General features: G+C 45.9%; 171 protein-coding genes, 1 tRNA gene, 2 pseudogenes and 1 CRISPR repeat array (1 of these 175 only partly in view). Of the genes and pseudogenes, 93 read left to right on the top strand and 81 right to left on the bottom strand.

The window, feature by feature from the left end; genetic code table 11:
* Positions 1 to 411, top strand: a pseudogene (locus H6F73_RS08475) (photosystem II q(b) protein); the annotation flags it as partial.
* Between the two features lie 462 nt (positions 412 to 873).
* Here the strand turns inward: H6F73_RS08475 and H6F73_RS08470 are convergent.
* The 4 genes from H6F73_RS08470 to H6F73_RS26935 form a co-directional block, all read right to left on the bottom strand.
* Positions 874 to 1,209: a ribulose bisphosphate carboxylase small subunit gene (locus H6F73_RS08470; protein WP_190758383.1), complete on the bottom strand. Its 336-nt coding sequence runs from the start codon at positions 1,207 to 1,209 to the stop codon at positions 874 to 876.
* Between the two features lie 65 nt (positions 1,210 to 1,274).
* Positions 1,275 to 1,685, bottom strand: a complete 411-nt coding sequence (locus H6F73_RS08465) for a chaperonin family protein RbcX (protein WP_190758304.1) — start codon at positions 1,683 to 1,685, stop codon at positions 1,275 to 1,277.
* Between the two features lie 271 nt (positions 1,686 to 1,956).
* Positions 1,957 to 3,387, bottom strand: a complete 1,431-nt coding sequence (locus tag H6F73_RS08460; RefSeq protein WP_190758303.1) for a form I ribulose bisphosphate carboxylase large subunit — start codon at positions 3,385 to 3,387, stop codon at positions 1,957 to 1,959.
* 354 nt (positions 3,388 to 3,741) lie between these two features.
* Positions 3,742 to 3,876: a hypothetical protein gene (locus H6F73_RS26935; protein ID WP_277882589.1), complete on the bottom strand. Its 135-nt coding sequence runs from the start codon at positions 3,874 to 3,876 to the stop codon at positions 3,742 to 3,744.
* Here H6F73_RS26935 and H6F73_RS08455 point away from each other — a divergent pair.
* From H6F73_RS08455 to H6F73_RS08420, 8 genes are all read left to right on the top strand, one after another.
* Positions 3,854 to 5,620, top strand: a complete 1,767-nt coding sequence (locus tag H6F73_RS08455; protein WP_190758302.1) for a serine/threonine-protein kinase — start codon at positions 3,854 to 3,856, stop codon at positions 5,618 to 5,620. The genes H6F73_RS26935 and H6F73_RS08455 overlap by 23 nt on opposite strands.
* Before the next feature lie 225 nt (positions 5,621 to 5,845).
* Positions 5,846 to 6,895 carry a histidinol-phosphate transaminase gene (hisC, locus tag H6F73_RS08450; protein ID WP_190758301.1) on the top strand — a complete coding sequence of 350 codons (1,050 nt, stop codon included), beginning with the start codon at positions 5,846 to 5,848 and terminating at the stop codon, positions 6,893 to 6,895.
* 91 nt (positions 6,896 to 6,986) lie between these two features.
* Positions 6,987 to 7,637: a Uma2 family endonuclease gene (locus H6F73_RS08445; protein WP_190758300.1), complete on the top strand. Its 651-nt coding sequence runs from the start codon at positions 6,987 to 6,989 to the stop codon at positions 7,635 to 7,637.
* A gap of 44 nt (positions 7,638 to 7,681) precedes the next feature.
* A complete protein-coding gene (locus tag H6F73_RS08440; RefSeq protein ID WP_190758299.1) occupies positions 7,682 to 8,353 on the top strand; it encodes a hypothetical protein in 672 nt (223 codons plus the stop codon).
* Between the two features lie 41 nt (positions 8,354 to 8,394).
* Positions 8,395 to 9,054 carry a DNA-3-methyladenine glycosylase gene (locus H6F73_RS08435; RefSeq protein ID WP_347239497.1) on the top strand — a complete coding sequence of 220 codons (660 nt, stop codon included), beginning with the start codon at positions 8,395 to 8,397 and terminating at the stop codon, positions 9,052 to 9,054.
* Positions 9,055 to 9,153: 99 nt separating this feature from the next.
* Entirely contained in the window at positions 9,154 to 10,272 is a 1,119-nt protein-coding gene (locus H6F73_RS08430; RefSeq protein WP_190758381.1) for a protein phosphatase 2C domain-containing protein, read from the top strand.
* A gap of 5 nt (positions 10,273 to 10,277) precedes the next feature.
* The gene (locus H6F73_RS08425) at positions 10,278 to 11,354 is read left to right on the top strand and encodes a serine/threonine-protein kinase (protein WP_190758298.1); all 1,077 of its coding nucleotides are present in this window, start codon (positions 10,278 to 10,280) and stop codon (positions 11,352 to 11,354) included.
* Positions 11,351 to 12,448 (top strand): serine/threonine-protein kinase, encoded by a 1,098-nt coding sequence (locus H6F73_RS08420; protein ID WP_190758297.1) that lies wholly within the window; start codon positions 11,351 to 11,353, stop codon positions 12,446 to 12,448. Before H6F73_RS08425 ends, H6F73_RS08420 begins: the two co-directional genes overlap by 4 nt.
* Positions 12,449 to 12,561: 113 nt before the next feature.
* Here the strand turns inward: H6F73_RS08420 and H6F73_RS08415 are convergent, their stop codons facing one another.
* Positions 12,562 to 12,723, bottom strand: a complete 162-nt coding sequence (locus tag H6F73_RS08415) for an element excision factor XisI family protein (protein WP_190758296.1) — start codon at positions 12,721 to 12,723, stop codon at positions 12,562 to 12,564.
* Positions 12,720 to 13,451 (bottom strand): class I SAM-dependent methyltransferase, encoded by a 732-nt coding sequence (locus H6F73_RS08410; RefSeq protein WP_190758295.1) that lies wholly within the window; start codon positions 13,449 to 13,451, stop codon positions 12,720 to 12,722. The genes H6F73_RS08415 and H6F73_RS08410 overlap by 4 nt, the downstream gene beginning before the upstream one ends.
* Positions 13,452 to 13,516: 65 nt before the next feature.
* Here H6F73_RS08410 and panB point away from each other — a divergent pair, with 65 nt between their 5' ends.
* From panB to H6F73_RS08395, 3 genes are all read left to right on the top strand, one after another.
* The gene (gene panB, locus H6F73_RS08405) at positions 13,517 to 14,302 is read left to right on the top strand and encodes a 3-methyl-2-oxobutanoate hydroxymethyltransferase (RefSeq protein WP_190758294.1); all 786 of its coding nucleotides are present in this window, start codon (positions 13,517 to 13,519) and stop codon (positions 14,300 to 14,302) included.
* A gap of 396 nt (positions 14,303 to 14,698) precedes the next feature.
* Positions 14,699 to 16,225 carry a hypothetical protein gene (locus H6F73_RS08400; RefSeq protein WP_190758293.1) on the top strand — a complete coding sequence of 509 codons (1,527 nt, stop codon included), beginning with the start codon at positions 14,699 to 14,701 and terminating at the stop codon, positions 16,223 to 16,225.
* A gap of 54 nt (positions 16,226 to 16,279) precedes the next feature.
* Positions 16,280 to 17,170 (top strand): alpha/beta hydrolase, encoded by an 891-nt coding sequence (locus H6F73_RS08395; protein WP_190758292.1) that lies wholly within the window; start codon positions 16,280 to 16,282, stop codon positions 17,168 to 17,170.
* 65 nt (positions 17,171 to 17,235) lie between these two features.
* Here the strand turns inward: H6F73_RS08395 and H6F73_RS08390 are convergent, their stop codons facing one another.
* The 3 genes from H6F73_RS08390 to H6F73_RS08380 all read right to left on the bottom strand — a co-directional run bounded on the left by H6F73_RS08390 (position 17,236) and on the right by H6F73_RS08380 (position 20,450).
* On the bottom strand, positions 17,236 to 17,667 hold the full coding sequence (locus H6F73_RS08390; RefSeq protein ID WP_190758291.1) for a hypothetical protein: 432 nt from the start codon (positions 17,665 to 17,667) through the stop codon (positions 17,236 to 17,238).
* Between the two features lie 25 nt (positions 17,668 to 17,692).
* Positions 17,693 to 19,486 carry an ABC transporter ATP-binding protein gene (locus tag H6F73_RS08385; protein ID WP_190758290.1) on the bottom strand — a complete coding sequence of 598 codons (1,794 nt, stop codon included), beginning with the start codon at positions 19,484 to 19,486 and terminating at the stop codon, positions 17,693 to 17,695.
* A 241-nt stretch (positions 19,487 to 19,727) separates the two neighbouring features.
* A complete protein-coding gene (locus H6F73_RS08380; protein ID WP_190758289.1) occupies positions 19,728 to 20,450 on the bottom strand; it encodes a Uma2 family endonuclease in 723 nt (240 codons plus the stop codon).
* A gap of 146 nt (positions 20,451 to 20,596) precedes the next feature.
* On the opposite strand from H6F73_RS08380, the gene H6F73_RS08375 reads away from it, so the two are divergent.
* Positions 20,597 to 21,253: a DUF6629 family protein gene (locus H6F73_RS08375; RefSeq protein ID WP_190758288.1), complete on the top strand. Its 657-nt coding sequence runs from the start codon at positions 20,597 to 20,599 to the stop codon at positions 21,251 to 21,253.
* Between the two features lie 19 nt (positions 21,254 to 21,272).
* Here H6F73_RS08375 and H6F73_RS08370 read toward each other — a convergent pair whose 3' ends face one another.
* The 3 genes from H6F73_RS08370 to H6F73_RS08360 all read right to left on the bottom strand — a co-directional run bounded on the left by H6F73_RS08370 (position 21,273) and on the right by H6F73_RS08360 (position 23,228).
* Positions 21,273 to 22,151, bottom strand: coding sequence for an ion channel (locus H6F73_RS08370; protein ID WP_190758287.1), 879 nt, complete (start codon positions 22,149 to 22,151; stop codon positions 21,273 to 21,275).
* A gap of 37 nt (positions 22,152 to 22,188) precedes the next feature.
* Complete coding sequence (locus H6F73_RS08365) at positions 22,189 to 22,665, bottom strand: pentapeptide repeat-containing protein (RefSeq protein WP_190758286.1); 477 nt, start codon at positions 22,663 to 22,665, stop codon at positions 22,189 to 22,191.
* A 143-nt stretch (positions 22,666 to 22,808) separates the two neighbouring features.
* Positions 22,809 to 23,228, bottom strand: a complete 420-nt coding sequence (locus H6F73_RS08360) for a peptidylprolyl isomerase (protein ID WP_190758285.1) — start codon at positions 23,226 to 23,228, stop codon at positions 22,809 to 22,811.
* A gap of 245 nt (positions 23,229 to 23,473) precedes the next feature.
* Between H6F73_RS08360 and H6F73_RS08355 the strand changes: the two genes are divergently transcribed.
* A complete protein-coding gene (locus tag H6F73_RS08355) occupies positions 23,474 to 24,598 on the top strand; it encodes a THUMP domain-containing protein (protein WP_190758284.1) in 1,125 nt (374 codons plus the stop codon).
* A gap of 89 nt (positions 24,599 to 24,687) precedes the next feature.
* Here the strand turns inward: H6F73_RS08355 and H6F73_RS08350 are convergent, their stop codons facing one another.
* Complete coding sequence (locus tag H6F73_RS08350; RefSeq protein WP_190758283.1) at positions 24,688 to 25,272, bottom strand: Uma2 family endonuclease; 585 nt, start codon at positions 25,270 to 25,272, stop codon at positions 24,688 to 24,690.
* 29 nt (positions 25,273 to 25,301) lie between these two features.
* On the bottom strand, positions 25,302 to 27,233 hold the full coding sequence (locus tag H6F73_RS08345; protein WP_190758282.1) for an ABC-F family ATP-binding cassette domain-containing protein: 1,932 nt from the start codon (positions 27,231 to 27,233) through the stop codon (positions 25,302 to 25,304).
* Between the two features lie 341 nt (positions 27,234 to 27,574).
* On the opposite strand from H6F73_RS08345, the gene H6F73_RS08340 reads away from it, so the two are divergent.
* Positions 27,575 to 27,745 (top strand): PCP reductase family protein, encoded by a 171-nt coding sequence (locus H6F73_RS08340; protein ID WP_190758281.1) that lies wholly within the window; start codon positions 27,575 to 27,577, stop codon positions 27,743 to 27,745.
* A 32-nt stretch (positions 27,746 to 27,777) separates the two neighbouring features.
* Here H6F73_RS08340 and H6F73_RS08335 read toward each other — a convergent pair whose 3' ends face one another.
* The 16 genes from H6F73_RS08335 to H6F73_RS08260 form a co-directional block, all read right to left on the bottom strand.
* Positions 27,778 to 28,497 (bottom strand): 2OG-Fe(II) oxygenase, encoded by a 720-nt coding sequence (locus H6F73_RS08335; RefSeq protein ID WP_199330451.1) that lies wholly within the window; start codon positions 28,495 to 28,497, stop codon positions 27,778 to 27,780.
* Positions 28,498 to 28,555: 58 nt separating this feature from the next.
* A complete protein-coding gene (locus H6F73_RS08330) occupies positions 28,556 to 29,398 on the bottom strand; it encodes a prohibitin family protein (protein ID WP_190758280.1) in 843 nt (280 codons plus the stop codon).
* A 68-nt stretch (positions 29,399 to 29,466) separates the two neighbouring features.
* A complete protein-coding gene (locus H6F73_RS08325) occupies positions 29,467 to 30,528 on the bottom strand; it encodes a saccharopine dehydrogenase NADP-binding domain-containing protein (RefSeq protein WP_190758279.1) in 1,062 nt (353 codons plus the stop codon).
* Between the two features lie 112 nt (positions 30,529 to 30,640).
* Entirely contained in the window at positions 30,641 to 31,021 is a 381-nt protein-coding gene (locus H6F73_RS08320; protein ID WP_190758278.1) for a hypothetical protein, read from the bottom strand.
* 83 nt (positions 31,022 to 31,104) lie between these two features.
* Positions 31,105 to 31,524, bottom strand: a complete 420-nt coding sequence (locus H6F73_RS08315) for a hypothetical protein (RefSeq protein WP_190758277.1) — start codon at positions 31,522 to 31,524, stop codon at positions 31,105 to 31,107.
* A 101-nt stretch (positions 31,525 to 31,625) separates the two neighbouring features.
* The gene (fghA, locus tag H6F73_RS08310) at positions 31,626 to 32,474 is read right to left on the bottom strand and encodes an S-formylglutathione hydrolase (protein WP_190758276.1); all 849 of its coding nucleotides are present in this window, start codon (positions 32,472 to 32,474) and stop codon (positions 31,626 to 31,628) included.
* Between the two features lie 65 nt (positions 32,475 to 32,539).
* The gene (locus tag H6F73_RS08305; RefSeq protein ID WP_190758275.1) at positions 32,540 to 32,998 is read right to left on the bottom strand and encodes an ester cyclase; all 459 of its coding nucleotides are present in this window, start codon (positions 32,996 to 32,998) and stop codon (positions 32,540 to 32,542) included.
* 18 nt (positions 32,999 to 33,016) lie between these two features.
* Positions 33,017 to 34,129 (bottom strand): S-(hydroxymethyl)glutathione dehydrogenase/class III alcohol dehydrogenase, encoded by a 1,113-nt coding sequence (locus H6F73_RS08300; protein ID WP_190758274.1) that lies wholly within the window; start codon positions 34,127 to 34,129, stop codon positions 33,017 to 33,019.
* A 90-nt stretch (positions 34,130 to 34,219) separates the two neighbouring features.
* Complete coding sequence (locus H6F73_RS08295) at positions 34,220 to 34,948, bottom strand: DUF3891 family protein (protein WP_190758273.1); 729 nt, start codon at positions 34,946 to 34,948, stop codon at positions 34,220 to 34,222.
* A 213-nt stretch (positions 34,949 to 35,161) separates the two neighbouring features.
* On the bottom strand, positions 35,162 to 35,749 hold the full coding sequence (locus H6F73_RS08290) for a hypothetical protein (protein WP_190758272.1): 588 nt from the start codon (positions 35,747 to 35,749) through the stop codon (positions 35,162 to 35,164).
* Between the two features lie 234 nt (positions 35,750 to 35,983).
* Complete coding sequence (locus H6F73_RS08285; protein WP_190758271.1) at positions 35,984 to 36,526, bottom strand: DUF2231 domain-containing protein; 543 nt, start codon at positions 36,524 to 36,526, stop codon at positions 35,984 to 35,986.
* A gap of 196 nt (positions 36,527 to 36,722) precedes the next feature.
* The gene (locus H6F73_RS08280) at positions 36,723 to 36,989 is read right to left on the bottom strand and encodes a hypothetical protein (RefSeq protein WP_190758270.1); all 267 of its coding nucleotides are present in this window, start codon (positions 36,987 to 36,989) and stop codon (positions 36,723 to 36,725) included.
* A gap of 94 nt (positions 36,990 to 37,083) precedes the next feature.
* Positions 37,084 to 37,593, bottom strand: a complete 510-nt coding sequence (locus H6F73_RS08275) for a DUF2267 domain-containing protein (RefSeq protein ID WP_199330450.1) — start codon at positions 37,591 to 37,593, stop codon at positions 37,084 to 37,086.
* Positions 37,594 to 37,918: 325 nt separating this feature from the next.
* Positions 37,919 to 38,053: a YqaE/Pmp3 family membrane protein gene (locus tag H6F73_RS26930; protein WP_347239504.1), complete on the bottom strand. Its 135-nt coding sequence runs from the start codon at positions 38,051 to 38,053 to the stop codon at positions 37,919 to 37,921.
* Between the two features lie 63 nt (positions 38,054 to 38,116).
* A complete protein-coding gene (locus tag H6F73_RS08265; protein WP_190758378.1) occupies positions 38,117 to 38,611 on the bottom strand; it encodes a Dps family protein in 495 nt (164 codons plus the stop codon).
* A gap of 272 nt (positions 38,612 to 38,883) precedes the next feature.
* Entirely contained in the window at positions 38,884 to 39,126 is a 243-nt protein-coding gene (locus H6F73_RS08260) for a GlsB/YeaQ/YmgE family stress response membrane protein (protein WP_190758268.1), read from the bottom strand.
* A gap of 856 nt (positions 39,127 to 39,982) precedes the next feature.
* Between H6F73_RS08260 and H6F73_RS08255 the strand changes: the two genes are divergently transcribed.
* On the top strand, positions 39,983 to 40,408 hold the full coding sequence (locus H6F73_RS08255) for a response regulator (RefSeq protein ID WP_190758267.1): 426 nt from the start codon (positions 39,983 to 39,985) through the stop codon (positions 40,406 to 40,408).
* On the opposite strand, the gene H6F73_RS08250 is transcribed toward H6F73_RS08255, so the two are convergent.
* From H6F73_RS08250 to H6F73_RS08240, 3 genes are all read right to left on the bottom strand, one after another.
* Positions 40,405 to 40,803 carry a DUF2294 domain-containing protein gene (locus H6F73_RS08250; protein WP_190758266.1) on the bottom strand — a complete coding sequence of 133 codons (399 nt, stop codon included), beginning with the start codon at positions 40,801 to 40,803 and terminating at the stop codon, positions 40,405 to 40,407. The genes H6F73_RS08255 and H6F73_RS08250 overlap by 4 nt on opposite strands.
* A gap of 262 nt (positions 40,804 to 41,065) precedes the next feature.
* Complete coding sequence (locus H6F73_RS08245) at positions 41,066 to 44,188, bottom strand: MFS transporter (RefSeq protein WP_190758265.1); 3,123 nt, start codon at positions 44,186 to 44,188, stop codon at positions 41,066 to 41,068.
* Between the two features lie 826 nt (positions 44,189 to 45,014).
* A complete protein-coding gene (locus tag H6F73_RS08240; protein WP_190758264.1) occupies positions 45,015 to 45,338 on the bottom strand; it encodes a hypothetical protein in 324 nt (107 codons plus the stop codon).
* A 40-nt stretch (positions 45,339 to 45,378) separates the two neighbouring features.
* Here H6F73_RS08240 and cax point away from each other — a divergent pair, with 40 nt between their 5' ends.
* Positions 45,379 to 46,476 (top strand): calcium/proton exchanger, encoded by a 1,098-nt coding sequence (cax, locus tag H6F73_RS08235; RefSeq protein WP_190758263.1) that lies wholly within the window; start codon positions 45,379 to 45,381, stop codon positions 46,474 to 46,476.
* A 151-nt stretch (positions 46,477 to 46,627) separates the two neighbouring features.
* On the opposite strand, the gene H6F73_RS08230 is transcribed toward cax, so the two are convergent.
* Entirely contained in the window at positions 46,628 to 48,217 is a 1,590-nt protein-coding gene (locus H6F73_RS08230; RefSeq protein ID WP_190758262.1) for a hypothetical protein, read from the bottom strand.
* 655 nt (positions 48,218 to 48,872) lie between these two features.
* On the opposite strand from H6F73_RS08230, the gene H6F73_RS08225 reads away from it, so the two are divergent.
* On the top strand, positions 48,873 to 52,991 hold the full coding sequence (locus tag H6F73_RS08225; RefSeq protein ID WP_190758261.1) for a non-ribosomal peptide synthetase: 4,119 nt from the start codon (positions 48,873 to 48,875) through the stop codon (positions 52,989 to 52,991).
* Between the two features lie 34 nt (positions 52,992 to 53,025).
* On the opposite strand, the gene H6F73_RS08220 is transcribed toward H6F73_RS08225, so the two are convergent.
* Positions 53,026 to 54,156 (bottom strand): YhjD/YihY/BrkB family envelope integrity protein, encoded by a 1,131-nt coding sequence (locus tag H6F73_RS08220; RefSeq protein ID WP_190758260.1) that lies wholly within the window; start codon positions 54,154 to 54,156, stop codon positions 53,026 to 53,028.
* Positions 54,157 to 54,235: 79 nt separating this feature from the next.
* On the opposite strand from H6F73_RS08220, the gene H6F73_RS08215 reads away from it, so the two are divergent.
* Together H6F73_RS08215 and H6F73_RS08210 are read left to right on the top strand one after the other, a co-directional pair.
* Positions 54,236 to 55,018 carry an SDR family NAD(P)-dependent oxidoreductase gene (locus tag H6F73_RS08215; RefSeq protein ID WP_190758259.1) on the top strand — a complete coding sequence of 261 codons (783 nt, stop codon included), beginning with the start codon at positions 54,236 to 54,238 and terminating at the stop codon, positions 55,016 to 55,018.
* An 860-nt stretch (positions 55,019 to 55,878) separates the two neighbouring features.
* Complete coding sequence (locus tag H6F73_RS08210; RefSeq protein WP_190758258.1) at positions 55,879 to 56,130, top strand: hypothetical protein; 252 nt, start codon at positions 55,879 to 55,881, stop codon at positions 56,128 to 56,130.
* A gap of 265 nt (positions 56,131 to 56,395) precedes the next feature.
* Here H6F73_RS08210 and H6F73_RS08205 read toward each other — a convergent pair whose 3' ends face one another.
* From H6F73_RS08205 to H6F73_RS08195, 3 genes are all read right to left on the bottom strand, one after another.
* On the bottom strand, positions 56,396 to 57,223 hold the full coding sequence (locus tag H6F73_RS08205; RefSeq protein WP_190758257.1) for a cyanophycinase: 828 nt from the start codon (positions 57,221 to 57,223) through the stop codon (positions 56,396 to 56,398).
* A 1,279-nt stretch (positions 57,224 to 58,502) separates the two neighbouring features.
* Positions 58,503 to 58,721, bottom strand: a complete 219-nt coding sequence (locus H6F73_RS08200; RefSeq protein WP_190758256.1) for a hypothetical protein — start codon at positions 58,719 to 58,721, stop codon at positions 58,503 to 58,505.
* Between the two features lie 518 nt (positions 58,722 to 59,239).
* The gene (locus H6F73_RS08195) at positions 59,240 to 59,440 is read right to left on the bottom strand and encodes a hypothetical protein (RefSeq protein WP_190758255.1); all 201 of its coding nucleotides are present in this window, start codon (positions 59,438 to 59,440) and stop codon (positions 59,240 to 59,242) included.
* 564 nt (positions 59,441 to 60,004) lie between these two features.
* Here H6F73_RS08195 and H6F73_RS08190 point away from each other — a divergent pair.
* A complete protein-coding gene (locus H6F73_RS08190; protein ID WP_190758254.1) occupies positions 60,005 to 61,915 on the top strand; it encodes an acetate--CoA ligase family protein in 1,911 nt (636 codons plus the stop codon).
* 114 nt (positions 61,916 to 62,029) lie between these two features.
* Here H6F73_RS08190 and H6F73_RS08185 read toward each other — a convergent pair whose 3' ends face one another.
* Both H6F73_RS08185 and H6F73_RS08180 read right to left on the bottom strand, forming a co-directional pair.
* Positions 62,030 to 63,682, bottom strand: a complete 1,653-nt coding sequence (locus H6F73_RS08185) for an alpha-amylase family glycosyl hydrolase (protein WP_190758253.1) — start codon at positions 63,680 to 63,682, stop codon at positions 62,030 to 62,032.
* 451 nt (positions 63,683 to 64,133) lie between these two features.
* Entirely contained in the window at positions 64,134 to 64,856 is a 723-nt protein-coding gene (locus tag H6F73_RS08180) for a response regulator transcription factor (RefSeq protein ID WP_190758252.1), read from the bottom strand.
* A gap of 232 nt (positions 64,857 to 65,088) precedes the next feature.
* On the opposite strand from H6F73_RS08180, the gene H6F73_RS08175 reads away from it, so the two are divergent.
* Entirely contained in the window at positions 65,089 to 68,079 is a 2,991-nt protein-coding gene (locus H6F73_RS08175) for a PAS domain-containing protein (RefSeq protein ID WP_190758251.1), read from the top strand.
* Between the two features lie 97 nt (positions 68,080 to 68,176).
* Here H6F73_RS08175 and H6F73_RS08170 read toward each other — a convergent pair whose 3' ends face one another.
* Both H6F73_RS08170 and acsF read right to left on the bottom strand, forming a co-directional pair.
* Entirely contained in the window at positions 68,177 to 68,935 is a 759-nt protein-coding gene (locus H6F73_RS08170; protein ID WP_347239496.1) for a hypothetical protein, read from the bottom strand.
* 267 nt (positions 68,936 to 69,202) lie between these two features.
* A complete protein-coding gene (acsF, locus tag H6F73_RS08165; RefSeq protein ID WP_190758250.1) occupies positions 69,203 to 70,279 on the bottom strand; it encodes a magnesium-protoporphyrin IX monomethyl ester (oxidative) cyclase in 1,077 nt (358 codons plus the stop codon).
* A 385-nt stretch (positions 70,280 to 70,664) separates the two neighbouring features.
* On the opposite strand from acsF, the gene H6F73_RS27245 reads away from it, so the two are divergent.
* Entirely contained in the window at positions 70,665 to 72,137 is a 1,473-nt protein-coding gene (locus H6F73_RS27245) for a protein kinase (RefSeq protein ID WP_190758249.1), read from the top strand.
* Positions 72,138 to 72,365: 228 nt separating this feature from the next.
* Here H6F73_RS27245 and H6F73_RS08155 read toward each other — a convergent pair whose 3' ends face one another.
* From H6F73_RS08155 to H6F73_RS08140, 4 genes are all read right to left on the bottom strand, one after another.
* On the bottom strand, positions 72,366 to 73,079 hold the full coding sequence (locus tag H6F73_RS08155; RefSeq protein ID WP_190758248.1) for a DUF2996 domain-containing protein: 714 nt from the start codon (positions 73,077 to 73,079) through the stop codon (positions 72,366 to 72,368).
* A 47-nt stretch (positions 73,080 to 73,126) separates the two neighbouring features.
* Complete coding sequence (locus H6F73_RS08150) at positions 73,127 to 73,402, bottom strand: MoaD/ThiS family protein (protein ID WP_190758247.1); 276 nt, start codon at positions 73,400 to 73,402, stop codon at positions 73,127 to 73,129.
* 94 nt (positions 73,403 to 73,496) lie between these two features.
* On the bottom strand, positions 73,497 to 74,801 hold the full coding sequence (gene thrC, locus H6F73_RS08145) for a threonine synthase (RefSeq protein WP_190758246.1): 1,305 nt from the start codon (positions 74,799 to 74,801) through the stop codon (positions 73,497 to 73,499).
* A gap of 186 nt (positions 74,802 to 74,987) precedes the next feature.
* Positions 74,988 to 75,248: a MoaD/ThiS family protein gene (locus H6F73_RS08140; protein WP_190758245.1), complete on the bottom strand. Its 261-nt coding sequence runs from the start codon at positions 75,246 to 75,248 to the stop codon at positions 74,988 to 74,990.
* A 591-nt stretch (positions 75,249 to 75,839) separates the two neighbouring features.
* Here H6F73_RS08140 and H6F73_RS08135 point away from each other — a divergent pair.
* The 3 genes from H6F73_RS08135 (at position 75,840) to H6F73_RS08125 (ending at position 77,617) form a co-directional block, all read left to right on the top strand.
* Positions 75,840 to 76,364, top strand: coding sequence for a YdcF family protein (locus H6F73_RS08135; RefSeq protein WP_242072367.1), 525 nt, complete (start codon positions 75,840 to 75,842; stop codon positions 76,362 to 76,364).
* Positions 76,365 to 76,405: 41 nt separating this feature from the next.
* Positions 76,406 to 77,458: a M20/M25/M40 family metallo-hydrolase gene (locus H6F73_RS08130; protein WP_190758243.1), complete on the top strand. Its 1,053-nt coding sequence runs from the start codon at positions 76,406 to 76,408 to the stop codon at positions 77,456 to 77,458.
* 86 nt (positions 77,459 to 77,544) lie between these two features.
* Positions 77,545 to 77,617 (top strand) — tRNA-Glu (locus H6F73_RS08125).
* A gap of 156 nt (positions 77,618 to 77,773) precedes the next feature.
* Here the strand turns inward: H6F73_RS08125 and H6F73_RS08120 are convergent.
* Entirely contained in the window at positions 77,774 to 78,175 is a 402-nt protein-coding gene (locus H6F73_RS08120; RefSeq protein WP_190758242.1) for a hypothetical protein, read from the bottom strand.
* A 212-nt stretch (positions 78,176 to 78,387) separates the two neighbouring features.
* Positions 78,388 to 79,044 carry an iron-sulfur cluster biosynthesis transcriptional regulator SufR gene (gene sufR, locus H6F73_RS08115; protein ID WP_190758241.1) on the bottom strand — a complete coding sequence of 219 codons (657 nt, stop codon included), beginning with the start codon at positions 79,042 to 79,044 and terminating at the stop codon, positions 78,388 to 78,390.
* A gap of 163 nt (positions 79,045 to 79,207) precedes the next feature.
* On the opposite strand from sufR, the gene H6F73_RS08110 reads away from it, so the two are divergent.
* The 9 genes from H6F73_RS08110 to H6F73_RS08070 all read left to right on the top strand — a co-directional run bounded on the left by H6F73_RS08110 (position 79,208) and on the right by H6F73_RS08070 (position 89,755).
* The gene (locus tag H6F73_RS08110; protein ID WP_190758240.1) at positions 79,208 to 79,570 is read left to right on the top strand and encodes a ferredoxin thioredoxin reductase catalytic beta subunit; all 363 of its coding nucleotides are present in this window, start codon (positions 79,208 to 79,210) and stop codon (positions 79,568 to 79,570) included.
* A 122-nt stretch (positions 79,571 to 79,692) separates the two neighbouring features.
* Positions 79,693 to 81,132, top strand: a complete 1,440-nt coding sequence (sufB, locus tag H6F73_RS08105) for a Fe-S cluster assembly protein SufB (RefSeq protein WP_190758239.1) — start codon at positions 79,693 to 79,695, stop codon at positions 81,130 to 81,132.
* Positions 81,133 to 81,307: 175 nt separating this feature from the next.
* Positions 81,308 to 82,099 (top strand): Fe-S cluster assembly ATPase SufC, encoded by a 792-nt coding sequence (gene sufC / locus H6F73_RS08100; protein WP_190758238.1) that lies wholly within the window; start codon positions 81,308 to 81,310, stop codon positions 82,097 to 82,099.
* The gene (gene sufD, locus H6F73_RS08095; protein ID WP_190758237.1) at positions 82,096 to 83,469 is read left to right on the top strand and encodes a Fe-S cluster assembly protein SufD; all 1,374 of its coding nucleotides are present in this window, start codon (positions 82,096 to 82,098) and stop codon (positions 83,467 to 83,469) included. The genes sufC and sufD overlap by 4 nt, the downstream gene beginning before the upstream one ends.
* A 295-nt stretch (positions 83,470 to 83,764) precedes the next feature.
* On the top strand, positions 83,765 to 85,027 hold the full coding sequence (locus tag H6F73_RS08090; protein ID WP_190758236.1) for a SufS family cysteine desulfurase: 1,263 nt from the start codon (positions 83,765 to 83,767) through the stop codon (positions 85,025 to 85,027).
* A gap of 101 nt (positions 85,028 to 85,128) precedes the next feature.
* Positions 85,129 to 85,488 (top strand): hypothetical protein, encoded by a 360-nt coding sequence (locus H6F73_RS08085; protein WP_190758235.1) that lies wholly within the window; start codon positions 85,129 to 85,131, stop codon positions 85,486 to 85,488.
* 87 nt (positions 85,489 to 85,575) lie between these two features.
* A complete protein-coding gene (locus H6F73_RS08080; protein ID WP_190758234.1) occupies positions 85,576 to 86,205 on the top strand; it encodes a Uma2 family endonuclease in 630 nt (209 codons plus the stop codon).
* A 524-nt stretch (positions 86,206 to 86,729) separates the two neighbouring features.
* Positions 86,730 to 87,845, top strand: coding sequence for a cache domain-containing protein (locus tag H6F73_RS08075; RefSeq protein WP_347239495.1), 1,116 nt, complete (start codon positions 86,730 to 86,732; stop codon positions 87,843 to 87,845).
* Positions 87,846 to 87,850: 5 nt separating this feature from the next.
* Positions 87,851 to 89,755 carry an EAL domain-containing response regulator gene (locus H6F73_RS08070; RefSeq protein ID WP_190758232.1) on the top strand — a complete coding sequence of 635 codons (1,905 nt, stop codon included), beginning with the start codon at positions 87,851 to 87,853 and terminating at the stop codon, positions 89,753 to 89,755.
* A gap of 226 nt (positions 89,756 to 89,981) precedes the next feature.
* Here H6F73_RS08070 and H6F73_RS08065 read toward each other — a convergent pair whose 3' ends face one another.
* From H6F73_RS08065 to H6F73_RS08055, 3 genes are all read right to left on the bottom strand, one after another.
* Positions 89,982 to 91,634, bottom strand: coding sequence for an adenylate/guanylate cyclase domain-containing protein (locus tag H6F73_RS08065; protein WP_190758231.1), 1,653 nt, complete (start codon positions 91,632 to 91,634; stop codon positions 89,982 to 89,984).
* A gap of 530 nt (positions 91,635 to 92,164) precedes the next feature.
* A complete protein-coding gene (gene ylqF, locus H6F73_RS08060) occupies positions 92,165 to 93,025 on the bottom strand; it encodes a ribosome biogenesis GTPase YlqF (RefSeq protein WP_190758230.1) in 861 nt (286 codons plus the stop codon).
* An 87-nt stretch (positions 93,026 to 93,112) separates the two neighbouring features.
* On the bottom strand, positions 93,113 to 93,532 hold the full coding sequence (locus H6F73_RS08055) for a universal stress protein (RefSeq protein ID WP_190758229.1): 420 nt from the start codon (positions 93,530 to 93,532) through the stop codon (positions 93,113 to 93,115).
* A gap of 176 nt (positions 93,533 to 93,708) precedes the next feature.
* Here H6F73_RS08055 and H6F73_RS08050 point away from each other — a divergent pair, with 176 nt between their 5' ends.
* The gene (locus H6F73_RS08050) at positions 93,709 to 94,911 is read left to right on the top strand and encodes a phosphoglycerate kinase (RefSeq protein ID WP_190758228.1); all 1,203 of its coding nucleotides are present in this window, start codon (positions 93,709 to 93,711) and stop codon (positions 94,909 to 94,911) included.
* A gap of 191 nt (positions 94,912 to 95,102) precedes the next feature.
* On the opposite strand, the gene H6F73_RS08045 is transcribed toward H6F73_RS08050, so the two are convergent.
* The 4 genes from H6F73_RS08045 to H6F73_RS08030 all read right to left on the bottom strand — a co-directional run bounded on the left by H6F73_RS08045 (position 95,103) and on the right by H6F73_RS08030 (position 107,507).
* On the bottom strand, positions 95,103 to 100,580 hold the full coding sequence (locus tag H6F73_RS08045; RefSeq protein WP_242072366.1) for an ATP-binding sensor histidine kinase: 5,478 nt from the start codon (positions 100,578 to 100,580) through the stop codon (positions 95,103 to 95,105).
* A gap of 413 nt (positions 100,581 to 100,993) precedes the next feature.
* Positions 100,994 to 104,137 (bottom strand): PAS domain S-box protein, encoded by a 3,144-nt coding sequence (locus H6F73_RS08040; protein ID WP_190758227.1) that lies wholly within the window; start codon positions 104,135 to 104,137, stop codon positions 100,994 to 100,996.
* Between the two features lie 410 nt (positions 104,138 to 104,547).
* Positions 104,548 to 105,135: a hypothetical protein gene (locus tag H6F73_RS08035; protein WP_199330448.1), complete on the bottom strand. Its 588-nt coding sequence runs from the start codon at positions 105,133 to 105,135 to the stop codon at positions 104,548 to 104,550.
* Between the two features lie 380 nt (positions 105,136 to 105,515).
* On the bottom strand, positions 105,516 to 107,507 hold the full coding sequence (locus H6F73_RS08030; RefSeq protein WP_190758225.1) for a serine/threonine-protein kinase: 1,992 nt from the start codon (positions 107,505 to 107,507) through the stop codon (positions 105,516 to 105,518).
* Positions 107,508 to 107,752: 245 nt separating this feature from the next.
* Here H6F73_RS08030 and H6F73_RS08025 point away from each other — a divergent pair, with 245 nt between their 5' ends.
* Both H6F73_RS08025 and H6F73_RS08020 read left to right on the top strand, forming a co-directional pair.
* Positions 107,753 to 110,509, top strand: coding sequence for an S-layer family protein (locus tag H6F73_RS08025; RefSeq protein WP_190758224.1), 2,757 nt, complete (start codon positions 107,753 to 107,755; stop codon positions 110,507 to 110,509).
* 148 nt (positions 110,510 to 110,657) lie between these two features.
* Positions 110,658 to 113,498: a CHAT domain-containing protein gene (locus H6F73_RS08020; protein ID WP_190758223.1), complete on the top strand. Its 2,841-nt coding sequence runs from the start codon at positions 110,658 to 110,660 to the stop codon at positions 113,496 to 113,498.
* 97 nt (positions 113,499 to 113,595) lie between these two features.
* Here the strand turns inward: H6F73_RS08020 and H6F73_RS08015 are convergent, their stop codons facing one another.
* The gene (locus H6F73_RS08015; RefSeq protein ID WP_190758222.1) at positions 113,596 to 114,621 is read right to left on the bottom strand and encodes a tetratricopeptide repeat protein; all 1,026 of its coding nucleotides are present in this window, start codon (positions 114,619 to 114,621) and stop codon (positions 113,596 to 113,598) included.
* Between the two features lie 586 nt (positions 114,622 to 115,207).
* Between H6F73_RS08015 and H6F73_RS08010 the strand changes: the two genes are divergently transcribed.
* Together H6F73_RS08010 and H6F73_RS27240 are read left to right on the top strand one after the other, a co-directional pair.
* On the top strand, positions 115,208 to 115,450 hold the full coding sequence (locus H6F73_RS08010) for a helix-turn-helix transcriptional regulator (RefSeq protein ID WP_347239494.1): 243 nt from the start codon (positions 115,208 to 115,210) through the stop codon (positions 115,448 to 115,450).
* The gene (locus H6F73_RS27240) at positions 115,447 to 119,451 is read left to right on the top strand and encodes a PAS domain-containing protein (RefSeq protein WP_190758221.1); all 4,005 of its coding nucleotides are present in this window, start codon (positions 115,447 to 115,449) and stop codon (positions 119,449 to 119,451) included. The genes H6F73_RS08010 and H6F73_RS27240 overlap by 4 nt, the downstream gene beginning before the upstream one ends.
* A 145-nt stretch (positions 119,452 to 119,596) precedes the next feature.
* On the opposite strand, the gene H6F73_RS08000 is transcribed toward H6F73_RS27240, so the two are convergent.
* The gene (locus H6F73_RS08000) at positions 119,597 to 119,992 is read right to left on the bottom strand and encodes a hypothetical protein (protein ID WP_190758220.1); all 396 of its coding nucleotides are present in this window, start codon (positions 119,990 to 119,992) and stop codon (positions 119,597 to 119,599) included.
* Between the two features lie 309 nt (positions 119,993 to 120,301).
* A complete protein-coding gene (locus H6F73_RS07995) occupies positions 120,302 to 121,477 on the bottom strand; it encodes a WYL domain-containing protein (RefSeq protein ID WP_347239493.1) in 1,176 nt (391 codons plus the stop codon).
* A 193-nt stretch (positions 121,478 to 121,670) separates the two neighbouring features.
* Between H6F73_RS07995 and cas10 the strand changes: the two genes are divergently transcribed.
* The 7 genes from cas10 to H6F73_RS07960 all read left to right on the top strand — a co-directional run bounded on the left by cas10 (position 121,671) and on the right by H6F73_RS07960 (position 135,406).
* Positions 121,671 to 124,772 carry a type III-B CRISPR-associated protein Cas10/Cmr2 gene (cas10, locus tag H6F73_RS07990; protein WP_190758219.1) on the top strand — a complete coding sequence of 1,034 codons (3,102 nt, stop codon included), beginning with the start codon at positions 121,671 to 121,673 and terminating at the stop codon, positions 124,770 to 124,772.
* A complete protein-coding gene (locus H6F73_RS07985; RefSeq protein ID WP_190758218.1) occupies positions 124,772 to 125,947 on the top strand; it encodes a type III-B CRISPR module-associated Cmr3 family protein in 1,176 nt (391 codons plus the stop codon). Before cas10 ends, H6F73_RS07985 begins: the two co-directional genes overlap by 1 nt.
* On the top strand, positions 125,944 to 126,822 hold the full coding sequence (gene cmr4 / locus H6F73_RS07980; protein ID WP_190758217.1) for a type III-B CRISPR module RAMP protein Cmr4: 879 nt from the start codon (positions 125,944 to 125,946) through the stop codon (positions 126,820 to 126,822). The genes H6F73_RS07985 and cmr4 overlap by 4 nt, the downstream gene beginning before the upstream one ends.
* On the top strand, positions 126,823 to 127,212 hold the full coding sequence (locus tag H6F73_RS07975) for a hypothetical protein (protein WP_190758216.1): 390 nt from the start codon (positions 126,823 to 126,825) through the stop codon (positions 127,210 to 127,212). It abuts the gene before it with no gap.
* Positions 127,209 to 129,149: an RAMP superfamily CRISPR-associated protein gene (locus H6F73_RS07970; protein ID WP_190758215.1), complete on the top strand. Its 1,941-nt coding sequence runs from the start codon at positions 127,209 to 127,211 to the stop codon at positions 129,147 to 129,149. The genes H6F73_RS07975 and H6F73_RS07970 overlap by 4 nt, the downstream gene beginning before the upstream one ends.
* A gap of 65 nt (positions 129,150 to 129,214) precedes the next feature.
* Positions 129,215 to 130,504, top strand: a complete 1,290-nt coding sequence (locus H6F73_RS07965; protein ID WP_190758214.1) for a hypothetical protein — start codon at positions 129,215 to 129,217, stop codon at positions 130,502 to 130,504.
* 115 nt (positions 130,505 to 130,619) lie between these two features.
* Positions 130,620 to 132,524: direct repeats of the CRISPR family, unit length 37 nt; unit sequence GTTTCCCACTCGCTGGGAAGATTATTTGAATGGAAAC.
* Between the two features lie 86 nt (positions 132,525 to 132,610).
* Positions 132,611 to 135,406 (top strand): glycoside hydrolase family 15 protein, encoded by a 2,796-nt coding sequence (locus H6F73_RS07960; RefSeq protein WP_190758213.1) that lies wholly within the window; start codon positions 132,611 to 132,613, stop codon positions 135,404 to 135,406.
* Between the two features lie 260 nt (positions 135,407 to 135,666).
* On the opposite strand, the gene H6F73_RS07955 is transcribed toward H6F73_RS07960, so the two are convergent.
* Entirely contained in the window at positions 135,667 to 137,085 is a 1,419-nt protein-coding gene (locus H6F73_RS07955; RefSeq protein WP_190758212.1) for an MATE family efflux transporter, read from the bottom strand.
* Between the two features lie 305 nt (positions 137,086 to 137,390).
* On the opposite strand from H6F73_RS07955, the gene glpK reads away from it, so the two are divergent.
* The 5 genes from glpK to H6F73_RS07930 all read left to right on the top strand — a co-directional run bounded on the left by glpK (position 137,391) and on the right by H6F73_RS07930 (position 142,766).
* Positions 137,391 to 138,908, top strand: a complete 1,518-nt coding sequence (gene glpK, locus H6F73_RS07950) for a glycerol kinase GlpK (protein WP_190758211.1) — start codon at positions 137,391 to 137,393, stop codon at positions 138,906 to 138,908.
* A gap of 77 nt (positions 138,909 to 138,985) precedes the next feature.
* The gene (locus tag H6F73_RS07945) at positions 138,986 to 139,702 is read left to right on the top strand and encodes a pentapeptide repeat-containing protein (RefSeq protein ID WP_190758210.1); all 717 of its coding nucleotides are present in this window, start codon (positions 138,986 to 138,988) and stop codon (positions 139,700 to 139,702) included.
* Between the two features lie 640 nt (positions 139,703 to 140,342).
* Positions 140,343 to 140,651: a KGK domain-containing protein gene (locus tag H6F73_RS07940; protein ID WP_190758209.1), complete on the top strand. Its 309-nt coding sequence runs from the start codon at positions 140,343 to 140,345 to the stop codon at positions 140,649 to 140,651.
* Between the two features lie 102 nt (positions 140,652 to 140,753).
* Complete coding sequence (locus H6F73_RS07935; protein ID WP_190758208.1) at positions 140,754 to 141,056, top strand: KGK domain-containing protein; 303 nt, start codon at positions 140,754 to 140,756, stop codon at positions 141,054 to 141,056.
* 201 nt (positions 141,057 to 141,257) lie between these two features.
* The gene (locus H6F73_RS07930; RefSeq protein ID WP_199330447.1) at positions 141,258 to 142,766 is read left to right on the top strand and encodes an alpha/beta hydrolase; all 1,509 of its coding nucleotides are present in this window, start codon (positions 141,258 to 141,260) and stop codon (positions 142,764 to 142,766) included.
* 90 nt (positions 142,767 to 142,856) lie between these two features.
* Here the strand turns inward: H6F73_RS07930 and H6F73_RS07925 are convergent, their stop codons facing one another.
* The gene (locus H6F73_RS07925) at positions 142,857 to 143,564 is read right to left on the bottom strand and encodes a Nif3-like dinuclear metal center hexameric protein (RefSeq protein ID WP_190758207.1); all 708 of its coding nucleotides are present in this window, start codon (positions 143,562 to 143,564) and stop codon (positions 142,857 to 142,859) included.
* A gap of 93 nt (positions 143,565 to 143,657) precedes the next feature.
* Here H6F73_RS07925 and map point away from each other — a divergent pair, with 93 nt between their 5' ends.
* Positions 143,658 to 144,428, top strand: a complete 771-nt coding sequence (gene map, locus H6F73_RS07920; RefSeq protein WP_190758206.1) for a type I methionyl aminopeptidase — start codon at positions 143,658 to 143,660, stop codon at positions 144,426 to 144,428.
* A gap of 117 nt (positions 144,429 to 144,545) precedes the next feature.
* Here the strand turns inward: map and H6F73_RS07915 are convergent, their stop codons facing one another.
* Complete coding sequence (locus H6F73_RS07915) at positions 144,546 to 145,427, bottom strand: M48 family metalloprotease (protein ID WP_190758205.1); 882 nt, start codon at positions 145,425 to 145,427, stop codon at positions 144,546 to 144,548.
* A 187-nt stretch (positions 145,428 to 145,614) separates the two neighbouring features.
* Here H6F73_RS07915 and H6F73_RS07910 point away from each other — a divergent pair, with 187 nt between their 5' ends.
* On the top strand, positions 145,615 to 146,406 hold the full coding sequence (locus H6F73_RS07910; protein WP_190758204.1) for an SAM-dependent chlorinase/fluorinase: 792 nt from the start codon (positions 145,615 to 145,617) through the stop codon (positions 146,404 to 146,406).
* A gap of 337 nt (positions 146,407 to 146,743) precedes the next feature.
* Positions 146,744 to 149,221, top strand: a complete 2,478-nt coding sequence (locus H6F73_RS07905; RefSeq protein WP_190758203.1) for an ATP-dependent Clp protease ATP-binding subunit — start codon at positions 146,744 to 146,746, stop codon at positions 149,219 to 149,221.
* Between the two features lie 192 nt (positions 149,222 to 149,413).
* Here the strand turns inward: H6F73_RS07905 and H6F73_RS07900 are convergent, their stop codons facing one another.
* The 8 genes from H6F73_RS07900 to H6F73_RS07865 form a co-directional block, all read right to left on the bottom strand.
* A complete protein-coding gene (locus tag H6F73_RS07900) occupies positions 149,414 to 153,478 on the bottom strand; it encodes an Ig-like domain-containing protein (RefSeq protein WP_190758202.1) in 4,065 nt (1,354 codons plus the stop codon).
* 745 nt (positions 153,479 to 154,223) lie between these two features.
* On the bottom strand, positions 154,224 to 155,858 hold the full coding sequence (locus H6F73_RS07895) for an alpha-amylase family protein (RefSeq protein ID WP_190758201.1): 1,635 nt from the start codon (positions 155,856 to 155,858) through the stop codon (positions 154,224 to 154,226).
* A gap of 137 nt (positions 155,859 to 155,995) precedes the next feature.
* On the bottom strand, positions 155,996 to 156,589 hold the full coding sequence (locus H6F73_RS07890; RefSeq protein ID WP_190758200.1) for a DedA family protein: 594 nt from the start codon (positions 156,587 to 156,589) through the stop codon (positions 155,996 to 155,998).
* Between the two features lie 73 nt (positions 156,590 to 156,662).
* Positions 156,663 to 157,040, bottom strand: a complete 378-nt coding sequence (locus H6F73_RS07885; protein WP_190758199.1) for a sensory rhodopsin transducer — start codon at positions 157,038 to 157,040, stop codon at positions 156,663 to 156,665.
* A 111-nt stretch (positions 157,041 to 157,151) separates the two neighbouring features.
* Positions 157,152 to 157,511 carry a hypothetical protein gene (locus H6F73_RS07880; protein WP_190758198.1) on the bottom strand — a complete coding sequence of 120 codons (360 nt, stop codon included), beginning with the start codon at positions 157,509 to 157,511 and terminating at the stop codon, positions 157,152 to 157,154.
* A gap of 680 nt (positions 157,512 to 158,191) precedes the next feature.
* A complete protein-coding gene (locus H6F73_RS07875; protein ID WP_190758197.1) occupies positions 158,192 to 159,619 on the bottom strand; it encodes a DUF3370 domain-containing protein in 1,428 nt (475 codons plus the stop codon).
* 227 nt (positions 159,620 to 159,846) lie between these two features.
* Complete coding sequence (gene cimA, locus H6F73_RS07870) at positions 159,847 to 161,523, bottom strand: citramalate synthase (RefSeq protein WP_190758372.1); 1,677 nt, start codon at positions 161,521 to 161,523, stop codon at positions 159,847 to 159,849.
* Between the two features lie 138 nt (positions 161,524 to 161,661).
* Positions 161,662 to 161,817 carry a hypothetical protein gene (locus H6F73_RS07865; protein WP_190758196.1) on the bottom strand — a complete coding sequence of 52 codons (156 nt, stop codon included), beginning with the start codon at positions 161,815 to 161,817 and terminating at the stop codon, positions 161,662 to 161,664.
* Positions 161,818 to 161,928: 111 nt separating this feature from the next.
* Between H6F73_RS07865 and thiO the strand changes: the two are divergent.
* From thiO to H6F73_RS07845, 5 genes and pseudogenes are all read left to right on the top strand, one after another.
* A pseudogene (gene thiO, locus H6F73_RS27235) lies at positions 161,929 to 162,975 on the top strand (glycine oxidase ThiO); the annotation flags it as partial.
* 111 nt (positions 162,976 to 163,086) lie between these two features.
* Complete coding sequence (locus tag H6F73_RS27230) at positions 163,087 to 163,929, top strand: thiazole synthase (RefSeq protein ID WP_347239503.1); 843 nt, start codon at positions 163,087 to 163,089, stop codon at positions 163,927 to 163,929.
* 256 nt (positions 163,930 to 164,185) lie between these two features.
* Positions 164,186 to 164,365 carry a ssl1498 family light-harvesting-like protein gene (locus H6F73_RS07855; protein WP_190758194.1) on the top strand — a complete coding sequence of 60 codons (180 nt, stop codon included), beginning with the start codon at positions 164,186 to 164,188 and terminating at the stop codon, positions 164,363 to 164,365.
* 1,052 nt (positions 164,366 to 165,417) lie between these two features.
* Positions 165,418 to 165,990: an HD domain-containing protein gene (locus tag H6F73_RS07850; protein ID WP_199330446.1), complete on the top strand. Its 573-nt coding sequence runs from the start codon at positions 165,418 to 165,420 to the stop codon at positions 165,988 to 165,990.
* Between the two features lie 129 nt (positions 165,991 to 166,119).
* Positions 166,120 to 167,244, top strand: a complete 1,125-nt coding sequence (locus H6F73_RS07845) for an ABC transporter ATP-binding protein (protein WP_190758193.1) — start codon at positions 166,120 to 166,122, stop codon at positions 167,242 to 167,244.
* A 408-nt stretch (positions 167,245 to 167,652) separates the two neighbouring features.
* Here the strand turns inward: H6F73_RS07845 and mtnA are convergent, their stop codons facing one another.
* The 3 genes from mtnA to metH all read right to left on the bottom strand — a co-directional run bounded on the left by mtnA (position 167,653) and on the right by metH (position 173,637).
* A complete protein-coding gene (gene mtnA / locus H6F73_RS07840; RefSeq protein ID WP_190758192.1) occupies positions 167,653 to 168,711 on the bottom strand; it encodes an S-methyl-5-thioribose-1-phosphate isomerase in 1,059 nt (352 codons plus the stop codon).
* Between the two features lie 49 nt (positions 168,712 to 168,760).
* Positions 168,761 to 169,999, bottom strand: coding sequence for an NAD(P)/FAD-dependent oxidoreductase (locus H6F73_RS07835; protein ID WP_190758191.1), 1,239 nt, complete (start codon positions 169,997 to 169,999; stop codon positions 168,761 to 168,763).
* Positions 170,000 to 170,064: 65 nt separating this feature from the next.
* On the bottom strand, positions 170,065 to 173,637 hold the full coding sequence (gene metH / locus H6F73_RS07830) for a methionine synthase (RefSeq protein ID WP_190758190.1): 3,573 nt from the start codon (positions 173,635 to 173,637) through the stop codon (positions 170,065 to 170,067).
* 106 nt (positions 173,638 to 173,743) lie between these two features.
* On the opposite strand from metH, the gene H6F73_RS07825 reads away from it, so the two are divergent.
* The gene (locus H6F73_RS07825) at positions 173,744 to 174,412 is read left to right on the top strand and encodes a Uma2 family endonuclease (RefSeq protein ID WP_347239492.1); all 669 of its coding nucleotides are present in this window, start codon (positions 173,744 to 173,746) and stop codon (positions 174,410 to 174,412) included.
* Positions 174,413 to 174,513: 101 nt separating this feature from the next.
* Here the strand turns inward: H6F73_RS07825 and H6F73_RS07820 are convergent, their stop codons facing one another.
* Positions 174,514 to 176,646, bottom strand: a complete 2,133-nt coding sequence (locus H6F73_RS07820; RefSeq protein ID WP_190758189.1) for a serine/threonine-protein kinase — start codon at positions 176,644 to 176,646, stop codon at positions 174,514 to 174,516.
* A 644-nt stretch (positions 176,647 to 177,290) separates the two neighbouring features.
* Between H6F73_RS07820 and H6F73_RS07815 the strand changes: the two genes are divergently transcribed.
* On the top strand, positions 177,291 to 177,443 hold the full coding sequence (locus tag H6F73_RS07815) for a carbohydrate porin (protein WP_190758188.1): 153 nt from the start codon (positions 177,291 to 177,293) through the stop codon (positions 177,441 to 177,443).
* A gap of 239 nt (positions 177,444 to 177,682) precedes the next feature.
* Here the strand turns inward: H6F73_RS07815 and H6F73_RS07810 are convergent, their stop codons facing one another.
* Complete coding sequence (locus H6F73_RS07810) at positions 177,683 to 178,279, bottom strand: (2Fe-2S) ferredoxin domain-containing protein (protein WP_190758187.1); 597 nt, start codon at positions 178,277 to 178,279, stop codon at positions 177,683 to 177,685.
* Positions 178,280 to 178,400: 121 nt separating this feature from the next.
* Positions 178,401 to 178,661 carry an Asr1405/Asl0597 family protein gene (locus H6F73_RS07805; RefSeq protein ID WP_347239491.1) on the bottom strand — a complete coding sequence of 87 codons (261 nt, stop codon included), beginning with the start codon at positions 178,659 to 178,661 and terminating at the stop codon, positions 178,401 to 178,403.
* A 273-nt stretch (positions 178,662 to 178,934) separates the two neighbouring features.
* On the opposite strand from H6F73_RS07805, the gene H6F73_RS07800 reads away from it, so the two are divergent.
* The gene (locus H6F73_RS07800; RefSeq protein ID WP_190758186.1) at positions 178,935 to 179,471 is read left to right on the top strand and encodes a Dps family protein; all 537 of its coding nucleotides are present in this window, start codon (positions 178,935 to 178,937) and stop codon (positions 179,469 to 179,471) included.
* Between the two features lie 57 nt (positions 179,472 to 179,528).
* Positions 179,529 to 179,705, top strand: coding sequence for a hypothetical protein (locus H6F73_RS07795; RefSeq protein WP_190758185.1), 177 nt, complete (start codon positions 179,529 to 179,531; stop codon positions 179,703 to 179,705).
* A gap of 238 nt (positions 179,706 to 179,943) precedes the next feature.
* Here H6F73_RS07795 and H6F73_RS07790 read toward each other — a convergent pair whose 3' ends face one another.
* Positions 179,944 to 180,336 carry an AbrB family transcriptional regulator gene (locus H6F73_RS07790; protein ID WP_190758184.1) on the bottom strand — a complete coding sequence of 131 codons (393 nt, stop codon included), beginning with the start codon at positions 180,334 to 180,336 and terminating at the stop codon, positions 179,944 to 179,946.
* 279 nt (positions 180,337 to 180,615) lie between these two features.
* On the opposite strand from H6F73_RS07790, the gene H6F73_RS07785 reads away from it, so the two are divergent.
* The 5 genes from H6F73_RS07785 (at position 180,616) to H6F73_RS07760 (ending at position 187,817) form a co-directional block, all read left to right on the top strand.
* Entirely contained in the window at positions 180,616 to 180,774 is a 159-nt protein-coding gene (locus H6F73_RS07785; protein ID WP_190758183.1) for a hypothetical protein, read from the top strand.
* Between the two features lie 334 nt (positions 180,775 to 181,108).
* Entirely contained in the window at positions 181,109 to 181,552 is a 444-nt protein-coding gene (locus tag H6F73_RS07780) for an Rrf2 family transcriptional regulator (protein ID WP_190668331.1), read from the top strand.
* A gap of 248 nt (positions 181,553 to 181,800) precedes the next feature.
* Positions 181,801 to 182,025, top strand: a complete 225-nt coding sequence (locus H6F73_RS07775; protein WP_190758182.1) for a hypothetical protein — start codon at positions 181,801 to 181,803, stop codon at positions 182,023 to 182,025.
* A 716-nt stretch (positions 182,026 to 182,741) separates the two neighbouring features.
* Positions 182,742 to 185,114 carry a hypothetical protein gene (locus H6F73_RS07765; protein WP_190758385.1) on the top strand — a complete coding sequence of 791 codons (2,373 nt, stop codon included), beginning with the start codon at positions 182,742 to 182,744 and terminating at the stop codon, positions 185,112 to 185,114.
* Positions 185,115 to 185,843: 729 nt separating this feature from the next.
* Complete coding sequence (locus tag H6F73_RS07760) at positions 185,844 to 187,817, top strand: serine/threonine-protein kinase (protein ID WP_190758181.1); 1,974 nt, start codon at positions 185,844 to 185,846, stop codon at positions 187,815 to 187,817.
* A 100-nt stretch (positions 187,818 to 187,917) separates the two neighbouring features.
* Here the strand turns inward: H6F73_RS07760 and H6F73_RS07755 are convergent, their stop codons facing one another.
* Positions 187,918 to 188,676, bottom strand: coding sequence for a class II aldolase/adducin family protein (locus H6F73_RS07755; protein ID WP_190758180.1), 759 nt, complete (start codon positions 188,674 to 188,676; stop codon positions 187,918 to 187,920).
* Positions 188,677 to 189,476: 800 nt separating this feature from the next.
* Between H6F73_RS07755 and H6F73_RS07750 the strand changes: the two genes are divergently transcribed.
* The 14 genes from H6F73_RS07750 (at position 189,477) to H6F73_RS07685 (ending at position 203,777) form a co-directional block, all read left to right on the top strand.
* A complete protein-coding gene (locus H6F73_RS07750; RefSeq protein WP_190758179.1) occupies positions 189,477 to 191,003 on the top strand; it encodes a site-2 protease family protein in 1,527 nt (508 codons plus the stop codon).
* A gap of 215 nt (positions 191,004 to 191,218) precedes the next feature.
* Complete coding sequence (locus tag H6F73_RS07745; protein WP_190758178.1) at positions 191,219 to 192,250, top strand: PIN domain-containing protein; 1,032 nt, start codon at positions 191,219 to 191,221, stop codon at positions 192,248 to 192,250.
* Between the two features lie 405 nt (positions 192,251 to 192,655).
* Positions 192,656 to 192,856, top strand: a complete 201-nt coding sequence (locus H6F73_RS07740; protein WP_190758177.1) for a hypothetical protein — start codon at positions 192,656 to 192,658, stop codon at positions 192,854 to 192,856.
* Between the two features lie 428 nt (positions 192,857 to 193,284).
* The gene (locus tag H6F73_RS07735; protein ID WP_190758176.1) at positions 193,285 to 193,509 is read left to right on the top strand and encodes a hypothetical protein; all 225 of its coding nucleotides are present in this window, start codon (positions 193,285 to 193,287) and stop codon (positions 193,507 to 193,509) included.
* A gap of 118 nt (positions 193,510 to 193,627) precedes the next feature.
* A complete protein-coding gene (locus H6F73_RS07730) occupies positions 193,628 to 193,819 on the top strand; it encodes a hypothetical protein (protein ID WP_190758175.1) in 192 nt (63 codons plus the stop codon).
* A gap of 256 nt (positions 193,820 to 194,075) precedes the next feature.
* On the top strand, positions 194,076 to 194,306 hold the full coding sequence (locus H6F73_RS07725; RefSeq protein ID WP_242072364.1) for a hypothetical protein: 231 nt from the start codon (positions 194,076 to 194,078) through the stop codon (positions 194,304 to 194,306).
* A gap of 450 nt (positions 194,307 to 194,756) precedes the next feature.
* The gene (locus H6F73_RS07720) at positions 194,757 to 195,236 is read left to right on the top strand and encodes a hypothetical protein (protein WP_190758173.1); all 480 of its coding nucleotides are present in this window, start codon (positions 194,757 to 194,759) and stop codon (positions 195,234 to 195,236) included.
* 620 nt (positions 195,237 to 195,856) lie between these two features.
* Complete coding sequence (locus tag H6F73_RS07715) at positions 195,857 to 197,017, top strand: hypothetical protein (RefSeq protein ID WP_190758172.1); 1,161 nt, start codon at positions 195,857 to 195,859, stop codon at positions 197,015 to 197,017.
* A 249-nt stretch (positions 197,018 to 197,266) separates the two neighbouring features.
* On the top strand, positions 197,267 to 197,911 hold the full coding sequence (locus H6F73_RS07710; protein WP_190758171.1) for a DUF4178 domain-containing protein: 645 nt from the start codon (positions 197,267 to 197,269) through the stop codon (positions 197,909 to 197,911).
* A gap of 7 nt (positions 197,912 to 197,918) precedes the next feature.
* The gene (locus H6F73_RS07705; RefSeq protein ID WP_190758170.1) at positions 197,919 to 199,388 is read left to right on the top strand and encodes a spermine synthase; all 1,470 of its coding nucleotides are present in this window, start codon (positions 197,919 to 197,921) and stop codon (positions 199,386 to 199,388) included.
* A complete protein-coding gene (locus H6F73_RS07700) occupies positions 199,378 to 200,442 on the top strand; it encodes a peptidoglycan bridge formation glycyltransferase FemA/FemB family protein (RefSeq protein ID WP_190758169.1) in 1,065 nt (354 codons plus the stop codon). Before H6F73_RS07705 ends, H6F73_RS07700 begins: the two co-directional genes overlap by 11 nt.
* A complete protein-coding gene (locus tag H6F73_RS07695) occupies positions 200,439 to 201,305 on the top strand; it encodes a DUF350 domain-containing protein (RefSeq protein ID WP_190758168.1) in 867 nt (288 codons plus the stop codon). Before H6F73_RS07700 ends, H6F73_RS07695 begins: the two co-directional genes overlap by 4 nt.
* A gap of 96 nt (positions 201,306 to 201,401) precedes the next feature.
* Positions 201,402 to 202,784: a serine/threonine-protein kinase gene (locus tag H6F73_RS07690; protein WP_190758167.1), complete on the top strand. Its 1,383-nt coding sequence runs from the start codon at positions 201,402 to 201,404 to the stop codon at positions 202,782 to 202,784.
* Between the two features lie 501 nt (positions 202,785 to 203,285).
* A complete protein-coding gene (locus tag H6F73_RS07685; RefSeq protein WP_347239490.1) occupies positions 203,286 to 203,777 on the top strand; it encodes a DUF2127 domain-containing protein in 492 nt (163 codons plus the stop codon).
* 209 nt (positions 203,778 to 203,986) lie between these two features.
* Here the strand turns inward: H6F73_RS07685 and H6F73_RS07680 are convergent, their stop codons facing one another.
* The gene (locus tag H6F73_RS07680) at positions 203,987 to 204,241 is read right to left on the bottom strand and encodes a hypothetical protein (protein WP_190758165.1); all 255 of its coding nucleotides are present in this window, start codon (positions 204,239 to 204,241) and stop codon (positions 203,987 to 203,989) included.
* Between the two features lie 169 nt (positions 204,242 to 204,410).
* Between H6F73_RS07680 and H6F73_RS07675 the strand changes: the two genes are divergently transcribed.
* From H6F73_RS07675 to H6F73_RS07665, 3 genes are all read left to right on the top strand, one after another.
* Positions 204,411 to 205,934, top strand: a complete 1,524-nt coding sequence (locus H6F73_RS07675; protein ID WP_190758164.1) for a pentapeptide repeat-containing protein — start codon at positions 204,411 to 204,413, stop codon at positions 205,932 to 205,934.
* 62 nt (positions 205,935 to 205,996) lie between these two features.
* The gene (locus H6F73_RS07670) at positions 205,997 to 207,565 is read left to right on the top strand and encodes a pentapeptide repeat-containing protein (protein ID WP_190758368.1); all 1,569 of its coding nucleotides are present in this window, start codon (positions 205,997 to 205,999) and stop codon (positions 207,563 to 207,565) included.
* A gap of 192 nt (positions 207,566 to 207,757) precedes the next feature.
* A complete protein-coding gene (locus H6F73_RS07665; RefSeq protein ID WP_190758163.1) occupies positions 207,758 to 208,363 on the top strand; it encodes a DUF1517 domain-containing protein in 606 nt (201 codons plus the stop codon).
* A 118-nt stretch (positions 208,364 to 208,481) separates the two neighbouring features.
* Here H6F73_RS07665 and H6F73_RS07660 read toward each other — a convergent pair whose 3' ends face one another.
* A complete protein-coding gene (locus H6F73_RS07660; RefSeq protein ID WP_190758162.1) occupies positions 208,482 to 210,977 on the bottom strand; it encodes a response regulator in 2,496 nt (831 codons plus the stop codon).
* Between the two features lie 362 nt (positions 210,978 to 211,339).
* Between H6F73_RS07660 and H6F73_RS07655 the strand changes: the two genes are divergently transcribed.
* Positions 211,340 to 212,203, top strand: coding sequence for a hypothetical protein (locus H6F73_RS07655; protein ID WP_190758161.1), 864 nt, complete (start codon positions 211,340 to 211,342; stop codon positions 212,201 to 212,203).
* Positions 212,204 to 212,222: 19 nt separating this feature from the next.
* On the opposite strand, the gene H6F73_RS07650 is transcribed toward H6F73_RS07655, so the two are convergent.
* Positions 212,223 to 212,414, bottom strand: a complete 192-nt coding sequence (locus H6F73_RS07650; protein ID WP_190758160.1) for a hypothetical protein — start codon at positions 212,412 to 212,414, stop codon at positions 212,223 to 212,225.
* Between H6F73_RS07650 and H6F73_RS07645 the strand changes: the two genes are divergently transcribed.
* The 6 genes from H6F73_RS07645 (at position 212,394) to H6F73_RS07625 (ending at position 217,304) form a co-directional block, all read left to right on the top strand.
* A complete protein-coding gene (locus H6F73_RS07645; protein WP_190758159.1) occupies positions 212,394 to 213,977 on the top strand; it encodes an ATP-dependent DNA helicase in 1,584 nt (527 codons plus the stop codon). The genes H6F73_RS07650 and H6F73_RS07645 overlap by 21 nt on opposite strands.
* A 192-nt stretch (positions 213,978 to 214,169) precedes the next feature.
* Positions 214,170 to 214,382 carry a DUF2839 domain-containing protein gene (locus tag H6F73_RS07640; protein WP_190758158.1) on the top strand — a complete coding sequence of 71 codons (213 nt, stop codon included), beginning with the start codon at positions 214,170 to 214,172 and terminating at the stop codon, positions 214,380 to 214,382.
* Between the two features lie 578 nt (positions 214,383 to 214,960).
* Positions 214,961 to 215,092 carry a hypothetical protein gene (locus H6F73_RS26920; protein WP_277882588.1) on the top strand — a complete coding sequence of 44 codons (132 nt, stop codon included), beginning with the start codon at positions 214,961 to 214,963 and terminating at the stop codon, positions 215,090 to 215,092.
* 86 nt (positions 215,093 to 215,178) lie between these two features.
* Positions 215,179 to 215,523, top strand: coding sequence for a DUF1815 family protein (locus H6F73_RS07635; RefSeq protein WP_190758157.1), 345 nt, complete (start codon positions 215,179 to 215,181; stop codon positions 215,521 to 215,523).
* Positions 215,524 to 215,816: 293 nt separating this feature from the next.
* A complete protein-coding gene (locus H6F73_RS07630) occupies positions 215,817 to 216,698 on the top strand; it encodes an alpha/beta hydrolase (RefSeq protein WP_190758156.1) in 882 nt (293 codons plus the stop codon).
* Between the two features lie 162 nt (positions 216,699 to 216,860).
* The gene (locus tag H6F73_RS07625) at positions 216,861 to 217,304 is read left to right on the top strand and encodes a GNAT family N-acetyltransferase (RefSeq protein WP_190758155.1); all 444 of its coding nucleotides are present in this window, start codon (positions 216,861 to 216,863) and stop codon (positions 217,302 to 217,304) included.
* Positions 217,305 to 217,377: 73 nt separating this feature from the next.
* Here H6F73_RS07625 and H6F73_RS07620 read toward each other — a convergent pair whose 3' ends face one another.
* Positions 217,378 to 217,947 carry the 3' portion of a Crp/Fnr family transcriptional regulator gene (locus H6F73_RS07620; RefSeq protein WP_190758154.1) on the bottom strand. The gene runs 75 nt beyond the window's last position, so the window shows 570 of its 645 coding nt (coding positions 76-645); the start codon falls outside the window, past its right edge; the stop codon is at positions 217,378 to 217,380.

Raw genomic sequence — 217,947 nt, 5'->3', positions numbered from 1 at the left:
CGTGAAACCACCGAAGTTGAGTCTCAGAACTACGGTTACAAGTTTGGACAAGAAGAAGAAACCTACAACATCGTTGCAGCCCACGGCTACTTCGGTCGGTTAATCTTCCAATATGCTTCCTTCAACAACAGCCGTTCCTTGCACTTCTTCTTGGGTGCATGGCCGGTGATCGGGATTTGGTTCACCGCCTTGGGTATTAGCACAATGGCGTTCAACCTCAACGGTTTCAACTTCAACCAGTCGGTAATCGATTCACAAGGTCGCGTTATCAATACCTGGGCTGATGTGATCAACCGGGCAAACTTGGGGATGGAAGTGATGCACGAACGGAATGCTCACAACTTCCCGCTTGATTTGGCTGCCGGTGAGCAAACTCCTGTTGCTTTAACCGCACCTTCTATCAATGGCTAAGTTTTAGCTCTTGATTAAAAAAGCGCTCTCAGAAATGGGGGCGCTTTTTGCTTTTCGGGGTGTTGGGATGTGAAGTAGGGGCGATAGCGAAGCGGCACGTCAGTGCTAGCATTCGGGTGAAAATTTTTGACGATGAAATATAACTTAGCTGTCCGAATTCTAACGCTGACGTGCCGTTGTGCTATCGCCCTAACTAGGCTTCTCATGATTAATGCAGGGCAAAGCATTCGGGTACAAATTTTTTCGTAAGAACATAAAGAATTATCGCCCGAATGCTTTACCCCTACGGGTTGAATGTGGCAAAAGATAAAAATTGAAATGGCGTTTTAAATTTAACGCAATGTTATAAAGGCTTTTGCATTATAGGGGTAATTCATCTAATTTACAGAGCAAAAAAAGTAGGGGCAATTTACGAATTGCCCCTACTTTTTACTCTAATGAGTCAAATTTGAGAACAGAGTTCTAGTAGCCTCTGGTGTTCGGCTTGTGTACGATGAAGCTGAGCACTTGGCACTGCTTGATGTTGTCAAAACCGACAACGCGCACGAAGCAGTTGGAGTATTCAGACCGGCAGCCTTGAACTTCACTCAGAACTTCTTGGACGCTTCTGGCGTTGAACAAAGGCAACTTCCACAGGGTCCAGAAGAATGTGGTCGGTTCAGACACTTCATTGAACTCGATGGCAGGAATATAACCTTGATCGAGGATGTACTGAATTTGTTTGGCGATCTGCGCGTCGCTGAGTGGCGGCAGATAGGAAAGGGTCTCGTAACGCCGCTCTTTGGGTAGGGTTTTCATGTCTTCCTTAGTGTCTTTCTGGTGTAGCTGCAATTCTTGGCTAATTGCGATGAAGCGATTAGCCATTAACTGGATAAATTATCCAAATTAGGCTCTGAAGAGGTTTCCATTTCTGGCTGGGGGGCGGTGTCAGGTACGCTTAGTTGCGTCATGCGCTCCAAATGCCGTCGGCGGTGTTCCATATTTGCTTGACTGATGCCAGTGCAAACCATCTCAGGTAAAAACTCTGACACTTCCTGGGCCAGATGTTCTCGCACTGTCATCAGTCGAAACGCTAATTCTGGCTTTTCCTGAAGTAATTCTCGCAGGTAGGCTTCGCCATCTTGGATTTTGCCCGTGGAGGAAAAGCTTTGCAACCAGAGCGCTAAGGGAGGATTCGTTTCACTGAGCTGAGCAAAAACAGTTCGCATCGCTTGATAAGTCAGGTAGCTAGTCAGCACCTTCGCAGTATCTTTGGCGATTTGTTTTATATCCATACTGATGTGAATTTTGAGAGGGTCAGTTATCTTTTACTAAAATCTTTAGTAAAAGCTGATTGCTGCAACCTTTACTGGGTACAACACCATACCCGCTCTCCCTTGCCAAAACAGCATTGGAAAATACCTAAGACTCACATCCACAGGATTTCGCCTTCAACTTGCCATCTTGTGGATAGCCACCGCTTTTTTAAGACCCGACTCCAGCCCAGTCAGTCCTGAATCCTAAGTTCTGAGTGGAGATTATTCACCCCGCACTCAGGACTTTTCATCAGACCGTATCCATTGCCTCGAACTCGAACTTGATTTCTTTCCAGAGTTCGCAAGCTGCGGCCAATTCAGGAGACCACTTACAGGCTTCGCGGATCACGTCGTTGCCTTCGCGGGCAAGTGACCGGCCTTCGTTACGTGCTTGGACGCAAGCTTCGAGGGCAACGCGGTTGGCTGTTGCGCCTGGAGCATTACCCCAGGGGTGGCCCAAGGTGCCGCCGCCGAATTGCAGGACGGAGTCATCGCCGAAGATTTCCACGAGTGCCGGCATGTGCCATACGTGAATACCACCGGAAGCAACTGCCATCACACCCGGCATAGATGCCCAGTCTTGGGTGAAGTAAATACCGCGAGACAAGTCTTGCTCGACATAGTTTTCACGCAGCAAATCAACGAAGCCCATCGTGATTCCGCGTTCGCCTTCCAACTTGCCGACGACGGTGCCGGTGTGGATGTGGTCGCCACCAGACATCCGCAGACACTTGGCCAAGACACGGAAGTGAATCCCGTGGTTCTTTTGCCGGTCAATCACAGCGTGCATAGCGCGGTGAATGTGTAGCAAGATACCGTTGGCGCGGCACCAGTGAGCTAAGGTGGTGTTAGCTGTGAACCCTGCAGTCAGGTAGTCGTGCATGATGATGGGCATTTTGAGTTCTTTGGCGAACTCGGCGCGCTCCAACATTTGTTCACAGGTAGGGGCGGTGACGTTCAGGTAGTGACCCTTGATTTCACCTGTTTCAGCCTGGGATTTGTGGATGGCTTCTGCTACGAACAGAAAGCGATCACGCCAGCGCTGGAATGGGGCGGAGTTGATGTTTTCGTCGTCTTTGGTGAAGTCTAGACCGCCGCGTAGGCACTCATAGACTGCCCGACCGTAGTTTTTAGCCGACAGACCCAATTTGGGTTTGATGGTGCAACCGAGTAGGGGACGACCGTACTTATTGATTTTGTCGCGCTCTACTTGGATACCGTGGGGAGGCCCTTGGAAAGTCTTCAGGTAGGCAACGGGAATCCGCAGGTCTTCCAGACGCAGCGCCCGCAAGGCTTTGAAACCAAATACGTTCCCCACAATGGAGGTCAACATATTGGTGACAGAACCTTCTTCAAACAGATCCAGTGGATAAGCAACGTAGCAAATAAACTGGTTATCTTCACCGGGGACTGGGGTGATGTCGTAGCAACGACCTTTATAGCGATCCAAGTCCGTCAGCAAGTCGGTCCACACGGTTGTCCAAGTGCCGGTGGAAGACTCTGCAGCCACAGCAGCACCCGCTTCTTCAGGGGGAACTCCAGGCTGAGGGGTAACGCGGAAAGCCGCGAGGATATCAGTGTCTTTCGGTGTGTAATCGGGGGTGTAATAAGTCAGTCTGTAGTCTTTTACACCGGCTTTGTAGCCTGTTTTTGTTTGTGTTTGGCTTGAAGCGTAAGTCATAATCCCCCTTCCTAGGAATCATGGAATGAGCAGGCAGCTTTAGTAAGCTCTTAAACAATATACCAGGGATCAAATAAGTTAAACTTCAAATCTTATTTAGTAAGCTATAATCTCGGTTTATATTTTATGACAAAATATTAATTTTTTGTTACAAACATTGTGCCAAGTTCTAAAGTACGCTAGCAAGCCAGAGCAGGCGATGCTTTGCGAGTCCCAGAACGCAAGAAGTTAGGGAAAGGAAGCCGTGAAAATCCCGTCTAGTCTCACCGGCAAATGTAAAATAAGCGAGCAGTAGTGAATAAAAACTAGAGGGAAGACGGAGAGAGGGGGAGAGAGGGAGAGAAGGAGAACCGCCTAATCCCACCGCTTTAGACCCAGCAAGCTATGTCTATGGTGAATGACCAAAGACTCGCGATCCCCAATCATGTCCCATCCCCGTACCTTTAGGTTGGCGAAGCCATGCCCCATGCCCCATGCCCCATGCCCCATTCCCCAAATTACGGTTGTGCCTCAGTCTTTATATACCCACTGCATCAATCCAGACTGCACCGGCCCTTACCCTCAGGCTTGGGGCAATAAGTTTTGTCAAAGTTGCGGGGCACCTTTAGAGTTCAAAGGGCGCTATATCCCCCTACAGCAGCTTGGCACCGGCGGCTTTGCCGTTATTTACACGGTCTGGGATCTCAAGTCCCAGAAAGAACGAGTTCTGAAAGTGTTGGTAGTAACCTCTCCCAAGGGACTCGAACTTTTTAAGCAAGAAGCCGCCGTTTTAGCGCGTCTGCGGCATCCCGGAGTCCCCAGAGTCGAGTCAGATAGCTATTTCGAGGTGCGTCTGGCCCACCCCAAACCCCGCCATCTGCCCTGTCTGGTGATGGAAAAAATTAATGGCCCAACCCTAGAGGATATTCTCGACCAATATCCCCAGGGATATCCAGAAGCCCTGGTTTTAGACTGGCTTTCTCAGGCAATCGATATTTTCCAGGTATTACACCGGCGTAACATTGTTCATCGCGACATCAAACCCAGCAACCTGATGTTGCGCCAGGAAACTTACCAACTTGTGGCGATAGATTTTGGTGGGGCAAAGCAAATTCGTGCCGGCAGCGCCCATCAGGTGAGTTCCACGCGCTTAGTGTCTCCGGGTTACAGTCCGCCCGAACAGATAGCCGGCGGAGTGGTGGGACCGGCAGCCGATTTTTACGCCTTGGGACGAACCTTTATTCACTTACTCACAGGCCGGTATCCTGCTGATATCGAAGATCCCGTAACAGGCCAGTGCCGGTGGCGTCAGTATGCCAAAGTTAGCCCCGCTTTAGCTGATCTACTGGATGAAATGGTGCGCCCAGTCGTGACTCAACGACCGGCAAACGCGGCAGAAATTCAGTCACGGTTGGCCCGCCTTTCCCGACGCAGAAGAAGGGCGGCGAGGGCACTGTTCAGTTTTGATCGCCTCAGAGCGATCGTGGAAGGTATTTTTCATTGGGTGGCATCCCCGATAGCAGCCGTCGTTATTTTCCTCTACCGGCTCGTTATGGGTGGGGTGAAAACCTGCGCGGCGCTTGTCAGATGGCTCTTACGTGCTTGTTCAGACACCTTTTTAGGTATGGTGCTGGGCGGCATTGGGGGAAGTATTGGTGCGGGGATCGGGTTTTGGTTGGCTTATTGGTCGCCGGTGGGTGATCAGATGGCCCAGATGCTTTCGGAACAGCTGAGCCGGTTGAGTCCCGATACCCAGCTAGCTGTTGAGCCAATAATTTTACTGTTTGCCTGGGCGGGGTTGGGTACTGCGCTGGGGTTGACAGAAGCCGGCAGTTTTGGGCAATTGCGGCGATTTTGGCCGGCTGCCGTGATGGGAATCTTTGGCTATCTCTTGGGTTGGTGGGGTTTACATACAATTGTTTCAACGCCGGCGAAAGTGGTTGATGGGTTAATGGGATTTAGTGCCATTGCCATTGCTTGCGTCACCCTCGGTTTAGGTTTACCCAGACATCACCTGCTTCACGCTTCCTTTGCTGCAATGGGAACTGCCGCAATTATTGCAAATCTGATTTACCTGTCTCCTTATTCTTTTAACCTCGTTTTCTTTTCTAGCAAGCTCTCCACCGGCATCGGTTGGCCAGAATTTTGGCTGAGTATCGGCTTTTTTGGGCTTTTAGGCAGTGCCGGTGCGCTTTGTTTGGGCGCTATTTACTATATCCTCATTCCCTGCTTGCGCTTCTTAGGTTTCCGCTAAGGGAAAGGGGAACCTAGATTCAGCACTTCTCTTCCCCACTATCCCTGTTAAGGTAAGTGAATCAGCTTATTTTCCCAGAGGGCGTCAAATGCGTGATCCTAAAAACAATGAGATTAATATTGATGCGGCAACTGTTCTTTTAGTTGTCTGTGCATTAATCCTATTGCCGCTTCTGTTAACTGGTTTCTTTGCCCAATAAGTAATTGTTTGACACGCAACAACGTCATGACTACCTACTTCCGCCCAAGCGTTGAGATGATGACCGGCTATACTCCCGGCGAACAACCCAAGCCAGGGACAAATATAATCAAACTCAACACTAACGAAAATCCTTATCCGCCTTCACCGGCAGCGATCTCAGTTCTGCGGAATTTAGACATTGAATGGTTGCGGCGTTACCCAGATCCTTATGCCAACGAATTTCGCAAGGCGATTTCTGAGGTGTTGGAGGTGCCGGTTGACTGGATTATTGTCAGCAATGGCAGCGATGAATTGCTCAATGTTGTGGTGCGTGCTTGTGCGGAATTGGGGCGCAAAGTGGTTTATCCAATGCCGACGTATGTGTTATATCGCACGCTAACCGATATGCAGCCGGCGGATCGGGTGGAAATTCCATACAGCGAGGACTATCGCTTACCGATTGAAGAATTAGTGGCAGAGAATGGTGCAGTAACGTTTATTGCATCACCCAATAGTCCATCGGGACATACCGTTCCCATTGATGAGATTCGACAATTGGCAGCAAGGTTATCGGGTGTTTTAGTCATTGATGAAGCTTACGTTGATTTTGCGGAAGAAACGGCGTTGCCCTTAGTCAAAGAATTTGAGAATGTTATTATAATTCGCACCTTATCTAAAGGTTATTCTTTGGCAGGATTGCGGCTGGGGTTTGGCATTGCAAATCCGAAGCTTTTGAGTGGATTATTTAAGGTTAAAGATAGTTACAATATTGACGCGATATCCTGCTTGGTTGGGGCGGCGGCGATGCGCGATCAAACTCATAAAAATGAGTGTGCGGAAAAGGTGAAGGCATCGCGGGCAAAATTGGCAGTGGATCTCAAGCAATTGGGCTGTCGGTTGTGGGATTCCCAAGCTAATTTCTTTTTGACACAACCCCCCAAAGGTAATGCCGAGCAAATTTATTTAGCACTGAAGGAACGGGGAATTTTGGTGCGTTATTTCAAACAGGCCGGTTTAGAGGATAAGCTTCGTATTACGGTGGGAACTGATGAGCAAAATCAGATACTAATTGAAGCGTTAATTCATCTAGTCTAATCATTCAGTATCGGGTTTTAGTTAGATAATGGTAAAATGCCGGCTCTAAAAATTCTGTGTTGATGGCAACTTTTTGGCGGGAAATTAGGCGATGAGTGATTTACAAACCCAGCTAAAAATGGATACTTGGCTTCCTATGTCCTGGGATAAGTATATTCAGATCATTGAGCATCCAATTTATGAACAGGCAAAGAATTACTACTACAAAGGACACATGAGGATTGAGATGTCACCTGTTAGTTTTGAGCATGGACAAGACCATGTGGTGATTATCTTAGCAGTTAATTTGTTTGCTGCAATTAAAGGCATTCCTCTAAGAGGGTTAGACACAACGACATTTCGTAAAGCGGGTGTGCGGGAATGTCAACCGGATGTGTCTTATTACATTGGTGCTTGCGCTCAATCGATCCCATCTGGTACGGGAATTGTGAATCTTGATCAGTATCCAGCCCCGAATTTAGTGATTGAGATTGCCAAGACTTCGTTGCTGGATGATGTGGGGACAAAACGGGTACTTTATGAAGAGTTAGGCGTCGCTGAATATTGGGTGGTAGATGTGCAAAATACTCAAATTCTTGCCTATAGGGTGGCTGATCAGGGAAGTAACCGGATTCAGGTATCTCAGGTATTACCGGCACTTTCTATGGCAATTTTAGAAGAAGCGCTTCGTCGCAGTCGAGAAACTGATCAATCTCAGGTAATAGCTTGGTTGTTGACACAGTTTCAACAAAGAGAAGGCTAAATTTTAATTATAATCAAAAAATAGAAGTAACTAGCAGTCTTTCTATGTTCAATCAGCAAGAATTTTATGCTTTAGAAGAAGGGAAACCCTTACGATTGGTCATTGATTGGGGATTCCTGAGTCGAGAGATTGTAATTTATTTGGATAGTGAAGAAATTGGCAGAATCCCTAGGGTTAAACTGAGCAAACCGCATGAATTTATCCTGAGTAATGGCAGCCGGCTAAAAATTCAGCAGGTTCCAAGTTTTAAAATTTTAGGAATGGGGTTTCAGCCATGCCTGCACATCAGCTTGGATGGACGGGATTTACCGGGAGTTATCGTTAGTCCCCAACAACTTGTCTCGTCGGCTAATGGCGCTATTTTTCTGATTGCGCTAGCAAAACTTGTTTTAGCGATATTGATGCCGGTTAAGACGATCACGCTTTTGCCGGCACTTCAATTTCGGGAGATTGTCGAGTGGCAACAGAGTTTTACCGGCTCTATTTTCACCGGCTTAATTCTGCTGGGGCTTTTGCTTCTGCCTCAGCGTTTCACCAGACAGAGGTTAACTGCTGCACTGGTTATTGTACTGGGAAACGTTCTTATGGAGTTTTCGTGCCTGTGGGTTTGCAAATCCGCTCATATTAGCTCTATGGCAGCATTTGAGGGGCTTGCTGCTTTATCGATTTATCAAGGGTTAAGAGCAGAAAGTCGTTCTCGTCGTAGAAGATCATAGGAGAATTTTGGTGCCGGTTGTTGTCCGAGTTTCAATCTTGAGTGATCGCATTATTCATCCTCCACATTCCTTTGATGAATTACTTAATTGCCATTGACTTTCTTAAGGTTTCCGACCCTATCCTGGGACAACTCATTGACCAAATTGGTGCGTGTCAACTGAATCAGCAGGAGTTGGAGGGAGACTTGTTCTTTTGCCTATGCCGGTCAATTCTTCACCAACAACTTTCTACTAAGGTGGCTAAAGTCATCCACGAAAGGTTTCTTCGGCTTTACCCGCACACTCAGTTTCCTTCGGCGCAAGATGTCCTCGACACGCCGGATGAAGTCCTCCGCAGTGTGGGGATTTCGCGCCCCAAAATCTCTTACCTCAAAGACTTGGCACGTCATGCGATCGAGGGATTGCCCACGCTTGAGGAGTTGGAAGTCTTGGACGATGAGGCGATTATCAAGATTCTGACGCGGGTGAAAGGTGTCGGACGCTGGACTGTGCAGATGCTGCTGATTTTCCGTCTCAAGCGGTGGGATGTCTTGCCGGTGGATGACTTGGGTATACGTGCCGGCATTCGGAAACTCTACAATCTTGAGGCACTTCCTGACCGCAAGACTACAGAATGTTTTGGGCAAAAGTGGAAGCCTTATTGCAGTATTGCCGCGTGGTACTTGTGGCGGAGTTTGGAGCCTTTACCGCAGCTAGTTTGAGGAATCCTGGAAAAAGGAGGATTACCATCAAAAATTATAGTCAGAGTCCTATAGATTAGAATAAATCAGGTGTCCAGCAATTCTGGATGGTACAACCATATGACAACAAGTAGATTTTACACCCAACTCCAGCAGCAAATCTCTAGATGGCTAAATTATGGCAAAAAGTCTGGGTTCACTGAATTGGAGTTAGAGAAGATTATATTAGGAAGTTCTCTAGGCAAGCGGTCTGAGAACCAGGATCGCGTACTCTTCTTCAGAGTCAGATTTGAAGAATCTCGCAAACCTGCTTTCGCTGGAATCGTGCTTTGTGATGGGATGGGAGGTATGGCTAGTGGTGGAGACTGTGCAACTTTAGCGATTAGCACATTTGCAACATCTCTAGCCCGTAGTAATGCGTCGTCCGCGCTAACTGATAAGTTAAGAGTCGCTGTAAAATATACAAATGAAGTTGTTTACAAGGCTTATCAGGGAAAAGGAGGAGCAACCCTGTCGGCGGTTGTTTGTGATGAGAAAGATAAATGGGCAGCGATCAACGTAGGAGATAGCCGAATTTATCAAGTCTTCGATACTGGAATAGTAGAGCAACTAACTATTGATGACACTTTAGAGAATCAACTAGTCAATCTCAATCTTCCTTCTCCCCCACCTGAGTTTAGACAACTTTTACAGTATATTGGTATGGGTGAAGGTGTAGAGCCGCGAGTTATAGATCTGCAACCTTCTTCTGAAGTTAATTGGATTGTGATAACATCAGATGGCGCACACAGTCTTCCAAAAGAGATTTTTCAGGCAGTAATAGTTCATGCAGAAACATCTAAAAATGCAGTCGATCGACTGATTGCTATTTCAGAATGGCTTGGGGGTAAAGATAACTCTACAGTAGCCGTCCTTCCTCTTGGGAAGAAATTGCTTATTCGTGAGCAAGACTCTAGTTCAGGTTATTTTGAGATTTGGGGAATTCCTGGTAAAGCTGAATTTTTGAGCATTATACAAGATGAGACTCGTGGAATTAGAAACCTAACAACCTTAGATAAGGAAACTACCAAAGATGAGGGGGTTGCTAAAAAAGAGCGCAATTTATCACCAAAGAGACAAGCCAAGCAAAAAAAACAAAAAGATTTTGAAGAAACAGCTCTGAATGATGCAAATGGTAACAAAGGCAATGGAGAAAAAATTGCTCCACAGCTAAACATAGAATTTTCTCAGGAGGACTAAGTTTAATGTCTAATGGTATTCCACCTCGCTATGTTCCAACAGGAAAAGAATTTTGTGGAGGAATGGGAGAGATTTTAATCTGCACAGACACAAATCTTGATCGAGATGTTGCTATTAAATTTATTCAGGATGTCACAGATCAACGTAGACTGTTTGATGAAATAGCTGCTTTGCAAAAAATAAGGTCAAAAAATGTCGTTCAAATTTTTGACGTTTTTGTAAATGAAGGTAGTACACGACGTATAGGTATAGTACAAGAATATATACCAGGAGAGGATTTAATGTCTCTTACTGGGAAAGAGACATTATCAAAAGATCAATATTTAAAAGTCCTTTATCAGATAGCATCGGGGATTAGTGATATCCACACGCAAGGATTAATTCATCGTGATATCAAGCCCAATAATATGAAATTTGATGGAGAAAACATCCTTAAAATATTTGATTTTGGATTAGCCAGATTTACAGGAAAAAATGACTCAACTCTAGGATTTTGTGGAACTCCGGGTTTCGCTGCACCGGAATTATATCAGTCCGGTTTTGTTTCCTTTACAAAGGCTGTAGATACTTATGCTTTTGGTGTGACTGCGTTGTACCTGTCGGGAACAGAAATTCCACAATCTTTATTAAAAATTCCTCCTGGTTTTACTCCTCCTCCTCCCAGTTTTGCCTCTCTCTCTATCGGGATTCCTAACAGACTGGCAAGTATGCTTGATCTAACACTATCAGAAGATCCAGTAAATAGACCTGCAATGGCAGAAGTCAGAGATCTGATGGGTAAATATCTTTTATTTGGCAAGCATCGAGCACTTGTTATGAAAGGAACACATGAATATATCCTTGAAAAGGTGAATCAAATCGTAAAATTAGATTCCCCAGGATATGGTTCACTTCGTATCAAATATGACGGTTTAGATTTCTTGATTGAGTCCGTTAATGGAGCAATTTTTGTAAACAATAAATCTGTGTTCCAAGGTCAACAACTCCCTAAAGATTGCGTAATTACTATTGGTTCTTCTAGCGATGGAGTTTCAAGGTTATTCATAACGTTCGATATATCGAATCCAGAGGTGGTTTTATGAACGACGATCAAATTCATAACATTGGCGAGCAAATAGATAATCGTTATAAAATTCTTTGCTTTGTTGGCGAAGGTGGAATGCAGCAGGTTTATCGTGCATTGGATTTGGTACTTAATAGAGAAGTTGCTCTAAAAGTTCCTAAAAACAAATCTGCGAAAAAACGGTTTAAGAGCAGTGCGGTAGTGAGCGCTAAAGTCAATCATCCAAATGTAGCGAAGACTCTAGACTATCTAGAAATTGGCTCAACTTCTTATTTAATCGAAGAATTTATATCAGGTAAGGATCTAAAGGAAGGGATAGTTCAACAACTACAATTCGTCGATCCATATCTGACTGCAAAAATTCTGCACTATTTGGCTAAAGGTGTTGCTGCTTCTCATCACGCAGGTGTAATCCATCGCGATCTCAAGCCAAGTAATGTGATGGTGTCAGGAGATTTCAATCTCTCAGAGATCAAGATTACAGATTTCGGTATTGCTAAAATGGCTAAAGAAGAAATTATAGATGCTGTTGAGAGAGGTGATGCTTCCACTGCTGCTTCCTCAACAGTAGTAGGGGCACTACCATATATGGCACCTGAAATGATCCAAGACTCTCGGAATGCAGGTAAGCCATCAGATGTGTGGGCGATGGGAGCAATGATGTATGAACTAATAAGTGGTCAAAAGCCTTTTGGATTCGGGTTAAATGCTGTTCCCAATATCCTTGCAGCTACACCTCCTCCGAAACCCAGCTACATCGAAAATAATTCTCAATTTAAGTCTCTAGGGAGTGAATTGTATAAAGTAATTCTCTCATGTTTAAATAAAAATCCCGAAGAACGTCCCAATGCGGATCAGTTAGTACAAAAATGTGAAAACTTATGCTATCCGGTTGTTGAGAGAAAGACTGGTAAATTTATATATAAGCACCCCGAATGGAATTGGGGTACAATTCAGAGCGATGACGGACAAACTATTTTTGTCCATTTCGATAGTGTTTATGGCAGTAAACCAACGATTGGTAGTAGAGTTTGCTTTTCTGCATTTCCAGGTTCACCTAATCCCCGCGCACATCCCGTTGTTCTGATGCGGGGAGTTAATACAAATGTATGATTAAGTCGAGCGCAAGGGTGAATGAAAAGAGCGATTATGCAAATTGGTTTAGCCTACAGGTAGGCATCCATGTGATTGCAAGCACTAACACCCACAGCGCAGCAAGTTTAAATTCAAGCAGTTGCAGCAGTTTGCTCTTCAGGGAAAAATGCAAGAATAATTCGCTCTAGCGGAATGCCGCCGGCAATTAAGTCTTTAGTGATTTCCTGATCCATCCCGTCATATTCCACCCAAATCTTATCCTCATTAAATCCTATCAAACGCACTGTCTTCATCCTGGTTTACCGGCAACGAATGCTACACGACCTTGGGGCAAAGTATATTGCCCATAACTCCGCATTGTTTGAACCTGAAAACCCACTTGAGAAAGTTCTGTTACAATATCTTCCTCTTTGTATAATCGCTGCCGGTGGACTTCGTCATCCCGTCTGTAATATTCTCCAATTTTGCGAAAGGTAATAATCTTGCGTGTTAAAATTGCCAGGTCGTGATCTTCCTCTTTTTCCACTAGCACGATCCAATCTTTTCCTTCCTTAAATCCCTTTGTCATTTCCACCGGCACGTCTCCTAATTCAATAATATCGAAGACCAAAACACCCCCAGGAATTAAGGCGTGATAAATGCGGTGGAAGAGTTGATTTAAGGTTTCGCGCTGATTATCTGGATCGAATAGATAGTTAAGACATTCACTGATAGCGGTGACAGCATTGCAGGGTGGGATGCCGGTTTTGAATAACGACTCAACCCGAAATTCGGCATTGGGGACTCTTGTTCGGGCAATGGCGATGGCAGCTTCCGAGATATCAACTCCCAAAACTTGATAGTCAGCTTTTGCAAGTTCTTGCGTCCATAAGCCGGTTCCGCACCCCAAATCGACGACTAAACCTGACCGGATATGGCGCTGATGCAGAATTTCTAAGATGCCGGCAGCAGATTTAAGCGCGTAGTCACTGAAACCAACGTCATGAATAAATGCGAGGTCTTCTTTGTACCACTCTGTCATATTCCAACCTTTGCGCTAAGGGATTTTGCTATCCTTGCAAGAGTGCAATTTTACCCTCAATTTATATGAGCGTCACCATCCAGCAATTAATTCAATGGAAACAACAAGGGCGTCCAATCGTAGCGCTGACGGCATGGGATTATCCTGTGGCGCAACTGCTGGATGAGGCCGGTGTTGATTTAATTTTGGTTGGGGATTCTCTGGCGATGGTTGCGTTGGGCTACGAAACGACGCTGCCGGTGACGCTGGAGGAGATGATGCACCACGCCAAAGCTGTGCGGCGGGGCGTAAAAAAAGCCTTAGTCGTGGTGGATTTGCCGTTTTTGACGTACCAAGAAAGCCCCCAGCAAGCGATGCACTCTGCCGGCAGGATACTCAAGGAAACAGGGGCGAATGCGGTGAAGTTGGAGGGGGGATATGATGCGATCGCACAAACAGTTTATCGCTTAGTGCAAGCCGGCATCCCGGTGATGGGTCATGTCGGGTTAACGCCGCAGTCTGTGCATCAACTAGGCTACCGGCAGCAGGGTAAGACTCCAGAAGCCGGTGAGCGGATTTTATTAGAAGCGATCGCACTGGAACAAGCCGGTGCCTTTGCGATTGTATTAGAGCATATCCCAGCCGAGTTAGCGGCCCAAATCTCCAAACGCCTGGTTATTCCCACGATTGGCATTGGTGCAGGGCCAGATTGTGATGGCCAAGTCCTTGTGACAGCAGATTTATTAGGACTTTCCAGCCGGCAACCCCCCTTTGCCAAGTCTTACGCGAATCTTCGGCAGGTGATCGGTAAGGCTGTGCGGGATTTTTCCGTTGAAGTCCGAGAACACCAATTTCCAGAGTCGGGACACTAAAGACAGAGAATTCAGGACAAACCCTCTTCCCCTCTTCCCATGCCTACGGTGTACACACATCTGGTGATCAACCTCAAAACGCTGGAATTAGCCCCCCTAACCCCCCAATTCTGGGGGGAACCGGAATTTAAAGTCCCCCAATGTTGGGGGATTTAGGGGGCTAATCAACCTCAAACGTAAGTAGATAAGACTTGTGTGTACACTGTAGTCTTCCCATGCCCCTACCTTTAGGTTGGCGCAGCCTTGCCTCATGCCCTATGCCCCATGCCCCATGCCCTAATTCAGATTCTTCCCTTAGACTTATGCCGAATTCTGGTAAAAGCAGGCAAGATCGATAAAGTGAGTGCGTAAAACCAGCGACTCATCAATCAAAGATGTGTTGCAAAAATCTGAAAGATGCAGACTCAACTATTAACAGCAGATCCTAACTCTACAGCCTCGGAAACTTCTCGCCCGATTCACTGGTGGGCAAAACTGAGCGCTTTAATCGCACTTTTTAACCTTGCTTTGGTGATATTTAATATTACCTATGTTCCATTACGAGATTTCTATTTGCGGCAGCTACCAGGTGTGGTAACTTTATACGATCCAGTTAAAGGAATTGAACCACATCCAGTCACAGTAAAATATCTTAATACAGTTGATCAATTATCCGCTCAATTGCCTCAAGCTGGAGTGCCAGCGGCTCAGACTCAGCAATTACTAGAAGATTTACGCAATCAAAGCACTACGATTATTGATGAAAATCCTTTTTTAGTGCCGGCTAAAGTTGGCACGTTTGCCCAAATTAAACGGGAGATGGCGCAACATCTCGGTACGAATTCTGCTAAAGGGGCATTTCAGAGATTTTGGAGTTCTGAGTATTTAAATCAGGCCGGCAGCCAAGCACAACTTGGTTTTTTCAATAATGAAATTCGGCCTTTAATGGAAGCGAATTATTTTCGCCAGGTAGACAGATACGGTCGATTTATTGATAATTTCTGGCGAATTGACCTTGTTTTTATTGCTTTTTTTGGCACTGAGTACCTAATTCGTACTTTTTTGCTGAGTCGTCGGTTTCCCCGTCTGAGCTGGGGGGATTGTATGGTGAGGCGCTGGTATGATGTTTTTCTCTTTCTGCCATTGTTTCGACCTTTGCGGGCGATGCCGGTATTGGTGCGGCTGCATCAATCAGGCGTGATAAATTTTGATCGGGCGATCGTACAGATTACTTATGAACCGATGGCAAATTTAGCCAATCAGGTAACGAATTTTGTGATCGTTCGGATTATCACACAAACGCAAAATGCGATTAAAAATGGAGATGCTGCCGGTTTTTTATTGAAGACGCAACCTTACATTACAGTTAACAACATTGATGAAGTTGAAGCAATTAGTGATCGCCTGCTCCACTTGACAATTAATCGGGTTTTGCCGAAAGTTCAGCCTGGGTTAGAAAATTTAATGCATCACAGCCTAGAAAGTTCTTTTAAGCAATCTGATTTTTATCAAGGCTTGAAGAGAATTCCCGGCCTCGGTTTGCTACCGACAGATGTGATCGAGCAGTTAGCCAATTATCTAGCCGGTACGGCTGTCGATGTTGTGTCTAATTCATATTCCGATACGAAAGGCCGGCAAATTTTAGATCAACTGACTCATGATTTCAAGGAAGCGTTACGCCAAGAACTACAAGATAAAGAAACGCTTTCGGAATTACAATCTCTGCTGAATGATTGGTTAGAAGAATTGAAATTAAATTACGTCGTCCATTCAACAAAAAATGAAGCGGAGGAAACGCTGGCAGAAATGGAAATTCTCAGCCAAGTTGCAGATCGTTCTGGAGAATCTGCGGAAGCTGTGGGGGCAAACCCGGCTGTGGCGGCTGTAGATCGTATGCTTGGAGATACAGAACGCGAAGTGACAGGACAAAGGCAGGAGAAGTAATTGAACACAAAAATGCTGTTCTAAAATTAGTGGGGAGAAGGTAAAATAAATTTCATGTCTACCTTCTTACCTCCTGAATTTAAAAACTTAACTGAACCCTCCTCGATTGCTCTGGCGCAGAGCATTGAGCGTCAGGAAATCGCCACTCCCTTGAGTGAGCAACCGATCCCCACAAGTTTTATCCGTCAGGGTGCCGGCGGTACGCCTATTTTGTTGTTACATGGCTTTGATAGCTCTGTATTTGAGTTTCGCCGGCTGCTACCTTTACTGGCTGAAAAACACGAAACATGGGCGGTTGATTTGTTGGGTTTTGGCTTTACAGATCGATTAGCAGGAATTTCAGTTTCCCCAACAGCCATTAAAACTCACCTCTATTATTTTTGGAAAACTTTAATCCAGAAACCCGTTATTTTGGTGGGGGTTTCGATGGGAGGAGCTGCTGCCATTGATTTTACGCTCTCTCATCCGGATGCGGTTAAGAAGTTAATTTTAATTGATAGTGCCGGGTTTGCAAATGGCCCAAAAGGGGGAAAATATTTGATTCCGCCTCTAGGTTATTTAGCCACAGAATTTTTGCGAAATCCTAAAGTGCGGCAGCGCATTAGTCGCACGGCTTACTTTGATGAAACATTGGCTTCTGTTGATGCGGCGCTTTGTGCAGCTTTGCACCTGAAAATGCCTCGATGGAATCAAGGACTGATTGCTTTTACAAAAAGTGGAGGCTACAGTTCTTTTCGGGATAAACTCGAACATATTATGCAGCAAACGCTGATTTTGTGGGGAGAAAATGACCGAATTTTAGGCACGACTGATGCAGAAAAATTTAAGCAATCGATTCCACACAGTGAGTTAATTTGGATTAAAAATTGCGGTCATGTTCCTCACCTCGAACAGCCACAAATCACCACTCAGCACATTTTAGAATACGTCGAAAAGTCTGAGTGATCAAGAGATAAGCTTCAGATGGGAATTTAACTAAGCTAAAATTAATAATAGCTTTTAATACCCTTTTAGCACTTGATTTGCTCGCTCATGCGCTGCTCTAACCGCTTGATTAAGGTATCAACATCAGTAGCAACTTGCTCAAAACATTCGGGAGGTGCAGGTTCTACTTCAAACTGAATAAGCTTGATTTGATCGTTGCCAATTCCAATCAGCAAAACTTCTTTTTCAGGATTGTGATTATCAACAATTCCCAAAACTTCTCGAAGGTTGTTCTCGACGTTGCGATTTAAGGTTTCTATCGCCTCTCTGGGGCAGTAGACAAAATGCGGTTCTGGCTTGAGATCGATCCCCAGCGTATCATCACTTTCTCCCTTTTCCAGAAATAGTCCCCACGCCAAAGCCGCTAATTCATGCTGATTGGCTTTTACAAATTCAGCGAGTTGCCGTCGCCAGCTATTTTTTTCCTCTTGAGGCGGGTTATTACCGAGTTGAATCATGCTCTGCTTTCCAATATTGTTAATATCATCTTAAACCCATTTGCACACGCCAGAGACTTGCATAAATTCCCTGTTGATCGAGCAGTTGTTCATGCCGGCCCCACTCTATTAATTTGCCATGCTCCATGACATAAATGCAATCGGCATTGCGAACGGTGGAAAGGCGATGGGCGATCGCAATTGTTGTGCGATTTTGGGTAATGCGTTCGAGTGATCGTTGAATTGCCGCTTCTGTCTCATTATCCACTGCCGAGGTCGCTTCATCCAAAATGAGAATCGGTGGGTTTTTGAGAATGGCGCGGGCGATGGCAAGTCGCTGTCGTTGGCCGCCGGATAATTTCTGCCCTCGTTCCCCTACAATTGTTTCATAACCTTGAGGAAGTTGCGTAATAAATTCATGGGCTTCTGCAACTTTTGCGGCTTCTATAATTTCTGCCGGCGTTGCTTCAAAGGTGCCATAAGCAATATTTTCTGCAACTGTCCCGTGAAATAAAAATACATCCTGGCTGACTAACCCGATAGCTTGCCGCAAATCTTTTAAGTTCAGTTCGCTTAATTCAATACCATCAAGGGTAATCGTTCCCGATTCAATTTCATACAGCCGCAACAGCAGTTTTACTAAAGTGCTTTTCCCTGAGCCGGTGGAACCAACAATTGCAATTGTTTTGCCGGCAGGAATATGCAAAGAAAGATTTTTAATAACCGGAGAACGATCCCGGTAAGCAAATGTCACATTTCGCAACTCCACTTCACCCCGAACTAAAGCAACCGGCAACGGTTTGTCACCGGGATGAATTGCAATCGGAGTGTCGAGTAAATTCAGCACACGCGTGGTTGAAGCCATTGCTCTTTGATATTGATCAAACGTCTCTCCCAAGCGTGTTAACGGCCACAATAATCGCTGGATAAGAAAGACTAACACACTATAAGAACCGACAGACATTTTGCCGGCAACCGCTTCCATCCCGCCATAAAGCAGCAAAGCCGTAAATCCCACCAAAATGATCATCCGAATTAACGGAACAAATGCCGCAGAAAGTTTGATAGCACGGCGGTTACTTTGGCGGTAAGCTTCGCTTTCTCGTTCAATACGTTTAGCTTCATATTGTTCGGCAGTAAAGCTTTTAATGGTCGTGATGCCGGATAAATTATTTGACAGTTGTCCGTTAAGCAAGCTCACTTTTTCCCGCACTTCGGCATAGCGAGGCGCGAGAAGGCGTTGAAACGCAACGGAACCCCAAAGGATAAACGGCATCGGCAGCATCGCCATCCAAGCCACACTCGGCGCGACGAAAAAGAACACACTGCCAATGATGACAACCGTTGTGGTGACTTGGATGATTTCATTGGCTCCAAAATCGAGAAAACGCTCTAGCTGGTTGATATCATCACTTAAAATAGACATCAAGCCGCCGGTGCTGCGATCTTCAAAATAAGCGATATCTAATTCCTGGATGTGGCTGTAGGCATCAAGGCGCAATTCGTGCTGAATTGTCTGACCTAAATTCCGCCAAAGTCGAGCGTAAGCGTATTCAAAGACTGATTCGAGTATCCAAATGATGACCGTCAGAATAGAAAGAATTAAAAATTGTCCAAAGATATCTTTCATTCCCCACTGAGCTAGCAGAGAATCCTCTTGTTTGACGACGACATCGACGGCTACACCGATTAAAACGGGGGGTGCTAAGTCAAAAGTTTTGTTAAGAATTGAGCAAATTGTTGCTAGCCGGATTTGCTGCCGGTGTGGGTGTCCGTAGTGTAGAAGACGCTTAAGGGGATGCACCGTTTTTGGAAGTTTCCGTCTTGAGTTGGATGCCATTTTCTATTCTAAATATTATTTTTTATTAAATTACTGAGACGAATTTTAAAGCACTCTGGTTTAAAGCAGTATTGTTTATGAGAATAGTCTTTGTATTTCCTCAATAATATTATATAGAATAAAAACTCCGCTTTTTTAGAAAAACCAGAGTTCTTAATATTGACAAATTATTTAGGGTGACTACAAGCTTCTATTTATTCCCTAAAAATGTAGCCGATGGTTATTTAAACCCTGTTTCCCTTTAAGCTTCAGGTTCCACTCCCAGTGCGCGTAATTGCGCTGCCAGTTGTTCAACACGTTGCTGTGCCTGTTCAGCACGTTGTTGTACCTGTTCAGCACGTAGGCGTTCAGTTTCAACTTGTTGCTGTGCTTGAATTGCCGCCTCTTCTGGTGTGGGTACTAATTCTCCTTCAGGAGTGAAGTAGCGCAGTTTTCCATCTAAAATGCCTAAATAAAGATTGAGACTTTCGCTCCAACGCAATCCTGCTTCATTAGAGGTAATTTCTAGGTATCTCTGACCTAATAATCGGAAGCCGGCGAACTCTAAACTTTCTGGAGAAAACCAAAAGTATTCGGGGGTGCGAAATTCGTTTTGATAAAGGTTTTTCTTGAATTCCCTGTCAACGGTTGCGGTGGAATCAGAAAGCAATTCTATGATCAAATCCGGATATTTACCATTTTCCTCCCAAACAACCCAAGATTTACGGGGACGCTTCTCTGTTTGGGCGACTAGGAAAAAATCTGGCCCACGAAAATCTCGATTTTTTAATTGTTGCCGGCTAAAATATATGGTGAGATTTGCGCCGATAAAGTAATCATTTCTGTCACGCCATAGCCATTCTAGACAGGAAACCAACAGCGCTAGCTGAACATAGTGCAATGTACTTTCCATTTCTGGTTCATCACTCTCTAGTTGAGTAGCATCGGGCATCAAGAATTCTAATTGCTGAGGTGTTAGAGACATAAAAATTTTACTTATATTTGGCTAATTTCAATTTTAGCATTCATTTCCAGCTCATCCAGTCCGATATTAACAAAGTTTTTTATAATCGGCTTAAAATTTTTTCAGTATCTTTTTAGTATTTAAAAACGACTTTGAGGAACGCGATTATGTGCTTTTCGGCAACCGCAAGTTTTACAGCAGGGGTGACCCTTTCTGCATTAGGCATTGCAAATTATCAAAAAATTAAATCAAGCGACTATCGATTATTGGGCATCTTTCCTTTCTTATTTGCAACTCAGCAATTCCTTGAAGGGATTGTTTGGTTAACCATTGGAAATTCCTCGCTTTCCTCCCTCAATCTTGTTGTTAGGGATGGTTTTTTATTGTTTGCCACCGGCATCTGGCCTATCTTATGCCCTCTCGCCGTTTATTTAGGTGAGAAAAACAGCTTAAAAAGAAAAGTTATATTCGGACTGGTTATCGTAGGAGTAGGTTTGGGAATCTATCTATTTGGATTTGTCATAACTCACGGCGTGCAGCTTGAAAAATTTTCAGGGAACTTACTTTATGATTTGACTGTTATCCCTTTATTCGCACCCTTAAAATACTTATACTTAATCGTAACAAGCCTTCCCTTTGTCCTTTCAGAGCGACATCCCATGAAGCTTTTTGGCCTTGCAGCAATTGCTTCCTTTGGCTTAGCTAATCTATTTTATAACCTGACATTTGTTTCAGTTTGGTGCTTTTTTGCCGCTGTTCTCAGTGGCGCACTTTATTTTATTTTGGATAATTCTCAATCCCAAATACATAATATTTATGAATAATTAAGTTAAAAACCTACAGTCAAAGCACATCATGAAAATGCGAATAGTCGATAATACGCTGACCGTTTGATGTCCTCGATAAAATATCGACAAAACGCATATTCCACAGAATCTCTGAAGAAACAAACGAGTGACGGGTGTGAATAGTCTGCGAAACCGATTCATCAATGCCGGTGAGAGTAATTACGAGTTCAGTTTCCGCCTCGGCTAACGATTCCGCTGTGGTTTTGTAGAGGGGACTCGCCTCATTAATGGGATGCATTACTGTCCAAGTCAGTGCAAAAATCGGTGTCTCGCTGCGAACGAGTTGCAAATCGTAAAACCGGCGCATGAAATGCCCTTCTTTCGTAACTTCATTGCGAACCAACGTTACCCGCACCTGTGCTTCTAAAATAAAGTTATTACGCTGGTTTGCTGTGCGAAACATTAGCGTTGGCACCCCATCATAAGGTGCGATCACCGCCACACGACTGAAAAGCACTCGCGCCGTGGGCAGAGAGAACCGCGCAAACATCATGCCGGTGGCCATTGCGAACCCCAACAGACCGACAAGTGCTTCGAGCGCAACCAAGCCATGTGCGTAGTTGGTGCGTGGGTACATCGACCCGTAACCGATGGTTGCCATCGTCTGAATGCTAAAGAAAAAGGTATCTCGAAAAGAGCCTGGTTGGGCATTCTCAATGCAATCACCCCCCGCCACATAAGCCAGCGCAAACAAAGTGTTGGCAACCACATAAGACACAGTAATCAGCGCAAAAAATCTCGGCCAAGAAAGGGTAACTAAAAAATGATAAAGGTCGCTTCCGGAGAAATGCGAGACACCCCGACGGATGACATTGAACTGTCCAAACCGGCTTACAAAGCTCATCCGTTTGGGGATTCGGTGCTTTTTGGGCATAGATTCTGGCTCCTCGTGAGGTTTATCCTAAGGCTGGCTATAATCTAGCACCGCGAATTTTTAAGTATGTGCGCTGCTCATTTGTCAATCCAGTGCCGGCTTCAAACTCGCATCCATCGACTAAAGCATCTAACCAAATTGTTTCATTGAGCGTCGCTCCAGTTAAATCAGCATTTCTCAAATCTGCTTGAGTAAAATTTGCAAATAAAAGATCCGCATTGATTAAACGGCTTCCTCTCAAGTTGGCTCCCGTTAAATCTCCTCGAATGAAATTTACCCCATCGAGAACTAATCCTGATAAATCGGCTCCTTGGAGATTCGGAAATTTAACCCGCTGCCGATTGCCCAGAAACCGCATCACACAAGTTATATTAGCCTCAGTTAGCGGCATCCTTGTCAAAAAATCGTAACGTGCTAGCCCCATTTCCTTAAGCGCCCGTAAACGCTGCATTGGGTCTTTTTCTAAAAACTCGGTACAGTTGCGGTAAAGGTCTTGGGTTTGGGAATATAGCATTACTTTAAAGTGAATTGATTGCTTTGAAATTAAATGTTTATGTAAAAGTTAATTCAGCGGATAACGGTAACTTTTTTAGCAATTAGTTTCAGAGACGCGCTCGCATCAAGGCGAACGCACTCTGAAATCAGACAAAGATTAAACTATTTCTCAATTTTGACAGAAATAATTTTGTCACCCTTGCGAATGGCATTAACAACATCCATGTCCTCAGTTTTTCCAAAGGTGGTGTGCATTCCATCTAAATGAGGTTGGGGAGAATGGCAAATAAAGAATTGGCTTCCCCCCGTATCACGACCGGCATGAGCCATTGAGAGGGTGCCGGCGAGATGTTTATTCTTGTTAATTTCACACTTGATTTGATAGCCAGGGCCACCTGTTCCTTTGCCTTCAGGACAGCCACCTTGGATCATAAAATTATTGATGACTCGATGGAAAATGAGGCCGTCGTAAAAACCTTTTTCAGAGAGTTCTACAAAATTTTTGACCGTATTTGGGGCATCTTGATCAAACAATTCCAAGTTGATCGTGCCTTTTTCGGTTTCCATTATCGCGCGGGTCATAAATTTTCCTTACTCGTTTGATGATTTACAGTTTTTGTGGTAATAGAGAACGTGTAAGTCCTCACCCACTGCTAAACTATATTAAAGCAAAAACACGCTTGAGCGACTTTAGGCAAAAGGCTCTCAAAATTACTGAGCGCAATGGCGTTTTTGACTTGTACAGATGTGTCTTCTCGCCAGAAAGCCCGATTTATTCTGCACTCAACGCCACATTCATCGCCGATTTCGGAGATAATAACTAGACCATGAATCACTACTTTGCCACTGTTGCTCGCGGTCTAGAACCCATTGCCGCCCAAGAACTAGAACGCTTGGGTGCCTTAGAAGTTCGTCCAGACTTCACAGGGGTGCATTTTGCTGGAGATAAAGCTTTGCTTTACAAAGTGAATCTTTGGGCGAGGACAATTTTTCGAGTGTTAGTACCCATTCGAGAATTTCGTTGTCTTCACGGCGATATGCTCTATCGTGAAGTGCAAAAAATTTCCTGGGATGACTATCTACATCCTGATAATACTCTAGCGGTAAACTGCACCGGCGGCAATCAATTACTTAACCACACCCACTTCACAGCACTACAGGTTAAAAATGCAATTGTAGACCAACAGCGCAGCAAATTTGGTAAAAGGTCTAATGTCGATCCACACAATCCCGATTTAGAGATTGATGCCCACATTCATGAAGATCGTTGCATCCTTAGTTTAAACAGTTCCGGTTCAAGTTTACACCGGCGCGGATACAGGCCGGCAATGGGAAAAGCCCCTCTGAAAGAAACTTTAGCCGCCGCGATTCTCGACATGGCAGAATACTCACCCAATCTGCCTTTTTTAGACCCCCTTTGTGGCTCTGGAACTTTGCCGTTAGAAGCGGGTTTAAAAGCTTTAAATATTGCCCCAGGATTGTTTAGAGAAAACTTTGGTTTTATGCGCTGGCGTGATTTTGATGATTCCCTGTGGCAGCAATTGCTAGAAGAAGCAAAAACCAGCCAGCTAGCCGAACTCAATGCTCCGATTTATGGAAGTGATCGCGACGGTGATATTCTTAAGCAAGCGCGGAGTAATGCCGCAGAATGTGGGCTAGCAAAATATATAAAATTCGCCCAAACAGAATTATATTTTTTGGAAGCGCCGGCAGATAGTGGAATTTTAATTTGCAATCCTCCTTACGGAGAACGGTTAGGAGATGCTCAGGAATTAGGGGACTTTTACAAATTGCTGGGTGATGTGTTTAAACAGCGCTTCAAAGGGTGGACGGCTTATATTTTAACCGGCAATAAAGAGTTAGCAAAAAGAGTGGGCTTGAAAACTTCTCGTCGGCTGCCGGTTTATAATGGTTCCTTAGCTTGTACTTTACTAAAGTATGAGCTTTATTAAAGCCATTAAACTTCAACAGAATTCAAACGTTGCTTACGTTTAGAATTACCTCCTGCTTTACCTAGCCTAAAAATAACTAGAGTAATTCTTTAAACATTAGTAAAAATCGGTTTCAAATTCAGTTCAAAGTTTTGTAATATATCCTCACCCGATAGCGTACTAGGATTCTGTAAGATTTCCACTTCCCGTCCCGAACGATAAATTTCTACCTGTTGCGTCTGAGGATCAATTAGCCAACCTAGTTGAGTGCCATTATCCAGATATTCTTGCATTTTCGCTTGCAATTTTGTTAGTGAATCACTTTCAGATCGTAACTCCACTACAAAATCAGGAGACAACGGGAGAAATTTTCGTTTTTGCTCTGCACTCAAGGCTTCCCAACGATCACGGCGCACCCAACTTGCATCGGGAGAACGTTCCGCACCGTTGGGTAATTTGAAGCCGGTGGAAGAATCGAACGCAATTCCTAAATTATTTTGCCGGCTCCAAGCTTGGATCTGAAAGGCAATCTCGATATTACGATGACCCGTTTCCCCCCCTGTTGGCGGCATAATGATTAATTCTCCTTCATTTGTGCGCTCTAATCTTAAATCAGCATTTGCCTGACATAGCTGATAAAATTGCTCATCCGTTAATGCCAAAATTGAGGGGAAATTCAGGGTAATCGCAGTCATGTCTTTCTTTCACTCCAGCGAAATTATCATCAAGAATCTATCTCAGCTAACTCCATCCACCGCTCAGTTGCCGCTTCAATTGCCTCAGCTAAACTTCCCACCTTTTCATGCAATTCTTGCACCTTAGATACCGAACCCGGAGGCGCATTATAAAGTGCTTTCTCAGCTTCAGCTTTCTCAGCTTCTAATTGAGCGATTTTGCCTTCCAACATCTCATACTCGCGCCGTTCTTTGGATGAAAGCTTGCGCTGCCCTTTGCTATCATAAGACTGCCGGTCTGTCTTCCAAGATTTTGTTTTTTCTTCCTTCTTCTCCTTAGAATTTGTATTCTGACGTGCCGCTTCTTCCTCTTCTGCCTGCTTGAATTCTAAGTAAACTGAATAATTGCCAGGATACTGACGAAGAGTACCTCCTTCTTCAAAGGCAAAAATTGTTTCTACTGTGCGATCTAGGAAATAGCGATCGTGGGAAACTGCTATGACACAGCCGTTGAAATCTTCGAGATAGTCTTCCAGCACCGCCAATGTTTGCACATCCAAGTCATTCGTCGGTTCATCTAAAATCAGGACATTGGGCGCACTCATTAAAACCCGTAGCAAAAATAGACGGCGTTTTTCACCCCCAGAAAGTTTATGAATTGGCGCATATTGCTGATTACCAGGAAATAAGAAACGCTCTAGCATTTGAGAGGCACTGATCTGCGTTCCGTCAGCTATTTTGACAAACTCTCCCTCCTCCTTGATGTAGTCAATTACGCGCTGCTCTTCATTCAACGCGGCGAGTAATTCTTCAGAATGCTGGTCAAAATAGCCGATGTGAATGGTCGTGCCAATATCAACTTTTCCTGAATCAGGCTGCACACGTCCAGTAATCATATCCATCAATGTTGATTTACCGGCACCGTTACCGCCGATAATCCCGATACGATCTTCAGGACTGAATTTGTAAGTGAAATTGTTGATTAAAGTCCGCTCATCGTAACTTTTACAAACATTTTCTAGCTCAATCACTTTTTTACCAATCCGACGTCCGGGGGTGGCAATATCAACCTTACCTTGAACCTGTTTAAACTCAGTTGCCTGCATATCCCGAATCCGATCAATCCGGGCTTTTTGTTTCGTACTCCGAGCTTTTGGCCCTCTTTTCAGCCATTCCAACTCGCGACGCAATACCCCTTGATGTTTGCGTTGAGAACTGGCTGCCGAATCTTCGGAAAGGGCTTTTTTCTCCAGATAATAGGAATAGTTGCCGGCATAACTGTAGAGATCGCCCCGGTCAATTTCAACGATCCGATTGGTGACGCGATCCAGAAAATAGCGGTCGTGAGTAATTAGCAAAATTGCCCCGCGAAAGCGGTTTAAATAACTTTGTAACCACTCAACAGAAAGTGCATCCAGATGGTTTGTTGGCTCATCCATCAACAACACATCAGGTTCCGAAAGCAAGGCGGCAGCTAGGGCAATTCGTTTGCGATAACCGCCCGACAAACTCCCGATCCGAGCCTCAAAATCTTCGATTCCTAACTTCGTGAGGATGATTTTTGCATTGGTTTCTAATTCCCAAGCACCGGCTGTCTCCATCTTCTGCATCACAGCAGACAAACGAGACATTAACTGACTATCTTCTGGCGCGTGTGCGAGTTTTTTTGATACTTCCTCATACTCGCGCACCAATGCCATTTGTTCGCCGCTATCGGCAAAGACTTGCTCTAATACGGTGTGATTTTCATCTAAGTCTGGCTGCTGGGGCAAATAGACAATCCTGACGCCAGAATTGACCAAAATTTGACCCTCATCAATGGGTTCTAAACCGGCAATCATTTTTAATAGGGTTGACTTGCCAGAACCATTCGTGCCAATTAAGCCCACTTTATCCGTGGCATCCAGACTAAAGCTAGCATCCTTGAGGATTTCTTTAATCCCAAAATCTTTTTTAACCGATTGTAGTGTAAAGATACTCATTCCGTTTTTCTGCGCCACAGACTCTAAGTGTATTATCGCGCAGTGCCGGCAAGTAAGGATTAAAGTCCTATGACGCTAGGCTTGGCTTTTTTTTAAACCGCAGATGCACGCAGATAAACGCAGATGATGCCGCAGATGGTAGCATGGGGTGCCGCAGGCATACGCAGATGATGGCGTAGTGTGCCGTCGATATACGCAGATGATGCCGCAGATAGTAGCGTAGCGTGTCGCCGGCATACGCAGATTCTATTTCCGCTTGGCTCGGCAAAATGAACGTGTCAGACTATCCTAGTTAAATGCCCCATGCCCCATGCCCCATGCCCAATCCCCTTCCTTAAACTATGACTACCCCAGAATGGACTCCTGAAGCTGAAAGCCGGCTCAAAGAAATTCCTTTTTTCGTTCGTCCCGCTGCCCGCAAAAAAATTGAGAAGTTTGCTCAAGATGCGGGAATCGGTCAAATTACTGTAGAAATTTACGAGCAAGCGAAGCAGAAGTTTAACTCTAAGTGACTTATATTTCCTTAGAATTCGTGTTCTATTACTTAATAGCGGGAGGCAGTGCGCCCTCCCCGTTTTGCCGTTTTTTTCTCTGACTTAATTGCCCTAGATTCGAGTGTAAACTCTGGAATTTCTCGAAGTTCAGTTTCACTCAAGCTGTACTGTTCACAGACGAGGCTGAGACGAGTTCCGGGAGTTTTAACTTCATTCACTGAATGGGTTAGATTGCCTTGAAAATAAACCAAAGTGTTGAATTGAGGGCGAATTTGCCCGACTTGGCGCTTGTGGTTACGCAGAACGAGTTCTCCGCCTTCGAGTGCCGGTGGTACTTGCACATAAAGGACGCTGACAAGGGCTGGCGGCTCAACTGTTTTGCAATAGGAACGCAGGCTGCGATCAATATGAGGATCGACGCGGGAGCCATTTTTTAGTAGTAAAGGATTGAGATAAAAGGCATTACAATTTGGCTGCAATGCCTTTTTTAAATAAGGTTTAAAGAAAGGAAATTTTTGTTCAACTTCAGTTAATCCAGAGCCATGAAAAACGAGTGAAAATCCTTTAGTTCCGATAAAGTCGCGGTTGAGATTGTTGACGGCAAAGTAGGGACTGGCTAAAATTTCTCCCTGCAATTTGCTGAGATAGTCAAGCTCAAAGACATTAGACAGTTGTTGATAGTAGCTCACGTTGAAGAGGGCATGGGGGATGGGGGATGGGGCATGGTGAAGAGATAGGATGCCGGCGATAACTTTTACACCGGCATCCATATTAAGGGCAGATTGAGTGACAACAAAACCTGCCCCTAAAGTCAGACTAATTAATCGGCTACTCCTGTTGATTATTCAGGTTAAACAAGAATGGGACAGTGCTATTTGATTTTCCATCCATCACTAAAACTCTTGGCATCTGAGAACCGCCGTTTCGCCAAGCTTCAATCGCTTCTTTTTGAAGCACTAACTGACCCCCTTGTGCTTTCAGCGTTTCTGCCAAAAGTCTTTGAGCTTCAGCTCTACCTTGAGCGCGGTTAATATCGGCTTGTGCTTCTTGTTGGGCTTCTTGCGCTACATAAACCGCTCTTTGCGCTCGCTGCTCAGCAATTTGTTTTTCTTCAACTGCCCTCGAAAACTCTGGGGAGAAAGCCAGATCGACAACGCTGGTATCGAGGATGATAATTCCGTATTTATCTAATCGTTCACCCAAAGCATTATCAAAGTCTGTCTTCAATTCAGTTCTTTTAGTAATTGCTTCTTCAACTGTTCTCCTAGCAGCTGCAATTTTAAAAGATTCCTGGGTTTGGGGGGCAATAATTTTTGAGACGATATTTTCTAATGAGCCTTGTTTCCTTCTCACCTCAACTACTTGACTAGGATCGAGGCGAAAGTTTATGGCAAATCTCGCTGAGAGATCCTGAAGATCCTTGGTAGAACTTTGCGCCGGCACTTCAAATTTTTGCACCGTCACATCATAAACATCTACTTTTGAAACAAAGGGGGGTTTGAGATGAATTCCCTCTAATAATGCGCCATCACGGGCTTTTCCTAAAATGCTGAGCACTCCTGCTTCACCGGGGTTGATGATAACAAAAGAACTCAAGCCAACAAGCAAGATGACTGCTGTTAGAATTCCGGCGATTATTGATGGCCAACTATTGATAGATTGACTTTTCAAATCCTATCTCCTCTACTTGCAGTCGTTTCTAGTCTTTTGACACAATAACAAGGAAATCAACCCTGCTGTCAATTTATATCTTCGCGCACAACTCCTTCAATTTCCATGATCAAATCTGCGCCATAGGCTAAAGAGGGCGTCTGGAAGCCGGCTTTCACTTGTCCCGCCAACACTTTTTCAACAACTGCCAAGGCGGTTAATGCAGTCAGGGTATAGCCTTCAGGACATTGCAACCGGCTGACACATTTGGTGCCCGAACTGTTTTCCACCTCTCCCCACAGCAAACTGATTCCTTGTTTTCGTTCTTCATCGGTGGGACCGGCAGGCATTTTCTGAATCAGGCTTTTTTGGAAATCTTGAACTACCGGCAAGCCTAGAAGCCATCCCAGATAACGGGTTGCAACTGCTGCCCATCGCATCGATTCCCCTAAAGCCGCATACACTTCGATGTTGGGGATGCCGGTGCTGTAATAGGCGGTGGACACGTCTCCCCAAGGAATCGTGGTTGCTTCCGCCGCACCGCGTCCGAAGTCGATGGTGCGCGTTTTCCAGCCGGCGGGAACTGGGGAAATCGCCCCAGCACGTCTAATGAATCCCCCTTTTGCCTGTCCTTCGACCATTGTGGTTGCGGTTCCCCGTGAAGGCCGGCTCAGCAGTTGTATCGCTAACGCCAAATGGGTTGCATCCGGCAGGCGTTGCTTCAGGTGCGCCGCGAGGCAGTCGGAGGGGACGACATCGAACCCAACACCGGGAAGCAGCATCACGCCTGCCGCCTTCGCCCCTGTATCTTGTGCTGCCGCCGCCTCGAAAACTGCTATTTCGCCGGTGATATCCAAATAATGTGTGTTTGTCCGGAGACAACCTGCGCTCATCGGCTGGTAGGTTTTTGAGAACGGGCCGGCACAGTTCAGCACGACTGCCATATCCGTTAAAGCAGTATCGATAGCGGCTTCATCTTCCAGGGAAAAGGCGCGATGCTCTAATCCGAGTTCTGTTGCGAGTTGCTTGACTTTCTCGCCACTACGTGAAGCTAAAATTGGGCGCAGTCCGCGCTCAACTGCTAATCGAGCGATGAGGGTGCCGGTGTAGCCGGTTGCACCGTAGATGATAAAGTTTGATGAATCTGTCATTAATGCCTAGGGATAAGGGGCCGGTTAAAAAGGTTTTGGAGGTTTTTTTAACCACAGATGGACACAGATAAACACAGATAATTTTGATGGATAAATAATGAAAAATTTGATGTTATTGGTTGTTTTCTACATCCGTAAGTCGAGCGTCAATTCCATCAATGCGTTCTTTGAGTTCAATGACTAAGGTTGCAAGCCGGCTAAACATTGGATCTGGGACGGCACGGGGCGGAATATATTCAGGTTCGGGTTCAATTTCTCGTGTGGTTGAGGTCGATGCGGAGGAACCGGCGCGGTTATTTAGGCGATAAACTTGGGATTCCAGCCGGCTAATTTGCGCTCTTAGGTTATACACTTCTGACTCTAGGCGAGAAACGCGGGCATCGGCACCCGATTGAGCTTGAGCCGGCTTAAATGTTTGCAGGATAACCAATCCCAACAATAGCGCCAATCCCATCGCTACAAATTTTTTGAGCCTCGCAGGAATTTTTAGCATGGCGAGTGCAACTTTTCTCTACACTGACATGATAGCGATTTTGATCGGGGTGCCGGTGTCAAAATAAGACGTTTAAATCTTTTCTACCGGCTACCCCGCCCGCCAGAGATTTGTTTGTAGAATGGTTCCGTAGAATCCAGACATTCTTGAAGATCCTCACCTAAGCTTCTAGGAAACTCGTAATCCGCAGGATACTTGAGCAAGCGATTGATAGGGCCAATGAGTAAAGTATCAATATCTTGCTGTGTTAAAACCGTATTATCCAGTCCGTTAATAATATAAAAGTCAAGACGATCTGGATGAGGTTCAACAGAAGCAATGGTTCCCCCCCTCATTGAAAATCCATTAAAGCAAATTCGCTCATTTTGTTGGGCGATCTGAATATATCGAGATCCAACTCTGTAAACACCTTCCTGTAACGGGAAAGCACTCGCAGCTTTTCCCCCTACGAAGCTTGCTAAACCCGCGAAAATCAATCCCAAACTTGCCAAGGTCTTTTTCATTGTTTCCTTCACGGCTTGAAGTTGAGGTTCATTCTAGCACTGGCAATTGGAATCCTGGATGGCTATTACAAATCTTTTCAAATACCCCGAAGTTGGTAAACTTATCCGCATAAAGCGGCGGCGTGATGGCGAATGTGATCTTCAATAAAACTGGCAACAAAGTAATAACCGTGATTGTAACCTTCTTGCATCCGCAACGTCACAGGTTGACCGGCTTCTTTGCAAGCTTGCTCAAATACTTGGGGTAGCAATTGCCCCGCTAGATACGGATCGGCGGTGCCTTGATCGATAAGAATGGGGCTATGAAAACCGGCTTTTTTTACCAATTGAGTGGCATCATAGGCAAGCCAGCTTTCCCTGTCGTTGCCTAAATAATGGGTGAAAACTTTTTGCCCCCACTCAGAGTTTATGGGTGCGGCAATCGGCGCAAAGGCTGAAACTGATTTGTAGAGATCGGGGTTTCTCAAAGCACAAACTAACGCCCCATGCCCGCCCATTGAATGACCAAAAATGCCTTGTTTATCTGGTTTTATTGGGAAATTTTCCGCAATGAGTGCCGGCAATTCACGAACGACATAGCTATACATTTGGTAGCGATCTCGCCACGGTTCGGCTGTGGCATCGAGATAAAAGCCAGCGCCGCTGCCTAAATCATATTGATCATCTTCTCCGGGGATGCCGGTGTTGCGTGGGCTGGTATCCGGGACAACCAGCATTAAACCATGTTCGGCTGCATATTTCTGTGCGCCGGCTTTTGCCATAAAGTTCTCTTCCGTACAGGTTAAACCTGATAGGAAATAAAGCACCGGCACCGGCTTTGATTTGGCTTGAGGCGGCAAGTAAATTGAAAATCGCATTTCACCCTTACAGCTTTCTGATTCGTGGCTGTAAAAGTTAACGCTTCCGCCGAAACAAAGGTTTTCGCTGATCAGATTAAGAGAGGCAGGCATTCGCTTTTGAAGGTTAAGTTATTTGATTTGTGAGGAAAAAATTGCGATTTGACTTCAGGCAATTTTCATTCTCGCGCTTGCGAAAGAATTGTGGCATTATCTGGCAATGCTTCCAATTGCTGCAAGAATCCCAGGCTATCCACAATTGTCTGATTTAAGGCAATCTTTCCATCCTTAACATGATAAATTGTCATTCCCAATAAGTTAACAGGTTTTCCGGTTGCGGGAATTCCCATAAACGGACTTAAATTGGTGCCGGCAGCACTCCAGTGAATCACAAAGTGCCCTTCATCAGCAATAACATGATGGGCGGTGAATTGCATATCCGGCACCGCAACTAACCAGTGCTTGATATGATTTTTCATACTTTCTGGCCCTTTCCCCTCCCAAGCAGCCGGTTCATTGCTAATCGAGTGGGTGACAAAATCTTCAGAAAAAAGCTCGTCGGCAACTTCATATTTTCGCTGATTCCAAAGTTCATCAATAAACCGGCGGGCGAGTTCAATATTAGCTTGGCTCGACATTATAGCCTTCCTGCTTAATTAGGAGAAAGTAACAACACTGCGAATTGATTCACCTTTGTGCATCAACTCAAAGCCTTCATTAATTTTATCAACCGGCATGACATGGGTAATCAAGTCATCAATATTAATTTTGCCTTCCATGTACCAGTCAACAATTTTAGGCACATCCGTGCGACCTCTGGCACCGCCAAAAGCCGAACCTTTCCAAACGCGCCCGGTTACTAACTGAAAAGGACGAGTGCTAATTTCTTGGCCGGCACCGGCAACGCCAATAATCACACTCACGCCCCAACCTTTATGGCAGCATTCCAAAGCTTGCCGCATGACTTTAACATTGCCGATACACTCAAACGTGTAATCCGCGCCGCCTTTAGTTAAATCAACCAAACAGGGAACTAAATCTCCCTCAACTTCTTTGGGATTGACAAAGTGAGTCATGCCGAATTTTTCAGCAATTGCACGTTTTTCAGGATTGAGATCAACGCCCACAATCATATCTGCACCCACCATTTTTGCGCCTTGAATGACATTTAAACCAATGCCACCCAATCCAAAAACAATGACTTTCGATCCCGGTTCTACTTTGGCTGTATAAATAACTGCACCAATGCCGGTTGTTACGCCGCAGCCAATGTAACAAACCTTCTCAAAAGGCGCGTCTTCTCGAATTTTTGCTACCGCGATTTCTGGCAAAACGGTATAGTTAGCAAAGGTCGATGTTCCCATGTAGTGATGCAACATCTGTCCGTCCAGAGAAAACCGGCTGCTGCCATCCGGCATTAACCCTTTGCCTTGGGTTAAACGAATCGCTTGACAAAGATTTGTTTTTCTACTTAAACAATATTCACATTGCCGGCACTCTGGGGTATAGAGGGGAATGACGTGATCCCCCGGTTTAAGACTGGTGACATTTTTCCCCACCTCCACCACAACTCCCGCCCCCTCATGTCCCAAAATCGCCGGAAACAGCCCCTCAGGATCGGCACCGGAGAGGGTGTATGCGTCGGTGTGGCAGATGCCGCTGGCTTTGATTTCAACGAGCACTTCCCCAGCTTTGGGAGGTTCTAGTTTAACGGTTTCCAGGCTTAAAGGCTTACCGGCTTCAAAGGCGACTGCTGCTTTTACATCCATAGTTAACTCCGAGGGCAATTAATCCGAGTGGGCTAGAAACCGGGATTATAGAATTATAGGATTAGGGAGAATGAAGTTAATTTTAAACGGTTATGACTTCACAAATGTCCATTCTAAAGTTTTAATTGGAGCTGTTTGCAAGGCTTCTTTGAGTTCGTCGTTACTGTCGAATTTTATTTGATTAAGGGAAGACGCTTCAACATTGACGGTAAATTTCTCTGCGTCAAAAGGCCAGGGTTTAACAGTAACGAGTCCATCACTTCTTTCCAAAATATCGTAGCGCTCTCCATCTGGCCCTTTACTAATTTCTAGAAATCGCTGGCCGGCTGGTAAGTTACCCATACAAAGAATTAGGGAGAGACGATCGCACCATTGAAAAAAGGCATAAGCTTCTTCAGCTTCTTTTTTGGTAATTTTTAACTCTTTCCGCCATTTCTTTTGGTTTTCTAGTTGCTCATCAAGAAATTGATCGAGTTCTTCTGACTCGCCGCGTTTGCCTTCATTTAAAAAGCTGGTGTGCATGGAAATTAGCATTGCCACCCACCGCCCCCGATATCGAGAATTTGTTGTGAGTTCTCTCAGTTTTGGAAGAGACGTTTTTTTATCGAGGGTAAAGTCTAAAGGTGCACCGGCTTCGGTAAGTTGGTTGCCTTCCCATTCGCGTTCAAGATCGTCATGATGGGAAATAGCGGCAATTGTTTCGTACAAGCGAGGGGGAGATTCGGATTTTTTCCACTGTCCCGCTAATTGAGCGGCTAACAAAGCGTGGGCGCGATGGTAAATGACTTCCCAACCATTTTCAACAAGGTTAACGATCACGACTAATTCTTCTCTCCTCTTTGGGATTTTGTTGGATTTTTATGCACTCATGCTAAACGGACAAAAAACAACACGAGGGTCGGAGTTTTTTGTCCGTTTATTATGATAAACCAAAATGGGTTCAATTTATCTGATGCCGGCACCCGCTTGAGCCAGTGTTGTCTAAGCAAGATGAAGAATGAAATTTCACCCTTCATCCTTCAACAGCGACTTTTAATTCACAAAAATCAAGCCACTTTCTTCTACCCTTAAGGCGCTTTTGTCAGCCCCTAAATCGGTGGTTGAATCTAAAGTGATTTCCAGCACACCCGGTTCAGAAGCAACTTCTGGCATCACTTGGATGAGCGCCCCATTTGGGCGTTGGAAGGTAAGGGTGACAGGTGCTTTTAAATCGCTTAGGGTAATTTCAGACTGGCTGGAGAGCACTCGCTGTTGGGTATCTCCAATCACCTGATAAGTCACGGGATCTCCTGTGACATTCATCAGTTTAATCTTGACTTGACCATTCACCGGCTCGATCCGAGCCATTGGGGATCTTTGCTGTTCTGGCAGTGGGACTGTCGTTTGCTGCGGCTGCACCGCCGGCTGCTCAGCGGGAGCCATCTGAGGGTTCATCGGACGGTTGCGCTGCCGGTTTCTAAATTGAGGTTCATTGAAAATACTTGGGTTGGGATTGAGCGGGGAGGTTCGCTGTGCCACACTTGCGCTAGGAATGGCTGCGACGCCCAGCATCAAGCCGGCACAAACTGCCCCCACTAAGCCAATATTTTTTTTGAACTGCTGTTTTTGGTAATTAATCATTACCTCCTGTAAAAATTGATCTTTATGCTTAATTACTTTTTATCTAATTTAATTATTAAATTGATGGGCACTCAGGGGCATCAGCCCACAGAATGAGAAAGAAGAAAAAATGAAGAATTATTCAGATTGGTTAAAATATCGCAGTGGAAGCCTCTTAATTCCTGAAATTATGGCAAGCGGGCAAGATGCCCGCCCAACAAGTTTAAAAAAATCGGATGCTCTCCCTCTTGTCAATTAGGAGTGATGTTCCCGACTCTTTCCAATCACGCCAATTTTGTGCCGGAAACTCAGTTCGCCGCCAAACCAGCCGCTAATGCCCAACAATGTTGCCACAACCACTGAGATCCCTAGACCCCAAGGGATAATTGGACCAACTGGGTCGCCCATACGCAGCACCAAGCTAACGAGCGATAACACCATAACCACAACGTTGCAGGCCATGTGAATCCAGCCGGCGCTGCGATCCCGAACTCTTTTAATTTTAAAGAAGTCTAGAAAGCCGGTGATTGCTGCTAAAATTCCGGCGGCAAAGCCTACACCAATTAGCCAAAAAGAAGCTCTTGCCCAGAAGGGGTCATTTGTTAACCAGTAACCCAGATCGCTTCCCAGCGCCCCAACGAGAAACGCGATCGGGAAGAGAACAATAGCGGGATGGAGCGGATGTCCAGCAATCGCAACCGTACTGGGAATGCCCGTGTCATTATATTCGCTATCATGCGTTTCAATGACGGGTGGGATATTGGGATAAGGGGCTGTATTGCGTTCAGAAGTTTCCATGATTTCTACCAATAAAAGCCAAACAAAAAGTGAACTAGCTAAACTCAGAAGCTTACGCAAACTGAATGAGCTAGGGTGGAGATTGTTGAAAACAATCTTAATAAATTTAGAGAAAAAGGTCTATCTGTATTCCATCCCTAATAGAGATAAGTCATTAAGCTATCTCTATTAGAAGGGAAGGGATCTGGGAGGTTAATCACCAGACTCGATTGCCATTTTCATCAACACGAGCTTGCCGAATTACATCAGAAATTTCTTCAGCATCTTTGACGTGATGGAGTGCTTTCTCTTGCCCGTCCGCCTCTTCTACGATGAAGTAAGTGGGAACTTCAATATGGTCGCCGGTGATATCGGGAGAATCTACTGCTAGTTGCTGTTTCTTTTCTTCAAGAGACTTCGATTCATCAATGCGATCGCCTGGATTTGCACTGCGGTGAGTATCTTGTTTGTTGTGTTCAGACATAACGCCCTCTTAAACTTGTTAATTTCAAAATTACGCAATCCTGGGCAATTAGCCATTAGGGGGTGAACTAACAGCTAATAGCTTCGGGAGTTATTTAAGCTTGATCCCACATTTGCCGGATCTCACCGGGTAAAATGTTGGCAATTTCTTGAATTCTTTCGGGTGATAATTCGTCTTTTGTTGCGGAAAAGACAGCCTTGATTGCGGTTTCGGGTGCTACGTCACCTTGCAAGCCACCTTCTTCACGAATGCGACGGATAAAAGTCTCTGGTTTGATTTCTAATGCAGGGCGAACTCGGCTGAGGAAGGCGACAATTGGGTTGGTATCTTTCCAGAGGTCAGCGACTTCGTTTTGCAGCGCTTTATCTTTAGTCTGCTCCGCCTCTTCGTGCAGTTCACTGGCGACTCGGTCTGAGGCTTCGGTTGTCATCATGTCGCGCATGGTTCGGAACACAATTTCCGTAATGTCTCTGGCATCAAAGATATCTTCAAGACCAGCCCCAGCCATTACTTTTTCTAGGAAGGATTGATGTTCTGCCGGCACATCGGCTTTTGTCTCGTGCCTGGTCGTTTTTTGCGGATCGGTCGTCAATTTGTCGCTCATGTTTTCTCCTTTTTCTGTGAATTTGCTTTTAAATGCCATCAAAGCCGGCAGCGGTTCAAGACTTGAGTAAAGCTCATCTGTTAACTCAGTCTCAATCTCATGTTTCGGTTAAGCTCAGTTAAATTAGCTGACTCGTTTCTTTCTAAGCGGCTTCGTCGCCAACTCCGCAGCGTGCTGGCGCATTTCCTGGCTTCACAGAGATTTCCTGAGTGGAGCTTTTCAATCCGCATATACGTCTGAAGTGCCGCGATCGCCGCCGTCTGTCCCATTTGTGGGGGTAGCTCGCTACAGCTAAGCGATGATTTCGTTTTAGCTGAGCCTGTACTTAATTTTTACCAACGATTCCCAAATGATGAATCCGTCCAGGGAAGTAACCGCAAACAGTCGAAAGGATATTTTTTAAACAAAAATTTCTACCTCCCCTCAATTCCAACAACACGCCAAGAGAGGGAAGAAAAATGGCAGCAATTGCGCCGATGCCGGTTATACAAGTCTTTTTTTCAGAAAATCAGCCCGATGCCGATCACTCTGTTAGCATACTTCGCAGCATCCAAGCATTTTTTTCATGGACTTGCATTCGTTTGGTTAGCAAGTCAAGGGTGGATTCATCATAGCCGCGTTCCACCATCGCTACAGCCGAGCGGGCTGTACGCACAACTGCTTCATTCCCTTCTAGCAATTCACGCATCATGTGTTCGGCAGAAGGGACGCCTTCGGTGGCGGGGATCATACTGAGGCGAGCAAATTCTCGATAGGTTCCGGGCACAGGAAAGCCTAAGGCGCGAATTCGCCCTGCAATTTCATCGACTGCTGTGGCGAGTTCGCTATATTGCGTCTCAAACATCTGAAGCAGGGGTGGCAACATCGGCCCGGTGACGTTCCAGTAAAAGTTATGGGTTTTTAGATAAAGGGTGTAGGTGTCGGCCAAAACACGCGATAAGCCGGCGGCAATTTCTTGGCGACTTTCAGGGTCAATTCCGATATTAATATCAAGATTTGGTTGGGGCGTATTCCTCAGCTTAGAAAACACGGGTTAACCTCCTTTGAGCTTTTATTGCTATGAAGATGAAACGGAAAAGATTACACGGTCTTGTTGTTAGTTATTATCTCTTAGCTATTAAGCAATTAAATAGCAGAGAAAAAAACCTTTCTTTTGGCTTATAACTCAAGATAGAAAATCAACAAGCGAATTGCAGTTATCCGTTCACAGAAGAGGAGAGCTGAGGTGGTTTACCGGCAACCGGCTTTACCCTTAATCGTTGCCCCTACAACCTTGAAAAACTCAAAATTTTAGGCGATTTCAATTAAAATTGCTAAGGATTGGCCGGCAACTGCGCCGGCTAAAGCGACCACCAAAGAACCGATGAGGCTGTAGGACGATAACCCCAGTAAATCGAACACCAGGTGCCCTACAATAGAACCCCACACGCCTAGCGCGATGTTGGCCGGTAAACCAAATTTGTGTGCTTTTGTAAAATAGCTGGGCAGCCAGCCGGCAACAATTCCAATAATCGGCAATAACAGTAACATCATACTTTTAATGACCTTTGGATGTGTTAAGAGATTAACGCTGTGAAGTTTGGCTCAACGCACTAGCCGGCACCTCACTGAAATTATTTGCAGTTTATCAGGTGAATCCATAATTTTTAAGATGAGGAAAACCCACCCGTGCATCTGCACCTTGCCCTACTGAGGCATTGAACTTGAATATTTTTGGCGTTTTGTAGCTCCAGTTTTAACGCTCAGCCGGCTAGGATTTCGGTTTCTCTGTTTTTTAGCGCCGGCTCGACTTCCCTTAAATTCTTTATAATTCATTTAAAAAACGTTTGACTGGCAGCGCAGAAACAAGATTTGTGCGAAAAAATTTTTACCCGCGCTTGCTAGATTTTGATGGCCCTCAAAAATTTAGCCCCAGACTTTTTTAGCCAATCACTTACCTACTATTACAGTGAAAAAATATCGTGATTGGAATCCCTCTTGAGGGGGAAGTGACGGACAGGGCCTCTCAAAAGTCTATCATCCTGTGGGGGGATCGCGTGCCGGAATGCCAGAACCTTACCCCTTCAGCTAAAATCAGTAGAACTTAAGTAATTTATTATTACAATGTAAGGCAATTTTTCAAAAAAAGGGGGCAACCCCCTCAGGGGAAAGCCGTACTTGACGCTTCTTTCAAGAATCTAAAGATAAGGTAAAATCTAAAAGTACCCTCTAACTAGCTTGAGTGGTTCTTTCCCAAGCTCCAACTTCAACGTTAGAAAGGACTATCAACCTAGTGAGGTAGAAAACGAGCCAATCTGTAACAAGTGCCGCTTAGCCGCTTGGGGAATGCCTCGTCCTGGAAATCTTGAAAGGATGGCCTGATTCGTCTATGATTTTCCCGCAAAAGACTATGGTACTAGAATCAGTCGGTACAAATACTCAGCAACTGCTTGGGACGCGTCCATTAGTTTTGACGGTGGATGACGACGAAGACAACTTGCTGCTAATGAGCCAAATTATTGAGCTGTTTAATTGCGCTTTTATGGGTGCAGAAAACGCTGGCACGGGTATGGCTTTAGCGGTAACTCACCTTCCCGATATGATTTTACTGGATATGCTGCTGCCAGATGCCGATGGCATCGAGTTTGTTTATCAACTTAAAGCCAATCAACACACAAAAAATATTCCAATTATTGCCGTCACCGCCTTAGCCAGAGAAGAAGATCGCCAGCGCTTTTTAGCAGCCGGCTGCACGGACTATATCAGCAAGCCTTTTATGCTGGATGCCTTAGAAGAAATTTTGTGCCGGCACATCTCGATAGCCGTTCTTTCTTAATCGGCTGATCGTGCAGAGGCGGGAGCGCGAAATTGGGGCGTAGAAGCTAGCAAAGCAATGGTTCCACTGCGCCCTGTTTTTAATTTTGCATTGCTCAGCAAGTCGAGTACAGAAATTTCTAGAACTTCTTCTATTAAAGCTTTAAGCAGCGGTAAAATTACCTCATCTAACTCCGCATGTACCTGCTCGGCTAATCCCTCCTGACCGTTTTCAGCCAATAACTTTTCCGCCTTCGTAAAAGAATCGTTTAAAACAATAATAATTTTGTCTTCATTAATTTGACAGTCAATTTTACTAGGCTTATGTTCCAAGTGAGTGCGGTACAGAGCTTGAATGCGCTGTGAAAGAAGGCGTTCTAACTGTCCTCGCGTAGGGGCTTGGGTGTCGTCAGACATAGGTGGCTCAGAAAAGCGGAAGCTGTGCTTCTTATAGTTTGAGGTCATGGCAATACTGATATACAGATTACAACAAGATGCCACTCAAGGTGGTATCACCAAGAGCAGCAAGATTTTTAGGGATAGGCTAAACGCTGTCGGGCGCAAAGGGAGAAGGATTTAGGAATCGAGGAGTGAAGGCCCAGGTGGACGCTTCAAGGTTTCGCTACTCATTCCAGCCCTTCACTCCTCAGTCGCAAAACTCCCTTTACGCTTGACATTTTTAACCGGCAACCGCTAAAGCACCGGCACCTGCCGAGGCAATAGCAGAAATCAGGGCCGTGAAAAACAGCCACCAAGACGCTGTTTCAGCAGCTTTGCGGGTTTCTTCCGCTTGCCGTTGCGCCTGACGCTTCACGTCCTCCAAGCGACGCTGAGTTTCCATTTGGATACCTTCAGCCCGTTGCAGCACGTTATTTCGCGCCCCTTCAATTTGATCGATGAGCCGGTTGGCGTCAGCTTCAGAAATATCCTCACGGGAACTGAGAATTGCCACTAAGGTATCCCGATTGAAGTGGCCGAGGCGATCACGCAAGGCATCAAACCCAGCTTCCGGGTCATAAAACAACTTGCGAACGTCCCGTCGGATGCCCTCATAGTTGAGTTCAGGCCGGTTTAGAGAATTCAGATAATCCCGAATTCGATTCAAGATGCTGTCAACAACACCTTGGATGCTATCTTGGATTTTCTGAATTTGCTGCATAAACTGCTCGCGCACCGAGAAGATTTGATCCACAATGCGGTTGGCTTCTGCCTCGGAAATATCGGGCCGCTGGGCCAGAAGTGCGACGATCGTAGAACGATCAAACTGGGAGAGGCGTTCGCCGAGACTGTAGGCACCGACTTTGGGGTCGTGTAGCAACAGATTGAGGTCGCGCTTGATGGCTTCCGGGTTGAGTTCTTCCTTGCCGGTGTTCCGCAGGTAATCTTCCAGAGTGCCCTGAAAATCCTGTGCTTGTCGCTGAACTCGCGTAGCCACGCGGCGGGGTGCGCGAAGAATGTTACGAACGGTATCTTGGACACTGTCAATCACCTGATTGACTTGCGCCTCGCTCAAGTCTTGCCGCTGAGACAGCAGCTTAACGAGGGTGTCGCGATCCATCTGGGCCAAGCGCTCGCGCAGGGCCATTGCACCGGCTTTGGGATCGTTGAGCAGTTTATTGATATCCCGCTGAATGCCTTCGGGGTTGAGTTCTGACTTGCCGGTGCTCCGCAGGTACTCTGCAATTGCATTGGTGGCTTGGTCGTACTGTTCCTTGGCTTTACCGGCAAGTGCCTTGGGTGCATAGACGACGCTATTCCAACTTGATTCCACCTGATCGATGACGCGGTTCACTTCATCCTCATTGAGGTCTTGGCGCTGGGAAAGCAACTGCACCAAAGTGTCGCGGTCAAAGTGAGATAAGCGTGCACGCAGCGCCCACATTCCTGCTTGGGGGTTCTCTAGCAGGGTTTGCAGATCCCGTTTGATGCCTTCCGGGTTGAGTTCGGCTTTGCCGGTGGAACGCAGGTAAGACTCAAGGTTTTGCCGCACTTCCACTAATTGGGCGTTGGCTTGTTCAGCTAATTCTTGAGCATTGGTGAGGGAACGATCACGGGTGGCTTCGAGTTGCAGCAGAATTTGCTCGGCTTCTTCCCGGTTAAGGTCTTGACGCTTGAGCAGCATTTGCACAAAGGCTTTGCGATCAAGGCGCTTGAAGCGTTCGCTTAACTGTTCAATAGAGGCATCGGAATCTTCCAGGACTGCTTTAAAGTCTCGATCAATTCCAGCAGCGGTTAAGTTTTCTTTGCCGGTGAAGCGCACATAATCTTCCACGCGCTGCACCAACTGTTCGGTTTTTTCTCGCTCTTCAGAGGCGGCGACTTCGCGGATAATGTCAACCCGAACGGCTTCGAGTTCGTTGGCCAGTTCTTGGATTTTAGCTTGGGTAAATACGCCCCTGTTGGAGAGAATTTCTACAAAATAAGGCCGGTTCAAGCTTTGTAATTCCCGGCGAACGGTTGCCGGATCGGCGTCTGGATCATACAGCACATCCCTGAAGTCGCGCTGTATGGTTTGCGAGTTCATTTGCCAGGAGTGGGTGTTGAGAAGGTAGTTTTCCGCATCGGCGCGGATGGTGCTGTAGGGCACGAGTGGGGTTTGCTCTTTCACCTGCGTGGCAACTTTCCCCGCTTGATCGCTGACTTTTTCTTGGGCGGATTTGAGTTTATTTAAGATGCTTTGGGCATCTAAATCAGAGAGGTCTGTCCGGCCTAAAATCACTCCCATCAGACTGTTGAAGCCCAAGGTTAGTGCCTGATTGGCCATGCTGGGGTTTTCCGCTTGCCGGCCCTTGCGAAGTTCGCCGAGGAGTCCATCGAGTCTTTGAGCGAGTTTATCGGAGATCAGATCCGCTGGGTTAGCAGATTTGAGGTAGTCAACCAGATCGGCGATGCCGTTTGTCGGCTGCTGAACTTGGCCGGCTACTTGCTTCCAAGCATTTTCTAGCTGATCGACGATGCGGTTAACATCGCGTTTTGATAAGTCGCTGCGAGCACTGACGATATCGACAAATTTCTGCCGGTCAATACTGGGAACTCCACCAGTGGTGCTGGCGAGTTCTCTTAGTTGCGGATCGTTGAGCAGTTTTTCAAATTCCTGCCGCATCGATGCAATGTCGAGATCCGGTGGCTTCAGTGCTCCGAGATAGTCTTCTACAGTTTCTCGAAGTGAGGTGGGATCAAACCCAGAACCCAACTCGCGACGCACGGCAGCAGCGGCGGCTTCGGCGGTGGAGACGATTTGATTGCTGGTGGCTTTTGCACCAAAGGCAGCAGCGGCGGTTCCCACAATGGATTGAAAGCCGGAGGTTGCGGTATTGACGATTGAGCCAATTAACGAACCGACGGTGGTAGAACTTACCCAAACCAGCAGGGAGAAGTAGGTGCCCCAGATGACTAAGCCAACGATCGCTCCTAAGCCGGCGCTACTGATCAGGCTGAGTTTAACTGCCAGCAAAGAGGCAAAGAATAGGGCAATGGTGACTGTGATTAGGGTAACAATCCCTAGGGTTTTGCCAATTTTGTTAATGGTGCCGCCCAGACTGCTAGATTCCCGGTTATTAGAATCGTCTGAGTCTGATTGATGGCCTAAGTAGGAGATGCCGGCGGCGACTGTTAAATTTGTGAACAGTAATTGGAAGGCAAAGGCGAGCACGACGCCAGAAATTAAGGCGACAAAAAATTGCGGCCCAGAAAACAAGACTGATGCTTCTTCTGGTGTGTCAACGGTTTGATCTACCGGCATTTGAGCTAGCCAAAATTGCCATTTGGCTAACCCCAGCATTATTTCTTTACTTTCAAACATGATCTTTTCCTCGTTCCAAGAACCTGTCTTCCTCGCTTCTCATAAACATACCCGTTAAAGTACGGGATTGAGCCAGAAAGCGACGCTTCCTTTTTCTGATGCTGCCGGCTTATGCGTCCCTGCATTCTTGAGTGTTTGCAGATGCCTTCCACACTGGCTGAACATCTAGAAATTTATGGATTGTTGCCTGATTTTGTCTGGCTGATTATAAATATAAAGCTCAGCACTTCTAACTTTACCAAAATTTTCTATATTTTTGATTCTAAATTTTTGAAGCCGGCCTGCTGTTAAAATTTGCCGGCAATTTACTTCTTTTTCATTTGCAAAATAATCATGGAGATTGCTCGACAAGCTAGCCCTTTTTTTTTAAATAAAAATTTTATATGTGGCAACTCATCTCCAATTTACTGACTGATTAAGCTCAGTCTCATTGTATTTTTAAGCGTTATCTTCTAAATTTTATAAATTTAACTATTCCATAATCTTTTCCTCAGCGATGCGATGCTTACAATTTCTTTTCTTTCTAAAGGAATCGCTGCGATGGTGGGACATGAAGCGGTTTGAATGGAAACCGGCTGTAGAGAAACTGAATGTTCAGTTAAGGATGTGTTGGGATTGCTTTGAGCTTTGCTCGCTGTGAGGTTTCTCTAAGCCAAATAATCTTTTTAACCCACCCATCGGTTTCTCCCGTACACTTTGCCTTAGGTTAATTAAAGGTTTTGTGCTGAGGTCGCACATCTGCCTGTGGGCAGAAATTAAGTGGAGTATTCAACCAGATGGCTCTCTAGAGGGTCTGAGGCGAGGTGATCAGGGTTTTTATCCGGCATTAGGGACGCTGAGCGTGTGACATCTGGAAGGGGACAGTAGACAGCCGGTAATGTGGATGAACCTTTAGCCGGCGGGAATTGGGTTCAGTTCGGCTGCCGACTGTGTCGAGGGTGGCAGACGTAGGGCAACTCTTGTGCGATCGCACTTCAGCCGTCCGAAGGTTTGGGAGTGTGCCGGTGTGGGGAAGCCGGTTTAGAGGTGTCGCTTGGTTCCGGGCGATCCCTTCAGCAATGTGGGATGTGGGAAAAAGAGAGTTTTCAGTTTTATATTTTAGATTGAATTGCTTTAAACCGATGGAACTGTGACCGCAAAATCGGATCAAGTCTTATATGATTGACTAGAGAACTTTTCCGATAGGCTTTATGTCCATTAAGAAAATTATTTCTTACGTCCTGTTAATCTTCGTGCCGGTTTCAATTGCGGCTGAATATTTACACTGGGGAACGCTCACAGTCTTCATTACCTCAGCGTTAGCGATTATCCCCCTGGCGATATGGCTAAGCACAGCCACTGAAGAAGTCGCCGTTGTTACCGGCCCTTCAATTGGTGGATTGTTAAATGCAGTTTTTGGGAACGCCACTGAGCTAATTATTGCCTTAGTTGCCCTTAAAGCCGGCTTGATTGACATTGTTAAAGCCAGTATTACGGGAACGATTATCAGTAATTTGCTTTTAGTCATGGGGCTTTCCATGCTATTGGGTGGGTTGCGCTTTAAGGAACAAGAATTTCAACCCATTGTAGCGCGAGTTAGTGGTTCTTCTATGACGCTAGCTGTCACGGCTATTGTGTTGCCCACAACGGTGATTTATACGTCGTCTGGTGTCGGAGAAGGGGCAATTCGCAATCTCTCAATTACCGTGGCGATCGTGTTAATTGCGGTTTACGCTTTAACGTTGCTATTTTCATTAAAAACTCACAGCTATCTTTACGATGTGGGAGTCGCTGAATTAGAGGGAGAAACGCCAAGCGATTCTGAAGGAGAGGCAGCTACTCACAAGCCTAATTTGTGGCTTTGGGTTGGGGTTTTAGTGATTTCTACAGTAGCCGTTGCTTTCGAGTCAGAGATTTTTGTCGGAGTGGTGGAAGAAGCAACAAAAGGACTGGGATTAACCCCTCTTTTCACCGGCGTGATTCTTTTGCCTCTGGTTGGCGGTGCGGCAGAATATGTTACAGCCGTGAGCGTTGCCATCAAAAATAACATGGATCTCTCGGTTTCTGTGGCGATGGGATCAAGCTTGCTCGTGGCTTTATTTGTGGCTCCGCTTTTAGTGTTAATTGGAATTGCCATTGGTCAACCAATGGATTTAAATTTCAATCCGTTTGAGGTTATAGCTGTTGCGATTGCCGTTGCCATTGCTAATTTAATTAGTCTGGATGGACGCTCTAATTGGTTGGAGGGGGCACTGTTACTGGCTACCTACATTGTTTTAGGTGCGGCGTTCTATTTTCATCCTGCTTAATAGAGAATCGCTAGTGGCCTTTGGGATCGGCTATGATCTGCCCCATTTTTGATGTTTTAAATAGACAAAAAAAAGGGTAGGTTAATCATTAACCTACCCTTTGTGACTTGCTAAGTGGGAGCTTGACGCCACCCAGTAACTTCAAACAAAGTTATTGGGGTCTTTTCGTTTTCTTGTTGTTAATGTTCTTGGGGGGAATCTCACGCGCTAAGCGTTCCCGACCGATCGGTTCGTCAGCTTCCAGAATGTTGTCGATTTCGACTTCTTTGCGAACATTTAGGGAATCACGATCGGCTGCCGGCTCAGGAATTTCAGGCGTACTGGCAGAGAGTTTGATGTCGCTAGGACGCATGGGGGGCACTGGAGGCGTTACATAGCGCGGATGATCCACTACCTGCTCTTGAACGGGTGGCATTGGAGCCGGCGGGATCTGGCTTTCAACCGGCATTCCCATTCCCATGTCACTCGTAATGCTGGGGGGAATCGCAGGCGCACGTCGCTCATCATGCAGCTTCACGGTGTCAGCCTCAGACTGCTTGATTTTATCAGCAGCTTGATGGGTTGATGACTCAACATCCTGCGCGGCACCTTTAATGGCGTTGCCTGTGCCTTTGACAGAAGACTTCACATCTTCAGCCGTACCTTTAACGGTATCGACAACCGAGGGTTTGACTTGTTCTGCCGTATCGCTGACGGAGTGCGCCACACCTTTGACGGAAGACTTCACTTCTTCTGCGCTACCTTTAACGGCATCAACAACCGAGGGTTTGACTTGTTCTGCCGTATCTGTGACGGAGTGCGCTACACCGCGAACAGAAGACTGAATTTCTTGGGCGCTACCTTTAACGGCATCGACGACAGAGGGTTTGACTTCTTCAGCCGCATTGCTGACAGAGTTTGCCACACCGCGAACCGAAGATTTGACGCTGCTGGCGCTATCCTTAACGGCATCGACAACAGAAGGTTTAACTTCATCGACCGCATTGCTCACAGAGTGCGCGGCATTGATCACAGACGGTTTAACCTCTGCAACCGCTTCTTTCATGGTGTTTGCTGCGTCTGAGACAGCCGGTCTGACATCGTTAACGGTATCCTTAACGGATTCGGCAATGCCTTTAACAGAGGGTCTGACATCCTCAACGGTATGCTGAACGGATTCGGCAATGCCTCTAACAGAGGGTCTGACATCCTCAACGGTATCGTGAACAGAGTTGGCAATGTCTTTTACTGCCGGTCTGACATCTTCAACGGTATGCTGAACGGATTCGGCAATGTTTTTAACAGAGGGCTTGACTTCCTCAATCACACCTTTTGCGGCACCCCCGATATCTTCAACCTGGTGAGTCACACCTTGAGCAACGTCTTTAACGACATCTACAACTTCTTCAACGGTGTGGCTCAAACCTTCGGCTGCTTCATTCCCTGCGAATCCACCGGCAACAGCGCCGGCAATTGCACCAAGCGCAGCACCAGCTCTACCACCGACTAAACGGCCAATGGTTGCACCGGCAACACCACCGGCAGTCGCGCCAATAGTTGCGCCGACTGCATTAATCCCACCCCCGGTCTGGGGTTGCTCGGTTTCGTTTTGTTGGTTAGAAATCTCTTTTTCGTTTTGCTGGTTAGAAATCTCTTTGCTTTCGCTCAAAACAATGATTTCGTCACTTCTTTGAGCTTCAGGTTGCAAGATCATGGGATCAGTAAGGTCGTTGATTTCAAAAGGATTCTTGTTCTCATTCATAACACTGGGTTCCTGTCTAAATTGGTTTGTGGCTCTTAGAAGCTTATATTTCAAATCCCTTTTAAAGAGATTGATTTTTCTGACTTCAGATCATTCGCTAGGAAAGATGAGAATTTGTAGTTTGCTTGATAAATTACTTCTTGCAATGACGGAAGTGGCAAAATTTCTCAATCCGCTGTCGTTAATTTTTTGTCACACCCTTCCTAACATCTGAAGCCGATTTACTGCGCTGTACAGCTATAATCTTCAGTGGGGCAGCACCAATCGGGTGTTGCTTTTTCACTACTCTCAATGTAACAATTGCCGGTGAAGACGCGCACCGCTCTAGAGAGAGAGATCCCTTTGCAACGACTTAGCCTGTAGTCGTAAATCTAAGGTTGAGTGAACGGATGGGCAAGGAGCCGGTTTATAATGTTTCTGCCGCGCTACCTTTTGAGAAAGCTTGCTAAAGAATTTGAATGTAAGCTGAGCTACATCTATTTCCCTATTGCAAATGTTAAAGATTGTGAAGCAGTTAATTTCCTTACTAGCCGCAAATTTGGCGAAAGAGATAAGCGGACTTAACAGGACGGGTGCAACACAAAACTTGTACATAGTCGAAACTAAATAGTGTTTGATACGCCTTACCATTTCTGAGAGTGAGAGATTCCCAAACATGACCCAGAACCTTGCCGGTAACCACTTCACGGCTGATGAGACAGAAGTCAATACCGATCAAGAAGAAGTCTTTGTTTTTCCAGCATCCTTCGCTCAACAGCGGCTGTGGTTTCTGCACCGGCTGGTTCCCGGCAACCCTTTTTATAATGTGGGATGTGCGCTGCGTCTCACCGGCACTCTTGATTTAGCGGCGCTACAGCAGACTTTTAACGAAATTGTGCGCCGGCATGAAACTTTACGCACAACGTTTATCACGATTGAGGGGCAACCCATGCAAGCGATCGCCCCTTGCTTGAACGTATCCATAGCGATCGCACCGTTACAGCATTTGCCGGCAACTGAACGCGAAACAGCAGCGCAGCGAAGGGTGAAAGCAGAGTTTGAGCGTCCGTTTAATTTAACAGCCGGCCCTTTAATCCGCGTGACGCTGCTACAAATGGATGCCGCAGAATCCTTGCTGATGCTGAATTTACATCACATTGTTGCCGATGGTTGGTCAATGGGGGTGCTGATTCGAGAAATCGGGACGCTTTATTCAGCTTTTGCGGCTAAAGACGCAGAATTGAGCCATTCCCCAGCTTTACCAGAACTCCCCATTCAGTATGCCGATTTTGCGGAGTGGCAGCGCGAATGGTTGCGCGAATCTGTGCAGGAAACCCAGCTAGCTTACTGGCGGCGGCAGCTAGACGGGATAGGGGTGCTGAATTTACCCACAGATCGACCAAGACCTGCCGTTCCCACTTACCGAGGGGCAAAACAATTGTGGGTGTTGCCGCCGGCATTGAGTGAGGCGCTAGAGGCATTGAGCAGCCGGCAAGGCGTGACTTTATTCATTACCTTGCTTGCCGCATTTCAGACATTGCTTTACCGCTACACCGGCACTGAAGATATTGCCGTTGGATCACCAATTGCCGGTCGCAACCGCAGCGAGATTGAATCACTTATTGGTTTTTTTGTCAATAGTTTAGTATTGCGAACTAATCTGTCAGGCAATCCAACGTTTCTAGAATTACTGAGTCGGGTTAAAGAGGTTGCACTCGGAGCCTACGCCCATCAAGATTTGCCCTTTGAAAAATTAGTTGAAGAACTGCATCCAGAGCGAGATTTAAGCCGAAATCCTTTATTTCAAATTGCTTTTTCCCTGCAAAATACTCCAGTAGAAGCGCTAGAATTGCCCGGATTAAACCTAAAATTATTTGAATTTGACCCAGGCACCGCAAAATTAGATTTAGAATTCCACCTCTGGCAAGATTTGGAAGGTTTGAAAGGGCAAGTGGTGTACAGCACGGATTTATTCGAGGCGACAACAATTAGCCGAATGCTGGGACATTTTCAAGTTGTTTTAGAAAATATTATTATCGATCCCGAACAGCGTATCGGTTATTTGCAAATTTTAACTGCGCCAGAAAAAAACCAAATTTTTGGATATTTTAATCAAAATATATTCAAAAATCAGGAATGCTTTCACCACTTATTTGAAGGGCAAGTAAAACAATCACCAGAGGCAGTCGCGGTTGTTTTTGAAAATCAAAGTTTAACCTATCACGAACTCAATGAGCGAGCCAATCAACTTGCCCATTACTTGCAAAAAATGGGGGTAAAGCCAGAGGTTTTAGTTGGCATTTGCCTAGAACGTTCTATCGAAATGATTGTGACGCTGCTGGGGATCTTCAAAGCCGGTGGCGCTTACCTGCCGTTAGATCCCAGTTATCCTCAAGATCGCCTAAATTTCATGTTAGAGGATGCTCAGGTATCTATCTTGATAACTGATTCAATTTCAACCCCGGTTTCTTTGGGAAATAGGGAAAATCAACAGCATGAATTGTCTATCATTTATTGGGATAAAGATAGAAATAATATCGCCCGACAAAGCAAAGAAAATCCATCAAGCAACGTCACAACCGGCAACCTCGCTTATGTGATCTACACCTCTGGATCGACAGGAAAGCCAAAAGGTGTTTTAGTCGAACATCGAGGACTGTGCAACATGGCAGAATCTCAAATTGATGCATTTAATTTAAAGCCAAGTCACCGCGTTTTGCAATTTGCCTCTTTGAGTTTTGATGCTTCAATTTTTGAGATTGTCATGGCGCTGCAAGCCGGGGCAACTTTATATCTAGCCAAAAAAGAATCTCTTTTACCTGGACAACCTTTAATTCAGCTATTACAAAAACAAGCAATAACTCACATTACCCTGCCACCGGCAGCGCTAGCCGTGTTGCCGGCAGAAAAACTTCCGGCATTACAAACAATTATTTGTGCCGGCGAATCTTGCCCTCAAAATATTGTAAAGCGCTGGGCTGCCGGTCGTCGATTTTTTAATGCTTACGGGCCAACTGAAACCACGGTTTGGGCAACCCTTGCAGAAATTAGTGATGAGCGCAAAAAACCGTCGATTGGTCGTCCAATTCTGAACACTCAAGTTTATATATTAGACCGAAATTTACAGCCGGCACCGATTGGCATTACCGGCGAATTGTACATTGCCGGTGATGGGTTGGCGCGAGGCTACCTTTGCCGGCCTGAATTAACGGCAGAAAGGTTTATTCCTAACCCCTTTATGGAAGCGGGGAAAAAAGGGAAAATTTCATCGATTAAACCTTCTAGGCTGTATAAAACAGGTGATTTAGCGCGTTATTTACCCGAGGGCAAAATTGAATTTTTAGGCCGCATCGATCAACAAGTTAAAATACGTGGTTTTCGCATAGAATTAGGAGAAATTGAAGCCGTTATTAATCAATATTCAGCGATTCAAAAAGCAGTTGTCATCGCTTTAGAAGATATTTCTGTTAATAAGCGGATTGTGGCTTATCTCGTGCCGGCTCACCCAATTTCTGAACCCTCATCCCTGATCAATACTCTGCGGCAATTTCTCAAAGATAAATTGCCAAAACATATGGTGCCTTCAGAGTATGTAATTCTAGATTCTCTGCCGGCCACTCCCAACGGCAAAGTAGATCGTCGTGCTTTGCCGGCACCCAATGCTTTAACTCGCCTTCAACACCAAAAAACCTTTATTTCTCCTCGCACCCCAACCGAGTCAAAATTAGCAAAAATCTGGGCTGAAGTTCTTAATCTTGAGCAGGTGAGTGTTGGCGATAGCTTCTTCGATTTGGGAGGAGATTCACTGCTAGCGATTCGTCTCCTAGAACAAATTCAAACACAGTTTAATCGAGAATTACCCCTATCCTCCCTTTTCTTATCGCCTACCATAGAAAGTTTAGCCAATACTTTATCTACACAAACAAACTCTCTCAAATGGTCGCCCTTAGTTCCGATTCAACCCAAAGGTTCTAATCCGCCTTTTTTCTGCGTTCATCCTATTTTTGGGGTGGTGTTTCCTTATTATGAATTAGCTTATTGTTTAGGGGAAAATCAACCATTTTACGGACTGCAACCACTCGGAATTGATGGGGAACAATCTCCTTTAACTCGCATCGAAGAAATGGCGGCTTACTACATCAAAGCATTACGTGAGGTGCAGCCAAATGGCCCTTATTTCCTAGGAGGTTGGTCTTTTGGCGGATTGGTTGCGTTTGAGATGGCGCAACAACTGCAAAAAGCAGGAGAGGAAGTCGGTTTACTCGCTTTGCTAGATACGGCTGCACCTGTTGCCGGTAACAAATTTTCTTTCTGGAATGGTTGCAAATTTCTCTTTAATACGGTTAGGCGCTCTATTTGGCCATTTATTCTGGACTACTTGTACTTGACGAGCGTTTCTGAGAAGCAAAAAACTCATTTAAGTAAGATTTTTCAACGCAAAAATCGTGGCTCATGGAAGCTAATTTTAAAAAGGGCTGTCATGGTCAATTTAATGCCGCAAGAGGCTAAATTGAGAAGGGTAAATGAACTCACCATTCGCTCAATGTTCCGTGTATTTCAGGCGAACAGTCAAGCCACTCTCAGCTATACTCCTAAAACTTACCCCAACCGAATTACTCTGTTCAAAAGTTGCGAACAGGCAAACGCAGACAGTCAAGATCCAACGATGGGATGGAGTGAGCTAACGGAGTCGGGAACAGACATTCATTTAGTTGCCGGCAACCATCTAGAAATGATGAAAACCCCCAATGTTCAGATGTTAGCCGAACAAATTGGGGGTTACTTTAATAAATAACTAAAAACTTTCCTTTACCTTTGTCAGATTTCTCTTACCGGCGATTTTTGTTGATTCCCAACAGCTTCGTCCCGCTGCGATAAGCACCAATCATCACACTCAGGGCAATGGCTGCCGGATGTGGGGGCTTTTTCTTCACCGGCTGATACTCAGGCGTATCATCAGTTTCTTCTCTGGAAACTCGGTTCTCGCCGGCACCTCGGTTTTTATGGGCAGCTTGCTTCTCATCGTCTTGGGCGCTAGCTATCTCCATATAACTTGTGCGGGGAATTCCTTCGCCGGCTCTAGCCTTTTCCGTGAGGGGCAAAGCATTTTTACTTGGCACAATTCTGGAGCCGTATTTATTTGCATAAACCTGCGTAAATTCAGCACCAAAAAATAGAATTTGCGCGGAATAATTAACCCACAGTAGCAGCACAACAAACGAGCCGGCTGCCCCATAAGTTGAACCGACGCTGCTATTTCCTAAATACAACCCAATTAAAGATTTACCTATTGTAAATAGCAGAGAAGTGATCGCTGCCCCAATCCAAACATCACCCCAGGCAATTTTAGCGTCTGGCAAGACTCTGTAAATCATCGCAAACAGCAGTGTGATAACACCGAAGGAAAACAGAAAGTTAACCACTCGCCACACAACACTGAGGTTGGGTACAAGATGACCTAAATAATTACTGAGTGCCGTAAGTCCAGCGCTGACAACCAGTGAAACCAGCAGTAAAAACCCAATTCCCAGTACCATTGCGAAGGATGGAAAACGGTCTTTTATAATGCCTTTAACGCCTCGCCCTGGCTTCGGTGCAACTTCCCAAATGGTGTTGAGAGATTCCTGCAGTTGGTTGAAGACGTTGGTGGCACCAAATAATAGAATAGCCACACTGATAATCGTGGCAATTGTGCCTTCAGTCGGCTTACGGGAATTGTTAATCATGGTTTGGATTGCTTCTGCACCCTCCTTGCCAACCAAACCTTTAATTTGTCCGACAATTTCACCTTCCGCTGCATCTTGGCCAAAGACCAAAGCGACAATCGCAATGACGATAATCAATAGCGGCGCAAGGGAAAAAGCGGTGTAATAAGACAGCGCTGCCGCCAGCCGCGACGCTTTATCTTCTTGCCACTCCACAAAGGTTTGTTTGAGCAGCCCGATTATGTCAATTTTCACGGCATTTTGCTCCTTTAGATGGATGAAGTTTATCGTTTTTACGGGTTAGGTTTCTTCTAACTAAAGGAAGAAAAAGTGTATGCAACTCGCAGATAAAGTAGCGCTCATTACCGGCGCAGGCTCTGGGATTGGTGAAGCCGCTGCAAAATTGCTCGCCAAAGAAGGCGCAAAGGTGGCAGCGCTGGGGCGCACAGAGGATGAATTGAAAGAAGTGGTTGAGCAGATTCAGCAAAGCGGCGGCGAAGCAATGCCGGTGATTGCTGATATTTCGGAAGCCGATAAGATGCAACAAGCTTATCAACAAGTTGCCGAGAAGTGGGGCCGGCTCGATATTGTTTTTGCAAATGCCGGCATTAATGGTGTTTGGGCACCCATCGAAGAATTAAAACCTGAAGAATGGGAAAAAACGATTAAAATTAACCTCACCGGCACATTTTTTACGGTTAAATATGCGGTGCCTTATCTTAAAAAACAAGGCGGTTCTGTTATCATCACTTCTTCAATTAATGGCACTCGCGTCTTCAGCAACACTGGCGCAACCGCTTATTCCTCCACCAAAGCCGGTCAAGTCGCTTTTGCAAAAATGGTTGCACTCGAACTGGCTGAACACCAAGTTCGCGTCAATGTGATTTGTCCGGGTGCCATTAGCACCAGTATTGATCAAAATACACAGCAGCGTAATATCGACTCTGTAAAAGAGCCGGTGGAGTTTCCCGAAGGTCAAATTCCCCTAACAGATGGCAAACCAGGAACCTCAGAACAAGTCGCACAATTAGTGCTATTCTTCGCCTCCGAAGCTTCCAGCCACATCACCGGCACTGAAATGTGGATCGATGGTGGCCAATCTTTGCTACTAGGCTAAAAGATGGTTTTAAAAATATCTTTTTTTCTCATACCCACAGTGGGGAAAAGCAGCGTAATCGCTTTCCCCTCATAGAATCACGAAGCTTAATTGAACCTTTCAAATATCCGCTGCACTCATCTGTATATGCCTGACGGCACGCTGCGCTCTTATCTGTGGTTAAATAATCTTCCCTACCATTCACGCAGCCTGCTGCCAAATTAAGCCTGCTCATTCCCTCCCAGCTTTCCTTTGGACAAAGGCACTCTAGGGCTGAACCCGGAATTTGTCGTGATCAATGCTATTTTCCAGCTCAGCCTGAGTCCGAAAATAGCCATCCTCACCTTTTTCTATCAAGATTTCTTTCCAGTCGGAGAATGAGCCAATTAACTGCGCTGCATTGTTAGGAACACATAACTTAAATTCAATGGCGCGGCTCCTTAATCGTTCAACTTTGTTTCCGCCGATATGAATTCAGCTATTTTGAGGGATTCACTGAGGCCGATAATCATTCTGCGGAAATATAAAAATCTCTTCACAATTTGTAATATTGGCTACTGAAACGGGGCTTTTCCTGCTTGTGGATTATAAAAAAACCTAGTTTTGTAGCTTTAGAAACACTTTTTTACTGAAAATAGATAAAGCTTTAGACAGAGGTGATTGGAAACTTTAATGACGAGAATGGGGTCATAGGTAGAAAGCCAGCGGGTATAAAAAAACTATCTATATATTACCCGAATGGATAACCTTTCTCTAGTTTTTACCAGAGCTTTGGGTTGCTCATGATCATTTATAACTTGGTAGCAATTGCAGTCTGGGCCGATTGACTAGTGAACTTGTCTGACTCCAAAATTCACCTTATTTATATTGAGGAGTTTCCCATGCTTAGAGAAATGTGCTGGTTACCCACGATCGGAGCGAGTGGAGAGAAAATTTTGCATCTGCGAACCGCAGCCAGTGACCCGTGGCGACCCTATAAAGCCTTTCCACAATTTGCAGTACCAGATTACCAAGTTCCAGGAGGCTCAAAGGGCTGGGCAACGTATCAAAAACTCAGGAGTGCCGGCTGGAACTTAGTGGCTACCGCTCAAGCGCAGTCGTCTTCTGTTGGCGAGCAGCTAAAAAGTGCTTAAACTCAATTAAACGCGCTCGTTCTTAACGCTACCAAGCTTCAGATTAAACAATCCTAACGAGCGCACCTACAAACAACGTTTAAACTGCTGGTTTTTTCGGGAATGGGCGAGAGATTTCGGCAAATTTATGCCGGCTCTCGCCCATTTTTCAGTTTTATACCCTTTCTCTTTTGAGGCTTTACGGATTGCTTTTAATACAACCGTCAGTAAACGCCCCACAGAAGATTAGCAGTGTTTCTATCCATCCCCGAAAGTCGCAAACCGCTTAGGCAGCCGGCGCAGCAACTCTCTCAAGAATCGGCTTTCGGGTTTTTAAGTTAAAGCGATATCCATGTGGCAGAATGTGAAGCTTAGCACCGCAAACGGCTAAAGCCTCATCTTTCAAGAGTCCATCAATGTTGTCATGGGTTTTTTCGGTTTCATCGATGACTGTCACCGCGCCTTCGCCCACAACTTCAAACTCATCGCCGTTGACAATGATTGCTGTGTTCTCGTCGATTCCTAATCCCAAAACTGCCGGCTGCTGTGCTAGTGCAGAGATTAAGCGCCCCAAGCGTCCACGCTGTGCGAAATGCTGATCTACCACAATCCCTGGTAGGAAGCCCATGCCGGGACCCATTGCCACCACATCCACGCGAGGATTTGTCTCAGAGTCTCCCTCAATAATCATTTCGTCGGGCATCATTGCCGCGCCGGCACTGGTTCCCCCCACAACAATTCCTTCAGCGTAGCGTCTGTGAATGGCTGCATCGATTTCGGTGTCTTTTAACAAATCGGTAATGCGGGCTTGATCGCCGCCGGTGAAAAAGACGCCGCTGCAATTTTCAATGATTTCTAAGTACCTGGAGTCACTCGCATCTTCCCGACGTTCGGTGTTAACGACTTGAACATCTTCAGCTCCCAACCGCTCAAACACTCTGACATAGTTGTCTCCGACTTCTCTAGGCAGACTGGTTGCAGCCGTCATCACGGCAATTCTAGCTTTAACGCCGCCGGCGCGTCGCACGAATTCCCGAAGGATTTTGCATTCTCCTTCCTTCTCTTCCGCCCCACCAATAATGACTAATTGTCCACGGTTTTGATTTTCCAACATAGTGTCTCAAATGCTGAGTAAGTTAACTATTAATAAACCATGACAATGTACTTCCCTAACACATCCTCTAGGTATAGATTGAGACATAAAATTAAACAAAAATTAGGAACCCTTCTCACCCCTTTCGTGAATGCCGCCAACCGCACCAATGATTAACTTTTTTTTAAAGTTCGGTGAGCGGGTCGGAATGTGGCAAAATTGAGCATTTTAGCTCCCGGTGCCGGCCCTCTAAAAAGTGCTGGGCTTGAGGACAGACAAAGCTGGCCACATTTGCCAGCAATCCTTAAGCACTCATGTGCCGGTTTTGCGCTGCGAAGCTTTTCACCCGCGACAAACAGCCTTCTAGATAAGGACAGTCTTCACATTTAATGGCTGTCCCCGGATTAGAACAGCCACAGGGCAGATTTAAAAGGCATTCAGAAGGTTCTTTAGATGTTAAAGGTTGCCTAAGGACAAACCGGCAAGCTGTTTCGCGAAACAAAAAAATAATATCTTGAGAAATCATAGTTTTTATCCTCGATTGTCTAGGGTGGGTGATATCTACAGTAGGGGAACCGCTCCAGCTTCCAGTAACTCCTCTAAAATCATGAAAGCAACTCAGTATGATTTCAGTCAAAGGGTTTCGGATGTGCTACACAAACATCATCTTCTGACATCTTACTCAGTTAATTATGAGTTTTGCAAACAAAAAATTGGTTAACTTTAACAAACTATTGATGCAATTTGTTAAGAATAATGATTTAGTTTAAACCCCCTGTGCTGGGTCAAACTATCTCTTCCTAATTAAATAAAATCCTGAAGATAATTTAGAAAGCCTGGTTGCTGAATTTTAGTCTAACAACTACGACAGAAGAACAGCTTCATCCTCACAGAGGATTTTGATATAACTTAAGGAGTATTTTAAGGTTAAGTTTTTTAGTAATCAGGAATACTCGCTGAAGAAAACCTTTTGTGGCCCACCTTTTTAAACCGGCTTTCCTTTGGTTCTCACGCAGCGTATGGACAAACCCCTGCCGGCTCTAAACTTAATGTTCCCATGTTACAGCCGCCCTAAACAGGGAATTTTTAATGTCTAATCTTAACTTTTTTAATTTCACACGGATTAGGCGAGTCTTTCCAGCCGGCAATAGCCATTTGATGCGCGGCGCAGGGTAGCCCTCAACCCATTTCTCTTCAAGGGCATTTAAGCCGGCACCCCGCAAAAATTTCCCAGACAAAACCCAAAAACGCCACGTGCTTTTGCGGCTTATGCAATGGGCTAAAATTCCCTTATTCTTGGCTAGCTTCTACTTGAAACTTGCAGCCAATCTGCACCAATAACGGTGAATACTATCAAAACTCGCAGCGGCAAGGGAGCGAAGGTAAAACCCAACAGGCAGCAAACAATGACCGCCCCTAAAGCAACAAGGGTGAATAAGGCATTTGTTGTATTCAGGAGAGTCCAAACTGCTACCATAGCAGCCACTAAAGTAATTAAACAAACGGGAGATAGGATCATAGCTTCTTAATGCCTTCTAAATCTGCTTATGTATGGCTCACTACCTGGTGAGGGCTGAATTTCAACTTTTTAAGCTGAGGGAAAAATTTTATAATTTGTACAATTATAATTAATTACAGTCACAGCTTCATCAACCAAAGGTAGAGCTTTTGCCCAACTAAAGACAGATATGAGCGGCGGCTAATTTTATAAATCTTTGATTGACTTAGGCGAATAGCGAAAGACACTCGTAAGTGTGTTTATCTTAAATAATCATTAAAATTGACAATCTTAAATTGAAACAAACAAGCCTAACGATGTTTATATTTTCTACAACAAGATGAGTAATTTTTAAACACCACAGCGAATGTTTGACAGCTAAAAGTGACCCTTCAAAAAAAATAACCCCTGCTCAAGGGGCATTAGGGTGATTGCTAAACTCAAAGAAAATCGAAGTCAGAAAGAGCTGTTTGAGAAATTAGGTTACTCTTTTAAGCCGACAGCACCGGGCAAAACACATATTCTGGCGGTTTACTCACTTACACACGCAGCGGTTTTGTTAAGTTAAGTAATAAAGAGCGAGCGTGCTCAAGGGAGAAATGTCTGGGTTTGCCCTCGTATACAATTTGGTATTCGTTGCTGTTTGCTCCATCGCCATAACCAGAAATGAGTTTGCGATGAAAAGCTTCCTCAGCTAGTTTGTGAACTTCATCTCTGAGATCAGCCTGTGTAGCATTCATATTTTGCTGTCTCCTTAGTGTTTTCTTATACATTCTATTTATCAATATTGTGGAGGTCATTACACCTGTCAAAAGTTATATCTTCTGCTCAATCGAATCCGCCCCTGATTAACTGTAAGTACAATTACTCAGAAATAAGCTTTACTGCGGCCTTTTGTGTTCTATGACAATTTTTATTAAATTATGTTTAAATTGCATGAAAATAAATAAAAAAGCAGCGCCCAAGGATGTTTCAAGAATTTTGTTTGTGCAAATTAGTAATAAAACTGAGTATCCGGCTGTGGGTGCCAAAACCTTAAAGCTTACCTTAACCTTGAATGGAGTATGCCTTTGGGTAGCTGAAAAGACAACAGAAATAGCGTTACGCTCTAGCTGAACTAGAGGGCAAAATGCGTTTCGCCTAGCCCAGGCTTTCATTTGGTTGAGAAAGCCCGACACGCTTACTTAATTAATCGGTTGTGCCGGCATCGGCAATCAAAAGCCTACCTCAGATAACAAGAGGGCTGGGGTAAACGCGCTCAAGTGTCTAGATTTTAAGGGTGTTTAGCCAAACGGAGGTAATCAATGATTCAAGAAACTCTCATCGATAAATATCGCGTCAATGCCAGAAAGAGCGACGCCTTCGACATTTTCAACCTCAAATATTACATCGGCCCGAATCCTTACTTAGACAGGGCGGCGCTAGTTTTCGACTTTGCCCTCACCGGCCATCTGCATCCCTTAAGCATCGAGGATTATGTCTCGATCATTGGGGATCGCTACCCCCACATCCGCGATGAGAATTACGAATCCTTCGCTCATCTGTTTGCCCGAACCGTCTCAGAAGTTGGCAAACTAGACATGGGTTTGCACCTAGATCGCTGGAGTCTCAAACCTTTAGCAAATTGTGTGAGAATTGGGGTTCAAGCACTGCACGCACGCACCAATCGGGCAGTTGTTTACTGCGTTTGGGATTGGTTTGAAGCCATCACTCAAGGTGATCGCTTTGACTTAGACAGTCAAATCAAAACCTTTCAAAATCTTTTCCGGCATTCGGTTTACGGCGGGCCAACAGTCTATACTCTGTGGCGAACAGCCAGCGACAAAGGCATTCCCACATTTTATCTGTGGGATGAAGGACTTGTGCAATACGGCTATGGCAAAAAACTGATTCGAGGCATTGCCACCACGTTTGATTGTGACAGCCATATTGATTCAGATTTCACCACTCGCAAGGATGACTGTAAAGCATTTCTGCAAACTCTGGGGTTCCCGGTTCCTAAGGGTGATATCGTCCGATCCCGTGAGGATGCCATCGCAGCAGCCAGAGCAATTGGCTACCCAGTTGCCGTGAAGCCGGTGATCGGGCATAAAGGCATTGGCGTGACGGCTGATGTGCAAGACAAAGAAGAACTGATCTTTGCGTATAACAGGGCAGTCGATGCCATTCCAGAGGGCCAATCGGCAGATATCATTGTTGAAAAAAGCATTTCCGGGGCAGATTTTCGCTTGCTGTGCGTCAATGGCAGATTTGTTGCCGCGACTGAACGCCGGCCTGCATCTGTGATCGGGGACGGAAAATCAACCATTAGCGAATTAATTGACCGGCAAAACCGGACGGCAACCCGTTTAGACACACCCACCTCGCCTCTGAGCAAAATTCAGTGCGACGAGTCGATGAAAATGTACTTAGAAGAACAAGGCTTATCCATTGACAGCGTCATTGAGAAAGACCGCACGGTGTTTCTTCGCAAAGTCGCCAACCTCTCTGCCGGCGGGGTTAGCATCGATGCAACGCGCACTGTTCACCCTGACAACATTATCCTGGCGCAAGACATTGCTCAGCACTTCCGTCTGACTTGTTTGGGGATTGATGTCATTGCCAAAAATCTCTCGACCTCTTGGAAAGATGGCAACTTTGGCATTCTTGAAATCAATTCCGCACCGGGCATCTTCATGCACCTGAATCCGGCGATTGGTGAAAGCGTTGATGTGCCTTCATTTATTTTGGAAACGTTCTTTAAAGCCGGCGCAGAGGCGAGAATCCCGATCATCACCTTCAACCGGATTTCAGTTAAAGAACTCCAAGAAATCATTGACCATATTCTTTTGCAGCACCCCGACTGGATAATCGGCGCTGTCTGCCGTGAGGGCGTCTTTATCAATCGCTCAGAAAAGAACCTGCACAAAGATTACAACACCAACATTCAAAACCTCGTGCGTCATCCCAAGCTTGACTTGCTGATTGCGGAATACTGCGAAGCCATCCTGGAAAGTGATGGAATGTTTTACGAATACAGCAATATGGTGGTTTTGGATAATCCCACGGAAACCGAAATGATGCTTGCACACAACGTTCCGGAGGATTCTACCATCATTATCAATGAGTCAGATAACATTTCTATCCGACGCGAAGGCTTGATCGAACAGTACCGGCTGGGAGAAGGGGAACCCTTAGTGCGCGTGTATCTCAAGGAAGTTGGGACAGTTTTGTGAGCTAAAATTTGTTTGCCGGTGCCGGTGCAAAAGGTTTTTAACGACGCACAGGTAAACACAAAAGAACGCAGGGTGATGTCACTCTGCGTTCCCTTGTATTTAAAGGCAATTTAATTAGTGCCAGACAAAGACTTTGGCTTCGTATTCTGGCAAGTCAATCATGATGCTGTTATCGCCGGCTTCCACGTCATAATTGCCGGTCCATTCGTGCCAAGTTCCATTTTCCGGGAAATTAGGAACCGTGTACCCGCCCAGATAGTTATCTGAGAAGTTAGCCACAACCACCACACGAGAACCTTCACCATTCCAGCGCGTGTAGGCAAACACCTTTGAGTCTGCATCTTCATGGAAAAAGTCGATATTTTCTGTATACAGAGCATGAGTGCTTTTACGCAGAAAAATCAAGCCTTTCATAAATTCAAACAAACCGCGATTGTCGTCATGTCCTAATAACGTCCAATCGATTTTGGCTTGTTCTTGGGTTTTGTATTTGTATTCCCCAAATTCTTCACCCATCCACAGCAAGGGAACCCCTACTGAAGTCATTGTAATCACAGCCCCTAACTTTCTGCGCTTAAATGCCGCCTCTCCTATGATCCCGCGCTCACCTAATTCTGCTAAAACATGATTGTGGTCGTGATTGGTTGTGTAATTGATAACATTCGTGGCTCCCATAAAGCCTTGACGTTTACAATCGATCACCTCTTTGAGGCGCTCTAAATCAAAGGTATCGCCGCAGATATGTTCTAAAACACAGTGATAGAAACTGTCGTGCCAGCAGGCATCCATCGGCCCGTCAAAGTTCGTGATGCTCGCCGTTTCCGGAATGTGTTCGGCGATGTTATAAAATGGCTTCGGCCCAGCAGCTTGCTTCGCTTCTTGAGCAATCCAGTGCATGAAATCGTAGTTGGCAATTTGTCTGGCAGCATCGTAGCGAATGCCATCAATGTGATATTCTTGAACCCAAAAACGAACAGTGTCGCCAGTAAATTTCCAAGCCGGCTTGAGATCTAAGTTTTCGTCATAATGTTCGTAATTAAACTCTGGTCCCCAGTTATTATCGGGGTCGCGTGGTGAGTGATGATACCAGTAATCGTGGTCTATTTGAGTCAACGGACTTTCAGCTTCTGAGTGGTTATAAATCCCGTCCATAATCACTCGAATGCCCCGCCCGTGGCACTCATCAATTAAGCGTTTTAAATCTTCTGTGCTGCCATAACTGGACTCGGTTGCAAAGAAGTGTCGCGGGTTATACCCCCAGCTGTAATCGCCGGGATATTCTTTCACCGGCATCAGCTCAATCGCATTAATCCCCAACTCACAAAGGTGATCTAATTTTTCAATAACGTGCTTGTACTGTCCCCGTGCATAAGGGTCATCTTCACCGCCAGAAAAATCCCCAACGTGCATTTCATAAATGACTAATTCACTGTCTGCCGGCAATGGTTTGTCATCGTGTTGCCAAACGTAGGTATCAATAATGCGCTCACCCTCTTTAATCCGCACCACGCCATTTTGGGTGGGATTATCAATATCTGTTGCGTAAGGATCGACGACATCGACCCATTGATCCGGTTCAAAAAACCATGATTTAGATTGAACCCGGAATTTATATTGATAAACACCATCTTCTAGGTCAACTTGGGTGCGAAAATAACCATCTTCGCCTTTTTCCATCGGGATCTCTTCCCAATTAGAAAACGATCCAATTAAGGCTGCTCCTTTGTTATAAGGAGCAAATAAATTGAATTCAATGGGGCTGGCCATGTAAATTTTACCCGTAAAAAAAGTAGTTATCAGTAGTGTTTCAGATTTAACCGGACTCTGGCATCATTCTGGAGATATAACGTTTGCTCAAACTTGTCTCAAGAACCCTGGCATAAAACAAGCGGGTTTAGATCATTAGTGAATCTAAACCCGCTTGAAACAGTGTTTTGTTTTGTCCCGCTTGAGCTTGAGCTTGTTTTTACACTTTTATCGAGCTTGTGCGTTATCCGATTGAGCGTCTGCTTTTTTGTCAATCATTTTTTTGGACTGAGCCGGCCAAACTTAGAGCAATTACCGAGCTATTTTTGTAGCGGCTGTAACATTTCTTGAGTTGTGTTTTTGTTGGCAAGTGTTTACCAGTGATCGCAACACCTGATTTTTAAGCTCTATCCAAATATATGTTGACAAAAAAAGCGGTTTCTCCATCATCTGCCTTTCAGGATAGAGGAATTTATCCCACCAATCCAGAACGCAGCGCCAACACCGCAGCTTGGGTGCGATCATCCGCAGACAGCTTGTTCAAAATATTGCGGACGTGTGTCTTAACCGTTCCGACCGTGATGTAGAGCTTTTCGGCAATAGCGGCATTGCTGAAACCCTGTACAATCAGCTCTAAAACTTCCAACTCCCGTTCAGTCAGAGGATAAGCTTCGATCAGCTGGCTGTATTCAGGATCGGCAGCGTGGATAGAGACGGTGGTATTTGCATTGACCTCCTCACTGCCATTCGACGGCGTGGTTCGCGCTTGGCGCAACACAATGCCGGCAATTGCGGGATCGATCCAGGAGTTACCCTCATAGGTTGAGCGGATGGCTTCGAGCAGCTGCTCAAACCGGATATCCTTCATGCAGTAAGAGTCTGCACCGGCAGCAAAAGCGGCCAGAACTTCCTGTTCGCTATCCTGAAACGTCAGGATCAGCACCTTGGTTTGGGGATCTGACCCTGCTACCATCGACTCCTTAAACCGCTGTGTCAGCTCAATGCCGTCCATATCCGGTAAGCCGATATCGACAATTGCAATATCGGGTTTATGCGCTTTCAGCAGTTTTAGCCCTTCTATGGCATTGGCAGCATCTCCAACGACTTTAATGCCCTCACGCTGTTGTAAAGCTGTCCGGATACCGATCCGAGTCAGGTCGTGGTCTTCAATCAGAACAACGCGAATTTCGCTCATATTCACCTAGCCAAATGTACAAGGGTTTTACTGTAAAAAAAATTATTTATCAACCACTCAACTTTTTTGCAGGAAATACACCCATCGGTAGCTGTGAGTAGCTATGCGAAAGGGATAGATTTAGATTATAAAATCTTTCGCTCTCGCTTTAGCCGGCCATTTTTTACTCAACTGCCGGTCCGCCAGGAAGTAGTTTTAGCTGAGTGACGAGTGGATGAAATGAAAAAACGCTATGAATAATATTAATCTTCAACAGCCATCGGAAACGAGCTGCCATCCTAAAACCCTAGAACAACTTCAAGCCCAAGTCGAAAGCTTACAACAGCGTCTTATCAGTAGCGAATCCCGGCAACACCGGCTCTTAGACGCCATCCCCCAGATTGCTTGGCGGTCTAAACCAGATGGCTTAATTAGCTATTGGAATCGCCGGTGGCAGGAATACACAGGCGTAGAGCCTGGACGAGCCTTGGGCTTGGGATTTACCAGAGCCATTCATCCAGAAGATCATGAGCGCGTCCTTTCATTTCACCGGCAGGTTTTAGCGAAAGCGCATTTAAGTCCCAACTGCTCTAGCTGCTTTTATGAAACTGAACTGCGCCTTTTGCGGGCGGATGGCACCTATCACTGGTTTATCGCCAAAGCAGAGCCGGTGTTTGGGGAAAATAGCCAAATCTTAGAATGGGTGGGCACCTATACAGACATTGACAGTAGCAAGCTTTCACAAGAGGCTCTGGGTGAAAGTGAAAAGCGCTATCAGTTAATGGCGGAGAACTGTACTGACCTCATTTCTCGGCATACGCCAGCCGGTGTTTACCTCTACGCTTCCCCAGCCAGCCGCGCTTTGCTCGGTTATGAACCGGATGAGCTGCTTGGACGGGACGTTCATGAGTTTTTCCACCCGGAAGATAAGGCAGCGCTCAAAAGAACTCAAACAGACAGTCTGAACCAGCCTTCTACTTACACCTTATGCTACCGCATCCGTCGCAAGGATGGGAATTACATTTGGTTAGAGACAAGCAGCCGGTGTGTGCGCCACCCAGATCGGGGGACAATCGAAGAAATTATCTCCGTTTCGCGAGACATCACCGAGCGTAAACGTGCGGAGGCGGAAATTTACACCCTCAACCGAGAACTCGATCAATTGGTTCGCAAACAAAGCGTGCAACTCGATGCCGCCAAACAATTGAAAGAGGACCTCATCGGTCGCGAACAAGTGGCCCGATCTCAGGTGGTTGCCGTACAAGAGCGATGTGCCATCGAGCAAAAGCGGACTGAATCGGCCCTGTATTTCCTGATTGAAGCGAGTACCCTGCTGGCGGCGTCGCTTGATTATGAAACAACTTTAGAAAATTTGGCTGAACTGGTTGTGCCTTATCTGGGTGACTGGTGCGCGATTAATATCATTGACGCTGACGACTGTTGTCGCTGTGTGGCCGTTGCCCACAGAGATCCGTCTCAAGAACCGTTGGTGCGGGAGTTGCAGCGTCGTTACCCAGCAGATTGTGATGGGACTTACAGCTACCTCAAGCGGTTGCGCTGCGGTGAGACAGATCAGCCTTGGGAAATTTCTGTTGGATTTGATATCTGTGACGCCAAGATGGAGGCGATCGCCAACGATGCGGAACACTTGGAACTGTTGCAAGCGTTGAATTTTAGATCCTATATGTGCTTGCCGATCCGGATTGGCAAGCAAACTTTCGGCTCGATTTTGCTGGTTCTCTCCGACAGGGGGCGGCGCTACACGCAAGCAGATCTGACTTTAGCTGAAGATTTAGGCCGGCGCGCGGCTTTGGCTTTAGATAAGGCGCAGCTTTACCGGCAGGCCCAGGAAACGGGCAAGAACTTATCTCAGGTAATTTTAGTTCTCGATGAACAGCAGCAACAGCTGCGAACCCTGCAACGGCTAACGAATTTAGTCAACCAGCGTCTTGCCGATTTGCCTAGTTTGTTGCAAGTCATGGTTGATGCGGTTTGCGAGTCCATTCCTGGCGCACAGTTTTGCCTGATTGTGTTGAATAACCCCAGCACCGGCCAACTGGAACTGACTGCGACAGCTGGCATGGGAACGGAAAATCTGCCGATGGGAAAACCCTTAGCGACAGAGGATGGGTTGCTCAGTCAGGTTTTTTCCACCGGCAAATGTCAATTAATTCGGCAAAAGAATCACTCGCCAACAGGCCGGCGAGAACACCAACCTATTTGTTGGCAAAAACCCCAATCCCATCACGCACTTGGGAAACCGGCTGCTGTTTATGCAGTGGCGATTGAATCAGCGCAAGCAGGCCGGCTGGGTGTGCTGGCAACCGGCAGTTGGGATGATAGCGGCGCGTTTGATTTGGAAATGTGGCAGAACTTATTAGTTGCCGTGGGAGAACAGGCAGCCATTGCAATTAATAACGCCCAGCTAATTAATATTTTGGAGGAACGAGAAGAAGTGGTGGCGGTTCAAAATCACATTTTGGCCCGTCAAAATCACGAACTCGCAATTCAGCGCGAACAAATTCAATTGCAAAACTTGCAACTTCTCGAAGCAGCGCGGCTGAAATCGCAATTTTTAGCCACGATGTCTCATGAACTGCGGACTCCGCTTAATGTAATTATCGGTTTCGCTCAACTGCTATTGCGCCAGCGCCCGGACCGGCTGACTTCTAAGCAAGCAGACATGGCACAGCTCATCCTCAACAATGGCAAAAATTTGCTGATGCTGATTGATGATATTCTTGCCCTTTCGGACATCGAGGCCGGCCTTCGAGATCTCAAACGGGAAACGTTTGATCTTGTCCAGTTAGTCAGAACCACCGTCGGACAATTTAATAAGCTGGCGGCTGAAAAAAATTTGACGTTGGATGTTTATATCGATTTGCAGAACTCTAATTTGTTTAATGATCGAGCGTGTCTGCGGCAGGTTTTAATCAATCTTGTCTCTAATGCGATTAAATTTACAGAGTCTGGAAGCGTCCGGGTTGAGGTCTGCGAACAGCCACCTGATCGGGTAACGATTACAATTGAAGATACCGGCATCGGCATTGCGGAAACAGAGATGAAACACATTTTTGAAGCCTTCCGCCAAGTGGATCAGACGCTTGCCCGCAGGTATCCGGGTACGGGGTTGGGGTTGGCAATTACTAACTCACTGGTGCGTCTGATGAACGGCACGATCACTGTTCAAAGTCGCTTAGGAGAGGGTTCCACTTTCCGAGTTGAGTTGCCTCGCAAAATATAAGTTTAAACCCATCCTTTTAAATGGGTTGGTTGATATAAGAGATTCGTTTCTCTGCCCAGTTGAGTAACCAGATGAAGGTTATTCCAGAGGTTGAGTTTTAGGGCATCCACTCTAAAACCACGCCGACGCGGCTATCTTTACTTTCCCTGGCATTCTGCTTTTGAATATCGGTGGAGATGCGTAAATTTTGAGTGACGGCATATCCCACGGAAAAGGTTGTTAAACCAACATCTTCATCGGTTCCGGGTTTAACCCAAGTTTGCGTTAAAGAGATATCTGCCGCACCCCCCCGCGACAAGGCTAACATTAGCTTTGCACCGAGTTCGATGCCGCTGGTGGAGTAAGCATCCGTTTCCAGGTGCCGGTAGCCGACAACCGGCGCAATATTGACATAGCTGCCTAAAGGAAGCGCATAATAACGCACATTCACTCCTGCTGCGGTGCGATCACCGTTAAAAGACGCCTGATAATCTCCGCTAATGGTGAAGCCGGATCGCCCGATAAACACATCTTCCACGCCGGCATTCCATCCACCGGCACTCTCATGAGAGGGAAAATGGGAATAACCCAGCCGCACTCGTGTCTTGAAGCTGGGATCGTTCTGAATATCTTCTAAAACATCTGGCACTTCGCGCAACCAACGCTGCAACACGGGACTGTTTTCAATCAGTTGGGGATCTAAATCCACCGCATTGGGTGGAGATGTTGGAGTTTGTGATATCTCCGTGGGATTTAAGCTTTCTAAAGGCATGGCAAAGCAACTGAATGCCGGGGTGAGGAATACGCTAACTCCTGCTAGCAAGCAGGCTAAATTTCTGGGCTTTAGCCCTCGTAACTCATCCCATTTAAATCTCACAATTAGCCGGCTCCCAAACACACAATTTTATATTTCCGTGTCAAATGAGTTTTTACTCAGATAGCGCTAAAACTTTTATTTTCAGATGTAAAAAGCTTCAAACTTGTTCAGCCGGCTTGGCGCTAAATTTTGCACCATTGGGTTAAAAGACAAGGACATTTACAGATAATAGTAATTAATTTAATTGTCCTAACGCTCTCCAAAAAAAAACGGCTCTACTTGATGCAGAACCGCTATCCAAACTAACAGAGGAGCGAAACCGGAAACCTAACGAACTACCTCCATCATGGGAGCAGTCTCAATCGGCTTCATAAAGTAAAGCCGTACCAACTGCCAAGCATTGGAGAGGTAGTGAGGCAGTTTTTGGCAAAACTTGACAATCTTAGGCGCGTCCGATTTAGCAATTTCAGACAGTTTAGCATTATTCTGTATGCAAATATCAAGACGCTGGTAAAATTCTGGATTATCTACATCCAAAATCACTGGAAATACGCGTGCTGAGGTTTCGTTGGTCTTTTGGATGACATGGATATCATACTCACGAGCGTCTAAACCCAGTGCGGCGTAGAAGTCACCCCGCTGGATGTCGTTGAGATACATCGTTGCAAACACTGACAGCAGGAAGAACCGGCACCATAGCTTGGCTTTCCAATCATTCAAAATGTGGGGTTGAGAGCGCATGATGGCATCAAAGAAATCTCCGTGCCGGTTTTCATCTTGGCACCAGTTTTCAAAGAAGCGGAAAATCGGGTAAATCCGGTGTTCTGGATGTGCTTCTAAATGACGGAAAATGGTGATGTAGCGCCAGTAACCGATTTTCTCAGACAGATAGGTGGCGTAGAAGATGAACTTTGGTTTGAAGAAAGTATAGGCGTGATTTTTGGTGAGGAAACCTAAATCCAGCGACAGGTTAAAGTCTGACATCGCTTTGTTAAGGAAGCCGGCGTGACGCGCCTCATCTCGCGACATTAAATTAAAGCACTCTGCCAAAAGTGGGTTTTTGTCCTTTAACCGGCGTCCCAATTCCTTGTAGAGGAGGAACCCAGAAAACTCAGCCGTGCAAGAACGCTCTAAGAATTCGATAAATAATTGGCGAGTCTCACCATCAATGTGATCCCAAGACTGTTCAAACTCCGCATCCCGCACAAAATGATGGCGATTGTAATCGGTGCGAAATTCTTCGAGGATCGCGAGAAGTTCATCTTCATTGGGTGAGATGTCCATCTTGGCCATCTCTTCAAAGTCTGTGGTGTAGAACCGGGGCGTCAGGATTGTTTCCTTGGAGGGCACTTTCACCCCAGGCCGGAGTTCTTCAAAGGCTGGTTTTTTGAGGGAGTCTACCATAAGTCTGTTTACGCTCTTGTTAAGGATTTTTGCCTTAGGAGTGGTCTATTCGGCGGCGTCCAATAATTCTACGATAATCGTTGCATTTGCTACGCACTCCAGTCTAGCAGCCGCATGGCGGGGTCAAAAATGCAATCAGGTTAAGAGTTACAACAGCGTATCAACTTTTGTAAATTACGCTCTAGGCCGCTCGAAAAGTGGGTGCTAGAATAAAAGATTACAAAAAAACCTTCATCAGCAAGAAGGCTAAAAAAAGCTAGAAATTATTTTTTTTTCCTCTGGGAGTGCGATTTCCCAAACACGGGCCTCAAAACGCGACAACTGAGCAATTAGTCCTCTTCAGAGGGTTCAGCAAGAGCGACGGTCAAGGCTTTCGTGTGCAACTATGAAAGAGAGAGAATCCGAGTCGCGCCTTGCTTGTATGAGCTATTGCCTCAATCCCAACTGCCAGCAGCCGCAGAATCCTGCTCTGGCGACGTTTTGCCAAAGTTGTGGGTCAAAGTTACTTTTGGGAGATCGCTACCGGGCAATTAAACCGATTGACACCGGCGGCTTTGGCAGAACTTTCTTAGGGGTGGATGAGTACAAGCCTTCCAAACCCCGCTGTGTGATTAAGCAGTTTCGCCCCCAAGATCAAAGCACTCGCAATGCCGAGAAAGCTGCTGAACTATTTCGTCAAGAAGCAGTTCAGCTAGAGCAATTGGGCAAACACCCTCAAATTCCAGAACTGCTGGCCGATTTTCAGCAAGAGGGCCGGCAGTATTTAGTGCAGGAATATATTGACGGGCCGAACTTAGCCCAAGAACTGAACGAGGAAGGTGCATTTAACGAAACTCAGATCCGCCGGCTGCTGAACGATCTGCTGCCGGTGTTGCAATTTGTCCACGAACACCGGGTGATTCACCGCGATATCAAACCAGAGAATATTATTCGCCGGCAAACCTTCCAGCAGAAGGGGGATCTGGTACTCGTTGATTTTGGGGCGGCCAAATCTGCCACCAGCACTTCCCTAGGGCGCGCCGGCACAGTTATTGGATCAGCCGGCTACGCTGCCCCAGAACAAGCCCTAGGACGGGCGGTTTTTGCCAGTGACTTATACAGTTTGGGCGTTACCTGTATTCATTTGTTAACTCAAATTCCTCCCTTCGACTTGTTCGACAGCCGAGAGGGTAGTTGGGTGTGGCGGCATTACTTAGTGGATAATCCTGTCAGCCCTCAATTAGGGCGAGTGCTGGACAAGCTGCTAGAAAATGCCATTAGCCGGCGCTATCAGTCCGCAGCAGAGGTGCTGAAAGATTTGAATGCGAAATCAATGCCGGCAATCCCCTCAACCCCATCTATCGAAAATTGGGGGACACAAAAGCTGCAAACTCTCAAAGATGACCCGACTCAACGGCGGATGGGCATCAGCTACGCACTTTGGGCAGCCGGATTTTGTGGCTTGGGAGGACTCCACCGATTCTATAATGGCAAGATTGTTACGGGTTTGCTGTGGTTTAGCACCGGCAACCTATTTGGCCTGGGCCTAGTCCTGGATCTATTCTTAATTCCGGGAATGGTAGACGAGCAACAGACAAAACTGCGAGCAAAATTAGGTGTCTCTGCTGCCGGTGTGCCGCTGACTCAACCCGCCGCCGTTGAGCGGATGATGTTCTCCAGCAAACGCGGCCAGACGCTTGTTAAACTGCTACAAGCTGCCCAAGCAAGGGGCGGTAAACTTTCCGTTACTCAAGCCGTAATGGACACCGGCATAGACTTCGCCGAGGTGGAAGCCGTTTTAAAGGAGATGGCAAAAGCCGGCTACGTTAGCGTTGCCAATGACAAAGGTGTTGTCACTTATTCTTTTAATGAATTGTAGAAAGGGCATGGGGCATGGGGCAAGGCTTCGCCAACCTAAAGGTATGGGCAAGGCTTCGCCAACCTAAAGGTACGGTCAAGGCTTCGCCAACCTAAAGCTAGGGTCAAGGCTTCGCCAACCTAAAGGTACGGGCATCGGGAATAGAGAATGATTAATAAATAATCGGGAATAATCTCCCACTCTCTTCATGCCCAATGCCCAATGCCCAATGCCCAATACCCAATTCCCCTAATTCAGCGCCAGCCACTTTTGAGCGTTGAGGCGCTGGACAACCCCAAACACCAATAGATCCAGCGTGACCTTGCGCTCATCAATTAAGAATGGCTCGATAGTGCTTGGCTTTGTGCCACTGTCAGCGCAGGAAAACGCTCTTGGGCCTTGAATATCCGCTTTGGGGAAATAAACGTTAAACTGACGCTTGCCACCCTTCCACCGGCCAATCAATTGCCAGCACTCTTCCGTTGATCCCAAGCCAGAAACCGGCAATTTTTGCTTTTCTAAACTCAGCTCAACATCTGATATCCCCTGTTTATTCAGGGCGTTTTTCATCGCCGGCAAACAGTCTTGATGCATGAAATCAGCAAACGGCTTGTCTTCAACTGCCGGTGCTTTTTCCTTTTTAGCCGCTTTGGCTGGAGCTTCATCACCATCGGCTTTTTCACCGGCTTTTTTTCCGGCTGCCGGTTTGTCTGCTGCCTTAGCTTTGGGGGGTTTTGCTGAGGGTTCTCCTTTCGGAGTCGGCTCAGTTGTTCCGACTTCACCCTCAGCCGGTTTTTGCTCTGTCTGCACGGCTTTGGCATCCGGCATATTTGCACTCGGCAAATCCGTCGCCTGCTCTTCAGAAGTGCTGGGAGCGTGTTCTTCAGAAACGCTGGGAGCTTGCTGTTCTACAGTGCTAGGCGGCTGCTCACCGGCTTCTTTGTAATTCGTTTCTTCTGCCATTGTTCTGAGTGAGTTTTTTATCCTATCTTGCCGATCCTAACAAGGGATTAGCCGCCAGCGACAGCTGGCACAATGCTCACTTCATCCCCATCTTGCAGCGCCGTACTTGTGCCATCTAGGAAGCGGATGTCTTCGCTATTGACGTAAAAATTCAAAAACCGACGCGGTTCCCCGTTATCGTCACACAGACGCGCTTTGATCCCTGGACAGTTTTGCTCTAAAGATTCAAGCAGTTCAGCAACCGTGCTGCCGGTGCAGTCCAAGGTGGATTGCTCGTTGGTGAACTTTTGCAGCGGGGTGGGAATTAAAACTTTGACGGACATAGTTTGTGGTCTGTTCTCTGATTGTCTGTTATCTGCCGATTTTAGATTTTAGACTTATATCTCTCATCTAAAATCTAAAATCCAAAATCTAAAATTAAACCAACACTTGTTGCCATTCCAAGCGATCAAGGGTGTGAGAGCGCTCTAGCGCACGCTCAAAGCTGTCGAGTTTTGGCTCAATGGTGAAGGGTTCGCCGATGTAACCCTGCATGGCTTCTTGAGTTTTCAGTCCGTTGCCGGTGATGTAAACCACTGTGGTTTCATCGGGATCGATTTTACCGGCTTCTACCAATTTCTTCAGCACGGCAATCGTGGTGCCGCCGGCAGTTTCGGTGAAGATGCCTTCGGTTTCAGCCAGCAGTTTGATGCCTTCAATAATTTCGGGATCGCTGACGGATTCAATATTGCCGCCGGTTTTCTTGGCGACTTCGATTGCGTAAATTCCATCAGCTGGGTTGCCAATTGCAATTGACTTGGCAATGGTGTTGGGTTTCACCGGCTTCACAAAGTCGCGTCCTTCCCGGAAAGCTTGGGCAATTGGTGAGCAACCGTCTGCCTGTGCCCCACTGAAGCGGACTGTTTTGTCTTCTACCAGTCCAACTTTGATGAATTCTTGGAAGCCTTTATAAATTTTGGTGAACAGTGAGCCAGAGGCCAGAGGCGCAACAATGTGGTCAGGCAGTTTCCAACCTAGCTGTTCAGCCACTTCAAAGCCGAGGGTTTTTGAGCCTTCGGAATAATAAGGGCGCAAATTGATATTGACAAATCCCCAACCATGTGTATTAGCCACTTCACAGCAGAGCCGGTTGACTTGATCGTAGTTGCCCTGAACCGCCATCACGGTTGGACTGTAAATCAAAGTTCCTAAGACTTTACCGGCTTCGAGATCGGCGGGGATGAACACACAGCAATCTAAACCGGCATGAGCGGCAATTGCAGCAGTAGAGTTTGCTAAGTTGCCGGTGCTCGCGCAAGACACGGTAGAGAAGCCCAACTCTTTGGCGCGGGTGAGGGCGACTGAAACCACCCGATCCTTGAAGCTGAGGGTGGGCATATTCACCGCATCGTTTTTAATATAAAGATTTTTGATGCCCAGGCGACGAGCCAAACGATTTGCTTTGACCAGAGGAGTCATGCCGGTGCCCACATCAATGGGGTTATCCGTCATCACCGGCAGAAAGGGACGATAGCGCCAAATCGAATTCGGGCCGGCAGCAATACTTTCGCGAGTGACTTGCCGGCGCAGGGCGTCGTAGTCATAGCTCACTTCCAGTGGGCCAAAACACACTTCACAGACGTGTGTCGCTTTGGCTTCATATTCTGCGCCACATTCTTTACATTGAAGGTTCTTGAAAGTGGCAGAAGTCGATTGGGTGTGCTGTTCAGTCGCCTGGGTCATCGGTCAAACCTCTCTGTGTCTCGCTCGGCTGTGGGCTGGGTTAGTCTTTTTTTGATTAACCGCTCGATACTAGCACAGGCTAAAATACCCGTCAAATATACCCGACTATTTTTGTCGGGTTTAGAAAGTAGGAAGCCTGGTTTGCCAGATGAGGGTACTAAGTCTTTTTAATGACTTCCCTGTGATTTACCCGCCACTGACAGGCGGAATGAGGGCAACTTCGTCGCCACCTTGCAAAATGGTGTCTGGTTCGACGAATTGCAGATTCACGCCAAAGCGGGTAATGTTACGCCACTGTTGGAGTTGTGGATGCTCATTGATGAGGCGATCAAGGACGGCGCTGACAGGGCTGCCAGAGGGAAAATCCAGCACCAGTTCTGGCACTCCATAAGCTTCTTGATAGGCAGCAAACAGTTTGACGGTGACTGTAATTGAAGGTTCTGGCATAAGCACTCAAAAAAAGACTCAAGTTTTGCAGCAATTTCAGCCTATTTTAAGGTTCCTGTACTGCCAAAAACCGGGTAAAATTTAGGAGCGTTGAATGTTAATAAAATTTTATAAAAAATTGCTTTAAACCATGATAAATAAAACTGTCTCGGCAGCGATGCTCGATAGAACGGTTGTGGAAACTTTTAAACAGCACCGAAAGCCAGACCAACTTATTGCAAACAAACCCTATAGCAAGCCTATTTGAATTGTAAAAATTGGGAGTGCCGGCATCTTGCCCGATACCCAACGCGCACGCTACGCGAACGCACTCCCGGAAAATCTCACGAATTTTAGGATTGCTATAGCAATCTTCTGTGATGGGTTAATGATCATCACCCCCAAAAGCTTGGAGTGTCGGCAAGAAATCTGACAACCAATTTAGGATTGCTATATATTAAAAATTATAGACATAGATTTGATCCTGATTGCAGAACACTCTTTTTATGCTCTGTCACATCTTATCGAACAATGAGTATTGACAAAAAAAAGCCTAAAATCTATTTCAAAGATAGATTTAAAAAACTAATCTTGTTGCTAATAGTAGGTTTTTTGTTCGCACTCATCAGTTTTATTCCCGTCCGATTGGCGATTACTCTCAATCGAGTTCCAGAACCTCAAGCTATCTTGGCTTTGGGCGGTGCGTTTGAGCGAATACAGGCTGCAGCACGACTTTGGAAATCGCAACCCGATTTAGAAATTTGGATTTCAGATTTTCGCCCTAATTATGAGCCTTTCCAAAAAATATTCCAAAAGGTCGGAGTTCCTGAAAACCAATTCCATTATGCTTCAGCAACGGATACAGTGACAAATTTCACCGGCAGCGTTCAAGATTTTGTTGATCAGAAGGTTTGGCATTTATATTTAATCACCTCGGATTATCACATGGCGCGGTCGCGGGCCATTGCCACCCTAGTTTTGGGGAGTCGTGGGATTGTTGTCACACCCATTTCTGTTCCTTCAACAGATATACCCCCAGAATCAATCTGGCGAATTTTGCGGGACTGCTTTCGCTGTTTGCTTTGGATGGTCACTGGCCGCACCGGCGCGAGTTTACATCCAAACCTCCACTCATAAAATCTGGGAAAATTTCTATTAATACTTTTTTGGGTCTTTGTATGGATTTGCTAGATTACAACCGGCTGTTTGAAACAATTGAAGAATTCGTGCTGCATCATTCTCCCAGCGGTGTTGAGGCAGAAATTGACCGGCTTTTGCTGAGTCGATTTGCAGAAGCGGGAGTGGAAGTTTGGCAAGATGCCGCCGGCAATGTGATCGCTAAAATTGCCGGCAGCGATCCTAGCCGCGCCATTGCCATCACCGGCCATAAAGATGAAATTGGTGCGATTGTTAAAACAGTTGGATCTAACGGACGCGTGGAAATTCGCCGGTTAGGCGGTTCCTTTCCTTGGGTTTATGGCGAAGGCGTTGTCGATTTATTGGGTGATCGGGAAACAATTGCCGGCATTCTCAGTTTTGGTTCGCGCCACGTCTCCCACGAATCGCCCCAAAAAGCCCAGCAGGAAAAAGAGCCGTTAACCTGGGAAAATGCTTGGGTAGAAACGAAACGTACATCGGATGAGCTAGAAGCTGCCGGCATTCGTCCGGGAACGCGAGTCGTGGTGGGCAAGCACCGCAAAAAGCCAATTAGACTCAAAGATTATATTGGCAGCTACACCCTCGATAATAAGGCGTCAGTGGCGATTTTGCTGGCCCTGGCAGAGACGGTGAAGCAGCCGGCAGTGGATATCTATCTGGTGGCTTCGGCAAAGGAAGAAGTCGGGGCAATTGGGGCGCTTTACTTTAGCCAGCGTCAGAAATTAGAAGCGTTGATAGCCCTGGAAATTTGCCCCTTAGCGCCGGAATATCCGATTGAAGAGGGTGAAGTGCCGGTTTTGCTGTCTCAAGACAGCTATGGCATCTATGACGAGGGTTTAAACGCCGAAATCAGACAGGCTGCTGAGGCTGCCGGCGTGCCGGTGCAGTGGGCCGCAATTAGTGGGTTTGGCAGCGACGCCTCCATTGCCATGAAGTTTGGCCATGTGGCCCGCGCCGCTTGTTTGGGATTTCCCACCCAAAACACACACGGCTTTGAAATCGCCCATTTGGGGGCAATTGCCAACTGCATTCGCATCCTGCAAGCCTACTGCCAACAGGCCGGAAATGAGTGAAAAAAATTTTTTGAAAAAGGTGTTGACAGATCGGGGCACATTGGTTATCGTAATAAAGGTGCGAACGACAAAGGCGCAAACGACACGCCCCCATCGTCTAGAGGCCTAGGACACCTCCCTTTCACGGAGGCGACGGGGATTCGAATTCCCCTGGGGGTATCGCAAATGTAAGGCTCAATGAGCCATTTAGGCAAAAGAAGCAGCCGGTGAAGCGGTTAAAATTTGAAGCCTGATTACATTAAATAAACAATTAATAAAGACGTTGCATGAAGAGGAATCTTCCGCAACGTCTTTATTTGATAGGCACCTCAGAACTTAGGACTCAGGCGTGGCTAACCGTATCTTTGCTTGCTTTTCAAACCAGGCAACGACTTGCCGAACGGTTAAATCTTCAACCGGCACCCCAGTTTCCTGAGAAATTTGCTTTAGTGGCTTCAAAGACGAAATCACTAAATTTGTAAAAAAGCTAGCGAAGCTGCTATCTATTTCGATTTGTTGGCGAATTGTCTCATCTTTTTCTATCCAATTTTTCACCTGTTGAGGCGTGACTTCTTCAACCTTTAAAGCCGTCTCCCCAGCGATTTGCTTAAGCACCCTCAACGCATAAATTGCCAACCGCGCCGAAAATTTCTCGCGGGTAGACAGCAGCGCCTTATCTACCTCAGCGCACTCTTCTAAGGTTAAAAATTGCAGATCAGATTGCTGTTGTTCAGCCATGTCAAACTCTCACCTTTAAGCTAACCGATGTACTGGGAAACATAGTATTTAATTAAAAATTACCCTTAACTGATTATTATCCGTTACTTGTTCAGTTAAAGCGCATTTAATTCCTTATTTTATGGGAGGCTGCTAAATTTCCCCTTCCTCTTTCCCGCAATAGATGCAAAAAAATTAAGTGGAGTGCCGGCTTACCCCTGCCTCGTCCCCAATCATCGGCTTTTGATTAAATAACCGCATTGATGCTGACCATCAATAATCCAGTGTGTCCGTTCCACAGTGCAATCTTCCAGCGCCGTTGCAAACATTTCTAACTCGTGATCGCACACATTAGGGAAAGACTCGGCAATGTGGGAAATTGCACAATGATGTTCACTAATAATAAATCCGCTCTCGGTTTGGGCTGTACCCTCTGCCGGCTCGAGAGAATGCCACTCCGCCATGTAACCCTCGGCGCGGCGCAGTTCCACCAATTTAGCAACCCGTTCTTGCAGGGAACCTTTGCCCAGATTGTTTCGGTATACAATTGCCTTGCGCTGCCACTGTTTGCGTAAAATCGAACTGACTTGATCCTGGCCAACTGTTTCTGTCAGCGTGTCCAGCAGCGAAATGGCAAATTTATCGTACTGATCGGGAAAGCGATGTCGCCCCTCACGGGTAAGCTCATATAAATGCTGTGGCCGGCCCATTCCTGCGTGAACCGACTGATATTGAATCAATCCTTCCGCCTCTAAATCCTTGAGATGGCGGCGAATTGCTTGGGCACTGATATCTAACGATTCTGCTAGTTCATGAGCGGTTGCTTGACCTTGCTTCAGTAAATATTGCAGGATGTCTTGTTTAGTGGTGGTTTCGTGAGTGGTGGCCATCGTCTTCCCAGAACTCTACGCCTAAAACCGCACTGAAAAAAAGCCTTTGTGGACTTTGACAACATGAGTGTTGCTAAAGTACCCTAAAATAGAATTAAGCAACAACTCCGTTGTTTAATTCATTATAGACGCAATTTAATTCGCTCCTATATATCGGTACGCAATGAATCCAGCAAACAACCCCAATCAGGCAACGGATAAAAACCTCGAAGCTATGCGGCACTTCTCGGAAACCTACGCGAAGCGCACCGGCACCTACTTCTGCTCGGATCTGAGCATAACAGCGGTTGTGATCGAAGGGCTAGCCAAGCACAAAGAAGAACTCGGTTCACCTTTGTGTCCCTGCCGGCACTATGACGATAAACAAGCCGAAGTCGCTGCAGCTTTCTGGAACTGCCCCTGCGTGCCGATGCGGGAGCGCAAAGAATGTCACTGTATGCTGTTCCTGACGCCAGACAATGACTTTGCCGGCGACAAACAGGACATCACATTTGAAGAAATTCGCTCGACAACAAATCAATACTAAAAAATTGCAGGACATTTGGCTGGGCAATGCCCACCCTGAGAGAGAGAAAGAATAGGTGGGCAACGCCTACCTGCCGGCGAACGAACTTCCGATTCTGAGAGATTAGAGAGAACACACTGACGATGAGTGCTACAGTCAAAACCTTAGTTAACCAACCCTACAAATACGGGTTTGTCACCGACATTGAATCCGACACCATCCCTCGTGGGTTGAGTGAAGATGTTGTCCGCTTGATTTCTGCCAAGAAAAACGAGCCGGAATTCATGCTGGAATTCCGCTTGAAAGCTTACCGGCAGTGGCTCAAAATGACCGAGCCAACGTGGCCTCATGTTACTTATCCGCAGATTAATTATCAAGACATTATTTATTACTCTGCGCCCAAACAACAGGCCAAAAAGCTTAACAGTTTGGAAGAAGTTGATCCGACTTTGCTAGAAACATTTGAAAAATTAGGAATTCCGCTTTCAGAACAAAAGCGACTTTCTAATGTTGCCGTTGATGCGGTCTTTGATAGTGTTTCTATTGCCACAACATTTAGAGAAAAACTTGCCAAAGAAGGCGTGATTTTCTGCTCGATTTCTGAGGCAGTCAAAGACTATCCAGAATTGATCAAAAAATACCTGGGTAGCGTGGTGCCGGTGGGCGATAATTTCTTCGCAGCACTCAACTCAGCGGTGTTTAGCGATGGCTCCTTTGTATATATTCCCAAAGGCGTCAAATGCCCGATGGATCTGTCTACCTACTTCCGGATTAACAACGGCGATTCGGGTCAGTTTGAGCGAACCTTAATTGTTGCGGAAGAAGGCAGTTCTGTCACTTATTTGGAAGGCTGCACCGCCCCCATGTTTGACACCAACCAATTACACGCTGCCGTCGTGGAATTGGTGACGATGGATAACGCGGAAATTAAATATTCCACGGTGCAAAACTGGTATGCCGGCGATGAAAATGGCAAAGGCGGAATTTACAACTTTGTCACCAAACGGGGTTTGTGCCAAGGCGTCAATTCCAAGATTTCTTGGACACAAGTGGAAACCGGCTCTGCAATTACTTGGAAATATCCCAGTTGTGTATTAGTTGGTGATAATTCTGTTGGGGAATTTTACTCAGTTGCCCTAACCAATCACAAACAGCAAGCCGACACCGGCACCAAAATGGTGCATATCGGCAAAAACACCCGCAGCACGATTATTTCCAAAGGAATTTCTGCCGGCAACTCCAAAAATAGCTATCGTGGCTTAGTGAAAATGGGGCCAAAAGCAACCGGCGCACGGAATTATTCCCAGTGCGACTCTATGCTAATTGGCGATAATGCCCAAGCCAATACCTTCCCCTACATTCAAGTCCAAAACAACACCGCCAAAGTAGAACACGAAGCATCTACCTCCAAAATTGGAGAAGATCAGCTGTTCTTCTTCGCACAACGAGGCATTTCTTCCGAAGATGCCATTTCCATGATGATCAGCGGTTTCTGCAAACAAGTCTTTAATGAACTGCCAATGGAATTTGCGGTAGAAGCGGATAGACTGTTGAGCTTAAAACTTGAAGGAACCGTTGGTTAAAAAACTACAGATAAACACAGATGGACACAGATATTATCTCCTATCATCTGTGTTTATCTGTGGACGCAGGTGGAACTCCTATGACGAGTGCAGCACATTCAAGTTTCACCTGCGGAATCTGCGGTTAAAATAAATTCCCCGATTGCCGGCGTAGAGGACGCAAAAAAACAGACAGATGATTATCGAGAATAGTGAAGTTGTGCTATCAGTTCGGGATTTAAAAGCTGAAGTAGATGGCATCGAAATATTAAAAGGTTTGAACTTAGAAATGAAGGCAGGAGAAATCCATGCCATCATGGGGCCAAACGGCTCAGGAAAAAGTACCTTTTCTAAAGTATTAGCCGGCCATCCTGACTACACCGTAACAGGCGGCGAAGTCATCTTTCTCGGACAAAATTTGCTAGAATTAGAACCCGAAGATCGGGCGAGAGCCGGTGTTTTCTTAGCGTTCCAATACCCTCTGGAAATTCCTGGTGTCAGCAATCTTGACTTTTTGCGTGTGGCTTATAACTCTCACCAAAAACAGAAGGGTTTAGAAGAATTAGACGTATTTGATTTTGATGACTTAATCAAAGAAAAACTGGAAGTTGTCAAAATGAATCCAGCTTTCTTAAGTCGCAGCGTCAATGAAGGTTTTTCTGGCGGCGAAAAGAAGCGAAATGAAATTTTGCAAATGGCACTGCTAGAACCGAAATTAGCCATTTTGGATGAGACAGATTCAGGGCTAGATATTGATGCGCTGAAGATCGTATCCAATGGCGTAAACACCATTGCTAATGCTCAAAATACAATGCTGGTGATTACGCACTATCAGCGGTTGCTGACTTACATTGTGCCCGATTTTGTCCATGTAATGGAAGCTGGAAAAATTGTTACCACCGGCACCAAAGAATTAGCTTTGGAATTAGAAAGTCGCGGCTATGACTGGGTGACAGAAGACGAGGAAGCTGAGGTGGGGGCGCGATGAGCAATCAAGTTGCGGTTAAGCCAGAAGTGACCTATTTAGATCAGTTGCTGCATGAGGCGCGTGGGGGCGTTTCGCGGATTGTTCCCCCGGAGTTCGCACTAGACGCTCAAACGGCAGCTTGGTTGCAGCAGGTGCGGGATCATGCAGCGACGTGGGTGCGCGAATTGGCAATTCCTACAAAACGGGATGAGGAATGGCGGTTTACGGATCTTTCCAAACTGTTAGAAGTGAATTTTGCCGGCGCGTTGCCTGAACCCCCGGAACCGGCAGATGTGCCGATTGAGTTGCTGATGTTGCCGGAAGCCTCTGACAGTCGGCTCGTTTTTGTCAACGGTGTTTTTGCACCCAAGCTGTCTTCTCTTACCGGCTTGCCAGAAGGCGTGTTTGTGGGAAATTTAGGCCAATTGCCGGCAAATGAACGCCAACGCCTCGGTGAGTATCTGGCGAAGCAACCGGGTGCACAGGAAGTGTTCACTGCGCTGAATACTGCCGGTTTGACGGATGCGGCAGTGGTGTGGGTAGCAAAAAATCAAGCCGTCGAGGTGCCGGTTCACCTGCTGTTTGTCTCGGTTACGGGTGAGGTGCCGGTGTTTGTGCAGCCGCGCTGTCTGGTAGTTGCTGAGGCGGGAAGTGCGCTGACGCTGGTTGAGCATTACGCAACTGCGGCGCAGGGATGTCCCGATGTCTCAACTGCTCACCCTTATTTTACGAATGCGGTAACGGAAATTTGGGCACAGGAAAATGCCTCGGTTGTCCATCTTCGCATTCAACGAGACGGGGGTGATGCGTTTCACATTGGCAAAACAGCGGTTTCACAAGCCCGAAACAGTCGCTATGCCTGTCATGCGGTAAGTTTGGGTGGAAAGCTGTCACGGCACAATTTAGAGGTTTTCCAAACCGGCGAGGCGACGGATACCGCACTCTATGGTTTAACCATGCTTGCCGGTGAACAGTTGGGAGACACTCACAGTACAATCGCACTCAACCACCCCCACGGCACGACGAATCAACTGCATAAATGTATTGTGGATGATCGCGCTCATGCAGTGTTTAACGGGAAAGTGTTTGTTCCCAAGCCGGCGCAGTTGACAAATGCAGCACAGTTGAATCGTAATTTGCTGCTATCTCCGAAGGCGCGTGTGGATACAAAACCGCAGCTAGAAATTACGGCTGATAATGTCAAGTGTTCCCACGGTGCAACGGTTAGCCAGTTAGAGGCTGATGAAGTGTTTTATCTGCAAAGTCGCGGCTTGGATAGAGAAGCCAGTTGCAATTTGCTGATGGATGCGTTTGCCGGCGAAATTATTCAGCAGTTGCCGGTGGTTTCTTTGCGAAAAATGCTTTCTCAGTGTGTCGCTTGTAGATCCTAACTACAATCAAGCCGGGGATTTAAATCCTCGGCTCATCGCAAAAGTCCGTTAAAATGGACTGCTAAAAATGAGCTTATACATTCATATTGAAGACTGCTTCACTCACCCTTTCAGTGTCGAATTTATCTGAGTTGAGTATTAGCCAGAAATTTAAATATCTGGCGGGTGAGTGGGTTAAATACCAATCCTTCTTGGCTTAATCTTCTAGCCTTTAACAGGTCAAATTCAAAACCTCAGAAGTATTGGATTACAGACAAGATACGATTTCAAACTTCATTCTTTATCCAGCAATCCCATGACTCTCACTCAAGAAAAAACGCTCGCTAGTAGGGTTCGCCCGGACTTCACAATTTTGCTGCAAGAAGTCAACGGACATCGTTTAGTTTATTTGGATAATGCCGCAACGTCTCAAAAGCCTTTGCAGGTGATTGAAACCTTAAAAATGTACTACGATCAGTACAATTCTAACGTTCATAGAGGCGTTCATACCCTCAGCGCCAGGGCAACAGACGCCTATGAAGCGGCGCGGGAAAAAGTCGCTAAATTTGTGAATGCGGCATCGCATCAAGAGATTATTTACACTCGCAATGCCAGCGAGGCGATTAATTTGGTTGCCTACGCTTGGGGTTTGAGTACGTTGCAGCGAGGAGATGAAATTATTCTCTCGGTAATGGAACACCACAGCAATTTAGTTCCCTGGCAAATAGTCGCTCAGAAAACCGGCGCGGTGCTGAAGTTTGTTGAGCTAACTGAAACCCAAGAGTTTGACATGGAGCAGTTTAAAACACTGATTTCAGATAAAACGAAATTGGTGTCTGTGGTTCATGTTTCTAATACTTTAGGCTGCATCAATCCGGTGCGCGAAATTGCAGAAATTGCCCACAAGTACGGCGCAAAAGTGTTAGTTGACGCTTGCCAAAGTGCGCCTCACATGGCGATTGATGTTCAGGCGCTTGACTGTGATTGGTTAGTGGCTTCCGGGCATAAAATGTGCGCTCCCACCGGCATTGGTTTTCTGTATGGGAAATTAGAGGTTTTACGCTCAATGCCCCCGTTTTTGGGCGGTGGTGAAATGATTGCCGATGTATTTCTAGATCACTCGACTTATGCAGACGTGCCGGCAAAATTTGAAGCGGGAACGCCGGCAATTGCGGAGGCGATTGCATTAGGTGCGGCAGTCGATTACCTCATGAGTGTGGGAATGCACAATATTGAGGCTTATGAGCATGAATTGACAGGTTATTTGTTCGAGCAATTGCGACAAATTCCTGAACTCACCCTTTATGGTCCCCAGCCGAAAGCAGATGGCAGTGGCAGGGCGGCGCTGGCTGCTTTTACTGCCGGTGATGTTCACCCCCACGATCTCTCTACAATTTTAGATCAAGCGGGGGTTGCCATTCGTGCCGGTCATCATTGCACGCAACCTTTACACCGCTATTTAAAGGCTCAATCGACCGCACGGGCAAGTTTGTATTTCTACAATACCCGTGAGGAAATTGATATTTTCGTCGGTTCTTTAAAAGAAGCGATTGAATTTTTCGGCGGGATTTTTGCTTGAATGACTAGGGTGGGCCATTTCCACCCTATCAAGCAAATAAAAATGAGTATTTCAGAGAATTTAGGAATTTCCGCTCATTAGTTAAAAAGCGAGGAAACACAATGAATGGTTGGCTGATATTTTTTGGAATTTACTTGTTAATTTTTTCGGCTGCTGTAGTTAAAAATGCAGGAAACACGATGAATGGTTGGCTGATATCTCTTATATACCTTGGAAGTTACTTGTTGATTTCTTTAGCTGCAAAGAAGGCTGCAAATGTATTAGAGGAAAGTAAAAATACTAGAAGCAATTCTAGAGATACTTTTCGAGATAGTGATTTGAATAATAGTTATTGGAGTATAAGTGATAGTTTCGGTGGAGGGAGTTGGGGTGATAGCGATGGCGGTGGCGGGGGTGATAGTGGTGGAGATAGTGGGTGTGATAGCGGTAGTGATGGTGGGTGTGATAGCGGGGGTGATTGACAATTTCTCTGGCCGGCTGAGCAACGCTTAACTTATTTACTTTAAAATTTATCGACTCTTGTATCGTCGCATGGAGATAATTTTGAGATGATTACGACCTCAACTCCAGCAGAACAGCGAACCATCCTTAAAAATATTAGCTGGCCAACTTTTGAAGCCATACTGAGGGATACAGGTGAAGATCGGGGTTGGCGATTTGCCTATGATGGTGAGATTCTTGAAATTATGACTCCCCTTTACGAGCATGAAAATCCTAAAATTCAGTTAGATCGTCTTATTGTTATTTTGGCAGAAGAACTGGGGATTGAAATTAAAAGTGCCGGCTCGATGACGCTGAAGCGAGAGGATTTAAAAAAAGGCATAGAACCGGACAATTGTTATTATATTCAAAATGAGTCGGCAGTGAGAGGCCGGCAAACACTTGATTTAAAAACTGATCTGCCTCCTGATTTAGCCGTTGAAATTGATATTACTAGCAGTTCTGTTAATAAGTTCGGGATTTATTCAGCACTCGGCATTCCTGAACTTTGGAAATATAACGGGCGAGTTTTAAAGTTTTATCAGCTTCTAGAGGAAAATTATGTTGAGCGTGAGTTCAGCCTTGCATTTCCGCTAGTATCTGTAACAGAAATCGCTGGATTTGTAGAGCAAAGTAAAACTGCCGGCGAAATCGCTTTGTTACAATCATTCCGCGCTTGGGTTAAGACTAAAGTGTAAACGAATGCTAAGCGATGGCTGCTGTAATTTTGTTTACGAGCAGGATTCGAGCAACGTTAGTAATACCAAAGCGGAATTGCCCCTAAAATAAAGCCACTTCCGTAAATAGCAGCGCGGCAGGTTATGTAAGTAAAAATTGCATCGCTTGTTGATGCCGGCATCACCTGTTTGATGTTGCGCCGGTTCCTCCAACATCGCTCAACCCAAAAATATTCTCAATAAACGACATCTATTGATTTAAAGTTAAACTTTTCTCAGTTCCTTGGAGTGCTTCCTTAAGTTTGATGAATAAGATATCACTAAATACAATTGACGTTCAAAATATAGGGCATAGATCACTACCATAGAGCCGGCTTTGCATGGCCAAGAGTTCGCCACAGTTGTTATCGAAACCATTCCAACACTAAAACGACTCCAGCATGACGCTAATTACAACCGAGTCTCAAATTGCAGCAAAAAGCCCCGGAAAAATCCCCCTGCGCCTCGTTTTAGTCGTTCCCTTCGTCCTGCAAATTTTTGCCGCTGTGGGACTGACTGGGTGGTTTTCGCTACGAAATGGAACAATTGCTGTCAACAATGTCACCAGCCAATTGCGAATGGAGGTTCTTGGTCGCATCAAGCAGCAACTTCACACTTACTTAGAAACGCCTCATTTGGTTAATGCCATCAGTGTTGATGCCATTCGTCGCTTCGATCTATGGAATCCAAATAACATGATTCCGATGAGAAGTTACTTTTTCTGGCAACTGCAGCAATTTCCCACCGTAAACTACATTAGTTTCGGAGGAGAACGTAAAGAATATGCGGGTGCCGATTATAAGGATGATGGCACAGTTGTTATTGAAATAACAGATAAATCTACAAATTTTATTAATACAATAATCAAGGCAGATAAGCAGGGCAATCCAACAGAGTTTAAAGAAGTACACATAGGCTATGATCCCCGCATTCGCCCTTGGTATAAGACCGCAAAAGCTGCCGGCAAATCTCAATGGAATAAAATTTATCAATATTATATTCAACCCAGTCTGGGAATCTCCGCTAGCCAGCCATTTTACGACAAAAATGGCACGTTCCGGGGAGTCGTCAGTACCGATTTATTTTTGTCAGAAATTGGTGACTTCCTGCAAAGTTTAAAAATAGGAAAATCAGGAAAAACCTTTATCATAGAAAGGTCGGGGCTGCTAGTGGCTTCTTCCACCTCCGAGAACCCATTTCTCAAAAGCAAGGATGGCAAGGAAACACTGATATTAAAAGCGATTGAAAGCAGTGTCCCCTTAAAAGTCGAGAGTGTTCTTGGTGCCGGCAGCATTTTTTATTTCGACTTAGATTTGCCTGTAGCGTCTCAATATATTGAGTCAGATTCAATGAATTTTTCAGATAAAATAAGCGGCTTTAGAGGAGAAACATATAAAATTTTGCTCGTAGATGATCGGCGTGAGAATCGAAATGTCCTTAGAAATATGCTAGAGCCTCTTGGTTTTAAAATTATGGAAGCGTGTAATGGACAAGAGGGGCTAGATCAGGCTGCTTATTTTAAACCAGATTTAATAATTACAGACTTAGTGATGCCAGTAATGGGCTTAAAATTTTGCAGAAAAAGAAATAATAAAGTTTGTAAAAACATATTTTGTGGATGATTAATATGGACAGTAACAACGAATCCACCATTTTGATTGTTGACGATAACTCTACTAACCTTAAAGTTCTGTTCAGCTTTTTAAGAGAGTCAGGATTCAAAGTTCTAGTGGCTAAAGATGGGGAAAGCGCTCTTGAAAAGCTAAAAGAAGTTTCGCCAGATATCATATTGTTGGATGTGATGATGCCGGGGATAGATGGTTTTGAAACCTGCTACCGCTTAAAAGCATCGGTGGCAACAAAAGATATCCCTGTAATTTTTATGACAGCGTTAACTGAGCGGGTGGATAAGGTTAAAGGACTATCGCTGGGAGCGGTGGATTATATTACCAAACCCTTTCAGCAAGAGGAAGTCCTTGCTCGTGTGCAGTTACACCTGGGACTACGAAATTTGACGAAGATGTTAGAAAAACAAAATGTGCTTCTTAAGCAGGAAATTGAAGCGCGAAAAGAGGCGGAAGCGGCGTTGCAGACGCTCACTGCTGAGTTAGAAGAACGGGTGGCTTCTCAAACGGCTGAACTCACACAAGCTTTGCACGCTCTCCAGCAAACTCAAACTCAGTTATTGCAGAGAGAAGAACAATTAGGGCATGATGCTTTTCATGATGGGCTAACCGAGTTGCCTAACCGAGCTTGGTTTATGAACCGGCTGCAACAGGCGATCAATAAAGCATATACACATCAAGATTATTTATATGCAGTGCTATTTATTGACTTGGATCGCTTCAAAGTGGTTAATGATAGCCTCGGACACTTGGTAGGCGATGAATTACTAAAAAGTGTTGCCGCAAAACTGCAAGCTTCTCTACGCCAAACAGATGCAGTTGCGCGTTTTGGAGGCGATGAATTTGTTATTTTGCTGGAAAATATTAAAGATTTGGAAGAACCGATTAGGGTGGCTGAACGCATTCAAAAGCAATTAAGACTGCCGTTGAATTTGAACGATTATGAAGTGTTTACCGAGATCAGCATTGGTATCATCCACAGCACAATGGGTTACGATCGCCCAGAAGACGTACTCAGGGATGCGGATATCGCAATGTATTATGCTAAAGCTCAAGGCAGAGGGCGTTACGAAGTTTTTGATCCAGCCATGCAAACGATTGCGATGGCACGCTTGCAGATGGAAAATGACTTGAGAAGGGCAATTGCGCTCCAAGAATTTTGCCTTTATTACCAGCCAATTGTTGCCCTTTCTACGGGGAAACTGAGCGGCTTTGAAGCTTTGGTGCGCTGGCATCAAGCATCGGGCGTTACCTACCCGCCTTCCGAGTTTATTCCTGTGGCTGAAGAAACTGGATTAATTAACGATCTGGGGTGGTGGGTTTTGCAGGAAGCTTGTCGCCAAATCAATATTTGGCAGCAACAGTTTCCCCAAATTTTTCCCTTAACAATTAGTGTGAATCTTTCAGCCGTGCAGCTCAAGCAACCAAACTTGCTAAATCGAATCGAGGAAATTTTGCTGGAGACTGGTATTCCCAGAGACTCACTCAAGCTAGAGATTACCGAAAGTTGCATTCTAGAAACACTATCTTGGGAAGAAAGGATGTTGAAGCAGCTCAAAACTCTTGGCATTCAATTGTGTATTGATGACTTTGGCACCGGCTACTCTTCTTTAAGCCGCTTGCACGAGTTTCCAATTGATACTTTAAAGATTGATCGCTCTTTTGTCAGCCGTATCGGACCAGATAATAGTGGCGTAGAAATTGTTCAGACAATTGTGACGCTAGCTCGTAGTCGAGGGATGGATATTGTGGCAGAAGGTATCGAAACACCGGCACAGCTAGAGAAACTACGCGAGTTGGGGTGCGAGTTGGGGCAAGGATATTTATTTTCTAAGCCGGTAGATACGGAAAAGGCAACCGAACTTATTGGGTTAATGATCGGGACTCAGAACCCAGATTCAAACTAAAAACATTTTTTTGAGTTATAAAATTTACTGCGTTTCTATTTTTACAGAAAGGAAAAAAATGCCGGATTCTTATCTGGTTAATAAAAAATAGCGATTTTCATCAAAAAAATTTTCAGCCTTCAGTAAAATTAAAAACCGGCACTCAATTAAATAAAAAGATTAATTGAATCAAGATAACCCCGCAGGGGAGCCGATTCATAAACCGGCATCTCCTGAAAAGGCACCATTAATGCCGCTTTGTTTGGTAAACTTGCACAGGCCGGTCAATTCCTTTAAACCGAAATTCTCCCATTACTTCAAAACCTTGGGGTTCTTTTAGTAACTGATAGGTTGCTTCACTAATCACACATTCACCGGGGGGGCAAACTCCTTCCATCCGAGACGCTAAATTAATCGTTGCGCCTAATACTGTATAATCCACTCTTTGAGAACTGCCGACATCGCCAACAACGGCTTTTCCGCTATTAATCGCAATTCGCAATTGCAAGGGTTCGCGTAATGCTTGATTCGCATTCAAACGTTCGAGCCGAGCCAGCATTCCCTGGGCTGCTGTCACAGCTCTTTCAGCATGATCTGGCTGAACTTCTGGAGCGCCAAAAAATGCCATAATGCAATCTCCGATAAATTTATCCAAAGTGCCACCAACCGCAAAAACTTCCTGCAACATTTCCTCAAAAAACGCATTGAGAAGTTCTGCAATTTGTGCAGGACTTAACCGTTCTGAAAGCGCAGTAAAGCCAACAATATCGGCAAAAAGAATACTAATCTCACCCTCTGCCGGCATCAGACGACCGACTTCTAAGGCTCCTTCAACCATCATTTGTTGCACGACTGCCGGCGAGTGATAGCGCTCTAATCTGTGCCGAATTTTTTCTTCACTTCGCAATTTTCGTGCCAGCAGCCAGCGTTGCACACTGGAAGCGACCAGATTTGCTAACGTTGAAAAAAAGCTGAGGTCTTCTTCTCCTCCCTTCGTCCAATGACTGAACGAAAGATTAGCATCGGCATAAAGAACTCCAACAACTTTATTTTCATCCCATAAAGGCACCGCCATTGCGCTACGAATATCGTTAGCAATAATACTAAACTCATCCTCAAAGCGTTTATCCATCTGGGCATCAGCCGTTTGAATGGCAACTTTATCGGCAAACACCCTTTGACAGATACTGCGGCTAATCCAACTTCCATCGGGGGCTAGATTTTGCTGTTTAGAAGCATTTCTCGTGGCCGCATTTAGTAATTCAAGTTTTCCCAAACCGCTAACATCAATTAACAAGGCTAAGCGATCAATACTGCTAAGTTCGCGAAAAACAACTCGCTGTACTTGAGAAAAAATTGCTTCTATAGATTCAGCATAATTCAGACATTTAGCAATATCTACTAAATCTTTCAACCGAGCGATTGCTTTTTCTTTGTTAGTATTGTCGTCTCCTTGATTATCAACTTGTATCCATTGCTGTTGCAACTCTGTGACATTCCGCAAAATCGTCATTCCCTGTGTTATCGGAGCTATCGGACTTTTTTGTGCGCTCACCTGGGGGTGGATTTTTACTGTCACAACCGGCTGTGATGAAACCGGCTCATTAAAAAGTAGCGTCAGGCAAACATGGCCGATTTGCACAATGTCACCATGTTTAACCTTGACGGGAGCTATCACCAAATTGTCATTTAAGCGCGTTCCGTTTTTGCTCCCTAAATCTTCAATTTTCCACACGCCTTCCCCTGCTTTCGTAAACCGGGCGTGGCATCTAGAAATAGCGCTAGAAGGTAAATGTAAATTGCATTCTGGAGCGCGGCCCATTGTAAATTCATCTCGATCCACCGTAATGGTTTTTTCAAGATTTCCCTCAATTTGTACGCGCAGCTTAAACTCAGCCATGACTTCCAAACCTCATTGAACGCTGGCGAATAAGGCGTGCAAGAACTCCTGGGACGATCGAAGGGTAGAACCGCACCCCCCAAGGCTATGGCGTTCTGCCGGCAATTCCTGGGACTATATTAACGCTGACGAAAATCCTTTCGTAAAGGATCGGCTATGTTTAAATTTTCAGTAACGCTAAGGGTCGTGCACCCGATATACCCTTGTGTACATCATTTTATCGCTGCCACGCTGTTCGATGGAATCTATCTTTGAAGCTTACAGCCGATTGCCGGCATTTTTGCTCTTGTGACACTTCCCCCATTCAGCGATTTGTGATTTTTGATTTTAAACATAAATTTAAATTGCTAAAAGCTAATATAGGTCAAGCATTCAGGTGTGGCGACCGGGGTAAATTTCAAGCGACTTTAACGCAAAATACTCTTAAAAATTCTCTTTCTCAATTGCCAAAATCAGATTGGGGAAGCTTTTAGGCAGTTGAGTTTCCTTGTTGTTTTTTCTCTCCCCCTCTTCCTCTGTTCCCCTCTGCATTACACCGGCGGCGGCAACTCCAAGGGAATCTGTCCTAACAATCCTTTGCGAAAATCCGTCAGTAACTGACGCGCTGTTCGCTCTACATCGCCTTTATATCGCAACTTTGCCAGCGCTTGTAGATACTCATCCCCCTCTATCGAAATCGGGTCTAATTCATAACGCGACTGCAATAAATTTAATGAGACGATCCCTTCACTTGTCGCTTCAAGATACGTGAGTAAATCTACCAGCTTTGCTGCAACTAAATAATTGTCGTAAGATGCCTCCCCAATATCGTCACAAATTGCTAACTTAAAGGCATTGTCCTCATCCTCAATCCTGGCGGGGATCACCCCAGGCGCATCTAGCAACTCAATTTCCTCAGAAATTCGCACCCAGCGCAGCTGGCGGGTGACTCCCGCACGTGCTGCACTTTCCACCACGCGCCGGTTTAGTAGCCGATTAATCAGCGCTGATTTACCCACATTGGGAAACCCAATCACGACTGCACGGACAGGACGCGGTAACATCCCGCGTTCGCGTCTTCGTTCATTCATCTGTGCACCGGCATCCTGCGCTGCTTGAGAGATGGCCTTGACACCTTTGCCATGTTGTGCATCTGTGTAATAAGGCTTCTCCCCCTGCATTCGGAACCATTCTTCCCACCGTTGCCGCGCTGCCGGTGTAATCATATCCAGGCGATTGATCACCAAAACCCTCCCCTTAGCGCCCACCCATTGCGCCGTCTGGGGATGATGCGTTGCCAGAGGAATGCGGGCATCGCGCACCTCTAATACCACATCCACACGCTTTAACTGTTCCTTGAGTGCCCGTTCCGCCTTGGCAATGTGACCGGGATACCACTGAATGCTGCTCATTTGTCCTTAGTCCTCTGTCCCTTGTCACGGGTCAACTGCGATGGGTGAACTGTCATTTGCCAAGAACTCAGGACAAATGACAATTGACTAGGGAACAATCAGCACCGGGCAGGGAGATAAATTGATCACTCGGTTACTGACACTGTCAGCAGCCCCTTCCTCAGTCAGACCAATGCCACGGCAGCCCATAATAATCAGATCAGCGCCAATTTCATCAGCGACATCACAGATCATAAAAGCGGGCCGGCCTTCGCGCTCAACGGTTTGAGCTTCGATGCCTTGCTGAGAAAACATTGCTTGGGCAGTCTTGAGCAGTTCCGCAACCGTCTCTGGTGATGTCATTCGATCTGCAGGTGCAGGGGGCGATTCCTCCCCTTCCGCCGGCACTTCAAGCACCGACACGATCACCAAGCGACTGCCGTAGGTTTTCACAATATTAACAACCGTATCAGCCGCTTCGCGGGACTCTCTGGTTTGATCAATGGGAAATAAAACAGTCTTAAACATACACCCCTCTCCAGGACACACTCTCAGATAAAATGTTTACGGCGAACCACCCGGTAGATTTCGATGCATCCGTGCTAGTTATTTGGGCCTTGATTCAGGGCAGCAGAGTGAGCTATCGATCTTCGCACGGATGCGATGGAAATTCAACAAAAGTAACGCAATTGGAGGTTTTATCTGTGCCCAAGAAAACTGTAGCAAATTTATCGGAGTCAGACTTAGCGGGTAAGCGTGTATTAGTGCGGGCCGATTTTAACGTCCCCCTGGATGACGCCGGCAACATCACAGATGATACCCGTATCCGCGCTGCCTTACCGACCATCCAAGACTTAGCCGGCAAAGGTGCTAAGGTGATCCTCTGTTCCCACTTTGGTCGTCCCAAGGGCGTTGATGACAAGCTGCGCCTAACGCCGGTGGCCAATCGCCTCTCTGAATTGCTGGGCAAATCAGTTGTTAAGTGCAATGACTGCATTGGCGACGAAGTCACTCAGGCAATTTCTCAAATGCAAAATGGAGACGTGGCGCTGCTGGAAAACGTCCGCTTCTACCCAGAAGAAGAAAAAAACGACCCTGAATTTGCCAAAAAGCTGGCCTCAAATGCCGATTTGTACGTCAATGATGCATTTGGCACAGCTCACCGTGCCCACGCTTCCACGGAGGGGGTGACTCACTACCTGAGTCCTTCTGTTGCCGGCTATCTGATTGAAAAAGAGCTGCAATACCTGCAAGCGACCATTGAAAATCCCCAGCGTCCCTTAGCCGCGATCATCGGCGGTTCCAAGGTTTCCAGCAAAATCGGCGTCATTGAAACTTTGCTAGAAAAGTGCGACAAGCTGCTGATTGGCGGCGGCATGGTTTTCACCTTCTACAAAGCGCGTGGCTTGAGTGTTGGCAAATCTCTCGTTGAAGAAGACAAGCTAGAACTAGCGAAGTCTTTGGAAGCGAAAGCCAAAGAAAGAGGCGTTGAGTTTCTTTTGCCTACCGATGTCGTGGTGGCGGATAAATTCGATAAGGATGCAGATTCTCAAACCGTTAGCGTTGAAAGCATCCCCGATGGCTGGATGGGTTTGGATATTGGCCCGGACTCTATCAAAGTGTTCCAAGATGCGCTTGCAGATTGCAAGGCGGTGATTTGGAATGGGCCAATGGGCGTGTTTGAGTTCGACAAATTTGCGGTGGGTACTGAAGCGATCGCCCAGACTTTGGCGGGACTCACCCCGAAAGGCACCAGCACCATTATCGGTGGCGGCGACTCTGTAGCGGCTGTAGAAAAAGCCGGTTTGGCTGATCAAATGAGCCATATTTCCACCGGCGGCGGCGCTAGCTTAGAACTTCTCGAAGGCAAGGAATTGCCTGGGATCGCGGCGCTAGACGAAGCCTAGGGATCTGAGGATTTACGCAGTTCAACCTTAAATAGGATTGAGGGGGAGAACCCTCTCCCTCTCTAACTGCTTTTAGTGGTTGCGTAATATCCTGCCGGCAAATTGAACCTGAATCAAACCCGGTTTCTGAGTAGGGTGCGTGAATTACGCATCCTACTCAGTTGCGAGGTTGCAAGATAGGGAGACACGCTTTAATTTGGGTTCTCCTGTATCGGAATTTCTATGACAAACTTTGCACCTTGTTCGGGATCAGAAAAACACTGTAAATTCCCACCGTGTTTTTCTACGACAATTTGATGCGAAATCGATAAGCCTAAGCCTGTGCCTTTACCCACCGGCTTGGTTGTGAAGAAGGGTTCAAAAAGTTTAGATTGGATTGCTTCTGTCATCCCCGGCCCGTTATCTTGAATTTGGATGGCTATGCAGTTATTCTCGATTAGTTCTGTGCGAATCCGAATTTCTTTTTCGCTGGTGAGTCTTGCTTCTTGCATCGCATCAATCGCATTGGCAAGCAGATTCATAAACACTTGATTGAGTTGGCCGGCATAACATTCAACTAAAGGCAATTCGCCGTATTCTTTCACCACCACAATCGCTTTTTGTTCTCCTTTGGGTTTGAGCCGGTGTTGCAAAATCATTAGGGTGCTATCAATGCCGGCGTGAATATCTGCCGGCTTTTTCTCGGCACTATCGACCCGCGAAAAGTTGCGTAACGACTGCATAATCTCTTTGATGCGATCTGTGCCAACTTGCATGGAAGACAGCATTTTTGGCAAGTCTTCCATCAGAAATTCCAAATCAATTTCTTCGGCATCCTCTAGAATTTCATCGGGGGCTGCCGGTAAATATTTTTGATACAGTTGGAGATGGTTCAGCAAATCTTTGACATACTGAGTTGCGTGATGCAAGTTGCCATTGATAAAACTCACAGGGTTATTTACTTCATGAGCAACACCGGCAACGAGTTGTCCTAAGCTTGATATTTTTTCGGTTTGAACGAGTTGGGATTGAGTTTGTTGCAGTTTGTAGAGAAATTGTTCAAGTTGTTGGGATTTTTCTCGCTCTCTTTCATACAAACGAGCGTTTTCTATAGAAATAGAAATTTGAGCCGTTAAGAGGTTTAAAACTTTTAGCAGATCTGGAGTAAAAGCTCCCTTTGTCAAGTTATTTTCTAAGTAAAGAATGCCTGTGAGTTTACCTGAATGGATGAGGGGAGAACACAAGATAGATTTAGGTTGGTTGCCGGCAATATAAGGATCTGCTGCAAAAGTACCGACATTGGAGGCGTCGTCTAAAACGAGATTTTCCCTGGTTCTTTCCACATAGTTGAGTAGAGAAACTGGCAATTTTTCTTGAGCGTTGCTTGAAATAAATTGTGTAACGGTTACATGATCTTCACCGACGAATCCCTCGGCTTCTATCACCCATTGATTTTCTTGCTGACTGAGGAAGAAGCCTTTTTGAGCACCGGCATTTTCAATGACAACTTTCATCAATTTATTCAGCAGGTTACTCAGAACAATTTCACCTGACAGCACCAGAGATGATTTGAGAACTGTGTCTAAATCGAGAATTTGAGCGGTTTTGCCAATTGAGGAAGTTGTCTGAGTAATATCAAGGTCTAGGGTTGCTTGCTGAGGCGTCCGGAAAATCAAGTGGGGATACCTTTCATCTAAGTCTTTAACTTTGGCAGTTGCTCCCCAGCGAATGTAGCCGTAGTAAGCTTCTGTCATGTAAGTTTTGGCTACTTTTTCTCTGCCACAAGCGAGGTAAAATTCTGCTGCTAATTCATTACCGAGCGCTTCTTCTTGGATATATCCTTGTTCTTTTGCTCCTTGAATGGCGCAGTCGTAAAGCTTCATCGCTTTAACCTCTTGCCCCAAAACCCTCGCTTTTTCTGCTTCAACTAGGAGATATTTATGCTGATAATTTTCTGGAGCTTCAACAGCCCATAGCTTCAGTTTTGTTTGATTTAAATTGACTAGCTTCAACGCTTGCTTTTGAGAAAGCTGAATTTCATTCGTTTCCCGATCATCGCAGCTTGAGCAGAAACCGAGCAGTGCAAGAGAATAGTAAAAATTGTGTTCTGAAAGTATTAAGAACCCAGAAATGCCGGCTGCATATTGTTCCGCTAAAGATGCACTTTCTATTGCTCCCTTGTAGTCTTTAAATAGATAGGAAAGCATTAATTTGTAAAAATAGGTTATAAAAAGAGACGTGATAATATTTGCCTCTTTAAAAATTCGCAACATTTCATTTTCATCAAAGCTTTGCCCAATTAAACTGCATCGGTTTTCAGATAAATCGAGTAAATTTAAGACAGCTTGCTGGCTTATGCTAATCGAATGAATGACGTACTCTTGTTTCAGCTTTCGCATTAAATCAATGTACTGACGCTGGTGAGCGCTGACTTTTGGCAAATGCTCACCCTTTAGAAAAATGTAGTGACAGTAATTGATTGCGCTGTAGCCTGTATACTCTATATTTCCAGTTTCTAAACTAATTTGCAGTGCTTCAACAAAAGGCTGAATAGTCTCTCTGACATGATCTTTCCAGTGCCGGATAAAGGCATTAAAGATATTAATGCCTTTACATTTTAGCTCTCTAGCATCAAATTGATCCAACAGCCTGATGCCAAGCTGGCCAAATTGATATCCAGAATTGATATCCCCAAGTGCCCCACACAGCAGCCAGCCGTAAAGTGTATAGCCGTAAGCAGACAGTGGAGAATTTCCATAACGGACAGCAAGATTGACCATTTTAAAGGTCACAATTGGAAATAAACTTGGAGCCGTAAGAAAAGCAGGAACGAGGACAGCGATCAAGATCCGCATAGCCGCAAGCTTATAAGGATCGGTCATTTCTGGCAACTGAGCTAGATCCTCAATTTGCTTGACGTTTAGGGTAAGCTTTGTGCGAAGCACTCCGACTAAAATGTTTATCTTGTTGGGATTTTTAGGAATAAACACACCCAGCATTTTTAACACTTCTAAAGCTGTGTTAATAGCTTCTTGCATCAAATTTTGAGCAATATAAAATTGGATTTTTATTTCATAAACTTTGACTTTTTCGAGTAGGGATTCTGCTTGTCGTAGAACAATTTCAGAAAGCTGTTTTGCCTGCTCGTAATTAGTGTTTAAATATTCCACTTCCACGGCTTCAACATGGAGATCCCGCGTCAATTCATAGTAATTTTGCCACCCTGACGCTGGGAGAAGTTCCAAACCAACATTCGCATACCGCACAGCCGCTTCATAAGCGGTTGCTGCCTTGGCTTTCCGTACTGCCATTAAATTCAGTTTGGCAAGTTCCTCTTTTTCTGAGGGATTCTTGATAAATTCAAGTCCGATATTCAGTTGGTTGACAATATCAAAGATATTTTCTTCTAAAGCAGATTTAGCTGTTTTTTGCAACAGCAACTGACCAATTTTCAGGTGTACGGCTTTTTTCTGGTCTTCAGGAATTAGAGAATACGCTGCCTGCTGCACGCGATCATGTAAAAACTTGTAGCCAATCCTGACATTCTCTACCAGCAAATCTCCCTGATGTTCTTTATCAAAAAATAGGGGAATTTTGTAGGCATTGCTCAGTGGCAAAATCAAGCCGGCTTGTAGCGCCTCCCACAGCTCATTGGCGGTAATTAACATTGATGTCTCGTTAACAATTGCCAAAACATCTAAGTTAAAAGAGTTCCCGATGCAGGCGGCTAATTTTAAAACCTGCTGTGTCTCTAGGGGGAGTTTTTGAATATTTCTGGCAACGAGTTCAACAACATTAAAATCTGTAATGCCGATGGCTTGGATTTTTTCCATATCCCACAGCCAGCAACCTTCCATAAAGTCGAAATTCAGCAAGTTTTCTGAGTGTAGCGTCTGCAATAATTGGGTTAAGAAAAAAGGATTTCCTCCCGTTTTGTTGAAAAGTAACTCAGCGAGGGTTTTTGAGCGGGTTTCTGAATGAAGGGTATCGGCAACTAATTGATTGACGTTTTCAAAGTCTAAAGGTTTGAGTACAATATTATTAACCGCAGCACCGGCTTTTTGAATTTCTTCTAAAGTTAGCATTAACGGATGCGTTGGGCTGACTTCATTATCCCGATATGCCCCGATCACCAACAAATACCGGCTATCTGTGTCAGTTATCAACAATTGAATTAATTTTAAAGACGCACTATCCGCCCACTGCAAATCATCTAAAAAGAGAACCAGGGGGTGTTCTTTGGTGGTAAAGACATGGATGAATTGTTTAAACAGCCGGTTGAAGCGATTTTGAGATTCTGCCGGCCCTAAATTGGGAACTTCTGGTTGCACCCCAACAATTAGTTCAACTTCGGGAATTACATCCGTAATGACTCGCCCATTCTGAGCAAAAGCAACTTCTAATTTTTCTTTCCAAATCGAAATTTCTTCAGGATTTTCTGTTAAAAGTTGTCGAATCAATGCTTGAAATGCTTGAATGATGGCGGCATAGGGGATATTTCGCTTGAACTGGTCAAACTTGCCGGCAATAAAATATCCTCGTGCTTTGACGATGGGTTTGTGAATTTCGTTAACAACACTGGTTTTTCCAATACCGGAGTATCCGGAAACCAGCATCATTTCCGCTTTGCCTTTTAGGTGAAAGTTTGGCTCTAAAATTATTTGTTTTTCTGAAGAGTTATCATCTGAACTCACTCCTACGCGAAGGAAGGAATCTAGCAAAGTTGCTACATCCGCATCACGTCCGTAGAGTTTTTGCGGAATCAGGAATTGACCAGATTTATCTAATTTGCCCGGAACAAATTCCTCGATTTTACCTGTGGTTTGCAGTTGCCTCAAACATTCTTCTAAATCTGCTTTGAGTCCCCAAGCATTTTGATATCTGTCTTCAGCGGTTTTAGCAACTAATTTCATCACGACATCCGAAACCGCTTGCGGGACTTCTCTATTAAGATGGTGAGGAGGAACCGGCATTTTAGCGATATGACAGTGGATCAATTCCATTGGATCGGTGGAATCAAAAGGCAACTGACCTGTTAGCATTTCATAGAAAGTGATTCCCAGAGAATAAAAATCAGTGCGGTAGTCCAAAGAACGATTCATCCTGCCGGTTTGTTCGGGCGACATATAGGCGAGGGTGCCTTCTAGCAAGTTGGCATTGCTAAGGGTTGGGGTTTCTTTAGATAAGCGCGATGAAATGCTAAAGTCAATAAGTTTTATTTGCCCTGTTTGAGGATTAAGAAGGATATTATTGGGTTTAATATCTTTGTGAATAATGTGAGATAAATGCAGATGTCCTAGCGTATGAGCTAGGTTTATTGCCACCTGAAGAACATCAGATAAAGATAATCTTTGATTGTTGATTAATTCTTTAAGAGGCAAGCCGGCAAAATCTTCTAAAATTAGGGCGTAGCTGTGCTGGTAATTTTGGAGTCCATAAGTTTTGATAACCCCTTCTATAGATAAAGGTTGGATGATTTTATATTCATGTCTTAAGCGGGTAATTTCTTCAATTGTAGGATACTCGGCTTTCAGGGTTTTTATGATGGCTGAGGAGTTATCTGACTCTTTGCGTCCCCGGTAAATAACTGTATTGGCACCTTCATGAATAGTTTTAAGGATTTGGTAGCCGCTCAGAAAAATGGTCATTTTTTCGGTTGATTTAATTGTTTGAGTTTGGTATAGTTGCATTGAACCGATTCTTCGGAAAAAATCAGAACTTCAAAAAAGCTGAAAAATTTGCTAACAAATTTACTTCCCCTCAAAATTGCTAAATGCTTTGAGGGATAGTCAAGCCGGCCTCTCATCAAAGATGGAGGTTTTTTTGGGCATTCGTAAAATAATCGACCTTGCAGACGATGCCCATGTAGAAAAAATATTATGTATCTTTAACTACTTTAAAGCTTAAATTAAAAAATAATTAAACCTTAATAAATCTTAAGAATACATTATGTTCACTAGATTGATAGACTAAGTAGTTGACCCCAAAAAATAAAGGGGCTGGTAGAGTTTTACTCGAAATTCACCCTCAATGGTGCTGGTTTGCAGGAATTCATTAAAAGCTTCCCCTAGCTTGGAGGCTTGCCCTCTGAGCTGCTAGCCCCTCAAGTTATAGGTAATTCAAGAGTAAAATAAGTCTGACCTTTACCACTTTCAACCCAAAGTCTTCCCCCTAAATGTTCTGCCAGTTTCTTTGCTAGGGCCAATCCCAATCCAGTCCCGCTTTGCTTCCAGGGATCGGCATTGGGAATGCGATAAAATTTATCAAAAATATGGGAAAACTCACTCGCCGGAATCTCGATGCCGGTGTTACTAACTTTTAACTGTAGCATTCCCGATTCCATTTGGGCTGTAACAGTAATTTCTCCCTGCGGTGGCGTGTATTTATAGGCATTATTTAATAGTTCTTCCAAAATGCGCCCTAATGCCGACATATCGGAAACAAGGGGAGGCAAATCGGAAGCAATTTCAACGCGCAAGATTTGCTGCTGCTGCCGAAACCGCTGCTCAACAGGCTCAATGACATGAGAAATCCAATCTTGTAAATGAATCGACGTTAGCATTAAAGGTTGAGTGCCGGCATCAAGATACTGCAAATTTAGCAAATCATTAATTAAACTAATTTCTTTCTCCGATTCATCTCTTAATATCTCAAAATAGCGAAACACCTGGCTAGCCGCTGCCTGGGCTTCACCCGTTTCAGCACCTAGCTTCTTTTGTCGATTCATGGAAACTTCTAACATTTGCAAGGCCATTTTCATGTTAGACATGGGTGTTCGTAATTCATGAGAAACAGTATTTAAAAAGTCATCCTTCAGCCGATTAAGTTTCTCAAGTTCCTCCACTTGTGCTTGAGCAGCTTGGAAAAGTCGCGCTTGACGAATCGCGATTGCACATTGATTTGCCACTTGCTGCACCAGCCGAATTTCTAGCTCATTAAAACCATCATTCGGCTGCTTGAATAACCACATATCACCCAGCACTTCTTCATTATCAAAAATCGGACACGCCAGAATAGAAAGCGGTTCGCGGAGGCTAGCGATGAGTTCGCAAAACTGGAAATATTGACCTTGCAGCAGCTGGCGGTAGCCTTCTGGAAAGTCCGCCATTCGTATGATGTGCCCTTTAGCGGAGGATAGGCGGGGGGTGTACTCATAGCTGATGATCGCTGTGCCTTGGTTGAGGTCGTACAAAGCTGTATCGCAGCCATCAATGCCCAGCACTTGTGTTAAGTCTTCCACCGCTGTTTGCAAAATCTGGCTTTCGTCTAGACTGTCGCGCACATGATCCGTGACTCGTTTGAGCATGGATTCAAAATTCAGCGCTTGTTGCAGTTGGCGAGTACGTTCCCGCACTTGACTTTCGAGATCAACGTTGAGCAACTGCACTTGCTGGTAGAGTTGTGATTGCTGAATTGCGATCGCTACCTGGGTTGCCAGTTGCTTGATCAGATCGATTTCCAACGTCTGCCATTGCCGGGGTGCACGGCAGTGATTGACAATCAGTAGTCCCCACAACTGATCTCCTTGCAGAACGGGGACAACTAAAGTTGCTCTAATTTGAAGTTGTTCGAGTAAATCGATGTGGCATTGGGAGAAACCGGCTGCATAAATATCATCAGTTGCCTGAATCCGACCGTTCCTGTAGGGTTCAACATAAGTTGCTGCAAAATAGCCGTCGTTGATTTTCGTGCCTAAAATCGGCGTCCAGCCAGAACCGACAGATTCTACAACGATCACCCCGCTCCAATCTGGCTCAAATCGATAGATGAACACTCGGTCAGTTTCTAAAAATTCTCGCACCTCCCCTACGGTGGTATTGAGAATTTCATTTAAGTTCAAAGACTGGCGAATGCGCTGGGAAATTTGTCTGCTCAGTTTCTCCCGTTCAGTTTGCTGTCTCTGGGCGATTTCTGCTTGTTTGCGTTCGGTAATGTCGTGCTGAACTGTTGCAATACAAAGCCTTTCGCCGGTTTGCCGATGCTTGACGACAAAACAACTTCTGTAAACCTCGATCATTTTGCCCGTCTTAAAGTGACGAAGTTGGCCCTCTCCTTCCCAATGGCCGGTTGTCATGAGTGCCGGCAACGTCACTTCACAAAACTGTGCCCAGGCTTCCTCAGAAAAGTAATCAGACAATTTTTTAGCAAGCGCTGCTTCTAAATTGTCTAAACCTACCAATTTTTGCCCCGCTTCATTAACGAAAATAATTTTTCCTTCTAGGGAAGACATTGCAATAAAATCGGTACTGTTTTCAACCAGTGAAGCCAGCTTTTGCCATTCCTCCTCTGCCCGCCGGCGTTCGGCGGTTTCTTGTTTTAAGAGTCCATTGGGTAGCGTGAATTCGGCTGTGCGTTCCTCTACTCGCCTTTCTAACTCGTTGTGAGCTTTTTGCAGTGCTGCTTCTGCCTGTTTACGGTCGGTAATATCTTTCATAAAGCAGTGATGCCCGATGAATTGCTTCTGGCTATCAAAGGCGGCAACCATCACTAACTGTTTGTAAAAAATTGAACCATCTTTCCGCACACCCTTGGCTTCAACTTCTACCTTGCCATCTCTTCGCATTTGCTGGTAGGCAGCTATCATCTTTTCTTGATCTTCAGGATGTACAGTTACCTGCCATTCCATGCCTATCATTTCTTCCGGTGTGTAACCGAGTGTGCCGGCATCAGCTTTATTAACAGCAATGTAACGCCCTTGCTTGTCTAGCCGCGAAATGCCTTCCACCGCGTATTCCAGTACAACTCTGGTTAACCGAAGTTCGTTTTCAACTTGCTTGCGCGGGGTGATATCTTCGCAGATGAGGAGGAGCGAATTGCTATCAGCTTCTGGCACCGCACGGGCAATTGTTCTCATCCACAAAATGTTGCCGTCTTTGGAGATTTGACGCAATTCCCAATCGCAACTTTTTATGGAATTTTCAAAGATAGCTTTTAAGTTTGCTTGCAGTTGTTCTCGATCTTCAGGATGAGTAATATTAAAAATCGATTGTTCCGTTAGTTCCTCCACACCGTAGCCTAAATGAGTTGCCGCAAATGAATTAACTGTCTGAATAATTCCTTCTGAGTTTACGGTAAAGTGACCGACGGGAAGATTTTCGTCTAGGGTTCGGTATCGCTGTAATTCTGCTTTTAACCGGCACAGTTCTTCAGATTTAGACAATTCGACATTTAAATCTTGATTTGGAAGTTTGAAAGAAGGTTGATCCTGAGAATCTTTCATCCATTTTAAATTGTGAAGAAAAATCATTCCTAAAACTTGCTATTTTTGATAAAACTAGGGATTTATTATTTTGTATTTTGGTTTAGAAATTTTGCCACAAATGAATGCGGTGCTATTTTTCTTGCAAACCTAAAGATATCCTATCGCTGATGCTCTGGATTATAGCTTTCCAGTTTATAAAAAATTGGTTAAGGTTGCTTCCCCTAGAACAGGTTGAAGTCAAGTCTTTAAGTGAATCGAGAAAAATAATAAAATCTCTACACCGGCTTCTGCCATCTCCTGATATGCCGGCTGCCCATACTCGCGAAGAACTCTCCCGCTCAATTGTAGAGATGTAGCAAAGTAAACGGTATCGGCTATTCAGTTCTATGAGGTGAGAAACATAAACTAACCCAGCCGGCATAGGCGATCTGAAATCAAAAAAACCGGCTCTACAATTATTCTTCGTAATATTCATTAGGTTCAGCTCGCTTGCGTCGCTTCGGCGGCAAGTAAGTCGGTCGATCGTTCAGGGGGTGAATTAGTTGTACGGTACGAGAAGGACGCTGCTGTTGTGAGAGCAATGTTATCGCTGCTGCTAGCACAATTCCCCCCATCACCGTCACAATCGCGCCGCCTAACGCCCAGAGGATGCCAGAAAGCATGGGATTTGCCGGCTGCTGAACGGAAACCATCCCCTGATTTGGGTAATTTGGGGAACTTAAGGCATTGACTTTAGCCTGCGCCGATAGGGTTTGGATCAGCATTTGCTGATTCTGGATTTGAGCTTTGAGCTGTTCGATGTCAGTCTTTTGCTGATCCATCTGAGCTTTGAGCCGTTCCATGTCGTAGCGTTGCTGTTCTGTATTGGAGCTTGTCTGTGCCGGCAACAGCGGCGGCGGCGGTAGAGGCGTATTGCTCGAAGACAAGGCAGGCGGCGGCGGCGGAAGAGAATTGGGGGGGTAAATTTGGGCTGGCGTTCCTCCTCCTTTCAGCAAGAGCAAAGCCGCAATCCCAGCGAAGGCCGTCCCTGCCAGAAATGCCATACTATCACTCATCGCCCTTACCTTTGAATCACGACGAAACCACATCCAGTTGATGCACTCTAACTTCCATCAATTTAACCTTAAGCAGCCACCAAAAAATAAATTCTTGATTTTTTGACAGTCTGTGAGTCAAGAAGTCAATTTCAACACATTTTTACCACTTCCGATTGATAGCTTTTAACTATAGTTTAAGCAGGAAGTAAAATTTCAGAAAAAAACTTGATATTAAATAATGAGCGATTCAACGAATTCTACATCAAATAAAAGATGTGCTGCCGGATCTGCACTCTGACGTTTCAGACTGCATCCATTGCGTCAAGTACCCGGACAAGTTTAACGTTTTTTCAACAAAACAGCCGGCAAGCGCGATTAAAGACAGCCTACTTCACTCCGGCGGGTTTAGGAACTGGACGGGTGGAAGCAGCCCCAACTTCAGCGCTGGCAACTTCTTGGGTGATGAAATTGGCCATCTGAGCTGCCTTTGATTTATCCAGAAATGTAGCGATCTCAATATACGAGCCTTTGCCAGAGGATTTCTGTGTCACAGAGGCATTGGGACAGTAGGACAGAATTTGAATGTAGTGCTCCTTGGTATATTCCACTAAAACCGGATACCAAGTCTGAGTGCCACCGGGATCGGGATCACTACACGAACTTTTTGGACTACCGGCTGTCGGTTCCCCAACGGTTGCACTGCCAACTTCGCGGTTCATCAAATCCGCAAACGCTTGAGCTTTGGCTTGATCCCCAAAAGACCCCACCAGGACAGCAGGGTTGCCGGCTGATGCTTTGGGTGTGATAAAGGTATCACGGCAGTAATCAGATTGCACCCGTTGCAGTGCTTCGGGGCTGTATTCAATCAAAACTGGATACCAACGCTCAATGCCCTCGGCATCAGGATCCTGACATAATTTTCTGGGAAAATAGCCGGTTAAATTAATGTCTAGCTTGTACGGTTTCGGCTCACTGCCTTGTGCAGGGTTGAGCTGAAGGTAATAGTCTCCAGACGAAGAAAGCAAGCCTTCCCAGCGTTCCACCGGCTTCACAGGCTGATTCATCGGTTGTCGATCTTGGTTGAGGACGCTCATTAAAACACCTGTGCCGGTGAGGGAGGCGCTTAAGAGTTGCCATTGTTGAGCAGGAATCAGGTAAGTGAGGGTTTGATTAGGACTGAGGGTGCCTTCAACCGTGGTTATTTTATCTGGCACCACGTTGAGCGGTTGAGGCGTTGCATTCGGTTGTGGGGAGGAGGGGGCGCTGGTAGACGCTGCGGGTGTTTGGGTGAGGGTTGCCGGCACTAGGGGACGATCCATCAGGGATCGGATCGCCGCCCAAGAACCAATGCCGGCGGTTAAAACCAGGCCGGCGCTGAGCACATACGCCCAAGGATTGCCCCAAATCGAGGGTTGAGGAGTCGGGCGCTGGGGTTGAGTGGTGGTTGGCAGTCGGGTATTGGGAGCGGGGAAACTCAGCAATAAAAGAGCGCCTGCAACTTCACGCGCCGACTGGTAGCGATTTTCTGGGCTGTCACTCAACATCCGATTTAAGATGCGGGCGAACTGGGGACTTGCCGGCACGAAAGACTGCCAATCTTCAATAAGTTTCGTGTTATCAAATAATTCTTGCGGCTTTCGCCCGGTGAGCAGTACAACGGCTGTCACTGCTAAAGCATAAAGGTCATTACTGGTCGCGTTTTTGTCAGCTGGGGGAGTTTCTACCTCTGCCGGTTGTCCTCCTGCTGTTGCGAGCTGTTTCAACCGGCTCATCATTTCATTTACCACACCGAGATCGATCAGCACCGGCAGAGGCGTTGCTGGTGTCGATGTGTCGTTATCCTCTGGCAAAATGGCGCGGCTATCGGTTGCCGGCAAAATTATATTTTCTGGAGAAATTCGCCCGTGGCTGATTCCCATGCCGTGCAGATATTCTAAGGCCGGCAGCAGTTGCAGCAGCAGTTGCAAGACTTCCTCTTCGGAAAAGGCACCCCCAAAGGGCAGCGTCTCCTCATTCGTTGTGCCGGTAAGCGCAGAAGAGCGGGGTGCTTTGCGCTCGTTTAGCAGCGTCGCGTAGCTTTTCCCCTCTATGTAGTCTTGAACGAGAAACAGACGGTTGTCCTGCTCAAAAGTGGTACGGAACTGGGGAATTTGCGGGTGGCGAATGCGAAATAAGGCAAAGACTTGCTCTCGGAAGCGTTCGTAAAATTCGGATTGATCGGCAACCCCTTCGGGAATCAATTCTTTGAGCGCACACAACTCGCTGTCGCGTTCTAGGTCTTTGGCCAAATACGTGCGGCCAAATCCCCTAAGACCGAGAAGGTCGATTAAATAGTAGCGATTTTGCAAGACAGTCCCAAGGGGTATGGGTAAACGCATGACAACTCAGGTGGCTTAAGGGTAAATGCCGGTGACAACAATTCTACCGGATCGAGTCTAGAGTACATTTAAACCCCATAGCTCAGGTTGCAAAAATATCTGTGGGGATTGGGGCATGGGGCATGGGGCATGGGGGATTGGGCATGGGGGATTGGGCATGGGGCACTCAAAACACTCTTTCCCTGTCTTGTGCGGTTCCTGAAACGGATAACATAGATTAGCTGCTCATTATTTGCAGGTATTTTATGAAAAGAGGTGCTTATCTGTTCTCACTTGTGAGCAGTATAGCGCTGTGCTCTTATACAAATACTCACATAACTGCACAAATCGTTCCCGATGGGACGCTGCCGGTTAATTCTGTTGTCACGCCTGATGGCAATACCTCAGTGATCACCGGCGGTACGGCTGCAGGGGGTAATTTGTTTCACAGCTTCAGCTCATTTTCTTTGCCGGCGGGCAATCAAGCTTATTTCAATAACGCCCTAACTGTTGAAAATATCTTTGGCAGAGTTACCGGCAAGAATCTTTCTAACCTTAATGGCTTAATTCGCGCCAATGGCACCGCTAATCTATTTCTAATCAATCCCAATGGAATTATTTTTGGCCCCAACGCTTCATTAAATATTGGTGGCTCATTTTTTGCCAGTACAGCAGACCAGATTAATTTTAAAGACGGCAGCTTTTTTAGTGCGAAGGAACCCCAATCGTCGCCTTTATTAACCATTAATGTGCCGGTTGGCTTACAATTTGGCAATTCATCAAATGGGAGCATTGTCAATCAATCCGTTGCCAAAGTTGGTGAGCAAGTTGTGGGTTTGCAAGTGAATGCCGGTGAAACTTTAGCGCTTTTGGGCGGGAATGTAACTTTAGACGGCGGACATCTAACAGCACCTCAAGGGCAAATTGAATTAGGCAGTGTTGGTGAGCAATCTTTGATCAGACTCATCCCAACAGAAACAGGAATTGCTTTGGGATATGAAGATGTTCAGGCTTTTAAAGATATTCAATTGTTGAGACAATCTGTTGTTAATACCAGTGGCGCAGGTGGCGGTGCAATTCAGGTACGAGGAAGGCAGATAAATCTCACTGATGGATCGGCCATTATTTCCAATACGCTAGGACTGAATAACGGAGGCGGCATTGTTATTGAAGCCGAGCGATTTCTTGTGCAAAACGGTGCATTTGTGTCTAGTCTGACTGCGGGTGCCGGTTCTAGCGGAGATTTAACCGTGCGAGCTTCCGAATCCGTACACCTAACAGGAAGCGGAAATTTTATAGAAACTTTACTCTCGATCTTGAATAGAACATTTGACTCCAATAATATCCGTGATGGTATTTTTACTGCAAGCTTTGGTGCCGGCAACTCAGGAAACTTAACGATTAAAACGAGCCGGTTTACAGCCGAGAATGGAGCCTTAGTTTTATCCTCTACTTTCAATCAGGGGGAAGGTGGAGCGTTGAGTGTCAACGCAACTGAGTCAGTCAATATTGTAAATGCTGGATTGCTCACGGGTACAGGTGGACCCAAAGCTTCAGGAGATTTGACAATTACCACAACACGGTTAAACCTCCTTGAGGGGGGCGTGTTGGCAACTAGCAGCTTAGGCGAAGGGAGAGGAGGAAATATAACGGTAAATGCGGCTGAATCAGTAGAAGTGATTTCACCAGGGGAACCCATTTTTATACCAATAAATGGCTTTTTACGGCCAATCGCATTAGGTTTGAGTGCAATCTCATCTGAGTCCTTTAGTTCGGCAGACGCTGGAAATTTAATTATTAATACAAAGCGCTTGGGTGTTCGTAACAATGGGCTGATCAAGACTAATACTACTGGTGAAGGATTGGCTGGAAAATTAACAATTAATGCTTTAGATAAAGTCGAAGTAATGGGAAATTTTTCAGTTATTGCTACTAGCAATTTTGGAGCTGTTACAAATAGTTTTAATTCAGCCGGCGATCTGAGAATTGAGACTAAGCAATTAATTGTTAGGAATGGAGGGCAAATACAAACTGCAACTTTTGGTAGGGGCGGGGGTGGGAATTTGTACATAAAAGCTTCAGAATCAATAGAATTGAGTGGGACTTCTGTAGATAAGAGTAGAGTCAGTGGTTTATTAAGCAGTTCTCAAGAATTTGGAGTTGAAAACGTAGGTAATGCTGGCAACATTAAGATTGAGACGGGGCGTTTAGTTGTCCGAGATGGAGCCAGAATTAGTGTCAGCGGGGAAAGGACAGGAAATGCAGGAAACTTAGAAATCATAGCCAATTCTATTTATCTGGATAATGGCAGTATTAGGGCAAGAACTGGAGCTGGTGATTTTGGCAATATTCTAATTCAATCAAATGACATCCAGTTACGTCGAGGGAGCAATATTGCCACAGATGCCGGCAACAGTGATGGCGGTAATATTCGGATCACAACCGGCACCTTAGCCGCTTTGGAAAACAGTGATATCACAGCCGACGCACAACAAGGCAGAGGCGGTCAAGTTTTTATCGATGCTCAAGGAATTTTTGGCACTGCCTACCGGCTACGACAAAACCTAGCAACCAGTGATATTACTGCCACGAGTGAACTGGGCGTTCAATTTAATGGCATTGTAGAAATTGATCTTTTAGAAGTTAACTTAAATGCTGGATTAATTGATTTGCCAGCTAATTTTGTGAATGCTGAAAGGTTGATTGTGCTCGGTTGTGAAAGTGATGGAAATGCCAGCCGGTTTATTAACACCGGCACAGGGGGTTTACCTCCTGAACCCAGTGAGGCGCTGGCTAGCAACGCATTTTGGGATGATTTACGCCCTCTGAAGCCGCTTGAAACCGCCTTGGTTGCTGAAATCACCCCACCCCGCACGGCTGCGCCCGATACCCTTGTGGAGGCTCAAGGCTGGGTGAAGGATGGGAATGGCAATATTGTTCTCACTGCCGATGTGCCGGTTGCCACACCCCACACTCCTTGGCAAACATCTGCCGGTTGTGATGGAAAAGGGACTAGGAAGTAGAGGGGGAGAGAGACAAAATAGGTGTCTAACCCACCAGATGCTTAAGATCAGATTTTAAGAAACTTATTAACGGGAGAATCATCCACTGATTAACTTAAACAAATTTTGGGTAAAAAAATCTGTCTTGTTTGACGCTGATCAATCTTTTATGAGCCAGAAATTTAGATTTCTTATCATCGCAATATTAGGGCTAATTTTAACGCTGAGTGTACCCCTGCGAGTGCATGGAAGGATTGAGAAGCCGGCCTTAAATATTGAATCTAATTGTACAGACATTCAAAACCTCTGTTTAATAGCAATCAGCCCCCAACCTTCAGCAGAAATTCTGTTGCAACAAGGCATAGATGCTTATAAAGCTGAACGGTTTGCAGAGGCAGCAGATTTTTGGGAAAAAGCGCTACAAGAATTTTCCGAAAGTCCCCTGAATCAAGCTTTAGTCTTGAATTATCTTTCGCTAGTATATCAGCAATTAGATCAATGGCAGCCGGCGGAGGAAGCAATTTTCAAAAGTCTTAATCTTTTAGATTCCCATAAATCTCCAGACAAATTGCCTATTTTGGCGCGAACTCTCACTACTTTGGGGCGGTTCCAATTAGCCCAAGGAAAGCCGCAAGTTGCTGTGGAAACTTTACAATCAGCCACAAAAACTTATGAGAAAATTGGGGATGAAGAAGGCAAAATAGGCAGTCTAATCAATCAAGCTCAAGCTTTACAAGATTTAGGATATTATCGGCAGTCATTAAAAACGTTAGAATCTGTTAAATTAACCTTAGATAATCAACCTGATTCCGTTAAGCTCACTGGCTTACTAAGTTTAGGCAATTCTCTAAGAAAAGTAGGCGATTTAGACCATTCTTGGTGCGTTTTAAACGAGGGTTTAGCAGTCGCTAAACGGGTACAATCTCCACAGCTTATTGCGAATATTTCTCTTAGCTTAGGGGATACTGCCCGAATTTTAGGTAACAAAGATCGAGAGCAGTATAAAAATATAGTATTTGGTCAGCAGAGCACTCCTTTAAAGATTCCTGAAAACTGTAATGATTCTGCCAAAATCAACAATAATGCTTTAGGATTTTACCAGCAAGCTCAAGCCTTCTACCGGCAAGCCAATGAAACTGCCTCCACTTCATCTCTAGCAAGCATCCAAGCGTCTCTTCAGCTAGTAAGCCTTTCTCTGATTATAGCAGAGGTTAAAGAATGGAAAAATTACTGGATACCTGCACTCGAAGAAGCTCATGAGTTGTTGCCTCAGCTTCATGCACAGATTCGTGATTTAGCCTCAAGCCGACAAGGTATTTATTCTCAAGTAATTTTAGCAGAATATTTGACTAAATTTAAACAATTAGCTAAAGTCTCTGATTTCAAAACCAAGTCTTTCAATTTTCCCACCGATGAAGAAATTGAGCAGCTTTTACGAACAGCCATTCAACAAGCAAAAGATTTAAAAGATGATCGATCAGAAGCATACGCGCTTGGCTACTTGGGTAAGTTTTATGAACAAAATCAAATGTGGGTGAATGCTAGAAAATATACAGAAGCCGGTTTAAATAAATCTCAAAGTATTTTTGCCTCAAATATTACTTATCAGTGGCAATGGCAGTTAGGACGAATCTTAAAAGCGCAAGGAGATACATCCGGTGCAATTACTGCCTATACTGAAGCTGTCAACTCTCTTCAAGATATCCGCCAGAATTTAGTCGCCATCGATTTAAACTTAGCCGGCATCAAATCTGACTTTCAATTTGACTTTCAAGAAAAAGTAGAACCTGTCTATCGGCAGTTATTCGATTTGCTGTTGAGTTCGGGAGAAACTGAAAACTTGAAAACTGCTATCAGTGTTATGGAATTGTTTCAAGTGGCTGAATTAGAAACTTATTTGAAGTGCCGGCTGCTGCCATCTAATCGAGTACAAAAATTCAAAACAGTGGGAGAAACCCAACAAGCATTAGAAGAAAAACTCGCAGAAATTCATAACCTCGATCCAGCAGCCGCGCTCATTTATCCAATTATTTTAGATGACCGTATTGAAGTTATTATCTCCTTTCCCGACCAATCAATCAAGCATTATCCATGTTTTATATCTAAATCAGAGGTTGAAAAAAATCTTTACAATCTTCGTACAAACTTATCCGCAAAACCACACAAACCAGAAAAGCAGATTCAGCGGGACTCTCAAGAAGTTTATAAGTGGTTGCTGCAACAGCCTGAATCTATGCTAGCCGAGAAAAATGTTAAGACATTAGTATTTGTGTTAGATGGATCTCTGCGAAATATCCCAATGCCGGCTCTTTACAATCAGGCAAAAAAACAGTATTTAGTTAAAGACTATGTGACTGCTCTATCTCCTGGCTTACTACAACTGAATCTGAAGCATTTTTCTTGGCAAAATTTAAAAATATTACTAGCCGGCAGAACTAGCAATGCTCCTCGTTATGGATTTCCCAATCACTTGCCGGCTGTCAAAGCAGAATTAGTTGGAATTCAAAAAACATTTTCAAATCAAAAACTATTTCTCGATGAAAATTTTATTTGGAATAAGGTGACAAAAAGCCTGAAAAACTCTAATTTTTCCGTTCTGCATATCGCCACTCACGGTAAATTTAGTTCTAACCGGCAAGAAACCTTCATTCTCGATTTTGAAAATAAACCCCTGAACATGGATAATTTAGATAGCTTATTTCAAGACGAAGATCCCATAGAATTGCTCACCTTCAGCGCTTGTGAAACGGCGGAAGGGGATAATCGAGCTGTGTTAGGACTTGCAGGCTTAGCCGTGAAATCTCAAGCACTCAGTACCCTTGCAGGATTGTGGCAACTAGACGATAATTTTAGTGCAAAATTAATGATTCAATTTTACGAACAATTGAAAACAAGCGGAACCAAAGCTAAAGCACTCAATGCAGCTCAGCAAACACTTTTACAAGAATCATCAGAATTCAAGCACCCTTCCTTTTGGGCACCTTACATTATTGTCGGAAATTGGCTGTAGCGTGATAAGTTTAACATCAACCATTCATCAAAAAATCTTCACCTTAACTTCTAAACCCATCTGTGTTTATCTGTGTGCATCTGTGGTTAAAAAACTCCTAAAATCCTACTACTTTCTGTGCCTTATCAAGCTTTATTATCTGAATTTCCGCTTCTGCTTGCGCCGCTATATTTCCCGTAGATATTGCCAAATCAAGCGCTTGTTTGTAATGCTTCAAAGCTTGTTCATACTGCCCCACCTGCATATATAATTCGCCGAGGGTGAGATAAACATCTGCTGTTTCCATTACTCCCTTAAGCGAAGCTTCTAAAATCGCAATCGCATCAACATTAAGATTGTACTGCCGATAAAGCCCAACTAAAGCGAGAACTTGCGCTTCTTCAGCAAACCTTTTTTCCTCAATCTCTTGTTTTCTCTTTCTGACAACTTCAGCTTCATCTTCATCAAGCGTCGAAAATCTTACAGTTTCCTGCGCTAAATTTTCAGTAGATTTGTTATTTTCAGCGATAATTGTTAGTGAATAAGTATTTCCGTATTGCAGCTCAGACTCTTCAGACGGATAAGCCAGTTCAGTTCCCGTTACACCGGCTCTTGTCCAATTTACCCCAACTCCTTCCAGATGTAGTGTATAACTGCTGGCTCCATCAAACCCATCCCAGCGAAACACCGGCCTGAAATTGAGCAGTGCAGTATTATGGGAGGGAGTGATAATGTTTAACTGCCCCTGATTACCACGAGGATTCGGAATAGGACCATCTGGAGAGGAGATCGAGTTGCTTGGTTGGGGACAGTGAGCGCTGACTTCCCACGGTTTGCCAGGAGGCACACTGATAAAATCATTCTTCTCAAAACAATGGAAGGCGGCATTAGCACTGCCGGCTACCTGCAAACGATCACCGGCACAAAGCTTCGCACCCAAACTGGTAGGCGAAAATTCACCCACTCCAAAACGCTGAAGCCGCACAGTATCAGTCGCCTGGATTATATGTCCAATATGAACACATTCGCGCTCGGCAGCTTGTGCCATCACCGGCATTCCCCCTACCTCTGTGTTTTTGCCAGTCTTCCAAGTAGCGGCCAAGATTAGGGTAACAGGGATTCCTATTAATACTTTAAGTTTCATTAATTATATTGTTCGGCTACAAATCGTGGGTTGCTCATCGTAGTCTAATTAGCTGATTCAGGACTGCGACAAGGGCAAGCGGATCTTAAGTATTGTTCCCTAAAAGCGCCGACCCTAACACCAAAACTTTCTTTACTACCCTTGCTAGAGCGAAAAAAATATTCCAATAGTGAGGAATGTAACTAAAGATTGATGACTCAAAGGCTATGCCGTCAATCAATATTTTCGCTCCAGCTTTTGCAAACCGGCTGCCTTCTTAATCATACCATTGACAGAAATCGACCTCGCTTTTTTAACTCACAACTATCTTGAGAAAGAAGCTTTGCCACTCTCGAAAGCTCGTAAAAATTTTGAATGAAACCTCAGCGTGTATCGCTCACCCTGATAGTAAGCATCAAATGTTCCTATGCCTCTAAACCCAAGAAATCCGAGAGATTTATCCCAAAATCTAAACTATTAAGAAAAACCTAAATTTTAAAAAATCCCCTCTACCGGCATAGCGCAACTGTACCTCACGATATAAAGCTCTTTATAGGGCATGATTTATACTGCCTAATCAGTGGGTAATGCAAGGGGAAAAAAACTCGTGGTAGAACAACCATTGATTGGTAAGCTAGTTCGGGAACTACGGCAAGAAATGGGGCTGACGCAGGAGAAGTTTGCAGCCAAAATAGGCGTGACATTTCCAACAATTAACCGCTGGGAGAATGGGCGGGCCAAACCTTCACCCCTAGCAATGGAAAAAATTATGGCCATGCTGCACACCCTGGGTGATCGGGGTAAAGCATTGCTATCCAAATATTTTGCAGAAAAGGAGCTGGGTTTGTGACTATTAAGGTAAAAGCAACTCAGTCTGAAGATATCTTTAGCGATGGCAGAGAAATCGCATCTGTCATGCGGTCTTTAAACTGGTCAGAGACAGCCATTGGTTCAATCGAGCATTGGCCGCAGAGTTTACGCACAGCAGTGAGTATCTGCTTAGCTTCCCGCTTCCCCATGATGATCCTCTGGGGGGCAGAACTCGTGCAACTCTACAACGACAGCTATGCAACCCTTGTCGGTACACAGCAGCCAACCGCAATGGGCCAGCCGGCACGAGAATGCAGCACCCAAGACTGGCAGATCCATGCCCCAATTTATGAAGCCGTATTTTCCTCCGCACAAGTAACATACTTAGAAAACCAGCAGTTTCTCATCGAACGCACCGGCTATTTAGAAGAAAGTTACTTCACACTCTGCTATAGCCCAATCCGCGACGAAAGCGGCGGCGTTGGTGGCATTTTAATCACATTTTTAGAAACCACCGGCTCAGTCATCGATCAACGACGTTCGCAAACCCTGCGCGAGTTAGCATCCCACAGCGCCGAGGCGAGAAGTGCCGGCGAAGCCTGTAATCTGGCAGCACGCAGCCTTGCCGGCAACCCCGCAGATATTCCCTTTGCTCTGTTCTACCTGCTAGACACTCAGGGGACAAGTGCACATCTGGTTGCCACCGCAGGACTGGAAGCCGGCACACCCGCAAGTCCCCGATTTGTCAACTTCGCAGAACCATCCGAAACCTGGCCCTTAGCCGCCGTGGTGCGGACTGCTCACAGCCAACAAGTCGATAACTTAGAGGCGAAATTTGGCTCGCTGCCGGGAGGAATTTGGCCCGACTCGCCCCAGACAGCTGTGATTTTGCCCATTGCATCACCGGCATCCGAACATCCAGCCGGCCTGCTTGTTGCCGGAATTAGCCCCAGGCTTTCCCCAGACAGCAGCTACCGGCGCTTTTTAGAGTTAGTTGCCGGCGAAGTGGCAACCGCCGTCAGCAGTGGCATCAACTGGGAAGAAAATCGCAAATTGTCTGAGTTAACCGGACAGGCTCAAGCAGAGTCCACACCTAACCAGATCGTTAATATCCTCGAAAGCCTTACCGATGCCTTTATTGCCTTAGATAGCCAGTGGCGAATCACTTACCTCAATAAAGAGGCCGCAAAACTTACCAGCCAACAGCCAGAAGAATTAATTGGTAAAATTCTTTGGCAAGTGTGGCCCTGGTCAGCCGGCACCCTTTTAGAGCAAGAATACCGCCGCGCCCTTGCCGATCAAGTCGCTGTTCATTTTGAGGTTCTCTGCGGACCCCAAGATCAGTGGCTAGATATCCACGCTTACCCATCCGCTGATGGTCTCGGTATTTATTATCGGGATATCACAGAACGCAAGCGCGCAGAAGAGGTGCTGCGAACCACCGACGAGCGATTTCGCCTACTCGCCGAATCGATCCCGCAAATTGTCTGGATGGCTCACCCCAACGGCAAAGCAGAATACTTTAACCAAGGCTGGTTTGAATACACAGGACTGGAACCAAGTCAAGGATGGGCATCTGAGCAGGTGCTGCATCCTGAAGACTTGCCCCGGTGTCTTGAAGTTTGGAAAGCCGCCTGGAAAGCCGGTGAATCTTACACAATCGAGTACCGATTAAGACGTGCAAGTGATGGCACGTATCGCTGGCACTTGGGTCGAGCCTTACCCCAGCGAGACTCGGAAGGGCGAATTATCAAGTGGTATGGAACCATTACAGATATTGACGACCAAAAGCAGGCAGAGAAATCTTTCCGCTTTTTGACAGAACTTGATGAACGAATGCGTCGCCTCTCAGATCCAGAAGAAATAATTTCCACTGTGGTGAATGCAGTTGGGGAATTTCTTCAGGTCGCCCGCTGTACTTATGGCGAGTGGGATACCGAGAACAATATCGTGTGTGTCTATAGCGATTACTGTCAGGGCGTTTCCAGTCTTGCCGGCACCTATCCCCTCAAGGAATTTGGCGCTGACATCATTGACGATCTCAAAGCCGAGCGGATCATTGTCAATCGAGATGTGAAAACCGATCCCCGCACTGCCGGCACGATTTATCAAGCGATCTGCGAGTCGGTTGGCGTTCGCGCCTATGTGTTCGTTCCGTTAGTAAAAGACGAACAATGTGTCTGCCATTTAGCTGTTCAGACTTCCGGTGCACCGCGTATGTGGACATCCGAAGAAGTATCAGTTTTGCAGAAAGTGACTGAACGCATCTGGCTAATGGTTGAAAATGCCCGACTCAATCGCGCCACCACAGAAGCATTGAGGCAATCGCAGCAGCACGCCGGCCAGTTGCACGGGTTAACGGAGGCTGCACTCGCCATTAATTCTGCACTTTCGATTCAAGAAGTGCTGGAAACGATCACGCAACAGGCACGTTCAATTATTGGGGCGCACCAGTCCGTGACGAGCATGAGTGTTGACCAAAACTGGGCGCAAGCGATCAACAGTGTTTCGCTCTCAGACAAGTATGCAGCATGGCGAGATTATGAGGCTGTGACCGATGGTTCGGGCATTTACACCTGTGTTTGCCATCTGAACCGGCCCATGCGGCTGACTCAGGCAGAACTAGAAGTTCATCCCAAATGGCGGGGATTTGGTGAAGAAGCCCAAAATCACCCACCCCTGCGCGGTTGGTTAGCCGCACCGCTTGTCGGGTCAGATGGACACAATATCGGTTTGATTCAGTTATCAGATAAGTACGACGGTGAATTTACAGAAGAAGATGAAGCAATTATTGTGCAATTGGCGCAGATGGCTTCTGTTGCAGTAGAAAACACCCGACTTTATGAAGCCGAACAGCGTGCTCGCACTCAGGCGGAAGCGGCGAACCGAATTAAAGATGAATTTCTGGCGGTACTTTCTCATGAATTGCGCTCTCCACTAAACCCGATTTTGGGCTGGTCAAAGCTTCTTCGCAGCCGCAATTTACCGCCGGCAAAAGTTGCTTATGCGATTGAAACGATTGAGCGCAATGCACTTTTGCAGTCGCAACTGATTGAAGATTTGTTAGATGTTTCTCGCATTCTCCGGGGCAAGCTGAGTTTAAATATTTATCCCGTTGACTTGGCAAATGTGATTGAGGCAGCTTTGGAAACGGTGCGCTTGGCGGCTGAAGCGAAGTCTATTGAGATTGAAACAGTATTTGATGCGAATGTGGGAAAAGTTTCTGGCGATCCCAATCGCTTACAGCAAGTGATTTGGAATTTGCTATCAAATGCGGTTAAGTTTACACCGGCAGGCGGTCGGGTTACGTTGAAATTGCAAAGTGCCGGTATTCACGCTCAAATCCAAGTCAGTGATACGGGGCAAGGAATTAACCCGGAGTTTTTACCCTTCGTGTTTGATTATTTCCGCCAAGAGGATAGCACGACAACCCGAAGTTTTGGGGGGTTGGGGTTAGGATTGGCGATTGTGCGTCATTTAGTAGAACTGCACGGCGGGACGGTGCAAGCAACCAGTTTTGGAGAGAATCAAGGGGCAACTTTTACGATTCAACTACCTTTAATGAGGGTTGAGCCGGCCCTTCCTGAAGCCGATGTTTTGCCCCCAAACGCATTGAATTTGGCAGGGATTCGGGTATTGGTTGTGGAGGATGATGCGGATAGCCGGTCGTTGTTAGTGTTTTTGCTGGAAGAGTATGGCGCTTCTGTGCAGGCTGTGAGTTCTGCGTTTGAGGCACTAGAGGTGATTTCCCAAACGGGAGAGTTTGCTAACGTACAAGAGCAACCCGATATTTTGTTGAGCGATATTGGGATGGCGCAGATGGATGGTTATATGTTGATTCGTGAAATTCGAGCGATGCCGGCAGATAGAGGCGGGCAAATTCCGGCGATTGCGTTGACTGCTTATGCGGGAGAAATAGATCAGCAGCAGATTCTCAATGCGGGATTTCAAAAACATATTACTAAGCCGGTGGAACCTGCTTTTTTAGCCGGTGAGATTGCCCAGTTACTCGCTTCGCGTACACAGAATAATGAGCTATAGTGCCGGCGCAAATCCTAGCAGAGAAATTTAGAGGCGTCTTTCTCTCTCGCCGCCGCTTCCGTAAAGATTTTTTAAATGAGGAAAGCTATCCGTAATTCCACGGAGGGAAGTCTTGATGCAGTGCCTGAATTGGGGGATGAGGGGATTAAGATGCTGCCGCAAATTTGTTATTTTTGGCAACCAGCCGGCGAAGGGAGGGTTCTACACTGCTTGGTTTGGACTTCTCAGTTTTTTGCGAGGATTGAGGATCAGTAAAGGTGTTTTGATACTTAGAGGGTTCGCTGCTGGAAATTGCGGGTTGTTGTGCCGGCAGATTGATATCCTTCTTTTCTGGCCACAGTGTCAAATATCCATCGTTTTCTATGATCAAACACACTATATCGGCTCTGAGATACTTATTACAGCTCGTGATCGCAGCTTGACGCTCATCTGTCGGGAAGGATGGGCCTTTCGTAAATCGTGTGTTTTGATAAACGAGTTGGGAAGTTGCCTGGAAGGCAATCCCCAGAAGCCCTAATTCTTCAGCGTGAAGAAGCAGCACAATATATACCTCCAGATATCCGTACTTTACCAGTTATTTATGATACTACCGAAGTTCACAGAAAATTGTATCAGTAAAATCACATATTGTTGAAGCCGGTTTCATAAGAGAGCGTCAGGGGAAGCTATTGTCTACGGATGCCGCTTCACACAAATTCTGTCGGATATTTGCAAAAAATGGATAAAATACGGGCCTTAGTGCCGGTTGCTACAAGGTTTGAGATGCCGGCAAATCTTTGCTAAAGGTGCCAGTGCGGATCTTGATGCTTTAAATTCAACCCGGCGATGATGCCTGAGAATTTTGCAGAATCTAGCGGAATCGCTCAACTAACGTGATTGCTGCTTGGCGATGTTTTTCTACTAATTCAGGTGGAAATAGCAGTTGAGCACTTTCCATGTGCCGGTAAACCCAAAGCAGAAATTCTTGCAGCGATCTTGGCGGTAATTTCACCTGATAATCTACATAAAGCAAGTTTCCGAACTCGTCTTTTGGCCCCCGACGGATTTTTTGACGGGGATGCCGGCGATCTCCTTCTAAAATAAACCTAGTCACGGGCGGAAAAAATCGCACTTTGACTGTTTGAAACGTTAGCGTTCCCTGCAATTCTGCTTGTTGGTCTTCGGGTTCTCCCAAGTTTAATCCCCAGCCATTTTCTAGCAATTTATGAGCGTTTTTTAGACTCTGCTGTTGAGCTTCTAAGCCACGACCGGCAGGGTTGAGGATTTTGCAGTCGTTACTAAATCGATTGAGTCGCCCGACTGCTAGATGCCCATTCTCGCAATGTTCATAAATCAGATACCAGGCAATCTCGTAGTAAATAAGCTGTATCGGCCAGACTTGGATCGGCCCGACTCGACCTTTGCCATAAAAGTCGCTATGACGCGAAATTTCAATTGCTTGACCCCGCAAAATCGCGTTTTCTAACACATCCATTTGGTGGAATAAGTTATTTTTGTTTTGACCCTTTGCCATCATTTCTTGGGGGTCAGTGTAAACAATTGCGCGATTGATGTGTTGCTGTACGGGGTAGAAAAATTCTCCTTTTAGTTCTAAATCTAATCCTCGCAGTCGTTTTTCTAGAGTTTCATAAATCCGGCGAAGTTGAGGGTTTCCCTGATATTTGGCGGCAGACGCTAAGGCATGAAATGCCACTTGCAATTCTTCGGAATTCATCGCGCCGGTGCCGAGATAATAACCCCAGCGATACATTCGCCGGTGGAGAATTCCATACCGGCGTAAGGTTTCTAAATCTTTGCGGATCGTTGGAATTGCGGGGTAAGCTTCGGGAAACTCCACCCCATAAGCTATTGCGACTTCGCGTAATTTGGTTTGAACAATTTGCAAGGCGTCGTGATCTGCCTCTGTTCGTTCGTCAGAGTCAGGACAGCCAATTCCTGGATACTGCAAAAAGGTGGCAATCAGCAGCATTATGCGCTCAAAAGCAAGTTTGTCTGCGTAGGGGTGAAGAGTTGGATGCTTAGCCACGATTGGGGGTAGGTTAAGTAGGAGTGAAATGTCAAGTAAAAGAAAATATTCACATAAAAATTAATAGATTGTCTAGTTGAGGCTGACAAAGGGTTTAAGGCTTGTAACTTAATTTATTCAATATTGGGATTTTAGAGCAGTTGAGCTTGCACTGTTGTTAGACTCGGTACGTTACTGAGGAGAACTGAGAACAGTGTGTAAAGCATTCTGGCAAGCCAAAATCTGGGGTTTGCTGCACGAACCGGCACTCAAAGCGTTGTATCCAAACCTGGGTGGGGAAGGCGGATGGGAACGATTGCACTGTATGCAGGGTTGGGAGTCTCCCAAAGATCCAGCAAAACATCCAAATAGCAATTACAGTTCTACTTGGTTGGAATATGTGGGATTGTGCGACTTAATTGCATCAGCAAGTGATCGCACGACAGTTGGTCGGTTGCCGGCTGAACACAGTGCCATATTGTATGGCAGCGAAGGGTTACAGCTGCATCATTTGTTATCTGGGAAAAAACAAACGCTCATTCTTAATGAATGGCATCATCACATTACGGGTGCTGACAGTCGTGCTCGTACAGAATTTCTTGACGGTGTAGAAGAAGCCGCTCTTAATGAAATTCTTGAATGCGACGATCCGCAAGAAGTTTTTTGGTGGTTGTGGCGATGCTATACCCAAGCACTTTCGACTTCTTTGGGAGATGAACCTTGCATTCATCTACTGCCGGCGGAAACTCGTCTTCCTGATGCCTCTCTCTGGAGTCACGCCACGATGACTTCCGCTTTAGCTGGGGCATTAGCCGGCTATTATGACCAACTAGAAGATTACCCGAAAAAAAATGCTCGGTTCTTGCGATCTCGCCCCTACGTGGCGACGTTCAGCTTTACGCCGGTGCAAGAACTGATTAAAGCTAGCCGTAAAATGCGGGATTTCTGGGCCGGCTCTTGGCTATTGCACTATCTTTCTGCCAAAGTTTGTTGGGCGATTGCACAGAAATATGGCCCTGATACGTTGCTCTATCCTTGTTTGTATAGTCAGCCACTGATCGACCACTGGTTATTAAAGAAGTATGACTTTAACGAGTGGATAAAGCAACCGTCAGATCAACAATTACTGACTGCTGGATTTCCGAATGTGTTAGTGATGATTTTGCCGAATAACGGTAAAAATCCTGATGATATGAGTGGCAATCCCGTGCGTTCGGCGATGGCGTATGCCGAAGCAGTCCTTAAACAAGAATGGAATAATTTGGGTAAGGAAGTTTTAGCTTTTCTGCAATCGGGTAATAGAGAAGGAAGCCAAGAGTGGCGCGATATCAATCCTCAAACTTGGGAAGGCTGGCTGAAAACTCAGTGGCAAACTTATTGGGTTGCGCTACCCATTGGTGAGAGCACCGCTGAATTGCACCATTCCCCACGGCAGGATAAGGAATTTAAAGAATGGATCGGCAAACAAAACGACTTTGCCAATCCTTATCCTGCCTTATTTGTAAAGTCGGAATATCGATTTCTTGAAGCCGTTTTTAAACAAACCGCTCCGCAGGGGGAAGACAAGCCATCCGAAACCAGAGAGGAATTTAAAGCCAGACAACCTAATATAAATGTTGGTTCTTGGTGGGCTAGCATTTTTGACCAAGTTCGCTTCAATCTCAATAGTGTTAAGAATGCTCGAACCTGGCAGTTGCCAACAGCTTTTGGCCCCCGTTCAACAGTTTCTGGACTAGGTTCTGTTGTGCATCCTATCTACGATCCGGCAAAACCTGAGTGGGCAACTGAAGGGGAAACCGAGCAATTTTGGTCTAATGATATGGGGTTATTTGATGGCATTGAAGAACTGAATGCCACGGAAGTCCTCAAACGCGGTTTGCATCAAGTTTTGTTGCCGGTGCTGTTTCCAGATCGAGAGGACAATCAGCCGGGAAAAGTCCCTGTTCTCTATCCTGATTTAAGTTCTGGGGTGGCGGGATGGTTGCGGCAAATGGAAGAACAGGAAAATCAGGAGGCAATTTCGTATTTCCAGGGTGCTTGTCAAGAAATTATTAAAAACTTTCCTTGGGCAAAGGATGGAAAAGATGCACCGGCTCATTTACCGTGGGGTATTCCCTGGATTGCTAAAAATCACGACGATTGGCTGAATCCGCGCTTGCTGAATGCCGGCTGGTTGATAGATGATTTTCACGCCAAAAATCTAAATCCCGCTCAACCGTTGACGCTTAATGAGCAAAAGAAAGCTAAACAGGATGAGTTAAGGAGGCTACGAGAGCAGATTTCTCAAGGCTTTAAACCGGGCAATAATCCTACGGATTGGTATGTGCTAGCGGCTGGCGATGGCGATGGCATGAGTGAGTGGTTGAAAGGCGAGAAGCTTAAACCTTACAGCAATTATATGCCCGATGCTTTGCATGAAAAAATTAAGCAGATGCCAGAGCATTTACGAGAGCCATTTCAAGCGTTTTTAACGGTGACAAAGCGCATGGGGCCGGCAACTCACAGCGCGTTGAGTCGGGCTTTGTTAGATTTTTCAAATCAGCTAGTTCCTTATCTCACTGAAGAACGCTATGCCGGCAGGCTCATTTATGCCGGCGGTGATGATGTTCTCGCTTACACGAATCTCTGGGAGTGGGATAAGTGGTTGTGGGATATTCGCCAGTGTTTCCGAGGGGACGAAGATGAGAAAAATGAGTTTGATGATCAGGGAGATTATTGGCGCTGGAAAGGTGAAAAAAATATCCCTGAAATGATTTCTCCTCGTCCTCTGTTTACGATGGGGAATACTGCAACGATTAGTTTTGGAGTTGTGATTGCGAATCATTCGGTTCCTCTGGCAATTGCTCTTGAAAATCTTTGGGAAGCTGAGGATGAAGCAAAGGAACACTTCTATATCTCATCTGAGGGGAAGACGGAAAAGAAAGACGCAGTACAAGTTCGGGTTTTGTACGGCACCGGCAATGTATTGAAATCAACAGCGAAGTTTCATGTTTTTCAGTTGTGGAAGCAACTTTTGGAGGCTATACCCGATCTGGATGCGGCTCTTTTTGAGCAAGCGGCTACTGTGTGGAGTCAGCACCCTGCGCCGGTACTCGATGCAATTGCGCCTTGGACTCAGGCATTTTGCAATCGCCGCGATGTGTTTAAAGGGGATGACATCAGAAAAGCAAAGTTTCGGGAAGCTTTGGAAAATTTTCTGTGTGAACTCTGGAAAACGACTCCAGAAAAAGACGGTGAACGTGAAATTCAAAACTGGCTGAAACTAGCGGCGTTGATTATCCGTAAACGGGAGATAAAGTTAGGAGGTGAAAGTTAATGTATTGGTACACGCTCACCCCATTGGATGTGTTATTGTTTCGAGATGCTAAGCCTTTTACACCTGGGGAAAGGGCATGGGCCGGCAGCACTTTCCCCCCCAATCCTCATACGATTGCTGGGGCGTTAAGCGAGCTTGTTAACCGGGCAAAGGCAACCAAATTCACCCTAAAAGGCCCGTTTCTTTGCTACCAGGAAACGCTCTACTTCCCGCGACCTTTTAATTGGGTTGGCAAAAATCAATTGGTTCCTGCGTCCTGGCTTGCAGACAACCATCGATGCCGGCAAGCTATTTATGACCGCAATTATCCAGTCCCGTTGTTACTCGATAAAAGTCAGCATTCAACGGAAACTGAAGCGGAATCTGAAGCGGAATCTCGTTTGTATATCAGTCAAGATGTGGTGCTTAAACTTTTAGTCGGCCAACCAACGGAGGAGAAAGATTGGCTATGCAATGCCGGCGAAAATCCTAAGCCTTGGTCGGTGGAAACTCGTCCCCACAATGCGATTGAGCCGGGAACTCGCCAAGTTAAGGATGCTGATGGCTATTTTGTTGAAAATGCAGTGCGATTGCATTCGGGTTGGAGTTTAGCAATTGCGGTTGATGCGAAGACTCACGAAGCGATTCAGGAAATCGGGAAATTAGTAACTCTGCGATTGGGTGGGGAAGGACATCGCGCAATTTTTCAGCGTTGTCCGGTGCTTGATCAGCAGTGGAATAATCTCCAGAAAATTTCCCAAGCTAACTTTGAAAAAGGTAGCAACGAGAAGGCGAGATCCCTAGCCTATCTCGTTACCCCTGGTATATTTGAACGCCAACATGACAGCAACAAAGTCATGTGCCGTGCTTGGCCTTGGGAGTGGGATTTAGCATATCCGGGGAATCCGAAGGCAAGGCGGGGGCATTTGGTGAGTGTGGCGACGGATAAGCCGGTGCCCGTGAGCTGTCGGATTCGGGATCAGGAAGACAATAGCAGCATTCCCGCACCGCAAGTTTTTGCGGCACCGGCAGGCAGTGTTTATTACTTGAATCAACCGCAAATTTTGTTTGCTGAAGATTCCAAGGCTAAGCAGGGGAAAGCTTTAGATAAGGCTAAGCGGTTGCAACAGTTGGGCTATTCAGAATTACTTTGGATTTCTTTTCAATCTCAGTCAATCAACACACAAGCATCATGACGAATTATCTAACTTACACCTATCTTCTCACCCCTCTGCACACAGGAGCCAGTTCTCAAGCCGGCAATCTCATGGGAATTGCGCGGGAAGCTCAAACAGAATTGCCTTATCTGCCTTCTTCTTCACTTCGAGGCAAAATTCGCTCGGTTCTAGAATCTACTCATCCAGATGATGCTGGGGCTTTCTTTGGGGAACGCATTAAAGAGGGTCAGTTGGCAACGGAAGGAGAAGTTTGGTTTGCTGATGCCACGTTGCTGTTATTTCCTGTAGCTTCTTTCAGTCATCAATTTGTTTGGATTACTTGCCCTTTGTGGTTAATTCGCTGGAATCGCTGGTTGCAGAATCCAGAAATGACAACGCTGATTAAAGGGTGGCAAACAAGCCTTGCCGGCATTGATAAAAAAGCGATCTCTTCTATTGCTAGCAAGAAAATTTATTTGCAAGGGGCAGTGCTTCAAGAGGAGGAGATTGAACGTATTCAACCAGATGCTGCTTGCTGGAACTGCTTTGAAGAGATTCCTGATGGCGGGGGAATTCTTGATCTTCATCAGAAATTAGTCATTTTGTCAAATGAGGACTGTGCTTCTTTGGTGGAAACCGGCTTGCAGCGAGAAGTGAGAATAGCCCTTAAGACAGACCAGAAAACTGCTGCTGATGGTTCATTTCGTTCTGAAGAAGCGATGCCTTCAGAAACTATTCTGTTTTTCCCTTGGGGACTGAAGCCGGCTAAAAATCAGGAGAAGACAGAAAAGTGCCGCCAATCTTTAAAAGCAACTCTGAATGATCGGCTGCAATTTGGCGGGTTAGAAGGATTGGGGCGGGGATGGACGTTCAATAAAACTGTGGAAATTAATGTTGAAAAAGGAGAAGCATAAATGTTGAAGCTAGATACCCGTGATTTCAGTCATTCAGCCTATAAGGGCTTGCAAGAAGTGAAAGGAATTGTTGAGTCTAAAAATCATCAAAAGGCAAGTTCTGTGGTGCAAGGGTTGCCTTCTTATCTTTCGACTTGGGGATTGCACCGGCTAGCCGGCGATGGCAAGAAGTATCAATCTGGCGACACAAAATATAAAGGACAAGTTTATCAGCACTTTTTGAAAAAGTTGCAAGAGTTAAGTCAAGTGGCATTTGCTTTTGATGACTGTAGCACTTTGTTTGAAATGGAAATTCACGACTATACTGGCCTAAATCGTTTAGCGATTCAACTAGCCCAAGAGTGGTCATTCTGGGCGGAGCCAATTTTAGGAAAGGCAGAGGAAGTATGAGTTCAAAACCCAATAAATTGGCTAATTCTGCTGACATTTGGCGGGCGTTTATTACGGCTGAGCAAAAAATTAACTCCAAGTTGGGTAAAATATTTGCAGCCGCTACCTACGGAGGCTATGACAGGCCGGTTTTGACGCTTTATTTTGCTGATGAAGCAGCGGAAAAAGCAGCAAGAGGACAAATTCAACCGCTCAAAAATAAACTCAGCTCTCAATTGTTTTGTGAGCAGGTTGTATGCCGCACCGGCACTGCGCCGCCACCAGCAGCAAGCAATCAAGGGCGTTCAGAATCAATCAATCCGGTTAAAAATCAGGGGAATCCTTTACAGGCGCTAAACTTTGCTGAGTTTAAGGAGGTTAAAGGTAAAGAAATCGTTCAGCCGGTATTGGAATCTGCTGTGGGTGCAGAAAAAGATTGTGCCGGCATTTACACAAAGCTCTGCGAACGAACGCTGGCACTGGCTGGAGGAAAAGATAACACCCTCACTATTTCATTTAGCTGGCGGATGCGGGTTGGGGGAACCAGAGGATTTCGGGAATTGTTGCTGCCGGCATTCCATCCAGTTTTTGGCGTTCCCTACATTCCTGCTTCCAGTCTCAAAGGTGCGGCAAAACATTGGGCGAAAAGTCACCATCCCGACCAATCTGAGGTTACAGAATTACTGGGAATGCTGGTGGGTAAAACTGTCAAAGCTGCCAAAATTATATTTCTGGATGCTTTTCCCACAAAACCCTGTTTGAGTGTGGATGTGGCAACTCCCCAGTGGGTTTGGAACAATCAACATGAAGTCAAATACAAACCCGAACCTCATGCCTTGTTGAGTTTAGAACAGCCGCAATTTTTAATCGGTTTACAGGCAACATCCCCGCAATATGCCGATAAAATTGAACTGGTTAAAACTTGGCTGAAAAATGCCCTTGATACCGGCGGCCTTGGTTCCCGTATTAGCGGAGGTTACGGGCGCACGATCAGTCAGGAACCGCAGCTTCCTCACAGTAAAAATTTCAATTTTGAGCTATGGACGCAGGGAATCTATGGCGGGGATCAGCAGAAGCCAGAATTTCGACCAACTGCCTTACGGGGAATTTTGCGCTACTGGTTTCGGGCTGTGGCTTTAGGATTATATGACGCTGAAAATTGTTTAAAGTTGGAAGAAAAGCTGTTTGGCAACTTGGGGCAACCAGGTCAAATTTTGATCAGCACTCGTACGAACCCACCGGCACAGACAAACCCCTATTGTTACACCGGCACTATCTATCTCGAAGCAAGCGAGAAGCGCTATTTGAACCTGGTTGAGCAATTGTTGATTTTAGCCTCTCATTTAGGCGGTGTGGGGCGTGGTTCTCGCCGACCTTTGCATTTGCTGAATGGGAGGATGCGAGGATGTCACTGGACTTTGGACAGGGCGGATTTACCGTTTGAGTTTGATCTTGAACAATGGAAAGGCTTTTTTAAGCAATTGATAGAGGTGTTTAAAACTGTGGAAACACCCATTGGTTCTTACACGAGCAGTCCTGGTGAACCGGGTTCTCGCCGGCAGGATGTATTAGACAAAAATGCTCAAGTCTGGCTGTTGAAATCATCGGCTCAAGTTTCGCCAAAAAAGGTGAAAAATTGGCAAACAGAAGGCAACCAAGATAATGTGCGGGGTTCTGCTTTGAGTTTACTGTATGGAGACACTTGCTTCAAAGGTGAAAATCAAGAAAAACAGGGTAATTCCAATGTTGGGGGAAAACTCGGAACGCCTTCTTTTGTTTGGATTAAGTCGATTTTTCCTGCCGGCACCTCACCTTATCAAGTGGTTACTCTCTTTGGAGTCGATGATAAGGCTCGCCTAAAATTTGCTGAAGCTTTGCAAAACATAGGAGCAAACTTGATTTTTGGAGAAATGCCTTCTAGCGATTCTTCTCATCGTCCGAAACTCAAACGTAAGTAGCGCTGACGCTGATCATTTAGTCAACTGAAAATCATCATTTCAAATTACATCCTTTCAGGTAAAATATGGCAAGTATTGTTGTTTCGTTTGTTGGCAAACAAGATCCTGGTTCCGATAAAACAAAAGAAGACGGATCGATTCTTTCTCTAGTGCGTCATCTGCTGGCGCAAAACTTCACGATTACTCGCGTGATTCTTTTGTACACAAGTAGGGATGACATTACGCCTCTGGCAAACCTTACGAAGGAATGGCTGGGTGAGGAACTCCAGATTTCGGGAGAAATTGTTGACCTGATCCCGGTTGATAAGGCCCTTACTGACGATCCTGTTGATTTACTGGGGGCTGTGCAGGCGGCGCGTCAGGGAATGGAACGTGCAAAGTCTTATTTAACACCGGCAGATCAATTAGAGTTCAATGCTTCTTCAGGAACGCCGGTGATGAAATCGGCGTGGAGTATTTTACAGGCGGCGGGGTATGCGCCGGCAAGTCGTGTTTGGCAGGTACGAAATCCTAGGGAAATGGAGTTGGGACAAGATAGAGTTTTTGAAACGAATGTGGATACTTTGAAAAATGAATTTGACCTGAAGGTTGTTCAGCAACAAATTCTTGATTATAACTACAGTGGTGCTTTGGCAACTCTCAAGGAAACTAAGCTTTCTACTAATATCATTACCGCGCTTTTAGAGTCTGGTCATCACCGGCTCGCTTTTGATTTTAATCGAGCTGATGCGTCTATACAACCTATACGGAGTGAGCTGAATGATAACCGATGGATTGGGGAGATTGCGGCGCTGCGGCGAAAGGAGCAAGGGGCTATACTGGCAGAGCTGTACTTTAAGGCTGTAATTAAGCTGAAAAATCAAGAATATGCTGATTTTTTGGTTCAGGTTGTTGCTTTTCAGGAAAATGCACTGCGGATTTTGATTCAGCAGAAGTTTTTACCTGACGTGAAAAAAGGTTGGAAAGAATGCGAGGAAAAAATTAAGAAAGAAATTAACACCTTTGATGAGGGGAAGCTTTACCAGTATTTAAAAAACTACTGCGTCGAGGAAAATGGTTGGTCACTGCGGTTAGAGGAACAGTATATTCACCGGCTGACGATGATTGCGGTTCTGGAATATTTTCCGGAGTTGGCAAGTTTAGTTGAATCTATCAAATATTTGGGTGGTTATTGCAAGCAGCGGAATGATTCGGTGCATCAGCTTGAGGGGGTTTCTGAAATTGAGAATCAACCGGAGCTTTTAGCGAATTTACGCAAAATTGTGCGGGGAATTACAAAGCTGCCGGCAACGAATCCTTTTGATGATCTCAATCAAACAATCTGCGCTCAGCTTGAAGATTGTCTCCGCCCTTAATTTTTTGGGAGTGTGGTGAGGAAATAAGGGAAGATGGGGGAGAATTGGGTTTACAAGGGTGATTTTTTTTGATTAAACTTGAGAATCATCCTCATCATCTTCCTCCAACTCTGGAGTTTCCCACTCGCTGGGAAGATTATTTGAATGGAAACTGCTTGGCGATTTCTGTGCTTGTGAAGTTGGCGGAGAACGCTTGTTTCCCACTCGCTGGGAAGATTATTTGAATGGAAACTTAGATCCTATCAATTCCTCTCTGAGTAAGGCTTTTAGGGTTTCCCACTCGCTGGGAAGATTATTTGAATGGAAACTGCATTCGGCTTTTTGGGATTCTTCTCTGATGCTTCGGTTTCCCACTCGCTGGGAAGATTATTTGAATGGAAACAAATTTGCCTTTTCAAGATTGCAATTCTCGATTTGGTTTCCCACTCGCTGGGAAGATTATTTGAATGGAAACTTGTCAACCTCTAATTAATTTGATGAGCTTGTAAGTTTCCCACTCGCTGGGAAGATTATTTGAATGGAAACTTGTGAGAGCGGAAATAAACGCAATCCTTACAGGTGTTGGCTTGTTTCCCACTCGCTGGGAAGATTATTTGAATGGAAACTTGCTCACCATCGCGGTAGCCTTCGGCATAACCTTTTCCCACTCGCTGGGAAGATTATTTGAATGGAAAACCGCAGAGGTAGATAAAAGCGTAGATTGCTGTATTGTTTCCCACTCGCTGGGAAGATTATTTGAATGGAAACGTGTACCGCGCCACTTGCACAAAAAGCCAGTGTTTCGGGTTTTCAATGTTTCCCACTCGCTGGGAAGATTATTTGAATGGAAACTTGTCAACCTGTTCATAAACTTGAGCTATCCACCAGATGCGAATAGTTTTCCAATCGCTGGGAAGATTATTTGAATGGAAACGCATATCCTATGACGTTTTCGAGGGTGAAAAACTTAGGTTTCCCACTAGCTGGGAAGATTATTTGAATGGAAACAACTGTGTACCAACACCCACCACTGAACGATTCTCGTTTCCCACTCGGTGGGAAGATTATTTGAATGGAAACTGAATTTCTGCTTTTTGAGTTGTCATTTGTTTGTTGTTTCCCACTCGCTGGGAAGATTATTTGAATGAAAACAAGTCGCCACCAAATATCGAGAACACGAAAGCCAAGCCGGGATGTTTCTCACTCGCTGGGAAGATTATTTGAATGGAAACGGGGGAAAAGCTCCATAAACATAATTCCAAATAATTGGCTGTTTCCCACTCGCTGGGAAGATTATTTGAATGGAAACCATTCCATTTTTGATTGATAGAATCAGGCGATCACACCGTTTCCCACTCGCTGGGAAGATTATTTGAATGGAAACGACTCTTCCATGTTTTTGTCAACTTCTTCTTTACTGTTTCCCACTCGCTGGGAAGATTATTTGAATGGAAACTTTTGCCGGCACAAATGCGTTGAACCAAATATCCATGTTTCCCACTCGCTGGGAAGATTATTTGAATGGAAACTTCCAAATTTCTCGGCTTTCCCTGCGCCGGCGTTCGTGTTTCCCACTCGCTGGGAAGATTATTTGAATGGAAACACCCAATGCTACTCGCACATTCCATTCTCTCTGCAAAGTTTCCCACTCGCTGGGAAGATTATTTGAATGGAAACTGTAACCCTCAATCCCAACCCACCGCCACGACGCCGTTTCCCACTCGCTGGGAAGATTATTTGAATGGAAACCCTAAATGTGATGCGATTGCTAGTGCGCTGTAAGTTTGTTTCCCACTCGCTGGGAAGATTATTTGAATGGAAATTTGAGGTAGGGCGCTTGGCGATTTCAACCTTCAATGTTTCCCACTCGCTGGGAAGATTATTTGAATGGAAACAAGTTGGGGCAATCTTGGGTGATGTCGGCTTCAAAGTTTCCCACTCGCTGGGAAGATTATTTGAATGGAAACGTTAGAAATCGTTGCCTCATTATTGATCTTAATTGAGGTTTCCCACTCGCTGGGAAGATTATTTGAATGGAAACGAGAAATCACAAAACCTCCTCCCAAAAAGTTAGCAAAGAAGAAAATCAGGGCAATCTAGCCCATCGAAACCTCCCGAAACTCCCCAATGCCTTTCAAAAAAAATCATCCATTCACCGGCATCCAAATCACCCTCTTCCTCACCCTCTGCCTGATCACCGGCAGCCTCGCCTTCACCCACCCCTTCTCCCCCAAAGAAGCCTTTGGTTATCCCGGAACTTGCCCAAATTGGCCGGCTTCCACCCTCACCTTCCTGGGAACCGCCGCCAACCCCACCTCAAAAGTTTGGTTCACCGGCATCAATGGAATTCTGGGAGAAATCTTCTATCCCTCCGCCGACAAACCGGCAACCGTAGACTGGCAATTTTTAATCGGTGATGCCAATAAAACTTGGGTGGATGAAGAAAAGCAAGACACCACCCATCAAGTCAGATTAAATCACCCCCATTCCCTCGCTTGGAATCTCACCAACACCGCCAAAAATAACCACTATCAAATCCAAAAAACCATCTTCACCGATCCCACCCGCAACAGCTTAATTCAGCAAATCACCTTCACCGCCTTAACCGGCACCTTAAAAGATTACAACCTTTACACCTTATATCATCCCGCCATATCCAATAATGGCAAAGCCACCACAGGTTCCCACACAACCGACAACGGCAAAAACATATTAATTGCTCAAAACGCCAATAGCGGTGAAACCTCAGCCTTAGCCAGTTCCTTAAACTTCCAACCCCAGACAATTTCTGCCGGCTTCGTCGGCTATAGTGACGGCTGGCAAGATTTAAAAGGTGGCAAAATTGACAACACCCTGAACTGGAAATTTGACACCGCCACCAATGGAAATATCGCGCAAATCGCCCAATTCGATCTCAGCGATTATCCCCATCAAAAATCCATCACTTTTCACTTAGTTCTCGGCTTTGGTGACAGTGAAACCAGCGCCAAAGCCGCAGCCGCCGGCACCCTTGGCGATAACATTTCCACCCTCCTTTCCACCTACAACAGCCAATGGAATTACTACACCGATCATCTCAATTCCTTTGACAACACAGCCGATCAACAGTATTACCTTGCCGCAATGGTATTAAAAGCCTCCCAAGACAAATCCTCCGGCGCAATGGTTGCTGGTTTAGGGAATCCTTGGGGAGAATCAAATTACTCAATTTGCACACCCTTTGGCGTGGAAATGCAAGGCGGATATCATTTAATTTGGCCGCGAGATTTATATAAATTTGCCAGCGCTTTAATCGCTGCCGGTGACAGAGAAACAGCTAACTCCGCCTTAAATTGGTTATTCAATAAAAGTCAACAACCAGACGGACATTTCCTGCAAAATGCCTTCGCCGATGGCACCCCTTATTGGAATAGCATCCAAATGGATCAAACCGCCTTTCCCATCATTCTCGCTTGGAAATTAGGCCGAAACGATCCCCAAACTTATCTCAAACATATCAAACCCGCCGCTGATTTTATCGTCAAAAATGGCCCTTGGACACAACAAGAACGCTGGGAAGAAAATGCCGGCTACTCTCCCGCCACCATCGCCGCCGAAATAGCCGGTTTAGTGTGTGCCGCAGACATCGCTAAACTCAACGGAGATACCCCCACCCAGCAACACTATTTAGCCACCGCAGATTACTGGCAAAGCCTGGTAGAAACTTGGACATTTACCACCACAGGTTCTATCGGCAACGGCAACTATTATCAACGAATTGATGATAACGGCAACCCCAACGACGGACATCTTTTAAACATCAGTAACGGCGGCGGTTCCTACGACGAACGCAGCATCGTTGACACCAGCTTTTTAGAATTAGTTCGTCATGGCGTAAAAGCTTGGAATAATCCCTATATTTTATCATCCCTACCGGCAATCGATTCCACCATTAAACAAACCCTTCCCAACAAAGGCGAAGCCTGGTTTCGATACAATCACGACGGCTACGGCGAAACAGCAGCCGGCGCAGATTATACAGGTGCCGGCATCGGGCGTTTGTGGCCAATATTCACCGGCGAACGCGGTCATTATGCGATTGCCGGCGGCGAAAAAGCCGACACTTACTTAGCCACCCTAAGAGCATTTGCCAACGATTCTTATATGATTCCCGAACAAGTTTGGGATCTCAACGCTCCCTCCCAATTTACCCCAGGAACCCCCACAAAATCCATGACACCTCTTTCCTGGTCAATGGGAGAATACATCACCCTCCTAGCCTCAAATCACAGCGGAAAAGTAATCGATATGCCCGCAATTGTTCATCAGCGTTATGTTACCAACGCTTACAAACCCCAACAAAATTATCCAGTTGATTATAATAAAACCGCTGCCGCACAAGGCAAAGCCTTAACCATTTATTACAAAGGTTCCTTAGCCAACGCCTCCCAAGTTAAATTGCACTGGGGTTACAACAATTGGCAATTCATTACAGATAAACCCATGATCAAGCGAACCGATGGATTTTGGGAAACAACCCTTTCACTGCCAGTAACAGGAACCACCTTAAACTTTGCGTTTACCGACGGCAAAACATGGGATAATACCGGAAAAAATTGGAATCAAACAATTGCAACCGGCACCTTTCAACCAATCAACACCCCCATCGATATTTGGCCAAATCCCGTCATATCCGGACAACCGCTCAAAATTTATTACAAAGGTTCACTTGCCGGTGCTGCAACTGCAATCACCCTGCACTGGGGTCATAATGGATTTAAAAACCCAACAGACGTACCCATGAAAAAAGAAGCCGGTGATTACTGGACAACAACAATAAACCTACCAGAAACAAGCACATTAAACCTCACCTTCCTCAACCAATCCCAAGAATGGGATAACAATAATTTAAACAATTACAACTACACAACCTCACAACGCTAACCTTATCTACATCCTTCCACAACTACCCACAAACAAACTATCCTCTTCATCTGCGTTTATCTGCGTGCATCTGCGGTTAAAAATCTTAATCTGCCGGCACCCACAAACAAACTATCCTTTATGCCTAACGGCACGCTGCGCTATCATCTGCGTTCATCTGCGTATGGCTAACGCCACGCTGCGCTATCATCTGCGGTTAAAAATCTTAATCTGCCGGCACCCACAAACAAACTATCCTTTCCATCTGTATTCATCTGCGTTTATCTGCGTTCATCTGCGGTTAAAAAATCTTCCTTACTCATCCGCAGAACCAAATGACGAAAACGCCAACTTAAAATACCACTCGCAAAAGCCAACCCCAAAGCCAAACCACCCCACAAACCAACCCCACCCCAATCCAGATAAATACCCATCATATACCCACTAACAAAGCCCACAATCCAGTAAGCAAAAACCCCAATCAACATAGGAACCCTCGTATCCTTTAATCCCCGCAAAGCGCCGGCAGCAATCACTTGAATGCCATCAAATATTTGAAACATCGCGGCGACTCCTAAAAGAGAAATCGCAAGTTTAACAACCTCTAAATTTTCTGGAGCTTTAACATTCAGATAAATCCCAACAATTCTCTCAGGAAATATCCAAAAAATCACAGCCATCATTCCCATAAAAATCGCACCGATAGCAATGCCGACATATCCCGCTTGTTGAGCGCCCTTCGGATCATTTTTCCCAATGCTTTGCCCAACCCTAATCGTCGTGGCATAGGAAATTCCAACCGGCACCATAAACGTCATGGCAGCAGTCTGCAAAGCGATTTGATGTGCCGCTAAAGTAACCGTTCCTAAATATCCCATCAAAAAAGTCGTCGCTGCAAACAATCCCGCCTCAAATGTAAATAGCAGCCCAATGGGCCAGCCAATTTGAAAGATTTCCCAAAATGTTCGACGATTAAACTGATGAAAATAAGGAAAAATCTGGTAACTTTTGAAATGTTCATTGAAACTCACAAAACCGACTGCCGTGGCAAACATCACCCAGTAACTCAGTGTGCTTCCCCATCCAATGCCGGCTAAACCGAGAGCCGGTAAACCCCATAAACCGAACATGAGGACATAATTTGCTGCAACATTTAAAAACACGCCGCCTACCATAATCACCATCACAACTCTAGGCCGGTTAAGCGCGGAAACTACATTTTTTAAAACAGCAAATCCCATGCTTGCAGGGAATCCCCAAACAATCGCACGGAGATAACTTTCTGCTAAAATAACATTGCTGGGTTCTTGACCAAACTGCCGCAAAATTGGCCCCATATTCCAAATTAACAGCATAAAGGGAATAGATAAGGCAATTGATAGCCAAAGTCCCTGTACGGCAACACAACTCACTTGCTTTGATTCGCCGGCACCATCCGCAACTGCCGCGAGAATACCAACAGAAGAAACAATGCCGGTGCTAATTAACATCAATGCAGAGAAAGTGACTGCACCCAAAGCACCGGCAGCTAAACTTTGACTTCCCAGTAACCCCATCATGACTGTGTCGAAAAAGTTAGTGCCGGCTTGTGCGAGTTGTGCCGCCGCTAAAGGAATCGCCAGTAACAGACAAGCTTTAGCTTCGGCTAAGACTTTTGATATAAACCTAAGGTTTCTAAAGCTTAGTTTTTTGGAAAACATGGATCAAATTAACAAAAATCTTCAAAGCCAACTTTAAATTATTACTCAAATCAAGTTTATCTGTGTCTACCTGCCGGCAGACTATCCTCAACATCTTTGGTTAACAAAAAATCAAATTTTAAAAACTTAGTTCAAGAAATTGATAGTTTTTAATAAACAAGGGTATTCAATAGTAATTTATTTTGAGAGATATGTTAAAATATTTATCCTGAATTATTAATTTTAACATAAATAGTCAGGACTTCTGCAATCGAGTGCCGGCAGAAAAGTTATAGTAGAAAAACCCACAGTGAACATAGCTCAAGATGAGTGCATTTGCTCCCGCTTACGTTCTTGCCCTAGACCTCGGAACCACCGGCAACCGCGCCATCCTGTTTAATCGGGAAGGAAGCGTCGTTAGTTCTGCTTACAAAGAGTTAACGCAATATTACCCCCAGCCCGGTTGGTTAGAACACGATCCGAGAGAAATTTGGCTAGATACCTGTTGGGCAATGCAAACAGCTTTGCAGAAAGCGGGAGTCACTGCAAAAGATGTCGCAGCAATTGGGTTAAGCGTACAGCGAGAAACCTGTCTTTTGTGGGATAAAATAACAGGGCGACCGCTGTATAATGCCATCGTTTGGCAAGACCGGCGCACTGCACCCCTGTGTCAACAATTAACTGAGCAAGGTCATGCAGTAGAGATTTACGAACGCACCGGCTTATTTATTGACGCCTATTTTTCCGCCACAAAAATAGCTTGGTTGCTCGAACATATTAAGCAGGAATATCCGCCGATTGACCTCGATAATATAATTGCCGGCACCATCGATACCTGGATTCTTTGGAATCTCACCGGCGGCAAAACCCACGCCACCGATCACAGCAATGCCAGCCGCACAATGCTAATGAATTTGGCTGAGCAAGATTGGGATAAAAAATTGCTAGAATTATTTGAAATTCCCCCGCATTTCATGCCAGAAATCCAGGCATCTTTGGGACTCTTCGGACACACTCTAGCAGAATTATTAGGCGCAGAAATTCCCATCACAGCCATTTTAGGAGATCAGCAAGCCTCACTCTTCGCTCACGGTTGTGATCGTCCGGGTTTGTCAAAATGCACCTACGGAACCGGCAGCTTTTTAGTCGCTCATACCGGCAACAAAGTCACACGTTCTCAATACCAACTTCTCTCAACAGTTGCCTGGACACAGATAGGAACCGATCAAAAAATTCAAACCGGCTATGCTTTAGAAGGCAGTATGTTTACCACCGGCGCTTGCGTGCAGTGGTTGCGAGATGGCATTAAACTGATTACAGCGGCGGCTGATACTGAAATGATGGCGCAGCGAGTCGCTGATAACGGAGGCGTTTACTTTGTGCCGGCACTCAGCGGTTTAGGCGCACCCCATTGGGATATGAACGCCAGAGGCGCATTTTTTGGCATCACCGCCGGCGTACAGCGAGAACATCTCGTGCGTTCCGTAGTCGAGGCGATCGCTTTCCAAGTTAAAGAAGTTGTCCAGGCAATTAATCAAGATAGCGGCACAGATATCACCACTTTAAAAGTAGACGGAGGAGCGTGTCAAAATAACTTTTTAATGCAATTTCAAGCCGATGTTTTAGGGATACCCGTGGAACGTCCCGTCCTCCTCGATGCTTCCGCTCAAGGCGCTGCTTTTGCTGCCGGTTTAGCCGTTGGTTTTTGGAAAGATTATACAGCGCTAACAGATTCTTGTCAAATTGACAAAACGTTTTATCCAGGTGCAGGAATGATGCCGGCGCAGGAAAGTTTCAGCAAGTGGTGTGAAGCGGTTAAAAGATCGAAATCCTGGGTTCAATAACGAATTTTTAGAATGGCCGGTATTAAGAAATTAAGAAGTAAAAAATATCGCACTTATTATGAAGTGATGGTGATGTAATGGATGAGTTAGAGCAATCGTATAGAATTCTCGGCCTTGAACCTGGTGCTTCTGTTGAAGAAGTGAATCAAGCCTATAAAGACTTAGTGTTTGTTTGGCATCCTGATCGCATTCCTAAAGATAATCCCAGGCTGCAACAAAAAGCTGAAGATAAATTAAAAGAAATTAACCATGCGCGGGATAAATTGCGCTCAGCCAGACGACAAGGTAAAACTCAAAAAAGTCAGCCACAGTCAAATTCAAATAAAGAGCGCGAACCCTCACGTTCTTACTATCAAAGAGAAAGGCAAAAATCCTCTCAATATTCATCTCACTATTCCTCTGAACCTCAATATCAAGAAAAAAAACCGAGTTCTGATTTGAGTGGACGAGATTTTAAGGGAGCAAATTTGCAAGAAAGGGATCTATCAGGAAGAAATTTGAGTGATGCAAATTTGAGTGATGCAAATTTAAGTGATGCTTTTATGCACAAAGTAAATTTGAATGGAGCAAATTTGGAAAGAGCAAATTTATTCCGAGCAAATTTGCTGCAAGCTTCTCTCAAAAATGCAAATTTACGAGACGCTAATTTAGTGGGAGCCGATTTCAGTGGAGCTGATCTCAGCGGAGCCGATCTCAGAGGCGCAAAAGTCGGATCGAGAGATCGAATTTTGGTAAAATTAACTGGAGCAAAGTTAACCGGAGCAATTCTGCCTGATGGGACAATTCACGCCTAAACTGATAGTTAGATAAAGGCGTAAGAGTTACAGAAGATAGTTTTTTGTTTCTCTAGCTTATTTATTTGCTAACAGTATTTTTGCTCGAAAAATACAAACTTTTGTTTCATAATCTATTTAACGTTGTCACCTTAAAATCAGGTTTTCTTAAACCTAGCTACCGGGAAATAAATAACCGCTGTCAGGCAGTTCGGTCTCGCTGATTATCGCCAGTTGGAGCGCTTCACTGATTCGACAGGACGTGTAGTAGCAAATAGCCCAAAGCAATTTGTACTTGGGCTGCGAACTGGCAAGCAGCTTCTCGAACTGGTCACTCCATAAAATTGTAGATTGGCCGTTGCGGTTGTTCTTCACAAAATAACACCAGTGTTGCTCTTTTGATATTAGAGCAATAGCGGAATCCTTTCACTGTAAGCGCTTGCAACGGAAAATGCTAAGTAATCAGTCAAGCTTATGAATGGAGCGGGCTGTCTGCAACGGAAAATCAAGCATTCCAGCTATTCCTATAAGGAAAATCTATATGGCTCTGATATTTGAGAGGCCACATCAAACTCAAAAGTTGCTCTAACGGAATGGGATAATTTTGGATAGCTTCAGGGTGGCAGCCCCAACCCTTTATCCCTTACAGCAAGGAACAGCAATGCCATTTGAACCATTGGAAGATGCCGAGAATATTCTTGAGATATACAGTCCGGGTGAAATCCGCCTCTCGTTAGAGAGAATTCAAATAGTAAGCAGGCTGATAAAAAGTCTAGATAATCTTTTCTTGAACAGTGTAATAGCTGACAAGCGTTTGACAGATGAGGGTAGGCCAGCAAGACTCCTAAAGCTCGGAAGCTCTCAATGGGTCAAAGGAAAAATTAGGCTCAGGCTTCTTTTTGAATTTTGCCCTGATGAACCCGAAACTCCAGCTCTCCCTGCCTCCGGGCTAGATGAGTTTCGTCAGTAACCGTGCGTCAGTAATGATTTAGCGTTTGACCAAGTGTAACAATTTTGGATGACTTCGCGGGTGGCAGCCCCAAGCCTCTATCCCTTACAGCAAGGAACAGCAATGCCATTTGAACAGTTGGAAGGAGAGGAACACGTCTTCTCTACAGAAGAATCAGGGGTTGTTATTACTGGTAACAATCCTGCTAAAGTTCACATAACAGGTAGCTTATCAAAGTTTTTAAGTGATTCTTTAACGCGTCAGGTGACAGGGCAACCAGCCTGGATGGCTGAGGGTGTAGAAAGCCGACTTTTAAAAGTTGGTGCTTCTTCTTGGGTTAAAGGAAAAATTAGGTTCAAAATAGTGTTTGAGTTTTGCCCTGATGAACCAGCAGGGATACCTGAGCTAGAAGAGTTTCGTCAATGACTCGCCGGAAGAAGGGCTGCGGCAAACCACAGAGCCTAAAGTAACAATAAACGGCTATGTCTACCACTGTTTTAGTCCCCGCAAGGGGAGGAGTAATGCAACCAATCACTACTTAAGCGTAGATGATTAACATAACTCAGTGAAAATAAAGCGTAAGTGCCCAATACTTCGACTTCGCTCAGTACAAGTGCCCCATGCCCCATGCCCTCCCTTAATAATATGAATCGCCGGCGCTGGTTTTTGCTCCTTGTAAGCCTTGTGTTGATCGTGCTTTCCTGGTGGGGAATTGCGGCGGCGCGGAATGGGCTGATCGTGCGATCGCTCGAACGAGAGGGAGTGCCCCTGCTTTACATGGCACCCCAAGAGGCGCAGAAAGCACCGGCAGTGTTAGTGGCGCACGGGTATGCCGGCTCAAAGCAGTCGATGCTAGGCTACGCTCACGTTTTGGCACACAGCGGCTATGCTGTAATGCTGTGGGATTTTGTAGGTCACGCAGCCAACCCAGCATCCTTCCCAGCATCCTTGCCAGTATCCTTAGAACACGGTTCGCTGCAACGGGATCTCGATATTGCAGCCGCCGCGCTTGTGGAACAGCCCGAAGTCGATCCCGCACGTTTGGCGCTGCTGGGGCATTTAATGGGTGGCGGTGCAGTCATGAGAGCCGGCATCGCAAATGTCAACCGCTTTGCCGCAACCGTCGCAATTTCGCCCACCAGCGCAAATGTCACACCGGCAGCGCCGCGCAACCTGCAACTGCAAGCCGGCAGCTGGGAAGGCCGGTTTGTTGAGAATACACAGTGGATGTTAAGAGCTGCCGGTGGCGAAAATCCAAATTTTGCTCAAGCAAGGGCGCGATCGCTTCAAATCATTCCGAATGTAGCGCACATCACAATTCTTTTCAGCAACGCCAGTCACCAAGCTGCCAAAACATGGCTCAATGCCGCGTTCAATCTGCCAAACACCGACAACTATACAGATCGGCGCATGATTTGGTATGCCTTGCACTTAGGGGCATGGTTGCTTTTGCTGAGCGCAATTTCGCCAATATTAGCAGATCCCACCTTTGCGGCGAGGGCGAGGGTGCGTCCTCTCAAAAGCTGGGGAGGATTGCTTTTAGCCCCTGTTGCGGCAATCGGTGTACTAACATTAGCCAGTCGAACCAACAGCCCTGAGAACCTAGAAGGCTTGTTGGTAGTAGGAGGCTTGTTGGTAGGCGGTGCTGTCGCCCTGTGGTTTTTGGTCGGCGGCGTCGTTTGGCTGACATTCCTCGGTCGTTTGCCGCGTCCCACCCTGCGAAATGCCCTTTTAGGTGTGGCGCTGTTTGCGCTGCTTTGGGTGGCATTTGGAGCAATGGCACAGGTGGTTTGGTTGCAATGGTGGCTGATTCCGGCACGATTAAAATTATGGCCGGTTTTATCCTTGGCTTGTTTCCCTTGGTTTTTGGCTGCCGGTTTATCGCAACAAGATGCTGGAGTTGGAAACCGAATTTTATGGTGGCTGGGGCAAAGTGTGGCGCTGGTGGGAGGTTTCTTTTTAACCTGTTACCTCGTTCAACTTGGTTTTATGTTTTTATTGCTGCCGGTTTTTCCTGTCATCATTGCCATTCTTTCATTGGCTGCTGCCCAAGTTAATGAAGCGTGGAGTTATGGAATTGGAAGTGCGCTTTTCTTCGGCTGGATTTTAGCAGCCGGTTTTCCCTTAGCTGGTTAATGAATGCTTAATCAAAGACAGCACAATTAGACAAAATCTATTTATACTGCTGTTTGAGAAAAGTGAGACTTTAGCAGCACGTTCATTGAATCAGGGATCAGAACTTACGATCACTTCCAAGCTAGACCAGCGTTCGCGCAACACACCGGCAAGCGCCCGCAACCCCCACTCCTCACACCGGCGATGACCGGCTGCAACCACCGCAATGCCGGTTTCCCGCACAGCCGATAAAGCCGGCTTCCGCAACTGGCCGGTGATGTAGATCTCAGCACCCCGCAATGCCGCTTCCCGCACCAGTGCATCAGTCATTGCCCCCATTACAGCCACCCGACACAGGTTATTCTGGGTGCCGGCAAAAATTTCCTCAGAACCTCCAAAAACTTCATTTAAACGCTCACAAAAAATAGGAAATTTCGCTAGAGTAATTTCCCCTATCATTCCAATTGGTCGCCCTTCTTTTTCCCCTAATACTTCTAATTCCGATATCCCCAAAACTTCAGCTAGACGGGGATTAAAACCAAGCGTTAGGCGTTCATCAAAAGCCAAATGATAGGCCACAATGCCGATATCTGGTGTGAGTTGTCCCGCTTCAAGTTTCCAAGGCCGGTGTAAAAACAAAGCATCTAATTGTTGTTCTTTCGTCCAATTTTTTAACTGCATCCCAGGCTCTAATGCTAACCCGAAGCGGCGAACCGGCCTTGAGGAGTGGTGATAGATTCCCCCTCTTTCTTTCTCTTCAAAACGATTAACCGCAAAAAAACTGTCTAAAAACTGTGCTATATTTTCTAAAACAATCATCAAAAGTAGCCGGTAATATTTAAAGCGCTAAATCTAAACCGCCCAACTTAAATATAAACTACCAAAGCGGCCAGAAATCCAGGAACAACAACTATGAAAAGTGAAACCATCGAGCTTTTATCCAGTCGGGAGTTAGACAAAATGCGAACGGCTGGGCGTTTGGCTGCCGAACTCCTCTGCTATCTTGAACCGCTGGTAAAACCTGGAGTCAGCACCCTAGAACTCAACGACGAAGCGGAACGCTGGACAAAAGCACAGGGAGCTAAAAGCGCTCCGCTCGGTTACAAGGGTTTTCCCAAGTCTATTTGCACGAGCATTAACGAAGTGGTTTGTCACGGCATTCCCAACGCCAAGCAAATTCTTCAAGACGGTGACATTATTAATATCGATGTCACCCCAATTGTTGATGGCTATTACGGCGACACCTCGAAAACATTCTTCGTTGGAACGCCTTCCCCTTTGGCGAAAAAGCTTGTCGAAGTAACCCACGAGTGCCTGAAAAGAGGAATTGCTGAAGTTAAGCCAAACGCTCGCATTGGAGATATTGGTGCCGCAATTCAAGAGTATGCTGAGGCAGAGGGCTTTTCCGTCGTACGAAACTTTGTCGGGCATGGGGTTCACCGCGTTTTTCACACTGCCCCTGAGATTCCCCACTACGGGAAACGGGGAACCGGCAAGCGTTTGAGAGCCGGCATGGTTTTCACAATCGAACCAATGATCAATGAAGGCACTTGGGAAGTCGATGTGCTTGAGGATGGTTGGACTGCTGTCACCCAGGATCGCAAGCTTTCCGCCCAGTTTGAGCATACTGTGACGGTTACGGCAGATGGGGTTGAGATTCTGACGCTGCCGGATAGGGGTTAGGGGCATTGGGCATGGGGCATGGGGGATTGGGCATGGGGCATTGGGCATTGGGCATGGGGGCGAGTTTTCTAGAAACCGGCCCCTATAGTCGCAGGAGAGAAAGGGTTCCTTCCTTTTCTAAGCCATCACCGGCGTGCCTTGCTTTTGCTGGGCCAATTCTTGAAGCCGACGAATGCGTTCTTCTGTTGGTGGGTGAGTCAGGAAGAGGGACTGCAACCCTTTTTTAGATGTGGGATTGACAATTAGCAGTGACGACATCGTTGGGTTGCCGTTCATGGGGATCTGGTGGCCCATTTCTTCTAGCTTCTGTAGCGCACTGACAAGTCCTAGGGGGTTGCCGGTGATTTCAGCGGCACCCAAGTCAGCGGCATACTCTCGCGTCCGAGAAATCGCCATCTGAATTAAACCGGCAGCAACCGGCGCTAAAACAATTAAAAATAGTGTACCGAGTGCGTTTCCACCCCGCCGATCATCCCGCGTTACCGGCCCGTAAAGCGCCCCAAATGTTAGAATCCGCCCAGCAAATGTCAGTGCACCGGCAATCGTGCCGGCAACTGCCCCAGTTAGGGTGTCGCGGTTGCGAATGTGGGTCAGTTCGTGTGCTAAAACGGCTTCAAGTTCCTCAGGCGAAAGTAATTCTAAAATCCCTTGTGTAACTGCCACTGCCGCGTGTTCCGGATCTCTGCCGGTGGCAAAGGCATTTGGAGATTTTGTGGGGACGATAAATAATTTTGGCATTGGAATGTCGGCACGTTCGCTCAAAGAAGCGACCATATCGTACAGTTCCGGTGCTTCTTGACGCTCTAGTGGCTGAGCGCGATAGGCCATTAACACAGCTTGATCCGAATAATACCAAGAGCTAATACTGCTGAAGGCTGCAAAGGCCAAACCGAGATAAAGTCCCTGCTCATTACCCACTAAATAATAGCCACCGAGAACCAAAAGACCGCTCAGCAGTCCCAGCAGCGCCGCTGTTTTGATTTGATTGATCCCACGCATAATTTTTCGTTTGTGATTGTTAAGATTTTTTTCCTGATTACTTTTAAGTTCTCAGATTTCGGTGGGATTGCGTCTCTACCCCATGAATGAAATGCCTCTGCGACTGCCGGCAGAACTACAGGATGAGCCGGCTCTAGCCCTGCGAAGTTGGGATAACCTGACAGTGGAATCCAACCCGTGAGGCAATATGTTCATCACCTTAATTGCAGACTACGGCATCGGCGATCCCGCATTTGCAGAGGTTACACAACGTCTTTTAATGGCACTACCGGCATCACAAGTCCACTGCCTCTCCGTGCCGGCGTTCAGTACCCTGGCAACCGGCTTCTGGGTCGCGCAACTTGGCCTTAATCCTGGCCCAGAGGAACGTTTGATTTATCACAACTGCGCCCCCCGCAAAGACGATCCAGAAGCGCGGCAAAATAATGAAGGAGAGGGTTTGACCTATGCCTTGCTGCCCAATGGCGTGAAAGTTGTGGGAGTCTTTGCCGGCTACACTTTTTCCTTCATCAAAGACCATGCACAAGAAATTCGTAATGTCAAGGTTTCCAGAGGCGGTTCTCAGTTTCGTTCACGAGATGTATTTCCCACTGCAGCTACCGATATTGCCAAAGGTGATAGCAGCCTTTTGGGAGAGCGTTTGAAACCCGACCAAATCGTCTCCGCACCCAACGATCGCATCGCCTGGATCGATGGCTACGGCAACATCAAAACCACTATTCCCGCCGACACTCTCGACCTGAAACCCGAAACTAAGGTCGCGATTCGTGTGGGAGATGTGGTGAGTGATGCAATTTATACCGATGGCACCTTCGATGTGCCGGAAGGGACTCTGGCTTTCGCACCGGGGAGTTCTGGTTGGGACGCTGCCGATGGGAAACAACCGATTCGCTGGATGGAGCTGTTTTTGCGAGGCGGTAGTGCCTGGAATCGCTTTGGCAGACCCCGCGTGAACCAGTTGGTGACTCGCCTTGGTTAAAGTTTTGCAGCCGGTGTCTGACGGATAGCTACACTTCCCCAGACTCACTACCCATCAGAACTTAAGGCCCAGCACAGGCGGCGTTGAGGGGATCTGTCTCACCCCTCAGCACTCACCCACTTCCCACTCAGGACTCAGAACTGGGCACTCAGGACTAAATCAGGCGGCTTCTACCCCATTGTCTAATACGGCTCTCCTCACTGCCGGCAGTCCCTCTAGAGCGGTACATTAAATCAAGAAGTAAACAAAATGTTACAGCGTTAGATTTTGAGAGTCTCCCCCCTGCTCCAAACAGCGAATTTGGGCCGTAGCTCCAAAAATTTGAGAGGAATTAGCCATGTTTGAACGCTTCACAGAAAAATCTATTCGGGTGATTTTGCTAGCCCAAGAGGAAGCACGTCGCCTCAAACACAACTTTGTCGGAACAGAGCAAATCCTCTTGGGTATCATTGGCGAAGGAACCAGTAATGCCGCAAAAGTGCTGAAAGAGCAGGGCGTTAACCTGAAGGATGCACGGGTTGAGGTGGAAAGAATTATTGGTCGGGGTGCCGGCTTTGTGCCCTCAGAAATTCCGCTGACGCCTCGCGCCAAGAGCATTTTTGAGACATCTTTGAAAGAAGCGAATTTGTTAGGGCATAACTACATCGCCCCCGAACACATTCTGCTGGCACTGCTGCAAGAGTCTAAAGGTGTGGCAGGAAAAGTCCTGGAAAACTTGGGCGTTGACATGACGCAGTTGCAAGCGCAAGTGATTGAGGAACTCTCAGACGTGCCGGCATCCGTCCCCACCGCCGCCGGCAGCCAGAATAGCAGCAGCCGCACCAAAGCCCCTACCCTGGAAGAGTTTGGCACCAATCTCACCAAGCAGGCAGCCGAAGGCAAACTCGACCCGGTTGTAGGACGCGAGGCGGAAATCGAGCGGGTGATTCAAATTCTGGGTCGTCGTACGAAGAATAATCCCGTCTTAATTGGCGAACCGGGAGTCGGTAAAACGGCAATTGCCGAAGGTATGGCCCAGCGTATTGTCAGCAAGAACGTCCCCGACATTCTTGAGGACAAGGAAGTGATCATGCTGGATATGGGTTCGCTGCTAGCCGGCACTCGTTTCCGGGGTGAGTTTGAAGAACGCCTCAAGACGATTATGCAAGAGGTTCGCAGTGCCGGCAACATTATCCTAGTGATTGATGAAATCCACACGTTGATCGGTGCCGGTGGATCAGAAGGTGGTATTGATGCTGCCAATATCCTCAAGCCGGCATTAGCACGGGGTGAATTGCAGTGCATTGGCGCAACCACCCTGGATGAGTACCGCAAGCATATTGAGCGCGATGCCGCCTTAGAACGCCGGTTCCAGCCGGTGAAAGTTGGCGAACCCAGCGTTGCGGAAACCATTGAAATTCTCTTCGGGTTGCGCTCAACTTATGAAGAACACCACAAACTGACCATCTCTGATGAAGCGATAGATGCTGCTGCCAAGCTTTCAGATCGCTACATCAGCGATCGCTTCTTGCCGGATAAAGCCATCGACTTGATTGATGAAGCCGGCTCAAGAGTCCACCTGATGAACGCCCAGGTATCACCGGCAATGAAGGCGCTTAAGCAAGAACTGCCGAAAGTGACGAAAGAAAAAGAAGCGGCGGTGCGGGATCAAGACTTTGATAAAGCGGGACAGTTGCGAGATCGCGAACTAGAACTGCAAGCTGAACTCAAAGCCGCTGCCAATAGCAAACCCGAAGTCACCCAAAAGCCAATTGTCACCGAAGAAGACATCGCCGACATTGTCGCCAGCTGGACAGGCGTGCCGGTGAGCAAACTTACCGAGTCTGAATCTGAAAAGCTGCTGCACATGGAAGACACTCTGCACCAGCGTCTTATCGGGCAAGAAGAAGCGGTAACAGCCGTTTCTCGCGCCATTCGTCGCGCACGAGTTGGCTTGAAGAACCCCGACCGGCCTATCGCCAGCTTTATCTTCTCCGGGCCAACCGGCGTTGGGAAAACCGAGCTAACCAAAGCCTTGGCTGCCTATTTCTTCGGTTCAGAAGAAGCGATGATCCGACTCGATATGTCGGAATTCATGGAACGCCACACCGTCTCCAAACTCATCGGTTCCCCTCCCGGATACGTGGGTTATGACGAAGGTGGCCAGCTAACTGAAGCCGTACGCCGGCGTCCTTACACGGTGGTGCTATTCGACGAAATCGAAAAAGCTCACCCCGATGTCTTCAATATGATGCTACAAATCCTTGAAGACGGACGCTTAACCGATGCCAAAGGTCGTACAGTAGACTTCAAAAATACTCTACTGATCATGACCTCTAATATCGGGTCTAAGGTGATTTCCAAAGGCGGCGGCGGTTTAGGTTTCGAGTTTGCAGAAAGCCAAACAGACGCGCAGTACAACCGCATTCGTACTCTGGTGAATGAAGAACTCAAGCAATATTTCCGACCTGAGTTTATCAACCGGCTCGATGAAATTATCGTCTTCCGTCAGTTAAGCAAGGATGAAGTCAAACAAATCGCAGATATCTTGCTGCGCGATGTCTTTAGCCGGCTATCTGAGCAAGGCATCATTTTAGACGTAACTGAACGGTTTAAAGACCGCTTAGTTGAGGAAGGTTACGATCCCAACTATGGTGCTCGGCCCCTGCGCCGCGCGATTATGCGTCTGTTAGAAGATGTTCTTGCCGAAGAACTCCTTGCCGGCCACATTAAAGAAGGCGATAGTGCCATCGTTGATGTGGATGAAAACGGTCAAGTTAAGGTGGTGCCGGCTGACTCCCACGAACAGCTACCGCAATTAGCCTTATCTCGTTAAGCAGTCCGATCCTGATGTAGAGACGTTGCACATAACGTCTCTACAAACCATCCCAGTTTCACTGGATATATACCACAAATAAACGCAGATGAGCCTTGAATTCATCTGCGTTTATCTGCGTTTATCTGCGGTTAAAAAAAGATGCCGGCTGCTCACAAATAGTCGAACCGGCGAACATAGCCACTCACTCGATTAGACAATAACACCGGCTTGATTAATCGTCTCTTGCACTATCAGTGAAATAATTCCATCGGTGTAAGTTGTAAAACCATTGGCACTGCTACTGGTAAAGCCGGCAAAATTACCAGAGACAACATCACCGGCATTTCCTAAAACCCGCAAGGTGCTTGTGGTTTCAGAAAGATTTCGTAAGTCGCTGACATTAAGCGTGAAAATGTTATTGCCAGTGCCGGTGATATCAATAATTTCAACCCCGGCAATTTTGATATCTGCAACGGTGGTTAAATCAAGATTAAATGTGCCATCAAGACGGAGGGTATCGGTTCCTAAACCCCCGTCAAGGCGTTTAAAGGTGAGATCGCTGATGCCGAGAATGTCATCCCCAGCACCACCATAAAGCACATCAGTGCCCCCATTGCCGGCTATCGTATCATTGCCTTGAGCGCCAATCAGGACATCGGCGGCGGTGGTGCCGGTGAGGTTGTCGTTGCCGGTTGTGCCTTGCTGGGTGACGCTGCCGGTGAAATCCCCCCCAAATATCACATAGGATTTGCCAGGAAGGTTAAGATTGATCCTTCGTTCGGCCCCATAAGGAGCGCCGATAACTAAGTCAGCAAAGCCATCCCCGTTCACATCGCCTCCCCCACTGACTGAAGTGCCGGCATGGTCCTCAATACCACTGGCATTAATAACAAAGCCACCATTGCCGGCAGCTACATCACTTAAACTCACCACCGAACTATCTGTTTTGCCAAACACGACATAGGATTCTCCAGTTCCTCCAGGATCGGCTAAAGGAGCACCGATAATCAGATCATCCAATCCATCACCGTTGACATCCCCAACTCCACTGACCCTGTGTGCAGAAAAGTCTAATGGATCGATACCATTGATGACAAAGCCACCATTTCCTGCACTCACGTCGCTCAGATTCACCGCAGTTGTATTTGACTTGCCGAATATCACATAAGATTCTCCAGCTTGCTCCACTCCTCCTGGATCGCCATGAGACGCACCAACAATTAAATCAGGCAGACCATCCCCATTGACATCTCCGGCTCCACTAACTGAAACGCCGGCACTATCTCCTGGATCAATACCATTAAGGACAAAACCGCCATTCCCAGCAGCGACATCACTTAGATTAACTGTGGTATTACTCGCTTTGCCGAACACGACATAAGCTTTTCCTGAGCGAGTAACAGGACGAGTGTCTGGCAGTCCCCAATCTTCAGGTACACCAATAATAAAATCATCCAATCCATCCCCATTGATGTCACCCAAGCCACTAACAGAAAGGCCGGTAGCGTCCGCAACGTTAATGCCATTAATGATAAAGCCACTACTCCCCAAATTATTCAAATCAATTGCATTGGTATCAGTCTTACCAAATACCAAATATGCTTTTCCTGGATCAGCCGGGTTAAACGGCGGCCCCTCCAGCTCACTTGCGCCAATAATGAAGTCAGCAAGACCATCGCCATTGACATCTCCTGCATCACTGACTGACCAGCCGGCTCGATCATTACGCTCAATGCCGTTAATAACAAAGCCACTATTTTCAAGAACAATGTTGGACAAGTTCACGGCATTGGTATTAGACTTGCCAAAAACTACATAAGACTTTCCAGCATTTTCATTCCCATTAAAATCAGCAGAGGGAACACCAACAATCAGGTCAAAAAACCCATCACCGTTAACATCCCCTGCTCCACTGACTGCATAGGTGGTACTAATATCTAAGGAACGATTGATATTGATAAGGAAGCCACCATTACCGACAACGACATCACTGAGATTAATCGCAGTGCCATCAGCTTTCCCAAATACCACATAAGATTGTCCAGTGAAACCTGCCAGAGGAGAATTAATTATCACATCAGCGAGTCCATCGCGATTGACATCACCTGCATCACTGACTGAGTAGCCAGTGATATCACCCGGCTCAATGCCAGACATGACAAAACCCCCGGCACCGGCAGGTAAATCAGTCTGCGTCTCCACCGCACTCAACTCCACTGCCGAGACGACCGACACATTCACCGTTGCTGTATCCGTACCACCCTTGCCATCCGATATCGTATATTCAAAGGAAAACGAATTTGTTGTTGCCACCCCCGCATTGGCTCGAAAAGTCACCACTTCATTTTCTAGAACCACTGTGCCATTCACCGGATTTGATACGGCTGTAATTGAGAGCAGATTTCCTTCCACATCCGTATCATTGGCTAGCAAATCAGCTACCGGAATTTTTAAGAGATTGCTCAACACTACAGCCGATGTTGTGTCATCCACTGCAACAGGTGGCGCATCATTAATTGGTGAAATTTCCACTGTCACCGTTTGAGTATCCGTGCCACCTTTGCCATCAGCTACCGTATAACTAAACGTGCCGGCACTTCCCCAAGCATTCGCTGCCGGCACCAATTCTAAAGCCGTTAACTCAGCTAATGTTAAAGTCTGATTGACCGCCACAGAAGCGAGTGTTCCTGCCACCCGCACCACAGCTTTTGTGGGATCAGGAATGGTATTAATAATAACGGTGAGCGCATCTCCATCCGCATCAGTCGGTTGAGAAATTGCTAAAGAAATGCCGGCTGTATCTTCAACAACGGTGAAAGGTTTATCGGCTTGTGCCACCGGCAGATTATTCGGGGGGATTTCATTGAGATCGTTGACATTAATGACAATATCTTTTTCAAAAGTATTGCCGGCCCTATCTGTGACGCGCACCCGAATGCTGTGATTGCTACTGGTTTCAAAGTCTAATAAGGTGCCATCTGCAACTTTTATCTGCTCATTGTCAACACTAAAGCGTCCACCGGCATCCTCAACAAGGGTGTAAGTCTGGGAATCTCCTACATCTATATCTGTTGTCGAGAAATTCCCAATCACAGTGCCGACTGCGCTATTTTCATTAACATTGTTCTCTGATAAAGCGATATCAGTCGGTGGGTTGTTAGTAGGTGTGGGTTCCGGTGTTGGTGTCGGTTCCGGGGTCGGTGTGGGAGTAGAGCCTGGTGTTGGTGTCGGTTCTGGTGTTGGTGTCGGTTCTGGTGTCGGTTCTGGTGTTGGTGTCGGTGCCGGTGTCGGTATGGGAGTAGAGCCTGGTGTTGGTGTCGGTTCCGGTGTCGGTGTCGGTATGGGAGTAGAGCCTGGTGTTGGTGTCGGTTCTGGTGTTGGTGTAGGAGTAGATCCTGGTGTTGGTGTCGGTTCTGGTGTGGGAGTAGACCCTGGTGTTGGTGTCGGTGCCGGCACTTCAATCACGATTGCGATTTCAGAGGGATTTAAGGTGTCTATCCCTTTTAAAATGGCTAAATATTCACTGCTTCCTTTATCTTGAATAATTGTATGGTCGGCATACTCTCCGATGCCGGCAAAAATATTCAAGTCGGCAAATTTTATCCCACCAATTAATTCGATTTCATCGATTTGTTTGTTGAAGTCTAAAATCCAATCGGCATCGCTGATTTTTGCGCCGCCGGTTGATAAATATCCGGCTACGTCTTGGCGAAGACCGATGACAAAGCTATCTTTTCCTTCTCCCCCTGTGATTGTATCTGCACCTAAATCCCCACACAGCCGGTCGTTGCCAATATCTCCATATAAGTAATCATTGTCTTTGCCACCATGAACGGTATCGTTGTCTTTACCGCCTTGAATTGTATCTTGGTTTTCATTGCCGTTGACCCAGTCATCACCGGCATTGCCGTTGATATAGTCGCTGCCGGTGTAGCCACATAATAAGTCTGCAGCATCATTTTGTGACTTTACTGGGTCACTACTGCCACCGATGACACTGTCATTACCTTCGTCTCCCCAAACTGTGTCGTTTCCCAAATCCCCCCACAAATGGTCATTTCCTTTTCCTCCGTGGAGCAGATCGTTGCCTTGACCGCCTTGCACTGTATCATTGCCGGTGTTGCCATTGAGGTGATCTTCTGCGGCGTTACCTTGAATATAATCATCTTCTTCCATTCCAAAAATGAAGTCATCTCCACTCTGTGAAAGTAAGATGTCTTTTTGTGGCGTTCCTTGAATAACATCACTACCAACTGACCCATTAAACACCGGCATATTTTTTGCTCCCTGAAATTCAGTCTAAAGACACAACAAATTTCGCAAATATTTTTATCTATTGGTAGATTTGAATGGATATTTTTTTAAGGAATGATAAAATACTTTAGGAATTTTGTTTCAGTCTAACTATAAGCATTTATATCAAATATTAATTTTTAATTAAGTTTATTTGCTCAGTTACTTAACTGCTATGTAGAGATTAACTTTTAATTAATTTATAGCATCCTATTAATAGGTTTTTCGTAGCTAAAATGAAAATTGTATAATAAATGACTTTTGGTTAAGCTATTATGGCGATAGACTTTCATTTTTACACTCTGCTCAAAATTCGCAATATAATTATTGAAAGATGCATTCAACAGGCCAGTAACTCTATTAAAAGTTGCGTTTTCTAAGCAAATAAGTCAATGGCTCCCACTGCGGAGAGCTAAGTTCACAACTCCTTATTTAGTCAAGCTACTTACTTAAAAGTTTCTCGCCGCCAGTTTTATTATTAGGATTGCCCGCGTTATTTTACTTAATTATTTTTATTTTTTTAATAAATAATGACAGTATATTTTATGAAATAAAAAGTAGACTTGCAAACAATTTAAACTTTATTTTAGCCAAACTTATCACTTTACTAGCGGAAAAACGAAGTTATTCACTGAGCTAGGTACTAATAGACACAACAGCAGGGGCGACAACTTTATCAAATTTGATAGTTGTCGCCCCTAAAAACTGAGATTGTTGAATATGCCGGCTAACCTACACTGCTAACACGAAACCAGCGATAGCCGTAAGCTTCTAATTGGATAGAATTCAAATCACCATCAAGCGGCTCGTACTCGTGGTCTGCTAGCACTTCGATGGGGTGTTTCATCTTGCAATCATTCGATTTAATCGTAACAGTACAAGCTTGATCCGCAAGATTGTGTAGGGCAATGATAGCCCGATTCTCCCACTCACAGCAGTGCGCGAACACACTTGAGTGATCGGTTTCCAAGATGCGCCACTTTCCTTTGCCGAATTCTGGATACTGCTTGCGCGTGCGAATTAACCGTTCCATCCAGTTCAGCAAAGAATTCGGATCGCGCTGCTGATCAATAACATTAACCCGCTCATACCCATACTCGCCTTTGGAAATGATGGGTTGTGCGAGTGCCTCCTGGGGTGCTGTGGAGAAACCGCCATTTTTTTCGCCCGACCATTGCATCACTGTGCGGACGCTAGTGCGGCCCTCAAGCGAGAGGTCATCGCCCATGCCAATTTCATCTCCGTAACGCAATAAGGGCGTTCCCGGCAGGCTAAGCAGCAAGCTATAGACCAGTTTCACATAACGCGGGTCACCTCCTAGCATCGGTGGCAGGCGACGACGGATGCCCCGCCCGTAAATTTGCATATTCTCTTCGGGTGCAAACGCGGCAAAGATTTCTTTTCGTTCATCTTCGCTGAGTTGATCGAGGGTTAGTTCGTCGTGATGGCGGATGAAGTTTAACCACTCGCCGGTGTGTGGAATTTCCGGTAATAGTTTCAATCCCTCACTGATAGAAGCTGCCTCTTTGCGGGCAAGTCCGAGGAATAGATGCTGGTTTAGCAAAAAGCTAAATAGCATTTGCATTCTGTCCCCATTTCCAAAGTACACAGGGATTTTATCGGGCGCGACATTTGCCTCAGCTAGTAATATTGCATCGCCGCGCCGTTCTGCAACAAACTCTCGCATCTGGGGCAAAAAGCTGCAAAGTTGCTTCATATCCGGGTTGTCTATCCCGTATGGTTCGATTAGGTAAGGGGCGGCGTCTATGCGAAAGCCAGATACTCCAAGTTCTAACCAGAAGCCCATGATTTTCCAAATTTCTTCACGAACTGCCGGGTTGCTAATATTTAAGTCCGGCTGTTCTTTATAAAAGTTGTGCAGGTAATATGCACCGGCTTGTTCGTCGTACTCCCAAATGCTATCTTGTTCACCGGGAAAAATGAGTTCGGCTTGGGGTTTTTCGGGTGGGTTCTCTGACCACACGTAGTAGTCGCGATACTTCGAGTTTTTGTCAGATCGGGCGGCCTGAAACCAGGGATGCTGATCTGAGGTGTGGTTTACGACAAGGTCAATGATGACACGAATGCCGCGCTCTTTTGCCTCATGCATGAACTCTACGAAGTCTCCGAGGGTTCCCAGACGCGGATCGACGCTGTAGTAGTCCATTACGTCGTAGCCGTTATCTCGATTTGGGGAGGGGTAGAACGGCAGCAGCCACAGGCAGGTTATTCCTAACCCAGATAGGTAATCTAAGCGGTTCGTGAGACCGGCAAAGTCACCGATGCCATCACCGTCAGAGTCCATAAAGGTTTCGACATCGAGGGAGTAAATGATTGCGTTTTTGTACCAGAAGTGTTTCATAAGGTTGGAATTGATTACTGATTGCAGGTTAACAATTTTACTAGGGGCGCAATTCGCAGTGTACCCAAAGGGAATAACATTCGGGTGATAAATGTTGAGTTTGAGCCATAATTTATTGCGCTGAGAAAGCTTTGTCCCTACTTTCTGCGCCTGATCACCCAGATAGCAAATGCAACGATAAGAACGACAACAACAATTTTGGAAACAGGGCCAAGAAACTTTTCTACAAGCTGATAGTTTTGACCCAGCACATAGCCGGCATAGGTTAATAAAGCGGCCCACAAGGCACTGCCGGCACTGGTGTAAAGTAAAAATTTACCGAAGTGCATATTATTGAGACCGGCTGGCAGTGAAATCAGAGTGCGGACTGCCGGCACGATGCGACCAAAAAATACAGCAATGCCACCGTGTTTGCCAAACCACTGCTTCGACTTCTCAATATCTTTGCTTGATAGTGTCAGCCACTTGCCATACTTGTCAGCTAACTTTTTCAGGCGATCTTCGCCTAAATACTTGCCGGCATAGTACCAAGGCAATGCCCCCAGTACGGAACCTACCGTCCCCGCGAGAATCACATAGGGAAGTTTTAGTTTTCCCAGCGTTGCCGTAAATCCTGCTAAGGGCATAATAAGTTCTGAAGGCATGGGGGGAAATATGTTCTCTAGAAACATCAGCAGAACAATTCCCAAATAGCCTAAAGAGTTGATGGTACTTGTTATCCAGTCGAGCATTGGATTGTTTTTTTTTGTTAGGCACTAGAAACAGAGAGATTAAAAACTAGCCTTTAGCCGGCAGTCCTTTTTTTTAGTTGCCGGCATAGGCTATGGTGCTGAGTAAAGCATTTTCTGACTGACGGGAATCTAGCCGAGTATGCTGCACCACAATCGGGATATCTGACTCGATAACACTCGCATAATCAGTGTCGAGAGGAATCGGTTCCGGATCGGTTAAACTGTTAAAGCACAAATGAAGTGTGCGTCTGGCTGGAACAGTAACTCGGTAAGGGCCGGCAGGTTCGCGATCACTAAAGTAGATGGTAATTTCTACATAAGCATCTTGGTCTAAAGTGTTTAGCAAACAGGCCGTTTCATGGCTGGTAAATTGCGGTTCTGGCCCGGTACTTCCAGCGGGAATGTAACCTTCTGCAATTGCCCATCGCGTGTTTCCAAGTGGTTTAGTCATAAATCATCTTTTTTGGTATTTGTCAAGATTTTGTTACTAGGTTTTAGTTATTTTGCCGGCTCATTAATGGCGAATAACAGAAATGTGTTACTGAACACTGCAAAATGATGTTTAGCCCGAAGGTACAGTTAATGGCAAACCTGAAAACTCGGTAACTCCTCGTCGTCGCGCCGGCAGCCTATTGAGAACGGCAGTTGATGCAATGATTGCGCCCTTAAGTAATGCCAAACGTGAAGGCTTGCCGGCATTAGCTTGCAAGAAAAGGGTGCTCCAAAAATTGGTGGTAGCGAATATTGAAGTAAAGCCTCCCATGAAGGCTGCGAATACGCTTTCTTTGAATGCCCTATTTTCTAGGAAAAAAGCGTAGGCTATTTGCTTACATCTATCCAGGGAAATAATTTTTTGCAGCAAATTTTTGTTTGTTTCGCATTTATGTTGCATTCCTTCGCCTTCTAGTGTCGTCTTCTTCATCCTGCCCTTCACAAGTCTGGGCGCTATTTCAGTTCGGGTAAGAATTACCGCTATCTCTACCGAGATTACTTAGCCGAAAAAACTACCCAATATGCTTTCCCAAGAATCCCCGCACGACTGAGCAACGCAGGAGAAATTTGGTTAAGCATGGCATTACCTTTATTCTGATTTCAATTTTCTTCAGCGGCCAAAACTAACCCCGACGCATTCGTTACGAGGCAAAGTCTTATATTGGCAATTATGCCTTGAATCTACTTAATTTTGCGGTTGTATAGCGTCTCTAGCCATCTATCTTTAGTCTGATATCTTTGCTTAACTCATCTTTCCAGCAAGCATCAGCGGGCAGATATCGCTGGTAATGGAAGGCACTTGCAGCCAATTATCCCTACTTCATAACCTCTGAATGGGATGCTGATTCCCGTGCAAAGGGGATTGTTGAGATGGTTGGGAAAATAGCTCATTTTCCCCTGACTGATATTCAGCAAATGCCGGGGGATAACAATAGTGTTAAAGGTGTGAATCTCTAGTTTTATTAAAAATTCAACAGATAAATCATCTGTGTATTGCTGCCGGCATCCTACACCATCATTCGTCTTTATCTGTGTCCATCTGTGGTTAATGATCTTATAAAATTTATCATATAAGATCATTAACCCATACTCCTAAAAACCGGCTTCCCACTATTTTAAGGTTTTTAGTGTTAAAACCTGCGGCGGTGTAGAATCCGGTGGATAAATTAAATCGACACGTAGGTTATTGCGGCTATTTGCCGGCATTGTCAAAGTTAACAAAGGTTCTAACACTTGACCTGTTTTGTGCCACAAATGCACGTAACGAGTCACCGGCTTCCCTGCCTCATCCTTGTAACTCAAGCGCACCGTTCCCCGGAAAAAGGGGAAATCTTGGGAAGGCTTACGAAAACGCAAACCGGCTTTTGAAAGGCGGTCTTCTTTTAAGGGAGTTTCTAAGGTTAAAGTGACTGTTTTTTGTTGATTTGTGGGATTGTAAAGGGGTAGAGTTAGGTTATATTCTACCGCATAATTTCCGTGGGCTTCATAGGCAGTATCAGGATAGCGGACGAGCATTTTTGCGGTCTGATTTTGGCCGGTGCCTAATTGTCCGCCGCGTAAGGTACTGATTGGATAGGAAATGGGTTTTTCTGGCTGAGGAAGCGTTAAATCTTTGCTGCCGGCACTGTCAGTTATTTGCGCTTTCCATAAAGAACCAGAGGCTACACCGGCAACGCGTCCATAAATCAATTGACCGCCCTTTTGTTCCGGGGGACTGGGTGCTTTATCGCGTGGCATTGCTAAGCCGCTGGTATCTAAAAGATTTTGCCATTCTTCCAAAGTTGGGGCGCGATCTTTTCCCGCTGCATCTTTCGGTGCAAACATGGTTAAACTGGCTGCATAAACTTTACCACTACTTTGCAGTCGAATAATTGCAGACCGGCCATTAATCGGTTTTTCCAAATTCCGCACCGGCGTAGGAAGATTCATCAGCATTCGGCTGGAATTTGGGGGAATGACGATTTTATCTGGAAAATTAGCCTGTCTTTTGCCTTGCAACACATCTGTGCCGGCGCGATCTCCAGGGCCGGCGTAAACGGTATTATTGGGGTTTTCTACATAAGTGGGTAATTTAATATAGGGTGCATCTTGAGTTAAATAAGAAGCTGCCTGTAATACATTGACGGTGACAGGCGTTGAAGTTGGGTTGTGTAGAATCACACCGAGATAGAAAGTTTGTAAATCTTTTGGTGTGTGGGTTTGATGGTGAACAAATACGTCAAATCTTCCTTGGAAAGGGAAGTTTAAATGAGCGGAAGGAACCTTTTTTCCATTACCAGGAAAAGTCGAGAGCAAAATCCCTGGTGTCTTTACCCATTCTGGGCTATTACTGTTAAACATGGGGACAGTATCTAACTGACCCGGTAAAGGTCGCACTTCAGCCGGTTGCACGATTTCTTGATAGCTTGGCGGCGGCGGAGTTTGGGCGGTTACAGGGGAATTTGTGTCTTGTTTCGCGCATCCGAAATACAATCCGCCGGTTAAGCCGATTGCCAGAATTGATAAAATATAGGAAGGTATTTGTTTTCGCTGAAGCATGGGTAGGGTCGCGGCGCTTATACCGTTTTAGAATAGTCTTTATTTCTTGACGCAGACTTCCTCTAATTGATTCACCCGATTGGATGATTTGAATTTCTGGATTTCCCCCTAACTCACTATTTCTAAATCCCAACTCAACTAAAAACATTCCTACCCCGGCAACCAATAACCGGCAGCTTTATCCCCACAAAATAGATAAGCCGCCGATCTGATCGCAACAATTCCCCTTAACCGGCAACAGACACCGATTCCTTCACCTGATTTCGCAACAGCAACCCATACTCCAACCCCTCTACCACAGCTTGGTAGGAAGCATCCAGAATATTCCCGGAAACCCCCACTGTTGTCCAGCGTTGCAACCCATCCGCAGACTCAATCAGCACCCGCGTCTTCGCAGAAGTGCCGGCAGCCCCATCGAGAATCCGCACCTTATAATCTGTTAGCTGAAACTGAGCGATTTCTGGGTAAAAATTCACCAGCGCCTTTCGCAACGCCGCATCCAGGGCAGAAACCGGCCCGTTTCCTTCTGCCGCCTCCAGCAAATCCTTCCCATTCACCGCCACCTTAATCGTCGCCAAGGCATAAGACTCAACCCCGGCAGCGATATCGCAATGCACCCGAAACCCCTTCAACTCAAAAAACTGCCTGCGGCATCCCAACGCCGCCCGCATCAGCAGATCAAAACTTGCCTCAGCGCCTTCAAACTGATATCCCTCACTTTCCAACTCCTTCAGCCGGTGTAAAATTTGCCGGCATTGGGGATCTTGCTTATCCAAATCAATCCCAAATGTCCGCGCTTTCGCCAAAACATTACTCAACCCAGATTGCTCAGAAATCACAATTCGGCGCTGATTTCCCACTAATTCCGGTTGAATATGCTCGTAAGTTAAGGGATTTCGCTCCACCGCAGATACATGAATTCCGCCCTTATGAGCAAACGCCGAGCGCCCAACAAACGCAGCGTGTTCATCCGGAGCTAAATTTACCACTTCACTAATAAACCGGCTCGTATCCGCCAATTGTGCCAGCCGTTCCGCCTCAATGCAGGAAAACCCCAACTTCAACTGCAAATTCGGAATCACCGAACACAAATTCGCATTGCCGCAGCGTTCCCCATAGCCATTCATCGTTCCTTGTACCATTCTCGCGCCGGCGATCACTGCCGCCAAAGCATTCGCCACCGCCGTTTCCGAATCATTATGGGTGTGGATGCCTAATTTGGGCATGGGGGATGGGGCATTGGGCATTGGGGATTGGGCATTGGGCATGGGGGATGGGGCATGGGGGATGGGGGAAATCGCTTTGACGACATCCCGGACAATGTCAGCAATTTCATGGGGCAAGGTTCCCCCATTGGTATCACACAAAACCAGCCATTCCGCGCCGGCAGCCATCGCCGCCTCTAGGGTTTGCAGTGCATAATCCCGATTTTGCTTATAGCCATCAAACCAGTGTTCCGCATCATAAATCACGCGCCGGCCTGATGATTTCAAAAACTCAATCGTGTCCCGAATCATCGCCAAATTCTCATCCAGACTGGTTTTCAGCCCTTCCGTAACCTGCAGATCCCAAGACTTGCCGAAAATCGTCACCCAACGCGTGCCGGCGGCTAAAATTGGTTGCAGCATCGTATCTTCCGCCGCCGTTGTGCCCGGTCGCCGCGTCGAACAAAACGCCACCACTTCCGCTTGTTGCAGGGGTTCTTCCTTCAATTGCCAAAAAAACTGCACATCCTTCGGATTCGCCCCCGGCCAACCCCCCTCAATAAACGGAATCCCCATCTGGTCTAACTTTCGGGCAATCCGCAACTTATCCTCAATTGACAGCGATAGCCCTTCACGCTGAGCACCATCGCGCAGCGTCGTATCGTAGATCCAAATTTGGTTAGAAGTAGGTGAGGTCATGGGGGAAATAGAAAAAGAAGGCACAAAACTATTTTAAGGAACCGCTTTAGTGAAGTTATAAAACTTAATGGCATTGGGCATGGGGCATGGGGCATGGGGCATTGGGCATAGTTAGACGAAGGAAACCCAACTCCACATTTACGCACCTTCGCATCTCTGTTGGGTTTCCACATTTACGCACCTTCGCATCTGTGTTGGGCGAAGCGCAGCGGAGGGTTCGCAAGGCCCAACCCAACCTACGTTTTGCCCCTTACCCCATGCCCCATGCCCCATGCCCCATGCCCCATGCCCCATGCCCAATCCCCAATCCCCATTGCCCCACACCAAGTTAGACTAAAGTTGTTATCAAACTCGCCCTTTGGGTTTTGCTTGTTTCGCCCCGATTTTTAATCGCCGGGTATCTCCATGATCCCATCTACTGAAATTCTGATTATTGGCGGTGGCATCACCGGCCTTTCAATTGCCATCGAACTCAAATTGCGAGGCGCAACTCCCCTCGTTCTTTGCCGCAACTTCAGCGAAGCCGCAACCCACGCCGCCGCCGGCATGATCGCACCCCAAGCCGAAGCCCTCCCAGCCGGCCCGATGCTCGATTTATGCTTGCGTTCGCGGGATCTGTATCCAGACTGGACAAGCAAACTCGAAGAAATTTCTGGCTTATCGGTCGGTTACTGGCCTTGTGGCATTCTCGCACCGGCTTACGAGGATCTCAGCAATTCTCCCCCTCAACCCGTCACTCCCTCACCTTCCCCGGCTCTATGGCTTGACAAAACTGCTATTAATGTGAATCAGCCAGGATTAGGGACGGACGTAACCGGCGGTTGGTGGTTTCCGGAAGATGGCCAAGTCGATAATCGAGCCTTGGCGCGGGCGCTGTGGGCGACGGCGGAAGCCTTGGGAATCGAGGTGCGTGAGGGTGTGACGGTTGAGTTTATCTCCCAACGTCACGGGCAAGTCAATAGCGTCAGAACCAATAGCGGCGATTTTCACGCCCAACACTATGTTTTAGCAACCGGCGCTTGGTCAAATCAATTGTTGCCAGTGCCGGTGTATCCGAAAAAAGGGCAAATGTTGTCACTCCGGATGCCGGCAGCTTCAGACGGGCAAAGTCCTTATTCAGGAAATTTGCAGCGCGTGCTGTATGGCAAAAATATATACATTGTCCCGCGTCGAGATGGCAGATTGGTGATTGGTGCAACCAGTGAAGATGTCTGGTTTACTCCAGGTAACACGCCTGCCGGTGTTCAAACATTGTTAGAACGGGCGATTCGTTTATATCCAGCTTTGCAGCATTATCCCATTGAAGATTTTTGGTGGGGATATAGGCCGGCAACCCCGGATGAATTGCCGATTCTTGGCCCTAGTTTATGTGAAAATTTAACCCTGGCGACGGGGCACTATCGCAATGGCATTTTATTAGCACCGGCAACGGCTGCGCTGATTGCAGATTTCATCCTTAATCAAAAATCTGATCCGTTATTAAAGCATTTCCACGCCGCACGGTTTTTTAACCCCCAGCCGGCAACCGCCTCACTGCAAACTTCCCCCAAGAATTCTAATTCCATGCTCACTTATCCCACCCCAATTCAAGCGAATTCTGCCCTAACCGTTCAGGATTCTGTCTTAACGATTGCCGGTAAAACCTTTCACTCTCGCTTAATGACCGGCACCGGCAAGTATCGCAGCATTGAACAGATGCAGCAAAGTGTCATAGCAAGCAATTGCCAGATTGTAACGGTTGCGGTGCGGCGCGTGCAAACCAAGGCACCGGGCCATGAAGGATTAGCAGAGGCATTGGATTGGACGAAAATCTGGATGCTGCCGAATACTGCCGGCTGTCAAACGGCGGAAGAAGCGATTCGGGTGGCGCGTTTGGGGCGGGAAATGGCGAAACTTTTGGGGCAGGAGGATAATAATTTTGTCAAGTTAGAAGTGATTCCGGACTCAAAATATCTGCTGCCTGATCCGATTGGCACCTTGCAAGCGGCGGAACAGTTGGTGAAGGAAGGCTTTGCTGTCCTGCCTTATATTAATGCTGATCCGATGCTGGCGAAGCGTTTAGAGGAAGCCGGTTGCGCCACAGTGATGCCTTTGGGTTCGCCGATTGGTTCGGGACAGGGAATTACAACTGCTGCGAATATTCAAATTATTATTGAGAATGCGAAGGTGCCGGTGGTGGTGGATGCCGGCATTGGAACGCCTTCTGAAGCGGCGCAAGCGATGGAGATGGGGGCGGATGCGCTGTTAATTAATTCCGCAATTGCGATGGCTAAACATCCAGCGGCGATGGCGAAGGCGATGGGAATGGCAGCAGAGGCGGGGCGTTTGGCTTATCTGGCGGGACGGATGCCGGTTAAAGCCGGTGCGAGTGCGAGTTCTCCTCTGACGGGTACAATTGCCGATTGAGCTGTAGAAAGGGATATAACACTGGCTTTGCTGAAGATGACTGCGCGGATGGCATCGTTCAACTAGACGATCCGCGCAATCGCTAAAAGCCTTATGGAGGCTGGATTTTAGTTTGGTGCCGGTGATGACTTTGTTCACCCAAGTCGGGTTAATAAACAACGATTAATTGTAACGAAATGTAAAGAAGTGTAAAAAAGTTGTTACAAAGGCAAATTGCTGTTAAAGTTATATTAAGTAAAAACTGAGGATATCATTCATGCCATATATCAACGAAGAAGGCGGACGGCTAAACAATTTCGCTATTGAGCCAAAAATTTATAAAGCTGAAGCCCCCAGCCAGGCTCAACAGCGGAACTATATTGTTTTAGGCGTTGTAGCAACCGCGCTTATTGGCGGATTGATGTTTGTCGCCTTCTCTGTCTCGAATGTCAGCTAAATAATAAACCCCTTTCCTAACTTTTTTTACTGCTTTTACACGGTTTTTGCTTAACCAGGGTGCCTGCTTGTCAGGAACCTGGTTTTTTTTTGCGCCGGCAGGATCTTCACCCGTAACACAACGTCTTTGTCTTCCAGCCAGCTCAAAATTCAACGAAACTTTCCTGCCGGTGCATAGTCAACCCGTAACCGCCTGCTTCTTCTTCTCATCCCAAGTAGTTGTAGGGACGAAAAGCTGTTATTTTCCATTTCTATAAATAAAATTCCCTATCCTCAGCCTCAAACTATTCTCCGCTTAATGAAAGCAGCTTTTCCAAAGAAATACCTAAAGTGAAACCTTGGCAAATTACATAATTTCTCGGTTTACAAGCCACATAAAGTTTCTATCAGACAGAAATTTCTGTTTTTAGTTCCAGAAATTGGCATAAAGAAATTTTGATTTGGAATTTCTCTTTACCCGGAGAGCATCACCAAAAGTCCGTATACAGAATTGGAAGCTCTGATACGGAAATCGCTTATGCGGCTCTACACCTCTATCTTGTTATCAAGCCTGTTATCTATCGGGCTAGCGACTCAATTTCAAGGGGGTGAAAATCTCTCAGAAAGTTTTTCTCAAGCCAGTTCGATCAGAAAGGTTCAAGTACAAACTGCACCGGATCTGTCACCCCATCGTGGCAGCGGTCGTTGTGCTTAATCGACACCTTTATTGACAAATTTATGCCGGCAACAACGATTGGCGGCGTAGGATGTCAATAAAGTCATTGATCATTCCTAACAATCCCCTTGTCTCAGCACTCTATTGATTTTCTGCAACTCTAAGAAAGTCAAAGTAGTGCTGAGTCTTTTTTTATTTACATCTATTATGGAATAAAATAAGCTTTTAAAAACAAATATAAATTTAATCAAAAATAGAGATAAAATAGTTAAAAACTCCAATTAAAGCATTGTGCTAGATTGCTATAAAAGTAAGATATTTAAAATAGCTGAAAAAAGCTATCAAGCAAATTTTAAAGTTTTAAGCTAAAGTGTAATTGCCGAAAAAACGCTTTGAAAATGATACTCTCAGAACGATTTACCGAAGCCCTAACTTTTGCAACCCAGTTGCACGCCACCCAAATTCGCAAGGGTAGTGGTATTCCTTACATTGCTCATTTATTAGGCGTAGCGAGTATCGCGCTTGAATATGGAGCGAATGAAGATGAAGCAATCGCCGCTTTGCTTCATGATGCAATTGAAGATCAAGGGGGTGCTGCGACGCGGGAAGAAATTCGCCGCCGGTTTGGAGATAACGTGACAGAGATTGTAGACGGCTGCACAGACAGCGACACGATTCCCAAACCCCCGTGGCGACAGCGTAAAGAAGCTTACATTGCCCACATTTCCACAGCTTCGCCCTCAGTGCGACTTGTCTCATCTGCTGATAAACTATACAATGCCGGCTCAATTCTCAAAGATTATCGCGTCGTGGGAGAATCACTTTGGGAGCGCTTTAAAGGTGGTAAAGACGGCTCTCTTTGGTATTATCGATCTTTAGTAGAGGCATTCCGCAAAGCCGGCTCAACGCCTTTAGTTGAAGAATTAGACCGGGTGGTTTCCCAGATAGAACAGCTTGTGACTAAAGTTTAAGTTATTATTTATTCCAGTTAATTGGCTAAAAACTTACAAAAACATTTTTCTCCCAAGAAAAAAAGCTAGAGCAAGTTGAGCCAAAAGATTTATGATCATTGTTGGGGTTGCTGCGCTGCAGAACTAAAAATGGCAAACGTTCGTTTAGAAAAAATCACTCGCCGCTTTGGTGGCGTCACCGCAATTGAAGATATTACCTTTGAAGTCCCTGATGGGGAATTCTGGGTGTTAGTGGGTCCCTCTGGGTGTGGCAAGTCTACTATTATGCGGACAATTGCCGGCTTAGAATCTGCAACAACCGGCAATCTTTATATCGGCGACAGCCTGGTAAATGGGGTGCCGGCGAGGGCGAGAGATGTGGCGATGGTGTTCCAAAATTACGCACTTTATCCCCACATGACCGTAGCAGAAAACCTCGCATTTGGCTTGAAAATGCGAAAAACTGACTCTACAAAAATTCGGGAACGAGTTGAGACAGTGGCGCGATCACTCAACCTTGATCATCTCCTAAACCGCAAACCGAAACAACTATCAGGGGGACAACAACAGCGGGTCGCATTAGGACGGGCAATCGCACGGGAACCCAAGGTATTTTTGTTAGATGAACCGTTGTCAAATTTAGACGCGCAGTTGCGGGATGATACACGCGCAGAATTAAAGCAGTTGCACCACCGGCTGGGTATTACAACAATTTATGTTACCCACGATCAAGTAGAGGCGATGACGCTGGCTGATAAAATTGTGGTGCTTAACCGGGGAAGAATTCAGCAAATTGGCGACCCTCAAACGATTTATGGGCGACCGGCTAACCGGATGGTGGCGGCATTTTTAGGCAATCCTCCGATGAATATTTTGCCGGCAATCTATTCTGAAAATGGGTTTCGAGTAAATGAGCAATTTATCCCTTGTGTGCCGGCAATTCGAGATAAAGTGCGACCGACTGAAGGGCAAGGTTTTGATTTAGGAATTCGCCCAGAACACATCAGAATTGAAAATTCCCAGTTAACCAATAATTACCCAGAAAAAGATGAAACACTTCACTCAGCACAATTAACCGTTGAAGTGAAGGTCGTGGAACCCTTGGGACGGGAAACTTTAATTCGTGCTGGGTTGGCCGGTTCGAGTAGTTTCTTAAATATTCAAGCCCCAGCAAATTGGCGGGGACGTCCGGATGATCGAATTTCTGTACAACTCGATCTCAGCCAACTTTTTGTGTTCGATCCGTCTGCCGGTGATCTGCTTTACCCGGTGTAGACGAAATCAACCCTTTCTCTAAATTTTTAGACTCCAAAAATTGCGCGGCATATTCTCTGCCGGCATAACTTTTATCAAATCCTTTTATAGCTTCAGTTACCTAACTAACACCCGTTACAGTAACAAAAACCCTTTAAAAAAACTTAAGATCCCATCTTAAAACGCATCCAACCCTCAATTTTATCTGCGTTCTTATCTGCGTTTATCTGCGGTCATCTGCGGTTAAAAAAATCCCCATTTTTATCCAATTTAAACGAGCCAGACCGCTATCAGCCAGGGATTTAAATCCCTGGCTGATAGCGAAAGTCCTGTTTAGAGAACTAATACCAAATCGAGTTTTGATCCAAGGCTAATAGTTTTTTCAGGAGCAAAAAAGTCTAGGTAAACCGGAGTTGGTATTAGTTCCAGTTAAACCGCTTGTTTGGTCTGAAACTGTTGTAACTCACCAGGAGCGACTGCGCCATATTCTGTAACAATTGCCGTAATATATTCTGCCGGCGTCACATCAAAGGCGGGATTGTAAAATTCAACACCCACTGGCGTCAGCCGCGTTTCACCCACTTGGTAAACTTCAGAGGGATCGCGTTCTTCAATGGGAATCAAGCTGCCATTAACCAACTGAAAATCAATCGTTGAAAGCGGTGCAGCCACAAAGAACGGAATTTTGTGAGCTTTGGCAACAATTGCTAAACTGTAAGTGCCAATTTTATTCGCCGCATCACCATTCGCCGCAATGCGATCTGCACCCACAACAACGGCATCAATTAGCCCTTGTTTCATGCAGTGCGCTGCCATATTGTCGGTGATGAGGGTAACAGGAATTCCTTCATGTACACATTCCCAAGCTGTTAGTTTTGCGCCTTGCAAACGGGGCCGAGTTTCATCTGCATAAACCCTTTCTAAACGTCCCGCACTCCATGCAGATCGCACCACACCTAAAGCAGTTCCGTAGCCAGCAGTTGCCAAAGCGCCGGCATTGCAATGCGTCAAAATTCGCAATTTTTCTGGTGTGCGAGGCAAAACTTCTAAACCGCGATCGCCAATGTCTTTACACGTTTGCAAATCTTCCGCTTGAATGGTTTGTGCCATTTCTAGCAAGACTTGTTTGAGGTAATCAACAGGTCCCAGCGTTTGACGGGCTGTATTTAACATCCGTGCAATCGCCCAAAACAAATTAACGGCTGTCGGACGAGTTGAACGCAATATTGCAGCGATTTCTTCTAGCTGATTTAAAAATTCGCTGCGATCCTCTGTTTGAATTTCTCGCGCACCCAGATACACCCCATAAGCAGCCGCGACACCAATTGCCGGTGCACCTCGCACAATCATCGTTTTAATCGCCTCTGCCATGTCTTCATAGCGGCTAATTTCGACAACTGTATACTCAGCCGGCAAGCGAGTTTGATCGATCAGCACAACGCGATCTTCTTGCCAAATAACGGGATACACCTGGTTTGTGTTAGACATCTCAACGGTTCAAGAGTAAAAGGACAAGGAAAACATAAATTCCTTCTTGTCATTGTATCTTGAATTTCCAGTTAACTGCTTTGCGAACGCCTTGAAATAATGAATAAATTTTGCGCTTCAACAGCCGGCTAAACCCTTTATACAGCTTGCTAAAATTATAATGGAACAGAATTTCCATCAAATCCTCCGCTGTCAATGAACTCAAATAACTGACACCTTTATCGATGAGTTCGTCGCTATCTTCTAAATATTTCTTCATTCCCAGCCTTTCCGACAGATTCCATTTTGCTGCAAAGTGTTGCTGCATCTGTTTTTGATAGCCGCCAAAGTCGGAAATTTGAGAATTTAAATATTGACAAATATAATCACAAGCGATTTCTGCACTATACATCCCGTGTCGGATGCCTTCACCCCCTAGAAAATTAACCGTTGAAACTGCATCTCCAATCGCAATTATATTATTTTTGTAATAGATATCTTGCAAACCCTTTGAATATTGCAGCGTTGCACCGTGTATTTCGACAAGTTTGTATTCCTTGGCTTGAATATACTCTTTTATAATCAGTTCAATATAGTGTTTAAAAGTTGCTTTTTCTGTAACAATTTTATGCGCTTCATTTAATCGGCCTGCCCCGACTTTGAGTAGATTATTTTCCATTGGAAAAATCCAAGAATATCCTTTTGGCATCCATTTATGCCCCAAAAAAAAGATTAAAGATTGCGAATATTTGTTATAATCTTCTTCAGAGACTTCGATTAAATACTCAATTCCCGTTCCACTCAAGAAATCAGGCTTATCGCTTTCCTTTTCATACATGAGCGCTCTCACAGGGCCGGTGGCATCAACCAGAACTTGAGTGCTAACCTGGAGAATTTCATCGCCAGTACGTTGCTTGAACTCAACAATCGTTTTACCGTCGTGTTGCTCATTTCTAACATAACGATAGCCCATCCAAACTTCGCCACCCAGAGATTCAACTTCACTGGCTAAGAATTCTCGGAGTTTAGCAAAATTCAATACAGCACCTAAGCGCTTTTCAGATTGCCAAGTTTGGCTGGCTTTGGTTGTAACAATAACAATTTTGTCCCAAAAACTGCCGACAACGCCTTCAGGTAAATCGAATTGATTCAGCGTTTCTATGGGTGTGCCGGCGCTGGAAAAATTATTTTTATAAAAATTCTCATATTGCTCAACGAGTAAAACTTTTTTACCAGATTTTGCTAATAGCCTAGCACACTGACCTCCAGACGGGCCGGCACCCACAACAACGACATCAAAACTCTTCATGTTATTTGTCCTTTATGATCTTTTTTGTCAAAATAATAGGGTGAGCAAATGCCCACCCTATAAAATTAAGCGCTGAAGTATTTTGCAGCGGGGTGATAAGTGATGATTGCAGTAGTAGATTGTTCGGGATAAAGCTGCTCACTTTCATCCATCAAGAGATTGATGCGATCAGAACCCAACAATTCTAACTGCTTGTATTGATCGGACATATTCGGGCAAGCGGGATAGCCAAAACTATAGCGCGAACCGCGATATCGCTGCGCTAACATATCCCGAATATTTGCCGGTTCTTCACTGCCAAATCCCAACTCCCGACGAATTCGCGCATGAGTCCATTCGGCTACCGCTTCCGCCGTCTGCACCGCTAACCCGTGGAAATAGAGATAATCGGTGTACTGGTTATTGCCAAATAGCTTTTGGGCGTACTCCGTTGCAATATTGCCTACCGTCACCGCCTGCATGGGGAAAACATCTATTTTACCCGAGTCTTTGGAAGCAAAAAAGTCAGCAATACACAACCGGCGCATCGATCTTTGTCGGGGAAAATTGAAAGTTGCAACAGGTGTCAGATCGCCGGCAGCTTGCCCATTCTTCATGATTTCTGGATCATAAAGGTGAAGGGAATTGCCCTCAGATTGACAGGGGAAATATCCGTAAACCACCGTCGGATGCAAAAGATTTTCAGCAATCACGCGCTGCTTCCATTCTGCCAAAACCGGATAGACTTTTTCAGCCAAGAAAGCATCGTATTCTTCCCGCGATTGTTCTTTAGGCTTACGGAATTGCCATTGTCCTGCAATCAGCGCCTGCAAATCTAAATAGCCGAAGATTTCTTCCAAAGAAATATCTGCCGGCTGCAATATTTGCGTTCCCCAGAAAGGCGGCGTTGGGCGCTCAATATCCACCGCCACTGCTTCAGATCGGCGCGTATCGATCTCCACCGGCACTTGATCGGCTTCAGAATTGCCGGCAGCCTCAGATGAACGCAGATTGTTCTCTTCGATCTGCGTTAGTTTGCTGTCATCTGCAGTTGCAAACTCATCTAAAAACCCTTTGAAATTATCCCATTTTTCCGCAGCCTTTGCCGGCATCAATTTATCCATGAAATGCAAATCAGAAAATGCATCCTTGCCATAAATAACCTTACCTCTGTAAGCATTTTGGCAATCCTCATGGACAAACTTAGGAGTCAGCGCCGCACCCCCTAAAATCACCGGCACCGTAATTCCCCGTTCATTAAACGTCTCCAGATTGTCCTTCATAAACGCCGTAGACTTGACCAGCAGTCCACTCATGGCAATACAATCAGCCTTGTACTTTTCGTAAGCCTCAATAATGGTATCCACCGGCTGCTTAATTCCTAAGTTAATCACCCGATATCCATTATTAGAAAGGATGATATCAACCAAATTTTTACCAATGTCGTGAACATCCCCTTTAACAGTGGCAATGATCACCGTTCCTTTGGCATTACTCTCCCCGGCTTCTTCCTTTTCCATGAAAGGTTGTAAATAAGCCACAGCCGCCTTCATCGTTTCCGCTGATTGCAGCACAAACGGCAATTGCATTTGACCCGAACCAAACAACTCACCCACAACTTTCATGCCATCCAGCAGGAAAATGTTAATAATATCGAGGGGAGGATATTTTTCTAAGGCTTTAGTGAGTTGTTCTTCTAGTCCAATGCGTTCACCGTCAATGATATGCTGTTTCAGCCGTTCTTCCACCGGCTTGTTTTCATCTTGAGAGCGATCCCGCTTCGTTGTTTTCCCTTCAAACAACGTCGTCAATTCGCCCAAGGGATCATAAACGCAAACATCCCCATCAAATTTGCGCTCATCATAAATCAACTTACGGCAGATTTCTTGATGTTGCGGCTCGATTTTTGCCAAGGGTAAAATCTTATTCGCGCTAACAATTGCTGAATCCATCCCAACTTGCATCGCTTCATGCAAGAACATCGAATTCAACACTTGCCGCGCCGCCGGATTCAACCCAAAGGAAATATTAGAAACCCCTAGAATAATGTGGCATCCCGGTAATTCTTGCCGAATTTGGCGAATCGCTTCAATGGTTGCTTTCCCATTCGCGCGGTCTTCTTCAATACCAGTTGAAATTGGCAAAGCGAGGGGGTCAAAAAAGATTTCATAAGGCTGGAGACCATAAGCGATCGCATCATTATAAGCACGACGGGCGATTGCAAATTTCCTCTCTGCGGTTCGCGCCATTCCCTCTTCATCAATCGTGCCAACGACAACACCGGCACCATATTTTTTCGCCAAGTCCAACACTTTATAAAAACGCGGTTCTCCGTCTTCATAGTTGGTGGAATTCAGCAGACATTTGCCGCCGGCAACTTTTAAACCGGCCTCCATTTTCTCCCATTCCGTAGAGTCCAACATTAGCGGCAGTTTGGCATTTGTCACCACACGAGACACCACCTCGTGCATATCTCGCACGCCATCGCGTCCCACATAATCCACGTTAACATCAAGAACGTGGGCACCTTCGCGCTCCTGTTCCCGCGCCAGCGCCACTAACCCATCCCAATCTTCCGCATTTAGCAAGTCGCGGCACTTTTTAGAACCGCTAGCATTCAGCCGCTCACCAACAATTAAAAACGAGTTATCCTGGTCGTAAGGTTGAGCGCTGTAAATCGATGCCGCAGCCGGCTCAAAATAGAAATTTCGCTGTTTTGGTTTGAGAGTTTTAGACAGTTCTGCTAGTTGTTCGATATGTGCCGGTCGGGTTCCGCAACACCCACCAATGATCTGCACTCCCAAATCTTCAATGAAGTGCATCAACGCCATCCGCAGTTCCATTGGCGTCAATTTATAATGTGCTTGTCCGCCAACATTTTCTGGCAAACCGGCATTCGGAACACAAGAAACCACAAACGGCGAGTGCTCAGACAAATAGCGAATGTGATCCTTCATCAAATCCGGGCCGGTGGCACAATTAAGTCCGAGAATATCAATCGGATAAGGCTGCAAAATCGTCAGCGCCGCATTAATTTCTGACCCCACCAACATGGTGCCAAAATTTTCCATCGTCACCGACACCATTAAAGGCCGGCGTTCTCCCTTTTTCTGAAAAACTTGTTCAATGCCATTCAGCGCTGCTTTAATCTGCAGTACATCCTGACAAGTTTCAACAATCAGCAAGTCAACGCCGCCATCATACAGCCCCTCAGCTTGCTCTGCAAAGGCGGTGGTGAGGGTGTCAAAGTCGATATGTCCCAGCGTCGGCAATTTCGTACCTGGGCCAATTGAGCCGGCCACAAATCTCGGCTTTTCTGGGGTGGAAAACTCTGCTGCAACACGCTTGGCGAGTTCTGCGGCTGTCTTGTTCAGCGAGTAAGCTTGGTCTGCGAGATTATACTCTGCCAAGACAAACGAGGACGCGCCAAAGGTATCAGTTTCAACAACATCTGCGCCGGCAGCGAGGAAGTCTCGATGCACTTTCTCGATCGCTTCGGGTTTGGTGAACACCAGATATTCGTTACAGCCTTCGTATTCCGCACCCCCAAAGTCTTCGGCTGTCAAGTTCTGGCTTTGGATATTCGTTCCCATCGCCCCATCAAAGACGATGACAGGGCGATCAGGGTGATGCAGGCGTTCGAGGAAGGGGCTATTCATAGGTGATATCAGACGAAAAGGTTGGCAAATAAGTTTTAGGTTAAGCTTTGGATATTCAGCTTTATCTATTGTGCAAAATTTCGGGCAATTAGGGGTAATAAAAATCATGAATATGCAAACAGTGCCGGCGACTCCTCCCTCACAGCAGCAAGTGCCGGTCAACTCTAGATTTATTTTAAGCCGGATTAGCTGGGAAACTTTTAAAGCTTTGCTTGCAGATGCCGGTGATGATAGAGCTTGGAGAATTGCTTATGACGCAGGAGTTTTAGAATTCAGGATGCCACTGCAAGAACATGAACAACCCAAGATACTTATTGCTTATTTTGTTACAGCCATAGCCGATGAGCTAGAAATTGAGACTATGGAACTCGGTGCTTTACTTTTGGTGCGGGAGGACTTACGCCGTGCTGTAGAACCGGATACTTGTTTTTATATCCAGAATGAATCTGTTGTCCGAGGCAAAAGTATTGAACTGCCAAATGACCCCCCACCAGATTTAGTAATAGAGTCAGATTACACAAGTTCTTCCTTAAATAAATTCACAATTTACGCATCTCTTGGCGTTCCTGAATTGTGGAGATATCGCAATCAAATTCTTGAAATTTATCAACTTGCCGGGGATAGATACGAATTATGTGAAAAAAGTCTGGCTTTTCCTTTTTTACCAGCCTCTGAAATCCCTGGGTTTATCGAACAAAGTAAAACTGCTGGTCAAAGAGCCACAGTCCGTGCATTTCGCTCACGAATTCGAGAAATTTTGCATGACAGTGAGTGAGCAAAAATTTCATAAGAAGAAGCATTTGATTTAATGAGTCGAGTCCCAAAAAGTTTCTACTTTTCTATTAATAGAAAGGTTTTGAGTCTCTATAAATAATATTACTCTCCCACTTGCCAAATCTTCACAGTCGCATCCCCACTGCCACTGGCAAGCGTTTTACCATCCGGGCTAAACGTAACCGATTCAACCCACCGGGAATGACCGGGTAGCGTCTGCAGTATTTTACCCGTGCCGGCATCCCAAATATTGATTCTGCCAGACAAACTGCCCCCGGCAAGCTTTTCCCCATCCGAACTGAAGGCAATAGAATACATCGTCTCTGAAGGGCCGGACAAACTGCGCGTCGCATAACACCGCTTTCCAGGCGTACAGCCGGCCTGCAGATCCCATAGCTTAATCATATTGTCACCACTGCCACTGGCGACCGTCTGCCCATCTGGACTGAAGGCAACCGAATAAACCTTCCCCGAATTGCCAGACAGGGTGCTGATTAATTCACCCGAATTGCGATTCCACAGCTTGATCGTCGTGTCCTCACTGCCACTCGCCAGCGTCTTGCCATCGCTGCTGAAAGCGACGCCGCGAATTGGCCCAGAATGCCCAACTAAGGTGCCTAGCTGAACCCCAGTGGCTAAATCCCACAACTTGACCGTCATATCTTCGCTGCCACTGGCGATGGTTTTGCCATCTGCGCTAATGGCCACGACAGAAACGCCTTCTATTTGTTTAGGCAGCGTCTGCAAAAGTTCGCCGGTGGCTAAATTCCAAATCTTAATCGTGCCACCATAACTGCTACTACCACTCACCAGCGTTTGACCATCTGGAGTGATGGCAACCGAGGAAACCAATTCTTGGGCTTTGAAATGCCCGTTCAGCGTGCTTCTGCGTTCGCCGGTGGACAAATCCCAAATTAGAATCGTCCCATCCAAGCTGCCACTCACCAGCGTCCGGTTGTCCGGACTGATGGCGACAGAACGAACGTCTAGAGAATGCCCTGAAAGTGTCTCTGTTAAAGACATCTTTTCAAAGGAAGTGTTTTTCGCTTCGCCGGCACTTTTTTCTGGGGTGGAACCGGCCATCAGTTGCGGGCGATCTTCTTCAGTGTCGGTATCCAAAGATTCAGCCAGGACGGGGGTTTGAATCGCTAATTGCTGCTGTACCGGCACAGTCCGATTACTCATCAAGCGGGGGGCAAAATAACCATAGAACACAGCTTGGGCCACTCCCACACATCCCACCAGCACAAAAGCACTACCCGTTAACCATTTCTGTTTAAACTTAACCAACGGGTCAAACCGCAACTGGCCCTGCTGGCGCTGAGATGGCTGCTGCCTGAGTTGCTTAATTTCTGCCAAGCGCTGCAACATGACCTCGGTACTGGGGGGACGCTGACCGGGCAGACGGGCCATCAGGTGATCGATAAAATCTGCAAAGGGCTTACTGATTTGCGGCGCATTTGATCGCCACTGCAGTTCATCGGTGAGGGCATTGTAAAAATCTAGGGGATGCTTGCCGGTGAGCAAATGCACAAACGTGCGCCCTAACGCAAAGAAATCTGATTGCGGTACGGGATGGCCACTGTCTTGTTCGGGTGGGGTATAACCTTTAGAAGCAATCACCGTGCCTTTTTGCCCGACGCCCATTTTTGCCAAATAGGTGCCAGTGACTTGCCGCGCACTACCAAAGTCAATCAACACCATTTGGCCATTAGGCCGCACCATGATGTTAGCCGGCTTAATATCCCTGTGAAAAAATTGCTGCTGGTGAACTCTGTGCAAGATATCGACCAGCTGTAGCAACCAGTCCAGGGCTATCTCTTGAGGGATGGGTTTGTTGTTGCGACTGTAGAGCCACTGCTCCAAATTTGGGCCATTAATTTTTTCCATCACCAGGCAGTGCAAAACCGCTTTGCTATGCTTGGGCAAAAAATTGAAGTAGGCATCTGGCTCTACTTTAGGAATTCCTGGGTGCTTCAGCCGCATCAAGACTGCTGCTTCGTTCTTAAATAGGGAAACGGCTTTGGGTTCATTGAGGAAGAGAACTTTCAGCACCTTCGGCTGACCTCGGTCATCCACCTCATACGTTTTGGCAAACCCACCTTCCCCTAACAAACGAGTGACCCGATAGCGATTTTGCAGCACTAACTGAGAGCCGCAGTGCCGGCAAATGCGATTTGTGTTGTGTAACGGATCTGCCGGCTTAGGACAGTTGGGATTCAGGCAATAGCTCATGGATGGCTACGGGATGGATAAACCCACAATATAGGATGCGATCGAACGGTGTCTTGTCAGGAGACTTGCTTATCTTTTTTAGATTGACACATCCGTTAAAACAATGTTGTGGCCGGCCAGAGGCTTTGAGGGGCCAAATTCAAACAAATAACCTTCCCTAGGGGTTTCAGATAATATTTTGCTGCAAACACGCCAAGAATGCGATCACAGGCACAGTGTATTATTTACTATCGAGCGGTTTAGCGCTGAACCCCCAATCTAAAATTCACAAGGATATGAGGAGCCGGCGAGGGCTGTAATTTCTATCTTGGATGCTATTTTGATTTTTTGCCTATCGCCCTTACGGATGATTACCGGCGCACTTGTCTGCATTATGGCACGACTTGAATTTTGAGGCTGTCGCGCCGCTGTCTTATTTGCACGAAGCTTTATTTTAAAGGCGTGCAGTCTTCTCAATGTGATTGGGTAAACTTACCGAGCCTCTGAAAAGTTGGCCCCGCTTAAACATCTAAAACACAGGTAGAAAAACGAAGAAATGAATCAAATTTGGCGTTGTGTCCTAATTTTCCCTGATTTTCTAGGCGTCTGAAGTTGGAGTCTCGCCACCGGCATCGTTTTCTCAGCAATTCCACAGCCGGCCAAATTTGCGAAATCCTTGTCTTGAAGCTCTTTACAGATACCCACTCTCAAATAATATTTCCACTACACCTGGGGCGATCTGGCTCACAGCACCCGGTCATAACGGTAGCAACGACGATATTGTAATAGAAACGCTTAGAATAACCTTCCAGTTCTAGAGCAGCGTCAATCAAAAATTACCTATCAAATGTCCCGCACCCGTGCCGGCAAAACATTCTAATCTTGCGCTAAAAACCTCAACACGCACAAATCAGTCCTGATTTGCACAAGTTTTTTAGCAAAAATCCTACGAGCAACAGTTGACTTTTACTGAGCAACCTATATTTATTTGCCTTTATCTGCGGTTATTAAAACAAAACCCAAACTCTTATCGCCAAATCTCGCAAAAAGAAGACATTTAGTGAGATTTACCGGCAACTTCTGGCGTTAAATTACCAGAAAAATGTTTATCTACAAGTGCTGGAACTTCTGAAGGGTGAAGCCGCGTATAGCGAGTTTTATCTGGCAACACCACAACGGCTGGCCCTGCTTTACACTGCTTCAGGCAGCCGGTGCCTTTAACCGTTACTTCGCCTTCTAACCCGCGATCGCATATCGTTTTTTCTAAAGCTTGGCAAACTTGCTGAGCACCACGCTTGCAACAATCTGATTTTTGACAAACTAAAATTGTGGCTTTGGGTTTAGCAGCCGGTGCCGGCACAGGGACAGCCGTTGCAACTTGATTAGCGGGATGCGCCGGCTCAACGAGATGTGCCTTCAGTTTAAGTTTGCCGGTGTCGGCTTCGAGTTTCTTCTCGCCAACAACCCGCACCCAGCTACCCGGTATCAAAGATTGCTCGACAGAACCCCTTAACGGTTTAGAGAGTTTAATCCAAAATTCACCCTCTCCAGTCGCCAGTCGCAGGTACTTAATTTTATAACCGTCTTCTAATACAAAACTGAGGAATCGTCCCTCAATGCTGAAATCAGAGATTTGTTTATTAGATTTTCCCATTGTTATGCAAACTCTATTATTAAGTGGTCAGTGTTCAAGAACCGGCACCCCTAGATAGCACCATCCAAGCGGGGGAAGTTTTCAGCCGGTCGTCTTTTACCCGGCTCAGCCTTAATAACACTCAAAACTTTTTACAGCTGAGCTGCCAGCAGCCATCTAACCAGCTTGCTAGCTCAACACGCGGCGTCGTTAACTGTCTTAAAACACTCTGGAGTTGAACGGCAGCGGTTGCATTGTTGACCTGAACTCGTAATGGCTGGTCAATGGCACAGCAACAAGGAATACCCAGCTCCTGTAGCCGCTGATACACTTGCCAGCGGTCTGGCGAGCTGATCTCAACAATTTCACCAATCTGTGGTTCTAGCTCGGATTGATTCATCATTTTTTCAAATGAAACTTATTTGCACTTACTTTCTCTGGCGCTTTCCCACCCATTCCGGGAGATCCCCAGAGGCTCTGGCGTTGTTACCAGCATAAAACAAGTGCGAATAATTCTCAATAGTTTTCTCAAAAAATTTTCCATCCTGGCAAGAGCTGTCAGCAACAGCGGCTTATTGCAACTCTAGCCCCTCAAATGACATTGGAATACCAGATTGAGGGTGTTAGACTGTGTCCATTAGCAAAAAGCACTGCTTAATGAGAGGAGAACACAACAATGGCTGAAACTCAGAGTGCATTGCGTCCCTTCGGCCACATGGCAGAAAATGTGGTTTTGCTTGAACATTCCGTAACAGCGCCAGTCTGTGAAGGGATGAACGCCGTCTTGGCGAGTTTTCAAGCGCTTTACTTGCAATATCAAAAGCATCATTTTGTCGTAGAGGGTGCGGAGTTCTATTCTCTGCACAACTTCTTCCAAGAAAGCTACGACGAAGTTCAAGAGCACGTTCATGAGCTAGGTGAACGCTTGAACGGCTTGGGGGGAATACCGGCAGCCAGCTTTAGCAAACTTGCGGAGTTATGCTGCTTTACCCCAGAACCGGATGGCGTCTATACTTGCCGCCAGATGGTGGAGCATGACTTAGAAGCTGAGCAAGCAATGATTGGGCTGATCCGCCGTCAAGCCGGCCAAGCAGAAAGTTTGGGCGATCGCGCCACCCGCTATCTGTATGAAACAATCTTGCTCAAAACCGAAGAACGGGCTTACCATCTTGCCCACTTCCTCGCCCCTGATACCTTGGTGGTGTTCCGCTAAATGCTCGCTGGATCTTGTTTAAAGTCAATAACCATTAAAAGATCCAGACGGCGACAGATGCCAAGTTTATCTGCATTTCTTTTAGCCGTTTTCATGATTAAACCCCCATCCACACCGCCGGTTGGATGGGGGTTTACTATTAGCCGCAAATTTGTCATCAGTGCTATTGGTGCGACATTGGACTCGGAGACAGCAGACAAATTAGTTGATGCCGGCGCGAAAAAAGGGTTGTGACTGAGCCGGTTTTAGCTTGGTTCTGGCTGTAGGTTTTTTTCCAATTGGCTTCAGGTGCCGAGAGGAACATCAAAGATATCACTGTGCTCAAGAATACAGCTTGGCTTCAATAGCCGGCCAAAGAAAGCTGGCAATGGTAAATCAAATACCACTGCCATCAATCATTAACTTAACGCTTAGCTGAGGCACTTAAGGGTTAGGTATAGTACACCTGTTCGCGCTTAACAAGCTAGGCAGCTCAGGCTGCTTCCTCTTGCTCCGCATCAAGTTGTTTCAGATGAATATGTTTGCGTCCCAAGGAAATTTCAAATTCATCTCCCGGTCTGAGTTCCATCTGTTTGGTGTAAGCGGCACCAATCAGCAAGTTTCCATTAGACTGCACACTAATCCGGTAGCTAGCACTGCGTCCGCCACGTCCATTGCCGTTTTGCTTGCCATCTAATTCGATTCCCTCAGCATCAATCAGAGCATTAAGGAATTTCATCATATTGACACGTTCCACACCATTTTTTGTGACGGTGTAGTAGCCGCACGCCTTGGCTTTTTCTTCCTTACTCAGGTTTTCCAGGTCTTTAACTCTCTGGAGAAGCCCTTCGCCAGTTAGTGGTTCTATTTTTTTCTTTTTGCTCATCTTACTTTTCTCTAAATCATAAACGAGAGGTGTACAGAATTCTATATTAGCTGACATTTGGTAGAAAAATAAACTAGAGCTTTATGTCAGCTTGTGACACTATATTACAAATTCATGAGTCGGGGGTTCATCCGCTCCCCGGAAGCGGTTAAAAGGCAATCTTTACGGCTGAGTACGGGCAAAGCCTAAACTATCTCTACTCGGTGTGGCTAAGCGCTATCCCGGTATAGCTAGCGTTTTCTAAGCGGTGTCTTTTAAAAAAACTAAAGGTAAGAAAAGATGCTCAACAGCTCATCGGGAATAAATCTAGAACCGGCAACCATTCAGTCGGCTGCCGGCAGTAGGAAGATTAAAGTGTCTGTAGTAGTAACAAAAAAGCCTGGGAGTCTTTCAGTGCGGACACCGAGCCGGTTTCCCACACTGACTCATCGCTTCTAAAAAACTGAATGTTACAGAAAATTTACCACAACTCAAGCAAATAGTTACCTCCAAAGGAGGATAGCTTTAGTGACAATTAATTGATAAAAGTGCAAAGGAATAGCTGCGACTTCTATGGCTGAACAGAGAGCCGGTGAGAGAGATCGACTGACATCACTCTATATATTAGAAGTGACGCAGAAGGAATACTGAGGGATAAGTAAAGAACCGTTACCAGTTATTCACCCTTGGCAAAGTTACTCGTCACTCCAAACTGATTCCTGTTGTTACACTTTTGTCGAACTCACGTATGCTGTAGGGGAAGTTTGAAGCGGTCGATGAATCACTACCGGCAATGAAACTAACCACTCGTGGACACTACAGCGTCAAAGCACTGTTGGATTTAAGTCTGCAACCCAACTTTGGCCCTGCCTCTGTAAAAGCGATCTCACAGCGACAAGATTTACCGGCACCTTATTTAGAAAAACTGTTAATAGAGATGCGGAAAGCCGGCTTGGTTGAATCTGTGCGCGGTGTTCAAGGTGGCTATCAGCTTGCCAAACCGCCGGCGCACATCAGTCTGGGGCAAATTCTTGAAGCCGTCGGAGAAACTATCGAACCGCTACCTCACCACTCTCCCGACACAGAACAAGCTGAAGATTGGGTGACTTATACGGTATGGAACCGGCTGCACCAAAAACTCAAAGAAGCACTCTACAGCATTTCCCTAGAAGACCTTTATTATGACGCTCGCAGCTGGCAAGCAGCCCAAGGAGAAGAAGCCAGCTTTGTCATTTAAGTCCTTCATGTTTCATATCAATTATTCTTGCTTTAATTGAAATCGATTGCTGCCGGTTTGGTGATCTGCGTCATACTCACCGCCTCAGCCGGTCACAAAAAGCCCTCTAAGGCGTCACTACAAACCGGATTGAGGCGTCACCCAAAAGTTCTTGTAACATCACGAGATCAAGCAATTTGCGTCACCAAGCGGCCTCAGGAAAGGTCAGATACTACCAATAGCAAGCGAGCAAATGGTGAGGCGCGATTATGGTACTGATTCGTGAAGTGGTTCAACAAGCTTTGAAAACTGGTTATCTGACTATGGAAGCAGAAGATGAGCTGCGGCATCTGTTAGCCAGCAAATACGATTTAGAAGACCTCAACGCCTTTATGCTGTTACAGCACGCTGTCATCTCTGGACGTGTGAAGCAACTGTCTCGCGAATTAATCGGATCACACCGGCCTTGCCAGGAAATGGCAACCGCCCTGTAAGCGTAAGAGTTAGCTATCAGGAGGTCGCGGCATTAAAAAAGAAAGCCGGTGCATTTCATTTCAATGCCGGTGAAAGCTTTTTAGTTGTGTAATTTTTTATAAATTTTGATTGACATTGGTCACTTTCTCAAATCGCAGCCGCAGTTAACTAGCAACAATTCGCGTAAAACGTCGCGATACTTTACGGTTATTGCAAGACAATCCCAGCTTAAACTCTTATCTTGAGATAGCACTGCGAGAAACTTACGAGAATGGCAGAGATTTAGCGGGAGAAACTGCTTGCCGGCATTCACGTTTCCGCCGGCGTGTCTGTACAGTTTTAAGCGCAAGCAGAAGCCGGTTTTACCTATTGATCCGTGATTAACACTTCATCTGCTGTTCTTTGCGTCTAGATTCTTCTCTTCTTAAATGTAAATTTTTATATCAAAATTCAAGATTCTTGCTTGCAAGCTAGGAGGAAAGAATACTTGCGAAACAAAAATTCTTGAGCTTGGTTGCTTTCTCGAAAAATAAAAATTTATAAATTTATCGACAAGAGCCGGCAGTCGAAACATTAAAGAACACCGCAATGCTATTGCGTAAAGATTTCTTACATAAATTGGTTTTGAATTTGATCTGCAATTGACGAACCTGATCAGCGTTGATAGAGTGGAACTCGAATTTCCTTCTTCCGTTTCAGCCTTTCATTCACGACACAAAGATTTCAGAGAGCACTCATGTCTAAAGTAAGTATTTTTACCTTAAGCCGGCGTAATTTTCTCAGTGGTGTGGCTTTAGGAACTTTAAGTTTGTTAACAAAAGATTTAATTAATCCAGCTAGTGCGATCGCTGATAACCTGCTATCACACAATAATCCTTTGGTAGTGGAAGAATATCATATTTTTATTCCTTATTTAATAGCACAGCTCGGAGGGACACAAACATTTATATTGCGCTCAGGCAACACTTGCCGAGTACGAATTATCCCTCGATCTCAAGACAACCAAGAAATTATTATTCAAAGGCAAGGTCAAAATGAGCAAGATATTATTGTTACTTTGCATACCTTATACGACCCCCAATTAAAAATAGATGAGCAAATTTATAAAGAAATTTACAATAATACACAATTTATTAAAGAAGCTAGCAAAGCCAAATGCTTAGCTGTGTACAATAAAGTTGAGGGTGCAGATTACATTGACGACCTAATCACCTTAGATTTTCTGGATTATATTATATACTCCTCAAAGCTAGAGACTCAAATTCAAGAGCGTTACAAAATCGCTAGTACAAACTCACGTCTTCTCGCAATTCACCGAGAAATTGAATCAGCATTAGGGCAATCTGAACTAACTGATGCAGAGAAGAAACTGATTCAAGGAACTTACGCATACGTCCGTGCCGGCGAACCTGTTCCAGATTTTAAGGCACTCACGGATCTTGACACAATTGTGGCTAGCTCAGCACTGCCCTTGGAACTCAAGCAAACTTACTCTCTAGCTAGTGCAAATTCAAGAGCATTAACAGTTGATTTTCTTATTGTCAAACTGATTAATGAAAGCGAGAAGTTAACTTCTGGACAAAAGGCAATTTACTTGTCAGTTTATCAGCAGGTGCGCGATGGCGAGACAGTCGAGTATCAAGCAACCTTGAAGTCCCTAGACTCATTCATCAGCAATGCGGACGTTTTAGAAAACGTCAAGTTTGTTTACGCGCTAGCAAGGCAGCAGGATTTAGACAATGCAGAAAATTTTGCTGAAACAGTAGATGGTGTTGTACAGGATGCAAGAGAACTCAAAGAACGACTGGAGAAGGCTCAAAGCAGAGGGGCTGCGGTTGTCCCCCGAGCTACCAAAGTGCTGACTCATATTGGAGTGGAAACAGCAACGGGTGTGAGCATTAGCAGTTTGTCTGGAGCAGCGGCAACCAACGCAACTTTAGCCGTTTTAGGCGGTGGTTCTGTAGCATCCGGTGGTTTGGGAATGCTGGGTGGGTTAGCCGTCGCAACAGGAGGAGCGGCGCTAATTGGAGCCGCAGGACTGCTATCTATTGCTTTAGTCTCGCAAATGGACAGTGAAGACAAAACAAATCTGGGAATTGCGGTAGGTACGGGAACGATAGCCGGTGCCGCCACTGTTTTAGCTGCTTGGACTGCGGCAAGTGCCTTGGGAGTGGCGGGTACATTGTCAGGTGCTGCTGCGATCACTGCGACAATGTCGGCTCTTGGTGGAGTGACTGTGATGACTGGTGGTGCTGCTCTTGTGGCATGGGGGACAGCATTTTTAATTTGGTCATTTTTGAAAGGTGGCAAGAAACGTGATCAGTCGATCCTGAGCCAGTTGGAAACTCGAACCTACACCTTGACTGAAGAACCACGACCAGGCTCTTTGGGAGAATTCCTTCAAAAGAACGTACATCAAAAATATAACTTTGATGAAGGTTTTTCTGCTCCTCATATTCCTTTAGATAAACTGTCAAATGCTCTGTCTACATGGCTGTCTCCTAGCCGTGACGAAAAAGTTATGGCTTTGATAGATACCAGTATTAACGATGATGGGAAAAATGGTCTTGTTTTTACCAATTCCAGGTTATGCTGGAAAAGTAACTCTATCAGCTATGACTATCTACCCAAATACTTCAAGGAAGAAACAAACTTAGCGTCGTTGCTATCTCAGGGGACGCAAAAAAACAAATTGTCTAAGCTGAAAAAAGTCGTCGATATTTTATCTAACGAAAACTACAAGACAGATTTATCTAAATTGAAAGATTTAGTAACAATTATATCTGATGAAGCTGAGTTGTCTGAACTGTTATCTAATGACAAGTACAAAACTAAATTGTCTAAGTTAAAAAAGGTTGTAGATGTTTTATCTAACGAAACTCATCAAACAGATGTGTTTAAGTTAACAGAAGCAGTCAACATATTATCCTATGAACCTGAGTTAGCAAAATTTTTGCCGACAGAAATAGTTTCCATGCTATCTGATGAGAAGTACAAGCAGGATTTGTCTGAAATGCAAGAGATAGTCAATACTTTATACCATGAAAGTGACAAGGTTGAATTGACTAGATTGCTCCGCCAACTCAGCCAAAAATATAGCGTAGCTTAGGAAGCAGTTTTTTTGATGTTTAACGGTGGGAAAAGCTGAATTTAGCGGCTTTTTAGGATAATGAACGCTCCCACCGGCACTTTCACTTATATCCAATTTTGTAGGGTAAGCGAAGTTAGCAATTTGATACCAACTGCAAAAAAGAATGCGACAGATGGGTAATTTGGGCGGAGCTACGTCAAACTCAACACCGGCACGTATTAAAAACTTTGGGCGAAGTGAAACGGAAGGTGATCAACCCAACCTACATTTGCCCATCTGCTCATCCCTTCTATCGCAATTGAACTCTCTCGCTAGCCTGCCGGCACGAAGGATAGCAAAATTAAATCCTCGCACAATTCAAACTCTGGCTGATCACCGCATTAAATCTGCCTGATTCTCAGGTGATTTTCTATTAACTTAACTCCTACCCAAACGTCAAGTCTCTCAGGAAATATTAAAGTTAAAATCTAAAATGATCTCCACTTAGCAACTTTAACCGGCACGACGTTGAGAGGAAAAATAGAAAATAAAGAATAATGAAGAATAAAAAATAAAAATTAAGAACGTTTTTGTTACTTTCCTAACATTTTTTTGACTTTCTACTCTTAAAATGATGCCGGCAGGCCACCAGCAGCGATATCAGTAGCTCAACCCTGAATCATTTTTTCTCAGACTCCTCACTCCCGGAACCCGGAAAATTCTGTGGAAGACTTACTATAGATATCAGTCCTATGATTCCTTTGTGATATGAGTTATTGCCTCAATCCCGATTGCCAGAATCCCCAGAATCATAATGGTACAGGTTTTTGCCAGAGCTGCGGAGCAAAATTGCTGCTCAAAGATCGCTACCAGGTCATACAACTCCTAGGTCAAGGCGCTACGGGGCGAACCTTTCTCGCAGTAGACGAAGATCAACCTTCTCAACCCCGCTGCGTAATTAAGCAGTTTTTCGGTGAAAACGTCACAGATGCGGCTGTTTCCTCACCCTCAGCACAAGGGATAAAACACCGGCATTCAAAAACGTTTTCCCAAACCGCAAAACAGCTAGATGAATTAGGCAAACATCCTTTGATTCCTGAGTTGTGGGCATCTTTTGAACAAGATGGCCACCAATATTTGGTGAAAAAGTATATAGAAGGGGAAAACTTAGCCTTAGAAGTCGCAGACACCGGCACTTTCAGCGAACCCCAAATCCGCGAATTATTGAAAGATCTGCTGCCGGTACTCAGCTTCGCGCACAACCACCAAATTGTTCACGGTGATATTAAACCAGAAAATATCATTCGCCGGCCTGACGGCAAGCTGATTTTAGTTGATTATGGTGATGTGACACTGACGGGCACCAGTCTGCCGGCACAAAGACGCGTTAGCGGTTCTGCCGAATACATCGCCCCAGAACAAACCCAAGGCAAAGCCACTCCCAGCAGCGACCTCTACAGCTTAGGCGTCACCTGCATTCACCTGCTGACTCAGCTATCTCCCTTTGATCTGTTTGATATTAAAACAGAAACTTGGGTGTGGCGGGATTATTTAAGTGCGCCGGTGAATCCTCACCTAGGCGCGATCCTCGACAAACTGCTGGAACGCAGCCCTAAAAAGCGCTACCAATCAGCCGCCCTAGTCCTCAAAGACCTGAATTCCTGGGCACTGGTGTCGCCGGCAACACCGCACAAAACACGGTTAGCGGCAGGTGCTATCGGCGGTGCAACCATCGCAATTTTGATGGCAACACTCAGCGCTCGTGTGCCGGCTCCTGTGCCACACAGCGCTTATAACCCCGAAGAAATGCCCATTACCCTGCCAGACCTCAGCTACTCAGCCCCCCGTCTGGACAGTAACATTCAACCCCTGCGAACGTTTGCGGTTGATAGCGGCCCATTTTGGTCAGTCGCCGTCAGTGGCGATGGCCAAACCCTTGCCACCGGCAGTTATGACGGCACCGTTCAACTATGGGATCTCGGCAGTAGCCAACTGAAAACCATTCTAGCCGGCCACTTTGGTGCAGTTTGGACAGTCGCCATTAGCCCGGATGGCCAAACCCTTGCCACCGGCAGTGAAGACAAAACCATCAAAATCTGGGATCTTCGCACTGGCGAACTGCGCGACACCTTGAACGGTCACTCAGAAGCCATTTTTTCCCTCGCCTTTAGCCCAGATGGCCAGACTCTAGCCAGCGCCAGTGAAGACAACACAATTAAACTGTGGAATTGGCGGGCCGGCAACCAGCAGCGAACCCTGCGGGGACACTCTGAAGAAGTTCAGTCCGTTGCCTTCAGCCCAGACGGCCAAACTTTAGCCAGTGGCAGTTCTGATGACACCGTTAAGCTGTGGAATTGGCGCACAGGACAACTACGGCACACCCTTAAAGGTCACTCAGACGCCGTTTGGTCAGTTGCTATCAGCCCAGATGGTACAACCCTCGCTACTGGCAGCTGGGATAACACCATCAAGCTGTGGGATTTAGACAGCGGACTGTTGGTGAATACCTTTATCGGTCATTCCGACCAAATTCAATCCGTTGCTTTTAGCCCCGATGGCCGAACCCTCGCTAGTGGCGATATGGACGGCACGATCAAGCTGTGGCAGTTGGGCACCGGCGGTTTAGTTGGCACTTTAAAAGGACATTCATCGTGGGTGAAACTGGCTTTCAGTCCACAAGGTCAAACCCTAATTAGTGGCAGTTTTGACGACACGATTAAGATGTGGAGTTTGTGCCCCTAGTCTTTTGACTTCTGATTATTTGTGGTTACTCATTTGCGATGTCGTTTACCGGCATCGCATTTTTATTGGGCTGCGAAATCTGTTGTGACTTTAGCAGACATCAATTTAAGAGATCCGGTTGCTGGCGCACAATCATTTCATACAATGGTTGAAAACTAAACCACCCAATCTGGTGGGAACCTACTTGAGTTTGGGCCAGACGGGCGCTATCGGGTTGAATTAACACCGGCTTTCCCGCTGCTTCCGCCATTAACTGCGCTTGACATGACCGTTCCATCTTAATAAACCACCAGGCTGCTTCATCCACTGTATGCCCGACTGTCAATAACCCGTGGTTACGCAGAATCAAAGCTTTGTTTTCGCCCAAAACTTCTGCGATGCGTTTGCCTTCTTCTAACTCAAGAACAACGCCGGTGTAGTCATCGAACAAAGCGTGATCTTCGTAAAAACCGCAGGCATCCTGCGTGAGAGGATCGAGGAGACGACCAAGAGTTGACCAGGTTTTGCCATACATTGAATGGGCATGAGCCGCTGCCACCACATCAGGCCGCGCTGCATGAACTTGCGAGTGAATCGCAAAAGCTGCTGCGTTTACAGGCCGGCTGCCCTTAACCACTTCGCCGTGATGGTTAACCAGCAAAAGGTCTGAAACTCGAATATGCCCGAAGTACATCCCAAAGGGATTTACCCAAAAGTGGTCTTCAAATTCGGGATCGCGCACAGTGATGTGGCCGGCAACTCCTTCATCAAATCCATAGCGGGCAAATAAGCGGAAGGCTGCCGCCAAGCGTTCCTGCCGGTGCCGGCGCTCATCCTCGATTCGATCAAATTTGGGCGGTTTAGGGATCTCTAATTTCATTGATAGCGGTTGCCGGTTGAATTAGGTACATACAATAATAACAATAAATAAACTATTTTTTAAAATCTTCTAGATTGACAGACTGTCATTCATTATGAGTCTTCAAATTATAAGGTTTCACGGTTATTGATCTCACCTAAATGCAAATCTTTTTTCAACTCTAGCATTCCAAACTTTTCATAATTAAGAATTGAGTGCGATAAAAATAACTACACTATTTTACGTCTGCTTACAAACAAAATAGGTAAGGTTAAGGCATTCACAATCTTGTCCAAGCTAACTTATTTGATATTTTATTGGACGTTGATCATCTGGAACAAAAACAATAATTCAAACCGGCACAGTTGATTTTCTAGCTACGTTTGATAAAATTGAAGAATAATTTTCAATAGATAGGTATTCTTGACAATTGCTGACCTATCTTTTTTACCATAATTCGCTTAACCCTTGACACGTCAAAGGCTGTGAGGTGCGTGTCGCCCCTTCAGACCAATTTCAGAAAAGAATGGCACAGATGGAGCGGTGAGGTATAACAGGACGAAACTCAACACTGACAAGCATTTGAAACGTTGGGCCAAGCGAAATGGAAGCTTCTCAACCCAATCGGCATCATGTAGCAGTGCTTTCCCCTTCTCTCCCCATCTCCCCGTCCTCTCCATCGTCTTTGCTTATATTAATGTCGTCTTAGTGGTTGCCACTAGGTAAGATTAAATGTAATTGTCGCAGCTCCCTCTGTGGTATAAGCAGCGATTTTAACGCCTGACTGCGTCGGGCCTTGTCTCAGGAGCAAAGGTTTGGAAATGGGTATTGCAACAGAGAATGCCGCAACGATTGCAATTTTACTAATTGCTGTAGGCATATTGGTCTGGGGGTATTATCGGGCCAAGCCATTCGGCAAACTGGGAATTTTAGCCTGGTTGCAGTCGGTATCATTAATGGCTCCCTGGTTGATATTTTTTGGTTTGTTCGCCGCCGGCTTGTACCTTAACCTCGTCAGCATCCTATTTTTGTTGGTCGCTTCAGCTGGGCTGTATATCTTCTTAGGCAATCAGTTGCGAGCAGCCAGTCAGGATGAGGCGCTGCGAGAACGAATTGAGTCAATGTTGAAGTCTAGCGAAGATTTAGATGCCATCGCTGAAAAGGCGGCTGAGAATCTCACCAACAGTGAACCCTCTATCTCAGCACCGCTGCCGGCAAACCGTCCAGCAGATGTACTTCCCATCCCATCTGAGGATCTCAAAACAATCCAGGAAATTTTTGGGATTGATACGTTTTTTGCAACTGAAACGATCTCCTATCAAAATGGAGCAATTTTCAAGGGCAATCTGCGCGGAGAACCTGAAAAGGTTTACACCCGCTTAGCTGCCCAGTTGCAGCAGCGATTGGATGAGCGCTACCGGCTGTTTATGGTTCCCAACCAAGAAGATAAGCCGGTTGTGATTGTTTTGCCTAGCAGCAATGATCCGCAACCATTGACTTTAAGCCAAAAAATTCTCTCGCTTGTCCTACTACTAGCCACCATAGCCACCACGTTTGAGACGGGCGGATTGTTTCTCAATTTTGATTTCTTTAATGAAACGAGCCGGCTTGGGGAAATTTTGCCCTTCAGTGCCGGCATCTGGGCGGTTTTATTAGCGCACGAAATTGGCCACCAAGTGATAGCCAAACGTCATAACGTTCGCTTCAGTTGGCCTTTCTTCATTCCCGCTTGGCAACTCGGCTCGTTTGGGGCTTTGAACCGATTTGAGTCACTGTTGCCCAACCGGCAGGTGTTGTTTGATGTTGCCTTTGCAGGGCCGGCAGCCGGTGGCATTGTTTCATTGGCAATGCTGCTCGTCGGGTTGGTACTTTCTCATGAAGGAAGTTTATTTCAAGTTCCTTCTGAGTTTTTCAAAGGCTCTATTTTAGTTGGCAGTTTGGCAAAAGTTGTTTTGGGTTCCGCCCTGCAACAGTCTCTCGTTGATGTTCACCCACTCACAATCATCGGGTGGCTGGGGTTGGTGCTGACCGCAATTAACTTAATGCCCGCCGGCCAGTTGGATGGGGGTCGTGTTGTGCAAGCGATTTACGGTCGCAAAATTGCCGGTCGCACGACTGTCGCCACTTTAATTGTGCTTGCACTGACATCCTTCGTAAATCCTTTAGCCCTATATTGGGCAATTGCCATCGTGTTTCTGCAAAGGGATTTAGAACGCCCTAGTCTAAATGAGCTAACAGAACCTGATGATGCCCGTGCGGCTTTGGGTTTACTGGCTTTATTTCTGATGCTAGCAACGCTGATTCCCTTCGCTCCAAGCTTTGCCGGTCGTCTGGGCATCGGCGGCTGATCGCTCAGATCCATCACGTTCGGTTTTCATGTTGGGGACGATCTCCAGGGCACTGCACTGCCGTGCCCTACGATGACCGTCAATAAACCTGGAGAATTTTATAAATCAACAGCCTCAGGAGAAAAATTTATTGTGAAAATGATGAAAACCCTGTTACAGAAGCGAGAGTGAGTTCGGGATTATTATAAAAGTGGATTAATTTAAACGTTAATTATATGAAATCAGGTGCACTTCCTCCGGTTGTGGTGGTATTAGATATCTTCGCCTTGATGGCCGGCAGAATGCGGGATTGGGAAACCTACTCGCGGGTGGGCACCTGTTATGTGCCTCAAGTGGTTTACGAGCAAATTGAATTGCTGTGTGACAGCGCCCCGGAACCGGCCCAAGAGCAAGTGGCGCGGGAATTTATGCGGTTTTGGCCAAAGAGCGGTTGGCAGCTGACGAATGCTCATAGTAACCATTCATCTCTACAACCGGCAGCCAGTGCAGAGGTAAGCGGGCAAGCGCGACTGGTGGTTGCAGTGGCTCAATGTGCCTACGGTGTGGCGCAAGAACAACCCGGCAAGCTGGTGGTTTTTGTCTCTACGAGTCTGTCGCTATTGAAACGGATGCAATCACTGAATGCCCCAAATCTTTGTTGCATTACCTCGACGGCGCTGTTACAGTGGGCGCGAACCAGCCAGCGTCCGTCGGCAGTTACGCAGCAGATGCAAGTTTTAAATCAGGCATCAGCAGCTTCTTCATCGTCCGGATTCTCCTCTAGTGGAAATACGCAATCCACATTTGGGAAAAATCAAAGCAGCAGTTCCAGTGGAAATACGCAATCCACATTTGGGAAAAACCAAAGCAGCAGTTCGCAAACGTCATCAACTCGCTCGTCGGCACCCGTCTCTTCAGGCTCTTCTGGCAGTTCTAGCCGGCTGCGTGTGCCGAAACCGGCCTCAACGACTAAATCACGAACAACCGATGCAACGGCGACAAAGAAGGACAAGTCTGAGCCGGTTTTTATCCGCCAACGTCCGCGTAGTGTGGCTCACGTTCGCTCTTTTAAACCGAATTTATTCGTTTCGCTAATTTCTGGAATGATAGCGCTGATTGCCCTCATAGCAGCGGCGGGAATCATTTGGCAATTAGCCCAACCGGCGAGTTTCAACGTGTTTTGGCAAAAACAGGTGATGCCGGTGTGGCAGCAAAAAGTTGTGCCGGCTATCCCTAGTCAGATGCGGCAACAATTGGGAATTAAGTAGCTCCTATAGCGCGTAAGTTGCATAACTACGAGGCTATTTAGTCGGGTATAATCAATTTGCAAAGGCAATAATTATGCAATTTAATTGTTTCACTATAGCTTTTGCAAAAAAAACTACTGAAACCGCAGTAACTTTAAACCGGCAAGGAAGGAAGAATCATATCCGTTGAAACAGCCGGCTTAACCGTGAGAGTTTGTGGAAATTCCATATTATTCGGGCGTTTTTAAGGATGGAGTCAATATTCTTCCCTACCAATACCGAAGAAGCTTACGAAAACTTTATATTTATTTTGGTTTTTCTTAAAGATTTCATGAACTCCCCTGATTGCCAGTGACATCCCAGTTGGGTGCCGGCCAGAATGTGTCTGTCTTGCCAACTTATTTGACAGACTAATCAGGCGTCATCATGCAACTCAAACTACTTTTTCAACCCATCACGATCTCTGAAATTTTAAGTCACAGCTCCTCTTCTGGCTTGATCACTCATAAACAGCGCTCTACACTGATGTCAGCTTTATTAGAAGACTGGCTGACTGAAGAAGATCGCGCTGCTATTGACCGGCTGTTTTACGCGCTCAGAAGAGGATGGCTGAAGATTGTAGATTAGATTGGAACGCTTGATAAATAGACGATTTCACCCGCTTAAGCGACTTTTCTTGAAAGTCTCCTTTCATTGCCGGTTGTGAACCATCGTTCATGAGTGTCTATTACATAAATTGAGTTTTGGGTTTTCATACCACCGATAAACGCAGATAAAATCGGCAGTTCAGTACCCTTCACAATGGACTTTTAAGATTTCTGTAAAAGGGTTGCTCAAAGCACTTTAGCCGATTCGTAACGCAACTTAAGATTTCCACCAGAACCCTCTAGATTTAAAGCGCAAAATTACCTGCTGCTTTAAGGAGGTGATGACAATCACAAAATTTGAGGATTGCGCTCACCAAAAAAAATGAGGTATAGTATTAGATCGTACCAAGGATAGTTTTAACTCTTACCTCTGTGTGCTTCTGCTCCCTATCTAGGAGATGATGCCAGATGTCATCATTGTTTTTCATTTCGCTGTTTACTGCTCTAGGGGCTGCTTTCGTCTACCTGAGCGCATCAGGAGAAATTCCCCGCATCATGGCCCTAACCATTGTTGCGATCTGCTTTGTTTTGGATTTGGTCTTGGCACCTTGGCCCATCCAGCTGTTGATTTTGATGCTGGTTTTGTTTAGCACTCGCAACGTTGCTTTGCCGAATCTGCGCCGGTGGGGATAAGTGCGCCCCGTACCTTAGTTATATATTCATTAACTTTGCTCTCAATTAAGTGACGTTTTGGGTTTGGGTATGACAAGCTGAAGTTGCGAAGCAAGCTAGGGTAAGCGGTAGCGGCGTTATGCGGGAAGTTCTTTTTATTTTTATTCTGGTGATTGCCATCGTAGCGATCACATATATTACAACTCTTCTGGCTCTGGCAGTGAGCGGCTGCTTGATGTTCTTGAAGTATATTCCTGAGTGGACGTGGACGTTAGTATTACTGGTTTTGACGGTAGCAACGGTGAGAGGTTTGCGTTACTCACCAGAATAAGCGCTTGAATGTGGTGTTGCGCCCTCACCTATCAATGCGATAGCTGCATGGGGTCGAGATTGAAGGATTAAGAAGTGTGTGACCCCTCTCACAGCAAAATTGAGAACGTCCTGTTATTTACCGGCGATGAGGGTGCATTTGCTAAAGACAAAGTAAATTGCATCCAATGTCTTCTATGCTACGGAGTTACTACCGAGTTCGGTGTTAGGCTAAAAGCGTCGATTTACTCCCATAGTTTGCGCTCCAAATGAGAGCGATGATAATTATGTTCCCGATTTATTTGATACCACTAGCAGTGGCTCTGGGAGCAAGCTGGGTCTTTTCTAAAACTTCTGAAGATGTTTATACGATTCTTTGCGCCGGCACAGCAATTATTTGCCTGATCTGGGGATTCGCTCTCGCACCCTGGCAGTTGCAACTGTTGTTGCTGCTGATTCTACTGGGGATTGAGCGGATTTACCTACGCAATGAGCGCCGGCTGGGCTAAGACGATGCCGGTGAAGCATCGTCGTGTGCTTATTTTTCCCCTCAGTCGTATAGGATGTTGAGCGCCAGATGATCAATGAGAGCATTTGCTTAATGAGCAGGCGCTTAACAAGTTGTAATCTGTCAGGGTTTGTAACTGACGATTATTCAGTATTTTCTGGGTGTAAAAATTGATGGCAGAGCAGGAGAATAAAGAAGAAAGGGTTCGTGAAGTCTTAGATCTATAAGACTGTTTACGGAACCAATACCCTGTATGCAAGCGTCAAATTTCTGATAAACAGTTTTTTCTGCGCTTGCTTAAGCGCAATAAGTATATATTCTACCAAAACTTATAACAGCGCAAGCCCCCGGGAAAAAGTTTTAGGGTATTCCGGAGCCAGTGAGAATCAGGGTGCAACTGAATTTTAATTATTGAACTTTTAGTTGATATTTCTGATTGAAGGCGCTGACTATGAAATCTATTATTCCCAGTAGTTCTACCGAAGCCACCGCCGAGCCAATTGCTACCCAGCCTCGTCCATTTGTCTTGGCGGTTGTGCTCACTGCAATTTTATACTTCAGCGTCGGTTCCACCTTGCCGCGTACCACCGGCCCTTTTTCGAGGACTTCTCCGGTGAGTGCTAGCGTTTCTGCCTCCGTTGCCAACGCTGTTTTACGGGATGTCTCGGAACGAGCACAAATGCCGGCCTCGGCACTGCGGATCGTCCATGCAGAACCTCATACTTGGGGAAATGAGTGTCTGGAACTCCAAGAGCATCGTGCTGATTGCACCAAAGGGGTATCTGGATGGCAAGTCATTGTTGCCGGTGGCCCTCGCCGGTGGGTGTATCGTACAGATGCAACCGGCTCTCTTGTCAAGCTACATCAAGGAACAGTTATGCCGGTGTTCACAGAAATTGTGAGTGAATTGCCTTCATCGCCTCGCCAGTGAGAAAGCGCGACCGGCTAAATGATGGCACTTACATAGTTTTGGGATAGACCAACCAAGTCCCCTATTGGGGGCTTTTTTTTGAGCTTTTTGTTTGACTTATGCAGGTAGGTTTTTCTAGCTGCTAACTTTATCTATTTATGAAATTAAAAAATTTATATCAGGTTAAAAATTTTCTATTTCACTGTTGACAAAAATTTGGAATATTGGGTTAGGAAACCTAACATACACAATGTTAGGCAAAGTGAAACAGTGGGTGATTAACCCAACCTAATTAGATGTGTAGTAGGTTGCCAATAGCATTCGCACGACTTTAAAAATAAGGTGTTTGTTCCTGTAGTTTTTAAAATTCACCTGAATGGATGAATCGAACAGGCGATGTGGAATTCAATTAGGCGACTTTATACTGAGAATAGTTCTGCTCTTGATTCTTAAGTTACAGCATATTTTTTCGATGGTTTTTCCTGGTCGGGAATTCGCCCACCTGAATTCAGTAGCTTAGATGGAACAAAAAAGCCGTCAATGTGTCTGTAATGTCTGGTGAAATGTTCGGAAAATTATTCACGTTTAACCACTGCTTCAAACTTGCTAGGCAACCTAATTCTCAATATCCTTTTTCAGTTATGAAATTAATTAAGAATTCCCACCGGCACTCTCAATTTGTCTCGGCTTTAGTGCTAACCGGCATCCTGTCTTTAGGTGCCGGCATCACATTAATGGATGCGGCGACATCTGCCCCTAAACAAGCCCAACCCACACCGGGAAACCTGAACAATCGCCCAGATCGCAACAACAGGTTGCCGGCTAAAATTGCGAACGCTGTGCGCCAAGACTTGTCTCGCCAGCAAAACATTCCTGTGGGCCGGCTTCGCATCGTCAAGGCAGAACGCAAAACGTGGCCAGATCCATGCTTGGGAGCGCCCCGTCCTGAGGAATTATGCGCTCAAGTGCGTACCGAAGGTTGGCAAGTTGTTGTCTCTGATGGTGCCAGAGAGTGGATTTACCGCACCGATAGCACCGGCAAGACGGTACGGATGCCCAATACCCCGCCTGGAACTGGGGTGAATGTGCCCGGATCGGTTGGCGATGCCGTGAAGCGGGATTTATCCAAGCGGTTGGGGGTGCCGGCTGATGTGTTGCTAATTGTGAAGGCGGAACGCCGGGATTGGCCTAATGGCTGTCTCGGTATCAATAAGCCTGAAGTGATGTGCACCGAAGCGATTGTACCCGGTTGGGAAGTGACGGTTGTCAGGGACGATGGAGAAGCGGCAAGCGGACAAGAAAAGTGGGTCTATCGCACCAATGACAAGGGTTCTGTGGTTGTGCTGGATGAGTCTGCTAGCAACATCGGTGATGCCGGCGGCAGCAAATCTATCAAAGCAACGCAGATTCCTAGGAGTGAACTTCCGCCGGCTTTGGCTAAAGATGAGGTTTTTCGGGCGATTTCAAGTGGTGGTTTTGCCGGTCGTACCTACGCAACAATTCTGAAGCAGAATGGGCGAGTCGTTCAGGTTGAGATTAATGGCAATGGCGCAACCAATGAAACGGAGATTCGCCGGCTTTCTACCCAACAAGTGAAACAGTTTCAGAAACTTTTAGAGCGGCAGCGTTTTTCTCAATTTAAGGGTTTGAATTATCCAGCCGTCCAAGGCTCTGCTGATTTTATCACGGTGACGTTTACTGGATCTGCCGGCACCACTCGCTATGCCGATAGCATTCAAGACCAGCTACCTAAAAATTTGCAAGAGATTATTCTAGTCTGGAATCAAATTGCGGCTAGATAGTTCGGGCGATTGAAATTTTAACTTTATTCATTAAGTCCGCTTAGGCGGGCTTTTTTTTTGGCAGTAATGTTTGCGAATGTTTGCGACTGCCGGTACACAAACCCACCCCTGTGACACAATAATATCATTTCACTCTCTTATCGGGATTCATACAGCGCAGCTCTATGCCCCATTGAAATAATCCCAGACTTGATAACGCTCGCTGTATTTGCCCAGAATAAAAACCCTTAGAACATTCACTGCGCTTCTATGGTTCCTGTTTCTATTCAAGATCAACTCGAACAGTTACGTGCCGGTGATCGCTTAAAATGTCACGGTCTTCAATGGCAGGTTACCGATTACAGTACCTACCAAGACCCCAATGGCTATGAAACAGCCGAGTGGTTACTGCGATCTGGAGGCGGTACAGAATATTACTTGCTTCGAGAAGTCGATCCTCAAAATCCAGAAACACTCGTACACTGGTATCTCGCCTCAGAAATTCCTCATCCCGCTCTTTTTCAGCCAAACTCTGAAGATAACGTGCTGCCCAATCTTTGGCAGGATATGCAAGGGCAAAAAGCACCTTACCCAGAATTGCGCTGCTTTGGAAAAAACTACTATTTTGAATCTCAAACTCAAGGCAGTTATGAGGGAGACGAGGAAAATACATCTCGCATCACTTGGGATTACTGGGATAGTTCGCACCAGTGGAATTTAGCGATTGAAGCATGGCCGGATAGAGAATTACACGTTTACACGTCTAAAGTCGTAAAACCAGAAGAGTTTTCTGATATCGAAAAAGGAGTTTTTACTCCCACTCAAACACAAGATTCGCGTTCAATCTCCGTGGCGCAAGTGGTGGCAGCATCTTTGTTCCTACTTGTGGGACTTTATCTGCTAATATTCGGATAATCAACAGATGGCAACTTCCCTATTTATTGAACATCACGCGAACGGCCTCGCTTTCTATATCAATGGCGATTTGCAGTTTGATACGGCTGATGAGGCACTTTATCACGAGTATTTGGTTATTCCAACGGTTTCTTTAGCCCTTCAAAGATTCCCAGAAAACGATCTGCGTGTTCTCATCTGTGGCGGCGGGGATGGATTAGCCGCACGGGATGTCTTACGGTTTTCGCAAGTCAGCCATATAGATTTAGTGGATTGCAATCCGGAAGTTTTAGAACTCGGCACCACGGCTTTTAAGCCTTACAATGCCGGCAGCTTAGAAAATGAGCGTGTAACAGTTTACAGTCAAGAAGCCTTAGAGTTTGTCTCGACGGTTGCAGATAATTCCTATCACGCTATCATTTGCGATTTTACTTATCCGACTTGTCCAGAAGATACAACTATCTACAGTCGGGAATGGTTTCAACAAATCAATCGGGTTCTCATGCCAGGGGGAACTATCAGCACCAACGGGGTTTCCCCTGAAAATCGCTCAAACGGTTTTTGGTGTTTGTATCAAACTTTATTATCTGCTGGATTGAAAGCCAAGCCATTACAATTAGAGATTCCTTCTTTTCACCGTCATGGCTATGGAAACTGGGGCTTTTTTTTGGGTTCTCAGGCACAAATTCTTCGGTCTGAGATAGAAGTTATCGTATTTCCTGAAGATTTACAGACAATAACTCACGAAAAGTTATTTCAAACTTTTGTATTTTCAGAGGAAATTACTAGGAGTCGCCATGATGTGACGATTCATACACTGGAGTGTCCCCAGCTATTTTATTATTTGCTTAATCCTTCGTTTGAATTGGGAGAGAAAGAGAATGCCGGCACCACAGTAGATTTTCTAGAGATTCAGGAATCTGGGACGGCGATATTAGGTTCTCGTGATTTGCTCAAGCTGGAATCAATGGCGCAGGCATGGCTAGAGCAAATGTATGAATCTTCTGCTTCACCTGATGCTCAACCAAATATTACTAAATTGCTGCCGGTGCAGCATCGCTATCACAGCCCTAAAATGACAAGAGAAGGGTTAGCTTATCTCAGGCATCTGTTAGGAGAAATCGATCTTTCGCGTCTATTAAATACTCTGTTAGAGCGTTCTCAGGAACTTCCGCCAAAGATTGCAGGTGAACTCAAACAATTAGCTGAAAAAATTCGTGCCGGCCAGCCCATTGTAAACCTTCCTCCCAAAACCGCTGAATTTTTAATGATGCTATCAGTCACGCTGTTAATGGCAAACCTACTGACGCCAGATGCAGTATTTGCCAAAGGATATTCTTCAGGAACGAGTAGTGGATATTCTTCGGGTACTAGCGTCTATTATACAGACGGCTACATTAACTGGGAACTTAAGATTGTGGGGTTAGTTATGATAGGAATTGGAGGAGGCTGGCTTTATAACATTTTTAACCCATCGGATAGCAGCAATGATGAATGAGCTAACAGGTTCACCTGAACAAAATCTTATTGTCAAAAAGAAGATATCATTAAGAATCAGGCAACTAAATTTAGCAGAACGCGATTTGTGGGATAGTCTCGTTAAAGCTCTGCCGGCAGGCTGTTTTATGCAGTCTTGGGCATGGGCGGATTTCAAGGAACTCGAAGGGTACAAAACCTTTCGTTACGGTTTATTTTTAGATAAAAGCTTAGTGGGTGGGTGCATTTTCTATTACTATCCCCATTCAAGCCAAGCAAATTTATTAATCGCTGCCGGTGGCCCAATACTTCCACCGGCTTATGCGGATGAAGGAATACAACTACTCAAAGAAACAGCCGCTAACTTAGCAAAAGAAGTGGGTGCAATTGCCCTGCGGATTGAACCGATATGGACTGAAAAACCGGCTTGTTTTGAAGGGTTTGTCAGGGCACCGGCAGATTTACTACCTTCTGAAACTCTCCTCATCGATTTGCGCCCAAATGAGGCAGAAATCTTAGCAGCGATGAAACCCAAAGGTCGTTACAATTTGCGACTGAGTAACCGGCATGGTGTGGCAACTGAATTTACCACTAACTCACAAGCAATTCCATTATTTTACGATATTTTTTGGGAAACAGTTCAGCGACAGCAATTTTTTGGCGAACCTTACGGATTTTTTATTAACCTTTGTCAAAGTTTATTTGCCGCTAATATGGCAGAAATTGGCTTAGCAACTTGGCGAGGAAAAGTATTAGCAGCAATCTTAGTTGTATATTGGGGAAATCGCGCCACATATCTTTATGGTGGGCGCAGTTTTGAACACCGGCAAATGATGGCAACCTACGCTCTACATTGGGCTGCGATGCAACAAGCAAAAGCACGGGGTTGCACTGTTTATGATTTTTATGGGTTCAGTCGCGAACCGAATCATGCTTATGCGAATTTTTCTAAGTTTAAAAGTCAATTTGGGGGAGTGCCGGTGACGACAATTGGCGCTCATGATTACTTTTTTTATGAGCGCCTAGCCGATACGCTGATTAGTCTGCTACGCAACCTCGAAGGAGATAGCAAATGAACCAATGGATGATGGATAGACTCAATCAATCAGGGCTAATTATTCTGGAATTAGCTGTGGGTTTTACCGTGTTTTGGCTAGGGCAATTTGCTTACCAAAAGCTATTCCGGCGAATCCAATTAAATCTGGAACTGTTTGTTAAAGATAATCCAGCCGTTGCCATTGCCTTAGTGGGTTACTATCTCGGTATCGTTCTCGCATTGGGGGGTGCCTTAGACAAAAACTTAGTAGCTTGGCAAGACAAATTATTGAATTTAGCATCCTATGGTGCGACGGTTATTTTGTTGATGCTGGCGGGCGCTTGGGCTGCTGATCGCTTAATTTTGCGTCGATTTGATTGTGTGCGTGAAATTATCCAAGAACGGAATGTTGGGGCTGCTGCTGTAGAAGCCGGCAGTCACATTGCAAATGGGCTAATTCTTAACGCTGCGCTGGCAGGAGATAGCGGCAGTTGGCTGGTTGGTTTTGTTTGCTGGTTAATGGGTTTAGCAGTATTGGTTTTGGTAAGTGTTGTTTACCCAATCGTCACAAAATACGATGTGTTTGGAGAAATCGAAAAACGCAATAACCCCGCCGCAGGAGTCGCACTTGCCGGCTTATTAATTGCCACCGGCAATATTGTTCGGGTGGCATTTTCCCCAGAGTTTGAAGGCTGGGTTGTCAGTTTTAGTCAGTATGGATTAATTTTAGTATTTTGCTTACTTTCCCTGATTGCCATTCGCTGGTTAGCTGATTTGATATTAGTCCCAGGGGTAAAAATATCTGATGAAATTGTGAATCAAGAGGTGCCAAATTTAGGAGCCGGTTTAATTGAAGCGTTTGCTTATATTGCGGCTTCTTTTCTAATTGCTTGGGCATTTTGAGGCAGCCTCTGCAAGCCAATAAGGTTTTGGAAGCGTAAGTAATGCCCTTTAAACCAATATGCGAAAATTAATGCAGTTATCGAGAAATCTTCTCTTATGGTTTGGCATCCTGGGCACCAGTTATATGGCAATCGCTACGTTATTGAAAAGAAACTAGGGGAGGGTGGTTTTGGCATCACCTATCTCGCCAAAGACAGACAGGGTAAGCGGGTTGTCATTAAAACGCTAAAAGATGAGGTGATGGATAACCCAGATTTCGCTGATTTCCGAGACAAATATAAACACGACTTTCGGGATGAGGCGCTGCGGCTAGCTGTATGTCGGCACCCTCACATTGTCCAGATTGAAAATGTCTTCCATCACGAGTCGCTTCCCTGCATTGCAATGGAATATATCGAGGGGGAAGATTTATCTCGACGTGTCAAAACTTGTGGTGTTTTGGCAGAAATGGAAGCCTTGCAATATATCCAGCAAATTGGTGAAGCACTAACAATTGTCCACGATAAAGGTTTGCTGCACCGGGATGTGAAACCACAAAATATTATGGTGTGTTCTCATCGTTCCGAAGCCGTTCTGATTGATTTTGGCCTAGCCAGAGAGTTTATTCCCGATTTGACTCAGACTCATACTGTCTTACTTACCGCAGGTTATGCACCCATTGAGCAGTATGACGACCAAGCAAGGCGGGGTGAGTTTACCGATGTTTATGCCTTAGCAGCAACGCTTTATTACTTGCTGACGGGGCGGGTGCCGCCTTTTGCTTTTAACAGAATTATTAGGGATTCGTTACAGCCACCGGCACATTTCAATCAGACAATTAGTGAGCCGGTGAATCAAGCAATTTTGGGAGGGATGGCGCTAGAGGCAGAAAATCGCCCTCAGTCAGTGCAGGAATGGTTGAAATTATTTCAATCAGACACTGGTAATCTCCCTTCAGAGCGGGAGGGTGTGAAATTATTTCAATCAGACACTGATGATCTCCCTTCAGAAAAAGGTATAGATTATTGCCAACTGCGGGATTACTTAAAAGCTGGGAACTGGAAAGAAGCCGATAAAGAAACAGCACAAGTGATGGCGAAAGCTGTCACCGGAAAAAAAGAAGGCTTGCTGAGAGTTGAAGACATCGATAATTTTCCCTGTACTGACCTCCGCACGATAGACCAGCTTTGGGTAAAATACAGTAAAGGACAATTCGGCTTTTCTGTGCAGAAGCGCATTTATCAATCTCTAGGTGGAACTAAAGAGTACGATAAAAAAATTTGGGAAGCGTTTGGAGAGGGAGTGGGGTGGCGTGTGAACAACTCCTGGCAGAATTATGACGAGCTACAATTTAATACCAACCCACAACAAGGCCACTTCCCCGCTTTTGTAACAAGGAAAGGAAAGCTGAGAAAAATTATTTTAGCACGTTTGTCTCTTCTGTCTCTTCGTGGTATGTCGCCGGCCATCTTCTCTCGCCTCGATACTTGTAAAGTGTAAAATATAAGGCTTTTGGAAATTTGTGACATTTTGCCAATACAAACTTTTTTACGAAGTCTTGCCTGTGATGGCTTTCCAATACGTGATACAGCCTCACTCCGGTTAAAAAGCTGATTGGCAAACTTAGGCTCTTAATAATTGACCAAAATAAATTTTTTTTGCAACTGATAAAATTCTGGGCCTTTTTTTGTATGAAAATTTAAAAGTTGCTGAATACCGGGTTGTTGATGTGCAAAATATCCAAATAATCGCGTTTGCCATTGCTGATAGTGGAAGTAAACGCATTACTGAGTCTCAACTATGGCCAGGATTAGCTATTTCCTTGTTAGAATAAGCTTTACAGCGCACTCGTAAGATGAATCAAAGTAAAGTTATTGCCTGGGTGTTCTCTCAATTTTAGCAATACTACAAAGTTTGTCGGCTATCTTCAAAGAAAGCATCTTTTTGAACTAAAATATTATTGATAGAATTAATTTATTGATGAGGCCGGCAACGAATCCCGTGAACCAAGATCACAAGCGTTCAGCAGGTTTAATTGCGATAGTTTGTTATAAAGCTTTCAGCGCTTCCTTGCTGGCTGTGACTGCTATTGCTTTATTGCTAGCCGTAAAAAATCATCAACAGTTAGCAGAATATTCTAATTGTTATATTCTAACCGGCAAACAAGAAATTATCAAACTGTTTTTACATAAAATTTTAAATTTAACGCCGCAAACCTTAAAGTTTAGTGGAATAGCAGCAGCCATTTATTCAGGTGTAACGGTGATTGAAGCCATTGGTTTGTGGCAGCATAAAGCTTGGGCAAGCATATTAGTTATGGGATTAGTTGGCATTAGTATCCCGCCAGAAATTTTTGAGTTAAGCCAAGGCTTTTCCACACTCAAGCTCACCGTGTTTCTTGTGAATGTAGCGATCTTTTTATATTTGCTGCGTGATTGGAGCAAATCAAAAAATAAAATTATGTCCGTTGGCGATAAAGGAGCCGGCACTTGATAAAATTCATAAAAAATGGCGCTCAACAAATAAAAGCTCAAGCAGAAAATTTACATCTTACCCTTTAGCTTCCCAAATGCCGGCGACATAGATAAAGCAAAATAAATGTATGCTATATTAGCCAAGCCCGATCGGTCTCACTCATCGCAGCAGCAAATAAACCAGCAGCCCCAATTGCCGGCCAGCAAAAAAGCCAAGCCACATCTCAGTTACAGTTCTTCGGGCGGTTCTGTTACACCGTGGCTACCAGCTGGAAGCACAGGAGTGAAAACAACTGCGGGGAAACATAGGGGATCAGTGGTACAACCATTGGTACAATCGCAGATAGCGCCGTGTAAACCAATACACATTCTATCTGCTGCCATTAGGGTCAGCGCAACATCAGCGTCATCTACAATTTCATGTCTCATCGCCGGCAGGCAGGTTTTTTGGCGACTAAAGTTCTCCAAAACAGGGTGGCGCACGCCTACTTCTTTAAACCCGCTCCTTGCCACCGATCAGCCCTAGCCCGACAATACCAATATTCATTGATTACCTGCGGCAAGCGAGTGAGCTTAATTTTGAGCCTAAACGCTAGCATGGTAATGCCCAGTCCTATGACTGTAAAGTCGGGATGTTGAACAGGGAACCCCGATGGAAACCGAGGAACTCCTACAAAAATACGCATCTGGAGTCAGGGACTTTACTGCTGTTAACCTCTGTGAAGCCAACCTGAGTCGAGTCAATCTAAGTGAAGCTAATTTGAGTCAGGCCAACCTGAGTATCGCCAATTTAGGGGGTGCAAATCTAAGTGGAGCAAATTTAAGTCATGCCAAACTCAACGTCGCCAAACTCAATGGTGCCAATCTCAGCGGGGCCAATCTAAACGGTGCCGATCTCAACGTCGCAAACCTGATCCGCGCCGATCTCAGCGATGCTACGCTCGTTCAAGCTGCCTTAATTCGGGCTGAACTGATTCGGGTGGAATTGAGCCGCGCCAACCTCAGCGAAGCGAACCTCAACGGTGCCAGCTTGAGAGAAGCCAAACTCAGGCAAGCAAACCTGAGTGGAGCAAACTTGAGCGAAGCGGATCTCACCAATGCCTCCCTAAAATCAGCCAACTTAGAGCGAGCAACCCTCAGAGAAACCGATTTAAGGGGTGCCGATTTAAGTGGAGCTAATCTTAGAAACGCAGAACTCAGACGCGCCAATCTTTCTCAAGCCAAACTCATTGGAGCCGACCTCAGTGGAGCTAATTTGAGATGGGCAGATTTAAGTGGGGCAACCCTGAGATGGGCAGATTTAAGTGAAGCAAAATTGAGCGGAGCGAACTTAAGAGGGGCAGATTTAAGCAGCGCCAACTTACTTAATGCCAGTTTAGTTTACTCGGATCTAAGCCAATCAAATTTGATTGAAGTGGATTGGATGGGAGCCGATTTATCGGGAGCCACCTTAACCGGCGCAAAACTGTATGAAGTATTACGTTATGGGCTAAAAACTGAAGGCTTGATCTGTGAATGGGTTGACATGAGCGAGAACGGTGATCGCTCTCAGATCTACCGGCTTACCCCTGAAGAATCTAAAAAGTTTTTCAACCAAACACTGCCAACCGTCAAAATCATCATTGATGCCCCCCTCAACCCTGACGCTCATCTAGCCTTAGCTGTTGCCTACCATCAAATCGCTCACCAATATCCGGCGATGATCCACCCTCCCAATATAGAAGTGAGCGGTCGCCGAACAACATTAACCTTTAGGATAAGTAACGATACGCGATTATTTTCCACAGCTTATGTCGCTATCCTTCCCTTTAAGGATGCGCTAATCAATCAAGAAAAAATTGTTCATTTAGTGCAAATGATCGACTCCCCAGAAATCAGTAATCTCCTCAATCAAGCGATGGGAAAGCTGCAAGAAATTAAAAAAGTAGAAACATTTTCACGGCTGATCAAACGAGAAAAGTTTTTCCAAGCGCCTACACTGACTATCGTCACCAATTCTGGGAATCGCACATTAGATGTCCACCACAACGCGGGGTTTGGCAAACGCTGGATGAGCAGCTCTGAAGTGGTCGATCTTGCTGCCGGCACTTTAACGGAAGGCCAGCAATTTACCCTCCCGCCTATAAGTGTAGTGATTAGTTTTATACAAGGCTTGCATTTTTTACCGAGTCAGTAATCAACTAAACCTCCCTTAGGAACAGAGTTTTAACTGTAAGAAATATTGGAATGGTAACCCTGATGGAAGTTGAGGAACTCCTAAAGAGATATGCAGCCGGCGAAAGAGAGTTTACCGGCATTAACCTCTGTGAAGCTAACCTGAGCAGAGTCAACCTGAGTGGAGCCAACTTAAGTCAGGCGAACATGAGTATCGCCAATCTGAGCGGAGCCAATTTGAGCGGTGCCAACCTCTCCGGCACCAAACTCAATGTCACCCGATTGAGTGGAGCCAATCTCAGCAAAGCGAAATTAAACGGTGCGATTCTCAATGTAGCCAACCTCGTGCGGGCGAACCTTAGCGACGCCGAACTCATTCAAGCGTCCCTCATTCGAGCTGAGCTGATCCGCGCCGAACTGAGCCGAGCCAACCTGATCGAGGCGAACCTCAACGCAGCAGACTTAAGAGAATCCAAACTCAGGCAAGCCAACCTGAGTGGAGCCAACTTAAGTGAAGCCGATCTCAGAGGTGCCTCCCTTGTCGGTGCCAATTTAGAGCAAGCCAAACTGAACCAAACCGACCTCAGTGGAGCCGACCTCAGCGGCGCGAATCTAAGCAACACCGAACTTAGACACGTCAACTTTAATCGCGCCAACCTCAGTGGAGCTGATCTGAGTGGAGCTAACCTGAGATGGGCTGCTCTCAGCGGTGCCAATCTCCAATGGGCCAACCTCAGTGATGCCAAATTGAGTGGGGCAAATTTAATTGGCGCAGACTTGAGCAACAGCAATTTATTAAATGCCAGTTTAGTTCATGCCGATCTTACTCAAGCCAATTTGATCCGAGCGGAATGGATGGGGGCCGATCTCAGCGGTGCCACCTTAACCGGCGCAAAACTTTATGGGGTTTCACGATTTGGCTTGAAAACAGACGGCATGATTTGTGAGTGGGTTGATGTGAGTCCGCATGGCGATCACACGCAACTCCACCGCTTTGAGCCAGAAGACTCTAAAAAGTTTTTTAATCAAACGCCCCCGACTGTGCGAATTGTCATTGATGCACCGCTGGATCAGGAGGCGAATTTTGCCTTAGCAAATGCTTACCATCAAATTGCTCTGCAATATTCAGGCTTGAGCCAACCTCCGAGTATTGCAGTTGGCTACCGCAGAACCGTACTCACATTTCGGGTAGAGAACGACGAGCAATTATTTCCCACCGCTTATGTGGCGATTCTTCCCTTTGAAAATGCTGCGCCGACTCAACGAAATATTATCACACTGATCAAGCAGATCCGAGCGCACGCAACTAGCCACCTTAGTATCCCAGAACTCAGGCGCATCCAGCAGTTAAGCACAACACTGAGTCAAACACTTAACCAAGTTCATGCGATTGAACTGTCAAAAATTTTTCCCACTATGGAGCGGAGAGCTAGTTTCTTCAACGCTCCCACTCACACAATTTTGCTGAATTCTAGTGATCAAAGTTTGAGTGTTTATCACGATCCGAGTTTTGGAAAACGGTTTATGAATTCAGCGAGCACTACAAATCAGAAGACGAGCGCCGACCAGGGAAATTCCTCACAGTTTGCTATCCCGCCCCTTAATATTGTTGTTGATTTCATCAGAGGCTTTTATTCCATTGAAGTTCAGTAGAATTTAATTAAGCTTGAAATCAAGGATTAAAATTATGAAATTTGCAATGCCAATTAGATGTCTAAAAAACTGTACAACTAACCTTATTCTGTGAAATCTTTGTAGGCAATAAATTTATAAAATTAGCCAAGGGCGAAGATTTCAAAACACACGCGTGGTATACTTAATTCCGTGCAAAGGAGAGGAATTAGAATGAACGCTTTGGGCGATCGCTTTAACCAGATGAGAGGCCGCACTCGGTTTGTGGTCTGCCGGCTATTTATTCATTTGGCCGGCGATGAAGTGGCTCCTTTGCTAGGAGTCCTTAATCACGCAGCTAGAGAGGCGATTGAATCTGAGGGAGACCTCGAAGTGATGGGTGAAGAACTCGTTAAAATTTGCCAAAGTCTGCTGCAATCTGATGCCTATTGGCGCTCAGCGGCCAATGAAGGAGATGTCTTTTGGGACGAGGCAGCAGCCGGCGACTATGTGAATGAACTATTTACCGATTCTGCCGAACGCTATTTGAGCGAACCTTACGAAACTGGAGCGGCACCAACAGCAGACGAACCCCTATCTTTGCCGATCACTCATAACTTAGTGGTTATGATTACAGTGGCGTGCGAGGGAGAAGTGCCGGCACTCGAAACCGACCTCTCCCAGGACGATACCCTAAGAGCTGGTCTGAAAGCCCTCATCGATCTACAGTATCGAGGCAGCTTCCGCGCCATTCAAGTGCATTTCTCACCGGCTCAGTTGGGAGATGAACTCACCGACGATCAGCTCATCGAACATTTCCCCGAATTAATTCCACTTTAACTCGCCTTAAGCATTTAAATTTTAGCGTTTGAAAGTCTTTCCGGATATGAAACGATGAGCCATTAAAGCTTTTGTTTTACAACAAGCATCTTAAAATGCAAATTAGATGCATTATCGCCTAAGCACTTCGTCCGACCAATTTAGCGACCGCTGCCGCTAAATCAGTTGGCTCCACCGGCTTCGGCACATGAAGCTGGAAACCCGCCTTCAAAGCCAGAGAGCGGTCTGACTCTCTGGCATAAGCCGTCAAAGCCACAGCCGGCACCTGCCCCCCGTGCTGGGCTTCCAGCGCTCTAATCCGGCGCATCAGGGAGTAACCGTCTTCAAATGGCATTCCAATATCGCTCACCAACACATCCGGTTTCAACTTTTCCAGCGATAAAAGCGCCTCGCCGGCTGAGCTAACCGCCATCACATCAGCCCCATATTGCTTGAGCATCACGCTCAGCAACTCCCTCGTATCCGCTTCATCGTCAACGACCAGCACCCGCAAGCCGTCCAAACAATACAGTTGAGTATTCACCACCGAGGGTTGAATAGAAGCAGCCGCCGGCTGAGGGGCGACGGTTGAAGGCTGAAAAGTGGTTGGCATTTGCACAGTAAACATCGAGCCTTGGCCTTCTCCTGGACTTGCCGCATAGACAGTCCCCCCATGAAGTTCCACCAAATGGCGCACAATTGCTAGTCCCAGTCCCAATCCGTTGTAAGCTCTTGCCGTTGTGCTATCCGCTTGGCGGAAGCGCTCAAACACATAAGGCAGAAAGTCAGGACTGATGCCGATGCCGGTATCCTTCACTTGGATCTGGACATAAGATCGACTCAAATATTCATCCGTAAACTGCTCTAGGCGAACTTCTACTCGCCCCCCATTGGGCGTGAACTTGACGGCATTGGAGAGCAGATTCCAGATAATTTGCTGCAAACGGTTAGAATCACCGGCCACTGAACTCACTTGTGGGTCAAGAAATGATTGAATCTCAATTGACTTGGCTGCAGCCGCCGGACGCACGCTATCGAGTGCCGCCTCAATCAGTGGCACCAGTTCACAGGCGCGGAAATTCAGGCGCAGCTTGCCGGTAATAATCCGAGACACATCCAGCAAATCTTCGATCATCTGCGTCTGGGATCGAGCATTGCGCTCAATCGTCTCTAACGCACGAACCGTCTTTTCTTCGTCCAGCTTGCGGCTTTTAAGCAGCTGCGCCCAACCCAGCATTGCATTCAGCGGCGTTCGCAACTCGTGAGAGAGTGTGGCCAAAAACTCATCCTTCATGCGATTAGCCTCTTGGGCTTCGTAGTAAAGCCGTGCATTCTCAATCGCAATCGCAGCCCGCCGGCCTAAGTCTTCAGCCAAAGCGAGATCAGCTTTAGTGTAATTGCGGCCCGATTCGGCGACTAAGCAGAAAGTCAGAGTTCCCAACTTGCGATCATGAGCGATCAGCGGCACTGTCATCAACGAACGCAACTGAAGATCGCGCATAAACTGAAAATGCTCCTCACTGGTTGCCGCCTCTTGCATCCAGGCATGAGAGACTTCTGGTACAAACGTTGCTTTGCCGGTTAACAAGACATTAGCAGCTGGGTGGTGCTTAAAAGGGTAGGACGGGACGTAATGTTGCACCCGATCAAACCATTCCCGTTTATCCGGATCGACGTGCTGCCACGCCACGCGCTGACTTTTTTCATCGGCAGTCAATACATCAAAAAAACAGCAGTCTGCCAGAGTTGGCACCACTAAACGAGCGATACTCGCGAGAGTGGTTTTGTAGTCTAGAGAAACAGCCAGCACCGAACTCGCTTCAGCCAAAAATCGCAACGCTTCTTCAGCCTGCTTGCGCTCAGTAATGTCGGTAATGGTGCCGGACATCCGGAAAGGCACTCCCCAAGCATCTCGCTGAGCTTTGGCGCGGGCGATACAGTAACGGTACTCTCCAGAAACATGACGCAGTCGTAACTCAACATTAAATGCCACGTTATGCTCTAGGTGAATATGGACTGCATCCATAATTCCTGGTTTGTCTTCTGGATGCATTAGCGAGCAAAACGCTTCATAAGTTCCCTCAAATTCCTCAAGGGATAAACCTGTAATTTCAAATAGCCGGTCGTTCCAATAAATTTTGTTATCAGGAATATACCAGTCCCAAATCCCGTCGTTGGCTCCTTCTAGCACCAGCCGATAGCGTTCTTCGCTTTCCTGCCGGCGCTGGTTAGCCAAAGCTGCCTCCTTTTCAGCTTGATAGAGGCGAATCACACTCCGGAGACTTTTCGACAGATTTTCTGGTGAAACTTTTGCTTTAGAGAGATAATCTGACGCTCCCGCTTTCATTAGCTCAACAGCGATCTGCTCATCTCCCTGACCTGTTAAGACCACTAAGGGCACCTTGACCCCAGCCTGCCGCATTTGTTTTACCAGCGTCAAGCCGTCGCCATCGGGCAGAAGATAATCTAAAAAAACACAGTCAAAAGTGTGCTGTTGGATCGTAGCCAGCGCTGTCGCACAGTCGCCGGCCTCCAACAGTTGCATTCGCACGCCGGCAGCCTTCAGTGCACGTCGCACTGCTATGCGGTCTACCTCATCGTCATCAACTACGAGGATCTTGAGAATCTCTTCCATGCTTTAGAAAGGCTCACTAGCATTTCGCTCACTGTCAAGTATTGCAAAACTTCTTGCTGAAAAAAATATTTTTAACCGAGCAAAATTGTAAGAGATCCGAACAATGTTTTTTCCGAACTCTGGCTGTTTGCGTGGCTCCAGATTTGACAGAGGCTCTGCAAACGGCTGGACGCTCACTTCATTTAGCCTATCAAAAATTACTCAAACTATTGCACACTGAACGTTATCGGGGGAAATCATAGCCGTAGGGCCGGCTGGGATGGCGATTGCCGTTCTCTTCTAAGATGAGGGAGAGTGCCAGTGAACAGCGCCTGCGACACCGGCATTCTTAACAGTTGTTTTTGCAGTCATTCACCGGCTCCATGTTGCGTAAACTTATAACCTTGCTTATGGTGTTGTCCCTCTCTTGGACAACCGTTGCCTGCGGCAGTTCTTCTTCCGTTACTCAATCTCCTCCAAACCGAAACGTCAGCACTTCAGCTCCTCAAACCAGGCTGGCTGACGGCCAGTATCCAGTCCAGCAAGCTAGCTATAACGATGCTAATGGGGAATATAGCTTGTTTTTGCTTAACGCCTCACCGGCAGTCTTTAACACCACTGATTTAAAGATGGCTCAGCTGACAGATGCTGAAATCGCCAATGGCCAAAAAACTTATTTACAGGTTAATGGCGGTGAGGCCAACCTGCACATGAGCCAAGATTTCAAGATTGAGTACGTCCACGCTGTCACCGAGACACAAACCAACCCCCAAACCGGCCAACAACAAACAGTTGTTGTGCGTCGGGAATCTAGTTTCTGGACTCCCTTTGCTGGTGCTTTAGCCGGTCAAGTCGTGGGCAATATGTTGTTTGCACCTCGGTACTATGTACCGCCGGTCTATCAGCCTGGTATAATTTTAACCGGCTATGGCGGACATGGCAGTACATACAATCAAGCGGTTCAGGGATACCAAAGCCGCTACCAAGCACCGCCTCCAGCCGTGCAAAATCGCCGAAATCAATTACGCACCACAGGGCGCATTAACTCAAACCGGCCTGCAACCTCCAATCGCCCATCTTCCAGACCATCTACTTCCAACAGGCCGACTGGTTCCGGTGTTGGATCTAGTAACTTGAAATCATCTGGCCAATCTCGTCCCAGACAAGTCAAACCCGGTTCCGGTTTTGGCAGTGGTGGACGTTCCCCCCGTCCGGCAAGATCAGGCAGTCGGGGCCGTCGTCGCTAGAGCCTCACATTCTTAGGGGCTAGGGGCTAAGGAGAACAGAGGGGTAGAAGGCATGAAAATGTAGAAAATTCTCAATGCCCCATGCCCCATTCCCCATTCCCCAATGCCCCATGCCCCATTCCCCATTCCCCAATACCCTTTTGTTACCTGTGTCAGAATAAAGTCGCAGTAGTTCAAGCGCGGCAGACTCGTGATCGAGGTAGAAGTCCATAACTCACTCCGTACTTTTCTGCGCTCGTCAGGCGAACCTTACTGGCCTCACCATTTGACGATGGCGCGGTTGGTGGCGCGGGCGTTGCGCTTGGGACGTAGCGCCCTGATGCAGACTGGCATTGCTCCTGGTGGCTCTCACGGACGATATCGATTGAGCTATTTGATGCCGGTTTTAATGTGGCCTGAACCGGCAATCTTAGTCGCACGAGAAGATGTGCGGCAGCGCTTGCTTATGGTAGAAATTCCCCAACTGCAACAGTGGATTAAAACGCCAAAAGCGATCCGCACCGGGGATCACTGGCCTTATGACGGCTTCCAAGGGCTGCTAATCACTTCCCCCGAAGCTTGGCTGGCAGACCGGCTGGAACAAGGGAACCGCTTTCAAACTGGCGTTCCTACCGTAATTGATGGCGTTGATGATCTGGAAACATGGGCGCACCAGCAGTTAACTGCCGGCATTCAACCGGCTGACTGGAATGAACTGATGCTGGCGTGTCCACATCGCGCAGATGCTATCCGCAACGCCCGCGTGCGGCTGACACGGGCTTTCTTTCAGCATCCTGTTAATCCCTACGAATGTAATCTGCTCGACGCTCCAGAACAAGAAATTTTGAGGCGTCTTTTCCTATCGCTACAGAAATCTCCAACGCCGGCGGGGTACGGGAACGCCCAAGCTATTGAGCCTTCGCCCTCTATCGCGGATTTTTCGAGTTTGCCGGCTGCGTGGCGCAACTTTTGGCAACGCTGGCAAACGGAGGGACAGTTGAGCTGGGCGGAAATTGAGCGCCGGCAGGGTCAATTTACGTTGTACTGCGGCCCGGTTGAGGTTGCTTCAGCTTTAAGCAAAATTTGGCCACAGCAGCCGGTGGTGTTAATTGGCGGAAATGTAGATTTAGAAACCGAGGCAACCGTTTATCGGCAGCGGGTTGGGTTGCCAGAGATGACTTGCCTGAAGTTCTCCCCAGACCGGCAAAATGAATTAATTCATCTGTATTTACCAGACCGGCTGCCTCTGCCCAACACGCCCCAATTTCAAGACGCTTTAATCCAAGAAATCCGCACCTTATTGAATGCCAGCGCCTTGGCGGGCGGACTCACAGTGGTTTTAGTGGGTGATGTGCCCCTTAAAGCTCAGGTCGGTGCCGTGCTAGCCGCTGAGTTTGGTTCGCGGGTTCAGGTGGAAAAAACTTGTCTCGATGGCAATGGCATCTTAGTCACCGGCTGGGAATTCTGGCGTCAGCATCAGGGAGTATTGCCGGCCCCCCAATTACTCGCTATTGCGACTTTACCTATTCCCTCTCTAGAAAACCCTCTGGTTGCCGGTCGGGTAGCTTACTACAAGCAACAGCGCCTAGACTGGTTTCGTTTATACCTGTTGCCGGTGGCGTTAAGTGAGTTGCAACGCGCGATCATGCCGGTGCGTGAACGCCAAGGGGTTGTCGCCCTCCTCGATACTCGTGTTCTCCACCGCAGCTATGGCCATCAAGTCCTCGCGGCCCTGAGTCCCTTGGCCAGAATTGACTATCTTGATGCCAGTTTATTTGCTCAACCGAATTATTAAGTTTTGGAGCGAGCGACTGTCTTGTGCTTTGCGCCCTTACCGATAAAGGCTTATAGCCATCTCTAACCCATCAAGAATATAGGAAAATGTTACAGCCGGCCCGGTAACTGTAATTTTGTTAAGCAACTCGCTTCTGGCGCAAATGTAAGCGTTATCATCAATCTGAACTAAACAAATTGCTTCTCTAAAGTTATGGGCGAATCTAAACGTCGTAAAGCCGCACTCGGTGAAAACTACGGCAAAGAGTCTAATGTTTTACCCTGGTTGCCGATTACCAAAAGCCAAGCAGGGCAGTTTATGAAACTGAGCAACCGCGTTACTTGGATCGGCATTGGAACCCTAGTTGCTATCTGGGTGACGGTTCTATTCATTGGCCCGTTGCTAGGCTGGTGGCAAGTTAACTAACGCTCGCTAATTTGTTAACCGAGCTAGCGGAAAACCTATACAAATTTCCAATACCTTTCATAACAAATTGCGAACAAATAAAGCCGGCGAAATCCGGCAATTTTCGGGTACAGCTACGGCTGAGCCTATTTTTTTATTGTTCAAATGCGTTACATTCAAAACACCTTAGAGATGGAACCCTATCTGGCCTAATTAAGTCAGGAAAACTAATGAATTGAATAACTGTGCTTGATGATACTTTGCTCCGAAAGAGACTCAGTTAATTTAATGCAGACTCTGCTATTAAGTTAACCTAATCAATAGATATATCCTAAGAGGGATTTTTCTAGCGACATGGGTAACTAAGAGTAGAGTAGCAAAGTAGTTCGGTATAAGGTTTCCGGGAGGGCGGGTGTTAGTGAAAGTAAAAAGACCAAAGTCCAAAGTTAAAAGTCCGAATCCAAATTCAGACTTTTTGTAGGGTACATGGCTTTGCGCTTCTGTTCCTAGCTTTTCTTCAAGGTTCACTACAAACTTCCCCCAAATTGTTCCATCATCTGTCACAAGAAGGCTGAGCGCGAAAAAATCAAGGATGAAGGGTGCTCGATCAACGCTCAATGCCGGCTCGTCGCCTTCCTGAACCCCGCTTACTAACCCGAATAGCTTACAAACCCGAACGAATGGCAGGGGAAGCGTTCACACTCAAAGTTTCCAATCTCCGGGCATTATGAGCGCAGATGTTGCCACAGAGCGTAGAATTGTTAAAAAAATATAAAAAACACACTAAAATCTTAAGTGTGGTGATAGGAGGACAACCGTGTTTCTCAGACTTGCAGCCCAACATCGTCAATTCGTCCAGGATTTAGTCATGAATCTCCAAGCCCTCGCCATCGTGCTAGAGCGGCGAGGATATTTAGCTTCCTGCTATACCTGTGGCGGTCAAATGAACAGCGCCTCTTTTATGGTGAGCCTTGGTGACAACCATCTCATCCGGTTTCTGGTGTCCGACTACGGCATTACCTGGACTGAAATGCGGGATGACCGCGAACTAATGAAATTAGAAGGTGCTGAAGCCATCTCGCAGTTACAGGAATTGGCCAATTTGGTGAAATACCAAATTATCCCCTCTGAATCTCGTTCAACCGTTGCCCAAGAGGCATAAGACGTTGAGAAAACTCTTCTTGTCTCAGGTAGCTTGCCGTGACTGGTGTCCTGTGCGTTGAGGGGACACCAGCAAGCTCTAGGAGACAAGGGATCAGATTTGATCCCCAAAATGTTAGTCTGAATGATGGGGGCTTGAGACGCCAGCGTAAACCATCACCAGGCTTTTGGGGCGAAAGCAGCGCAAGTGTAGCCGCAATTTTAACCAACCCGCGTCGTCAAGCCTCTTAACTGTGTACTTGATGATTAACTCTGTGTGAGGCGCTAACAGCGCAGGAGATTGCGGGAGTGTTAATGAGTGCTCTTGAAGAAATTGGATGGCAACACCATTTTGTTGAAACGAACCGGATTCGTTTGCACTGTGTAACCCAAGGAGAAGGAGAGCTAGTTGTCCTTCTGCACGGGTTTCCAGAGTTTTGGTATTCCTGGCGATATCAAATCCCAGCATTGGCTCGACATTTTAAAGTTGTGGTTCCGGATCTGCGCGGCTATAACGATTCTGATAAACCGGCAAGTGGTTACGATCTTGATACCCTAAGCGCAGATATTCGGGGTTTGATTGAAAGTTTAGGATATGTCAAAGCCCACATTGTAGGTCACGATTGGGGCGGGGCGATCGCGTGGCATTTGGCTCAAAAATTTCCCCAGTATTTAAACCGGCTCGCCATATTAAACGCACCGCACCCGCAAAGGTTTTTGCAAGAACTTGCTAGTAATGTCGATCAACTCCGCCGTAGCTGGTATGTGTTTGCGTTTCAGATCCCTGGATTGCCAGAATGGGTGATTCAGCAAAACTTAAAGGATTTGGTCAAAAACTTATTTCGCCAAACAGCAATTCGCCAAGCGGCTTTTACGACTGACGAAACGAATATATACCAGCAAGCACTCGAAAAGCCTGGAGTGCTGGCGGCAGCGCTGAATTACTACCGGCAAATGCTGACGCCTCAACACTGGTTCTCCCATTGGGGGCAACCGCCTGTGCCGGTGACAGTGCCAACTTTAGTTTTATGGGGTGAAGAAGATTCTTTCTTAAGCCATAAACTGACAGAAGGTTTGGAACATCTGATTTCGGCTCCTTTCAGGCTGCAATTAGTGCCTAATTGTGGTCACTGGATTCAGCAAGAAGCACCCCAAACCGTAAATCGAGAGCTGTTGCATTTTCTGCGGCAATCTTAATTTGCGGTTGATTTAGAAGTGAGGGTGGGGAAGTTGATGTGCCGGTTGCAACCGCAGCAGACAGCTCAAAAACCGCCCTCATAGGTTATGAAAACCTTTCATCCTCCACCGAAGTTTTTTCATAAGATAAAGATTTTCTTGTTAAAAAAAGTAAGTTGAGAAATGAGCGATCTCATAATTAAAACCGTTGCCTACTCTGAAGAAAGCAATGTCATTCAAGCAATTAGACGCTCAGTTTTTCAAGCAGAACAAGGCGTCGATGCCACATTAGATTTTGATGGGCAAGATGAAACGGCAGAGCAGATTGTTGCTTATTTAGATGACGTGCCGGTGGGAACTGCCAGAATTAGATATTTGGATAGTAAAACTGCCAAGATTGAACGGCTGGCGCTCTTATCGGCAGCCAGAGGGCGGGGAATTGGCAAGAAAATAATGGAAAAAGCTTTAGACGCAGCCGCTCAAAAAAACATTCAAGACGTGGTGATTCACGCTCAAGAATATGTCAAAGGTCTGCATCTAAAGCTAGGATTTGTGGAAGAGGGAGAAACTTTTTTGGAAGGCGAAATTCCCCATATTAAAATGAGGAAAAAGTTATCTATATCTTAAAGCAAGGAAATTAGGGGAAAAAGCAAGTTTCCATCTGCTAATGCCGGTCTATTTCTAACGTCCGCTCATTGGCTCACACACGTAGAACTGCAGGATCAGCAGAACTCACAAAACTGGTGTCTTTGATAATGATGTAGCGCTTAGGATCTAGAGTGATCGTCCCCTGTTGCTTTAATTGGCCTAAAATTCGCGTCACAGTCACGCGACTGGTGCCAATCGCACCGGCAATATCTTGATGAGTGAGGCGAATACTCAGGCGAGTTCCTTGGGGCACGGGTTGACCGATTTCCTGCTTTAATAGCACCAACAGTTGGTGCAAGCGTTCCTCCACCCGTCGCAAGCCGGCAATTGCTAACAACGCCTCCATCTGCCGCAGCCGGCGGTTAAGTTGTGGTAACAATTGCTGACACAGAGTCGGTGAAGCTTCTATCTCACTCTGAGAGAACCACATCACGTAAACATCTGAGAGTGCCTTAGCCTGATAGGTTTGTAAAAAACTCAACCAAGGGCCAAAACACATCGAAGGCCCAACCCATCCCAGGAGTCCTTCTTCGCCACTAGGATACAACGTACTCAGCTGTACTATACCTTTGCAGACCTGCCAAACGCCTTCAGGCATTGAAGGAATCAGTTCCCCTTTGGC

This window comes from Microcoleus sp. FACHB-68 (assembly GCF_014695715.1).
GTDB lineage: Bacteria > Cyanobacteriota > Cyanobacteriia > Cyanobacteriales > Oscillatoriaceae > FACHB-68.
The sequence above is the reverse complement of the archived record's forward strand: the minus strand, read 5'-3'. Positions and strand labels throughout refer to the sequence as shown.

Coding starts and splice junctions, on each gene's coding strand:
- H6F73_RS08175 (WP_190758251.1), top strand. CDS start 65,089: ATGAATAATATTAATCTTCAACAGCCATCGGAAACGAGCTGCCATCCT.
- H6F73_RS08320 (WP_190758278.1), bottom strand. CDS start 31,021: ATGCTAAAAATTCCTGCGAGGCTCAAAAAATTTGTAGCGATGGGATTG.
- H6F73_RS08110 (WP_190758240.1), top strand. CDS start 79,208: ATGAATCCAGCAAACAACCCCAATCAGGCAACGGATAAAAACCTCGAA.
- H6F73_RS08070 (WP_190758232.1), top strand. CDS start 87,851: ATGGACAGTAACAACGAATCCACCATTTTGATTGTTGACGATAACTCT.
- H6F73_RS07955 (WP_190758212.1), bottom strand. CDS start 137,085: ATGTTTTCCAAAAAACTAAGCTTTAGAAACCTTAGGTTTATATCAAAA.
- H6F73_RS07975 (WP_190758216.1), top strand. CDS start 126,823: ATGTTGAAGCTAGATACCCGTGATTTCAGTCATTCAGCCTATAAGGGC.
- H6F73_RS08380 (WP_190758289.1), bottom strand. CDS start 20,450: ATGTCTCTAACACCTCAGCAATTAGAATTCTTGATGCCCGATGCTACT.
- H6F73_RS08250 (WP_190758266.1), bottom strand. CDS start 40,803: ATGTCTGACGACACCCAAGCCCCTACGCGAGGACAGTTAGAACGCCTT.
- H6F73_RS07755 (WP_190758180.1), bottom strand. CDS start 188,676: ATGAAATTAGAGATCCCTAAACCGCCCAAATTTGATCGAATCGAGGAT.
- H6F73_RS08325 (WP_190758279.1), bottom strand. CDS start 30,528: ATGACAGATTCATCAAACTTTATCATCTACGGTGCAACCGGCTACACC.
- H6F73_RS07965 (WP_190758214.1), top strand. CDS start 129,215: ATGGCAAGTATTGTTGTTTCGTTTGTTGGCAAACAAGATCCTGGTTCC.
- H6F73_RS07820 (WP_190758189.1), bottom strand. CDS start 176,646: ATGAGCTATTGCCTGAATCCCAACTGTCCTAAGCCGGCAGATCCGTTA.
- H6F73_RS07675 (WP_190758164.1), top strand. CDS start 204,411: ATGGAAACCGAGGAACTCCTACAAAAATACGCATCTGGAGTCAGGGAC.
- H6F73_RS08465 (WP_190758304.1), bottom strand. CDS start 1,685: ATGGATATAAAACAAATCGCCAAAGATACTGCGAAGGTGCTGACTAGC.
- H6F73_RS08345 (WP_190758282.1), bottom strand. CDS start 27,233: ATGAGTATCTTTACACTACAATCGGTTAAAAAAGATTTTGGGATTAAA.
- H6F73_RS07740 (WP_190758177.1), top strand. CDS start 192,656: ATGCAACTCAAACTACTTTTTCAACCCATCACGATCTCTGAAATTTTA.
- H6F73_RS07775 (WP_190758182.1), top strand. CDS start 181,801: ATGGTACTGATTCGTGAAGTGGTTCAACAAGCTTTGAAAACTGGTTAT.
- H6F73_RS07745 (WP_190758178.1), top strand. CDS start 191,219: ATGAAATCAGGTGCACTTCCTCCGGTTGTGGTGGTATTAGATATCTTC.
- mtnA (WP_190758192.1), bottom strand. CDS start 168,711: ATGTCTAACACAAACCAGGTGTATCCCGTTATTTGGCAAGAAGATCGC.
- H6F73_RS07925 (WP_190758207.1), bottom strand. CDS start 143,564: ATGATTGTTTTAGAAAATATAGCACAGTTTTTAGACAGTTTTTTTGCG.
- H6F73_RS08285 (WP_190758271.1), bottom strand. CDS start 36,526: ATGGAAACTTCTGAACGCAATACAGCCCCTTATCCCAATATCCCACCC.
- H6F73_RS07835 (WP_190758191.1), bottom strand. CDS start 169,999: ATGAAGAGTTTTGATGTCGTTGTTGTGGGTGCCGGCCCGTCTGGAGGT.
- H6F73_RS08180 (WP_190758252.1), bottom strand. CDS start 64,856: ATGAGCGAAATTCGCGTTGTTCTGATTGAAGACCACGACCTGACTCGG.
- H6F73_RS07695 (WP_190758168.1), top strand. CDS start 200,439: ATGAACCAATGGATGATGGATAGACTCAATCAATCAGGGCTAATTATT.
- sufD (WP_190758237.1), top strand. CDS start 82,096: ATGAGCAATCAAGTTGCGGTTAAGCCAGAAGTGACCTATTTAGATCAG.
- H6F73_RS08260 (WP_190758268.1), bottom strand. CDS start 39,126: ATGATGTTACTGTTATTGCCGATTATTGGAATTGTTGCCGGCTGGCTG.
- H6F73_RS07655 (WP_190758161.1), top strand. CDS start 211,340: ATGTTGCGTAAACTTATAACCTTGCTTATGGTGTTGTCCCTCTCTTGG.
- H6F73_RS07865 (WP_190758196.1), bottom strand. CDS start 161,817: ATGGGGCATGGGGCATGGGGCATGGGGCATGGGGCATGGGGTAAGGGG.
- H6F73_RS07805 (WP_347239491.1), bottom strand. CDS start 178,661: ATGATGAATCAATCCGAGCTAGAACCACAGATTGGTGAAATTGTTGAG.
- glpK (WP_190758211.1), top strand. CDS start 137,391: ATGAGTGCATTTGCTCCCGCTTACGTTCTTGCCCTAGACCTCGGAACC.
- panB (WP_190758294.1), top strand. CDS start 13,517: ATGAGCGTCACCATCCAGCAATTAATTCAATGGAAACAACAAGGGCGT.
- H6F73_RS07660 (WP_190758162.1), bottom strand. CDS start 210,977: ATGGAAGAGATTCTCAAGATCCTCGTAGTTGATGACGATGAGGTAGAC.
- H6F73_RS08080 (WP_190758234.1), top strand. CDS start 85,576: ATGATTACGACCTCAACTCCAGCAGAACAGCGAACCATCCTTAAAAAT.
- H6F73_RS07640 (WP_190758158.1), top strand. CDS start 214,170: ATGGGCGAATCTAAACGTCGTAAAGCCGCACTCGGTGAAAACTACGGC.
- H6F73_RS08245 (WP_190758265.1), bottom strand. CDS start 44,188: ATGTTTGAAAGTAAAGAAATAATGCTGGGGTTAGCCAAATGGCAATTT.
- H6F73_RS08035 (WP_199330448.1), bottom strand. CDS start 105,135: ATGGCATTTCTGGCAGGGACGGCCTTCGCTGGGATTGCGGCTTTGCTC.
- H6F73_RS07765 (WP_190758385.1), top strand. CDS start 182,742: ATGTCTAAAGTAAGTATTTTTACCTTAAGCCGGCGTAATTTTCTCAGT.
- H6F73_RS07825 (WP_347239492.1), top strand. CDS start 173,744: ATGAATATGCAAACAGTGCCGGCGACTCCTCCCTCACAGCAGCAAGTG.
- H6F73_RS07875 (WP_190758197.1), bottom strand. CDS start 159,619: ATGCTTCAGCGAAAACAAATACCTTCCTATATTTTATCAATTCTGGCA.
- H6F73_RS07945 (WP_190758210.1), top strand. CDS start 138,986: ATGGATGAGTTAGAGCAATCGTATAGAATTCTCGGCCTTGAACCTGGT.
- H6F73_RS26935 (WP_277882589.1), bottom strand. CDS start 3,876: ATGGGGCATGGGGCATGGGGCATGGGGCATGGCTTCGCCAACCTAAAG.
- H6F73_RS08190 (WP_190758254.1), top strand. CDS start 60,005: ATGATTCAAGAAACTCTCATCGATAAATATCGCGTCAATGCCAGAAAG.
- H6F73_RS08335 (WP_199330451.1), bottom strand. CDS start 28,497: ATGGATGCCGGTGTAAAAGTTATCGCCGGCATCCTATCTCTTCACCAT.
- H6F73_RS08025 (WP_190758224.1), top strand. CDS start 107,753: ATGAAAAGAGGTGCTTATCTGTTCTCACTTGTGAGCAGTATAGCGCTG.
- H6F73_RS07700 (WP_190758169.1), top strand. CDS start 199,378: ATGATGAATGAGCTAACAGGTTCACCTGAACAAAATCTTATTGTCAAA.
- H6F73_RS08425 (WP_190758298.1), top strand. CDS start 10,278: ATGTCTAATGGTATTCCACCTCGCTATGTTCCAACAGGAAAAGAATTT.
- H6F73_RS08390 (WP_190758291.1), bottom strand. CDS start 17,667: ATGATTCAACTCGGTAATAACCCGCCTCAAGAGGAAAAAAATAGCTGG.
- H6F73_RS07625 (WP_190758155.1), top strand. CDS start 216,861: ATGAGCGATCTCATAATTAAAACCGTTGCCTACTCTGAAGAAAGCAAT.
- H6F73_RS07760 (WP_190758181.1), top strand. CDS start 185,844: ATGAGTTATTGCCTCAATCCCGATTGCCAGAATCCCCAGAATCATAAT.
- H6F73_RS08150 (WP_190758247.1), bottom strand. CDS start 73,402: ATGTCCGTCAAAGTTTTAATTCCCACCCCGCTGCAAAAGTTCACCAAC.
- H6F73_RS08210 (WP_190758258.1), top strand. CDS start 55,879: ATGCTTAGAGAAATGTGCTGGTTACCCACGATCGGAGCGAGTGGAGAG.
- H6F73_RS07890 (WP_190758200.1), bottom strand. CDS start 156,589: ATGCTCGACTGGATAACAAGTACCATCAACTCTTTAGGCTATTTGGGA.
- H6F73_RS07855 (WP_190758194.1), top strand. CDS start 164,186: ATGCCATATATCAACGAAGAAGGCGGACGGCTAAACAATTTCGCTATT.
- cax (WP_190758263.1), top strand. CDS start 45,379: ATGTCCATTAAGAAAATTATTTCTTACGTCCTGTTAATCTTCGTGCCG.
- H6F73_RS08300 (WP_190758274.1), bottom strand. CDS start 34,129: ATGGATGTAAAAGCAGCAGTCGCCTTTGAAGCCGGTAAGCCTTTAAGC.
- H6F73_RS08130 (WP_190758243.1), top strand. CDS start 76,406: ATGGATTTGCTAGATTACAACCGGCTGTTTGAAACAATTGAAGAATTC.
- H6F73_RS07810 (WP_190758187.1), bottom strand. CDS start 178,279: ATGGGAAAATCTAATAAACAAATCTCTGATTTCAGCATTGAGGGACGA.
- H6F73_RS07850 (WP_199330446.1), top strand. CDS start 165,418: ATGATACTCTCAGAACGATTTACCGAAGCCCTAACTTTTGCAACCCAG.
- H6F73_RS07915 (WP_190758205.1), bottom strand. CDS start 145,427: ATGCGTGGGATCAATCAAATCAAAACAGCGGCGCTGCTGGGACTGCTG.
- H6F73_RS08275 (WP_199330450.1), bottom strand. CDS start 37,593: ATGAGCGACAAATTGACGACCGATCCGCAAAAAACGACCAGGCACGAG.
- H6F73_RS07715 (WP_190758172.1), top strand. CDS start 195,857: ATGAAATTAATTAAGAATTCCCACCGGCACTCTCAATTTGTCTCGGCT.
- H6F73_RS07795 (WP_190758185.1), top strand. CDS start 179,529: ATGCCAAGTTTATCTGCATTTCTTTTAGCCGTTTTCATGATTAAACCC.
- H6F73_RS08315 (WP_190758277.1), bottom strand. CDS start 31,524: ATGAAAAAGACCTTGGCAAGTTTGGGATTGATTTTCGCGGGTTTAGCA.
- H6F73_RS08055 (WP_190758229.1), bottom strand. CDS start 93,532: ATGTTTAAGACTGTTTTATTTCCCATTGATCAAACCAGAGAGTCCCGC.
- cimA (WP_190758372.1), bottom strand. CDS start 161,523: ATGACCTCACCTACTTCTAACCAAATTTGGATCTACGATACGACGCTG.
- H6F73_RS07935 (WP_190758208.1), top strand. CDS start 140,754: ATGCCATTTGAACAGTTGGAAGGAGAGGAACACGTCTTCTCTACAGAA.
- H6F73_RS07960 (WP_190758213.1), top strand. CDS start 132,611: ATGCCTTTCAAAAAAAATCATCCATTCACCGGCATCCAAATCACCCTC.
- H6F73_RS07900 (WP_190758202.1), bottom strand. CDS start 153,478: ATGCCGGTGTTTAATGGGTCAGTTGGTAGTGATGTTATTCAAGGAACG.
- H6F73_RS08120 (WP_190758242.1), bottom strand. CDS start 78,175: ATGGCTGAACAACAGCAATCTGATCTGCAATTTTTAACCTTAGAAGAG.
- H6F73_RS08020 (WP_190758223.1), top strand. CDS start 110,658: ATGAGCCAGAAATTTAGATTTCTTATCATCGCAATATTAGGGCTAATT.
- H6F73_RS08365 (WP_190758286.1), bottom strand. CDS start 22,665: ATGCTATATTCCCAAACCCAAGACCTTTACCGCAACTGTACCGAGTTT.
- H6F73_RS07910 (WP_190758204.1), top strand. CDS start 145,615: ATGTTCATCACCTTAATTGCAGACTACGGCATCGGCGATCCCGCATTT.
- H6F73_RS08455 (WP_190758302.1), top strand. CDS start 3,854: ATGCCCCATGCCCCATGCCCCATTCCCCAAATTACGGTTGTGCCTCAG.
- H6F73_RS07885 (WP_190758199.1), bottom strand. CDS start 157,040: ATGACTAAACCACTTGGAAACACGCGATGGGCAATTGCAGAAGGTTAC.
- sufR (WP_190758241.1), bottom strand. CDS start 79,044: ATGGCCACCACTCACGAAACCACCACTAAACAAGACATCCTGCAATAT.
- H6F73_RS07895 (WP_190758201.1), bottom strand. CDS start 155,858: ATGAAACACTTCTGGTACAAAAACGCAATCATTTACTCCCTCGATGTC.
- H6F73_RS07880 (WP_190758198.1), bottom strand. CDS start 157,511: ATGAAGAAGACGACACTAGAAGGCGAAGGAATGCAACATAAATGCGAA.
- H6F73_RS07630 (WP_190758156.1), top strand. CDS start 215,817: ATGAGTGCTCTTGAAGAAATTGGATGGCAACACCATTTTGTTGAAACG.
- H6F73_RS08470 (WP_190758383.1), bottom strand. CDS start 1,209: ATGAAAACCCTACCCAAAGAGCGGCGTTACGAGACCCTTTCCTATCTG.
- H6F73_RS08040 (WP_190758227.1), bottom strand. CDS start 104,137: ATGATTTTTCTTCACAATTTAAAATGGATGAAAGATTCTCAGGATCAA.
- H6F73_RS08415 (WP_190758296.1), bottom strand. CDS start 12,723: ATGAAGACAGTGCGTTTGATAGGATTTAATGAGGATAAGATTTGGGTG.
- H6F73_RS08385 (WP_190758290.1), bottom strand. CDS start 19,486: ATGGCATCCAACTCAAGACGGAAACTTCCAAAAACGGTGCATCCCCTT.
- H6F73_RS07710 (WP_190758171.1), top strand. CDS start 197,267: ATGGTTCCTGTTTCTATTCAAGATCAACTCGAACAGTTACGTGCCGGT.
- H6F73_RS08460 (WP_190758303.1), bottom strand. CDS start 3,387: ATGACTTACGCTTCAAGCCAAACACAAACAAAAACAGGCTACAAAGCC.
- H6F73_RS08370 (WP_190758287.1), bottom strand. CDS start 22,151: ATGCCCAAAAAGCACCGAATCCCCAAACGGATGAGCTTTGTAAGCCGG.
- H6F73_RS08255 (WP_190758267.1), top strand. CDS start 39,983: ATGGTACTAGAATCAGTCGGTACAAATACTCAGCAACTGCTTGGGACG.
- ylqF (WP_190758230.1), bottom strand. CDS start 93,025: ATGAGCAGCATTCAGTGGTATCCCGGTCACATTGCCAAGGCGGAACGG.
- H6F73_RS07665 (WP_190758163.1), top strand. CDS start 207,758: ATGAACGCTTTGGGCGATCGCTTTAACCAGATGAGAGGCCGCACTCGG.
- H6F73_RS08140 (WP_190758245.1), bottom strand. CDS start 75,248: ATGCCAGAACCTTCAATTACAGTCACCGTCAAACTGTTTGCTGCCTAT.
- H6F73_RS27230 (WP_347239503.1), top strand. CDS start 163,087: ATGCTCACTTATCCCACCCCAATTCAAGCGAATTCTGCCCTAACCGTT.
- H6F73_RS08030 (WP_190758225.1), bottom strand. CDS start 107,507: ATGCGTTTACCCATACCCCTTGGGACTGTCTTGCAAAATCGCTACTAT.
- H6F73_RS07930 (WP_199330447.1), top strand. CDS start 141,258: ATGCCCTCCCTTAATAATATGAATCGCCGGCGCTGGTTTTTGCTCCTT.
- H6F73_RS07970 (WP_190758215.1), top strand. CDS start 127,209: ATGAGTTCAAAACCCAATAAATTGGCTAATTCTGCTGACATTTGGCGG.
- H6F73_RS08290 (WP_190758272.1), bottom strand. CDS start 35,749: ATGATTAATTACCAAAAACAGCAGTTCAAAAAAAATATTGGCTTAGTG.
- H6F73_RS08400 (WP_190758293.1), top strand. CDS start 14,699: ATGCAGACTCAACTATTAACAGCAGATCCTAACTCTACAGCCTCGGAA.
- H6F73_RS07650 (WP_190758160.1), bottom strand. CDS start 212,414: ATGGACTTCTACCTCGATCACGAGTCTGCCGCGCTTGAACTACTGCGA.
- H6F73_RS08395 (WP_190758292.1), top strand. CDS start 16,280: ATGTCTACCTTCTTACCTCCTGAATTTAAAAACTTAACTGAACCCTCC.
- H6F73_RS08420 (WP_190758297.1), top strand. CDS start 11,351: ATGAACGACGATCAAATTCATAACATTGGCGAGCAAATAGATAATCGT.
- H6F73_RS08430 (WP_190758381.1), top strand. CDS start 9,154: ATGACAACAAGTAGATTTTACACCCAACTCCAGCAGCAAATCTCTAGA.
- cmr4 (WP_190758217.1), top strand. CDS start 125,944: ATGACGAATTATCTAACTTACACCTATCTTCTCACCCCTCTGCACACA.
- H6F73_RS08200 (WP_190758256.1), bottom strand. CDS start 58,721: ATGATCCTATCTCCCGTTTGTTTAATTACTTTAGTGGCTGCTATGGTA.
- H6F73_RS07940 (WP_190758209.1), top strand. CDS start 140,343: ATGCCATTTGAACCATTGGAAGATGCCGAGAATATTCTTGAGATATAC.
- H6F73_RS08205 (WP_190758257.1), bottom strand. CDS start 57,223: ATGTTGGAAAATCAAAACCGTGGACAATTAGTCATTATTGGTGGGGCG.
- H6F73_RS08360 (WP_190758285.1), bottom strand. CDS start 23,228: ATGACCCGCGCGATAATGGAAACCGAAAAAGGCACGATCAACTTGGAA.
- acsF (WP_190758250.1), bottom strand. CDS start 70,279: ATGGTAGACTCCCTCAAAAAACCAGCCTTTGAAGAACTCCGGCCTGGG.
- H6F73_RS07670 (WP_190758368.1), top strand. CDS start 205,997: ATGGAAGTTGAGGAACTCCTAAAGAGATATGCAGCCGGCGAAAGAGAG.
- fghA (WP_190758276.1), bottom strand. CDS start 32,474: ATGCCTGCCTCTCTTAATCTGATCAGCGAAAACCTTTGTTTCGGCGGA.
- H6F73_RS08375 (WP_190758288.1), top strand. CDS start 20,597: ATGTGCTTTTCGGCAACCGCAAGTTTTACAGCAGGGGTGACCCTTTCT.
- H6F73_RS08225 (WP_190758261.1), top strand. CDS start 48,873: ATGACCCAGAACCTTGCCGGTAACCACTTCACGGCTGATGAGACAGAA.
- H6F73_RS07725 (WP_242072364.1), top strand. CDS start 194,076: ATGATAATTATGTTCCCGATTTATTTGATACCACTAGCAGTGGCTCTG.
- H6F73_RS08355 (WP_190758284.1), top strand. CDS start 23,474: ATGAATCACTACTTTGCCACTGTTGCTCGCGGTCTAGAACCCATTGCC.
- sufC (WP_190758238.1), top strand. CDS start 81,308: ATGATTATCGAGAATAGTGAAGTTGTGCTATCAGTTCGGGATTTAAAA.
- H6F73_RS07780 (WP_190668331.1), top strand. CDS start 181,109: ATGAAACTAACCACTCGTGGACACTACAGCGTCAAAGCACTGTTGGAT.
- H6F73_RS07705 (WP_190758170.1), top strand. CDS start 197,919: ATGGCAACTTCCCTATTTATTGAACATCACGCGAACGGCCTCGCTTTC.
- H6F73_RS07720 (WP_190758173.1), top strand. CDS start 194,757: ATGAAATCTATTATTCCCAGTAGTTCTACCGAAGCCACCGCCGAGCCA.
- H6F73_RS07735 (WP_190758176.1), top strand. CDS start 193,285: ATGTCATCATTGTTTTTCATTTCGCTGTTTACTGCTCTAGGGGCTGCT.
- H6F73_RS08215 (WP_190758259.1), top strand. CDS start 54,236: ATGCAACTCGCAGATAAAGTAGCGCTCATTACCGGCGCAGGCTCTGGG.
- H6F73_RS07905 (WP_190758203.1), top strand. CDS start 146,744: ATGTTTGAACGCTTCACAGAAAAATCTATTCGGGTGATTTTGCTAGCC.
- thrC (WP_190758246.1), bottom strand. CDS start 74,801: ATGACCCAGGCGACTGAACAGCACACCCAATCGACTTCTGCCACTTTC.
- H6F73_RS07730 (WP_190758175.1), top strand. CDS start 193,628: ATGCGGGAAGTTCTTTTTATTTTTATTCTGGTGATTGCCATCGTAGCG.
- H6F73_RS08015 (WP_190758222.1), bottom strand. CDS start 114,621: ATGAAACTTAAAGTATTAATAGGAATCCCTGTTACCCTAATCTTGGCC.
- H6F73_RS07845 (WP_190758193.1), top strand. CDS start 166,120: ATGGCAAACGTTCGTTTAGAAAAAATCACTCGCCGCTTTGGTGGCGTC.
- H6F73_RS07800 (WP_190758186.1), top strand. CDS start 178,935: ATGGCTGAAACTCAGAGTGCATTGCGTCCCTTCGGCCACATGGCAGAA.
- H6F73_RS08440 (WP_190758299.1), top strand. CDS start 7,682: ATGTTCAATCAGCAAGAATTTTATGCTTTAGAAGAAGGGAAACCCTTA.
- H6F73_RS08280 (WP_190758270.1), bottom strand. CDS start 36,989: ATGTCTGAACACAACAAACAAGATACTCACCGCAGTGCAAATCCAGGC.
- H6F73_RS08195 (WP_190758255.1), bottom strand. CDS start 59,440: ATGAATGCTACACAGGCTGATCTCAGAGATGAAGTTCACAAACTAGCT.
- H6F73_RS07750 (WP_190758179.1), top strand. CDS start 189,477: ATGGGTATTGCAACAGAGAATGCCGCAACGATTGCAATTTTACTAATT.
- H6F73_RS27245 (WP_190758249.1), top strand. CDS start 70,665: ATGAAAGAGAGAGAATCCGAGTCGCGCCTTGCTTGTATGAGCTATTGC.
- H6F73_RS08085 (WP_190758235.1), top strand. CDS start 85,129: ATGAATGGTTGGCTGATATTTTTTGGAATTTACTTGTTAATTTTTTCG.
- H6F73_RS07785 (WP_190758183.1), top strand. CDS start 180,616: ATGCTCAACAGCTCATCGGGAATAAATCTAGAACCGGCAACCATTCAG.
- H6F73_RS08090 (WP_190758236.1), top strand. CDS start 83,765: ATGACTCTCACTCAAGAAAAAACGCTCGCTAGTAGGGTTCGCCCGGAC.
- H6F73_RS08230 (WP_190758262.1), bottom strand. CDS start 48,217: ATGAATGAGAACAAGAATCCTTTTGAAATCAACGACCTTACTGATCCC.
- H6F73_RS08155 (WP_190758248.1), bottom strand. CDS start 73,079: ATGGCAGAAGAAACGAATTACAAAGAAGCCGGTGAGCAGCCGCCTAGC.
- H6F73_RS08350 (WP_190758283.1), bottom strand. CDS start 25,272: ATGACTGCGATTACCCTGAATTTCCCCTCAATTTTGGCATTAACGGAT.
- metH (WP_190758190.1), bottom strand. CDS start 173,637: ATGAATAGCCCCTTCCTCGAACGCCTGCATCACCCTGATCGCCCTGTC.
- map (WP_190758206.1), top strand. CDS start 143,658: ATGAAAAGTGAAACCATCGAGCTTTTATCCAGTCGGGAGTTAGACAAA.
- sufB (WP_190758239.1), top strand. CDS start 79,693: ATGAGTGCTACAGTCAAAACCTTAGTTAACCAACCCTACAAATACGGG.
- H6F73_RS08410 (WP_190758295.1), bottom strand. CDS start 13,451: ATGACAGAGTGGTACAAAGAAGACCTCGCATTTATTCATGACGTTGGT.
- H6F73_RS08185 (WP_190758253.1), bottom strand. CDS start 63,682: ATGGCCAGCCCCATTGAATTCAATTTATTTGCTCCTTATAACAAAGGA.
- H6F73_RS07790 (WP_190758184.1), bottom strand. CDS start 180,336: ATGAGCAAAAAGAAAAAAATAGAACCACTAACTGGCGAAGGGCTTCTC.
- H6F73_RS08445 (WP_190758300.1), top strand. CDS start 6,987: ATGAGTGATTTACAAACCCAGCTAAAAATGGATACTTGGCTTCCTATG.
- H6F73_RS08340 (WP_190758281.1), top strand. CDS start 27,575: ATGACTACCCCAGAATGGACTCCTGAAGCTGAAAGCCGGCTCAAAGAA.
- H6F73_RS07690 (WP_190758167.1), top strand. CDS start 201,402: ATGGTTTGGCATCCTGGGCACCAGTTATATGGCAATCGCTACGTTATT.
- H6F73_RS08045 (WP_242072366.1), bottom strand. CDS start 100,580: ATGCAACTATACCAAACTCAAACAATTAAATCAACCGAAAAAATGACC.
- H6F73_RS08305 (WP_190758275.1), bottom strand. CDS start 32,998: ATGTCGAGCCAAGCTAATATTGAACTCGCCCGCCGGTTTATTGATGAA.
- H6F73_RS08065 (WP_190758231.1), bottom strand. CDS start 91,634: ATGGCTGAGTTTAAGCTGCGCGTACAAATTGAGGGAAATCTTGAAAAA.
- hisC (WP_190758301.1), top strand. CDS start 5,846: ATGACTACCTACTTCCGCCCAAGCGTTGAGATGATGACCGGCTATACT.
- H6F73_RS07985 (WP_190758218.1), top strand. CDS start 124,772: ATGTATTGGTACACGCTCACCCCATTGGATGTGTTATTGTTTCGAGAT.